Below are 230,686 nucleotides of genomic sequence, written 5' to 3'. Positions count from 1 at the left end.
CGAGTATATCTACAACGCCTATAAAGATGAGAAAACCTGTGGCGTGCTGTCCGAAGACGACACCTTCGGTACCATCACCATCGCTGAACCTATCGGCATCATCTGCGGTATTGTTCCGACAACTAACCCAACGTCTACAGCTATCTTCAAATCACTGATTAGCCTGAAGACCCGTAACGCAATCATCTTCTCTCCACACCCACGTGCGAAAGACGCGACCAACAAAGCTGCGGATATCGTCCTGCAGGCGGCGATCGCTGCTGGCGCACCAAAAGATCTGATCGGCTGGATCGACCAACCTTCTGTTGAGCTCTCCAATGCGCTGATGCATCACCCGGACATTAACCTGATCCTGGCGACCGGTGGTCCTGGCATGGTTAAAGCCGCATACAGCTCCGGTAAACCAGCGATCGGTGTGGGCGCCGGTAACACTCCTGTTGTTATCGACGAAACTGCTGACATCAAACGTGCCGTTGCGTCTGTACTGATGTCTAAAACCTTCGATAACGGCGTGATCTGTGCATCTGAACAGTCTGTTGTTGTTGTTGATTCCGTGTACGACGCAGTTCGTGAACGTTTCGCCAGCCACGGCGGCTACCTGCTGCAGGGCAAAGAGCTGAAAGCCGTTCAGGACATCATCCTGAAAAATGGCGCACTGAACGCTGCTATCGTGGGTCAGCCGGCTTACAAAATTGCTGAACTCGCAGGCTTTACCGTTCCGGCAACAACCAAAATCCTGATCGGTGAAGTGAAAGTTGTTGACGAAAGCGAGCCGTTTGCACATGAAAAACTGTCTCCAACGCTTGCCATGTACCGTGCGAAAGATTTCGAAGACGCGGTAGAGAAAGCCGAGAAACTGGTTGCCATGGGCGGTATCGGTCACACGTCTTGTCTGTACACCGACCAGGACAACCAGCCAGAACGCGTTGCCCACTTCGGTCAGATGATGAAAACTGCACGTATCCTGATTAACACCCCTGCTTCTCAGGGTGGTATCGGTGACCTGTACAACTTTAAACTCGCACCTTCCCTGACTCTGGGTTGTGGTTCCTGGGGTGGTAACTCCATCTCTGAAAACGTTGGTCCAAAACACCTGATCAACAAGAAAACCGTTGCTAAGCGAGCTGAAAACATGTTGTGGCACAAACTTCCGAAATCTATCTACTTCCGCCGTGGCTCACTGCCAATCGCGCTGGATGAAGTGATTACTGATGGCCACAAACGTGCGCTCATCGTGACTGACCGTTTCCTGTTCAACAACGGCTACGCTGACCAGATCACCTCTGTACTGAAAGCGGCTGGCGTTGAAACTGAAGTGTTCTTTGAAGTTGAAGCTGACCCTACCCTGAGCGTTGTGCGTAAAGGTGCTGAGCTGGCTAACTCCTTCAAACCAGATGTGATTATCGCTCTGGGCGGCGGTTCCCCAATGGACGCCGCGAAAATCATGTGGGTCATGTACGAGCATCCTGAAACCCACTTCGAAGAACTGGCGCTGCGCTTTATGGACATCCGTAAACGTATCTACAAGTTCCCGAAAATGGGCGTAAAAGCGAAAATGATCGCGGTAACCACCACTTCCGGTACCGGTTCAGAAGTTACGCCATTCGCAGTAGTAACGGACGATGCAACAGGTCAGAAATACCCACTGGCTGACTATGCACTGACCCCAGACATGGCTATCGTTGATGCGAACCTGGTCATGGAGATGCCGAAGTCACTGTGTGCGTTCGGTGGTCTGGATGCGGTAACTCACGCCCTGGAAGCTTACGTTTCTGTTCTGGCATCTGAGTTCTCTGACGGTCAGGCTCTGCAGGCGCTGAAACTGCTGAAGGAAAACCTGCCAGCGTCCTACAACGAAGGGTCTAAAAACCCAGTAGCACGTGAACGCGTTCACAGTGCAGCAACCATCGCCGGTATCGCGTTTGCGAACGCCTTCCTGGGTGTTTGCCACTCTATGGCGCACAAGCTGGGTTCTCAGTTCCACATTCCTCACGGTCTGGCGAACGCCCTGTTGATCAGCAACGTTATCCGTTATAACGCTAACGACAACCCAACCAAGCAGACTGCTTTCAGCCAGTACGACCGTCCGCAAGCGCGCCGTCGTTACGCTGAAATCGCAGACCACCTTGGTCTGAGCGCACCGGGTGACCGCACTGCTGCGAAGATTGAGAAACTGCTGGCATGGCTGGAAAGCCTGAAAGCTGAGCTGGGTATTCCAAAATCTATCCGTGAAGCAGGCGTTCAGGAAGCTGACTTCCTCGCTCACGTAGATAAGCTGTCTGAAGATGCATTCGATGACCAGTGTACTGGTGCTAACCCGCGCTACCCACTGATCTCCGAGCTGAAACAGATTCTGCTGGATACCTTCTACGGTCGTGAGTTCAAAGAAGGTGACGTTGCCGCTGTGAAAACAGAAGTTCCTGTCATCAAAGCTGACAAGAAAGCGAAGAAAAGCGCTTAATTGAAAGCAGAAGAAAAAACCCGCCTTTATGGCGGGTTTTTTTATGTCTGTATAACAAGGCTGGCGTTATTTCCTGTTGTCGTGTTGAATCGCCGTCAGCGAGCCTACAGACAACGCTTCTTTATAATGCTTACGACAGACTGAAACATAGCGTTCATTACCGCCTATAACCACCTGCTCGCCATCTGCATAAGGTTTCCCGGCCTGGTCAAGACGAAGCACCATGCTGGCTTTTCGACCGCAGAAGCAGATTGTTTTCAATTCGACAAGCTTATCCGACCAGGCAAGCAAATACTGGCTACCGGCAAAGAGCTCACCGCGGAAATCCGTACGCAGGCCGTAACACAGCACGGGAATATCGAGCTCATCGACCACCTCTGAAAGGGCATGAACCTGTTCACGCGTCAGAAACTGGCTCTCATCTACCAGAACACAGTGAATGGGCTGCAAAGCATGTTCTGTACGAATGTCCTCAAACAGATCGGTTTTCGGGTTAAACAGTCTGGCAGGCGACGAGAGCCCTATTCTGGAACTCACCTTCCCTGCGCCAAAGCGATCGTCAATTTCAGCCGTATAAACAACGGTACGCATCCCGCGCTCCTGGTAATTGTACGAGGATTGCAGCAACGCGGTGGATTTCCCGGCATTCATTGCCGAATAGTAGAAATAAAGTTGTGCCATTGGCCGTAAAACCCTAATCAATGTGTAATATTCCCGATGATTCATTGTACCATAATTTGTCTGGTCATCAGCGATGTAGCACTCAGAGGAAGCGTTTCAGCAAGGAGTTCACAACCTTCTTTTCATGAAAATAATCCGCTAAAACATGAAGTAAACTCCTTCAGCCTGGCCAATATGTTATATGTTTAGCCAAACATAACACTGCATTTTATAGTGGAATCGCCGTTCATTAAAATTCACTATTTATTAACTATTTCAGTCTTAACATCACGGTGGGGAACTAATACAAAAGGCTGATATTTCTCCGCCGCAACTATAATTCCTGCGGTAAATGTCACAAAAAAAAGAGGCAATCGACCGGGTCCAGCCGGGTTAGCTGATAACAAACGAGACTGTTGGGTGATGAAATTTAAGTTAGCGTAATTAATAATAGCGGCATTATTTAGTATTTTTTGAATTCCTTACATTCCTGGCTATTGCACAACTGAATTTATGGCTCTATTATTAGGTCAACAAACCACCCCCCATTATAAGTTTGAGATTACTACAATGAGCGAAGCACTTAAAATTCTGAACAACATCCGTACTCTTCGTGCGCAGGCAAGAGAATGCACCCTCGAAACGCTTGAAGAAATGCTGGAAAAATTAGAAGTTGTAGTTAATGAACGTCGTGAAGAAGAAAGCGCAGCTGCCGCTGAAATCGAAGAACGTACTCGTAAACTGCAGCAATATCGTGAAATGCTGATTGCTGATGGTATCGATCCAAATGAATTGCTGAACAGCATGGCTGCAGCTAAAACCGGTACTAAAGCCAAGCGTGCTGCTCGTCCTGCTAAATATAGCTACGTTGACGAGAACGGCGAAACTAAAACCTGGACTGGCCAGGGCCGCACTCCTGCTGTTATCAAGAAAGCCATGGACGAACAAGGTAAACAGCTGGACGACTTCCTGATCAAGGATTAATCCAGCCGTATTCAGAAAAATCCCGCGTAATGCGGGATTTTTTTTAACCTAAATTTGTCGCAAACATCCCCTTACACTCTGTCATAAAGCATTATTTGGCAATTTTAATAACTGTACTTTGAGACAGGTTTTGGAAGTGTTTAGGGCATAAAAAAACCGGTGGGCAGCGCCTCACCGGTTTCGGACATATCTAACCGTGGCTTATTTCTTAATACCTACGCTCTCTTTGAGCCAGGTTTTAAATTCTTCACCAAGAGTATTGTGGCGAATACCATATTCTACGAACGCCTGCATATAACCAAGCTTATTACCGCAGTCATGGCTCTTACCTTTCATATGGTAAGCCTCAACGGTCTCTTTCTCGATCAGCATATCAATGGCATCCGTCAGCTGAATCTCATCACCCGCTCCTGGAGGCGTTTTCGCCAGCAGAGGCCAGATTTCAGCGCTCAGGACATAGCGACCTACAACGGCCAGGTTTGAAGGCGCTACGTCGGCTTTAGGCTTCTCTACCACGCCAACCATTGGCACGCTTTCGCCCGGCTCAAGGTTAACGCCTTTGCAGTCAACCACACCGTATGCCGTCACGTCGTCAACAGGCTCAACCATAATCTGGCTGCTACCGGTTTCGTCGAAACGTTTGATCATCTCTGCCAGGTTATCCTGAGAAAGATCGGATTCGTATTCGTCCAGAATTACGTCAGGCAGAATTACCGCTACAGGCTCATCACCTACAACAGGATGTGCACACATCACAGCGTGGCCCAGACCTTTAGCCAGACCCTGACGAACCTGCATAATGGTAACGTGTGGCGGGCAAATAGACTGAACTTCTTCTAACAGCTGACGCTTAACACGTTTTTCCAGCATGGCTTCAAGTTCAAAGCTTGTATCGAAATGGTTTTCGATAGAGTTTTTTGATGAATGCGTAACCAGCACAATTTCAGTGATGCCGGCTGCGATACATTCATTAACGACATACTGGATTAATGGCTTATCAACCAGAGGCAGCATCTCTTTAGGAATTGCCTTAGTTGCTGGTAACATCCTGGTCCCCAATCCCGCTACCGGGATGACGGCCTTTCTGACTTTCGAATTTAGGGCAGCCATTCAAATTCTCCTGAGCTGTTCAAGTTTTGAACTTTTATGCAATAAATAACGCGTTGAGTATATCAGCCTCGCCCCGCAGTCCGGGTCTGAAAAGAACGCGTTGCCGATCAATTAGGACAAATACGCATGAATCTGGGCAGCGATAGTAGCACTCCCCGTAAAACACAGGTAAAGCAATCTTAAAATTAAGATCCAATTGCTTATTCCGTGGACAACATTAAGCGTAGCCGTCCCCCGGCGCCCCAAATTTGGCACTGCCAGGAGGAACAGCGGTGGCTAATTTGATTAAGATACGCCGTACCCAATGTCCCAAGCGGAACACCGTTACTCACCTGAATATGATGTTCACCGGTATTCAGTGAAGCGTTGAGACCTGCTGAAACGAGGATCAGATTCTTTAAACCGCTGTGGTAATAGCCGACCAGCAGCGGGAACTGTCCGGGCAAATTAGCCTGGCGAAAAAGCTGGTTTACCTGTTTGAGCAAACTGCCTAACTCCGGCAGCCGTTGTCCCTGATGCGATAACTGTTCCTGCAGCAAACCATTAAAAAGCGCGCGAAGAAGTAACGCGGCTAATACGCCATTATCCCCTGCCCGGGTAACATCCAGAGAATAAAACGCAAGGTCGGAATCAGATAAAGGTGCGATATCCAGTACCAGTCCCGGCTGATCGGCCGCCACCAGCTGACGATAATTTACGCGGCAGTGCGAAATAGTTTGCTGTACGGGTGGCTGAAGTTCTTGCAACAGTTTCGCCGCAGCAGGAGGATCACTCACCAAGGCATCCCAGTCCTGGAAAAGACGCTCCTCTTCCTCTACCCGGGAATTAAACATATTCGGATACAGGCACGCTAAGACCGTTTCTCGCAGCCGGTTCAGATCCTTGACCGGTTTAAGCAGAATATCCTGGACACCGAGTCGCAATGCTTTGGCGATATCCGCCATATTCTCTGTGGCAGAGATCACCAGAATCGGCGTCTGGTTGCCTTCGTTACGCAGATGTTCAACCAGCTTCAGCCCATTCATGCGCGGCATCTCAATGTCGCAAATCATTAAATCGGGCGTAATGCTGATCATTTTTTCCAGGGCGTCGATACCATCTTCAGCCAGTGAAGTGATTGCTCCCAGCGAGGATAACCACGAATCCAGTAGCGATCGGAAAACGGGCTCGTCTTCTACAATCAAAATGTGTTTTCCGGCCAATGGCTGCGTCATGGTTCCTCCCCTGGCTGACAGTAACTAAATAGTGGCATGCGATCGGCACTATCGCCTGTCAGATTTTGCTGAAGTAGTCAAAAAAAGGTGCTTAACGTGCTGTTTGCACAAAAGGCAACAATTCGTCCATTTTCTTTTCGACGGCTAACGAGCCCGCTGCGATGGCGGCCTCAGCCCGATGGAAATCAAGAGTAGAGATTTGCGGACAGTAAGGCTGAATAAGAATATCTGGCGGATCGCCTGCCATACGATTGCGCTTAAGGCGATTCTCCAGTACCTGGATTGACGTGGTCATGATTTCTATCGCCGTCGGCGCGGCAACCGAGCGTCGCGCGGCCATGCGCCCGATTCTACCGCGCAGGCGCTCATGCCAGGCCAGCTTCTCGCCCTCGGCATCTTCGCTCTGGAGATTGACCGGCATGAGGTCCTGTTGCATCAGGTGGGCGTCGTGCTGCAGGTCGACGGCAATCACGATATCCGCCCCCATTGCACGGGTCAGAGAGATGGGAACCGGGTTTACAACGCCACCGTCGACAAGCCAGTAACCGTTGTGTGGGACAGGCGCCATAAGCCCCGGCATGCTGCAGGAGGCGCGCACGGCAAGATGGATATCCCCTTCGGTTAACCAGAGTTCGCGTCCCGTGCTGAGGTTCGTCGCGACGGCGCCAAAGGGCATCTGACAATCAGTGAAGTCTTCGAGAGGCATAACCTGGCGGAACTGGTTAAAGACGCGTTCGCCGCGCAACAGCCCACCACGCTGCCACGAGAGATCCATCAGGCGCAGGACGTCCCAGTAACTGAAGGAACGCACCCAGGTCTCGAGTTCCGGAAGCTTCCCGCACGCGTAAGCGGAGCCGACAAGCGATCCTATTGAACACCCTGCGACAATATCTACGTTAATGCCCATCTTGTTTAAGGCATTAATCACGCCGATGTGTGACCATCCCCGGGCTGCACCTGAGCCCAGCGCCAGTCCAATTTTAACCTTTCTCATTAGCCCTGTTTTACTTCCCCTGGATTCCTGACATAGCGTCAACGCAACAGCTCAGTTAACATAGTGCTACCCGAAGCGTTTTACGCCTTTATTATTTGTTCCAGGAAGAGAATCGTGTCTCAACTCTGCCCTTGTGGTAGCGCTCTGGAGTATAGCCTATGTTGCCAGCGATATCTGTCTGGCGATCAGGTTGCACCAGACCCGTCACACCTCATGCGTTCACGTTACACTGCTTTTGTGATCAAAGACGCAGACTACCTGATTAAAACCTGGCATCCCTCCTGCCACGCTGCCGAATTCAGACAGGACATCGAAGCCGGCTTCGCGAACACGCAGTGGCTCGGCCTTACCGTCTATGAATCCTCAACGGGCAGTCATGTGGATGAAGGTTACGTCAGCTTTGTCGCTCGTTTTACCGAGAATAATAAACCTGGTGCCATTATCGAGCGTTCCCGGTTCTTAAAGGAAAGCGGGCAGTGGTATTATATTGACGGAACGCGCCCACAGTTTGGTCGTAACGATCCCTGCCCGTGTGGTTCAGGTAAAAAATTTAAAAAGTGTTGCGGGCAGTAATGCCTGACAACCCAGACTTCGCAAATACAAACAGGATTTCCCGGCGATGCAATCATTACAACGTAAAGTTCTGCGCACCATCTGTCCCGATCAAAAAGGACTGATCGCACGAATTACCAACATTTGCTACAAACATGAACTGAATATCGTGCAGAACAACGAGTTCGTTGACCACCGTACCGGCCGCTTCTTTATGCGTACCGAACTCGAAGGTATTTTCAACGACACCACCCTGCTTGCCGATCTCGACAGCGCGCTTCCGGAAGGTTCCGTGCGCGAACTAACCCCAGCCGGTCGACGCCGCATCGTGATCCTGGTGACCAAAGAAGCACACTGTCTGGGCGACCTGCTGATGAAAGCAAACTACGGCGGTCTGGACGTGGAAATAGCTGCCGTTATTGGCAACCATGAGACGCTGCGCACGCTGGTCGAGCGTTTTGATATTCCGTTCGAGCTGGTGAGCCACGAAGGCCATACCCGTGAAGAACACGACGATCTGATGGCGCAGGCCATTGAAGCGCATAACCCGGACTACGTGGTGCTGGCGAAATACATGCGCGTGTTAACGCCATCCTTCGTGGCGCGTTTCCCGAACAAGATCATCAACATTCACCACTCGTTCCTGCCGGCCTTTATTGGCGCGCGTCCCTACCACCAGGCCTACGAGCGCGGCGTGAAGATCATCGGTGCGACCGCGCACTATGTGAATGACAACCTGGACGAAGGTCCAATCATCATGCAGGACGTGATTCACGTGGACCACACCTACACGGCCGAGGACATGATGCGTGCAGGGCGTGACGTTGAGAAGAACGTGCTCAGTCGTGCGCTGTATCAGGTGCTGGCGCAGCGTGTCTTTGTCTACGGCAACAGAACCATCATTCTTTAATCTTTTGGAAAATGAATTGATTAGCTTTGCACCTTTACGGATAAAAAGCAGGCAAACAACTTCATTTACCTAAAGGAATGCTTTACAGGGGCGCCTCATTTGATATGATTCGCCCCGCTTCCAGCAGAAGCAGGTAAGTCAAAAAGCATTACCCCGTGGTGGGGTTCCCGAGCGGCCAAAGGGAGCAGACTGTAAATCTGCCGTCATCGACTTCGAAGGTTCGAATCCTTCCCCCACCACCATCTCTCAGTACGACCTCAAAATTTGAATTACCCCTGGTGGGGTTCCCGAGCGGCCAAAGGGAGCAGACTGTAAATCTGCCGTCATCGACTTCGAAGGTTCGAATCCTTCCCCCACCACCATCACTTTCAAATAACTCCAAACCTCCTTTTTGCACCAGGCATCATGTATTTCCGTAACGGGGAAGGATGAGAAGCTTCGACTAAGGTTCGATTCGAGCGTAGCGAGAAAGCGTTGCCGCAGGCAACGACCCGAAGGGCGAGGCGCAACGCGCCGAGTAATCCTTCCCCCACCACCATCACTTCCAAATAACTCCAAACCTCCTTTTTGCACCAGGCATCATGCATTTCCGTAACGGGGAAGCCTTCGCAGGCGCAGCCGCCACCTGGCGACAGAAGCCAGAAGCCTACATCGGCGGTAAACGACGCTTCACCGGCGAACTCTTCACAATCGACGTATTGCACTGGGCATGCTCCGCCAGGCCGTCCAGCAGCACATCCAGCTGCTCTATCGATCGCACCACCAGCCTAATCACAAAGCAATCTTCCCCGGTGACTTTGTCGCTCTCTATACACTCCGGCATCGCCTGAATGTATTTATCCACCTTATGCAACAGCCCCGGCAAAGGACGCACGCGCACCAGCGCCTGCAGCGTATACCCCAGCGCCGCCAGATTCACCCGTGCGCCATACCCCTGAATCACACCGCGCTCTTCCAGCCTCTTCAGGCGTTCTGCCGTGCTGGGGGAAGTCAGACCGATGCGTCCGCTGAGCACCTTCAAAGACATGCGCGCATCTTCGACCAGACAGGCTAAAATTTGACGGTCGATATCATCGAGAAGGTATTCCATCGTTTTCACCTAATTTTAAAAAGCCATCATTGCATTTCACCTTATCTCATCCCTGTAAAACCCGACAGCGATTTTCGACAATAGCGTCATACAATCAGGAGGTGGATAATGCGTGATTTCCATAAAGGCGTCTGGCAAATGAGCCTGGCGATGTTAATTTCCGGCTCTATCGGTGCGTTTGTTTTACTCAGCGGTCTGCCAGTGACGGAAGTGGTGTTCTGGCGCTGTCTTATCGGGGCAATAGCGCTTTTTATTTTTATCCGGGCAAGTCAAAAGCCCTTCAGTCCCCTCACCCGCACCACGCTGCTGCTGGCCATTCTCGGCGGCGTAGCGCTCGTGGTGAACTGGCTGCTGCTCTTCGCGGCCTATGAACGGATCTCGATTGGTCTTTCGACCGTGGTCTATAACACCCAGCCGTTTATGCTGGTCCTGATGGGGATGTTTTTAGGTGAACGCGTTAGCCTGGTGAAATGGGGCTGGCTGTTCCTCGCCTTTGGCGGCGTGGTGATCTTGCTCTCCAGCGAGCTGACCGGCGCGCACGGCAGTGAATGGCTCGCCGGAATTGGCCTGGCGATGGCCGCGGCTTTCTTCTATGCGGTCACGGCCATTATTGCCCGCAAGCTCAGATCCGTTGCGCCGCAGCATATTGCCTTTATCCAGGTGCTGACGGGCGTCGTGATGCTTTTGCCGTTTGCCAGCATGCCGTCATTTTCCGGTGATTTCCCCTGGGCGATCCTGCTGACGCTGGGCATCGTCCATACCGGCATTATGTACCAGCTGCTCTACAGCGCGATCCAGAAGCTGCCTACACCCATTACCGGCTCCCTGTCGTTTATCTATCCGGTGGTGGCGATCGTTGTCGATAATCTGGTGTTCGGACACTCGCTGAACCTGACCCAGCTGGCGGGCGGCGCGCTTATCCTGTTTGCTGCCGCGGGCAATAACCTGGGCTGGGGCGAAAAAAAACCCCGCGAGTGCGGGGTGAGTGTCAAAACGGTGAATTAGCGACGGGCGCGCACAATCTGGTATTTGCGCGTCAGGTACTCTACCGGCGCGCTCCAGATATGCACCAGACGAGAGAACGGGAACAGCACAAACAGCGTCATCCCCAGCACCAGGTGAACGCGGAAGATAAACGCCACGCCGTCCAGGTGCGCGGAGGCTCCGCCGTGGAAGGTCACCACGGACTGCGCCCAGCCGACGAGCTTCATCATTTCGCTGCCGTCCATATGCTGCGCCGAGAACGGAATGGTCAGCAGGCCCAGCGCGCACTGCACCATCAGCAGGGAGAGGATCAGAATATCCGCTGCGGTCGTGGTCGCACGCACGCGCGGGCTGAACAGACGACGTTTCAGCAGCAGCAGGCCCCCCACCAGAGTCATCACGCCGCAGGCACCGCCGGCGATCATCGCCATCTTCTGCTTCACCTCGATCGGCAGCCACGCTTCATACATCCAGTGCGGCGTCAGCATCCCGAGGAAGTGACCGGCAAAAATCCCCAGAATACCGATGTGGAACAGGTTAGAGCCCACATGCATCCCTTTACGATCCAGCATCTGGCTGGAGGCCGCACGCCAGGTGTACTGGCCGTAGTCGTAACGCAGCCAGCTTCCCACCAGGAACACGGTGCCCGCGATATACGGGTAAATGTCGAAGAAGAACATATTCAGGAAGTGCATTAGTGCCGTCCTCCGTTAGAGATATTCAAATATTGCGGGGCAACCGCGCCGGCAAAGCGACGCTGGTGAGCGGAGATTTCAGACTCGCCGCAGTTCTGGTCAGCAAAGAATTTCACCTGCTCTTCTTCCCAGACCGCATCCAGCGCCTGTGGGGTATCGTCGCGGGCTTCATCCGCAATTTTCTCCGCCACTTTTTCACTGTCGACCGCGGCGTTGGCCAGCTTCACCAGCAGATCGAACAGCACAGCATAGCGGCTCTCGCGCTGCTGAAGACGCGCGCCGAGCAGCGCCAGGATCGGCGCGATGTCCTGCAGACCGCCCAGCGCCTCTTCTTTCGGCAGCTGCGCCAGGTACTCCAGATACAGCGGCAGATGATCCGGCAGCTCGCGGCTGTCGAGCTGCAGGCCGTGCTGTTCGTACTGGGCCATCAGGTCGACCATCGCCTGCCCGCGGTCACGGGACTCACCGTGAACGTGTTCAAACAGCAGCAGCGAGGTCGCACGCCCCCGGTCAAACAGCTGGCTGTAGTCCGACTGGGCATCCAGAAGGTCGCGCGCCAGCAGATCGCGGAGGAAAACACCCAGCGTCTGGGCATCGTCTTTATCCAGGTTTTCAGATGACGCGAGTGCATCAAAGAGTTCCTGCTGATGCTGCGCAAGCGCAGCATCCGGGTACTCGAGCAGACGCGAAACAATGACGAGTTCAATCATTGGTGCGGTTCCGTTTTGCTGGTCACATCCATGGCATCGATGCGGCGGCTGTTGAACAGGTTGAATTTGCTGTCTGACCCGTGGCAACCGTCGCCAAAGGTAAAGCCACAGCCATTTTTTTCCGGGAAGGCTTCACGGGCCAGCTCGCGGTGGCTGCTCGGCACCACGAAACGGTCTTCGTAGTTGGCAATCGCCAGATAGCGGTACATCTCCTGCGCCTGCGCTTCGGTCAGACCAACCTCTTCCAGCGCGCGGGTATCGATCACGCCGTCTACGGTTTCCGCGCGTTTGAAGTGACGCATCGCCAGCATACGCTTCAGCGCGAGCAGTACCGGCTGGGTGTCCCCGGCGGTCAACAGGTTCGCCAGGTACTGAACCGGAATACGCAGGCTTTCCACGTCCGGCAGGATGCCGTTGCTGCCCAGTTCGCCCGCGTCAGCCGCGGACTGAATCGGCGACAGCGGCGGCACGTACCAGACCATCGGCAGGGTGCGGTATTCCGGGTGCAGCGGCAGCGCGAGCTTCCAGTCCATTGCCATTTTGTACACCGGTGACTGCTGCGCCGCGTCAATCACGCTCTGCGGCACGCCGTCCTTCAGCGCCTGCTCAATCACCTTCGGATCGTTCGGATCGAGGAAGACGTCCAGCTGACGCTGATACAGATCTTTCTCGTGCTCGGTGCTCGCGGCATTTTCAATCGCGTCCGCGTCATACAGCAGCACGCCGAGGTAGCGAATACGGCCTACGCAGCTTTCTGAGCAGACGGTCGGCATTCCGGCTTCGATACGCGGGTAGCAGAAGATGCACTTCTCAGATTTACCGCTCTTCCAGTTGAAGTAGATTTTTTTGTACGGGCAGCCGGTGATGCACATCCGCCAGCCGCGGCACTTGTCCTGGTCGATCAGCACGATGCCATCTTCTTCACGCTTGTAGATAGCGCCGCTTGGGCAGGTCGCCACGCACGCCGGGTTAAGGCAGTGCTCGCACAGGCGCGGCAGATACATCATGAAGGTATTTTCGAACTGGCCGTACATCGCCTTCTGCATGTTCTCGAAGTTCTGGTCTTTGGCGCGTTTCTCGAACTCGCCGCCCAGAATCTCCTCCCAGTTTGGACCGCTGGTGATCTTGTCCATGCGCTGACCGGTGATCAGCGAGCGCGGACGAGCGATCGGCTGGTGCTTGCTTTCCGGCGCGTTGTGCAGGTTCTGGTAGTCGTAGTCAAACGGCTCGTAGTAATCGTCGATGCCCGGCAGGTGCGGGTTAGCGAAGATTTTACCCAGCAGCATCGCGCGGTTACCCATGCGCGGCTGCAGCTTGCCGTTGATTTTACGGATCCAGCCGCCCTTCCATTTCTCCTGGTTTTCCCAGTCAGTCGGGAAGCCGGTGCCCGGCTTGCTTTCCACGTTGTTGAACCAGGCGTACTCCATACCTTCACGGCTGGTCCAGACGTTTTTACAGGTGACCGAGCAGGTATGACAGCCGATGCATTTATCCAGATTCAGCACCATGCCGACTTGTGAACGAATTTTCATTTTACGCTCTCCTGTACCTGGTCATTACCTTCGCCGTCTAACCAGTTAATATTCTTCATCTTACGTACCACCACGAACTCATCGCGGTTCGATCCTACGGTGCCGTAGTAGTTAAAGCCGTAGGCCAGCTGCGCATAGCCACCGATCATGTGGGTCGGCTTCGGCGTAATACGGGTCACGGAGTTGTGGATCCCGCCGCGCTGCTCGGTAATTTCTGACCCCGGCAGGTTAACGATACGTTCCTGCGCGTGGTACATCATGGTCATCCCGGCCGGTACGCGCTGGCTCACCACCGCACGCGCCGTCAGGGCACCGTTGCTGTTGAACACTTCGATCCAGTCGTTATCTTCGATACCCAGATCTTTGGCGTCCGTTTCGCTCATCCAGACAATCGGACCGCCGCGCGACAGGGTCAGCATCAGCAGGTTGTCGCTGTAGGTGGAGTGGATACCCCACTTCTGGTGCGGCGTCAGGAAGTTCAGCGCCTTCTCAGGGTTACCGTTCGATTTCGCGCCCATCACCGCTTTCACGGAGCGGGTGTCGATTGGCGGACGGTAGACCAGCAGGCTTTCACCGAAGTCGCGCATCCACTGGTGATCCTGATACAGCGACTGACGGCCTGACAGGGTGCGCCATGGGATCAGCTCGTGAACGTTGGTGTAGCCCGCGTTATAGGACACGTGCTCATCTTCCAGACCAGACCAGGTCGGGCTGGAGATAATCTTGCGCGGCTGCGCCTGAATATCGCGGAAGCGGATTTTCTCTTCCTCTTTATTCGTCGCCAGGTGCGTATGGTCGCGGCCGGTGAACTCGCTCAGCGCCGCCCAGGCTTTCACCGCAACGTGGCCGTTGGTTTCCGGGGCCAGGGTCAGGATCATCTCTGCCGCATCAATCGCCGTGTTCAGCATGGGCTGGCCTTTCGCCGGGCCGTCCGCTTTGGTGTAGTTGAGCTTGCGCAGCAGATCCATCTCGCTCTGGGTGTTCCAGGCGATCCCTTTCCCGCCGTTACCGATTTTCTCCATCAGCGGGCCGATAGAGGTAAAGCGCTCGTAGGTTGCCGGATAGTCGCGTTCAACCGGAATAATGTGCGGCGCGGTTACGCCCGGGATCAGGTCGCATTCACCTTTTTTCCAGTCCTTCACGTCCAGCGGCTGCGCCAGTTCGGCGGCAGAGTCGTGCTGGATTGGCAGCGTCACCACGTCGGTCTCTTTACCGAGGTGCCCTACGCAGACTTCGGAGAATTTCTTCGCGATGTCTTTGTAGATATCCCAGTCGCTTTTCGATTCCCACGCCGGGTCAACGGCCGCAGACAGCGGATGAATAAACGGATGCATATCCGAGGTATTCATGTCGTCTTTTTCGTACCAGGTCGCGGTTGGCAGCACGATGTCGGAGTACAGGCAGGTGCTGGACAGACGGAAGTCGAGCGTCACCACCAGATCCAGCTTGCCGTCGAGGCCGTTATCTTTCCACTCGACCTCTTCCGGCTTCACGCCGCCCTGCTTGCCGAGATCTTTCCCCTGGATACCGTTTTCGGTACCGAGCAGGTATTTCAGCATGTACTCGTGGCCTTTACCGGACGAGCCCAGCAGGTTGGAGCGCCAGATGAACAGGTTGCGCGGGTGGTTTTTACCGTTCTCCGGCTGTTCTGCCGCGAAGCGGATAGAGCCATCCTTCAGGGATTTCACGGTGTAATCCACCGGTGACATGCCCGCCTTCTTCGCCGCTTCCGCAATGCGCAGCGGGTTAGTGCCCAGCTGCGGCGCAGACGGCAGCCAGCCCATGCGTTCCGCACGCACGTTGAAGTCAATCAGGTGGCCGCTGTAGCGGGATTTATCCGCCATCGGCGACAGCAGCTCCTGCGCGGTAACCGTCTCGTAGCGCCACTGGCTGGAGTGGTTATAGAAGTAGGAGGTGCTGTTCATATGGCGTGCCGGACGCTGCCAGTCGAGGGCAAACGCCAGCGGCTGCCAGCCGGTCTGCGGACGCAGTTTTTCCTGGCCGACGTAGTGTGCCCAGCCGCCGCCGCTCTGACCGACGCAGCCGCAGAAGATCAGCATGTTGATCAGACCGCGATAGTTCATATCGAGGTGATACCAGTGGTTCAGACCCGCGCCGACGATGATCATCGAACGGCCGTGCGTTTTGTCCGCGTTTTCAGCGAACTCACGTGCGATACGGGTAATGTGCGCGCGAGGCACGCCGGTAATCTGTTCCGCCCAAGCCGGGGTGTAGGCCTTCACGTCGTCATAGCCGGTTGCGCAGTTTTCATCGCCCAGACCGCGTTCCAGACCGTAGTTCGCCATGGTCAGGTCATAAACGGTGGTGACCAGCGCGGTAGAACCGTCGGCCAGCTGCAGGCGCTTAACCGGCAGTTTGTGCATCAGAACGTTTTTCAGTTCAACCTTGTTGAAGTGCTCTGAACCTTCACCGCCGAAGTACGGGAACCCGACCTCGGCGATCTCGTCCTGGCTACCCAGCATGCTCAGGCGCAGCTCCGTCTCTTCGCCGGTGGTGCCGTTGCGTTGCTCAAGGTTCCACTTGCCCTTCTCGCCCCAGCGGAAGCCGATTGAGCCGTTTGGCGCCACCAGCTCGCCGTTGCTGTTATACGCAACGGTTTTCCACTCAGGGTTGTTTTCCTGGCCCAGCGAATCCACCAGATCGGCTGCGCGCAGCGTGCGGCCCGCGGCATAGTAGCCCTCACGCTCTTCCAGCATGACCAGCATCGGCATGTCGGTGTAGCGGCGAACGTAGTCGGTGAAGTACTGGCTTGGCTTATCAAGATGGAATTCACGCAGCATGACGTGGCCCATCGCCATCGCCATCGCGGCGTCGGTACCCTGTTTCGGCGCCAGCCACAGATCGCAAAGCTTGGCGATTTCCGCGTAGTCAGGGGTCACTGCTACGGTTTTGGTGCCTTTGTAACGGACTTCGGTAAAGAAGTGCGCGTCCGGCGTACGGGTCTGAGGTACGTTTGAGCCCCAGGCGATGATATAGCTGGAGTTGTACCAGTCCGCGGACTCCGGCACGTCGGTCTGCTCGCCCCAGGTCTGCGGAGACGCAGGCGGCAGGTCGCAGTACCAGTCGTAGAAGCTCAGGCAGGTACCGCCGATTAGAGACAGATAGCGCGCCCCGGAAGCGTAAGAGACCATCGACATCGCCGGAATTGGCGAGAAGCCCGCCACGCGGTCAGGACCGTAGGTTTTGACGGTGTAGACGTTGGAGGCGGCAATCAGCTCGTTTACCTCTTTCCACGAGGAGCGAACGAAACCGCCGCGACCGCGAGCCTGCTTGAAGCTTTTTGCTTTGTCAGCGTCTTCGATGATGGACGCCCAGGCATCCACCGGATCGCTGTGCTGCACTTTCGCCTCACGCCACATTTTCATCAGGCGCTTGCGCATCAGCGGGTATTTCAGACGGTTAGCGCTGTAGAGATACCAGGAGTAGCTGGCACCGCGCGGGCAGCCGCGCGGTTCGTGGTTTGGCATATCCGGGCGGGTGCGCGGATAGTCGGTCTGCTGCATTTCCCAGGTCACCAGACCGTTTTTAACGAAAATCTTCCAGCTGCATGAACCGGTACAGTTCACGCCGTGGGTCGAACGGACGACTTTGTCATGCTGCCAGCGCTGGCGGTAACCGTCTTCCCAGTCCCGGTTGGTATCCAGAACCTGGCCGTGCCCATCGGCAAAAGTTTCACCCTTCTGTTTGAAGTAGCGAAACCGGTCCAAAAATTTGCTCATCGGGTATCTCCTGTGTGGAGCCTGTGGCTCTCTAAATCGACATTGCTGATTTACAGCGAAGGTAACGCCCTGAAAGAGGGGGAGAATTGATAACGATCAAGACGAGGAGGGACTTTCAGGCGAGGGATTACACCAAATACCACCAAAGCGGTATCTTCAAAAAATTCATATCATCATGAAATATAGAGTTATTTTTATTTTATCGTACAAAAAGCCAGTCAAAATTTAACATCTCAGGTATTAAGGGGTAGACCCACCTGCAAAGCGATGGCGATCACAGTGCTGCCGCAGGAGTCTTCTGTAAAAGCCGTAAGTATGTTGTAACTACTATTCAGGCTAAAAAAACGCGGCCCGAAGGCCGCGTAAACGGATAATCACACTTACTTATTTTTCTTGGTATTTCGGCCATATACCAGCCACGTAATCACAACGCAGGCGATATAGAAGACAAGGAAAACTTTCATGGCACCGGCCGGAGAGCCGGTCAGGTCCAGAGAGATACCGAACGCTTTCGGGATAAAGAAGCCGCCAATTGCGCCGATGGCAGAGATAAAGCCCAGCGCCGCGGCCGTATCCGTTGCCGCCTCGCGCATGGCCTGCTCTTCGCTCCCGCCCTGCGCCTTCACGCGATCCATCGTCAGCTTACGGAAAATCACGGAGATCATCTGGAAGGTAGACGCGCTCCCCAGCCCGGCCGTCAGGAACAGCACCATAAACACGCCGAAGAAGGCGATGAAGTTACCGCCCTGCCCGTCGACGGGTAGAGTGAGGAACAGCAGCGCGCAGAAGACCGCCATCACGACGAAGTTCACCAGCGTCACGCGGGTACCGCCGAGACGGTCAGAGACCATGCCGCCCAGCGAACGCGCCAGGGCACCGATAAACGGTCCGAAGAAGGCAAAGTGCAGGATCTGAATCTCCGGGAACTGCGTTTTCGACAGCATCGCGAAGCCCGCAGAGAAGCCGATAAACGAACCGAAGGTGGCCAGATACAGCAGCGCCATCACCCAGAGGTGTCCACGCTTCAGCACCGGCAGCTGTTCGCTCAGCGACGCCTTCGACGCGGAAAGGTCATTCATAAAGAACCAGGCTGCGAGGGTGAAGACCACCAGGAAAGGCACCCAGATCCAGGCGGCGTTCTGCAGATAGAGGGAAGAACCATCCGCCTGCTCAACGCCACCGCCGCCAAAGGCCGCGAAAATAGAAACAGAGATCGCCAGCGGGGCAATCAGCTGCATCACGCTGACGCCCATATTCCCCAGGCCGCCGTTAATGCCCAGCGCACCGCCCTGCTTCGCTTTCGGGAAGAAGAAGCTGATGTTCGCCATGCTGGAGGCGAAGTTCGCACCCGCAAAACCGCACAGCAGGGAAATAATCACGAACACGCTGAACGGCGTAGAGGTATCCTGCACCGCGAAGCCGAGCCAGACGCAGGGGACGATCATGATGCCCGTACTGAACGCCGTCCAGCGACGACCGCCAAACACCGGCACCATAAACGCGTAAGGCACACGCAGCAGCGCGCCTGACAGCGACGGCAGCGCGGTCAGCATAAACAGCTGATCGGTCGTAAACGTAAACCCGACTTTGGGCAGGTTGACCGCCACCGCGCTAAACAACATCCATACGCAAAACGCTAATAACAAACACGGCACGGAAATCCACAGATTCCGGCTTGCTACACGATGGCCGCGCTGTTGCCAGAACGCCGGATCCTCTGGACGCCAGTCTGTAATAACGGCACCATTTTCCCTTTCGGGAGCGGATGAGTGACTCATAGACACCTCTGATTCTCGAATGATGCTGCAAACATTAGGGTTTTAGGGCGGCGGTAAGTTGATATAAATCAAAGGAAAAGTGGGAGGATTTGCGGCGTAAAATAAGGCATCACCCTTAGTGAGTAGGCTAATTCGGTAAAAAAGACGTGGTTTTTCACGGCACTGACGGTTCCAGACTACCCCCACCTCCTTCCCCCTACTCCGTTGGCAATTTAGGGGTAATCCTTTATTGGTATGGGTATACTCCAGGGTATGCACCAGAATAGCGCCATTCCTGCAAGCAGGCCACGTCAGGAGCACGCCACCTCTATGTTAAAAAGATGTTTATCTCCGCTGACGCTCGTGAATCAGCTAGCCCTTATCGTTTTGCTGTCCACCGCCATCGGCGTGACCGGCATGGCGATCTCCGGCTGGCTGGTACAGGGCGTACAGGGTAATGCGCATGCCATCAACGAGGCAGGCTCGCTACGCATGCAGAGTTATCGCCTGCTGGCGTCGGTTCCCCTGACGCAGGACGATCGGCCCCTGATTGATGAGATGGAGCGCACGGTCTTCAGCCCCGAACTGGAAAACGCCGCCATCCGCGCCGGTCAGCAATATCAGCTCAAAGCCCTTCAGGGCTACTGGCACACCCAACTGGAGCCCGGGCTGAAACAGGCGCGCAGCACCGAAACCGTTGCGCAGGACGTGGCGGGTTTCGTCTCACGCATCGATGCGCTGGTCTCCTCTTTCGACCAAACCACCGAATTACGCATCGACCGGGTGGTGATGGTGCACCGCGCCATGGCGCTGTTTATGGGGCTGCTGCTGATCTTCACCATCGTCTGGCTCCGCGCGCGACTGCTAAACCCGTGGAAACAGCTGCTGGCAATGGCCCGCGCGGTCACCGCACGCGATTTTACCCAGCGCACGCACATTAGCGGGCGCAACGAGATGGCCATGCTCGGCCAGGCGCTCAACACCATGTCTGCAGAGCTCTCAGAGAGCTACGCGGTGCTTGAACAGCGCGTTCAGGAAAAAACGGCCGGACTGGAGCAGAAAAACGAGATCCTCTCCTTCCTGTGGCAGGCCAACCGTCGTCTGCACATGCAGGTGCCGCTATGCGAACGCCTCTCTCCGGTGCTGAACGGCCTGCAAAATCTAACCCTCCTTCACGACCTTGAGCTGCGCGTCTACGACGTGGAAGACGAAGATAACCATCAGGAATTTACCTGTCAGTCGGATATGTCCTGCGATGACAAAGGCTGCCATCTTTGCCCTCGCGGCCTGCCGCCGCTGACGTCCGGCGGCACCACCCTGAAGTGGCGCCTGACCGACAGCCACACCCAGTACGGTATTCTGCTGGCAACGCTGCCAGCCGGGCGTCACCTGAGCCACGACCAGCAGCAGCTGGTCGATACGCTGGTCGAACAGCTAACGGCCACGCTGGCGCTCGACAGGCATCAGGAAAAGCAGCAGCAGCTTATCGTCATGGAAGAGCGCGCGACCATCGCCCGCGAGCTTCACGACTCTATCGCCCAGTCGCTCTCCTGTATGAAAATGCAGGTGAGCTGCCTGCAGATGCAGGATGCGGAGATGCCCGAAAGCAACAAGCAGCTGCTCAGCCAGATCCGCAACGAGCTGAACACCTCCTGGATACAGCTTCGCGAGCTGCTGACTACCTTCCGTCTGCAGCTGACCGAGCCGGGCCTGCGTCCGGCGCTGGAGGCCAGCTGTCACGAATTTAGCGCCCGGCTGGGGTTCCCGGTGAAGCTGGACTACCAGCTGCCGCCGCGGTTTGTCCCCTCCCACCAGGCCATACATGTACTGCAAATCGCCCGTGAAGCGCTGAGCAACGTGCTCAAGCATTCCGGCGCGACGGCGGTAACGGTCACCGTCAGCCAGCACAGCAATCAGGTGAAGCTCACGGTTCACGACAACGGCCGCGGCGTGCCGGAAAATGCCGAACGCACTAACCACTATGGTTTAATTATTATGCGAGACCGCGCCCAAAGCCTGCGCGGTGATTGCCAGGTTCGCCGGAGAGAGACGGGTGGCACGGAAGTTGTGGTCACCTTTATTCCCGAGAAACCGCTTACAACTGCTCAAGGAGAAACCCATGACTAATCAGGAACCGGCATCCATCCTGTTGATCGACGACCATCCGATGCTGCGTACTGGCGTGAAACAGCTGGTCAGCATGGCGCCCGATATCACCGTGGTTGGCGAAGCCAGCAACGGTGAACAGGGCATTGAGCTTGCCGAATCCCTCGATCCCGATCTGATCCTGCTGGATCTGAATATGCCCGGCATGAACGGTCTGGAAACCCTCGACAAGCTGCGGGAAAAATCGCTTTCCGGGCGCATCGTCGTCTTTAGCGTGTCGAACCATGAAGAGGATGTGGTCACAGCGCTGAAGCGCGGGGCAGATGGTTATCTGCTCAAGGATATGGAGCCGGAAGACTTGCTTAAGGCGCTGCAGCAGGCCGCGGCGGGCGAGATGGTTCTCAGCGAAGCCTTAACGCCGGTGCTGGCCGCCAGCCTGCGCGCCAATCGCGCCACCTCTGACCGTGACGTCAGCCAGTTAACCCCGCGCGAGCGCGATATTCTCAAACTCATTGCCCAGGGGCTGCCGAACAAAATGATCGCCCGCCGCCTGGACATCACCGAAAGCACGGTCAAGGTGCACGTGAAGCATATGCTGAAGAAAATGAAGCTCAAATCCCGCGTTGAAGCCGCGGTGTGGGTGCATCAGGAACGCATTTTTTAAGGATTACTCCTCCGGCAGAAGCTTCCAGCGCGGGTCGTTGTCCGGCAATGCGACCAGCGGCTGCACGACGGTCAGCACGATCTCATTGGACGAGACGCGCTGGCCTTTCTCATCTTCCACCACCGCCGACAGGTGCCAGCGGTTTGTCGCCCCTTCACTGTCATCCCAGGCAGGCATAATTACACTCCAGCCGTCGCTGCTGTTGCTTTTGGCCGGCGACGTCAGGCTCAGCGCCTGCGTATCCCCCTGCCAGTGGATCTCACGAATGCCGTGCGCGCTGCGAACCTGAAGCTTCAGCATAACGGTCTCGCCCCCTTTCAGATCCCACGGCGGCGTCGCCAGCCAGACGGACAGCGTTTTACGCTGGCGGAACTCCATCACCGGCAGGCTATTGCGCTCCGGCGAGTCGTAGCGGCTTCCGCGCAGGGAACGCGTGGCGGCGACTTCACCGGCGGAAAGCTGCTTCACCAGCGGCACGCCAAAGCGATAGTTGAGCTTCAGCCCGAGGTTATTCTGGCTCGCGCCACTTTCGCCCTGCTTGTGCGCGGCGGTCAGGGTGACCAGCGGCACGGGGGTATAGTTAAGCCCCAGATTCACCGCTACGGGATTGTGATAGCCCGTTCCGCTGTTGAAGAGATCGACGTTATCGCCGAAGTATTGCTCGAAGCTCACGCTGGTATTGAGATGATGGAACCACGGCAGCCAGGCTTTAGCGGTGACGTCATAGCCGCGCGCCATGCGCTGCTCCTGGACGTCGGAGCGATCGCGCCAGCCGGCAAAGGGCTGATAATAGTTGGCTGACAGGCGCAGATTTTCCCCCCACGCTTCCGCGCCCAGCCCGGCACGCTGCAGGTTTTCGTCCAGCAGGTTATCGTAAAATGTGTTGTAACCCAGCAGCCATTTCCCGGCGACCCAGCGCTGGCCTATTCCGGCGTTACTGACCAGGCCATCCGCCTGCTGGGTCAGGCCAAGCTGGCTCCAGCTCAGGTAACGGTTGTTATCGTTCCAGGGGATAAACCAGCTCCCGCTGCTGCCGTTAAATTTGCCGTCGTTATCCACCAGCAAGTTCACGCTGGCGTTCCCCCAGGGCGAAAGCCAGGACTCAATCTGCTGGTTCACTTCGCCGCTCACCGCGTCGCGCACCTGGCCAAACGCAAACTGACGCGCCTGCTCGCCCGTTGTCAGGCCGTTGTCGGTCATGCTGGCTTCACCGAAGGCTTTCGCCATTTCGGCCAGGTGTTTTTCCCCCTCGCCCGTTGGCGCCGCCATGCCGAGGTCGGGCAAACTATCCCCGTTATTATCAAAGGGATTTTGCGCCTGCTGGATAAAGGAATTCGGCGCACCGTGAACGGCTCCGACCGTAACAAGGGAGAGTAATAACAGCAAACGAATGCGGGACGATACAGCCATCAACGTCGTAAATAAGAACCTGTGTTAATGAATAAACTCTTATTATGTTAACGCGATAAGCCTTGAAATGCAGTTCTGGAGGACATTTCAGGATTATCCTGAAACAGCCCTTTCAGCTCCGGCACGCAGGAGCCACAGTTCGTACCGCAGCGCAGCGTCGCCCCCAGCGCGGTGACGGAATCACACCCGCCGACGATCGCCTCCCGTATCGCATTCTCCCCGACGCTGAAACAGCTGCAGATAATGCGTCCCGGATCCGCCGCCTTCCCGACGCTCTGTCCGTTCAACAAGGCGTGGCGTTCTGCGAGAAGCACGGGTGGGGATTGAAAAGCGGCTTCAATCACCGCATGCACCAGCGCCGGTAACGCGGTGCCCTCCCAGAAGCCCAGCATCAGCTGGCCTTCATGCCAGGCCAGCACGCTGCTGCGTTCGCCGGTTTGCGCCACCTGCAGCTGCCAGCCCCGGTCGCTGACGTATTCCATTACCCACGGCAGCAGCGGTTGATCGCCCGCCACCGTCAGGCGTGAGGCTTTGCGCCACCAGTAAGCCGAAGAGGGCATTTCCGGCCATTCCCGGGCATAGAGTTCCCCCTGCCAGGCGGGCTGCCAGGGCAGGATCCTGACGGCGGTTTGTTTACTCTCTGGCTGGCCCGAAACCGGATCGCAGCGCCCTTCCACCAGCGCATTCACCTTTCCCTGGCGGGCAAACCCGGCGTTCCAGTGCATCGGGGCAAACGCCTCGCCTTCCCGTATCCCGTCGCTGATTCGCACTCTTGCCACCATCACGCCGCGCGGCGAGCTGATGCGCGCCAGCTGGCCGTCGCACAGGGAAAACCGAACGGCGTCTGCCGGGCTAACCTCAACAAACGGTTCGGCGATATGCTGCATCAGCCTCGCCACGTATCCCGTTCGGGTCATGGTATGCCACTGATCGCGGATGCGCCCCGAGTTGAGAATCAGCGGGTATAAGGCGCTGACCGTCGCGCCGTGCGACAGAGGGTTAACGGGAACGATGTTTCGGCGCGGAAAACTCCCCGTCGGCCACTGATAAGGCTCAAGCTGATCCCACTCCTCACGGGTTAGCGCAGCCAGTTCATGAAGATTCAATGCCCGCGCGCCGTCATTTTCAAAGGCCGTCAGCGCCGCATGTTCGCAAAAAATCTCGTGCGGATGTTGCCAGGCAAAGGCCTCGCCGTAGCCCAGCCGTTTCGCCATCTGCGCGACGATCCACCAGTCCGGCTTCGCTTCGCCCGGCGCGGGCAGAAACGCGCGCTGGCGCGAAATGCGGCGTTCCGAGTTTGTCACCGTCCCGTCCTTCTCCCCCCAGCCCAGCGCCGGAAAACGGATATGGGCGAACCGGCTGGTATCGGTATCCTTCATCACCTCAGAGATCATCACCAGCGGGCAGTTCGCCAGCGCCTGACACACCGCGTGGCTGTCCGGAAGCGACACGGCGGGGTTAGTGCCCATGATCCACACCGCCTTCACCTCGCCGCGGGCAATGGCGTCAAACAGCTCCACCGCCATCAGGCCCGAGGTTTGCGCCAGCCGTTCCGTTCCCCAGAAACGCGCCACCCGCGAGAGATCGTCCGGCTCAAAGTTCATGTGCGCCGCCAGCTGGTTCGCCAGCCCGCCCACTTCCCTTCCCCCCATCGCGTTTGGCTGTCCGGTCAGCGAAAACGGGCCGCAGCCCGGACGGTTGAACTTCCCGCTGGCAAGATGAACGTTAATGATGGCGTTACACTTGTCGCTGCCGCTGGCGGACTGGTTGATCCCCATGGTGTAGAGCGTGATGGCCCGGGGCGCCGTCATAAACCAGTCATAAAAGGTGCCTATATCCTGCGGCGAGAGGCCGCAAAACGCCGCCACGCGCTCAACGGGCCACTCATCCGTTCCCTGAATCACATTAAGCAGACCGACAAACAGCCCGGCGTCGCTGCCGGGGGCGAGCGCCAGATGCAGGTCAGCAATATCACAGGTGGCGGTTCTGCGGGGATCGATTACCACCACCTTCATCCGCGGGTTGTCGTGCTTCGCCTGCACCAGCCGCTGGTAGAGCACCGGATGCGTCCAGGCCGCGTTCGAGCCAGCCAGCACCACCAGATCGCTGTTTTCCATATCCTCGTAGCCGCACGGCACCACGTCTTCGCCAAAGGCGCGCTTGTAGCCCACCACCGCCGAGGACATACAGAGCCGGGAGTTGGTATCGATGTTTGCCGCGCCGATAAACCCTTTCATCAGCTTGTTGGCGGCATAGTAATCCTCGGTCAACAGCTGGCCGGAGGCGTAAAACGCCACCGCCTGCGGCCCCCATTTATCGATAATCTCCCGCAGGCGCTCTCCTGCCGCGCTCAGCGCCTGCGCCCAGTCCACCTCAAGGCCGTCAACGACCGGGCGCAAAAGCCGCCCCTGTAAGCCCGTCGTTTCCCCCAGGGCCGATCCTTTCACGCACAGGCGGCCCAGGTTCGCAGGATGGGTTTCATCCCCATGAACGCTTACCGCTTCACCTTCCACGCGGGCGACCACGCCGCAGCCCACCCCGCAGTAGGGGCACGTTGTCCGGGTTTCCGTCATGAGGCCTCCGCACGCATTACCAGGGCGTCGCTGCCAACCCACACCTTGCCGTTTTCAATCTTCACTGGCCACGCGCGCACCGAGGGTTCGCCGTTCTCTACCTGACAGCCGTCGCGCAGGCGAATGCGCTGCTTGTAGAGCGGTGAAATCACCACCGGCTCGCCCGCCGCATCGCCAAGAATGCCGCGTGAAAGCACGTTCGCATCGCCGCCCGGCTCCCGATCGTCGAGGGCGTAAACGGTTTTACCAAAGCGGAACAGCGCAATCGGCTTACGTCCAAGCCGCGCGCCGATGCCCGCCTGCTCGGGGATATCGTCGATGCCGCAAATTTCCTGCCAGCGCTTGCTTTCATCCGGCGCGGTCTCGTTCACCGTCGTGCGGAACAGCGCCAGACGGCTGGGATCGCTGAGCGTGGTTTGCCATTCGCACTGGTAGGTTTCCACCACCCGGGCCATCTCCTGCTCCAGCTCGTGGGCGATGCCGAGGCTGTCGGTGAGGATCACCTCCCGCAGATAGTCGAGGCCGCCTTCCAGGTTGTCCATCCAGGTGCTGGTGCGCTGCAGGCGATCCGCCGTGCGGATGTAAAACATCAGGAAACGGTCGACGGTGCGGATCAGCGTTTCGTCGTCCAGATCGCTGGCGAAGAGATCCGCGTGGCGCGGCTTCATCCCGCCGTTGCCGCACAGATAGAGGTTCCAGCCCTTATCGGTGGCAATCACCCCCACGTCTTTGCTCTGCGCCTCCGCGCACTCGCGGGTGCAGCCTGAGACCGCCATTTTGATTTTGTGCGGCGCGCGCAGGCCCTTGTAGCGGTGCTCCAGCCGGACCGCGAGGCCGGTGGAGTCCTGCACGCCGTAGCGGCACCAGGTCGAGCCGACGCAGGATTTCACCGTGCGCAGGGATTTACCGTAGGCGTGTCCGGTTTCAAACCCGGCCTCCACCAGCGCCTGCCAGATCGCCGGCAGCTGTTCCAGAGTGGCGCCGAAAAGATCGATACGCTGTCCGCCGGTAATTTTGCTGTACAGGCTGTAGCGTTTCGCAATCTGCCCGATGGCAATCAGCCCGTCGGCGGTCACTTCCCCTGCGGGCATGCGCGGCACGATGGAGTATGTGCCGTCCTTCTGGATGTTGGCGAAGTAGCGGTCGTTGGTATCCTGCAGCGGCAGGTGCGCCGGTTTCAGCAGATACTCGTTCCAGCAGGAGGCGAGCACCGATCCCACCAGCGGCTTGCAGATCTCGCATCCGTGCCCCTGTCCGTAGCGGCTGATAAGCTGGTCAAAGGTGCGGATATGGTTGACGCGCACGAGGTGGTAAATCTCCTGGCGCGAGTACGGGAAGTGCTCGCAGATGTCCTTTTTCACCTCCACGCCCTGCTCCGCCAGCTGGAACTCCATCACCTGCTTCACCAGCGCGCTACATCCGCCGCAGCCGGTCGCCGCTTTGGTGCACTGCTTAACGGCGCCGATATCCGCCGCGCCCGCGCTCACCGCCCGGCAAATATCGCCTTTACTGACGTTATGACACGAACAGATCTGCGCGCTTTCCGGCAGCGCCGCCACGCCGAGCGCTTTTGGCGCGCTGCCTGACGACGCGGGTAAAATGAGCGTTTCCGGCTCTTTCGGCAGGCTGATGCCGTTAAGCATCATCTGCACCAGCGTGGCGTATTCGCTGGCATCGCCCACCAGCACGCCGCCGAGCAGCGTTTTGCCGTCGTGGCTGACCACGATTTTCTTGTAGATTTGCTGCGGGCCGTGCGTCCACTGGTAGCTCAGCGCCCCCGGGGTGCGCCCGTGGGCGTCGCCGAACGAGGCCACGTCCACGCCGAGCAGCTTGAGCTTAGTGCTCATATCCGCGCCGGTGAAGGTTTTATCCTCCCCCGCCAGCGCGGCGGCGGCCACCCGCGCCATCTGATAGCCGGGCGCGACCAGACCGAAGATTTTCCCCTCCCACAGGGCGCATTCGCCGATGGCCAGCACGTCCGGATCGGAGGTCTGGCAGCCGTCGTCAATGCAGATCCCGCCGCGTTCGCCGATAGCCAGCCCGCTGCTGCGCGCCAGCGCGTCCTGCGGACGGATGCCCGCCGAAAAGACCACCATGTCCGTTTCCAGCTGTTCGCCATCGGCAAAGCGCAGCACCAGCCCGCCGTCCGCGGTGGCGATCTCCGTCGTGGCTTTACTGGTGTGAACGCCGACGCCCAGCGCCTCGATTTTCTTGCGCAGCATCGCCGCGCCGTCGTTGTCGAGCTGGACCGCCATCAGGTTGGGCGCAAACTCCACCACGTGGGTTTCCAGCCCGAGCTGCTTCAGGGCATTCGCCGCCTCCAGTCCGAGCAGGCCGCCGCCAATCACCACGCCGCGGCGCGAGCCCGCCGCATGTGCAGCAATGTTGTCCAGGTCGTCAAGGGTGCGGTAGACAAAACAGCCCGGCAAATCGTTGCCCGGCACGGGCGGAACGAACGGGTATGAGCCGGTCGCCAGCACCAGCTTGTCCCAGTGGGTCTCATGCCCGCTGGCGGTACGCACCACGCGCGCATCGCGATCGATAGCGACGATCTGCTGCGACAGGCGCAGCTCAATGCCGCTGTCAGCAAAGAAATCCCCCTCCACCAGCGAGAGCGACGCCGCGCTGCGGCCGCCAAAATATTCCGACAAATGCACACGGTCGTAGGCGGCATAGCGCTCCTCGCCAAAGACAACGATCTGATACTGCTGATGCAGATTGCGCTTAACGCAGTCTTCGAGGAAATGATGGCCGACCATACCGTGCCCAACCACCACCAGAGTAGGTTTTGTCATAGCATTCTGTCCTGCAACCTGCGGTTGCGTAGTGAAACGATCGAACAGCCAGTCCGCGTGGGCGGGCGTGGCCGTTGCCAGTAAATCGGTAAACGTTGCCGCGCTGCGGCAGTCGCCCATCAGCAGCGCGCCAGCCAGCGCCCCCTGATGGATCAATAAACGACGATAGTGACGGGTCAGCGGATCCCATGCGCTCCAGACCACGTCGCCCTCCTGCTCCGCCGCACGGCCGAGGCTGAACAGCTCCACGCCCGTCACCTTGAGGCGCATCCCGCTGTCGGTCAGGGTAAACGGCGCGGTAGCGTCCCCGGCCAGCCGCGCGGCCAGGATTTCCGCCTGCGCCAGGCAGGGGGCGACCAGGCCAAACGTCTGCCCGTCAATTTCGCAGCACTCGCCGATGGCGTAGACGTTCGGTTCGGAGGTTTGCATCTGGTGATCCACCACGATGCCGCGCGCGCAGCGAATGCCGCTGGCCTGCGCCAGCGCGACGCTGGGCTGCACGCCGGTCGCCAGCACCACGCGAGCGGCGACGACGCGGCGCCCGTTGAGCAGCGTCACGCTATTCCCGCTCACCGCTGCGATGCCCGAGGCGAGCTCACAGCGCACGCCCCGCGCCGCCAGCGCCTCTTCCAGCAGCATTCCCGCCTGCCGATCCAGCTGCTGCTCCATCAGCCACGGACCGCGATGAACCAGCATGACGTTGTCACCTGAGCGCGCCAGCGCTGCCGCCGTCTCAACCCCGAGCACGCCGCCGCCCAGCACCACCGCCGGACCGGCGATCGTCCGAATGGCACGGGTATCCTCCAGGGTGCGGAACGTGAACACATGCGGCGCATCGCAGCCGGGGATTGGCGGAATAAAGGGCGTTGATCCGGTGGCAAACACCAGCGCGTCCCAGCCCAGCGTGCGGGCGGTGGTTTGCACTTCCCGCGCGTCCACGTTCACGGCGATCGCCTTTTCGCCCCGCAGCACCGTCACGCCGCGCGACTGGTACCAGTCGTCATCCTGCAAACAGATGTCTGCAGCCTGCTTTTCACCGCCCAGGACCGGCGAAAGCTGGATGCGGTTATAGGCATGCTCCGGCTCGTCACCGATGACGGTGATAGCGAAAAGACCGGCAGCACGCCCGGTGAGCGCGGCAATCAGCCGCGTGGCCGCCATGCCATTTCCGATAATGACCAGTCGCATCAAAACCCCTCGTTACGCCGCTTTCGGCTGCTTTTCATAGAGGAAATGGAGGATCTGCTGGCGCATGTGGTGATAGCGGCTGTCGTCGGCCAGCTGCACCCGGTTGCGCGGGCGCGGCAGGTCCACGCGCAGGATCTCCCCGACGGTGGCCGCCGGGCCGTTGGTCATCATCAGCACGCGATCGGAGAGCAGCACCGCCTCGTCCACGTCGTGGGTAATGAGCACGATGGTGGTGTTCAGCGCCTGCTGGATCTGCATCACCGAGTCCTGCAGATGCGCGCGCGTCAGGGCGTCGAGCGCGCCGAAGGGTTCATCCATCAGCAGCACTTTCGGCTTCATCGCCAGCGCGCGGGCAATGCCGACGCGCTGCTTCATGCCGCCGGAGATCTCCCCCGGTCGCTTGTGCAGGGCGTGCCCCATCTGCACGCGGGCGAGGTTGTGCTCGATCCACTCCCTGCGCTCCGCCTTGCTCATGCTGTGGCGAAACACGTGATCGACCGCCAGGGCCACGTTGTCGAAGCAGGTGAGCCACGGCAGCAGCGAATGGTTCTGGAAGACCACCGCACGTTCCGGACCCGGCCCGGCGATTTCACGGTTGTCGCAGATCAGCCCGCCTTCCGTCGGCAGGGTAATACCGGCGATGAGGTTCAGCAGCGTCGATTTGCCGCAGCCGGAGTGCCCGATCAGGCTGACGGTTTCGCCCTCGTGGATATCAAAAGAGACGTTTTGCAGCGCAAGAAACTCGCCGCTGGCGGTGGAAAAACGCTGGCTCACGGCCTGGACCTGAATTAATGGTTTCATGTTCGCTCCTTATTTTTCCTGCCAGCTAAAGCGACGGGCGATCAGCATCAGCCCCTGCTCCAGCAGCAGCCCGACCACGCCAATGATGACGATGGCGATGAGAATGTTTTCGACGTTGAGGTTGTTCCACTCGTTCCAGATCCAGAAGCCGATCCCTAAACCTCCGGTGAGCATCTCGGCGGCGACGATCACCAGCCAGGCGATGCCGATGGAGAGACGCACCCCGGTCAGCACCGCGGGCAGCACCGCCGGGAAGAGAATGCGGCGCATGATGGTCCACTCGGAAAGCTGCAGCACCCGGGCCACGTTGAGGTAGTCCTGCGGAATGCGGCGTACGCCTTCGGCGGTGTTGATCACCATCGGCCAGATGGAGCAGATGAAAATGGTCCAGCTCGACGCGGGCTCCGCTTTCTGGAACAGCAGCAGGCCGATGGGCAGCCAGGCCAGCGGGCTAACCGGGCGTAACAGCGCGATCAGCGGGCCGAACATGCGAGAGAAAAAGGTGAAGCGACCAATCAGGAAGCCGAGCGGGATCCCGGCGAGCGCGGCCAGGCCAAAGCCCACCGCCACGCGCTGTAATGAGGCGAGCACGTTCCAGCCGATGCCCATATCGTTAGGCCCGTCACGATAAAACGGATCGGCAAACAGGGTGATGGCGGAATCGAGCGTGCTGAGCGGCGTCGGGAAACCTTTGCTGTTAATCGCCGCCAGCTGCCAGAGCACCACCAGCAGTCCCAGACCGAGTAACGCCGGAATGATGCGCTGGAGGATCGCGTTAATCCGACGCGCAAACGTCGGCGTACGGCGGCGAACCTGCACCGGAGGCAGGACAATCACCTCCCCACTCTCCGGCGTCTCGTGTGAATTCGTTTTTTGCAGATGCTGCATAATCAGGCCCCTTTACGGTGAATGGCGAAACGGCTGGCGTATCCTTCCGGGTCAGTACCGTTCCAGACGGTGCCGTCCATCAATGTGCTGCTGCGTAATGGTGAAGTCGGTGTGCTGATGCCCCCCACCGCCGTGGCGGCATCCTGCCAGACCGCGGTCTGGTTAATGCGCTGCGCGATGCCCGCGTAGTCCGGCGCGGATTTGAGCAAGCCCCAGCGGCGGAACTGGGTTAAGAACCACATGCCGTCGGAGAGATACGGGTAGCTGACGGCCCCCTCGTTGAAGAAGCGGATCGGGTGCGCGTCCTGCCAGCGCTGGCCCAGGCCGTTGTCGTAATCGCCGAGCATGCGTCCGGTGAGATACTGTTCCTTGCAGTTGAGCCACGCCCGGCGGGAGAGGATCTGCGCGGTCTCGCGTTTGTTTTCCGGGGAGGCTTCGATCCAGCGCGCCGCCTCCAGTACCGCGCTCACCAGCGCCCGCGCGGTGTGCGGGTTTTTCTCCACCCAGTCGCGGCGCGTACCGAGGATTTTTTCCGGATGATCGGCCCAGATAGACTGCGACGTGGCGGCGGTAAAACCGATGCGGTCGTTGATGGCCCGGGCGTTCCACGGCTCGCCGACGCAAAAGCCGACCATGTTGCCAATGCGCATGTTCATCACCATCTGCGGTGGCGGCACCACCACCGTGCGCACGTCGTCAAAGGGGTTAATGCCCGCGCTGGCCAGCCAGTAGTAGAGCCACATGGCGTGCGTCCCGGTCGGGAAGGTGTGCGCGAAGGTGTAGGTGCCGGGCGCCTGCTGCCCAATGAGCTTTTTCAGCCCGTCAAGGTCTCGTACGCCATTCTCCGCCAGATCGCTGGAAAGCGTAATCGCCTGGCCGTTCTGATTGAGCGTCATTAGGTTCGCCATCTGCTGCGGCTTGCCGGCGATGCCCAGCTCCAGGCCGTACAGCAGGCCGTAGAGAATGTGCGCGGCATCGAGTTCGCCCGCCACCAGCTTGTCGCGCACCGCCGCCCAGCTCGCCTCTTTGGTGGGCACGATGGTAATACCGTATTTTTTATCAAAGCCTTTCAGCGCCGCGATAACCACCGGGGCGCAGTCGGTCAGCGGGATAAACCCGATGCGCACCGTTTCCTGCTCCGGTTTATCCGAGCCTGCCGCCCATGCGGCCTGCATGATACCCGGTAACAGCATTGCGCCACTCGCCAGCACGCTGGCCTGCAAAAAACGCCGTCTCGACAAATCCGCCATGACCACTCCTGAAAAAAAACCAAAAAAAAGCGCCCACGATGCCGAAGCACCAGTGGACGCCTTTATCCCGAAGACGCATGCGCCGCCGTTGGCGCATCGTCAAAAATGGTTAATCCGATAATGCAAAGTGAATGCCAGGTTTTAACCCGCAATTTCCGGGGCGCTAACCGAACTCCCCTCGCCTGCACGCACCTTAATCAGGCACAAAATGCCCGCTGACCGTGCAGCTACTCCTTTGGTGTTACCTGCCATAAATTCTTCACCATCAGCAGCGCGCGGGCGATATCCACCATCCTTTGGTTCTTGTCCATCGCCATTTTGCGCAGCGCCGTCCAGGCCTGTTCCTCACTCATATTCTGGTGGGTCATCAGCACGCTTTTCGCTTTATCAATGACTTTGCGCTCTTCAAGCGTATCGCGCAGCGATGCAAGCTGGCGCGAGAGCTGTTCTATCTCGCGTGCCTGCTGGCGCACCAGGGTGAGCAACGGTTTTTCCGGATACTGTATCAGCGGGTCGTCCTGCTCATCGGCGGGAGGCACGTACTCATCGTTACGGTAAATACGCTCGTCCACCGCCGTCATCAGATCGGCGATGAGCGTCTCCTCCAGCGTGCGCAGATGCTCAAGGCGCGCGGTTTGCAGAGCAAACCAGGCCAGAGCGGTAAGGCCATCATCCGCGGCAGGCTGGCGGGTACAGGCTACGCGCCGGAGTTGCTCCGTTTCACGATCGGGCTGGCAGTGCAGAGAAAAGGTGGTCTGGACGTCAGCGGAGCTGTGTGAGAGAAAAATTTCAAAGCAGGCCTGCTGCCCGTCGATGCGGTCAACCAGCCTCTGGCGAGTCACATCATCGAAAAAGCCCTGCGTGAAGCCAATCGCCCCCAGGGCCCGCTCCTGTCCCGCCAGCTCTTTCCCCTGCATCAGGCTATAAAGGGCAACAAAACGCCCGGCGATTTGCGGATCGTCAATGCTGTCATTGAGCTGCGGCACGATACTGAGCAGATGGCGAAGCATGCGGGAGTAGTGTTCCATCGCCTGCGGCGCCGTTACCGTTTGCTGAATAACACCGTCGCGCAGCGCGGGAAGCATATCCAGGCTCTGAAGCGCGCCGCCGATACGTTCACAGACGGTACTTCCCGGGATCGGCGACTGTTTTTCAAGAATGTCATAAAGTGCAGCGAGGTTTTCATCCGCCAGCGCCCGGCTGGCTTTGCATTCAGGGGCGTAGAGCTTACCCTGTGAGCAGAGCCAGACGTTGGACGCCCCACGCTCGCACTGTAACATATGCACCAGTTGGCTAATGCCGTGCACAAGCACGCCAAGCTGTGCCAGCTTGCTGAGCTGCTCCCGGCGCATCATTCTTGCGCGCTCGAGCCATTCAGCAGCGCCTGGCGAAATGCCAGCCATTAATGTCATGCTTACTCTCCAGAACAGCGAAACTCGGGAAAGCTAAGCAATATTCGTGCCTTTATAAGAACAGGAGTCAACATGCAAAAAATTGTGATCGTCGCCAACGGTGCGGCTTACGGCAGCGAATCCCTTTTTAACAGCCTGCGCCTGGCGATTGCGCTGCGTGAAAAAGAGAGCGACCTGGCGTTACGACTCTTTTTAATGTCGGACGCGGTCACCGCGGGGCTGAAGGGTCAAAAACCGGCAGAAGGCTATAACATTCAGCAGATGCTGGAGATCCTCACCGCGCAAAACGTGCCGGTGAAGCTGTGCAAGACCTGCACCGACGGCCGCGGCATTACCGGTCTGCCGCTGATTGATGGCGTAGAGATTGGTACGCTGGTTGAGCTGGCCGAGTGGACGCTGTCCGCCGATAAAGTATTAACTTTTTAATAATAAACCAGTAAAAATATTATTTTCTTATGGACGCGGTTTCAGCATCAAGTTTACCTGCGGGGTTGCCGATAGGCATGGAAACAACACAGCAGGTATTTCACTTATGTTCAGATCGATTCGTGCACGCATCATCGCGGCGACGGCAGGCTGTCTGGTCGTCGCCCTTCTCCTTAATACCGTTATTAACTTCCAGGTCACGCGCCAGGATAACCAGCAGTCCCAGCGCGATATCCTGACCAGCACCAGCGCCAGCCATAACATGGCGATTGCCGACTGGGTAAAAAGCAAGATGACGGTGATCGCCTCCGCGCAGACCGTTGCGCTGAATGACGACCCGGTTCCTGTGTTTAAACAGCTTGCACAGGCGGGTGGATTCACCAACGTCTATGTTGGCTACGCCAGCAAAACGGCGAAATTCTCTGAACCGGCGGGCGTTCCGGCGGACTATGACCCGACTATTCGCCCGTGGTATCAGCAGGTGGTCAGCACGGACGGTCCGGTTGTCACCGCGCCCTACGTTGACGCGGGGACCGGTAAACTGGTGGTAACCTTTGCGGTGCCGGTGAAAGAAAATGGCACGCTCAAAGCGGTCGTGGCGGGCGATGTGGCGATGGACAGCGTGGTGGCTAACGTGCGCGGGATCCATCCAACCCCGGCCAGCAGCGGGCTGCTTCTGAACAGCGACGGCAGCGTGATTGCCGCTAACGATCCGGCTCTGACGCTGAAACCGTTTGGTGAGACGATTAAGGGCATTGATTTTGCTGCGCTGAAAAGCGGTAACCCCGTCGACGGAACGCTGAACGACGCGGAAAAAACCTTCGTGGCGACAGCCGTGCCGGGCACAAACTGGCTGTTAGTCATCGCGCTCGACAGCGGTGACGCCACCTCCGGCATGCGTTCCTTGCTTAAAGCCTCGGGGATTTCGCTGGTGATCCTCGCACTACTGAGCGCGGCGATTGTGCATTTCCTGATTGCCCGCCTGCTCAAGCGTTTGTCCGACATTCGCGACGCGATGCACAACATTGCTAACGGCACTAACGATCTGTCCCAGCGCCTGCCGGATAACGGCGAGGATGAGGTCGCGCAAATTGCGCAGGCCTTTAACGCCTTCAGCGATAAGCTGTCGGTGGTGATGGTGCAGCTCCGTGACGCCAGCGAATCGGTGAAAAACGCCGCGCAGGAGATTGCCGCAGGTAACCAGGATCTTTCCGGACGTACCGAGCAGGCGGCATCCAGCCTGCGCGAGACGGCCAGCGCCGTGGAGCAGATCACCGCCTCCGTGACGCAGTCGAATGAATCGGCGGCAGAAGCGAACGACCAGGCGAGCAAGGCCTCAGCGGCCGCGGCGCGCGGCGGCGAGGTGGTATCGCAGGCGATCAGCACCATGCAGTCCATTGAAGTCGCGTCGGCAAAAATTGGCGATATCACCAGCGTGATTGACGGCATTGCTTTCCAGACCAACATTCTGGCGCTGAACGCCTCCGTCGAGGCGGCGCGTGCGGGTGAGCAGGGGCGCGGGTTTGCCGTCGTAGCAGGTGAAGTGCGTAACCTGGCGAGCCGTAGCGCTCAGGCGGCGAAAGAGATCAAATCGCTGATTGATTCCACCACCGACAGCGTGGCAACCGGCTCCCGCTACGTGCATCTGGCGGGGGAAAGCATGGATGAGATCCGCTCCAGCATCGGCAGCGTCTCTGGCATCATGCGCGAAATCTCCATCGCCACCAGCGAGCAGATGAAAGGGATTCATGAGATCAACCACGCGGTGACCCATCTCGACAGAATGGTTCAGCAGAACGCCGAGCTGGTGGTGGAATCCGCCGCTGCCGCGGGTGCCCTGCAGAGCCAGGCGGGCGACCTTGCTGAAACAGCCGGGCATTTCCGCATTTAATCTTCTTCCGGCGCGCGTTTAGCGGGTAAAACGCGCGCCAGCGTAAATTTTGAGGAATTTTGTCATTTTCGTTTAATCGTTATGCCATTTTTTGATCAAAATCAGCATCCCGCCCCCTCCCCTTTGGTGTTATGCCATGAGTGAATTGTGAACAACATCACGCTCGGATATGGCAGCAGGGAGAGCGTTGTTTAAGACTACGGGGTAAAAAATGGCACTGGTAAAAACAAGTTTGAAACTGTTTGGCGGGGATACGGTAGTGGTGCGTTGCTCAGAACGCTGTCGTATTCATCTGATGAGTTCGAAAGCACAAAAACAGTCCCAGGCGGATATTCTCACCGTACAGGACGATAAGGCCTGGCTTACCGTGCCGTATACCGGCACGTGGGATGTGCTGATTGACAGCCACAGCCAGTCGCTGGAGCACTCCGTCAGCTACGTGGCAGCATAAGTTTAAACGCCCGGCAAGCCGGGCGTATTGTCAGGCAAAACCCGGTCGCAGCGCGCTGTTGAGCGGGTTCCCTTCCAGCAGCGCCTTCACCTTCATCACCAGCTCATTCAGACAATCGTCCTTCATGCCGAGGCGCGTCAGCTCCTGATCGAGGGAGAAGAGATACTGCGCGTTGGTGCCCAGAGGCCCGCTGGCGGCGGCAATCAACGGGGCAATCACCTGCGTGCGGGTATCCGCTTCATACAGCGGATGGCGCGGGTCCATAATAAACACCAGCGCGTTGACGGTGCGTCCGTCGTCCAGTTCCAGCTTGCACCAGCTCGGCATATAGCAGCCGGTGATCATCTCGCGCTTCCAGAGCAGCGTGAGCTCCTCTTCCAGCGTGGCATCCGGCAGGCGATACGCCACGCCCGTGGTGCGCCCGCCCTCTTTCAGTGCAAGCATGCGCCCGGGCTGGCACGCGCTGCCGCGTCCGGCCGTCAGGCGCAGGCAAAATGCGCGATGCCAGCCTGGCAGCGTTCCCGTTGCCGATTCGACAAATTCCAGAGCCGGGTTCCACATCAGGGAGCCGTAGCCAAAAATCCATACCGGGCCATCATCCGGGCGGCAGGCAAGCGTAGCAGCGAGTGACGCCGCACGTTGTTCAGCTGACCAGAGAAGCGATTCCTCAATAGCACCAAATGCCGTCTTACAATCTGCCTTCATTAAGAAATCACGCGTTAACACTTTCCACCTCCGCCACTGCATGCTTCCTTGCGACATCTGTAATTCGCCTTCCGGGCATTTTATGCTGGTCATTTTGCCAGCAGTTAAATAACGATAAGCAATTAGCGGACCAGTTGCAATACAACGGAAGTTCAACCGCCTGAAAAGTCAAAATGAAGGCAGCGAATCATTTCACGGCTATTTCTTTTTATGCCATTTATCGTCGTCTCCTTTCTCATATTCATGTTTTACTGCGGCCCAGGCGACTTTGTGGGCCGTCTCTTCACGGCTGGCATCATCCCGGCGATCGTCCTTGTCTTTGTACTGATCCCAGGCGCTGTTGAACGCCTCTTTGTAGATATCCTGCGCGTGAGCGGGCAGCACGTTTTGCACGTTATCCGGTAATTCGCGTTTCGCTTTATAGGGCATCACTAACCTCTCTTTTGGTTAAAGAGATAAGTGTGGACGACGATACGCCATGGTGCCACCCGGCAATAATTTATGAATGCATTACATTTTTAATTTATTGTTATTTAATGAGTAATCAACAAAGAATATAAATTATAACCATCATCAATGAAAATAATGACAAAGGGTAAAATTAAGTAAAAAATAAAGGGTATTTAACAGAGATCTGTTAATTTAATGACCTCAAAAATCTATCTATAATTACAAGCACCTGCATTGATGGAGAAGCACATGACAGCAACACACGAGGCGGTAAAGACCCGCCACAAGGAGACGTCGCTCATTTTCCCGGTTCTGGCACTGGCTGTGCTGCTCTTCTGGGGAAGCAGTCAGTCACTGCCAGTGGTGGTTGGTATCAATATTCTTGCCCTGGTCGGCATCTTAACCAGCGCATTTAGCGTTGTTCGCCATGCGGACGTCCTGGCCCACCGTCTGGGCGAGCCGTACGGATCGTTAATTCTCAGCCTTTCCGTTGTTATTCTCGAAGTCAGCCTGATTTCCGCGCTTATGGCGACCGGCGATGCCGCGCCGACGCTGATGCGCGACACGCTCTATTCGATCATTATGATTGTGACGGGCGGCCTGGTAGGCTTCTCTCTGCTGCTGGGCGGGCGCAAATTTGCGACCCAGTATATGAACCTGTTCGGCATTAAACAGTATCTTATCGCCCTCTTCCCGCTGGCGATTATCGTGCTGGTCTTCCCGATGGCGCTGCCGGGTGCAAACTTTTCCACCGGGCAGGCGCTGCTGGTTGCACTGATTTCCGCCGCCATGTACGGCGTGTTCCTGTTGATTCAGACCAAAACGCACCAGAGCCTGTTTGTGTACGAGCATGAAGACGACGGCGACGATGATGACCCGCACCACGGCAAGCCGTCGGCCCACAGCAGCGCGTGGCATACGGTTTGGCTGATCGTGCATCTGATTGCGGTGATTGCCGTCACCAAGATGAACGCTAACCCGCTGGAGACGCTGTTAACCGAGCTGAACGCGCCGGTGGCGTTTACCGGCTTCCTGGTGGCGCTGCTGATCCTGTCCCCTGAAGGGCTGGGCGCGCTGAAAGCGGTGTTGAATAATCAGGTACAGCGCGCAATGAACCTGTTCTTCGGCTCCGTACTGGCGACGATTTCACTTACCGTACCGGTGGTGACGCTGATTGCCTTTATGACGGGCAACGAGCTGCAGTTTGCGCTGGGCGCGCCGGAGATGATTGTGATGGTCGCCTCGTTGCTGCTGTGCCAGATTTCGTTCTCAACCGGGCGCACCAACGTGCTGAACGGCGCGGCGCATATGGCCTTGTTTATTGCGTATCTGATGACGATATTTGCGTAATTTTATGCGGCGCGGGCTGATGCCCTCATCCCAACCCTCTCCCACAGGGAGAGGGAGAACAAAAAACCCGCCGAAGCGGGTTTTTTTATTAGTTGCTGGTATCCAGCTCGTCGAAGCTCTTCACCAGATCGTCAATCGCTTTGATCTGCTTCAGGAACGGCTCCAGCTTGTCCAGCGGCAGCGCGGATGGGCCGTCGCATTTCGCGTTAGCCGGATCCGGGTGCGCTTCAATGAAAAGGCCGGCCAGGCCGGTCGCCATGCCGGCGCGCGCCAGCTCGGTCACCTGAGCACGACGGCCGCCGGACGCGGCGCCGAACGGGTCGCGGCACTGCAGGGCGTGGGTCACGTCGAAAATCACCGGAGACTGGCCGGAGACATTTTTCATTACGCTGAAGCCCAGCATGTCGACAACCAGGTTGTCGTAACCGAAGTTTGCGCCGCGGTCGCACAGGATGACCTGATCGTTTCCGCCTTCGATAAACTTATCGACGATGTTACCCATCTGGCCAGGGCTGACGAACTGTGGTTTTTTCACGTTAATCACGGCACCGGTTTTCGCCATCGCCGCAACCAGGTCAGTCTGGCGCGCCAGGAACGCCGGAAGCTGAATCACGTCCACCACGTCTGCCACCGGCTGCGCCTGTGAGGCTTCATGCACGTCGGTGATCACTTTCACGCCAAAGGTCTGCTTCAGCTCCTGGAAAATTTTCATTCCCTCTTCCAGGCCCGGGCCACGGTAAGAGTTGATGGAGGAGCGGTTGGCTTTGTCAAAAGAGGCCTTAAACACGTACGGGATGCCCAGCTTCTGGGTCACGGTCACGTAGTGTTCGCAGATACGCATGGCGAGATCGCGGGATTCCAGCACGTTCATGCCGCCAAACAGTACGAACGGCAGGTCGTTTGCTACCTTGATATCACCAATGCTAACCACTTTTTGTTTCATAGGATCGCCTTATTCAGGTGTGAATCGGAATTAAGATTAATGCAGTGTAATTTGTTTGTGCGAGATCGCGTTGATCTGCGCACGAATCATTTCGCTAATGGGGTCTTCCGGACACTGCTCGACGAAATAATTCAAATCATTCAGCGCCACGTGCTCACAGTCGAGCTGCGCGTAGATCAGGCCACGATCGCGAATTTCGTACGGGTCTTCCGGGTTGAACTGCAGCAGCACTTCGCTGGCGCGCAACGCCATCTCCATCTGACGCTCTTCCATCAACGCGGACTTCAGCGTATCCAGCAGCTTGCGGATCACTTCCGCGTTATCCGCCTCGTCGAGATCTTCGTTGAACAGTTCAGCCACCGGGCTGATATTGCCTTTCAGCCACACGTCCAGCGTATGTTCATCCAGCGTGTCGCCGTTGAAGGGATTAATGAGCCACATTTCGCCGTCCAGCCACTCTGCACGCAGGATCATCTGCGTCGGGAAAATGACCGGGACCAGCGGAATATCCAGACGGTGCGCGACCCACAGCAAAATAGAGCCCAGCGCCACGGCGCTGCCCTGACGATTTTTTAAGACCTGGTCCAGCCATAACGCGTCAGACAGGCGATACACGCCCCGCGTGTCGCAGAAACCCCATTCGCCGTAGAAAAGCTCCAGCAGCTTCTCTAATTGCCAGTCTTGCGGGCGAGCCTGATTAATCTCTTCACGCGCCAGGCTGACCAGATTCTCCAGCTCATCGTAGACAAACTGCGACGTAAAATCGTCGCGAATCATCTCAGAAATCAGGATCATGCCATCGCAAAGCGGCACTTTATTAAATTCGAAATCGGCTAAGGACCTCATGACTTACCCCAGTAACGGTATTCTTGTGGTGGCGAGTTTAATGATGATGTACAGCACCACCAGACCCAGCAGAAAGGCGATAAACCCGACCTGCTGGCTGCGCGGACGACGACGCCCAAGCGCGATAAAACCCAAAACGATGTAGATGATAACGCCAAACAGCTTTTCAGTCAGCCATGCACCTTTATCAGTAAATGGCAGATAGCCGGTCTTCCACATGAGCCCGGCACCGGAAAGGAGCAATAGCGTGTCGATGCAGTGCGGCGCGATACGCACCCAGCGGGCATCAATCAGCGGATTGTTGCTGTAGCGCCACCAGTAACGGACGATGAAAAAGCTGACGGTCAGCGCAACGGAAATGAGGTGGACGGTAATGAGTACGGTAAACAGGCTCATAGCCACTGCCCCAGCGTCAGGCGTTCGTTGCCGCCGTAGTCGCGGCAGGTTTCGACAGCGGCGTAGCCAGCTTGCGTAAACAGTGCCCGAACGGCCTCTCCCTGCGTCCAGCCATGTTCCACGAGCAGCCAGCCGCCGGGAAGCAAATGTTCCCGTGACGTTGTCACAATGTGATCGAGATCGGCTAATCCCGCGTTGGCGGCCACGAGCGCCGTCAGCGGTTCGAAGCGCACGTCTCCCTGCGCAAGGTGCGGGTCATGTTCGTCGATATAGGGAGGATTGCTGACAATCATCGCAAATGAGCGATTCTCCAGCGCGGCAAACCAGCTGCTTTGCAGCACCGTCACGTTGCGAAGTCCGAGACGTTCCACGTTACGCTGCGCCAGCGCCACCGCATCGGACATCACATCCACCGCCGTTACCGCGCAGTCGGGCCGCTCGGTGGCCAGCGCCAGCGCGATAGCACCGGTGCCGGTACCGAGATCGAGAATGCTGCAGGCCGTCGCAGGTAAACGCGCCAGCGCCTGCTCCACCAGACACTCGGTGTCCGGACGCGGGATCAGCGTCGCCGCCGAGACGTACAGCGGTAACGACCAGAACTCACGTTCACCGACCAGATGCGCCACCGGCTCTCCGGTTTTACGGCGGGCAAGCAGCGCGCCGAGCTGCGCTTCCTGTTCCGCGGTCAGTTCGGTTTCGCCAAAAGCCAGCAGATACGTGCGGGCTTTACCCGTCACGTGCTCAAGCAAAATCTCGGCGTCGCGTTTCGGGCTTTCGCTTTCTGAAAGCTCATCGGCCGCCTGACGTAACCAGCGCTGAAAATCCATTATTCCTGCTCGGACAGCGCCGCCAGCTGGTCGGCCTGGTATTCCTGCACGATAGGCTCGATCAGCATATCCAGCTTCCCTTCCATTACCTCGTCCAGACGGTACAGCGTCAGGTTGATGCGGTGATCGGTTACGCGCCCCTGCGGGAAGTTATAGGTGCGGTTACGGTCGCTGCGATCGCCGCTGCCCAGCAGGTTACGGCGCGTAGACGCTTCCGCCTGCTGGCGTTTCGCCATTTCGGCTGCGTGGATACGCGCGCCCAGCACGGACAACGCTTTGGCTTTGTTTTTGTGCTGCGAACGCTCGTCCTGACATTCAACGACGATGCCGGTCGGCAGGTGGGTAATACGGATGGCGGAGTCGGTGGTGTTAACGTGCTGACCGCCCGCGCCAGAGGAGCGGAACGTATCAATACGCAGGTCTGCAGGATTGATGTCCGGCAGTTCAGCTTCCGGCAGCTCAGGCATCACCGCAACCGTACAGGCGGAGGTGTGAATGCGGCCCTGAGATTCGGTGGCCGGCACGCGCTGCACGCGGTGACCGCCGGATTCAAACTTGAGACGACCGTACACGCCGTCGCCGCTGATCTTGGCGATAACCTCTTTGTAGCCACCATGTTCGCCTTCGTTGGCGCTCATGATCTCCACGCGCCAGCGACGCGATTCGGCGTAGCGGCTGTACATGCGGAACAGATCCCCGGCAAACAGCGCCGCTTCGTCACCGCCGGTACCGGCACGCACTTCCACAAACGCGTTACGCTCGTCGTCCGGATCTTTCGGCAGCAGAAGCACCTGAAGCTGCTGCTCCATCTCTTCAGAACGCGCTTTCGCATCCTGCAACTCTTCCTGCGCCATCTCGCGCATTTCAGGATCGTCGAGCATCATCTGCGCGGTTTCGATATCTTCCTGAACCTGTCGCCAGTCGGTAAAGCATTTAGAAACATCACTTAACTGCGCGTATTCACGCGAGAGCGCGCGAAAACGTTCCTGGTCCGCAATGGTCCCGGCATCCCCGAGCAGCGCCTGTACTTCTTCATGGCGCTCGTGCAGAGCTTCCAGTTTAGCGACGATAGAAGGCTTCATAGGCGTAAGTGCACCTTGTCTTAGAAAATGGGTATAGGGCGCTATTCCAGCCCGAGGCTGTTGCGCAGAATAGTCAGGCGTTCATCATCCCCGTCACGGGCAGCCTGCTGAAGAGATTTGGTTGGTGCATGGATCAGGCGGTTGGTCAGTTTCCACGCCAGATCCTGCATAATCGCATTTGCGTCGCCGCCCTGTTCAAGGGCTGCTAACGCTTTGGCAGTCAGGTCATCACGCACCTGCTCCGCCTGCCCGCGGTACTCGCGGATGGTCTCGCTGACGCTTTGCGCGCGCAGCCAGGCCATAAACTCACTGGTTTCCTGCTCAACGATGGTTTCCGCCTGAACTGCCGCGGCTTTACGCTGGGCAAGGTTGTGCGAAATGATGCTTTGCAGGTCATCCACGCTGTAGAGATAGGCATTAGGCAGCTTTCCCACTTCCGGCTCAACATCGCGCGGGACGGCGATATCCACCAGCAGCATCGGCTGATTACGGCGGGACTTTAGCGCACGCTCCACCATCCCTTTTCCGATAATCGGCAGCGGGCTGGCGGTTGAGCTGATAATAATGTCAGCCTCTTTCAGGCGTTCATCGATGTCGCTCAGGGCAACCACCTCTGCACCCACTTCATCCGCCAGCACCTGCGCGCGTTCGCGGGTGCGGTTAGCGATAATCATCTTTTTCACTTTATGCTCGCGCAGATGGCGCGCCACAAGTTCGATGGTTTCGCCCGCCCCCACCAGCATCACGGTGACGGTAGAAAGGGATTCAAAGATTTGGCGTGCAAGGGTGCAGGCCGCGAAAGCAACAGAAACCGCACTGGCACCAATGTCGGTTTCGGTTCGCACACGCTTCGCCACGGAGAACGACTTCTGGAACATGCGCTCCAGCTCGCTGGCCTTCAGATGCCCTTTTTGCGAATCCGCAAACGCTTTTTTCACCTGACCCAAAATTTGCGGCTCGCCCAGCACCAGCGAATCCAGCCCGCTGGCGACGCGCATCAGATGGCTGACGGCATCGTTGTCCTGATGCCAGTACAGGCTGTTGCGCAGCTCGTCTTCATTGAGGTTGTGGTAGTCACATAGCCAGCGGATCAGCGCTTCGTGCAGGTTGTCCTGCTCTTCCACGCTTAAATACAGCTCGGTACGGTTGCACGTCGAGAGCACCACGCCACCCTGCACCATAGGCTGTGCAAGCAGGCTGTCCAGCGCCAGGTCAAGCGTATCCGGCGAAAACGTCACGCGTTCTCGCAGCGAAACCGGAGCCGTTTTGTGGTTGATGCCGAGTGCTAATAGGGTCATGTTGAGCGGGAGTAGTACCAGCGTTAATAAGGTTAGCAGAACGCATCATACAGGATGCGCGAGATCAATAAAAGGGACTGCCTCCTTTCGGAGTAATAGGTTACACAACCCTTTGAGATAATTTGAACGTAGACGGTAGCCCCCTTCGACGCTAGCATTAACAGTTATAACTGCAACGTATCTCAAGGATTTGTCCTCATTATGACCCGACTGATTCGCCTGCTGCCGCTGGCAGCACTGGTTCTGACCGCGTGTACCGTCACCCAACCAAAAGGCCCGGGCAAAAGCCCTGATTCACCGCAGTGGCGTCAGCACCAGCAGGACGTTCGTAATTTGAACCAGTACCAGACACGCGGCGCTTTCGCTTATCTCTCTGACGAACAAAAGGTTTATGCCCGCTTCTTCTGGCAGCAGACGGGGCAGGACAACTACCGCCTTCTGCTGCTGAACCCGCTGGGCAGCACCGAACTGGAGCTTATCGCCAAACCGGGCGAAGCGCAGATCACCGATAACAAAGGCCAGCACTATACCGCGACCGATGCCGAAGAGATGATTGGCAAGCTGACCGGGATGCCTATCCCGCTCAACAGCCTGCGCCAGTGGATCCTTGGCCTGCCGGGTGAGGCAACGGACTACACCCTTGACGACCAGTACCGTCTGAGCCAGGTGAACTACACCCAGAACGGCAAAACCTGGAAAGTGGTGTACAGCGCCTATGACAGCAAGAGTAAACCGTCGCTGCCATCAAACATGGAGCTGACCCAGGGCAGCCAGCGTATCAAGCTGAAAATGGACAACTGGATCGTTAAATGATGACCCACTGGCCCTCTCCGGCAAAGCTGAACCTATTTTTATACATTACCGGCCAGCGTGCTGACGGTTATCACACCCTCCAGACGCTGTTTCAGTTTATTGACTATGGCGACACGATCTCTATTGAACTGCGCCAGGACGGGCAGATTTGCCTGCTAACGCCGGTCGAAGGCGTGGCGCATGAGGACAACCTGATCGTGCGCGCCGCGCGTCTGCTGATGAAAGCCGCGGCGGAATCGGGCCGTCTGCCCGCGGGAAGCGGAGCAGATATCCGTATCGAGAAACGCCTGCCGATGGGCGGCGGTCTGGGCGGCGGCTCATCCAACGCCGCCACCGTGCTGGTTGCGCTGAACCACCTCTGGGGATGCGGGCTGTCGAAGGACGAACTGGCCGCCCTGGGCCTGACGCTGGGGGCGGATGTCCCGGTGTTTGTGCGCGGTCATGCGGCCTTTGCTGAAGGCGTGGGTGAGATCCTCTACCCGGCTGAACCGCCGGAGAAGTGGTATCTGGTTGCCCACCCTGGCGTAAGTATTCCGACACCGGTCATCTTTAAAGATCCTGACCTGAAAAGGAATACCCCGGTTCGGTCAATAGAAACGTTATTAAATTGTGAATTCAGCAACGATTGCGAGGATATCGCAAGAAAACGTTTTCGCGAGGTTGATGCGGTGCTTTCCTGGCTGTTAGAATACGCGCCGTCGCGCCTGACTGGTACAGGGGCCTGTGTCTTTGCTGAATTTGACACCGAATCCGCCGCTCGTCAGGTGCTTGAGCAAGCGCCGGTTTGGCTGCATGGTTTTGTAGCACGCGGGATGAACACCTCCCCCCTACAGCAGACCATTCTGGCGCAGACTGAGTTTCGGTGACAACGTCACCCTGTTCCAGACGTTGCATCGCGCTCTTTAATACACCGCCTGGATAGCCTTCGCCTGGCCCGCACAGTTTGCGGCGAACGCTATCCACCACTGGACGCATGCCTGAGGTTCTTCTCGTGCCTGATATGAAGCTTTTTGCTGGTAACGCCACCCCGGAACTAGCACAACGTATTGCCAACCGCCTGTACACTTCCCTCGGCGACGCCGCCGTAGGTCGCTTTAGCGACGGCGAAGTCAGCGTACAAATTAACGAAAATGTACGCGGTGGTGATATTTTCATCATCCAGTCCACCTGTGCTCCAACGAACGACAACCTGATGGAACTGGTTGTTATGGTCGACGCCCTGCGTCGCGCTTCCGCAGGCCGTATCACTGCTGTAATTCCTTACTTCGGCTATGCCCGTCAGGACCGTCGCGTCCGTTCCGCGCGTGTGCCAATTACCGCTAAAGTTGTCGCTGACTTCCTGTCCAGCGTCGGCGTTGACCGAGTACTGACCGTTGACCTGCACGCAGAGCAGATCCAGGGTTTCTTCGACGTTCCGGTTGATAACGTATTCGGCAGCCCAATCCTGCTGGAAGACATGCTGCAGCTGAACCTGGATAACCCAATCGTGGTTTCTCCGGACATCGGCGGCGTGGTACGTGCCCGTGCTATCGCTAAGCTGCTGAACGATACCGACATGGCGATCATCGACAAACGCCGTCCGCGCGCTAACGTTTCTCAGGTGATGCACATCATCGGTGACGTTGCTGGCCGTGACTGCGTGCTGGTTGACGACATGATCGATACCGGCGGTACGCTGTGTAAAGCAGCTGAAGCGCTGAAAGAGCGTGGTGCCAAGCGCGTGTTCGCTTACGCGACTCACCCGATCTTCTCCGGTAACGCGGTAAACAACCTGCGCAACTCCGTCATTGACGAAGTTGTGGTATGCGATACCATCCCACTGAGCGACGAGATCAAAGCACTGCCAAACGTGCGTACGTTGACCCTGTCCGGGATGCTGGCCGAAGCGATTCGTCGTATCAGCAACGAAGAATCCATCTCAGCAATGTTCGAACACTAATCGAACACGGCCGAAAAACCCGCTGCGGCGGGTTTTTTTGTCTCCGGGTTTTATTTGTATGATTAATGCCTCCTTCACCTGCCATTCACATGACAGATGATGCGCATACGGATGATAGATAATTGTGAAAAACGTAGCCTCCTCACATGTTCTGCCCTTTCGCGCCCTCATCGACGCCTGCTGGAAAGAGAAGTACACCTCGTCACGCTTTGTCCGTGACCTGATTGCCGGGATCACCGTCGGCATTATCGCCATCCCGCTGGCGATGGCGCTGGCGATTGGCAGCGGCGTTGCGCCGCAGTACGGTCTGTACACCTCGGCCGTTGCCGGGATAGTCATTGCCCTGACGGGCGGCTCGCGCTTCAGCGTCTCCGGCCCGACCGCCGCCTTCGTGGTGATCCTCTACCCGGTTTCACAGCAGTTTGGTCTGGCAGGCCTACTGGTCGCCACCCTGATGTCCGGCGTCTTTTTGATTCTGTTTGGTCTGGCCCGCTTTGGTCGCCTGATTGAATATATTCCCCTTTCCGTGACGCTGGGATTCACATCGGGGATTGGTATCACCATCGGAACCATGCAGATCAAGGATTTCCTCGGCCTGCAGATGCCCCACGTACCGGAGCACTACCTGCAAAAAGTGGGGGCGCTGTTTATGTCGCTGCCGACGGCCAACCTGGGCGACGCCGCCATCGGGATTGTGACGCTGGGCACGCTGATCGTCTGGCCTCGCCTCGGTATTCGTCTGCCGGGCCATCTGCCCGCGCTGCTGTTGGGCTGCGCGGTGATGGCGATCGTCAATATGCTCGGTGGTCACGTCGCGACTATCGGCTCGCAGTTCCACTATGTTCTGGCGGACGGTTCACAGGGTAGCGGCATTCCGCAACTGCTACCGCAGCTGGTGCTACCGTGGGACATGCCCGGCTCTAGCTTTACCCTAAGCTGGGATTCCCTGCGAGCCCTGCTTCCCGCCGCGTTCTCTATGGCAATGCTGGGGGCGATTGAATCCCTGCTCTGTGCCGTCGTTCTGGACGGGATGACCGGCACCAAGCACAAAGCCAACAGCGAACTGGTCGGTCAGGGATTAGGCAACCTCGTCGCGCCGTTCTTCGGCGGTATTACCGCAACGGCAGCCATCGCCCGTTCTGCGGCCAACGTGCGCGCGGGGGCAACCTCACCGGTTTCGGCGGTTATCCACTCCGTGCTGGTGATCCTCGCCCTGCTGATCCTCGCCCCGCTGCTCTCCTGGCTACCGCTTTCCGCCATGGCCGCCCTGCTGCTGATGGTGGCCTGGAACATGAGCGAGGCGCACAAGGTGGTGAACCTGCTTCGTCGCGCGCCGAAAGACGACATCATCGTGATGCTGATCTGCATGTCGCTGACCGTGCTGTTCGATATGGTTATCGCCATCAGCGTCGGGATCGTGCTGGCTTCCCTGCTGTTTATGCGCCGCATCGCGCAGATGACGCGCCTTTCCCCGGTTAACGTCGAGGTGCCTGACGATGTGCTGGTGCTGCGCGTGATTGGCCCGCTGTTCTTCGCCGCGGCGGAAGGTCTGTTCAGCGATCTGGAGTCCCGCATCGCGGGCAAACGGGTTGTGGTGCTGAAATGGGATGCCGTACCGGTGCTCGATGCAGGCGGCCTGGATGCCTTCCAGCGCTTTGTGAAACGTCTGCCGGAAGGCTGCGAGCTGCGGGTGAGTAACCTGGAGTTTCAGCCGCTGCGCACCATGGCGCGCGCGGGCGTACAGCCTATCCCTGGCCGACTCTCCTTCTACCCTAACCGTGAAGCCGCGTTAGCGGATCTGTGAGTCTCATGATGCAGAGAAACGTCTCTGCATCATCACCCCGATCGCCTGCTGGAGCCATGCAAGCACGGCAGGCGTCATCCAGGTTCCTTTCATCAGGTGCGGCTCCTGCTGCATGGCAGTACGAAACTTTTGCTGAGTTTCCGGGTTCTTGCCCGCGTAAGACTGGAACAATGCCAGCCAGTTTTCAGCCAGCTTTTGCGCCTCCTCACAGGCAGGATCGATATTTTCCCGCTGCGCCTGATGCAGTTTCGCCACCAGCGGCGGCCACTCCATCATGCGGTCAAAGTAGTGTGCCCGGGTAAAGGCCATCTCTTCGGCAGTGAGATACTTCTCCCATATGCAGAGCTTAGACTCAGCAAACGCGCGCGTGATGTAATCCGTCATCTCCGGCGTGATGCCGGTCTGCGCCTGCATCTGCGGTTCAACGCTGTGCATCTCGTTCAGCCGGGTGAGAAACTCCGGCTTGCCCGCCGTGTCCTGCTCAAGGCGCTCCATCCAGCGCGTCGCCAGATCCATCGCCCGGGCGTCAGTAGCGGGTATATGGTGCTCCAGCAGCGTGTTGGCCTCTGCAACCAGCCCTGACCAGATAGCCGCCAGCGCATCCTTCTGCACCGCAAACGGCAGCTGCTGTAACTCTTCTTTGCTAAACCAGCGATCGTACATATTCATTAACTCCAGAGTCTGTAGCCAGGATTCCAGATCCGGCGTCGCATCGTCGAGAAGCCCGGTTCGCAGCTCCACCAGCCGATCGCGCAGCGTATGTATGCTGCGCAGCTGTTTATCCAGCAGCGTGATTTGCGCATCGAGTAACTCGGTTAACGACAGCGACTCCTGTTCCAGGAAATCCCTGATTTCAGCAAGTTCCAGCCCCGCTTTTGCCAGCGCCTGGATCATATGCAGACGCTGGACATCCGCCAGGTTGTAAAGCCGGTAACCTGCCGCGCTTCTGGCAGAAGGCAGCAACAACCCTGTTTGCTCATAGTGGTGCAATGTCCGCACGGTGATCCCGGCGCGTTTCGCCAGCTCACCCACCTGAATCAACATAACTGCTCCTTTTTCTTTGCCAGTGGCGCCACTCTGGAGCCTTACGTTACGTGAGGGTCAACCCTTGATGCAAAAAAAAACGACTCCCTCGGGAGCCGTTTCGGCGTTCTTTATCGTAGCACTAGCTGTGCTTATGCTGATCGCGACGACAGCGTTTGTCGTAGTGGCGCACCCACCAGTATTTATCGCAGACTTCCTCATGGCCGCTCACGCGCGCCCCTGCAAGCCACAATACCGCACCAACGAAGATGCTCAATATCGCGCCGTGCGCGAAGTATTGCGGGAGGTCAATCTGAGGTAACTGGTTTAAAATGGAATAACCCACGCCGGCTACCATCACGAACAGCCCCAATCCCATCAGTACGTTACCGAGTAACGAAGCGTTTTTGCGTTTCATGTGTCACCTCCGGAACTTTGGGTTGTCAGGGGAAAAGCCCCTAATCCTTGTGTGTAAAGTATAGACAACGCCCCTTTTATGAGTTGCGTGAATGATCACAATTACAGATAAGTCCCAAACAAAAGTTTACAAATAAGGCTTTGAACAGCTTGAAATTCTAATGGTTCAAATCAGAAATTATTCGTATTTCGCTGGGAAGATCGCAGAATTTTGTCAAGCGGCGCGACAGACAGTAAACTACGCGCCAGATCTGGAACCCATTAGGAATTGAATCGTGACGATTAAACTGATTGTCGGCCTCGCCAACCCCGGCGCAGAGTATGCAGCCACCCGCCACAACGCTGGGGCATGGTACGTCGATCTGCTGGCCGAGCGGTTACGTGCTCCCCTGCGTGAAGAACCTAAATTCTTCGGGTATACCTCACGTATCAACCTTGCTGGCGCGGATGTTCGTTTACTGGTGCCCACCACCTTTATGAACCTGAGTGGTAAAGCGGTGGCGGCAATGGCAACGTTTTATCGCATCAATCCGGATGAAATTCTGGTCGCACACGATGAGCTGGATCTCCCGCCCGGCGTGGCAAAATTCAAGCTGGGCGGCGGGCACGGCGGCCACAACGGCCTCAAAGACATCATCAGCAAGCTGGGCAATAACCCGAATTTCCACCGTTTGCGCGTTGGAATCGGCCATCCGGGCGATAAAAACAAAGTTGTCGGTTTCGTACTCGGTAAGCCCCCGGTTTCTGAGCAGAAACTGATTGACGAGGCGGTAGACGAAGCGGCGCGCTGCACTGAAATCTGGCTGAAAGACGGGTTAACCAAAGCGACAAACCGCTTACACGCTTTCAAAGCGCAATAATCCGCCCGATCCGGCTTTTTTACCGCGCGTCATGCGGGTTACGTGTATAATAGGCGTAGTTATTTACTTTTCATCAATCGGTTATCGTTAACGGATTGATTATCAAGATATTAAGGTGATTTAGAAATGGGATTCAAATGCGGTATCGTCGGTCTGCCAAACGTGGGCAAATCCACCCTGTTTAACGCGCTTACCAAAGCGGGTATCGAAGCGGCGAACTTCCCGTTCTGTACCATCGAACCTAACACCGGCGTTGTGCCAATGCCGGACACGCGTCTGGACCAGCTCGCGGAAATCGTTAAGCCGCAGCGCATTCTGCCAACCACCATGGAATTCGTGGACATCGCGGGCCTGGTAAAAGGCGCGTCCAAAGGTGAAGGCCTGGGTAACCAGTTCCTGACCAACATTCGTGAAACCGAAGCGATCGGCCACGTTGTGCGCTGCTTCGAGAACGACAACATCATCCACGTTAACAACAAAGTGGATCCGGCTGACGACATCGACGTCATCAACACCGAGCTGGCGCTCTCTGACCTCGACACCTGCGAACGCGCTATTCACCGCGTGCAGAAGAAAGCCAAAGGCGGCGACAAGGACGCGAAAGCGGAACTGGCTGCGCTGGAAAAATGTCTGCCACAGCTTGAAAATGCGGGCATGCTGCGCGCGCTGAAAAACCTGACTGAAGAAGACAAGGCGGCGATCAAATACCTGAGCTTCCTGACCCTGAAGCCAACCATGTACATCGCCAACGTTAACGAAGACGGTTTTGAGAACAACCCGTACCTCGACAAAGTGCGTGAAATCGCGGCGGCTGAAGGTTCTGTGGTTGTGGCGGTTTGCGCTGCAGTTGAATCCGACATCGCTGAGCTGGACGACGCTGACCGTGAAGAGTTCATGGCCGAGCTGGGTCTGGAAGAGCCGGGCCTGAACCGCGTGATCCGCGCGGGCTATGAGCTGCTGAACCTTCAGACCTACTTCACCGCTGGCGTGAAAGAAGTGCGTGCGTGGACGATCCCTGTGGGTGCGACAGCTCCTCAGGCGGCCGGTAAGATCCACACCGACTTCGAGAAAGGCTTTATTCGTGCGCAGACTATCGCGTTTGAAGACTTCATCACCTACAAGGGTGAGCAAGGCGCGAAAGAAGCAGGCAAGATGCGTGCGGAAGGGAAAGACTACATCGTTAAAGATGGCGATGTGATGAACTTCTTGTTTAACGTTTGAGTTGTTTTGAATGAAAAAAATCCACGCCTTGGCGTGGATTTTTTTTCATAAATTACCGATTTCCGCCCTCTTTCGCAGATAGAACTCAAGGTATTTTTTAGGTCTATCCTGAAACGCACGCTCTTTGCCGTAGTTATAAGCATCGTTGAAATATTTATACGCTTCATCGAATTGATTCAACTCGTAACAGACCATGCCGAGGTCGATTGATGGTGCAGTGTCTATATTCGATCCACGTGTGCGCAACGTCGTCTCTCCCCATTTCTTCGCCTCATCGTAATCCTCAAGATCAAAGTAAGCGCTGTACATGCACGCAGCGATCCAGTTAGCAAATTCCGATTCAAACTTTGGCTCAGCAAGAGCTTGCCAGGCTTTTTGGTATTGTTCTAAAGCTTCGGCGTATTTTTGGTTGTCGTGAAACTCGTTTCCTTTTTCTACAAGAGATGTAACTCTTTTTTCATCGAATTTATAGCATACGTTTTTCATATATTTATTCATTATCATTCGAAAAGAGATCTCCTTGCCTATATAAAAGGGATATAAGCGATAAATGCCTTCAGAAGCAGGGAGGTCTCTAAAAGAAACTAACCAAAAAAGAAATATTTAAAAGCTTCTGCCTCAACATCCTTAAGCTTGCTTTTTAGCATTAAATCGATATCTTCCAGAAAGTCCTCTCTGAAATTAAAATCATCATCTGTAGCATCACCATCATATTTACTTTGTTCTATCTCAATGGCAGAACAAAAAGCATCCAAAAAGTCGGCTAACGAATTGGAGATAATGAAATTTCTTTTTTGAATACTACCATAAACAGGAGATGTAATATTTTGGGTATCACAAAAAAGAACATCTCCATTTCTTTCAGCAAAGATTATATATTCATCGCGCCAGGTCGTGTCATTTTGAACTCGCCAGCCTGATAACATTTCATTAAGCTCTTGGGACTCAACAATCTGTATAAAGAAAGTACCATCAAATGTTGGGTGGTCATTTAAAATCAAATGGCTATAAAAAAAACGAATTTCGCCATTTAAATTCACTGGAAAAGAAGTTTCATTTTCATCGTCTGTATAGTCTATCTCTCCCATATTTAAATCATTCATTTTGAATTTGCTAACAAAGTCTTGGACTGCATTTTGTATGTTCATCTTTCCCCCTATAATTGCTTACATCGTTGTCTGGATTTTAGTGTTCTTTCTCTATCGATTAAGCGCCCGCGCGTCGAGTTTTTAGTATTCCCTCTATGTCCTTGATCACCATGGACATGCTCATTGAACTTGTCGGGATGGTTATGATTTTTCAAGAAAACAATATTCCTCGGATCACCTTGCCATTTAGAACCAAGTGTACCATTACCTTCTACCGAGTTGATATGATGCCCAGTATAGCCTGCCCGTGACATCACGGAGGTAAGACTTTTGTTCGGAGTCTTCAATATTAAATCTCTCTCTTGCGCAGTCCAATTCCTGGTGCCAGCCCCGCCATCCTGCAATAAGGCTTTTTCTTGCACCCATGCCCTAGAGATAGCAGAGCTTCTAGCTCCGTTTTGAGCAGAAAGAGAATCGTGTGGGCGGTAGCGAATCAGATCTTCAGGAGTCAACCCCCACGGATCCACCCAACCCAGCGCGTTCGGCGCATACTGGTAAAGGTTAATCCCCCCCGCCAGTCCTATCGGGTCCTGCTGCGTAAACCGCCCGCAGTCCGGGTCATAATACCGGAACAGATTGTAGTGCAGCCCTGTCTCACGGTCCAGGTATTGCCCCTGCATGCGCAGGTTCTGAGAATATCCTGATACCTGCGTCTCGCTTTCCCGCAGCAGCTTGCCCCAGGCGCTGTTCACCCCTTCCCAACGCACCTGCCCTTCGATATCCGTCATCCGCTCCGGCGTGCCGTTGGGCTGGCAGTGGAACCAGAAAATCTCCGGTGCATCCACGCCGTCAATACGCGCCAGCGGATCGTAGCTGTCCTGATCGCTGTAGACGTAGGTGAGCGGCACATCCCCGTGCACCTCCTGCAGCAGGCGGAACCCTTCCCAGACAAACCGGGTTGTGACCGGCTTGCCGGTTGGCTGTCCGCCCAGCATCTGGCGTCGCGTTTTGCTGATGCGTCGCCCGAGCGGATCGTAGCGGAAGCTGACCTGCGTCTGCGGTTTATTGCGGTCCCGCGGCTGGCTGATGACTTCCGTCAGGCGGTGTTCACCGTCGTAGCGGTAGTGCCAGCGGGTCTGGCCGTTATCCTTCTCCACGGTGCGGCCGTGGATGTCATAACGCCAGCGAATGCCGCTCAGCTGCGTCAGGCGGTTGTGCGTGACCTTCTCGGCAGCCCCTTCAAGCGGGTTACCGGCTGCATCCCAGCGCCACTGCTCCTGTCCGGGCAGCGTGCCGTCCTGAACGAGCAGGCGCCCGGCGCTGTCGTACTGCCAGCGGTACCAGCTGAACGGGTTATCGTCCCGCTCTTCACGCACCAGGTTATTTCGGTAGTCGTAATCCCAGCGTCGGGACCAGCGGCGCGGCGACGGGCGCTGCGCATTGCCGGTAAAGACGTCCCGGCGATGCAGTCGCCCAAGACGATCGTATTCGCTGCGGGTGGTCAGCAGCCCCTGAGTGCGGCTGGTCTCCCGGTGGAGTTCGTCGCGGGTAAAGTCGGAGACCGACAGCTTATCGAGAGCAATGCTCAACAGATGCCCGCTGCCGTAGTAAAACTGCTTCAGCTCGCGACCATCGGGCAGCGTGACGGAGGTGCGGTTGCCCAGCGCGTCATACTCCCACGCCAGCTCGCCGTGCTCGCCCGCCTCGCGCGTCACGCGACCGAGCGCGTCATACTCAAAGGCCAGCTCCTGCTCTGCCGCGGTGGTCCAAGCGTCGGCTGCAAGCGCAGGATGCAGCCCAATCCGGCTTAACAGCCCGGACGACGTGTAGTGATAGCGTGTCTGCCCCTCCGGCGTGGTGCGGGCGACCAGCTGGCCGCTCGCGCTCCAGGCGAAGGCATGGGTGATGGCCTCAGGATGACCGGTGGCAAACGTGCGTGCTATCGTGCGTCCGCAGGCGTCATAGCGATACTGCGAGGCTACGCCATCGAGCCCCACCTCTTCCAGCAGCAGCGAGTCCGCGCCCCAGCGGAACTGATACGCTTCGCCGTTTTCGTTTTCCAGGGCAATCAGACGCCCGCGGCTGTCCCAGCGGCGACGGACCTCTTCACCCTGGGTATTACGCGTCGCGGTTAATCGCCCTGCCTCATCGTATCTGAACTCACTTTCCTTACCGTCGGCGCCCGCATGCTTCACCGGCAGGCCGCGTTCGTTCCATTTGAGCGATTCCGTCCAGCCTTCCGGGCGATCGAGCTGCACCGGACGCCCTGCGGCGTCGTAGCGATATCGCGTCTCTTCCCCGTCGGCGCCAGTCTCGGCCAGCAGCCAGCCCAGCGGATGGTAGCGGTAGAGGGTAATACGCCCGGAACAGTCCGTCGAACGAACGATCTGCCCGGCCTCGTTGTACTCCTGGTAGCGGCTGTTTCCGGCGGCATCGACCTCTTCAACGACCTGGCCGAACTCGTCCCGGCGTAGCTGCGTGGTCTGCCCCATCGGGTCCACCACGCGCTTAAGCCCGTGATGTTCGTCGTACCAGAACCGGGTGGCGCTGCCGTCGGCTTCGATAATGGCCGCAGGAAGCGCGCGGTGCTCCAGCCAGGCGGTGGTGCGGGTATTACCGTCGGCGTCGATCTCCTGAACCCGGTTGCCCATTTCGTCGTAGACGAAGGTAACGGCATTGCCGAGCGGATCGATGCGTCGCGTCAGAAGCTCGTTCTCGTTCCACTCGTAGCGCCAGTTTTCACCGCGCTCGTCAACGTAGCGGACAATCAGATTCTGCGCGTTCCAGTAGTGGCGGCGCGTCTGGCCGTCGTAGTGCTCGACGGTCGTCAGCCCGGCGGCTAAATCGTAGCTAAAGCGGCACCCGTCGCCGGTGCTGGTGCGGTTTTCCACCACGCGCCAGTGATCGAATTTTTTCCAGCGGTATTCGCTCTCCAGACCGCCCGGCATCCGGTGCCAGACCATCAGCCCGTGCTCGTTATAGCGGTATTCACGCGTCACCACGCCGGAGGCATCCGTCGCGCTCGCCAGCTGGCCGCGCGCGTCGTAGCCCCACTGCATCAGCGGCCATGTCTGGCTGCCGTCGAAATGGCTGGCTGCGGTAACGCGCTGCGGGAAACGTTCATCTTCGTAGCGCAGGGTGACGTCTATCGCCCGCGGCTCGTCGTGAAGGCCGACCAGCCTGCCGTGCTCGTCCCACTCCGTCAGCAGCGCGTTGCCGTATTCGTCGCTGAGGGAGGCCAGACGCAGGATAGATGGATTCGCCCGGGTCGGTTTATACAGACGCCACACCGCGCCGTCATCGTCGGCAATCGCCACGTCGCCGTTCTCATTGCGGCGGATGATAATGCCTTCGCTGATGCTGTAAAACGCGCGGTCGACCGGCGGCAGCTCGAAGCTCAGCTCGCGCCCGGTTTCGTCGAACCAGGTGGCGTTGTTGTCTTCCAGCGTGAGATAGCTGTCAAAGGTGGTTGCCCAGCCCAGACCGAACAGCCCTTCCCGGGTGGTCAGGCTGTTGTAGCTGCGCTGCCAGCGAAGCGGAAAGCGCCCCGGCAGCGAGAAGTCGAGCTCGTCGTCGTCATTCAGCACCTTCACGCCGGTGGCGGCGTGAACCGGGTGCGAGGAGCCAAACACCGCATTCACTGCCATATCGGCCAGCATCCCGCCGCCGGCCGCCGCCAGCGCGCAGGGCATGTTTTTCAGGATCTTACCCGGACGCCCGCGCAGCAGTGAGAGCGCAATCATCCCCAGCGCCAGACCCGGCGTTTTACCGCTTTTGATATCGCGAACCGTGAGCGTGTCGCCGCCGATGATCACGTTCGGGGAGACGTCGTCGGAAACGGTGCCTTCGCAGGTGGTGCGATCTTTGGCGCGCACCGCGGGCTGCCCGTTGATGAAGACGCTTTTAGAGCCTTCCGCCAGATACTGCGGCCCGGAGTGCTTTTCGCACGCCACCTTGTCTTCTTCCAGCGGCGAGGTTCCCGCGGCGGCAGAGGCCACGCTCGGCTGCCACATTTCGCTGCCAAACTGTCCGGCTGCGGAAAGCAGCATGCCCGCGTAATCGGCAAAGCTGCCCGGCGACTGCGGCTCAGGAGACGGCGTATCGGCGGGCGTCAGCGTGCCTGCCGCGCGCGCGGCGGGGATTGCGTTGGTGAGAACGTTACTGGAACCGGTAGTGATTTTACCCGCGGGCGACGGCGGGAAAAGCGCATTACCTAACCCCTCAGCGGCGTTGCTGATATCGTCGGTGATCCCCGCGACGTTCGCCAGCACGCCACCGATAATCCCACTTAACAGACAGCTGGATCCAATTGCTGCCACGCCCGCTGCGGCTGCCCCCGCCCCCAGCAATGGCGCCGCTACGGTTGCTGCTGCGCCTACCGCCGCGCCGATCACCGCATAGGCGGCACCTTCCGCCACAATGCTGGTTATGTCAGCAAAAATGCTGGAGTGAATAATCTCGTCGCCCTTACGGGCCGCGTTGTTATCGCTCATGCCTTACACATTCCGGTTGTCGTTTAGCGTCAGACTCTGCTTAAGCGCGCTCCAGCGCACCTCGTCCTCTTCGGTGAATGCCCTGAGTGCCGAGAGGGTAAAAATCATCAATACCGGTTTACCCGGCGTCTGCACGGCCAGCTGTTTTTGCCACAGGCGCTGCCCGTTACGGTCAAAGGTGGTCTCAACTTCCAGTCCGTTAATTTTTCCGTCAGGCCCGGCTTTTACGTTCCGGAATTCGCTCTGGGCAATTTCGCCCATCTGAGGACGCAGCACATCCCACTGGCGGTGGAACTCTTGTTCATAGTCGCCCCCATCGGGGATAACGCCGCGGCTGACCACCACGGACAGCCCGCTTTCGTCATCGCGAATAATATTCATGCTGTTATCCTGCCAGGCAGCAGGAAAAAGGGAAAACGAACCTTCCTGGAGGGTGTATTTCATAAGTGAACTCGGGATGATTAATATTGTGAGAAACAAAAAGGGCAATCCATGCTGGCCCTCTGGCTGGCTGTTTTATTATTTACGCCATTGACCTGACTGTTCGACTAAAACATGGCTGCCTTTGCTGACAACCAATTTCGCGGGTGCATACGTCACGGTGTAAACGGTCTCGCCATTCTTGTACGTTGAGCCGATTATTTTACCTGCGAAGTCGTGCAACGTTTTTCCCCTTAAGGAGATCGTACTGTTATCGCTTTTACGCACGCCGAGATAAGCCATCTGGTCACATTCGCTATCAAAATGACCGCACGTATTTATCAGCGAAATAGAGAACGTTTCGGTGTCGAGATTTCTGGTTTCAGCGCTATGAACCGAAGCGGCTTTACGTAACGTATAACGCAGCGGAGCATAATAATTTCCTTTATGAGGAGGAGTAACTAAGCGCCATTCCATTTCACTCCCCTTTATTTCCAGAACAGCCCGTCCGCCTACGTCGCCAAACAATGAGTTGAACTCAACGTTGGCACGATTGCCTGCGATCGTACCGCTAAGATTACGCTCATCATCTTCCGGGCAATCTATGCGATTTCCTCTCTGGGTGATATAGCAATAAGTCCCGGTGATATGGTTGCCTGATTCAGCTAACCGCAGGGTTAACGTTGAGTCGTTCTCGTATTCGCCAGCCCATTCTCCGTCAAACGCGAGGCCTGATTGGCTGTTCGTTGCAAAATGCATCGCATTGAATCTGGCGGCCCATTGCTGAATATCGGCATGAATAACCGGGCTATTATCAGAAGACTGGTAATGAATAACGTCCGACTCCGGAACCACCCAGGCCGCAAAGATTTTGCCGTCAGGATTGATGACCAGCGCTGACGCATTCTCCTGGTAGAGATCCTTTAGCCAGCCTTCGACAAACAATCCTCCACCTGTGGTGGTATGCGGTTCACCGAAGACATCAAAGTTATCAATAAAGGTCTGGTAATGATTTCCCAGCGTCTTCCTGAGATTGTCTTTCACTTCGCTATCGTTAACGATGCGACTTACCGTATCAAGCTTATTGTATTGCGATAATTCAAGCGCTGTTGACGTTTCAACGACGCCTGTCAATAAAGCGGTGAACAATACGACTGCAAGATATTTTTTGGTCATAAGTCACTCTGAAGAACCATTATCGTAATTCATTGTTATTTTTACAACCTTACTGTCCTTAACCTCAAAAGAGAGTAATTTCTTACCCAATTCATACGAAACCCACTGCTCCCCGGAGTCATTTTCGACATGGCCACCACCATAAGCTTTATCAAGTTCATTTATTGTTGAACCAATATGGATCCCGCGAACTGTTTTGCCATCCGGAGTAGTTAGCGTTATCTGCGCCACAATATAATCGTCAACGCTTCGCTCGGTTTTATCCCACCAGAGATTGGAACTGAATATTTTTAAACCAGTCTTCTGATGCTGGTAGAATTTATAGTTCGTTCCGTCAAAAGGAACCTCACCGACAAAACTACCTTCCACAGAAACTGCAATTTTACGCGCAACCTCAGAAGTCCATCTATCGCCCAGTGCCACAATCTGGTCTTTTATCTGCAGAGAAAAATCCTCTTTAGCCAGAATGGGCGGCATAGTCTGAGCCACTACTTCATAACTGCTCAGAAAGGTAGACATGAGAGTAAAAAAAAGAGAGACAGAAAGGCGTTTTTTCACGTTAATCGTCATTTGCTGGATAAATATTATGCTACTCACCACTTTAAAAAGCGGTGAGTAATGAAATAAGCATTTTTAGTCAGCGCTAATTGCGACCCCACCCAAGCAGTCAGGTTTTTTTACCGTGAAACTGAAGCTTACCTTTTGTCCATTCATATCCTTTGGCGCTGTATAACTGGTCACTTCGTTCTCCGAACGGCCTCGTGGATAATCAGTTAACGTCAGTTGCGGATAATGTTTTTTAACAGTGTCGAGAGTGATGCACTGGCCGGACGGTGAAAAATTCAGTAACGGTGCCATACCGTCACTTTCTTTACTTAAACGTAAATCAATTGCAGTAATGTTCGTTCCATCCGCCAGTTTGATATCGTCGGCATTGTAGAAATTGATATATTCATTCTGTTTCGTTAGCCTGAATGACAACGGAGCGTTATCCAGACTGTTAACGGACAACGTTTTGAGTGATGCGCTCATTTTTGCAATGAACTGCCAAAGATCCTGTTTCTGCATGTTACCTCCTGCCATTCCCGTCGTTAATAAAGCCGCAAGCACCGCACCCGTTTTTAGACTATGGATAATTTTTATCATACCAACCGCCATAATAATCTTCGTAATATTGCCCCGTGGTGGACGTTTGTTCGCCTTTGCCAAAGATACGGCCTATCTGCGTACGCGCTTCACTTTCCTTTATAGCCCCACGTTCGAGAGAATCATAGATACGATTATATTGTGTCTGATTTACCGGATTGCCCGCAATACCGATATCCCCGCCCTTGTTGGCTATGATTTCGCGTTGGACCCGGATATTGTTCAACGTTGCAGCGCCTTCATCACTGAGTGTGCTGTTCAGATAGGCGTCGCGCGAAGAAAAATCAATGTTGGGTTCATATAAAGCGTGACCACTTTCATGTGACAGAGACTGAACGACTGCATTCGGGTTACCGAGCTCATTTTTATCAACGGTAATAACGCGCTTTTGACGATTGGCAAACGTCCCCTTGCCTGCTTCACCTTCTTCAAATGTCCAGCCTCGTTTCTTTAACGTAGCTATGTCATTTTTCATAGTAGGTGATTTATCGACAAGACTATCAACATCCTTTCCATATCCGCTTGAAGGAACATTGGATGCTTGAGGCGTAGCGTTTTTAGAAGTTTCGGCAGGTGCGCTGGCAGCCACACCAGCCTTACTCTCCTTTCCCGGCGCAAATTTCTCCTGCACCGCCGCATCAATATCCCCTTTATGCCCAGAACCCGGTGCTGTAGTGCCCGGCTTGGTTCCCGACGTATTCAGGTGCAGCTTACCGCCCGTGGTGATATACCCATCCCCTTCCACGAAGAAGTTAAACTCTTTGCCGATCAGGTTAATCTTGCCGTTAGCATTCAGTTCAATCGCGCTTTCACCGGAGACCAGCCGCAGCTTCGTCCCGGAAGCAATCACATACTGCTCCACCGCCGCATCCAGCTTGCCTTTCCCCGTCAGGATCTCGGTTCCGCCCTTCACGGCCTGGGTTTGGTTCGCTTCCACGCGGTGCAGTTCATTTTTCTTCACGTAATGGCTGCGCGCCCCGCCGACGCTGTGCGTTTCATCGTTCTTAACGCTGGTGTCCATGTTGCGCTCGGCCTGGATCCACACCTGCTCTGCGCCCGCCTTGTCCTCAAAGCGCAGGGCGTTGGCGTTGTCGACGGAACCGTCTTTCGTGCGGCTCATAAAGCCCATCTGCGTCGCCGCGGCCGGCAGCGCCCACGGCGGCATGCTCGCGTCGTTGTACACGCGACCGGTGATAATCGGACGGTCCGGGTCGCCGTTGATAAAGTCCACCACCACCTCGTCGCCGACGCGCGGAATTTGCACCCCGCCGTAGCCCTGGCCCGCCCACGCGCTCGACACGCGCACCCAGCAGGAGCTGGTGTCATCGCCCTTCGCCAGGCGGTCCCAGTGGAACTTCACCTTCACGCGACCGTATTTGTCCGTCCAGATACTCTCGCCCTTCGGCCCCACGACTTTCGCGGTCTGCGGGCCGTAGGTGCGCGGCCACGCCGTGGTCTGCGCCGGACGGTAGACCACCGCCGACGGGATGACCGTAAAATCGGTGCGGTGAATGGTTTCACCCTCGCCGCTGGCGTAGCGGTTCTCTTCGAAGTGGTAACCCGCCGCCGTCACCAGATACTCGCCGTTGTCGCTGAAGAACGGCGCGTTGGTTAAGGTGAAGGTGTGCCCGGGCGCAATCCCCGCCGCCGTGGCGGTGGCCTGAATCTGCTGATGTTCAACCTGCCAGCGTTCCTGACGGATGCGGGCATAGAACTCCCCGTGGCCTTTGTCCACAAAGCGACCCGGCCAGTCGTACACGTCGATGCTGCCCGGCTTCGGCGACGCCGGGTTCTGCTGGGCCTGGAACAGCCACGCGTTCGGCTTGCGGAAGTCATAGTCGTCGAGGCTGTAAATCCCCGGCGTCACGCTGTCCTCCAGCGCCCACTGGCTGATGCCCTCTTCGTCCGTACTGCCGCCGGACGGCGTCTGGTGGTAAGGAATGACCTCATAGCCGCTGAACGGCTGATGCTGCGTGGCGGCGTCGGTGAGCACCAGGGTGTGTTTGTCCGCCTCGTGGCTGAAGTGATAGGCAATCCCCTCCAGCTCCATCAGGCGGCTGATGAAGTCCAGGCTCGACTCCTGATACTGCACGCAGTAATCCCACACCCGGTAGCTGCCGGTGAGCTTATCCTCAACGTTGACCTGATGCTCGCCAAGCAGGGTTTTCACAATCTGCGGCACCGTCTGCCCCTGGAAGATACGCAGGTTACGGTCGCGCTTCATCGGCCACAGGTCCGGCTCAACCGTCAGCTGGTACACCGCATAGCGGGTGCCCGTCAGCTCGACGGCGCTGACCGCCACGCGGGTAATCTTGCCGTTAACATAGCGGGACGTCAGCAGGTTCTGCGTCGGGATGGTCACCGTGACCGCCTGGCCCAGCAGCTTGCTGCGATCGATGCGCGCGTCCGTGCCGAGCACGGTCAGCGTCAGCGCGAACGACTCGGACATCGCCTCGCGGCCCGTCAGTTTCCAGAACAGAAGCCCCTCCACCGGGAGCTGAACGGTAATTCGGTTGAGCATAATCTTTATTCCATCTAGCTTATGCGATTCAGAAAAGAGGTTCGCATCTGTGACTGAGCGTAATTCTAAGGGTTCACCAGCCAGGTGCCCGGCTTGGTGATATCCAGCGTCTGGCCACGCGTTCTTCCGTTGCCCTGCAGTTCAATCTTCACCTCACCGGCCGGCAGCTTGAGCGAGGCATAGCCGTTGGTCGCCGGACGCAGCGCTTTTGGCTCGCCGTTCACTTTCAGCGTTTCGCCGTCGAGGATGCGGATATAGACCAGCGCAACCGGGCTCTCCACAGGCGGCGGAGTCTGCTGGGCCGTCGCCTGCTCGTTAACCTTCGCCGTTTCCGGCTTCATGTCCGGCGCGTTTGCGGCGGTTTCAGTCGAACGCGTCTCTGCCGGTGCCTGTGCAGCCTGCTCGGGAGCATCGTTACCGCCGCTGAACAGCATCGCCCCGGCGACAATACCCACCAGCACGCCTGCGGCAACCATGCCAGGGATCTTGTAGCGGCGCCAGTCGAGCAGCGAAGCCGGTTTTTCGTCTTCGACCGGAACCAGCATCGTGCCGGGCTTTTTCGCCGTCAGCACGTCGTTGATCCCGGCGACCGGCATCTCTATCAGCGCGGCGAACTCGTCGATGGACTGCGGACGGTCCTCCATGTGCAGCGCCAGCGCGCGGTCGATGGCCTGCAGCAGCGGAATGGAATAGCCCTGCGGCATGATTTCCACCAGCGGTTTGCAGGTATCCTGAATCGAGCGCACCACGCTGACCGGCGGCGGAGAACCCACAATCAGGGTACGCAGCACCGCGCCGAGGGCGTAAATATCCGTCCACGGGCCCTGCTCGCTTTCGTTATCGTCGGTGTACTGCTCGATCGGCGCAAAGCCCGGGCGCAGCATGGTTTCCGTTTCATCGGAAAGGTTACCGATGGTGCGGCGCGCGGAGCCGAAATCAAGCAGCACCGGCAGGCCGTTATCCTGGATCTGAATGTTATCCAGCGAGATGTCGCGGTGCAGATAGCCTTCGTTGTGGATGGTCTTGATCGCACCGAACAGCATCGGCAGCGTGCGGCGGATCCAGGCCTCGTTGATCAGCTCCGGCTTTTCCTCGCGCAGGCGCGAAAGCGTGGTCCCGCTGTAAAACAGCGTCCCCATGTAGGCCGTGTCGTTTTGCACCCAGAAACGCAGGACGTGCAGCAGGTTCGGGTGGTTAAAGCGCGCCAGCAGACGCGCCTCCTGAATAAAGCTGTTCAGGCCTGCGGAAAACGCTTTGCCAAAACGCTCGCTGCGCAGCACAAGGGTCATGTCGTCGCCGCGCACGGCGAGCGAGGAAGGCATAAATTCTTTGATAGCGATAGTGCGTTCGAGCTGGTGATCCCACGCGCGATAGACGATGCCAAAACCGCCGCCGCCGATCACCTCTTTGATTTCAAACTCGTTGAAGCGGTACCCGACTGGGAGCGCGTTTGGGACAGTCCGATTGTTATCATTATCCGTCATCTTTTACAGTTCTCTTGATGATTATTACGCGGCAAACTGACAGTGAAACTCGCCCTGCTCGCAGGTGACGTGCAGACGTCGGTACTGCTCGTCGCTGCGGCTGGCGGTAAGTAAGATCTGGCTCATCTGAGGCAGCAAGGTGTTGGTCAGAATAGCATCCACCATGCGACCGCCGGACTCCACCTCGGTACAGCGCTGAACAATCTGTTCCACTACGCTGTCGTCAAATTCAGAAATAATGCTGTGATTCTCTTCCAGACGACGCTGAATGCGCTTGAGCTGCAGGCGAACAATCTGCCCCAGCATCTCGTCGCTGAGCGGGTAGTACGGCACCACCAGCAGGCGGCCCAGCAGCGCCGGTGGGAAGACCTCCAGCAGCGGCTGGCGCAGGGCGCCGCTTAACGCATCAGGCTCCGGCATCAGCTCCGGATCGGCGCACATGGCGCTAATCAGGTCGGTGCCGACGTTGGAGGTCAGAATAATGATGGTGTTGCGGAAATCGATGTGGCGCCCCTCGCCGTCTTCCATCCAGCCTTTATCAAAGACCTGGAAGAAGATCTCGTGGACGTCCGGGTGCGCTTTTTCAATTTCGTCCAGCAGCACCACGCTGTACGGGCGGCGGCGCACGGCCTCGGTCAACACGCCGCCTTCACCATACCCTACGTACCCCGGAGGCGCACCTTTTAAGGTGGAAACGGTGTGCGCTTCCTGGAACTCACTCATGTTGATGGTGATAACGTTCTGCTCGCCGCCGTACAGGGATTCCGCGAGCGCCAGCGCGGTTTCGGTTTTACCGACGCCGGACGGGCCGCACAGCATAAAGACGCCCACCGGTTTGTTGGGATCGTCCAGCTTCGCCCGCGAGGTTTTCACGCGGCGGGCAATAAGATCCAGACCGTGACGCTGGCCGATAACGCGCTGGTTGAGCGTGTCGGCGAGGTTCAGCACCGCGTCGATCTCGTTTTTCACCATCCGGCCCAGCGGGATCCCGGTCCAGTCAGAGACCACCGCGGCAACCACGTTTTCATCCACCGCCGCAAACAGCAGCGGCTCATCGCCCTGCAGGGCGTTCAGCGCCAGCTGCTGTTCCGCCAGCTGGCCGCGCAGCTCGGCGCTATCTTCCTCGCCCGCCGCGAACAGCGCGGCGCGCAGGCGGATAATCTCCTGCACCAGGCTGCGCTCTTCTTCCCAGCGCTGGGCCAGGGCTTCGCGTTTTGTCTCATACGCGTCGCGTTCGGCGAGTAAAGCGGTTACGCGCTCGGCGTCACCGGCTCCCACGCGCGCTTCGCGCTCAGCGATCTCAATTTCCACGTCCAGCGCGGCAAGGTGGCGCAGGCAGTCTTCCAGCTGCGCAGGGGGCGCGCTCTGGCTGACCGCGACGCGGGCGCAGGCGGTGTCGAGCAGCGCAACGGCTTTATCCGGCAGCTGACGCGCCGGGATGTAACGATGCGACAGCTTCACCGCCGCGCTGACCGCTTCGTCGAGCAGCAGCACCTTGTGGTGCGTCTCCAGCGGCGACACGGTGCTGCGCAGCATCAGAATGGCTTTCGCTTCGTCCGGCTCGTGGACCTGCACCGTCTGGAAACGACGGGTCAGCGCCGGGTCTTTCTCGATGTATTTTTTGTATTCCGCCCAGGTAGTAGCGCCGATGGTGCGCAGCTGTCCGCGCGCCAGGGCAGGCTTCAGCAGGTTCGCCGCATCGCCGGTTCCCTGCTGGCCGCCTGCGCCAATCAGGGTGTGGATCTCATCGATAAACAGAATGATCGGCGTGGCGCTGGACTGGACTTCATTAATGAGCGCCTGCAGCCGGGCCTCGAACTCGCCTTTCATGCCTGCCCCAGCCTGCAGCATGCCGATATCCAGCAGCCACAGCTGAATATTTTGCAGCGGCTCCGGAACGTCGCCGTCGGCGATACGCAGCGCCAGCCCTTCCACCACCGCCGTTTTCCCGACCCCGGCTTCTCCGGTCAGCAGCGGGTTGTTCTGGCGGCGACGCATCAGGATATCCACCATCTGGCGGATCTCCTCGTCGCGCCCGACAACCGGGTCAATCTTCCCTTCGCGGGCGCGGGCGGTCAGGTCCTGGCCGTACTGGGCCAGCGTCCCCTGCGCCGCCGGTACCGTACCCGCCGGTGCGTCTGCGGCGGCAGCGGCCTGCTGCGTCTCTTTGCTGTTGGCGCAAATCGCGTCGAACTGCTCAATCAGCACCTCGACGTTCAGGCGGGTGAACTGCGACGAGATGCTTTTCAGCACGTTGGCCAGATTCCAGGTTTTCAGCATGCCGATCAGCAAATGACCGCCGCGAATACGGCTGACGCCAAACTTCAGCGAGCCGAACACCCAGGCGCGCTCCACGGCGCTGTCGATATGCTCGGAGAGATCGGAAACGGAACTGGCGCCACGCGGAAGGACATCCAGCGCGGCCACGATATCGCGGGTCAGCTGCTGTTCATCGAGGGCAAAGTGGCGGATGACCTGCTGCAGATCGCCATCCTGCTGCTGCATCAGCTGATGCAGCCAGTGCACCAGCTCAACGTACGGGTTGCCGCGCAGCTTGCAGAACGCAGTGGCGCTTTCCAGAGAGGTAAATAACAGCGTATCCAGTTTGCCGAAAAGCACGGCACGGCTAATTTCTGACATGTTAGTTTCCATTAACAATGATTCGGTATACGGAAGGATTACCGCTCTGCGCGATACACCAGATCGCCACGCGGGACAGGCTGCGGCTGAAGGCCCAGCCAGGTGTTATAGCCTAATCGCCCATTGCTGCCGAGCGTGGTGCCCTGCACCGCGTCTTCACGCAGGATCACCCGCGTTTCCCATTCAAACTCCACCCCGGCGTACTGACGCACCCAGTCGCGCAGCTCGGTGACCCACGCTTCACCCGGCAGAAAACGGTTGTACTCCTCCGCGCTCAGCGGGCCAATTTCGATGCGAAACTTGTGCTGCACGTCGCGGACGGCAACGCCGAGAAAGGCGGATTCCCCCATGCGCGGCATGCGGCGTCCTGCTCCCAGCTGCGCCTGCTCGCGCGTGGAGAGCGGCATCCACTGCGGCACGTTGCTCACCAGCTTAACCGGCGCGTTAAAATAGCTGCGCAGGATCTTCTCCAGCCCCTCCGGATCCCGCCCGTGACGGGTCAGGTGCCCGGCGTGGGTAAAGCGGGCATGCGAGCTCAGGCTGCCTTTGTTCATCTGCCCCGGCTGGCCCATGCCAATCAGCGACGCCAGGTAGCCCTCAAAGCGCTTGTTATCAGCGCGATCGAGGGAGACGGTGGGCTGCGCATCCGCCCAGGCGCGGTAAAACAGCAGCGCCAGGCGATGATGGAACAGGTCGGCAAACGCGCTGAGGCTGGTGTCCTGATGATGATAAATTCGCTCGCGGGCGTATTCGGTCATATGGACCGGCAGCGGGCCGTTCGGGCCAAACAGGCCGAAACTGAGGATAGACACCTCGTGCAGCCCGCTTTCCTCCCGCTGGCGGACCTGAGCCAGCGTCGACGGCGCAAAACTCATCGACGGCTGCTGGCCGATGCGCAGCGGCTCAAATTTCGGCAGCGGCGCGCGTCCCAGCGGGTAGCGTTCGCCGCCCTGGGCATCAATGCGCCTTAACAGCTGAAACAGGTCGTAGCGCCAGGGCGTCTCGCGAACCCCTTGCCAGAACGCGTCCGGCAGCCGGGTCAGGCGATGCACGCGCAGCGGTGCAGTGGCAGCGTCACTCATATCAGCGCCCTTTTACCCATGCGCGGCGCCCAGTAGCCAATATCGCCGCGCTGCTGACTTTTCAGGGTGAACTCCGTAAAGCTGTTGATGGACACCAGGCGGGCAAAGAGACGTTCCATCACGCTGCCAAAAAGCCACGGACTGGCGCCGGAAAAGGCACGCTCATCGACCGTCAGGGTGATGCCGATCCCGCGGGCGAAAACGACCGGGCCGGGTTCAGGCACGCGGCGGTGAACCGGCTCCAGCACGCAGTGGCGTACCCCTTCCACCTGACGCGCAACGGGCGTTTCTGCCAGGTTGGCGTACAGCCCTAACAGCTGGCGCAGCGCGGCCGCGCCGTCTTCGTTTTCGCTGTCCATCAGGCTGAGGTAGTTCATCTGCAGCTGGCTGATGAGCCGCCAGGTGCTGAACCCTTCCGCCAGCGCCGGGCGCGGCGGCGTTGGGCCTTTGCGCAGGGTGAGGGATTTCACCGGCATGGAGTCGGCCATAATGAACTGCCCGAGCTCCTGCTGCAGCATCAGCGGCAGATCGCGGCTGGTGCAGAGCACCTCGGCAGAGATATAGCGCAGGTTGTCCTGCCACGGCGCGTGCTGTTCATCCACCAGCGAAACAAACACCTCCGAGCCGATATAGCCGGTGCGCGCACCGTAGCGCAGGGCGTGCTCGGACAGCACGCGCTGTTCGCGGCGCAGGGAAAAATAGGCCCCGTAGTTGCCCGCATCGCCGCTCCAGGTGCTCCAGAATGGACGAAACGTCTGGTCATCGCGCTGGCCGTCCGCGCTGCCATAGATTTTTTTGACCGCGTAAATTTCATAATCCAGCGGACGAATGTTATCCACCACCAGATGGTATTCATGCTGGCCTTCATTCAGCTTCTGACGCGCCGCGACCTTTGGGAACAGGTTGATGACCGGGGTACAGTGCAGCGCCAGATGGCTGGCATCAACCACGCGCTCCAGCTGTTCATCCGACTTATCCAGCAGAATGAAGATGTCGAAGGCTTTTTCGCCTTCACAGCGCTCGATAAGCTTGCCCAGACCGCTCAGGCTAATGAAGCGGAAACGGGCCGGAAACGCGAAATACTCCTGCAGCAGGCGATAGCCGTCAAAGTTGCGCAGATCGTCCGGAAGCAGGGCCTGGTCAGGCTCAAAGCCCTCCTGGCGCAGCGCGTCCGAGGCCAGCAGCTGTCGCTGCGGCTGCGGGCTGACCGTCTGGCAGACGATCCCGGCGTGATGCTCCATCACCAGCTCCAGCAGCTTCAGCGCTTCAATATCCGGACCGCCGAGGAAAAATTCCAGACGGTCGAAATCCAGGTGCCCGAGGTTTTGCGGGCCGTCGCAGGCGATGCGGATCCGTAAGGCGCTGCCGATCCCCCGCTGGCTCAGCCCCAGCTGCGCGAGCGGCAGATCGGCGGGCACGCCGCCCAGCTCGACCTTGTCGATTTTCAGCGGCAGCAGGTTGACCTCGTGCGCCGTGGTATAGCTGCAGGTCACGCCGGTTTTTTTCAGCGCCAGGCTGTCCATCATGGTACCGCGCGGCACAATGAAGCCCTTGCTCAGGTCGCCCCGGCTGCTGTCGGGCTCAATCTCCGCAATCGCCATCGACGGCGTGGGCGCGAGATAGTTAGGGGCAATCATCTCCAGCAGACGCTGGGAGAAGCGCGGAAACTCCGCGTCCATTTTCATCTGCACGCGGGATGTCAGGAAGGCGAAGCCCTCCATCAGACGTTCGGTATACGGGTCCGCCACTTCGATGCCGCGCATGCCCAGCCGTCCGGCGACCTTAGGATAGCGTTCGGCAAACTCGGCCCCCATTTCGCGCAGGTAGGCCAGCTCGCGGTTGTAATATTCGAGCAGTTTACTTTCCATGATTACCCCGCATCTTTCAGTTCAAAATGGCCGTTTTCCAGATCGACATCGGTACGAAACAGAAACTCCAGCGGGTATGGAACACACCACAGACGCCCTTTGATCTCGATGGAGAGCACGTTGTGCAGATCCAGCGAGGAGGTATCCGACACGCAGCGGACCTGCAGCCCCTGCGGCAAAATGCGCGGCTCAAAATTGATGATGGCCTCGGTGAGCTTGCGCTGAATATCTTGCCATTCGATATCCGACATTCTTTTCCCGGCCAGCGGCGCGACGCCGAAATTGACCACCGATCGCTTCACGTGCGGCAAGGCGCTCAAATCGCCGGAGGCATCGTGGTTGATGGTGTTAAACAGCCACTGCAGATCGCGCAGGACGTTGCGGCGCAGGGCGGCGTGGGTGATCAGATTGCTGTTGGCCGACTCGCGTTTTTTTTCCGGCTCATTATCGGTGAGACGATCCAGCAGCGAAGGCTGCATTTTGTCGCGCGCCCCCACCTTCTCCTGCTTGCTGCGGGCTTGCCAGCCGCTGCGCAGCAGATCGCCTTCGCCAGCGGGATTACTCATCGGCTCCATCCGTCGCAAACGTCACGAGGCTTAAGGAGAGCAGCGGGTATTCGCTTTGCTCGCTCAGCCAGGCCTTCTGGCCCCTGCCTTCGTAAAGGGTGCCGTCTTCGTCGAGCGGCTGCCAATCGGTGGTGCGGCCCAGCCTGACCGCATCAGTGGCATCGGCAGCAAACGGGTAACGCGCCGGGATCTGACACACCTGCTCCGTACCGTCGGTCAGGCGCACCAGCGCGTGACGCCAGACCAGATCGGTCACGCTGGCGGGCGCCTGGAAACGGATCTCCGCGATGGCGCTGAAGGGCAGCCAGAAATAACGGCCGTTCACGATAGTTTCGCAGACCGGGCCGAGACGGGCATCGCCGTCCATCAGCCAGTCAAACGCCTGCGTCTCCTCGTTTTCGAGGATAATCTGGCCGGAGGTGGCCTCAGCCCGATCGAGGGCGTCCAGACGCAGCGCCCGGGCGCGCTCGCCCTCCTCGCTAAGCGCCGCGGCCAGGGTCGTCAGCCACGGCCACTGGGTTTCTGGCATGGCCGGACGCGCCTGTCCCGCCATCACCTGCGCGCGCTGCAGCTCGCCCTGAATGGATTGCTCCAGCAGCGTGACGGTGGGCTTCGCCTGAGGCTTCAGCGCCAGCCAGCTTTTCAGCTGGGTCAGCGCGCGCGTCCAGTTGCCGCTGAGGGTTAAAAACTGCACGAACGCGGCGCGGAGGTCGGCATCCGCCGGACGGGCTTTGATTTCAGCTTCAAGGCGCGCCAGCGCGTCGCTGAGCGACTCGCCCGCCAGGTGTTGATAGAGCGTATTCATAGCCATTCCTTAATTCGCCGCGCGCCATGCGCCGACGGCCGGATCGCGCAGCTGAGGACGCAGGGTGTCAATCAGGACGATATTGAGCGGAGTGCCGGGTGCAACCCAGGCGCTCCAGGTTTTTTTCACCGCCGCAATACGCGCCTGCAGTTTTGCATCGTCGCTGGCGATTTCACGGGAAATCTCCACCGCTACGGTGCCGTTGCTTTTCCAGCTGTTCAGGGCGCTATCGTAAGGCAGGATCATCCAGCTCTGGTCGCTGTCTGGTGTGCTGAACACCATGCGCTCTTTGTTGACGGAGGTGATCAGCGCGTTTTCAGGATCGGCGCTTTGATTCAGACCCGTCACCGGGAAGCCGTGGATATACGTCACCGCCATCTCTTTGTGTCCGCCGTTGCGGGACTGCGAAACCACGGTGTGTCCGCTCAGCCAGCTGCCGTTACCGCAGCGGGTGGTGTCAGAATCCGGAATAAAGAGCGCCGGAGCGGAAGCGCCCCCTTCCCAGAAGGTGCGCAGGTGGCAGCCGTCCTGCAGGGTGAATTCCTGCCACGGCGTGCGGTCAGCCGCGACGGTGCGGGAAGCCACGTTCTGGTCCGGCGGCAGCAGCGCGCCGCTGGTTGGGGTTGCGGTGACGGTCGCAGCAGGCGCGGCCTGGTCCTGTTTCACCACCAGCGCCCAGTCCTGCGCTTTGCCTGCCGTACCCTGCGCCAGCGTGGTACCCGCCGGATCGTTTAGCGTCCAGCTAAGCTTATTCACTTTGCTGCACTGGTGTTCCAGCAGGGAGCCAAGGCGCGGCACAAAGTTCTCCAGCACGGAGACGTCCTTCTTGCCGTTCGCCACAATGCGCAGCGCCACCTCAGGCTTACACCAGCTCTGCGGCGTGTTGTCTTTAATGTTGTCGATCCAGATATCCAGCTTCTGCGCAGGCGACTGCACGATGCGGAAATTCTCAGCCTGCGCGGTGGAGGTGACCGCCAGAAGTGCCAAACCCGATAGCCAAAGTTTCATATCGTTCCTTGTGTGTCTAATCAGTTCCGCAGGGAAGAAATTGTGCTGCGTCAGAGAGGGTGTGCAGCAAAGTGGTGTCCTGAGGGTTGCCCATCCATACCGCCAGGGCAGTATAGTTATCCTGAGCATTCCCCTCCTGTTCGCCATTCTTTTGAATGATTTGGTTCATTAAGGTCAGCCACTCCTGCGGCGTATTGACCATATGCAGCGACTGCTTCATTTGCTCTTCGCTAACGCCGTGCCAGAACCCGTCGGTGCAGAGTAAGAATGCATCGCCGTCTTCAACCTGCACCACGTCGCTGTAGCTCGCTTCCGGCCCGCCGTTTTCAATTCCCAGCGCCAGATAGAGCAGGTTGCTGTTCAGGTTGTCGGTCTGGTGCCCGGCGTCTTTCATCTGCTGCACCAGGCTGTGGTCGGTGGTCACATGCCACAGCCATCCCCGGCGAAACAGGTACAGGCGGCTGTCTCCGGCGTGCGCCCAGTAGGCCAGGCCGTAATCGCGGTCAATGAACAGGCTGACCAGCGTCGTGCCCATCCGGCGATAGTCCTGAACGGCCTGCTGTTCGCTGAGGATGGTGCGGTTAGCCGTCTGCACGTAGTCGCGGATATGCTGCGCATTAAGATGTTTGTCGCCATCGAAGCGGGAGATAATGCTGTTGCGGGCCAGCTCTGCAGCCACCTCACCGCCCGGCAGGCCCGCGATGCCGTCGCAGACGACAAAGCAGGCTGAACGTTCCCCTATGGTTTCTCCCGTCTGATCCTGGTTGCTGGCGCGCGTCCCCTGGCGGGAGAGAGAAGCCGTTGCGATATTCATTTGTCTTCCGATCCGCTCTGTGAGTCTTTGTACTGATTCACCTCCATGTCGTACGCATGAAGGAAGGCCTCGCCGAACAGGGTGTGGAAATCATCCTCAATCTCGCCAGCCGTTTCGCCATAGCTGCGCACAAAATAGTCCCACAGGGCGGCTTTGCGGCTGCCCGGCAGCGCCAGACGCGAGGTCATCCCGTTCTGCTTCGCCTGCTCTTCCAGCTGTTCCGGGTTAAAGGACTGCAGCATCGCGGCAATGATGGCGCGGATACCGGAGATCATGCCCAGCTGGTGCGCCTGCAGGTCGATCAGCGCGTCGCGCACGGATTTGGTCGGCGGCATAAAGCCCGGCATCGGGGTGCCGAACATCTGGATCAGCACGGTTTTGCCGGTCGGCAACAGCTTGAACGGGTTGTTGGCATCGTCCAGCACCATGGTCATATCGGCCTTCACGCCGCGCTTGAGGATGGAGCGCGAGGAGAGCAGCGCCACGGTCCCCTGAGAGAACATGCCGAGGATCTGCCCGAGCTGACGCATATTTTCACGATCAAACTGCGGGACGGGCTGCATTTCGCTCAGGCCCATGCCTTCCAGCAGCGCCTCCAGCAGCTCGCCCTGCAGCACTTCGCCCTTCTCACCGCTGTTCGCCGTGGCGGTTGGGGCGGCGGCGTTATTGACCGGGTCAATGCGCAGACGGCCCTTCGGTGCCTGAGAGCTGCTGCGCGCCACGGCCTGCGGCGTTGGCATAGTGAAGCCTGCGTAATCCGGCCGCGCGGGCTCTTCTTCAGCACGCGGTTCTTCCTGCGGCTCAGGGGCGAACAGCGGAGAATCGGCCAGCACGTCCTCTTCCTGCTCGGGTTCCGGCACTGGCGCAGGCTTTTCGGCAATAATGTCATCCGGATGGGTTAATGGCGCGCCGCCCATCAGCCCGAGCGGGTCGTCATTACGCGCGGCTGGCGCGCTGGCCTTACCGCCAAACAGGGCCAGCGGATCGAGCTCGTCCGTCGCCTCGTCTTCTGGCTTCACGGGGCTATTCTCGCCCGGCGGCACCAGCGTTGACGGGGTGACGTCGTCAAAAATACTCTCTTTTTTGAACAACGCTTCGTCGCTGAACAGCGTGTCCGGGTCGACATTCTTACGCTCGAGCTTTGGATCGCTGTCGTTAAACATCGCCAGCGGATCTTCCGCGTTACGCTCCGGGGCCGCAGGCTGGGAGAACGGATCGTGCGATGGAGCAGGCTGCGGTTTTGTACGGTTGCTGGAGATGCTGTCGGAGATGGAGAACTCCTGCATCAGGCTATCCCAGATCTCCGTTGGCACGGCGGTTGGCTCGGCCTTCCCGCGCGGTGCGGCACTCGCCGGCTTCGGTTGCGCAGCGGGCGCGGGTGCGGCTGCCGGACGCGCCTGCTGATGCATACTGGCCGCCATACGGCTTACGGGTTGCGTATCGTGGATCAGTTCGGTCACTTCGATACGGTAGTCATCAATACCGAGAATGTCGCCATCCTGCAGCTCAACCTGACGCCCTCGCTCCAGCGGAATGTCATTTAATACCACGCGGGTGACGCTGCCACGGTTGGTCACGCGGCATTCGCCCTGGGCGTCAACGTGAACAATGGCCTGCAGACGAGAGATGGTGCGGTCATTATCCGGCAACACCAGATTGTTATCCGTACCGCGCCCAATGGTGCCGCCCGGGGCGTAAAAATCACAGCTGCTTTGCGGCGGCTGATGACCGGGTTTCGTAGAAATAATCGTGAATCGCATGGCGTATTCCTGCTGGTATGATTAGCGCTCAAACGCTGCCGCTCTCGGGGCGAGAACGGCGGCGTTTGAGAAATTGAATATCAAAACTATTTAATGAAGGTGATAAAATATAATCCAACAATGAGCCATAGAGTGAATATTAACGCCTGTAACTTATAACGGCGATGTAATTTTAGCATCCAACCAATTCTTTCTTCAGGTAACGACTGTACATATTTATAAGCATCTTCCTGAACAAGCCTTTCACGCGTGAATTTCATTTCAACGCCTTTATAAAGGCGAACAAACCAGATTATTTTTTGATAATTGGCCAGCGAACCAAAAAAAGAAGCATAGTTGGTTACAAGATCCAGATCATATCCCTTGCGCCGATAGTCTGAAAGTAACCGATTATAATCAGCCTCGTGTTTTTTGAAATAACGAGAACTGAGCAGATCCATCATCACAACAACCATAAACAAAACTATAACAAGAAACAAAAACAAGTCATCCATATTTACCTTAACTAGCACCAAGCAAATAATATTACATATACCCGGAGCGTCAGCGCGAGCACTAGCCCAAAAAAAATATTTAAATCTCCAATGTATTATTAAATTTCATTAACGCCCGCCAGTATTAAAAGCAGTACAAACAAAGCCGTGGCAACTTTAACTTTTCTGTTATATGAATTAATCCAGGATAATTCGAAGCCAGATAAAACATTGTTGCAAGATTGAGGCTCAAGCCAACGTGATTCCGTCAACTTTATACTTTTGCCCTTCACAAGCCTTGATAAAATTGTAGTGCGAAAACCAAAACCCCAAAAACCAAGATTTTTCCAGGTTTGATAACCCTCTTCCTTGAGAAAATTCTTTTGAATTAGCAACTCATAGATTTTATCAACCTGACCGGAATGTTTCCGGTAATCAACATAGAACGTTAGCATAAGGATTATAAAAATGGCAAAAACACAGATAATAAAAGCAGAGTACATGTTATCAATAATCACGCTATTCTCCGCTAAATATTAAATTATCATTTGTTCTCCTACAAATCCTCACGTGAATTACCAAACAGTTGTCTTGCCTTGAAATCCAGCGTACCCGGTTGCTGTACCACACAGTAACCCGGAGCAACGTTTGACTGATTTGCCATGGAAAACTCCTTATGTCTAACGCATAAATAAAGGGTGAAATGCTATTTTAGGGCATTCAGCGGACGAATCGCATCGCTATTGGCGATTAAGCTGCACTTCAAAACCTGATAATGCCCCGGCTGAGTGCCACCCACTTTCTCTTTCAGTAGAGAAGCAATCACCTTGTCTGCTTTTTCAAAATTTTCAGCAGGCAAATTGCTAGCTTCGAGCCATGCGGCGGCACTAGCCTCGGCATCAGCTTTCAGGGCTTTGCTGTCCGCAATCTTACCGATACACCGGTTTTGCACCCAGTTTTCAAAGATTTGTTGCTGAGAAAAAGCGCTGATATCAGGCAGCGTTTGGGCATAAACAGCAGAGGCATTTAAAGCCAACGCGAGCAGCAGTAAACGTTTCATTTCATGCTCCAGAACGTTGCGTTGGTAGGTGCCCGGTAAACAGTAGTCATCAATGCCGATAATATCGGCATCCGCCCGGGCGTGAGCCGCGGCGTTTGGGGTTAACTCATTCTATTCGGTCTGCGTAAGCTTAAACTGGCCTGAAGGACCTTCTTGTAAGGTGAAACGGGCAGCATAGCGAATAGAATCGTTTTTCCCTGACACTTTCAGAGCAACATCATATTCTCCGGCTTGCCACGCAATCCCCTTCCACTGGTGACACTGTTGGGTCGTTAACGTCACCTCAGGGCTAAACGTTGACGGCGGCGATACCGCTTTCCATTCATTTCCCGCGCGTTTCATTATGGTGGGCGAATGGCTGGTGACAGGCGCGTCTAACCCGGAGTTAGCGGGAATAGCAAAGCAGGGTTCGTTGTCCTTTAGCGTAACCGAAAGCGACTTATATTGTGCAGGATGAGATACACAGGCACTCACCGTTAATGCGATTGCTACAACACTGAGTAACTGTTTCATAACCATACCCGCCGGTCTTTAGGATTTTGAATAAACAACGATAATACCTGCAGATATTTATCCTTCAGGTCGGGTCCGATAATTCCCTCAAAACCTGCAATGTTTCGGAAATCACCCAGACCGTAATTTATCAAATAATAAAAATCTGAAATGATAGAAGCCTGCTGCTCCATACCAAAGTCCGATAATTTTTTATCGGGGGGCAGAGAATAATTATAACTTGCTGCCCAACTGAATGCGCCTCGGGTTCGAACATTCATTCCAATCTGATGCTGCAATACATGCACCATTTCGTGAATAAACCAGTGTTTATATCGCGGAACCTCTATCGAGAAGTCATCCCGATAATGCGGCTCGCGAAAATAGAGCTCACCATTGGGAGTCATTGCGACATCTGTCGACTGCATATTAAACGGCAAATAGCTTTTATTATGGACTTTAACTTCTGAGTACTTTATTGCGTCACCAAAAACCGAGCGAGCCAGTGCTATTTCGCCAATGGTGAGAGGACGGGCGCCTCCTTCCTGCAAACTTGCCATGCTATCTTCCTTCCCGGTTGATAATGACCGGGGAAAACTCCCCGGCCAAATACGCAATTACGCTTCTTTGTTTTCTTTGATGTTCCAGCCAGCGCTGCTTTCAGCACCTTTACCACCAGACGTGGTCTGCTCCCAGTACTGCTGTTTCACTTTCGCAGCCTGGAATGCATAGGTCACACCAACGGTATCGCCGTTGTCTGCACCGGTGTACTGAACAGAGGTGACCAGCACATCTTCCAGCGTGATGCGGGAGTATTCCACCTGCTGGCCGCCGGCTTTACAGACGGACAGCTCAACTTTGGTCAGGTGTTTGCCGCTGGCGCAGTGTTTCAGGATAGCGGTGGTGGATTTGTCGATCAGCGCGTTAACGTGCAGGTCGTTGAAGTTAACTTTACCGGCACCGCCGCCACCGCCAACGCTCATATTACCTGGCTGGGAAGCGCCCCAGGAGAAGGAGGTAATATCAGTCCAGCCGGTGTGGTTAGAATCTTTAGATTCGCCCGTAACACCCTCGACCTTCAGAAACATATCAATAGCCATAATATCTACTCTTCGTGGATGAACAATATTGCTTTCGAAAAAGCACTTATATGGCAAACAGGAAAGCATGGGGCTGAATAAAACCGTCCATATTTTACCTCTGCCTCATATCAAATGACCCGTGTCATTTGACAGTCTTACATTCCCCCTGAATGAACGGAAAGAATGTGAAGTCTTTACTACTGCGGGTTATCCTCAATCCAGGTGCGATCAGGATTTCCGATAATTAATTGAGGTACCAGCTTGTTAAGTTCGTCACTATGATAAAGACGCAGGCAATTTAACGTAACGCCTTTTACATCGGGCTTTCGTTCGGCATGAAAGCCGTTAATGTGATCTTTGTATTTTCCAATGAGCGCATCCATTTTCTCAGTGCCATTTTCAGCATCAAAAGGAATCCACTCAATGAATGCACTCGCACTGCGGGCAGCATCAGCAGAAAAATGGCTGCCTTTATCTGCTACCTGCGCCAGGCAGCGCGCCAGAACAAAATCTTTTAAAACCTGCCGGTATGTTTGCTGCTGATAAAAATCAGGATAGTTATTTCCGGAATACACATAAAAAGTCATAAATACGAGGAAAAAACATAAACGTTTCACCTTATATCCTTTGCCATAAGACCCACAGCGCATCAGTCCGCGTAAAATACTAACTTTTCTCTTTCCATTTTTCTGCGACAACGTATATCCCTATCGCTAATGCATTAAGTCCAGTGCATAAGAATCCATGCATTGCGATTCGCGGGACTTCTGCCGGCCAGTCAAAGATAAACAGATAGTAGCCGGATACCGTCACAAACAGCATGAATGAAATTATTAGCAACGTATAAATGGCTAAATAGCTGATGAATTTTCGTATCAACGCTTTCACTGTCAAATTCATTAGCTATCTCGTATTGACCGAAAAGTAGCCGGCCCAATGGGCCGGCTACACTCATCACGCGTCTTTCGTCTTCAGCGACGGCAGTTTAGAAACCAGACGCAGGGAAACGGTCAGACCTTCCAGCTGGTAGTGTGGACGCAGGAAGAACTTCGCGGCGTAGTAGCCCGGGTTATCTTCAATCTCCTGCACCTGCACTTCCGCAGCGGCCAGCGGTTTACGGGACTTGGTCTCCTGAGAGGAGTTCGCCGGGTCACCGTCGACGTAGTTCATGACCCAGTCGTTCAGCCAGCGCTCCATCTCTTCGCGCTCGCGGAAGGAGCCGATTTTGTCGCGCACGATGCACTTCAGGTAGTGTGCAAAGCGGCAGCAGGCGAACAGGTACGGCAGACGAGAGGCCAGACGCGCGTTGGCGGTGGCATCCGGGTCGTGGTACTCGGCCGGTTTCTGCAGCGACTGCGCGCCGATGAAGGCGGCAAAGTCGGAGTTTTTGCGGTGAACCAGCGGCATAAAGCCGTTTTTCGCCAGCTCAGCTTCACGACGATCGCTGATGGCGATTTCGGTCGGGCACTTCATGTCCACGCCGCCGTCATCGCTCGGGAAGGTGTGGCACGGCAGGTTTTCCACCGCCCCGCCGGACTCCACGCCGCGAATCGAGGTGCACCAGCCGTACTCTTTGAAGGAGCGGTTGATGTTAGCGGCCATCGCATACGCGGCGTTCGCCCAGGAGTAGCTGTTGTGGTTCGCGCCGTCGGTCTGCTCTTCAAAGTCAAAGCTGTCGACCGGGTTGGTGCGAATGCCGTACGGCAGGCGCGACAGGAAGCGCGGCATCACCAGGCCCAGATAGCGGGCATCTTCGGATTCACGCAGCGAACGCCAGGCCGCGTATTCGGTGTTCTGGAAGATCTTGGTCAGGTCGCGCGGGTTAGCCAGCTCCTGCCAGGACTCCATCTGCATCACGCCCGGCGCGGTACCGGTGATAAACGGACAGTGCGCCGCAGAGCCGATGCGCGCCATTTCGCCCAGCAGCTCAACGTCCTGCGGGCTATGGTCGAAGTAGTAGTCGCCCACGATGCAGCCAAACGGCTCGCCGCCGAACTGACCGTACTCCTGCTCGTAGATTTTCTTGAAGATCGGGCTCTGGTCCCAGCCCACGCCCTTGAAGCGCTTCAGGGTGCGGCCCAGCTCCTGCTTGGAGATGCTCATAAAGCGGATCTTCAGCATCTCGTCAGTTTCAGTGTTGTTCACCAGGTAGCTCAGACCGCGCCAGGCGCTCTCCAGCTTCTGAAACTCTTCGTGGTGAATGATCTGGTTTACCTGCTGCGACAGCTGCTCGTCGATACCGGCGATCAGGTTCTGAATGGTGCGGTAGGTGTCGTTGGAGAAAGTGACGGTATTTTCCAGCGCCTGCTGCGCCAGCGTTTTGACCGCGCTTTCGACGGCTGAACGGGCCTGATCGGTTTTCGGGCGGAACTCTTTGTTCAGCAGCGCGCTGAATTCATCCTGGCTGAACGCCTGACCCGCCTGCTGCTCGTGTTGTTGAGTCTGGTTGCTCATCGATTATTCCTCGCTACCTTTCGCGCTTTCGTCATTTTTCGGCAACTGGCTCAGGGATTTGAGCAGCGTCGGATCCTGCAGAATTTTAGCGATCAGCTCTTCCGCACCGTTTTTGCCGTCCATATAGGTCAGCAGGTTGGAGAGCTGGGTACGCGCTTCCAGCAGCTTGTTCAGCGGCTCGACCTTGCGGGCCACCGCATCCGGCAGGAAGTCGTCCATGCTGTCGAAGGTCAGATCCACGTTGAGCTTGCCTTCGCCGGTCAGGGTGTTATCCACCTGGAACGCCACGCGCGGCTTCAGCGCCTTCATGCGTTCGTCAAAGTTGTCGATGTCGATTTCGAGGAATTTACGCTCGTCGACGGCCGGCAGATTTTCAACCGGTTTGCCGACCAGATCGGCCATGACGCCCATCACAAACGGCAGCTGAATCTTACGTTCTGCACCGTAGATCTCTACGTCATACTCGATCTGCACGCGGGGGGCACGGTTACGTGCGATGAATTTCTGCCCACTGTTACTCATTGCCATGATGTTCTCCATCAAAGATGCGCGGTGAAGGTGAAACGGCAGGCTCCATGCCTGTCGTCATAATGCCTGGACGCGTTATTCGCGGCGCCCAAAGATGTTTTCAAGTTGGTTAACGCCGTCTGGCGCCAGGTCGCGAATAATGTCCATAAAGTTAAGTTCTGACAGCCGCTGCACCCGTTCAATCATCAGCGGTGCGGGGTGGCTCGGTTCGTACTGCGCAAAATACTGCTTCGCTTTTTCCAGCATCAGCTGCGCGTCGGCGCGGCTGGTGATCTGCACGCTGCGCCAGTCGGCGACCGGCTGAACGGGCTGCGCTGCCGTCGACTGCTGCTCGGCCTGGGGTTCTGCCTGCGCCTCACGGTTCGGCAGCAGCTTGCTGATGTCGGTTACCTGACACGCGCTGGCGACCAGCCCGACGGTTTTCAGCAGCTGTTCCATCTCGGGCACGCCGCTTTCACCGAGATGCCCGGTGAGAAGCTCGCGAATGGCCAGCAGACGTTCGTTAATGACGATAACCGCTGCGGTTCCCGGCTGGTCGCCGCGGGCCAGCTCGTCAATCAGCCGTGGACGGCCGCCGGGATAGTCCGGGCATTCCGTCTTGCTGCCGTCCAGCAGGGCCTGGGCATCCCGGAGCGAAATTTCATCGCCGTTTGAACGCAGAAGCGAGGCGTTTCGCACGGCGACGGTGAGGTCGGATTTATCGCTCAGCCCTGCCAGGGCGTTAATGCGATAGAACGGATCGGTTTCGCCATACTCTTCCAGCAGCGGATAGAGCGTCTCCCAGTAACGGGCGATCGCCTCCTGCACCAGCAATAATCCGTCCGCGTAGCCCGCCAGCCCGCGGCGGCGCGTCCAGGCATGGGTTAACGCCAGCAGTACGCGAAGATCTTTGGTGCGGGTCAGCAGGCTGGTGGCGTATTTTTCCACCGTGTTCCAGTCAGCGGGCTCTGCCGGGATAATGGTGTCGCCAAACTGCTGTTCCGCTTTCCCAAGACTTGCCTGATTCATGATCTGGAAGTCGGCGTCGTACTCCAGGTTTTCGCCGCAGGGTTTTTCGGGACTGATTGGCGCGAGAAATTCTTCGATATTCATGAGATCCCTGCTTATTCAAACATGGGCGGATAGAGACCGTGACGCCCCGGACGGGCGCCCCCTGCCGGGTCGAACAGCAGGGTGAAAAGCTGCCCGGTAAAGTTCCCGCTGTGCACGTGGGTGTACAGCGGGTAGCCGTCGCAGCGGTTGGTCCACCAGTAGCTGGTCTGACGCAGCGGATCAAAACACTCGGCCGCCTGAGGCCAGCCCAGCGTGCTCTGGCCGTCCTCGTCATAGCCAATCACATCAAGGATGTCGGAACGCTTTTGCGGCTCGACGGGCTGCGGCGCCGGAATGGTCATCAGCATCTCATCCAGCTGTGAGGCGGAAAAACTGTTGCGCACCGCGTGCAGCCCCAGGCGCCCAATCTGCTGGTACCAGCTTTCGGCCTGGCTGAGCAGGCTGGTCGACCACTCTGACGGGGCGAAGCTCAGCTGCAGGCAAACCGGATACTGTCGGCCAACGCTGTCGCGGCCGGGCAGCAGACAGCCCATCTGGATCATCTGGCTGCCCAGCATGGGCGGTACCACAAAATTCCAGACTGGCGCTTTGTGAAACTGGCGCTCGCCGCTGCGCTGCTCTTCCTGCTGCCAGGCCAGCAGGCCGACCTGGAACCAGTGTGACCACTGGCGCTGTAAAGTGTCAGGAAAGCGACGCTGCAAAAAATCTCCGGCGCTGGGTAATTTGCCATACCAGCTGTAGCGGTTCATCGCAGGGGTATTCGTCATACGGCTGTCCTTGCGGTTATGGGCATGAGAAACGGGGAAGCTGGAACGGGTTACGAATGCTGTTTGGCGCAAACTCCAGCGTGACCTGATGTCCGTCGACGTTGAAGGTGGCCTGACGGCTCAGGCTACCCGCGCCCGGGCTGGTGCTCGCTTTATCGAAGAAGCGGTTGAGCGCCCAGGCACCGTTGGTGACCAGCGTCGCCGTGCTGCCGTTCGCCAGCCCCAGCTGCATGCGTACCTGGTTAGTGCCGCCCGGCCCCGGCCAGTTCATGATCTGTACGGCCTGCGGACCGTGGCTGTAGCGCAGCAGCTGGCCGTCGACATCCAGCGTCAGGTTCAGAATGGAGTTATCCATTCGCACGGTGCGAACCGTCACCTTGAAGGACGGCGTCGTGGCGCCATTAGCAAAGAAAGCGTCGCGAATCGACTGGGCCTGCTGGAACGGTCTCAGCAGCCCTTCGCTTCCCGGCAGCGTTTTACCGTCGATGCCCGGCATAAAGCGCCAGTTTGCCTGCGTGGTATCCACTTTATTGGTCAGATTGTCGCGGAAGAAAGCGTCCATCAGCCCGGTTCCCGGCGCAAACATGCGCGCGAGATCGTCAGGGGTGACCTCGGTGCTGGCGCTGCGCACCAGCGGGTAACGGCCGGCGATCGCCTGACGGCAGAATCCGCCCACCTCAACGTTAATCCGCTTACGCACGTTTTCGAGGTCGCGGCGCTGGGTATCGCTGCTGGCGCCCACCGCCATATTGCTGAACATGGTTTGCAGCCCGCCCGGCAGGCGACCGGCGCTGGCCTGCAGGCGGCTGATCGCCTCGCCGCCCGGTGCCGGCATGCCGCTGTTGGCCGCGTCCTGGACGGCGGTCAGGTAGCGGTAGAGCTCATCCACCTGCTTGAGAAAATCATCAAACACGATGGTCTTCCCGCCCTTCTCCAGCGGCTGCGCCAGCTCAATCATCGGCGCGTAGTGGTCGGTGACCAGCTGTTCCGGTGCCTGGGTGACCACGGCGGCCTGGGTCGGCGCAGCGTCATTGTTGCTGAACAGCGCTTCCAGCGTGCGGGTGGCGCGGTTGCTCTGCGCCTGCGCTTTATCCGCATCTTCCTGCGCTGGCGCATTGCGTGACAGCGTCAGGACCTGACTCAGGTTCTGCACCAGACGGCGCAGAGGCGAGTTTGCGCCGGAGAGCAGGCGCGCGGTGTTGATGCGCTGGGAAAGATCGGCGCTGTTATTGAGCTGGATGTCGGCGAGGAAGCGATCCCAGTTCGCGATAAAATCGCGCATGTAGAGCTGGCGCACGGCGTTATCGATCTGCTGTTTATCTTCCTGCGCCGTCGCGGCCCCCAGCACCCAGGCATCGTCCTCGTGCAGGGCGGTGGTTACGCTGTCAATCTGGCCGTTAAAGCTTTTCCAGTAGCCGTCCGGCGTATACAGACCCGGCACGCCTTCGCTCACCGGCTTGCCGCTTTTGCGTGAAAACACCAGCTCGCTCTGCGGTCCGCCCAGATCGGAAAGGGAGACCGGCTTGAGGTTGTCATCATGTTCAAGCAGGCGTTTGAGACGACCGTAAACGCGCGTGGAGAGCGGCTGCTGGCCGATCATCGCTCTTTCGCGGGCCACCAGAGATTCATCCTGCGCGTACGGCGAGGCCTGGATTTTCGGTTCCAGCAGCTGCGTCAGGTGCCATTCAAGCTGCTGCAGCTGCGCCTTCGTGACGTTCTGCGGCAGATTTCGCTGCAGGTTGAGCATCACCCACGAATGCAGGAATTTACCGTCGTAGTGCTTCGGCTGATACAGCATCTGATAGGCTTTCAGCGCTTCATAGCTATATTCCACATCGCTACCGTTGTCGTTGCGCAGCCAGGTGGTGATGTGCATAGCGACGGCAGGCAACAGCATCTGATCCAGCGCTTTCTGGTACAGAGACTGCGAGGCATCGCTGACGTCATCTCCGCGGTAGAGCCCCATACGGCGGGAGACGGGCGGATCGTTTACATCAAACGCGTCGCTTTTCGGCAGGTCCACCAGACCGTTCAGCAGCGGCAGCAGATCGAACAGGTCACGCTGGGTCTGGTTCTGCAGCGCTTTGCTCTGCTGGTCCAGCAGCGGCACCTTCGCATCCACCTCTTCCAGATAGGCCTTGTTTTTGGCATAGCTGGTCAGCCACAGACCGCCGAGGATGACCAACAGGGCCAGCAGCGCCGCGTAGCCAGACCAGATCACCGCCCGGTTGCGCAGCTCCCACCAGCGGTTTTCGCCCGCGATCCCGGCTTCCTGGAAGATGACGTTTTGCAGCAGGTTCTTAATGAAGAAACTCTGGCCTTTTGCCCCCGGGATAGGCGCTTCTTTGCTGACCGAATCCCAGTTATCCGCCTCTCCCCCTTCCGGCAGCGACAGCGCGCGGTTCAGTTCGCCCATCACGCGGTCGAACGGCATGCCTTCCTGCGTCCCGCTGGCGAAGTAGATCCCGCGCGGAGAGAACTCGGTTTCGAAGTTGGAGCGGGCGAAGACCGTGCTCAGGTAGTCCGCCAGCAGCGGACGCAGCGCGGCGAACTCCTGCGGGAAGAGATACGCTTCAGCGCGGGTTTTCGCGTCATGCTCTTTCAGCATGGTTTCCGGCAGCCCGGCATCAAGGCGCTGCTGGAGCAGAGAAAACTCCTGCTGGAAGTTGCCCATCAGGTCGTAATCGGCGTGTTTGGTTTGCTCCCACGGCAGCGTAAAGCCCCAGATCTGGTCGCGCTGCGCTTTGTCGTAGTCGGCAAACCAGGCGCGGAAACCTTTAAGCAGGTCGGCCTTGGTCACCATCACGTACACCGGGAAGCGGATACCCAGCTGTTCATGCAGCTCGGACAGACGCTGGCGCAGGTTCACCGCCTGCTGGCGGGACGCCTCGGCGGACTGGGTGAGCAGGTCAGAAATGCTGATGGTGATGATAACGCCGTTGATCGGCTGGCGGCGGCGATACTTGCGCAGTAACCCCATGAACTCCAGCCATTCGCCGGCGTCCTGCACCTGCTCGCTCTCCTGAGTGGTGTAGCGGCCCGCCGTGTCCAGCAGCACCGCTTCATTGGTAAACCACCAGTCGCAGTTACGCGTGCCGCCAATGCCCCGCAGCGCGGTCTTACCGAAGCGATCGGCCAGCGGGAACTGCAGCCCGGAGTTAACCAGCGCCGTGGTTTTACCGGAGCCCGGCGCGCCGATAATGACGTACCACGGCAGCTGATAGAGATATTGCGTGCTGAAGCGCTGCGTCCACTGGGCGCCCTGGCCCGCTTTGCTGAAGTGCGCTTTTTTCAGCATCTGCGCGGCTTCATCAAAGCGGCTGGCGAGGATCTGCTCCTCGCTGTTCAGCCGCTTCTGCGGATCCGCCGCTTCCGGGCTGGCGGTGTTCTCCTTGAGCTTGTCCATCAGCTTGCGGTTCAGCCAGGCATTGTACAGGCGCGGCAGAATGTGGCCCTGCGCCCAGAGCAGATAGACCACGGCAATGCTGATAATGCGGTTCTGTTCAGACTCAAGCGGTCGGGTGTCCACGATGGACAACAGGGGACCAATCATCCAGATCACCGCCGCAAGCGCCGTTACGCCGAGGAAGCTCCACAGAATGCGGTTGGTCAAAATGGAAAGAAGTGTAGTCAGCATCCTTAGTTTCCTTGCGGCAATCCGTTCAGCTCAGCCTGAGTGTTTTCAGGCGACACCAGCAGAGTAATTTCCACACGGCGGTTACGGGCGCGGTTTTCAGGCGTCGTGTTCGGCGCCACCGGGTTAATCTCGCCCCGCCCTTCCGCTTTCACGCGGCCAGGCTGAGAGAGGCTTCCCTGCAGCATTTTTTGTACCGAGCGGGCGCGTTCCAGAGAGAGTTCATAGTTCGAGGCAAAGCGCGCGCTGCGGATCGGCACGTTGTCGCTGTAGCCCACCACCAGAATTTTGCCGCTGACGTTATTCATCGCCTGCGCAATGCGGTTGATGACCGGTTCATAGCGGTCACGCACGACGGTAGAGGCGGAGGTAAACAGCCCGTCGCCCTTCAGGATAACGACGCTGCGATCCGCTTCGTCTTTCACCGCGACCAGGCCCGCCTCGATTTCAGGCTTCAGGAAGCCGCGCAGGTTCAGCACCGACGGAAGCTGACGGGCCGGCTGCTGAATAGTGGTTTCCGGCAGCTGGGACTGGTAAATCTTCGCCAGCACCGGGTTGGTGTTATCGCCAAGGCGCCAGTTAAGCACGATATAAAACAGGCAGGCGATAAACCCGGCCAGCGCCACGCAGGCCCACAGAGGAACCATCGGCCGCCAGAGCTTGCGCAGTACCGGACGATCTTCCGGATGGGGAGAAAGCGGCGGCGGATAGCTGCCGCGCACGCCGCGGATCATCTGCCACAGCCGCTGCTTGATGGTTTCAAGCTGCGTGCGGCCATTATCCAGCACCCGATAGCGTCCTTCGAAGCCCAGCAGCAGGCAGTAGTTGATCATCTCCAGCAGCAGGATATGCTCGCGCGGGTTCTGCGACAGGCGCGCCAGCAGCTGGAAGAACTTCTCGCCGCCCCAGGTTTCGTTGTGGAAGGTCACCAGCAGACCGTTGCTTGACCAGACGCCGCTGCTGCCCCAGGGGGTGAGCGCGGCGGCCTCATCGAGCGCCGTACACAGGCAGTAACGTGCCCCGACGATCACTTCGTAGGGCAGCCCCGCCTGCTGACAGCGGACTTCGAAACGGCGAATCTCATCGATCAGACGCTGGCGTAACGCCACCTGATCGTCATGGGAGACCGAATGACGGATCTGCGGAATCGCGTTGAGCAGCGGATTGGCGGCCGCCACCAGCTGATTGTTGCTACTGGCTCCGGTAAACGCGGCATCACTGCCGGTGTCCTGTCGTTCCTGCATATTAAGCGCTCGCTTTATTATTCTGTCGGGCTACGGATGGCCCAAAACTCCATATCCAGCCCCGGGAATTCCCCTGCAAGATGCAGGGCAAATGCGCCGGACTTATCCATCTCGTGCCACAGCTCGCTGCCCTTCTCCAGTTCAAAGTAGCTGTAGCCGGCATGCCACGGGATCTGCGGCGGCGCGACCGGCATGGCGCGCAGCATAATGCCCGGCAGCTGAAGCTGAACCAGATCGCGGATTTTCGAGACCGGCGCGACCTTCATCTGCGCCGGGAAATGGGTTTGCAGGTGTTCGCCCGGCACATTGGCTTTAACCGCCAGCACGAAGCCGAACTCGCGCACCATGCTGGTTTCAGGCACCGTGGCGATGTTCAGGCCGTGGGAGCGTTCGTTAAGCGGCAGCTGGATCGCGTGGTCTTCCATCACCAGCGACAGTCCCTGACGCAGCATCAGCATCAGTTTGCTGAAGCAGTTAGTCAGATCGTCATGATCGTAAATCGGCAGCACGCTTTCGGCGGTACGCTGCGACGTCCAGGTGGCGAGCTCGGTCGCAAACGGCAGCCAGCTTCGCCAGAGCGTTTCCGGATGCAGCAGCGGGAGGGTTTTTAAATGAGAAACCTCGCCCAGATGACGGTTAACCAGCGACAGCAGCGTGAACTCAATCAGTTCGGAGGTGTTAAAGCGGCCAGGCTGGCGCAGACGACCGCCAATTTGCTGGCTGCGCTGCACCAGCAGACCGTGCATATCGTTGATCATGCTGTAGATCTGCGGGCTGTTGTTGGCGTTGAGCATCGGCGGGATGTAGCTGTTATCGAGCCGCACGTGGTTGTCGTTACGTTTCTCCGTCACAAACGCCACGCCGATGGCGGTCCATTCCGCCGTGAGGTCTTTTTCCAGCATCAGGGTCAGACGCAGACGGCCAAACTGGACGGTGGCATCCCCCACCGACATGGCGTTGTCGTCTTCCACCTCTTGCTCGAAAGCGATGAAGCGCGCCAGCGAGGCCGGCTCTTCGCTAAAAATCACCTCTTCTCTCTCGCCACGACGAACCGGCAGCGCGAGCACCACCTTTTCGTTGGTGAGATTGTCAGGAATTTTCAGCGGCGCAGGGCCGTTGCGCCCGTTACGCACCTGGAAAAAGGTGCCGTCCGGCAGCAAGCCACAGCAGTAGCTCAGGGCAATGCATCCCTGACGAAGCATCGCTTCATCCAGTTCCACGTCAAGAAAGCCCCAGAGATATGACCGCTGTAGCGCGCCCCATTCACGAACATGGTTGAGCAGATAGCTTTCAGTCCGCTGAAAATGGTGTGGACGCAGGAACATGCCCTCGGTCCAGACGACCTTTTCTGCTTTCGTCATGATGATGTGTTTCCTGTGTTGAAGCGCGTTACTGGCTGATGACCCGAATGCCGTTCACGTCGAGAAAAACGTTGGCCTGAAGTTCATCCGCGGACCATTTCCAGAACTGGTAGATATGATTTTCGCCAGGCACAGGCAGAGGGAGTGAAACGCGCCATTTTTTGCCATCCAGCATCTGATACTCCGCCATCACGCCGATGTAGCGGGCCTCCGGAGAGCTTTGCCCGCTGAGGGTTTTGGACAGCTGTCCCGGCATCAGGAAGAACACGTCGCTGTTCAGCAGATTCGCGCCAAGCGTGGCTGACGCGTTGTTCTGCAGGGAGTAGAAGTCGCTGGACATGAAATCCGCATCGGATTTCAGCAACAACACCCGGACCTTAAGCGGCGCAGATTCGTTGATTTGTGGATGAGCCTGAAACTGCAGATTGTAGCGGGAGGGGTCGCTGTGTGAAGACGACGTACAACCACTGACCAGGGCGAAAATCACCGCGTAAAAGAATAACCACAGCTTATGAAAATTTTTATTATTCATAAAAATGCGCTCATGCAAGCCGTTTAGTTCAGGATCCAGGTACCGTTAGCGCTGTCTTTGCAGGCTTTGCTGTTGCCATCGACGTCGACACAGGTCGCTTTTTTACGCGCCTTCGGACGAATGGCCTGTTTACGCACGGCGGCGTCGTACAGGTCGGCCTTGATCACGGCGCGCATCGGGACGTAACCAATCAGCTGATCGTTGCCTTCATCGGCAAGCGCCATCCAGTAATGTTCAACCTGACCCAGCACCACGTACGTTTTTCCGGTGTCGAGAGTGCGGATAACTTTGCCGCCGAAGTCAGGACGGCTCATCAGGGAGGCTGGATACATGGCGCGATACGGTTCGTTGACCGGGTTGAACTCCGCCGGCGGCGTCACAGCGTGACGGTGGGTTAAGGTCACGCCGTTGACCTGGCTGGTCTCGATCGTATCGTCGTTGATCACAGGTTTCTGCGGCGCTTTACAGCCCGCCACCGCCATTACAAACAGAAGTGAAAACAGTACGCGCATTTTCATATGCTTTTCCGTAGCGATATTTCGATGATGAAGATAAGGGAGTGAAGTTTGACTTAGGTGCTATTGTTAAAATAGCCAGGATATTTTCGGGGCGTTACTATTTTAAGGGCATAGCTACCGCACGAGCCCTTCAGAATAAGGCCCAGTGTCTTCCTGACATATTTTGACAAACGGTAAACAAGTTTACATGAGCTTCGTCTCAATTCAATATTTACCGGTACGTAACTGTTGGTAAATGAAGCAGTCGGAAAATTATAGGATTAATCCTATGAAAAAACCCGATATGACCTACGCCCTTTTATTTCTTAGCCACATAACATTGCAAGCATATGTTTTATATACTAAAAACACAAAAGAGAACCACTTTCATTAACGCAATACGGCTATTATCGCCACTACCATAATTAGTAGAATTCGCGTATTGGTGAGGTCAGCAGAATATATGAAAGATGAATTATTTGTTGCACTATCAGGGTAACTTTAATATTGAATGCACGTGTTAACGTGAATGTGACTATTTCACTTATGTTGCACGACGTTAATTTTACGCCTCAAAATAACTTTATATTTCGCGTTGCGACAATTACCCAACCAGGCCTGAATTTTATCCTTTAATCATTAAGCCTGAGTTAACCATCCTGACATTATCGCCGCCAAAAAATGCTCGCAATAGCCCGCCAGCAGCGACCCGTGTTTATTGCTGCCGCCCACAGCCTTCATTCGAAATTTTATTGCTGCTACATCCTCTCCTGCTCGCCCCATCTATCTTGCCTACCGTGTGATAGATAAGATTTATTATTAAAATGATAAAATTTCGTTATAATTTCTTTAAATATTTAAGCATCAGATCCGATAAATCGCTGTAATAAAAAGAATTTAAGATAAGGCACTTTTCCGCACCGCATGCGCGTAGCCATCCGGTCGTCATTGCTTTCGCTTATTGTCTTATACAGCGCTTATATGTGTTCAGACGTTGTGTGACCGAAGAAATCAGGAGTGGGTATGAATAAGAAAAGACGCTCGGTGCCGGGTATCAGACACTATGACGGTCCTGCCGGAGGCTGGGGCGCGTTAAAAGCGACGGCCATCGCGGTACGTACCCAAATGGATACCCTGGACGCTCCCGCGACGCTGCTGCGCACCAACCAGCCTGACGGTTTTGACTGCCCGGGCTGCGCGTGGCCCGATAAAGAACACAAGTCGACGTTCCAGTTCTGCGAGAACGGCGCAAAAGCTGTGACCTGGGAAGCGACCAGCAAACGCGTTACCCCCGCGTTTCTGGCCGAAAACAGCGTCTCCTCGCTGCTGGCAAAATCGGACTTTGAACTGGAAGGCTACGGTCGACTGACGCATCCCCTGCGCTATGACCGGGCAAGCGATACCTTCCGGCCCGTCGACTGGGAAGAGGCGTTTCACCGCATCGGCGCAGTATTGCGCGGGCTCGAACCGGACCAGGTCGAGTTCTATACCTCCGGACGCGCTTCTAACGAAGCGGCGTATCTGTTCCAGCTGTTCGCTCGCGAATACGGCACCAATAACTTCCCCGACTGCTCGAATATGTGCCACGAGGCCACCAGCGTCGGTTTGCCGCGTTCGATTGGCATCGGGAAAGGCACCGTCTCGCTGGACGACTTCGATAAGACCGAGCTGGTGATCTCCATCGGCCACAACCCCGGCACCAACCATCCGCGAATGATGGGGACGCTCCACGAGCTGGCCCGTCGCAACGTGCCGATTATCGTCTTTAACCCGCTGCGCGAGCGCGCCCTCGAACGCTTCGCCGACCCGCAAAGCGTGATTGAAATGGCGACCTACGGCTCAACGGATATCGCCTCGACCTATTTCCAGGTGAAGGCCGGGGGCGATGCCGCCGCGCTGAAAGGCATTGCCAAACACCTTCTCGAAATGGAGGCCGAGCGCGGTGACGTGCTCGACCATGCGTTTATTGCCGAACACACCCAGGGCATTGAGGACTTCGCCGCCGATATCGCGCAAACCCGCTGGGACGAGATCGAGCGCGAGTCGGGCCTGAACCGGGCGGCGCTCAAAAAGGTGGCCGACGCCTACGCGAAATCAAATGCCACCATCATTACCTACGGGATGGGTATTACCCAGCACAATAAAGGTACGGCAAACGTCCGCCTGATCGCTGACCTGCTTCTGCTGCGCGGGAATATCGGCAAGCCCGGCGCGGGTATCTGCCCCCTGCGCGGCCACTCTAACGTTCAGGGGAACCGCACTGTCGGGATCAGCGAGAAGCCTACCCCGGCCTTCCTGAACCGTCTGAAGGACGTTTTCGGCTTTGAGCCGCCGTCTCACCACGGACACGATGCGGTGCAGGCCACGCAGGCGATGATCGACGGCCGCGCGAAGGCGCTCATCTGCCTCGGGGGTAATTTTGCCGTCGCGATGCCCGATCACGAGCGGGGTTTTCCGGCGATGGGTAACCTGGATTTGAGCGTGCACGTCGGGACCAAGCTCAACCGTACCCATCTGCTGGTGGGCAAAGAGACCTTTATCTTTCCGTGCCTCGGCCGCACCGAGCTGGATCTCCAGGCCACCGGCCGTCAGTCCATTACCGTCGAAGACTCCATGTCGATGGTGCATGCCTCGTCCGGCAAGCTGAAGCCCGCCTCGCCGTTGCTCCGTTCGGAGCCGGCTATCGTCGCCGGCATGGCGAAAGCCACGCTGCCGGAAACCCGCGTGGACTGGCTGACGCTGGTAGAGGATTACGACCGGATCCGCGATCTGATCGAGCAGACCATTCCGGGCTTTGAGAACTACAACGCGCGGATCCGCGTTCCCGGGGGCTTCCGCATGCCGCTGCCGCCGACGCAACGCATCTGGCCAACGGCGACGGGAAAAGCGATGTTCTCGGTGTTCGACGGCGTTCACGAGAATGCCAGCGGCGAAGGTGAGCACGTTCTGCGGTTAATCACGCTGCGCAGCCACGACCAGTACAACACCACCATTTACGCGCTGGACGACCGCTACCGCGGCGTGTTTGGCCGCCGCGACGTGCTGTTTATGAACGAAGACGATATGGCGCAGTCAGGCCTGGAACACGGCGACCGCGTGGATATCGAAACCGCCCTCCCCGGCAGCGTCCAGCGTTTGAAGGACATTACCGTGGTGGCGTACAGCATCGCGCCGGGCACCGTCGGCGCCTATTACCCGGAGGCCAACGTGCTGGTACCGCTTGATTATCTGGATAAGGACAGCGGTACGCCGTCGTATAAATCCGTTCCGGTTCGCATCACCCTGCGCTCGAAAGAGATCCGCATGCTGTAAGGCTGCTCGCGCAGAGATAATGATGGATATTAAACAGTTAAAATATTTAATCGCACTCGACGAGACCCGGCACTTTGGTAAAGCGGCCTCGCAGTGCAACGTCACCCAGCCGACCCTCTCCATGCGCATCCGCAGCCTGGAAGAGGAGCTGGGGCTGGTGCTGATCGTGCGCGGGCAGCGCTTTGAAGGGTTTACGCCGGAGGGGGAACGCATCCTCGCGTGGGCCCGCGCCCTGCTTGCCGCACACGACGGGCTACAGGCGGAAGCGGCGCTGTGCAAAGGCCAGGTGGTGGGCGAATTACGTCTGGGGATGGTGCCGCTGGCGAGCGTGGATCCGATGATCTTTATTCGTCTGCTGACGCAAAAATACCCGGAGCTGACCTACAGCCTCTATTCCATGTCCTCAGCGCAGATTGCCGACGGCGTCAGCCGCAATCAGCTTGAGCTGGGAATTTGCTACCTCAACAGCATCGACACCAGCCTGTTTGACGTTATCCAGCTGCCAAAAACGAAGATGGGCCTGCTGCACGACGTCCGCCATTTCCAGCTCGGACAGGCAACGCTGACGTGGCACGACCTGACGGATTTTCCGCTGGGGTTCCTGACCAAAGGGATGCACTATCGGGCGCATATGGAGGCCAGCTTTAAATCTGCCGGCATCGAACCCACGTCCGTTTTCGAAAGCGACTCGACGTTCCAGATCATTCAGGCGGTTCAGAGCGGCGTGTGCTGCGCCGTCATGCCGCTGAACAACGGGCTGGAGGCACTGAACGGCAACTTCCGGATTGTCCCCATCGCTGACGCGAACATTGAGGCTCCCGTCGGCCTGATTATGCGCAGGCAGAAGCCCGTCTCCTCGCTGGCGCTGCGCTGCTTTACCGACGCGCAGGAGATTTATCACGCGGTCAATGAGGCGTAGGCCTCGCGCGTCACCTCGCTAAAACCGCCGATCAGCACCGCGTCGCGCACCTCCCGGTATTCCGGCGCATCCACCAGCTCGTGAAGCGCATCGCGAATGGCGTTAAGCGTTTCAGGCGAGGTGTTAGGCGAGGTGATCAGCGGCAGGCCCGGCGTCAGCGGGGTGCGGCCAATGACCGCCAGTCCCGCAAGGCGTTCCGGCTCATGGCGCTGCAGCAGTGCCCAGGTCACGCAGTCGATGGCCGCAATATCGCCCGCCCCGCGTTTCACATCAATCAGCGACTGGCGATGGCTGCCGCTGAAGGACGTTTGCGCGAAAAAGGGACCGCCGCTCGCCAGGGGAGCCACTATTTTTCGCAGCGCATTGTAGCCGGACTGGGAATCCGGGGAGTTACAGACCGCCCGACGTCCGCGAAAATCCGCCAGCGTGAGGTGCCGATCCTCCTCGCGCACCGCCAGAAAGCTGCGGTACTGGATCCCTTCGCAGCCCGGTGCCGCGTAGTGAAAACAGCCGACCACCTGCACGTCCGGGAGCAGCGTGACCAGCGGATAACCGCAGGTCTGGCTGAGGATAAGCGCAGGCTGTTGCCAGTGGGTCAGCAGGTCGGACTCCGGCCAGCCGGGATCGCGATCGACGGACACACCGCGCGCGGCCAGCAGCCCCTTTACCGCCAGCCAGAGCGCGCGGGTGTCGGCGCGATCCACGGCATACATGGGAAACGCCAGCAGGTTACTCATACCCTTCCCCCTGTTGTTTTGCGGGGTGAACCGTGACGTCGACGGGTCTGGCCCAGAACTGACGCAGCCATTCACCGTAGCCCCTGACGAGAAAACCGTGGTTTCGCTGCTGGTACGCCTCCCGGTTTTGCTCGTAGATGGCCTTCAGCCCGTACCAGGGAACGCCCGGCAAATCATGATGTACTGAATGGTAGTTGAGATTCAAAAACAGCACCCGCCAGAACAGCCCGGCCTCGTTAATGACGGAGCGCGCCAGCGGGTCGTCCGCCGCGCGATGTTCGAAAAACGATCGGACCTTGGTCAGCGCCAGCGCCGGATAGCTGACGGCCAGCACAAACCAGACGGGTGAAAAACCGGTACGCGTCATCCAGGCGAAGAGCGCCACCAGCAGCAAAACGTGAACCAGCCACATCGCCATCGCCCGCAGGTGAAGGTGACGAAATGCCGCCACGGCGGTGCCCAGCGTCTGAAGGATATCCAGCAGCGGGGCCAGCACCAGCCGCCCGGCGAAGGTATTCCGGGCGCGGATCGTACGCTTCTGCCAGGGGGAAAAGCGTGCCCAGCTCTCGTCGGTAAAATAGTACGACTCCGGGTCATCCACCGGATGGGTCAGGCTATGGTGCCGATGATGGGCGAGATGGGAGTCCCGGTACAGGCCATACGGATACCAGACCGCCAGCGGGAGCGTGCCGAACAGCTGGTTGAGCCAGGCGAAACGCGTGGGGTGCCCGTGGATCAGCTCATGCTGCAGGGACATATACCAGGCGGTAAACCCGATCAGCAGCAGCGTGGCGGGCAGCAGGCCGAGCGTTTGCCAGAACGCCAGCGTGGCAAACCAGCCTGCATAAATCGTGATAATCAACAGCCACGTGGGCAGTTCGCTGCGCCATAAAAAACCCGATGCAAGATGGCGGATTTGTTCGCGTTGTTGCGGATGTAAATAGAGGGAGCTTCGTTGACTCATTCCTTAGACGCCGTTTCGCCAGAGATAATTCTCTGACGATCGGGGATAACGTCTGAAATAACAAACAACTTAAATCGCATTGCTTTGCCAGAAACGAGTGGCGCACGCGTCGCTTGACTTATTCTGTGATAAAGGTACTTTTCAGGACATGAAGAAGATCCTGATTATTGTTCCCGACGGCGGCATGCTGTTTGAAGCCGCCGGTATCGCCGACATTCTGATGCAGGCCAACCGGCTGCATCCGGAAGGGCTTGCGCAGCCCCGCTACCGGATTATCATCGCCACCACGCAGCCTCACCAGGTGATCCACGGCCAGTCCGGCCTGAATCTGCTGGCGGACTATCGCCTGCCGGAGCTGGACCCGCGTGAACCGCTGGACACGATTATCATCACCGGACGCGGCATGAACGAGCAGGAGAGCACGGCGGTGGTGGACTGGCTGCACCTCGCTGCGCCGCACGCCCGGCGGGTAGCCTCTATCTGCGGCGGCGCGATGCTGCTGGCCCAGACCGGCCTGCTGGACGGTCGTCGCGCGACCACCCACTGGCGGCTGCTGGAGACGATGCAAACCCAGTATCCGGCTATCCACGTCGAAGGCGGTCCGCTGTATATTCAGGATGGCCCCATCTGGACCTCCGGCGGCGTGAGTTCCGGGTTCGATCTGACCCTGGCGCTGGTGGAAGACGATTACGGATTTACCCTCGCCCGCGACGTGGCGCAGGATATGGTGATGTACCTGCGCCGCCCCGGCGGCCAGCTGCAGTTCAGCCGTTACAGCCTGCAGCAGCCCGGCACATCGGGCCCGATAAGCGAACTGCAAACCTGGATCCTGCAAAACCTCACCGCCGACCTGTGCGTGGAAAATCTGGCCGAGAAAGCGGCGATGAGCCCGCGTAATTTCACCCGCGTGTTTACCCGCGACGCGGGAGTTTCTCCGGCCCGCTACGTTACCGAAGCGCGTCTGGCCGCGGCCCGCCAGCTGCTTGAGCAGACCCATGACTCCCTTGAACGCGTTGCCGAGCAAAGCGGGTTTGGCACCAGCATTAACCTGCGCCGCATCTTTGAGAAACAGCTCCACCTCACGCCCGGCGAGTACCGCCAGCGCTTCCACTGCCGCAAAATGGCGTAATCTGATCCTTTTTTGTCATTTACGCCAAAGGGCCCGACGCCTACAGTGACTCCAGACAACAGAGATAAGGAGTGCACCATGGTTAAGGTCGGTATTAACGGTTTCGGCCGTATCGGACGTAATTTCCTGCGCGCAGCGCTGGGTAACCCGGATCTGCAGATTGTGGCCATTAACGATCTGACGGACAGTAAAACCCTCGCCCACCTGCTGAAACATGATTCCCTTCTGGGCAAGCTTCCCGCCCCGGTTGAAGCGGCAGACGGCGCGCTGCAGGTAGACGGGCAGCGGATCGCCGTATTTAGCGAACGCGATCCGGCGAATATCCCGTGGCGTGACGTCGGCGTTGACGTGGTGATTGAGGCCACCGGCTTCTTTACCGAGCGGGAAAAAGCGGCGGTGCATATCACCCACGGCGGCGCTAAGCGCGTCATCATTTCCGCCCCCGGGAAGAACGACGACCTGACGATTGTGATGGGGGTTAATCACGAGCAGTACGATCCCGCCCGTCACGCGGTGGTGAGTAACGGGAGCTGCACCACGAACGGCCTGGCGCCGGCCGCTCAGGTTCTGCATCAGCAGTTCGGGATTGAGCATGGCCTGATGAATACCACGCATGCCTACACCAACAGCCAGGCGCTGCACGATCAGCCGGAGAAAGATCTGCGCGGCGCGCGCGCGGCGGCGCTGTCGATTGTGCCTTACTCCAGCGGCGCGGCAAAAGCGCTGGGGAAAGTGATCCCCTCCCTTGACGGCAAACTGACCGGGTACTCCCTGCGCGTGCCGGTGCCGGTGGTGTCGATTGTGGATTTAACGGTAACGCTGAGCCGTAACGTAACCGCCGAAGAGGTGAATGACGCGTTCCGCAACGCGGCCGCTAGCGGGCCTCTGAAAGGCATTCTGGGCTATAGCGATGAACCGCTGGTCTCCAGCGATTACCAGGGCGACCCACGCTCCTCGATTATCGACGGGCTTTCCACGCTGGTGATTGGCGGGAACATGGTGAAGATCCTGGCGTGGTACGACAACGAGTGGGGCTTCTCAAACCGTCTGGTGGATCTGGCGGTGTGGATGGATAAGAAAGGGCTGTAAGTCTTACCGTGATGCCGGGTGGCGCTTGCGCTTACCCGGCCTACAAATTATGTCATCATCCAGTAATATCTCCCCATTCCTCGCTGAATATATAATTCTCAATAATCTTAAGTTTATTTAACTCTTTCTAATTCATCGCATCAATTATAAAAACGCACCAATTAAGTTAGAAAATAGGTTAATGTTTATTCTTTATTTTACGTTTAAAAGTGCGAGTCCGATCACTGTCCTTAGACGATAACGTAGACCATGATACACCCTGCACACAACAGGGACATATTATGTATTACAGCAAGGAAATTATAGAAAGAATTGGATCCGATAAAGATCTTGCATTAAGGCTCGATCGCGCCGTCGCGGGAGTAAAGGACGGTGCCATCGAATATTTAAATAATCTTGGCGATGCGACCACGCGATTGCTTTATTATACGTCTTGCTTTACAGACAATTATCAGGATGTCTGTACACAATTGCGTTCAGAAGACAAGAGGTTCATTTTTGGTGTTGTAGAATTAGTTAAACACAGAGATTTAATCTTCCGCATGGTTAAGATATATTTAGAAACAATGCTTAAAAACAGAAGTGAAGATGAGAAAAAAAGCATACTCCAGAAAGTCATACCCTTCACAACCAATTATTCAGTTAAACAAGCTTCGAAATTCGGCTTAATTTATGCTGTTACAAAGTACATATGTTATAGCAATCAAATGAATACCGCAGTGCAAAGGGTGTTAATGACAAAAGTTGCTGGGAGAACGGGTGGCGTATTTTTAGTGTTAAACGGTTATGCAATGATTCAACACGCTGCCGACAGTGCCAATAATCTTAAAAAAAACCTTCCGTTATTTTACCATGCATTATATATGGAAAATATTGAAATGATGTTCTTTCTCATCGAACCCGTAATAATGAAAGCTGGCTATCTTAATATTTATACAGCGTCAGACAATGATATTACGAATGCATTTATAAAAATGGCCCAATAATGCGAGAATTCATTAAGAGCATCATTAAACTTATTATCGAAGACTGGAAGAATGATTTGAAAGCATATGGCACAATTTTTGTCATTGTGATCTTATCAACGATACCAGCTACCTTCATCGAGGATGACCAAACCGCAATACTTATCATTGGGGCTATTGTTGTGATTGTTTTTTATATAGCGTACTTCTACGAGCCAAAAGGATGAAACATGTCTACACCAGCACATATATGGTTTACTGACGAAAATAATGCTCCCGTATTAGGCGAGTGTTTAATGCCTACAAGATTGGGCTCTACCGAACTCAAATCGTTTAATCACTCCGTCTGGATCCCCACCAGTTCCAACACGGGAAAACTGACAGGAACGCGCCTTCATGTTCCCATTACCTTTGAAAAAGAAATAGATCGCATCACACCCCATCTTTTTCGTGCCGTATGTACAGGTAAAACCTTCAAAACGGCATTAATCAAAATGTATAAAATTGATGACGCCGGTATTGAGCGCGAATACTTCAATATCACTCTGGAAAACGTCAAAATAACCAGGATCTCGCCAGTATTGCACCCGCTCGGTATCGCAAGTGCGCATATGGAAGAAGTCGAACTCCGCTATGAATCGATTGAATGGAAATATTGCGACGGGAATATCATGTTTAAAGACACCTGGAATGAAAGAGCAACAGCATAGAACAATGAACAACCGTTAAGTCCCTCTCCCCAAGGAGAGGGAAAAGGCTCACTCTGCTTTCACTTTCACGCCCATAAACACAATTACCATTGCCGTTACCAGCAAAAGACCGCTGCCCGCGAATACCCCGCTGGCGCCGTTGAGGTCAAATACCGCGCCACCCCCGGCCGCACCGGCACTTATTGCCAGCTGAATTGAGGCCACCAGCAGCCCGCCTGCACTTTCGGCTTCATCCGGAACGGTTGTGGCAAGCCAGGTTGACCAGCCCACCGGAACCAGACCAAATGCAAAGCCCCACAGCGCGACCAGGAACCCGTCCAGCATCGCCAGATGACCAAACGCCACCATGGTGAGCGCGAGAACGCCCATCGCGAACGGCACCAGCGCCAGCGTCAGGCGCAGATTGCGTGCCAGCAGATGCCCGGCAACGGAGGTGCCGACAAAGTTGGCGAGCCCAAAGCCCAGCAGGATCAGCGAAATGGTCTCAACGCTCGCCTGCCCCACCGTTTCCAGGAACGGGCGCAGGTAGGTAAAGAAGGCGAAATGGCCGCTGAAGATCAGGATGGTCGCCAGCATGCCGCCGATCATCCCCGGACGACGCAGCACGCGGAACAGCGTACTCAGGCTGCCGCTGCTCTCCGGCTTCATGGACGGCAGGACCCAGAGCTGCCACAGCAGCGCCAGCATGCTCGGCAGAATGCAGAGCACAAAGACGTTGCGCCAGCCGATCAGGCTGCCCAGATAGCTGCCGAGCGGCGCCGCGACCACCGTGGCTATCGATACGCTGGAGAAGATCACCGCCAGCGCCTTCGGTACTTTATCCGCCGGAACCAGACGCATCGTGGTCGCCGTCGACATCGCCCAGAATCCCCCGATGGCGATCCCGAGCAGCAGGCGCCCCATCAGCAGGACGTGCAGCGTCGGCGCAAAGGCCACCAGCAGGCTGGAGATAATTTGCAGGACCGAGAAAAACATCAGCACCCAGCGGCGGTCGATACTTTTGGTCGCCGGCGTAATCAGCAGTCCGGTCACCAGCGCTACCAGCGCGGTGGCGGTGACGGCCTGTCCGGCCATTCCCTCACTCACGCCCAGGCTCGCGGCCATCGGCGTTAACAGACTGGCGGGCAGAAATTCTGCCGTAATCAAACCAAACACCCCCAGCCCCAGTGAATAGACGGCCCGCCAGGCGGGTTTTGCAGGCGCTACCGCCTCGCTCGCCGCGACACATGAATTCATCTGTTTTTCTCCCGTTATAAAAATGTGACAACTGTCGCAAAAGCATAGAAGGTTCACCCTGGACGATCTATGACATATAATCTCCACTTATTGATTATTCGTCCGGAGTTGCGCCATGACCGTACAGTCACCCGATCTGATCAGCGAACTTTTACGCGGCATGCGTCTGTCAGGGGTGAAATACCGGCGGATCCAGGCCAGCGCGCCGTTTGGCGTCGCCTTCCATCAGGCGCCCGGTAGGGCGCAGTTTCATTTTGTGAGCCACGGTAGCGCCCTGCTGCGAATGGAAAGCGGTGCGACGTTCGAACTGAGCAGCGGCGATGCCCTTTTTATTCCTTGCGGTAATTCCCATGCCCTGCTCTCTGACGAGCGGGCAACCATTACGCCCATCAATGCCTTTCCCAGCGAGCCCATCTGCAGCTCGGTGTGTGCCATCACCTGCGAGCCCTGCCCGGAAAGCGAGAACACCATCATCTTTAGCGGATGCATGGATTTTGAGCTGGGCGGGATGCAGCCGCTGATCAAGGCAATGCCGGAAGTGATGATGGTCAGCCGGCTGATGTCCACCTGGCCGGAGATCCACCCGCTGCTGGCGGCGATGGAGCGGGAATCCGTGTCGCGTCAGGCCGGGTACGCCGGGATCCTTGCGCGTCTGGCCGACGTGGTGGCGGCGTTAATCGTGCGCGGCTGGGTTGAAGGCGGGTGTGGTAAAGCCACCGGTTGGGTGCAGGTTCTGCGCGACCCGCGCCTGAGCCGGGCCATTTACGCCATGCACCAGCAGCCCGGCCTGAACTGGAGCGTGGCGGATCTGGCAAAAGAAGCGGGCACGTCCCGTTCCGTGTTCGCCGAACGGTTTCTGGCCGCGACGGGAACCACCCCGGCAAAATATCTCAGCGAGCTGAGAATGCGCCTGGCCATCCAGTACATTCGCCACGAAAATCAGCCGATTGAAACCGTCGCGCTGCGGCTGGGGTACGGCTCTCTGGCGGCATTTAGCCGGGCGTTTAAGCGCATCATTGGACATGCGCCGGGCACGCTGCGGGAAGCCAGCCAGACGCCGGAAGAGGTCTGACGGGCAGGCAATTATTAACGCGAAGCGGGCAATATTCGTCTAAGGTTTTCAGGTGATTGACAACAGCGGTCACGCTGTTTAGTGAAGACAGGAGACGAACTGATGATAAGACCTCGTACACTACGCCCCGCGTTCTTGCCCCTTGCGTTAGGAGGCGCGCTGCTCGGCGTAACGACTTGCGGTTATGCCGACGATAGCCCCGCAGCCCAGACAACCTCACCCGATATTTTGCTGGGCCCTCTGTTTAACGATGTGCAAAGCGCCAAACTGTTTCCCGATCAGAAAACCTTCGCGGATGCCGTCCCCAAAAGCGACCCGCTGATGATTCTGGCGGATTACCGGATGCAGCACGCGCAGTCCAGCTTTGACTTACGCCACTTTGTCGAGATGAACTTTACGCTCCCTGCGGAAGGGGAAAAATATGTTCCGCCTGCTGGACAAAGTTTACGTGAGCACATCGACGATCTCTGGCCCGTACTGACGCGCACCACAGATAAAGCCAGCAACAAATGGGATTCCCTGCTGCCGTTACCCAAACCTTACGTTGTGCCCGGCGGACGTTTCCGCGAGGTCTACTACTGGGACAGCTATTTCACCATGCTGGGCCTGGCAGAGAGCGATCACTGGGACAAAATCAGCGACATGGTGGATAACTTTGCGTATGAGATTGACACCTTCGGCCACATTCCCAACGGCAACCGCAGCTATTACCTGAGCCGCTCCCAGCCGCCGTTTTTCTCAATGATGGTTGAACTGCTGGCGACCCACGACAGCGATGCGCTGAAGAAGTACCGCCCGCAGATGGAGAAAGAGTATGCCTACTGGATGGACGGCGTCGACGCCCTTCACCCGGGGCAGGCTAACAAACGCGTGGTGAAGCTGGATGACGGCGCTATCCTCAACCGCTACTGGGACGACCGCGATACCCCGCGCCCGGAGTCATGGCTTGACGACGTGAATACCGCCAAAAGTAACCCTAACCGGCCTGCGACCGAGATCTACCGTGATTTGCGTTCCGCTGCGGCCTCGGGCTGGGACTTTAGCTCGCGCTGGATGGACGATCCGCAAAAGCTCGGCACCATCCGGACCACCAGCATTGTCCCCGTGGACCTGAACGCCCTGATGTTCAAGATGGAAAAACTGCTGGCGCGGGCAAGCCAGGAGAGTGGCGACGCCGCCAGCGCAAGTAAATACGAGGCGCTGGCGACGGCGCGTCAGAAAGCCATCGAGAGCCACCTGTGGAATGATAAAGAGGGCTGGTACGCGGATTACGATCTGAAAAGCAAGAAGGTACGCAATCAGCTCACGGCGGCAGCCCTGTTCCCGCTTTACGTGAAGGCGGCGGCGCAGGACCGGGCCGATAAAGTCGCCGCGGCAACCTCGTCGCGCCTGTTGAAGCCGGGCGGTATTGCGACCACCACCGTCAATAGCGGCCAGCAGTGGGATGCGCCAAACGGCTGGGCCCCGCTGCAGTGGGTGGCCGCGGAAGGGCTGCAGAATTACGGACAGAAGAAGGTCTCTATGGACGTGACCTGGCGCTTCCTGAAGAACGTTCAGCATACTTACGACCGCGAAAAGAAACTGGTCGAGAAGTATGACGTGTCGACAACCGGTACGGGCGGCGGCGGCGGCGAGTATCCGCTGCAGGACGGTTTCGGCTGGAGCAACGGCGTGACGCTGAAAATGCTGGATCGGGTCTGTCCGAAAGCAAAACCGTGCGACAGCGTGCCGGAGAATCAGCCTGCGGCAAATGAGGAGGCTGCGCCGGTGAAAGCTGCGGCGCAGTAAGGGTATTGCCGGGTGGCGGCTACGCCTTACCCGGCCTGCGCGTGCTGGCTCTAATCCTCACAAATTAATGCGAGTAGCGAACAATCCCCTCGCCCCTTTGGGGAGAGGGTTAGGGTGAGGGGAACATACGGCTGCGGTGGTCATTCCGTTCACTTTATGTTCCTTGCTATTCTGTAACGACATGGCCTGTGAACGTGCCAGGGTGGCTCAATCGCCACCACCCTGGCGACCCGGGCTCCCGGCGGTAAATCGCCGCTTCGCGGTGCCCTCGTCTTATTCCTTCCGGCTTATCGGGGACGGGCGGAGGTAACGTCCCTGTAAAGCCCGCCCTCTCGGCGCATCCATGCGCCTCGCCCCGGCCTTCAGGAAACGCCTCAGCGATTTACAGCCGGACCATGGCATCGCTGCGAATAAATCGTTTCACTTTAAAAACCAGAATCGCTACTGGTTAAAAATTAACTGGAGATCCCCCAGCACCGGGAAAGGGAAACGATCGTCAGAAGCTATAACTCGCCCCTAACTGATACGTCCTGTCACGCCCAATCCAGCAGTTGGTCGCGTCGTAGCAGGTCAGCGTCTCTTTATTGGTGATGTTCTGCGCGCTGGCCTTAAGCGTTAGCCCTGCCAGCGAAGGCAGGATTTCACCCATCCGGTAGGAAGCCGCCAGATCGTACTGCGTAGTGCCGCCCAGTTTACCCGCATCGTTTGCCGGAGAGATTTCCATCGGCCCGGTGTAGCGTGCGCCAGCCCCCAGCATCAGTCCTTTCAGCGGCGTGTTGTCAAAGGTGTAATCCCCCCAGAGGTTGAAGGCATTATCCGGCACCTGCGTTGGACGTTTGCCTTTGTACTTGTCATCTTCCCGGTTGATCGCGTGGGTGTACGCATAGTTGGCAATCAGCGTCAGGTTGTCCGTCGGACGGCTGATGGCGGAGAGCTCTGCCCCTTTGGATTCCACTTCCCCGGTCTGACGATAGTTCAGGAAGCCCGGATCGGAGGTGACGACATTTTTCTGCCGGATGTTAAACACCGAGGCGGTAAAGGTGGTGGCGTAGTTGGCCAGCAGATATTTCACCCCGCCTTCCACCTGCTTGCTGGTAGTCGGTTTGACGTCTTTCGCCACGAGCGTACCCTGCGGTGACACCGGCGCGAAACCTTCTGAATAGCTGATAAACGGCGAAATCCCGTTATCGAAGGCGTAAAGCGCGCCCAGGCGTTTGGTGACGCGATCCTGCGATATCCAGGCTTTATCACCGTTTTGCAGGTAGTTGGTGGTAACGGAGCGGTAATCGTCGTAGCGCAGGCTGCCCAGCAGGTTGAGGCCGCCAAACTCTACCTGATCCTGTAAGTAATAGCCGTTTTGCTGGTAGCTGAGACGGTTTTTCTGGGCGGTATAGAGCCCCAGCGCGCTTTCCTGGACCTGCGAATAGTCTGGATGACGCATATCGATGCCCGGCGTCGCCGACGCGTAGCGATAATGGAAATGGGAGTTCAGCTTCTGATAGTCAAACCCGGCCAGCAGGTGGTGTTTCCAGTCGCCAAGGGCAACGGTTTTGGTCACCTGGTTGTCGATGTTGAAGCTCTTAAGGTCTTCATCGGTGGTGTAGGCAAAGCGGTTGAGCTGATACGCCTCGCTTCCCGTCCCTGTCGCGTAGACGCTGCGCTGGTGGGTATCGACGTCGAAATAGCGCGCTTTCTGATTAAAGCCCCAGCCGCTGTCAAACTCATGTTCAAAGCTGTAGCCCAGCATCCACTGACGCTGCTTAAACCCGCTCCATTCGTCTCCGGCATAATCGCGCTTGCCCGCATATTTCGAGTGCAGGTAGGCGAGCGGCAGCGGGTTAGACGGCGTCAGGCTCGGGGTGTTTTGCGCCAGCGCGTCCAGGGTGAGGCGGGTTTTGCTGTCGGGCTGCCAGGTGACGGACGGCGCAACCAGGTAGTTTTCATACCGGGTAGTGTGCGGCTGATCGTCGTTTTCCGTGGCTTTGCCCAGCAGACGGTAGTTCCAGTCGCTGTCGGCAATCTGCCCGGTTGAATCGAGATAGCCCTCTTTCAGATTACGGTTTCCGGTGTTAACGCCGATTTCGGTTCGGGCTTCCCGCTGCGGTTTTTTACTTTGAATATTCACCAGCCCGCCCGGCGAACCGCCGCCGTAAAGGACCGATGAGGGGCCTTTCAGGATATCAACGCTGTCGATCAGCAGCGGATCGATGCGCGCTTTGGTATTGCCGGTGACGTTATAGGGCAGCTGCAGCCCGTTGTAGAACTCCTGGTCAACGGTAAAGCCACGAATTTTATATTCGCTCATGTAGGAGGTATTCCCCCGCACCTCGGTTGAGACGCCCGGGGCATAGCGCAGGATTTCATTCACCGAATTCGCGTGACGCTTTTCAATTTCCGGCGCAGAGAGGGTCGTGATGACCTGCGGCGTTTTACTTTCGGCAACGGCCGATTTCGTGGCGCTGTTCGTCCAGGCCGGCAGCGCGCTGCCCTGCTCTGAGCCCGTGACGACGATGGTGGATTCTTCGGCAAACGCCGGGACCTGCAATGCCAGCGTGACGGCCCCTGCCAGAGCGCAAAGCGTAAAACGTGAGGTATTCATAATGTCGTCTTGTTGTTAGATGCAATACGGAACGACAATTATTATCATTTAGATTAACAAATCAATACTCAGGCAAAAAAAACGGCCCTCCGCAGAGAGCCGTTTACGTCAATTTATGCTCGTCGCAGTAACCTGAATATGCCCAGCACCACAATGGCACCCACGACAGCGACCAGAAAACTGTGCAGGTCGAAACCACTTATGTTGCCTCCAAAGCCAAACATCGTCGCCAGCCAGCCGCCCACAACCGCACCAACGACCCCGAGTACACAGGTCAAAATAAAGCCGCCGCCATCGTTTCCCGGCATGATCAGTTTAGCGATAGCGCCAGCAATAAGACCAAAGATAATCCAGGCGATGATACCCATAGCGATGCCCTCTTGCAGGTTTAACGCGTGCGCAGAAAACCTTCTGCACAGCTAACTTAAGTATAGGTCATCGCCGGAAAATCATTTTCATCTCACCGACTTATCTTTGGTTAAACAGGCAAAAAAAACTCACCGGTTTGTATTAAGTTTCATCGCAGATTGCCGATAACGCTAAGACAGTCTGTCATCAATCAAGGAGCCATCCGGCGTGAGTCATTACAGTGAGCAGTTCCTCAAGCAAAATCCGCTGGCTGTATTAGGGGTATTACGCGACCTGCAAAAAGGTGAAGTGCCGCTGCGCATCAGCTGGTCGAATAATCAGTTCATCAGCAAGATCCTTGACGCCTCGCAGGATCGGCTGGTGATTGATTTAGGCAGTCAGGAGTATGAAAACCGCGCGGCGCTGAAAGCGGAGAATATCGCTGTGATGGCCGAAACGCAGGGCGCCAAAGTAGAATTTGTCCTGTCGCGGCTGGAACTGAGTGAATACCAGGGACTGCCGGCTTTTGTTACCCCGCTTCCGACCAATCTCTGGTTTGTTCAGCGTCGTGAATATTTCCGCATCAGCGCCCCGCTCCATCCCGCCTATTTTTGTAAGGCCAAAATGCCGGACAAAAAAGAGATCCGCTTCCGCCTCTTCGATCTGTCGCTGGGCGGCATGGGCGCGCTGATGGACACGCCGAAACCGGACGGGCTGGTAGAGGGCATGCGGTTTACGCAAATCGAACTGGATATGGGGGGCTGGGGTCGCTTTTATTTCGATGCACAGCTGATTGCCATCAGCGACCGCACCGTCGTGGACAGCAAAAATGAAACCATTACCACGCCGCGCCTGAGCTTCCGTTTCCTGAACGTCGGGCCCGGCGCAGAGCGTGAGCTTCAGCGTATTATCTATTCCCTGGAGCGGGAGGCGCGGGAACGCGCAAATAAAGTTCTGTGAAGAAATCGGGCAGCGTGACCGCCGCCCGTCTGCGGCATTACATGGCATCCATCGCTTTCTGTACTTTCCAGATATAACGAGGCGCCTGTGGTGCCGGGTGATTTTTCGCCACATGCTCAAAGAATTCGTCTTTGTCCATGTCGTTAATCTCTTCGATCGCCTCTTTGCGGTCAGAGGAGAAGGTTCTGAGCAACGCGCCGGCACCGTTAACGTAAGACACCACCAGCGCGTACTGCATCACCTCTGGATCCTTAATCCCCTTCAGCACGCCATGCTCCATAATGCTCAGATAGGCCGTGCCCATTGAAATGTTACGTTCCGGGTTTTTCAGCTCGCTGGTCGACGGCTGGCCGTTCCACCCCATGTAGCGGTAAACCTCTCTCCCCGCCGTTGACGCTTTAAGCTGCATCAGCCCCACCGCGTTGGACTTGCTGACAAGCGTGGGATTACCGCCGGACTCCACCGCAATAATCGCCGTGATGAGACGCGGGCTGACGCCCCAGGCCTTCCCGGCTTGCTCACTGATCGGCATCCACTGCATGGCCCGTTTCACCGGCACTTCCGGGTTCCAGGGCGGATTTTGATAATCATGTTTTGAACTACAGCCAGCAAGCAACACAATCAAAAAAGCAAACCATCTCAATTTCACGTCATCTATCCTTATAGCCGGTCATCGCGGTGCGCCGCCTCTTGAAGCAGGCAGCGTATAAGCGGCATGATATAGACAATTAGTTTCTCATTCAGCAAGGAATTGCCATGTCTCAGTTTCATCTCATCGCGCCGTCGGGCTACTGCATTAATCAGGACGCGGTGCAGCGGGGCGTTCAGCGTTTGCTGGAATCTGGCCATCAGGTAGAAAATCAGACGATTATCCCCCGCCGCCAGCAGCGTTTTGCCGGTACCGAAGCGCAGAGGCTGAATGATATCAATAGTCTGGTGAACCTGACGGGCGAAAACCGGATTGTGCTTGCGGTGCGCGGCGGATATGGCGCGAGCCGGCTGCTGGAGAGCATTGACTGGCAGGGGCTGGCGCTGCGCCAGCAGCAGGATCCGCTGCTGATCTGCGGCCACAGCGATTTCACCGTCATCCAGCTTGGGCTGCTGGCCCTGCATAACGTCATCACCTTCAGCGGTCCGATGCTGGCCGGTAACTTCGGCGCACCGGAGCTGGATGCGTTTACCGTGGAACATTTCTGGCGCGCGCTGCGCAATTCTACCTACAGCGTGGAGTGGCAAGGCAATGGGCCGCACTGGGAATGTGAAGGCCAGCTCTGGGGCGGCAACCTGGCGATGCTGGTCTCGCTCATCGGCACGCCGTGGATGCCGCAAATCGAGGACGGCATTCTGGTGCTGGAAGATATCAACGAACATCCGTTCCGCGTCGAGCGCATGCTCTTGCAGCTTTATCATGCCGGTATTCTTGAACGCCAGTCCGCGATTGTGCTGGGCAGCTTCAGCGGCTCTGCTCCGAATGACTATGACGCGGGTTACTCCCTGGAGACCATGGTCGACTTCGTTCGCTCGCGGCTGGATATTCCGGTCATCACCGGTCTGGATTTCGGCCATGAGCAGCAAACCGTCACCCTGGCGCTGGGGGCGCATGCCTCCCTGATCCACAACGATTCCGGCACTCGGCTGACCATCAGCGGCCATCCTGTCATAAAGGCATAAAAAAGCCGTTATACCCCCTTAATAAAACGCTGTTGCCGTTGTTAATATGTTAGGGTTTTAGTAACAACGTTAACATTGAGGTGGGAGTAAGAGAACATTGGATGCCGCAGCGATAATCAGCCTTTTCATTTTGGGTTCCGTCCTTGTAACCAGCAGTATTTTATTAAGTTCATTTTCATCGCGTCTCGGCATACCTATTCTTGTCATTTTCCTCGCCATCGGCATGCTGGCCGGCATTGATGGCATTGGCGGTATCCCATTCGATAACTACCCCTTCGCCTATATGGTGAGTAACCTCGCGCTGGCTGTGATCCTGCTGGACGGCGGGATGCGTACCCAGGCGAGCTCCTTCCGCGTGGCCTTAGGGCCTGCGCTGTCGCTCGCCACGGTCGGCGTGTTGATTACCTCTGGCCTCACCGGGATGATGGCCGCGTGGCTTTTCCATCTCAATATCATGGAAGGTTTGCTGATTGGCGCCATCGTGGGCTCAACCGATGCGGCAGCCGTGTTTTCCCTGCTCGGCGGAAAAGGGCTTAACGAACGCGTTGGCTCCACGCTTGAGATTGAATCCGGCAGTAACGATCCGATGGCGGTATTTCTCACCATTACGCTTATCGAGATGATTCAGCAGCATGAAAGCGGGCTGAGCTGGATGTTTGCGTTACATATCCTGCAGCAGTTCGGTCTGGGGATTGTTATCGGACTGGCGGGGGGCTATCTGCTACAGCAGACGATCAACCGCATCTCGCTGCCCGCGGGGCTTTACCCCCTGCTGGCGCTGAGCGGCGGCATTCTTATTTTTGCCGTCACCACCGCAGTGGACGGCAGCGGTATTCTCGCGGTCTATCTCTGCGGGTTCCTGATGGGCAACCGCCCTATTCGCAACCGCCATGCCATTTTGCAGAACTTTGACGGCCTGGCGTGGCTGGCGCAAATCGGCATGTTCCTGGTGCTGGGCCTGCTGGTTACGCCATCGGACCTGCTGCCGATCGCCGTTCCGGCGCTGCTGCTTTCCGCGTGGATGATCTTCTTCGCCCGTCCGCTGTCGGTATTTGCAGGCCTGCTGCCGTTTCGCGGCTTCAACCTGCGCGAGCGGGTCTTTATCAGCTGGGTGGGGCTGCGCGGCGCGGTGCCGATTATCCTTGCGGTGTTCCCGATGATGGCCGGTCTGGATAACGCGCGGCTGTTCTTTAACGTGGCGTTCTTCGTGGTGCTGATTTCCCTGCTGTTCCAGGGAACCTCGCTCGGGTGGGCGGCGAAAAAAGCCAAAGTGGTGGTCCCGCCCGTGGGCTGGCCGGTCTCCCGCGTGGGGCTCGATATTCATCCGGAGAACCCGTGGGAACAGTTTGTCTATCAGCTGAGCGCCGACAAATGGTGCGTGGGGGCCTCGCTGCGCGATCTGCACATGCCGACCGAAACGCGCATTGCCGCCCTGTTCCGCGATAATGTCCTGCTGCACCCTACCGGCAGCACCCGCCTGCGCGAGGGGGATATTCTCTGCGTGATTGGTCGCGAGCGCGACCTGCCCGCGCTGGGCAAGCTGTTCAGCCAGTCGCCTCCGGTGGCCCTGGACCAGCGCTTCTTCGGCGATTTTATTCTGGAAGCCAGCGCTAAATTTGCGGATGTGGCGCTGATTTACGGTCTGGATGAAGGTGCTGAAGACGGTGATAACCCGCAAACGCTGGGCGAAATCATCCAGCAGCGGCTTGGCGCTGCCCCGGTCGTGGGGGATCAGGTAGAGTTTGCCGGGATGATCTGGACCGTTGCCGAAAAAGAAGATAACGCGGTGCGGAAAGTCGGTTTAAGACCGATGGATGAGGAAGCGGAGTAGTTTTTTTGCCGGGTGGCGGTTTCGCCTTACCCGGCCTACAAAACCCTCGAACGTAGGCCGGGTAAGCGTTAGCGCCACCCGGCGAACATAGGTTACACCGTCACAACCGGCACTCGAGGGGCCAGCGCGCACATCAATTCATACCCCACCGTGCCCGCCGCTGCAGCCACGTCATCAATTTTGATTTCGTTACCCCACAGCTCGACGGGTGAGCCAATGCCCGCCTGCGGGCATGGCGTCAGGTCAACGGCCAGCATATCCATAGATACGGTGCCCACCGTTCCCGTGCGAACCCCATCGACCCAGACCGGCGTGCCGGTCGGCGCGATGCGCGGGTAGCCGTCGGCATAACCGCCCGCCACGATGCCAATCCGCTGCTCGCCCTTTGCCCGGTAGCGGCTGCCGTAGCCCACCGTGTCCCCGGCCTTCAGCGTCTGCACGCCAATGATTTCACTGCGCAGGGTCATGACCGGCTTCAGGCCGCTGTTGGCGATATCCTGCCACTGACCGGAGGGAGACGCGCCGTAGAGAACGATCCCCGGGCGCACCCAGTTATAGTGCGCCTCGGGATGCCACAGCGTGGCCGCCGAGTTCGACAGCGAGCGCGGGCAATCCAGCCCTTCAGCCGCCTGCTCAATGCGGACCATGGCATCGGCAATACCGTCGGGTTTTTCCGCGTCGGCAAAATGCGCCATCAGCGTCATTTCGCCCACGTTTTTCATGGCGCGCAGCTGCTGCCAGACCGTATGCACCCGCTCAGGCTGGAAGCCCAGGCGGTTCATGCCGCTGTTCACCTTGAGATAGATATCCAGCGGAGCATGGAGCTTCGCATCCTGGATCGCCTTAATCTGCCAGTTGCTGTGAACGCTGGTGGTCAGCCGGTACTTATCCAGCAGCGGCAGATCGTCCGCATGGAAGAACCCTTCCAGCAGTAGAATCGGCCCTTTCCAGCCGCGCTCGCGCAGCAGAATGGCCTCTTCAAGATTCAGTAGCGCAAAACCGTCGGTCGCGCTCAGCGCGCTCCAGATACGATCGATACCGTGGCCGTAGGCATTCGCTTTCACCACCGACCAGACGCGCGAACCCGGTGCCGCCCGACGAACAATTTGCAGATTATCCTTCAGGGCCTGCAGATTCAGCTGGGCCAGAACAGGACGGGACATGACAACTCCTTAGCTATGCGCGCCGCGCAGGTGCTGTGGACGCGAAGGCGTAAACCCCGATTGATAGCGCGCGGCGCTTAAATCGTCAAACGGAATTGCCGGCGTGCGCCCGGAAATCAGGTCGCTCAGCAGCTGGCCCGATCCGCAGGCCATCGTCCAGCCGAGCGTGCCGTGTCCGGTATTGGTCCACAGGTTTTTAAACGGCGTGCGCCCTACGATCGGCGTGCCGTCCGGGGTCATCGGACGCAGGCCGGTCCAGAACGTCGCCTGCTCAACAAAACCGCCGCGCGGGAAGAGATCGCCCACGACCATCTCCAGCGTTTCACGACGCGGCTGCAGCAGTTCGGTGTTGAAGCCGACAATCTCCGCCATGCCGCCCACGCGAATGCGGTTGTCGAAGCGGGTAATGGCGATTTTGTAGGTTTCGTCCAGAATGGTCGACACCGGGGCGCCGCTCTCTTCTTTCACCGGGATGGTCAGCGAGTAGCCCTTCAGCGGATAAACCGGAATGTCGAGAATGCCTTTCAGCATGGCGGTGGAGTACGAACCAAACGCCATCACGTAGGCATCGGCTTTGATCACCTCGTCGCCGCACTTCACGCCGTAAATTTTTTCCCCTTCCGACAGCAGCTTGTCGACGGAGGTGTTGAAGCGGAACTTCACCCCCGCCTGCTCGCACATTTGCGCCAGACGTTGCGTAAAGAGCTGGCAGTCGCCGGTTTCGTCATTCGGCAGGCGCAGGCCGCCGGTCAGCTTATGCGCCACTTCCGCCAGCGCCGGTTCAACCTGACCAAGCTGGCTGGCTTCCAGCAGCTGGTACGGTACGCCGGCATCTTCCAGCACGGCGATATCGCGGGTGGCATTCTCGTACTGTTGCTCGGTGCGGAACAGCTGCAGCGTCCCGCCCTGGCGGCCTTCATACTCAATCCCCGTCGACGCGCGCAGCGCTTTCAGACAGTCGCGGCTGTATTCCGCCAGGCGCACCATGCGCCCTTTGTTCTCCATGTAGTGGCGGGTGTCGCAGTTGCGCAGCATCTGCCACATCCACTTCAGCTGGAACTGCGTGCCGTCAAGGCTGATGGCCAGCGGCGCATGGCGCTGGAACATCCATTTAATCGCTTTCAGCGGAACGCCCGGCGCAGCCCACGGCGCCGCATACCCCGGAGAGATTTGCCCGGCGTTCGCCGCGCTGGTTTCAAGCGCCGGACCAGATTCACGATCGATAACGGTTACGTCATGTCCCGCCTGACTTAAATACCAGGCGCTGGTTACCCCAACGACACCACTTCCCAGTATGACAACACGCATAGCCACTCCATTATGTGCAAAAGAACAATCTTCTAATTACAGATTGATAACCTAGTTGAAAATATTATTCAACATACGACTTTTTTATGGTGACTTACCTCACACATCCCCCAGCATCATGGGATAGTGCTAATTTGGGATCTCCTGCTGCGCGTTATTTTTAACCAGCATAATATGCTGCGGCATACCGTTTTTTTGCCGTATCAAAAACGCGAAATCGCAAAGAAAAAATTTCTGCCCCAGCACGCTTTTTAACACGTTGATCTATGCTTGAAAGGAGGCTCTCCAGACAGAGAGAGCACCCACAACGAGGGCGCGCTAATGGCTACTATTGATTCCCTGAACAAGGACAACACACGTCTGAGCGATGGACCCGACTGGACCTTCGAGCTGCTGGATGTTTACCTCGCCGAAATCGACCGGGTCGCAAAGCTGTATCGCCTGGATACCTATCCCCATCAGATTGAAGTAATTACGTCCGAACAGATGATGGACGCCTACTCCAGCGTCGGGATGCCGATTAACTATCCGCACTGGTCGTTTGGTAAAAAATTTATTGAAACGGAACGGCTGTATAAGCACGGCCAGCAGGGGCTGGCGTATGAGATTGTGATTAACTCCAATCCGTGTATTGCCTATTTAATGGAAGAGAACACCATTACCATGCAGGCGCTGGTGATGGCGCATGCCTGCTACGGGCACAACTCATTTTTCAAGAATAACTACCTGTTCCGCAGCTGGACGGATGCCAGCTCCATCGTCGATTACCTGATCTTCGCCCGTAAATACATTACCGACTGCGAAGAGCGCTACGGCGTGGACGAAGTGGAAAAACTGCTCGACTCCTGCCACGCGCTGATGAACTACGGCGTGGACCGCTACAAACGCCCGCAGAAAATCTCCCTGCAGGAGGAGAAAGCCCGGCAGAAGAGTCGCGAAGAGTACCTGCAAAGCCAGGTGAACATGCTGTGGCGAACCCTGCCGAAGCGTGAGGAGGAAAAAACGATCGCCGAAGCGCGTCGTTACCCGTCCGAGCCGCAGGAAAACCTGCTCTATTTTATGGAGAAGAACGCCCCGCTGCTGGAGCCGTGGCAGCGTGAGATCCTGCGCATCGTGCGCAAGGTGAGCCAGTATTTTTACCCGCAAAAGCAGACGCAGGTCATGAACGAAGGCTGGGCGACCTTCTGGCACTACACCATTCTTAACCATCTGTACGACGAGGGAAAAGTGACCGAGCGGTTCATGATGGAATTCCTCCACAGCCATACCAACGTGGTGTTCCAGCCGCCCTACAACAGCCCGTGGTACAGCGGGATTAACCCGTATGCGCTTGGCTTCGCCATGTTCCAGGACATTAAGCGTATCTGCCAGTCGCCGACGGAAGAAGACAAGTACTGGTTCCCGGACATCGCCGGTTCTGACTGGCTGGAAACGCTGCACTTTGCGATGCGCGACTTTAAGGATGAGAGCTTCATCAGCCAGTTTATGTCGCCGAAGATCATGCGTGATTTCCGCTTCTTCACCGTGCTGGACGATGACCGCAACAACTATCTGGAGATCTCCGCAATCCACAACGAAGAGGGATACCGTGAGATCCGCTCTCGCCTCTCTTCCCAGTACAACCTGAGCAATCTTGAGCCGAATATTCAGGTATGGAACGTCGATTTGCGCGGCGACCGCTCTCTGACGCTGCGCTATATCCCGCACAATCGCGCGCCGCTGGATAAAGGGCGTAAAGAGGTGCTGAAGCACGTGCATCGCCTGTGGGGCTTTGACGTGCAGCTGGAGCAGCAGAATGAAGACGGGAGCGTCGAGCTGCTGGAACGTTGCCCGGCGCGGTTGAATACGCTGTAGTGTTTTTTTGCCGGGTGGCGGCTATGCCTTACCCGGCCTACGGGTTTTGTAGGCCCGGTAAGCGAAGCGCCACCGGGCGAAAAAAAACCTCTCGTATGAGAGGTTTTTTCTTTTAGCGAGTCTGAATCGCTAAATCACCCGGCAGCGTTTTCTGCATACGGTGCCAGATTTCACCGGAATCGTGACCGTAGCGGCGCACCGTCTCATAAACCTGATCGTGCAGACCTTCGGTACAGAGCTTGCTCAGCTTGTGGTAGAAGCCCAGCGCCAGGCTACGCGCTTCCGGATTGGCAAAGTAGTGGCGGCCAATGCGGGTGTAAAGCCCTTTCATACCGTTGAGGATCAGGCCATACACCGGGTTGCCGGAGGCAAACGCCAGGCCGCGGAACACGTTGTAATCGAGAGTGGCAAAAGCATCGGCGTGATCTTCCACCTCGTTCGCGCTGGCCAGCACCGCAAGGGCGTCTTCCGGATGCTGACGGAAAGCGGTACGAATAAAGATCGTCGCGATGTTGGTGCGAACGGAGAGCAGATTATCAATGAGCTGCGGCACGCTTTCATGGTCAAGACGCGCCAGCGTTTCAAGAATGTTCAGCCCGGACGTTTCCCAGAAGTTGTTCACTTTCGTAGGCTTACCGTGCTGGATCGTCAACCAGCCATCGCGCGCCAGCCGCTGAAGCACTTCACGCAGCGTGGTGCGAGTGACGCCAATCAGTTCAGAGAGTTCGCGTTCAGCCGGAAGAATGGACCCCGCAGGGAAACGATTATTCCAGATGCTTTCAATGATGTACTCTTCCGCGAAACCCGCCGGGCTCTGCGCCTTAATGACCATAGTGAGATTTCCATTACACAGCTTTAGCAAATTGGACTCATCATACCAGAGGCACGCAGTGGCAGGTAGCGCGGCAAAGAGAGAAAAGAGGGATCGCCGTTTCATTTTTGTGAAATTTACAATGCAGCCTTATCCGCCTCCAGGCCGCGATTTTTGCGTATACTGATGTTTTGTCTTACTTGACGGGAAGGACGTCTGTTGTGGAAATTTCTTTTGGGCGCGCGCTATGGCGCAATTTTTTAGGTCAGTCTCCTGACTGGTATAAGCTGATACTGCTGGTTTTCCTGGTCGTTAATCCCATCATTTTTAGCGTGAATCCCTTTATCGCCGGCTGGCTGCTGGTGGCGGAGTTTATCTTCACCCTGGCCATGGCGCTGAAATGTTATCCCCTTCTGCCGGGCGGATTGCTGGCGTTTGAAGCCGTCGTCGTCGGTATGACCAGCGCCGGGCATGTCAAAGCAGAGCTGGCGTCTAATCTCGAAGTGCTTCTGCTGCTGATCTTTATGGTGGCGGGTATCTACTTTATGAAACAGCTGCTGCTGTTCATCTTCACGCGCCTGCTGCTCAGCATTCCGTCGAAAATGTTCCTCTCGCTGGCGTTTTGCCTTGCCGCCGCCTTCCTGTCGGCGTTCCTGGATGCGCTGACGGTCGTTGCGGTAGTGATCAGCGTCGCGGTTGGGTTTTACGGAATTTATCACCGCGTGGCCTCCTCTCGCCCAAATGAGGACCTGCAGGATGACAGCCACGTTGAGGCGCATAACCGTGACGTGCTGGAACAATTCCGCGCGTTTCTGCGCAGCCTGATGATGCATGCAGGCGTGGGTACCGCCCTGGGCGGCGTGATGACCATGGTCGGCGAGCCGCAAAACCTGATCATTGCCAAAGCGGCGGGCTGGCACTTCGGTGATTTCTTCCTGAGAATGGCCCCGGTGAGCGTACCGGTGCTGATCTGCGGGCTGGCGACCTGTCTGCTGGTGGAGAAGTTTCGCCTCTTTGGGTACGGGGCGCAGCTCCCGGAGCCGGTTCGTCAGGAGCTGCATAAATTCGATGTGCAGAGCCGAAGCCAGCGGACGCGCCAGGAGACGCTACGACTCATTGCGCAGGGGATCATCGGCGTCTGGCTTATCGCGGCGCTGGCGCTCCATCTTGCCGAAGTAGGGCTGATTGGCCTGTCGGTCATTATTCTCGCCACCACCTTTACCGGCGTGACGGACGAACATGCCATTGGCAAGGCGTTTACCGAAGCTCTGCCGTTTACCGCCCTGCTGGCGGTGTTCTTTGCCGTCGTGGCGGTGATTATCGACCAGCACCTGTTCGCGCCGATTATTACCTTTGTATTACAGGCCTCACCGGATGCTCAGCTCTCGCTGTTTTACCTGTTTAACGGCCTGCTCTCGTCGATCTCAGATAACGTCTTCGTCGGGACGGTCTACATCAACGAGGCCAAAGCCGCCATGGAGCAAGGCGTTATCAGCGCCGGACAGTTTGAGCTGCTGGCCGTGGCGATCAACACCGGCACCAACCTGCCGTCGGTAGCGACGCCAAATGGCCAGGCCGCCTTCCTGTTCCTGCTGACCTCCGCCCTCGCGCCGCTCATACGTCTTTCTTATGGCCGGATGGTTTGGATGGCGCTGCCCTATACGCTGGTGCTCACGATCGTCGGATTGCTTTGCGTCAAAATTACCCTCATTCCCTGTACGCAATGGCTGGTACAAGCGGGTATACTTGCGGCGCAGTAAACTACGCATCTCGGGCAGTTCGCTGCCCGTTTGCCTTTTCGCACGATAAACATCCAATTACGTTTTATTTCGCCAGGTACAGGTGGCGCGAAAAACGAATTCGTTTACACTGCGCTTTCTAAGCATGTTCCAGGGAAATGATTATGTTGAGATTTTTAAACCAGTGCTCCCGCGGTCGCGGAGCGTGGTTGTTAATGGCCCTGACCGCCTTTGCGCTGGAAATGGTCGCGCTGTGGTTCCAGCACGTAATGGGACTGAAACCTTGCGTACTGTGTATTTACGAACGCTGCGCGCTGTTCGGCATTATGGGTGCGGGCCTGGTGGGTGCGATTGCCCCAAAATCGCCGCTTCGCTATGCCGGTATTGCCATCTGGATCTACAGCGCCTGGAAAGGAATTGAACTCTCCTGGCAGCACACCATGATGCAATTGCATCCGTCACCGTTTATGACCTGTGATTTTGCCGCCCGCTTCCCGAGCTGGCTGCCGCTGGACAAATGGCTGCCGCAGGTGTTTGTCGCATCCGGTGACTGCTCCGTTCGCCAGTGGGAATTCCTGACGCTGGAGATGCCGCAGTGGCTGGTGGGGATTTTTGCCGCCTACTTCGTCGTGGCGCTGCTGGTACTGATTGCCCAGCCGTTCAAACCGAAGAAACGCGATCTGTTCGGAAGGTAAAAGCAAAACGGCAACCTCGGTTGCCGTTTTTAGTGCTTGCGCCCTCTCCCGTGGGAGAGAGTTGGGGTGTGGGCATCAGGCCGCACAAGCACAAAAAAACCCGCCTCGGCGGGTTTTTTAATCTCAACGGGTCGGGTGATTCATTATGTGGTCTTCCCAGTCACGCACCTCGGACTCTTTCACCGCAATGTGGCGCACAGAGATACGTTCACCGTGCATCGCCGCTTTTGAACCGGTTAACAGCGGATGCCAGTCAGGCAGACCTTTCCCTTCCGCCAGCAGGCGATACGCGCAGGTATGCGGCAGCCATTCAAACGTCGGCAGATTATCCCGGGTTAACTTGATGCAGTCAGACTCAAATTCAAACCGGCGCTCATAGTTGCGGCACTGGCAGGTTTTAATGTTTAACTGCTTGCAGGCAACGTTGGTGAAGTAGATTTCGTCTGTATCTTCATCCATCAGCTTGTGCAGGCAGCACTGCCCGCAGCCGTCGCACAATGATTCCCATTCCGCGTCAGTCATGTCGTCGAGAGTTTTGCTTTGCCAGAAAGGGATGTCGTTCATCAGGATGTCCACACGTCAAAAGAAAGCGCACCTTATAACGAGTCTGGCACGTTGTTGCAAGTTTTGCCGCCCTCTTCAGGCGGCAAGATGGGGTTACAGCACGCGGGTTTTCAGCGACAGGCCGTTGAAACCGACCTCAAGCTCCTCACCGCTGAGTAGCGGGCCAACGCCTTCTGGGGTTCCGGTCAGGATCACATCGCCTGGTTTAAGGGTAAAGAAGCGGCTCATGTAGGCGATCAGCGGCACAATCTTATGGATCATGTCTGCCGTGGTGCCCTGCTGGCGGATCTCACCGTTAACCTTGAGGCTGAGCGGCGTGTCCTGCGGATCGCCGGTAAATTCACTCACCGGCACAAACGCCGAAATTGGGCAGGAATTATCAAACCCTTTGGCTTTTTCCCACGGCTGCCCTGCTTTCTTCATTTTGCCTTGAACGTCACGCAGGGTCAGATCCAGCGCCACGCCGTATCCGGCAATCGCTTTTTTAACATGTTCTTCTGAGGCCTGGCGCAGCGTCGCGCCGATCAGCACGGCAAGTTCAACTTCGTGATGCACCGAACCCAGCCCCTGGGGCAGCGCCAGCGGCTGGCGGATATCGCAAAGCGCCGTTTCAGGCTTAATAAACAGGACCGGTTCTTCTGGCGTCGCGCTGCCCATCTCCTGAATATGTTTTGCGTAGTTGCTGCCCACGCAAACCACTTTGCTGACGGGATAATCCAGTAATGCACCTTGCCAGTTATGATGTTGATACATGGTCGACCCCTAAACGGTTGATGTGTTGTGCCCAAAAACAGTTGAGACTATTTTTTACCGTTCGCCTCAAGATGCTGTTTTAATAAATTCTCGGGTGGCGGTGGAAGCTGTAAATAATAGCCTTGCTCGGCTAAGGCCGTTTTCACTTTATCCAGATCGGCGTTAATCAGTTTCTTACGACCATCGAGCGGCAGCAGCATCGCCAGCTGTGGTCGGCCAAAGTTCTTCATTAATTCTTCAGGCACGCGTGAAAAATCGTCTTTCTTTTCGACATAAAGATAGGTCTGGTCACGGCTTGTACTTCTGTAGATCACACAAAACATGTTTTTACTCTGAATTAATGGGTGGTTGCTTGCCTCAATATACTCCTGACTATAACATGCCTGATACTCTTCGGAATATCGCAGCGAGTGGTTGCGGTTAATAGCAAATTGAGTAAGGCCAGGATGTCAAACACGCCCATCGAGCTTAAAGGCAGTAGCTTCACCTTATCAGTGGTACATTTGCATGATGCAAAACCCGAGGTTATTCGTCAGGCGTTAGAAGACAAAATCGCCCAGGCTCCCGCCTTTCTGAAGCACGCCCCTGTTGTTATCAACGTCAGCGGTCTTGAGGCTCCGGTTAACTGGAAACTTCTCCAGCAGGCCGTCTCCTCGACCGGACTGCGTATCGTGGGCATCAGCGGCTGCAAAGATACTGAGCTGAAAGCGGAAATTGAGCGTGCGGGGCTGCCCCTTCTGAATGAGGGCAAAGAAAAAGCCTCGCGAGCGGCACCCGTTGCCGTGCAAACGCCCCCTCCTGCGGTGCAAAACGTTACTACCGTCACAAAAACGCGAATGATTGATGTGCCGGTTCGTTCCGGTCAGCGCATTTATGCACCAAACTGTGATCTGATTGTTACAAGCCACGTCAGTGCTGGCGCTGAGCTGATTGCAGATGGCAATATTCACGTATACGGTATGATGCGTGGACGTGCGCTCGCAGGTGCAAGTGGCGATCGAGATGCGCAAATATTTTGTACTCACCTGACGGCGGAACTGGTGTCCATCGCAGGTGAATATTGGCTGAGCGACAAGATCCCAGCCGAATTTTATGGCAAAGCGGCTCGCCTGCTTCTGGCAGACGACGCGTTGACCGTTCAACCGTTGAATTGATCCCTTTTTAACAAGGAATTTCTATGGCACGCATTATTGTTGTTACTTCGGGTAAAGGAGGCGTTGGCAAGACCACCTCCAGCGCGGCCATCGCTACTGGTTTGGCCCAGAAGGGAAAGAAAACCATCGTTATCGACTTCGATATCGGTCTGCGTAACCTCGACCTCATCATGGGATGTGAGCGTCGCGTCGTGTATGACTTCGTAAACGTCATTCAGGGCGATGCCACGCTTAACCAGGCGATGATCAAAGACAAGCGCACCGAGAACCTCTACATTCTCCCGGCTTCTCAGACGCGTGACAAAGACGCCCTGACCCGTGAAGGCGTGGAAAAGGTGCTCGACGATCTGAAAAAAATGGATTTCGACTTCATTGTCTGCGACTCCCCTGCGGGCATCGAAACCGGTGCCCTGATGGCGCTCTACTTCGCTGATGAAGCGATCATCACCACCAACCCTGAAGTTTCATCCGTGCGTGACTCAGACCGCATTCTGGGCATCCTCGCCTCTAAATCCCGTCGTGCGGAAAATGGCGAAGACCCGATTAAAGAACACCTGCTGCTCACCCGCTACAATCCGGGCCGCGTGAACAAAGGTGACATGCTGAGCATGGAAGACGTGCTGGAGATCCTGCGCATTAAGCTGGTGGGCGTTATCCCGGAAGATCAGTCCGTGTTACGCGCCTCTAACCAGGGCGAGCCAGTGATCCTTGATACATTGGCAGATGCAGGTAAAGCTTACGCCGATACCGTTGACCGTCTGCTGGGAGAAGAACGTCCTTTCCGCTTCATTGAAGAAGAGAAGAAAGGTTTCCTCAAACGCCTGTTCGGAGGATAAGTTATGGCATTACTGGACTTTTTTCTCTCGCGGAAAAAGAACACCGCCAACATCGCAAAAGAACGTCTGCAAATTATCGTTGCGGAGCGTCGTCGTAGCGACGCCGAGCCTCACTACCTGCCGCAGCTGCGTAAGGACATCCTGGAAGTGATCTGTAAGTATGTGCAGATTGACCCGGAGATGGTCACGGTGCAGCTGGAACAAAAAGACGGGGATATTTCGATTCTGGAGCTGAACGTGACGCTCCCGGAAGCGGAAGAGTCGCGTCCGTAGGTTTGTGTTTTCGCCGCCCCGGTAAGCGCAGCGCCACCGGGGAAATATGCCGGGTATATCGCCCGGCATATTTTTTTTATCGCGGGTAACCGTCCAGCAGCGTATTCAGGCGATCGGCCATCAATTCCCCGCGCCATCCCGCCATCATCTCCGGCACGCCATTCTGCGGCTTCAGCTTCCAGTGCCAGTTCAGCAGCTGGTTAATCTGACGACGTGAGGCGAGCAGTTCCGCGCTCAGCTTGCTTTCCGTTGCAACCGCCTGCACCAGCGCTTTGATATCTTTAAACGCTTTGCGATAGCCCGGCATGTCCATCAGGTTCAGCAGCGGTTCCGGCAGCGCATCTTCCGGCAGCTCCTGCGCTTTGGCGACCAGCGCCAGCAGGGTTTTACCGTGGAAGCGGATCTCGCTGCCCGAAAGCCCAATGCTGTCCAGCTCGCCCAGGCTGCCTGGCATATAGCGCGCGACCGCCCAGAGATGCTCTTCGCGAACCACAAAGTTAACGGCCAGATCGCGCTCGCGCGCTTTACGCAAGCGCCAGTCTGCCAGCAGCTGCAGGCATGCCAGCTGACGCGTGCGCAGCTGCCAGGCGTTGCTGATATCGCGCCAGGCCTCTTTCGGGTCAACCACTTCCTGACGACGCTGCTGGGTCATACGGCACTCGTCGAGCGCCGCAGACAGCCATCCAGAAGCTTCTGCCTCTTTCATCAGCTGTCCCGCAATCGGCAGCAGGTAAAACACGTCTGCCGCCGCATACTCCAGCTGACGCTCTGTAAGCGGGCGCGCCAGCCAGTCGGTACGGGATTCGCTTTTATCCAGCGTCAGGCCCGTATACTCCTCCACCATGGCAGCAAAGCCCCATGAGAGCGGACGATTGCTGAATGCCGCGAGGATCTGCGTGTCAATCAGCGGCTGGGGCATGATGCCAAAGGTGTTCAGAAAGACTTCCAGATCCTCACTGCCTGCGTGCAGGTATTTCGTCACGGCGGTATCGAGCAGCAGGTCACGCATCGGCGTCCAGTCGGTAATGCCGAGCGGGTCAATCAGCGACACGTGTTTACCGTCATACATCTGAATCAAACCCAGCTGCGGATAATAGGTCCGGGTACGGACAAACTCGGTATCCAGGGCAATGGCAGGAAAGTCGCGCGTCACTTCGCACAGCGAAGCCAGCTCGTCGTTGGTCGTGATCATCTGGTAATTCAAAACGGGTTCTCTTTTGTTTGCGCCCATAAAAAACGCCGGCTTAACCGGCGTCTGGGCGATTAGCGTGAAGCTCAGGCCTTATTGTCTACTTTGCCACGGGCTTCGTCACGTAATTCTCGTCGTAATATCTTTCCGACGTTGGATTTCGGCAGCTCATCGCGGAATTCAACCAGCTTCGGCACCTTGTAGCCCGTCAGCTGACGACGGCAAAACGTTACCAGCGCCTCCTCCGTCAGGGAAGGATCTTTCTTGACCACAAATATTTTAACCGCTTCACCGCTGCTGCCGGAAGGGACGCCGACCGCCGCCACCTCGAGTACGCCGCTGTGCTGCATAACCACGTCTTCGATCTCATTCGGATAGACGTTGAAGCCGGAGACCAGGATCATGTCTTTCTTGCGATCGACGATGCGCAGGAAGCCCTCGTCATCCATTACCGCAATATCACCGGTGTGCAGCCAGCCGTCTTTGATGATTTCGTCCGTCGCATCGGGACGCTGCCAGTAACCCAGCATCACCTGCGGACCTCTGACGCAAAGCTCACCCGGCTCGCCCGGCGCGACTTCGTTATCGTTATCATCGACCAGTTTGGCCTCGGTGGAAGGAACCGGCAGACCAATGCTTCCACTGTGATAGTCGATATCGTGTGGGTTCACGCTGACCAGCGGAGCACATTCCGTCAGCCCATAGCCTTCCAGCAAATACTGACCGGTGAGCTTCACCCAGCGCTCGGCGACCGCCTGCTGAACCGGCATGCCGCCGCCCGCAGAGAGATGCAGCGTGGAGAAATCCAGCTGCTGGAACTCTTTGTTATTAAGCAGCGCGTTAAACAGGGTGTTCACCCCGGTCATGGCGGTGAACGGATATTTCGCCAGCTCTTTCACCAGGCCCGGGATATCGCGAGGGTTGGTGATGAGGATGTTCTGGCCACCCAGTTCAATAAACAGCAGGCAGTTCATGGTCAGCGCAAAGATGTGATACAGCGGAAGCGCGGTGATCACCACCTCTTTGCCCGGATGCAGCAGCGGCCCGTAGGTGGCGTTCACCTGTTCAAGGTTTGCCAGCATATTACGGTGGGTAAGCATGGCCCCTTTGGCGACGCCGGTAGTCCCGCCCGTGTATTGCAGAAACGCAAGATCTTCCGCCACCACTTCGGGTTTCACATACTGCATACGGTAGCCCGCATGCAGCGCGCGGCGGAAGGAGATGGCGTCCGGCAGGTGGTATTTTGGCACCAGGCGCTTGACGTATTTAACGACAAAGTTAACCAGCGTGCCTTTGGCGGTGGAGAGTTGATCCCCCATGCGCGTCAGGATGACGTGTTTAACCTGGGTTTTGTCGACCACTTTTTCCAGCGTATGGGCGAAGTTGGACACAATGACAATCGCGGCCGCGCCGCTGTCGTTCAGCTGATGCTCCAGCTCGCGCGGGGTGTACAGCGGGTTGACGTTGACGACAATCATCCCGGCTCGCAGGATACCGAACAACGCCACCGGGTATTGCAGCAGGTTCGGCATCATCAGCGCGACGCGGTCCCCTTTTTGCAGCCCCAGCCCTTCCTGAAGATACGCCGCAAACGCCCGGCTACGCTCCTCAAGCTTACGGAACGTCATGACCTCGCCCATATTCACGAATGCGGGCTGGTCCGCGTAGCGCCTTACCGAGTGCTCAAATAATTCCACCAGGGATTGATAACGGTCAGGATTGATCTCAGCAGGAACATCTGCGGGATAACGGTTAAGCCAAACCTTCTTCAATGCATCACCTCTGAAATGAGTGTTCGTCGTCATCACAACCCCGATAATAAACAGTTTGTTAACATTATATTAACTCAGCGTACCAGTTTATTAATTGTTCAGATTTAAGGTTGCGAAGCGCGTCACTCTTTTTTTTCGTTTTATCCGTAAAAAAACAGAGACAGCGGCTGAGCCGCTGTCTCTTTTCTAACAATAACAGTAAGTTACTCAGTAACGATCGTCTGAACCTGTGCAGGACCCGGGTTATACCAGCCCCAGCCAGGGTAGCCGTAACGATAAGGATGTGGACCCCACATCCACGGATCCATCGGCTGAGGCGGCATGATCACCTGCTGTGCCAGCCGCCAGCGTTTATACCCGTTGACCTGCATGGTCATAAATTTATACGGCGTGCTGCCGATTTTGCCCTGCACGGCGCCGGTAATCGGCCCGACGACGGTCACCAGCTGCCCGCGAAAATCGACCGGATCGAGGAAACCGCTGACGTCCGCATAGATACGCCCGCGAGAGGCCTCACCCAGTACCGGCCGCGCGCCGCTGTCCAGCGGAACGGTCGCGATCTCGAGGCGGGTTTTCCCCTGCTGGTTTTGTACGTCTATGACCTTACCGCCAAAGCGCGCTTCCTGGCCGACGTAAAGCTCAGGCGCATTCATCACCCGAACCAGATCCTGCTGTGGCGTCGGGCTGCTGCCCTTAATCGCATCAGGAACGGAAACGCATCCGCTCAGTGCTATGGCAACTGCGCCTGCCATAATAAGGCGTACTACTTTAGTTCGAACCGCCATGATGCGACTCCTTTTTCTCAGTTCCTGTTACTGAGATTCACTCGCGGCCCGGAAGTTTCTTCCACGCAACGGTGTTTCGCAAATAAACCGGCTCCGCGTGTTCAACGGCAACGGTTTTTCCTGCCGCGAGCAGCTGGCAGGCAATCGGAAGCATGTCTTCCGCAGCCGGCAGCAGCATGTTGCCGTCCACCAGCGTCACCCCGGTGTCGTTTGCCATGTCTGGCCACGCCGGCCAGCCGGTGCCGACGGTTGCCCACTCGCCGGAGAGCTGCTGCAGCCGCTCAGTGACCGCTTCCGGCTTGAGCACGGCTTCCGTCTCTTCGCCGTGCCACACGCCCTGCTCGTCGCGGGTGTATTCGGCCCAGTAAACTTCGCCCATGCGGGCATCAATCGCGGCCAGCACGCGCGTTGCCCCGGTCATGCGCCATGCGCCCTGCGCCATGGTGGCAAGCGTAGAGACGCCGATCATCGGCAGTTCGGCGCCCAGCGCCAGCCCCTGCGCAATGCCAATCCCGATACGTACGCCCGTAAAGCTGCCGGGGCCACGGCCAAAGGCCAGCGCATCGAGGTCGGTTAAGGAGGTGTTGCCCTGGGTTAAAATGGCTTTTACCAGGGGCAGAATGCGTTGGGTGTGTTCCCGTGGGCACTCTTCGAAATGAGCAGAAACAGCACCGTCGTTCAACAGAGCGACAGAGCAAGCCTCTGTCGCGGTATCAATAGCCAGAATTCGCATCAGTCGTCGCGCTCTCGCAAGGGTCAGTCACAAAATGGCGCGCATCTTAGCACACTCCGGGGTAAATTACTCCGCCGTTGGGTTTGTCAGGAAACGCACCGCGCGTTTTATGTCCCGCGTCCGCGGTGCGGGCGGCAGGCTGGCAAGGAAGGTCGCTCCGTAAGGGCGCATCACCAGCCGGTTATCGCAAATGACCAGCACCCCGCGATCGGTAACGTCGCGGATCAATCGCCCTACCCCCTGCTTGAGCGTAATCACCGCATCCGGCAGCTGTACCTCATCGAAAGGATCGCCCCCGCGCAGACGGCAGTCTTCCATGCGCGCCTTCAGCAGCGGATCGTCCGGAGAGGTAAACGGCAGCTTATCAATAATTACCAGCGAGAGCGTATCGCCGCGCACATCGACCCCTTCCCAGAAGCTGCTGGTTGCTACCAGCAGGGCATTTCCGGCGCTGACAAACTGCTGTAACAGCTGGCCTTTACTGGTTTCACCCTGCAGCAGAACCGGCAGCGTCATGGTGGCGCGGAACTGCTCGGCGAGGTCACGCATCATGGCGTGAGAGGTGCAGAGCATAAAGCAGCGGCCGTTGTTGGCCTCGATCATCGGTTTTAACATCGCGGCCAGGTGGCGCGCCGCACCCGGCTGGTTCGGCAGCGGCAGATTACGAGGCACGCAGAGCAGCGCCTGTTTTTCGTAATCGAACGGGCTCGGCAGGAGCAGCGATTCCGCATCCTCAATGCCAAGACGTTCCGTGAAGTGATGCAGATCGTCATTCACCGACAGGGTTGCCGAGGTGAAGATCCAGCTTCCCGGTTTTTGCGCCATCACCTCTTTAAACTTATCCGCTACCGTCAGCGGCGTGAGCGCCAGGGTGAAATGCCGCGAGGTGCACTCATACCAGTAGCTGAACCCCGGCTGGTTAATCTCTTTCAGCCGTTTGAGCCGCCCGCGATAGAGCGTGGCGCGTTCGAAGGCCGCGTCCAGCAGCGCGGAGCGGCCAAGCGAGAGCTTTGCCACGTCGTAGCAGAGTTCGAGGGCATCATCGAGCAGCAGCAGCGCGCGCTGGATGTTTTTGTCCGCCAGCAGCTCGCGCAGGTTGCCGCGATAGCCCGGCTCGCCGAGCTGTAAGCGGAAATCCTGCGCGCTTTGGGCCAGACGGTCGGCGCACTTCTGCAGCTGCTGGGTATCTTTGAGTTCGGTCCGGTAAGCGATGGTGAAATCTTTCGCCAGATCCTGCAGCTGGCGGCTGGAAAGCGACTGGCCGAAGTACTGGCTGGCGATGTCCGGAAGCTGGTGGGCTTCATCGAAGATCATCACGTCCGCCTCCGGGATCAGCTCGCCGAAACCGCTGTCCTTGACGACCATATCCGCGAGGAACAGATGGTGGTTCACCACCACCACATCCGCATCCATCGCCGTTTTGCGCGCCTTCACCACAAAGCAGTCTTTATACAGCGGACAGTCGCTGCCGAGGCAGTTGTCGTTGGTGCTGGTCACCAGCGGCCAGGCAGGCGAGTCTTCCGGCACGCTCGCGCAGGTGCTGATGTCCCCCTCTTCAGTCTGGTTCGCCCAGGCGCGAAGGATAATAACGTCGCTGAGGGTTTGCACCGGCAGGTCGCCGCCCGCCAGCGCCTGCTGCTCAAGACGTTCCAGACAGAGATAGTTAGAGCGCCCCTTCAGCAGGGCCAGACGCCCCTTGTATTTCAGCGCTTTCGCCACCGTGGGCAAATCGCGGCTGTAGAGCTGATCCTGCAGCGCCTTCGAACCGGTGGAAATAATCACCTTCTTCTTCGCGCGCAGCGCCGGAGCAAGGTAAGCATACGTTTTACCCGTGCCGGTTCCGGCTTCGACCACCAGCGGCTGAGCCTTATCGATGGCGCGTGCAACGGCGTGCGCCATCTGGCGCTGAGGCTCACGGGGCTTGAAGCCGGGAATAGCCTGCGCTAATTGACCTTCAGGGGAAAAATCGTCTGCCACGGTGCTCTCTCACTGTATTTTTGCACAGGGATTATGTCAGCCCATCCTCTCCTGTGCCACCCCAAATAGTGACGACAGGAGAACAATATGGCAGTCTTGCCGCCTGACGACGAAAAATAACGAGGAAACGTTTATGACAATTGTGCGCATTGATGCCGAAGCCCGCTGGTCTGATGTGGTGATCCATAACCAGACGCTTTACTACACCGGCGTACCGGCTAACCTGGACGCGGATGCGTTCGAGCAGACGGCTAACACCCTGGCACAGATTGATGCGGTGCTGGAAAAACAGGGCAGCGACAAATCCCGCATTCTGGATGCGACGATTTTCCTGGCAAACAAAGATGATTTCGCGGCGATGAACAGAGCCTGGGATGCATGGGTAGTGGCGGGTCACGCGCCTGTACGCTGCACCGTACAGGCCACGCTGATGAAACCGGAATATAAGGTAGAGATTAAGATTATCGCGGCGGTTTAAGCCCGATTACTCTTCTGGTTCTTCATCTTCATCTTCGAAACGCGCCACGATCCGCTCGCCGGAATGACTGGCGCGAATCTCCTCGGCGACAACGGTAATCGCCTGTCCGCTGCTCATCCCCTGGGACATCAGTTCCTGAATTCGCTCAACCGCTTTCTGCTGCTGTTCATGGCTCAGAGAAGGTAAACCTGCAAACATCGTCAACTCCTGCTAAATTATTCGCGCTAATTATTTCACGCTGCCCGGTAGTATGCCACACATGAACATGCGCTTCCCCACTGTTATTACCTTGCCCTGGCGTGCAGACGCCGCCGAATTCTGGTTTGCCCGCCTGAGCCATCTTCCGTTTGCGATGCTGCTGCATTCTGGCCATGCGGACCATCCCTATAGCCGCTTCGACATTCTGGTGGCCGATCCGCTAAAGACGCTAACAACCGATGACCTGTCGTTAACGGACGATCCCCTGAAGCAGCTGCAGCAGGCCATTAACGCGCTGGGCTTATCTGCCGCGCCGAACCCGGACCTCCCTTTTCAGGGGGGCGCGCTGGGTCTGTTTGGCTACGATCTGGGTCGCCGTTTCGAAACGCTGCCGGAGCATGCGCAGGCTGATATTTCCCTGCCAGACATGGCCGTGGGGCTGTATGACTGGGCGTTAATTGTCGATCATCAGAAAAAAACGGTTTCCCTGCTGAGCCATCATGACGTGCAGGCGCGTCTGGCGTGGCTGGAGGCGCAACGGCCTGCCCCGGCAGAGACGTTTACCCTTACCTCTGGCTGGCGCTCGAACATGACCGCAGCGGAGTATGCCGAAAAATTCGCGCGCGTTCAGGCGTACCTGCAAAGCGGTGACTGCTACCAGGTTAACCTCGCCCAGCGCTTCCAGTCGACATACCGGGGAGATGAGTGGCAGGCGTTTACCCGTCTTAACGCCAGCAACAAGGCGCCGTTCAGCGCGTTTGTCCGTCTGGAACAGGGGGCCATACTCAGCCTGTCACCCGAGCGCTTTATCCATCTGGCCGAGGGTACGATTCAAACCCGTCCGATTAAAGGCACGTTACCGCGTCTTGCGGACCCCGATGCCGATCGCCAGCAGGCGGAAAAGCTCGCCGCCTCGCCGAAAGACCGCGCCGAGAACCTGATGATTGTCGACCTGATGCGTAACGACATTGGCCGCGTCGCCGAACCGGGCAGCGTGCGCGTGCCGGAACTGTTTGTCGTCGAGCCTTTCCCGGCGGTGCATCATCTGGTCAGTACCATTACCGCGCGTCTACCCGCCTCTCGCACCGCCTGCGATCTGCTCCGCGCCGCGTTTCCGGGCGGCTCCATCACCGGCGCGCCAAAGGTACGGGCGATGGAGATCATTGATGAGCTGGAGCCGCACCGCCGCAACGCCTGGTGCGGCAGTATCGGCTATATCAGCCTGTGCGGCACCATGGATACCAGCATTACCATTCGCACGCTGACGGCCTGCGACGGAAACCTTTACTGCTCGGCCGGGGGCGGCATTGTTGCCGATAGCCAGGTCGATGCGGAATATCAGGAAACCTTTGATAAAGTTAACCGTATCCTGAAACAACTGGAGTAATCACGGGTGGAAAAAGAGAACCTGACGCTGGACAATTTTTTATCTCGCTTTCAGCTATTACGACCGCAGGTCAACCGCGAAGCGCTGAACCAGCGTCAGGCGGCCGTGCTGATCCCGGTCGTGCGTCGCGCGCAGCCGGGCCTGCTGCTCACCCAGCGTTCTCCCCATCTACGCAAGCACGCGGGTCAGGTCGCCTTTCCGGGTGGCGCAGTGGACAGCTCCGACGCCTCGCTGATTGCCGCCGCGCTGCGGGAAGCGCAGGAAGAGGTTGCCATTCCGCCGGAGGCCGTTGAGATCATTGGCGTGCTGCCGCCCGTCGACAGCGTTACCGGTTTTCAGGTCACGCCGGTGGTGGGCATTATCCCGCCTGGCCTACAGTATCACGCCAGCGTCGATGAAGTTTCAGCGGTGTTTGAAATGCCGCTCGAAGAGGCGCTCCGGCTCAGCCGCTATCATCCGCTCGATATCCATCGACGGGGGCATGACCATCGGGTCTGGTTGTCCTGGTATCAGCATTATTTTGTCTGGGGCATGACGGCGGGCATCATTCGTGAACTGGCGCTGCAAATCGGCCTGAAACCTTGACTATACTTTACATTCCACCCTTTTTCGCAGGTTTGCGATCCGCGTCGCGCTATTAGCAAAACCCATCGTTAACCATTAGTTTAATTCATGTGAATAGTTAAGCCGAGGTCGGTGTTCCCTCTTACACTATGCGCAGTTATAACATCGTTACTGGAACCCCGGTAACCCTGTCAGGAGTGTGAAAGTGATTAGTATATTCGACATGTTCAAAGTGGGAATTGGCCCTTCGTCTTCCCATACTGTTGGCCCGATGAAGGCCGGTAAACAGTTCGTCGATGATCTGGTCGAAAAAGGATTACTGGAAAGCGTTACCCGTGTCGCCGTGGATGTTTACGGCTCGCTGTCATTAACGGGTAAAGGCCACCACACCGATATCGCCATTATTATGGGTCTGGCAGGCAATATGCCGGATACCGTAGATATTGATGCCATCCCGGCATTCATCCGCGATGTGGAAACACGCGGCCGCCTGCTGCTGGCAAACGGCCAGCAGGAAGTCGATTTCCCGCAGGATGACGGCATGCGTTTCCGTAGCGACAACCTGCCGCTGCACGAAAACGGCATGACCATTCACGCTTACAGCGGTGAAAAAGAGATTTACAGCAAAACGTACTACTCCATCGGCGGTGGCTTCATCGTGGATGAAGAGCATTTTGGCAAAGACAGCGTCGGCGACGTCAGCGTACCTTACCCGTTCAAATCGGCTACAGAAATGCTGGGCTACTGCAAAGAGACCGGTCTTTCACTGTCCGGCATGGTGATGCAGAACGAACTGGCCCTGCACAGCAAAAAAGAGATTGAAGACTATTTTGCGAACGTCTGGCAAACCATGCGCGCCTGTATCGACCGCGGGATGAACACCGAAGGCGTTCTGCCGGGTCCACTGCGCGTACCGCGTCGTGCCTCTGCCCTGCGCCGTATGCTGGTGACCACGGACAAGTTCTCCAACGACCCGATGAACGTGGTCGACTGGGTAAACATGTTTGCCCTGGCGGTTAACGAAGAGAACGCCGCCGGTGGTCGCGTCGTGACGGCGCCAACCAACGGCGCCTGCGGTATCGTTCCGGCAGTGCTGGCGTATTACGATCACTTTATTGAGCCCGTGACGCCGGACATCTACATCCGCTATTTCCTGGCGGCAGGTGCCATCGGTGCGCTGTACAAAATGAACGCCTCCATCTCCGGTGCGGAAGTGGGCTGTCAGGGTGAAGTGGGCGTTGCCTGCTCCATGGCGGCGGCAGGTCTGGCAGAGCTGCTGGGCGCAAGCCCTGAGCAGGTCTGCGTGGCGGCGGAAATCGGTATGGAACATAACCTCGGTCTGACCTGTGACCCGGTCGCGGGCCAGGTGCAGGTGCCGTGCATCGAGCGTAACGCGATTGCCTCTGTGAAAGCCATCAACGCCTCACGTATGGCGATGCGCCGTACCAGCGAACCTCGCGTATCGCTGGATAAGGTGATTGAAACCATGTACGAAACCGGCAAGGACATGAACGCGAAATACCGCGAGACGTCCCGCGGTGGCCTGGCCATTAAGGTGCAGTGCGACTAATACTGCCTTTCGCCCATCTGCAACGGATGGGCGAATTTCCCTCTTCTTTCTCGTCTCCTTCTGCTTTCCCCACTACACTTTTACTGTTGCGTCCGGCTTTTGTGGCTGGTGGCTTATCAGGCGACCGTTCATGCAAACTGCACAAACGATCATTAAAAACTATCGCCGAAAACGCGTTATCGTCTGTGTCACGGTTGCGCTCCTCACGCTCATCCTGACGTTAGGCATTCGCTTTATTTCACAGCGCAATGTTAACCAACAGCGGATCCTCGATTTTACCAGCCACACCGTTCGCGCCCTTGATAACGTCCTGCTTTCTTTAGAGAACCGCCGCAGCGTGCTGCAGCCCCTGGTAGGGCAGCCCTGCCCGCAGGCGCACCTGGCGCTGCGAAAGCAGGCCGCCATTTTGCAGACGGTACGCTCCATCGCCCTGATTAACGAGGGTATCCTGTATTGCTCAAGTATTTTCGGGAGCCGCAATGTGCCCGTTCGCGACTTCCTGAAAGAATTACCCGCCAGCACGGCGAAGCTGATTTTATCGAGCGATCAGTGGCTGCTTAAGGGTAGCCCGATATTGATCCAGTGGTATCCCGTCTCACAGGACGGTGAAGCTGGCGTTATCGAAATCATCAATATCGATCTGATCGCCAAAATGATCCTCGAGCCCCAGCGCCCGCTCATCAATGACGTGGCGCTGACCGTAGGCGATCGCTTTCTGCGCTATGGACAACGCGTCAGCGACAGCCTGACGTTTGATGAGGAGGGCTCTCTTTTCCAGCAATCGTCAACCCGAAATCCTTTTACCATTACGGTCAGCGGGCCAGGCCCTGGAGAGTTAGCCTTAAAAAGCCTGCCAGCCCAGCTGCCGCTTGGACTCATGCTCAGCCTGCTGCTGGGCTATCTCGCCTGGCTGGCAACGGCAAACCGGATGAGCTTTACGTGGGAGATCGATATGGGCATTGCGGCGCGGGAATTTGAGCTTTTCTGCCAGCCGCTGGTGAATGCCCGTACCCAGGCGTGCACCGGCGTGGAGATCCTGCTGCGCTGGAATAACCCCCGTCAGGGTTGGATCACCCCGGAGGTGTTTATCCCTCTGGCAGAAGAACATAACCAGATTGTCCCCCTGACCCGCTATGTCATCGCCGAAACGGTGCGCCAGATAGGCTACTTCCCTTCCAGCGCTGGTTTTCACATCGGTATTAACGTCGCCGCCAGCCATTTTCGTCACGCGGCATTGATACAGGACCTGAACCGCCTCTGGTTCAGCGCCGGTCCGCGCCAGCAGCTGGTGATTGAACTCACGGAACGGGATGCGCTGCTGGATGCGGATTATCGCATCGTGCGCGAACTGCATCGCAAAGGGGTGAAGCTCGCCATCGACGATTTTGGTACCGGGAACAGCTCCCTCTCCTGGCTTGAAAAGCTGCACCCGGACGTGCTGAAAATCGACCAGTCGTTTACCACCGCCATCGGTACCGACGCCGTGAACTCGACGGTGACGGATATGATTATTGCGCTGGGTCAGCGGCTGAATATTGAACTGGTGGCTGAAGGGGTCGAGACGGAGGAGCAGGCGCGCTACTTGCGCCGCCATGGCGTGCCTGTCCTGCAGGGGTTTTTCTATGCGCGGCCCATGCCGCTACGGGATTTTCCGAAGTGGCTGGCGGGAAGTTCATCCCCGCCAGCGCATCATAACGGGCACATCGTGCCCTTAATGCCGCTGCGCTAAGCCGGCTTACTCATCTTCGTCGTGGGCTGATTGTTCTTTAACAATGCGAACCATATCAACGCGATAGTCGTTGGCTTCAACGATCGTAATGTGCAGCGGCGCCAGCTCGATCACATCGCCGACGCGCGGGATTTGCCCGTTAACGGCGATCACCAGACCGGCAACGGTCGCGATGTCTTCTTCATCGTTGATCACGTTTTCCAGCCCCAGCGTGTGCGAGAGCGCGTGCAGGTCGGTGGTACCTTTAACCAGCCAGCCTTCACCGTCGGCAACGATCTCAGGCGTTTCGTCGGCATCCGGGAATTCACCGGCAATCGCTTCCAGTACGTCCAGCGGCGTGACCAGCCCCTGCACCACGCCAAACTCGTTGGTGACGATAACAAAGCTACCGCGAGCGCGGCGCAGCACCCCGAGCAGGTTGATAGGATCCAGCGTTTCCGGCACGACAATCGCAGGCGACGCAGCGGCAACGGCTTCCACGTTGACGCCCTCTTCCAGGGCCACCAGCATCTCTTTTGCCCGCACCACGCCGATGATCTCATCCAGCTCTCCGCGACACACCGGGAACAGGCTGTGCGGAGAAGAGAGCAATTGCTGGCGAATTTCATCGACGCTTAGATTTGCATCAACCCAGCTGATCTCCCCGCGCGGCGTCATGATGCCGCGCAGCGAACGGGAGGCCAGGGAGAGCACGCCGTTAATCATGTAGCGCTCTTGTTCCACAAACGCCCCTTCCGGGACCGGAACCGGGTTATGGTTTTCGGAATCAGACTGGACGTTCACCTGACGACGACCGCCCATCAGGCGCAGAATCGCGTCTGCGGTACGGGCGCGCAGCGGCTGATTCGACTGCTGCTTAATAAAGTTACGGCGTGCAATCTGGTTGAACAGCTCGATCAGAATCGAGAAGCCAATCGCGGCGTACAGGTAGCCTTTCGGAATATGGAAGCCAAAACCTTCCGCCACCAGGCTCAGACCAATCATCAGCAGGAAGCTCAGACACAGCACGACCACAGTCGGATGCTGGTTGACGAAGCGCGTCAGCGGCTTCGAGGCCAGCAGCATGACCGCCATCGCAATGACAACAGCCGCCATCATTACCGGCAGATGATTCACCATGCCGACCGCCGTGATCACCGCATCCAGCGAGAAGACTGCATCAAGCACCACAATCTGCAGCACCACCACCCAGAAGCTGGCATAGCCTTTACCGTGCCCATCATCGTGCTGACGGTTTTCCAGCCGCTCGTGTAGCTCCGTCGTCGCTTTGAAAAGCAGGAATATCCCCCCGATCAGCATGATTAAATCACGCCCGGAGAAGGTGTAATCCATGACGGAGAACAGCGGTTTGGTCAGCGTGACCATCCAGGAGATGACGGAGAGCAGCCCCAGTCGCATAACCAGCGCCAGCGAGAGACCAATCAGACGCGCTTTATCACGCTGTTTTGGCGGCAGTTTGTCCGCAAGGATGGCGATAAACACCAGGTTATCAATGCCGAGAACAATCTCCAGCACCACCAGCGTGAGCAATCCTACCCAGATTGACGGGTCCATTAAGAATTCCATGACAAGCTCCTGCTAAAGGAATGACGAAACGGTGCCCCACTCAACGTGGGCAAAACAGAGGTAAACAGAGTCGATACGTGGCGAGGATCGCCGGTGAATAAGGCGCGAAATGGCCTGGTTGATGACTGACGTCGGTGACGGTCCATATAGTGGGCTGTAACCCTATACTCCTGAACGATTAAACGGAGGCTAAACATATCAGAGACACTGTGTTTTTAGCAAAGATTTACGTTCCTTTGCAAAGTTCTGTAACACAGCGGCTTTACGCTACAGATAAATCTGTAACGCGTGGCTAAATTACGGATCTTCATCACATAAATTATTTTTTCACTATCTAAAATAATTCGCGGAAGTCTTAGTTTTTTTGAACTCTAACCCTTATCTGAATCGATTCGGTTCGCCAATACGATTCTCAGTACGGCTGCCTGGCAGGCGTATTAATGATAATAAAAGGAGGTAGCAAGTGACCATTGCTATTGTCATAGGCACACATGGTTGGGCTGCTGAGCAGCTACTCAAAACGGCAGAGATGCTGTTGGGCGAGCAGGAAAACGTCGGCTGGATCGATTTCGTTCCCGGTGAAAACGCCGAGACGCTGATAGAGAAGTACAACGCTCAACTCGCGAAGCTGGATACCAGCAAAGGCGTGCTGTTTCTCGTTGATACATGGGGCGGCAGCCCGTTCAATGCCGCCAGCCGCATTGTCGTCGATAAAGAGCACTATGAAGTTGTCGCCGGGGTTAATATTCCCATGCTGGTGGAAACCTTCATGGCGCGCGACGACAATCCGGCGTTCGATGAGCTGGTGGCGCTGGCCGTTGAAACCGGTCGCGAAGGGGTAAAAGCCCTGAAAGCGCAGCCGGTTGAAAAACCTGCCCCTGCATCTGCAGCGGCACCTAAAGCGGCAGCACCGGCAAAACCGATGGGCCCGAACGATTACATGGTCATCGGCCTTGCGCGTATTGATGACCGCTTAATCCACGGCCAGGTCGCCACGCGCTGGACCAAAGAGACCAACGTTCGACGCATTATCGTGGTCAGCGACGAAGTGGCCGCCGATACCGTACGTAAAACCCTTCTGACTCAGGTTGCTCCTCCTGGCGTTACCGCGCACGTCGTGGATGTCGCCAAGATGATCCGCGTTTACAACAACCCGAAATACGCGGGTGAACGCGTAATGCTCCTGTTCACTAACCCGACAGACGTTGAGCGCATTGTTGAAGGCGGCGTGAAAATCACCTCCGTGAACATCGGTGGTATGGCATTCCGTCAGGGCAAAACGCAGGTCAACAACGCCATTTCAGTCGATGCGAAAGATATCGAGGCATTCAACAAGCTGAATGCGCGCGGTATTGAACTGGAAGCCCGTAAGGTTTCTACGGATCAAAAACTGAAAATGATGGATTTGATCGGCAAAGTTGGGAAATAAGCCCGCGCCGGTTCTCATATAAAGTTTATGTAATAGGAGAAGTGCAATGGAGATTACCACTCTTCAGATTGTGCTGGTGTTCGTCGTCGCATGTATTGCGGGTATGGAATCCGTACTTGATGAATTTCAGTTCCACCGCCCTCTGGTGGCCTGTACCCTGATTGGGGCCGTTCTGGGTGACATGAAAACCGGTATCATCATCGGTGGTACCCTGGAAATGATCGCCCTGGGCTGGATGAACATCGGCGCAGCGGTTGCGCCCGATGCGGCGCTGGCCTCTATCATTTCGACCGTTCTGGTTATTGCTGGTCACCAGAGTATTGGTGCCGGTATCGCCCTGGCGATACCGCTGGCTGCAGCAGGCCAGGTTCTGACCATCATCGTTCGTACTATCACCGTTGCCTTCCAGCACGCGGCGGATAAGGCGGCCGAAAACGGCAACCTCACGGCACTGTCGTGGATCCACGTTTCGTCCCTGTTCCTGCAGGCGATGCGTATCGCGATCCCGGCGGTTATCGTGGCGATCTCTGTTGGTACCAGTGAAGTCCAGAGCATGCTGAACGCCATTCCAGAAGTGGTCACCGGCGGTCTGAACATCGCGGGCGGCATGATCGTGGTCGTTGGTTATGCGATGGTCATCAACATGATGCGCGCAGGCTATCTGATGCCGTTCTTCTACCTCGGCTTCGTGACCGCTGCCTTCACCAACTTCAACCTGGTTGCACTGGGTGTGATTGGTGCGGTAATGGCGATTCTCTACATCCAGCTCAGCCCGAAATATAACCGCGTCGCGGGTGCCCCAGCGCAGGCAGCTGGTAACAACGATCTCGATAACGAACTGGACTAACAGGTGAGCGAAATGGTTGATATGACAAAAACTACCACCGAGAAAAAACTCACTCCGGGTGATATTCGTGGCGTGTTCATCCGTTCTAACCTGTTTCAGGGTTCATGGAACTTCGAACGTATGCAGGCGCTGGGCTTCTGCTTCTCCATGGTGCCGGCGATCAAGCGCCTGTACCCGGAAAATAACGAAGCGCGCCGTCAGGCGATCAAGCGTCACCTGGAATTCTTTAACACCCATCCTTACGTAGCGGCTCCGGTTCTGGGCGTAACGCTGGCGATGGAAGAACAGCGTGCGAACGGCGCAGAGATTGACGACGGTGCCATCAACGGTATCAAAGTCGGCCTGATGGGTCCGCTGGCCGGTGTCGGTGACCCAATCTTCTGGGGTACCGTGCGTCCGGTCTTCGCGGCGCTGGGTGCCGGTATCGCGATGAGCGGCAGCCTGCTTGGCCCGCTGCTGTTCTTCATCCTGTTCAACGCCGTGCGCCTGCTGACCCGTTACTACGGTGTGGCCTACGGCTACCGTAAAGGGGTGGACATCGTTAAGGACATGGGCGGCGGCTTCCTGCAGAAACTGACAGAGGGGGCGTCAATCCTCGGCCTGTTTGTCATGGGGGCGCTGGTTAACAAGTGGACGCACGTGAACATCCCGCTGGTGGTATCGACCATCACCGGTCAGGATGGTCAGACGCGCGTCACCACCGTGCAGACGATTCTGGACCAGCTGATGCCGGGCCTGGTACCGCTGCTGTTGACCTTCGCCTGCATGTGGCTGCTGCGTAAGAAAGTGAACCCGCTGTGGATTATCGTTGGCTTCTTCGTCATCGGTATCGCGGGCTACGCAGTCGGCCTGCTGGGTCTGTAAGTTTCAATGCTATAGGCCGGGGGCTTGCCCCCGGTTTTTTTATCTGGAGGATGAATGACTGTCACGGACATCGTACTGGTTTTATTTATTGCTGCCCTTCTGGCTTACGCTATCTATGACGAGTTCATCATGCCCCGCCGTCACGGCGAGACGCTGCTCTCCCTTCCCCTTCTGCGACGCGGGCGCGTAGATGCGTTTATCTTCGCGGGTCTCATCGTTATTCTTATTTACAATAACGTCACTAGCCATGGTGCAATATTAACCACATGGTTATTATGTGCGCTGGCATTAATGGCGGTTTATCTGTTCTGGATCCGCACGCCGAAAATCATTTTTAAATCCCGCGGATTTTTCTTCGCCAATGTGTGGATAGAATATAACCGTATTAAAGAGATGAATTTATCCGAAGACGGTGTGCTGGTGATGCAATTAGAACAACGCCGCCTGCTTATTCGGGTGAAGAATATTGACGATCTGGAAAAAATATACAGCTTACTTCTTAAAACTCAATGACTTGCATATATAGCAATGGCTATATTCTGTGTTTATCTTGCGCAAGAAATATAGCCAAAGCTATATCCTTTTCGTTAATTTGCTCTCTATTTTTTAACGATAATTTCACGCTTAAAGACAAATGAAAATCGTTATCAACAAGCATTTTAAATAATGCTTCTCCATTGTTGTTTTATATTCTCAAAATATGTTAAGGTTGCGCCCGTCGTTGGGGAGTAGCCGATTTCCTGCTCGCAGGAAATGTACGTGTCAACATACTCGTTGAAAAACGTGGCGCGTACGGATCGCTGACAGCACATCTTATGTGCGGCGCGATCAGGCGAGACCATAGATACATCAACTGCTGTTTACTGGGGGCAGTGATGTGTCATATGGATATCCCCGGTCTGGACGCTGTTATGAATATCTCCGCTACGATCCTCCTCGCTTTTGGCATGTCCATGGACGCTTTTGCGGCTTCCATCGGAAAAGGCGCCACGCTCCACAAACCTAAGTTCTCAGAAGCCCTGCGTACCGGCCTTATTTTTGGCGCTATCGAAACGCTGACGCCGCTTATCGGCTGGGGACTTGGCATGCTTGCCAGCCAGTTCGTGCTGGAGTGGAACCACTGGATTGCCTTCGTACTGCTGGTGTTTCTCGGTGGCCGAATGGTGATTGAAGGTTTTCGCGGCGGTGATGATGAAGACGAGGAGCCGCTGCACCGCCACGGGTTCTGGCTGCTGGTCACCACGGCGATTGCCACCAGCCTTGATGCAATGGCAGTCGGCGTCGGTCTGGCATTCCTGCAGGTCAATATTATCGCCACCGCGTTGGCCATCGGCTGCGCAACGCTGATCATGTCCACGCTGGGCATGATGGTCGGACGGTTTATCGGCCCGCTGCTGGGTAAACGCGCCGAGATCCTGGGGGGAATTGTGCTGATTGGCATTGGAGCCCAGATCCTCTGGGCACACTTCGCCGGTTAATCTTCGCGCTGCCAGACGTGGATACTGAAATCCGTCTGGCAGTTAAATATTGATTGTACAGCTAACGCTTCCCACACTTCCGGTTTTGCCCGCCACGCGAACGGCGTCATCTGCAGCAGCGCGGTTGCTTCTTCCCCTTTCAGCTTCATTTCATACGCTACGGTTTGCTCCTGCTTAAGGGTAAAACCGGCCAGTTGTTCAGAATGAGGTGCATGCAGACGCACTTCGTCGTAGATCAGCCCTTTCAGCTCCATCAGATGACGCGGGCCCGGCGTCACGGTGACGACCCATCCGCCCGGTTTCACCACGCGAGCCAGCTCTTCCGCCTTGCAGGGCGCGTAAATGCGGATAACCGCATCCATGCTGGCATCGTCAAACGGCAGCCGGTGGCTGGATGCCACGCAGAACGTCACGTCAGCGTAACGCTTTGCCGCCGCGCGAATGGCCACTTTCGACACGTCCAGACCGAATGTCAACGCGCCCTTCTCACGGGCGATCTGGGCAAACCGTGCGGTGTAGTACCCTTCCCCGCAGCCGATATCGAGCATGACGGTGGCTGAACCCGGCAGGATGTCATTCAGCATCTGCGCGACGGTCTCTCGCAGCGGCAGATAGTGCCCGGCATCCAGAAACGCACGACGCGCCTGCATCATCTCTGCACTGTCGCCTGGATCGCGGGAGCGCTTATGCTGCACCGGCAGAAGATTCACGTAGCCTTCTTTTGCCATATCAAACTGATGCCCCTGCGGACAGGTATAGCTTTTATCTGAATGCGTCAGGGGGGCGTGGCAAAGAGGACAGCTGAAGGACATGGTGACTCCGGAGCATAATCAAAGGGCGAAGTGTACCGCTATTCGCCCTGGTTATAAACGCCCGGTTAACGCATAACGATAAGGTGATCGGAACCCGCCGGTAACCCGTCAGGTTTCACATTCTCCAGACGCAGCACGTTGCCCATAATCTCGCTGAAGACAGGTGCGGAAACGGCACCGCCGTAATAGGCACCATTTTGCGGATCGTTAATCACCACCACCAGGGCAAAGCGCGGATCGCTGGCGGGCGCAACGCCGGCCGTATAGGCAACGTATTTATCGACGTACTTTCCGCTGTCGTCAATTTTCTTCGCCGTACCGGTTTTCACCGCCACCCGGTAATCACGAACGGCGGCCTTAACCCCCCCGCCGCCGGGCAGCGCAACGCTCTCCATCATGTGCTCCACTTCGTGCGCGATCTCTTCCGGCATGACGCGGTGCCCGATAACGGGTGGATCGATACGCGTAATCGAGAGAGGTCGCTCAAGCCCGAAGCCGCCGATCGTGGCGTAGACGTGCGCCAGCTGGAGCGGCGTCACCATCAGCCCGTAGCCGAAGGCAAAGGTCGCGCGATCGAGCTGGCTCCAGTATTTACGATTTGGCAACAGCCCCGCGCTCTCGCCCGTTAAGCCAAGCCCCGTATTCGTGCCAAATCCAAAGTTGCGATAGGTATCAATAAGATGCTGGACAGGCATTGCCAGGGACAGTCGTGACACGCCGGTGTCGCTCGATTTTTGCAGGATCCCGGTCATCGTCAGTTCAGGATAATAGCCAACGTCGCGGATACGATGCCCGTCAAGGGTATACGGGTGAGTGTCAATCACGCTGTCTGGCTGGACCAGTCCCTGCTGCAGGGCCGTCATCAGCACCAGCGGCTTGACTGTCGAACCGGGCTCGAACGTATCGCTGATGGCGCGATTGCGGAAATCGTTTATCGTCGCGCCTTCCCGATTATTGGGGTTGAAATCCGGATAGCTCGCCATGGCGAGTATTTCCCCGGTTGGAATATTAATTAGCACCGATGCACCAGACTCGGCCTTGTTCCAGGCCACGGCATTATCGAGCGCATCTTCGGTGATGGTTTGCAGCCGCTCGTCGATACTTAACTGGATGTTATGCGCCGGTGCAGGCGCCACTTCCGTCAGGTTTTCAACCACGCGACCGTATCGGTCTTCCCTTACCTGCCGCACACCCGGCTTACCGGTCAGCTGAGCGTTAAAGCTTTTTTCCACGCCTTCAATGCCCTGCCCGTCAATATTGGTGAAGCCAATCAGGTTCGCTGCCACATGGCCGGCAGGATAAAAACGGCGTGACTCGTCGCGTAAATTGATGCCGGGCAGATTCAGCTTATCGATCCACTTCGCCTGAGCAGGATCGACCTGACGGGCAAGATAAATAAAACGCCCCTGCGGGTTGGCGTTGATTCGCGCCGAAAGTGTGCCCAGGGAGAGATGCAGCGCATTTGCCAACGCCTGCCAGCGTTCATCAACGCCAACGCCCCCTTTTGCCAGCACCGTTTTAGGGTCGGCCCAGACGGCCCGGACGGGCACGCTCACCGCCAGGGGGCGACCTTCGCGATCCATTATCATGCCCCGCGGCGCATCAATCGCCAGCTGGCGGAGGGAACGCATATCTTCCTGCTTCACCAGATTGTCAGGCTTGATGATTTGCAGCCAGGCAACGCGGCCCAGCAAAAAAGCCAGACTACAAAAAATAGCTAAACAGAGCAGCACAAAACGCGCCGGCGTGAAATTGCCAGCGGTCGTTATCAATTTCTTCTTCACCTGAACCCCAGGACTGTTAAACAACGCCCTGATTTAACGGGAAAAGATGGGGTTAAGGTGGCAAAACAGTGCTACTAACCTCGCAGCTTTGCAACAAGTTACTAACAAGACCGCAAATGGTAATATTTTGAAAGATAAAGGACATAAAAAAGCCCCGCGTTATGCGAGGCTTTATGTCTGAGATTGAAGTGCTAAGCGCTTCAGTCAGCAGCGGTTCGATCAGATAGCAGTTACGTTAACTGCAGCTGGGCCTTTCTGGCCGTCCTGAATTTCGAACTCAACGTTCTGGCCTTCAGCCAGAGTTTTGAAGCCGTTACCCTGGATTGCAGAGAAGTGTACGAACACGTCTTTGCTGCCGTCAGCAGGAGTAATGAAACCAAAACCTTTAGACTCGTTGAACCACTTAACTTGACCTTTAATCTTTGCCATTTTGCAAAATTCCTTAGAGTGTTTTCTTAGCCCGCAGGCATTAACTGAGATAAAACTGAGACATTACTGCATGAGGCACTAATATAAGGTTCGGCAGAGAAGCGGTATTCAACGACAACGTGTTTACTCAGGACTTCTTTACTGAAAATGCCACACATAAACAGAACTGTACCTCGTTTGACCCAAAACGTGTTATCACACACTATGTTTAATATGGCAAGCCATTTTTAAACATGTCTCGATCCGCCGCACAAATTCGAACAGTGCCTGTCAGGTTTTGCACAATTATGCGCATCACTTACAGACAGCTCTGCTGCGTAACAAAGACCCAGCGTTGCTTTCACAAGCGCTGTAATCTAAGACTTTTTTAACATAGCTCAATCATTACGAAGCGTCCAGCAACCGGGAAAAGAAATCTTACGTCCTGATTGAGTTAGAACAATTTGTGAAAACTTATGCTTAAATCATTGTAACGCGACCAAATTGTTTCAGACAAAAAACACTGTTAATAACCCGCGCCGACCTGTATTAAAATGCACCAACTAATAAACAGTGTTATGCACCAAAATAATGAAATTTTTATGACTCTGCATCAAAAGAAGGCAAGCAAAACGTTTCGATAAAAATAAAACATTCCTGAACGCGTTTTCAGACAGAATATATGCACTACGTTATCGCTTCGTTTATAAGGATAAATATTCACCAACTTTCAGTATCCTGAAAGAATGATTAACTGGTGCTAAATTATCTAGCGAGTCAGTTAACTCCCGCACAGGTTCATCGAGGGATTCCTCTGCCAGTTCAAACACGCCCCAGTGAATGGGAAACGCCAGAGGGCAGCCCAGCTGCTGCCACAATGCCACCGCAGATTGCGGATCCATATGATGGACAGCCATGAACCAGCGTGGGGCATAGGCTCCAATCGGTAACGCGGCAGCATCTATATGGCCCAGACGTTCAGGTATCAACAGCAGCTCTGGCGAATACCCCGTATCTCCGCTGAACCAGAAACGATGATGTCGACCTTCCATAACCCAGCCGCACCATAATGAGCGATTGCGGTTCCATGGCGTGCGCATACTCCAGTGCTGTGCCGGTACGGCGGTTAGCGTCATCCCCTGCCAGGTGAAGCTCTGCCACCAGTCGAGCTCAACCACGCGTTTTGCCCCCCGGCGGCGAAACCAGCCGGCCAGGCCCAGCGGAACAAAAAAACTGACCTCGGGGAAGCGTTTGAGAATACGGCGAATGGTCGCGTCATCAAGATGATCGTAATGATTATGGGAGATGACGACCGCATCAAGCTGATGGAGTTGATCGACTGACAGCGCGGGAGGCGTTTTGCGCTGTGGTCCCAGGAAAGGGAGTGGAGAAGCGCGCCGTGAAAAAACCGGATCGGTAAGGATGATATTGCCGTCCAGCTGCAGCATCACGCTGGCGTGTCCCAGCCACCATACCCCATCTTCATGAGGTTGCGTAAGCTCAACCGGTTGCCACCACTGTTGGATAAAGTCTTCATAACCCAGCGCGGGTGGCTTCGGTAAACCGGCCTCTTTACGGGCTTTGCGCCAACGGTCAAGGTCGCCGGGTTGATGTCCAACAGGATCGGTATTACGAAAACCATTCGGAGTGTGATGTTTCAGGGAGGGGTCATACCAGGGATTTTTCCAGACCACAGCCACCTCCCGGACAAAAGATTAACGCTCAGCCACCAGGCGGATAAAGTCGTCTTCGTCTTTGTTATCTTCAGCGACCGCGTCTTTCGGCGCGTCTTTCTCTTCCGGTTCGTTAGCCTCACACAGACGGCGCAGCAGCGCATTCTGACGTTTTTGCTGATCGAGAAGCGCTTCCAGCAGTTCAATCTGCTCGTTAGTACGGGAACTGGCGCGGTTCACGAAAAACCAGATGACCAAGCCCACAAGCAGAACAACCAAAGAAATCATCAGGGATGCCATATTCAGCAGCCCTGAATTCAGTAACTCACCCATTTCACCACCTCAATAAAAACGTCTATTTTACCACTGGCGCGAAGGAAGGAAATCACCTTGAGAAAAAATGCGTATTACCACGGAATAAACTTATTGATTGCGCAAACGCCGCTAAAAAACTGTACATCCTGATCGCACATCACGTTGATCGTCTGCGTCCATAACACCACGCACGCTATCAGCACGATAATCAGAATTACCCAGCGTATTTTTTTCACTCCACACTCCGTCTAAAAACCTGATGTAACGAGGTTATCACGCTTATCTTAAACAAGGACTAACTGTACCGCCATCGCGCTTTTTTTCAGAATCCTGCACTTGTTTCATCGTGTAAACCCTTTACGCTAGCTTTATGATAACAACGACAAAAGAGGTTAATGATGCGCTTCATCATTCGAACAATTATTGCGCTGGCCATCGTCTGGATTGGCCTTCTGCTCACGGGTTACGGTGTGCTAGTGGGAAGCACCGAGAACGCAGCCGGGTTAGGGATTCAATGTAAATATTTAACAGCACAGGGCGTGAGCACTGCGCAATATTTGCATACTGACAGCGGGATCGTTGGCTTGACCCACTGTCCGGTCCTGCGTAAGACATCCGTCGTGATTGATAATGGCTAATCGGCCGGTGAAATGACTTGCAAAAAAAACGCCGCAACAGATGCGGCGTTTTTTTATACGAGCAGAGATTAAAACGGGTAGTCGTGGTAACCCATCTGTTCAGAAATCTTACGTGCGGCAGTGTGCAGAATAGCCACATACTCATGCAGGCGCTCTTCGGAGAAGCGTAAGGTCGGGAAGGAGATACTCAAGCCCGCGATCACAACCCCAAAGCGGTCAAATACCGGAACGCCGATGCAGCGAAGCCCCTCTTCCTGCTCTTCGTTATCTTCGCCATAGCCCTGTTCGCGTACGCGATCGAGCACCGTTAACAGCGCGTCCGTGCTGGTAATGGTTCGGGAAGTACTTTGCTTGTATTCCACGCCTTCGAGGATCTGCTTCACTTCTTCACGATCGCGCCACGCCAGCAGAACCTTACCAATCGCGGTACTGTAGAGCGGGTTGCGACGACCAATGCGCGAATACATGCGCAGATTGTACATGGAGTCGATTTTATGGATGTACACAATGCTGTCTTCATCCAACGCGCCGAGATGGATTGTCTCTTTGGTCAGGCGAGAGATTTCACGCATCTGAATATCAGCGCTGCGGATCAGGTCAACATTTTGTAGCGCACGGGCGCCCAGCTCAAACAGCTTCAGCGTCAGAGAGTATTTTTCAGATTCGCCTTCCTGGGCTACGTAGCCCAGCGACTTCATGGTTTGCAAAAAGCGATATACGGTGCTTTTAGACATCATCACGCGCTGCGACAACTCTGTAATACCTATTTCACGCTCTTCCCCCAGCGCCTGTAAGATACCAAACACCTTCAGCACGGAAGAAACAGAATCTGGCTGTTTATCCAAATCCGCAATAGCCATTTACCACCTCATAGAGAGTGTTTTATAAAAATCAGAACCGGTTTTTATTATAAGTTCCCGTCATGTCACCTGCAATCAATCCGCGTTTACTTCGTTACAAATCTGCGACATATCGCGGCTGTAACAATGCTAAAATAGTTACCCTGAGAATAATTTCACGCTGAGCTTTTTTAATCCTAATGGAAAAGACCCTTTCCGATGGCCTGCCTTTACCCCAGCGGTATGGCGCTATAGCGACCATCATTATCGGTATCTCAATGGCCGTCCTTGACGGCGCAATCGCGAACGTTGCCCTGCCAACCATCGCCAGCGACCTGCATGCCTCTCCCGCCAGTTCGATATGGATCGTTAACGCCTATCAGATTGCGATTGTGGTTTCCCTGCTCTCGTTCTCTTTCCTGGGCGATATGTTCGGTTACCGTCGGGTGTATCAGTGCGGTCTAGTGGTTTTCACCTTCACGTCCTTGCTATGCGCCCTTTCAGTTTCACTGCATACCCTGACGCTTGCCCGCATCGCGCAGGGTTTTGGCGGCGCGGCGCTCATGAGCGTAAACACGGCGTTGATCCGCTTAATTTATCCGCAGCGTCATCTGGGTCGCGGCATGGGGATAAACTCGTTTATTGTCGCCGTCTCTTCCGCCGCCGGGCCAACTATTGCGGCGGCGATCCTTTCCGTTGCGTCATGGCAATGGCTGTTTGCTATTAACGTGCCGCTGGGCATTGTCGCTATATTCTTTGCCCTGCGCTTTCTTCCCGCTAACGGCCCTAAAAGCACCATGCCGCGCTTCGATGTGGCGAGTGCGGTGATGAATGCCCTGACCTTTGGCCTGCTGATTACGGCGCTGAGCGGCTTTGCGCAGAGGCAGTCTCTGATGCTTACCGCCGCGGAGCTCATCGCCCTGCTGGCGATCGGCTTCTTCTTTGTTCGCCGCCAGCTCACTCTCCCCGTGCCTTTGCTGCCGGTCGATCTGCTGCGTATTCCCCTCTTTTCCCTCTCCATTTGCACGTCCGTCTGCTCGTTCTGCGCCCAGATGCTGGCTCTGGTTTCTCTGCCCTTCTTTCTGCAGAGCGCGATCGGCCGTTCAGAAGTGGAGACCGGCCTGCTGTTAACCCCCTGGCCGCTGGCGACCATGGTGATGGCTCCGCTGGCAGGTTACTTAATTGAACGCGTCCATGCCGGTTTATTGGGAGCGTTGGGGCTGGCGGTGATGGCGACAGGCCTGTTCGCGCTGGCTCTGCTACCGTCATCGCCAACCGATCTGGACATCATCTGGCGCATGATCCTGTGCGGCGCAGGGTTTGGCCTGTTCCAGTCTCCTAACAATCACACCATTATCACCTCCGCGCCGCGCCATCGCAGCGGTGGTGCCAGCGGCATGCTGGGGACCGCGCGCCTTCTGGGGCAAAGCACAGGTGCGGCACTGGTTGCCCTGATGTTTAACCTCGCCGGACAAAACGGCAACCACGTTGCGCTTCTCACCGCGGGAGCCCTTGCTTCCCTCGCGGCGGTCATCAGCGGCCTGCGGGTGACCCAGCCCAAAGTTCAGGCATAAAAAAAACCGGGCGGAGTGTTCTCCTGCCCGGCTTATTAGGGTTCTTAGCGTTACTTCAGGTATTCCCCACTGCGCAGCGCTTCGATACGTTTATCCAGCGGCGGGTGAGACATAAACAGCTCGCTCAGCGATTTGGATTTACCGTTAATGCAGAAGGCCATCATGCTGTTCGCTTCCTGCGGCTCGTAGCTGGTTTTCAGACGCTGCAGCGCGGCAATCATCTTCTCACGACCAACAAGCTTCGCCGAGCCGGCATCCGCGTGGAATTCACGGTGGCGGGAGAACCACATGGTGATGATGCTGGCCAGAATACCGAATACCAGTTCCAGAACCATCGAAACGGCGAAGTAGATCAGCGGGTTGCCGTTGCTCTCTTCACCTTCGTCACGGTTGCCGCCCATAAAGCCTGCCGCGATCTGCGCCAGAATACGGGAGATGAAGATCACGAAGGTGTTCACCACGCCCTGAATCAGGGTCATGGTCACCATGTCACCGTTGGCGATATGGCTGATTTCGTGGGCAATAACCGCTTCGGCTTCGTCACGGCTCATGTTCTGCAGCAATCCGGTGCTGACGGCAACCAGTGACGCATCGCGACGGGCGCCCGTCGCGAAAGCGTTGATGTCCGGGGCATGGTAAATCGCCACCTGCGGCATGGCGATCCCGGCCTGACGGGATTGCTGAGCCACCGTATTCATCAGCCACTGTTCCATATCGTTACGCGGCTGTTCAATAACCTCACCACCCACCGATTTCAGTGCCATCCACTTCGACATCAGCAGGGAGATGAACGAGCCACCAAAACCAAACAGCAGCGCCATAATCAACAGACCCTGAACGCTGCTCGACTGAATTCCTGTCAGGCTTAGCACGAGCCCGAAAACCACCATGACCGCCAGGTTGGTGAGCAGGAAGAGCGCGATTCGCATCATAATTTTCTTTTTACCTCAGTTTAACAAAACGCACTATGCGATTACCCACATCGTATGGGTATTGCGGCTATTTTCAAGCATCCGGCGGGCGTAAGTCACCAGAAAGACACAACTTTACACAATTGGAAATCTGGCTGACGGAAGGATGAAGAACAAAAAGAAACAGGCACAATTCCTTGTGCCTGTTGGGTGATTATTTTGCCGGAGCGGGCTGTACGGCAGGTTTCTCTTTTTCCTGATTCGCCAGGTCGAGAGCGATATGCACCGTCTCGTCCAGATACGGATCCGGCTCCTGGTAATCTTTTGGCAGATCGTCCAGTTTTTTGAGCAGAGGCTTACCTTCGCGCCTGAAGCGATCGTTGATACGCGCCAGGCGGGTTGCATCGTCTTCGTTATTCTCTTTCTCACGCTGTGCGTAGTTCAGAGAAACGATATTCCGCTTATCTTTCAGGGCATTGAATCGTGCAATGTCCTTCATGATGTACTGGAACTCCGGATCTTTCGCGATGCGGTCGTTATGCGCTTTCAGCAGTTCAGGGCCAAATTGCGTCATATCACCCGCTTTCACGTAGGTCGCGGCATTGATGCTGTCCCACGGCAAGGCGTTATCTTCAAACTTCTCGCCGGTTTCGGTCTCTTCCGTGCCTGTCGGCATCATGATGTCCGGCGTTACGCCCTTACGCTGCGTACTGCCGCCGTTCACGCGGTAGAATTTCTGAATGGTGTACTGAACCGAGCCCAGCGCAGGCCATTCCGGACGCAGCATCTGATCGTAAATACGATTCAAAGAGCGATACTGCTGAACGGTACCTTTACCGAAGGTTGGCTCACCGACGATCAGCGCGCGGCCATAGTCCTGCATTGCAGCGGCAAAGATTTCAGACGCGGAAGCACTGAAGCGGTCAACCAGGACCACCAGCGGGCCTTTGTAGTAGACCACACCGTCGTTGTCGGCATCTTCTCGCACTTTACCGTTGTTATCGCGCACCTGAACCACAGGACCAGAAGGAATGAACAGACCGGAGAGTGAAACCGCTTCCGTCAGCGCCCCGCCGCCGTTACTGCGCAGGTCGATGATAATGCTGCTGACGTTCTGCTTTTCAAGCTTCTGCAGCTGAACCTTCACATCGTCAGTCAGCCCCACGTAGAAGCCCGGAATATCCAGAACACCCACCTTCTCTTTACCCACGGTTTTCACCGACATTTTCACCGCGCGGTCTTCCAGACGGATACGCTCGCGGGTCAGGGTAACGATACGGGTTTTGGTGCCTTTACCGGCAGGCAGAATTTCCAGACGAACCTTGCTGCCTTTCGGACCTTTGATCAGCGCAACCACGTCATCGAGACGCCAGCCGATCACGTCGACCATGTTCTGGCCTGTTTGTCCTACACCCACAATGCGATCGCCTACGCTAATCGCTTTGCTTTTGGATGCTGGGCCACCCGCGACCATGGAATTGATCACCGTGTAATCATCATCCATCTGCAGCACCGCGCCGATACCTTCCAGAGACAGGCTCATCTCGGTATTGAACTGTTCGGTGTTGCGTGGAGAGAGATAGTTGGTGTGCGGATCGATTTCGTGCGCAAAGGCGGTCATCGCGAGTGAGAAAACATCCTCACTGTTGGTCTGCGCCAGACGACGAATGGCGAATTTGTAACGACGCGTCAGCGTGTCACGGATCTCTTTTTCGTCTTTGCCGGTCAGCTTAAGACTCAGTTCGTCGTATTTAACTTTACCGTCCCACAGCGCATTCAACTCGGCCTCATCTTTCGGCCAGGGTGCTTTACTGCGATCCAGATTAAAGGTGTCAGTACCGGTGAAGTCCATCGGACGTTCCAGCACTTTCAGCGCGTACTGATAGCGTTCAAAGCGGCGCTTTTGCGACAGGTTGTAGAGATCGTAGAACAGATCCAGCTTGCCAGAACGCAACTCGTCACCCACCTCGGATTTGCGCTTAGCGAACTGCTCGACATCGCTGGCGAGCAAAACGTTATGGCTGTAATCCAGCAAGTTCAGATAGCGGTCAAAGATTTTGGCCGAAAAGGCCTGATCGAGATCGAACTGACGATAGTGCGAGCGGGTAAAACGTGAGGTCACGCGCTCGCTCACCGTCGCGTGCTGCGTCTCTTCCTTGAGAACCGGAATTTGATCAACACGCGTAATATCGTCCACTGCAAAAGCGTGACCTGTTATGGCAAACAGGCCCGCCAGCGCGGTGAGCTTAAAAAAAGTGTTCATGCCAGGCTTGGCCTCCGTTTCAGAACAACAAGTGTTCTGCGCGTACAATCATTGACATACCAGAAGTCAGCTGTACACGAACGCCATCTTTGGTGATTTCCAGTACGGTGGCGTCCATAGCATTGTTACCCGCTTTTACCTTCAGTGCCTGACCTACGCTCAGGGCGTTAATGTCAGAAACCGGCGTATGGCGCGGCTCTTCACGAGGGGCACGCGGGGCTTTTGCTGCTGGTTTGTCTGCACGCGGTTTGCGATCGTTATTATCGTGACGGCGCGGCGCAGGGCGTGGTTTACGCTCACGACGAGGCGCTTCTTCCTGGCCGTTTGCCGCTGCGGCTTCGCGTTTTTTCGCCTGCTGTTCTGCACGTTGTGCCTGAACGCGTGCTTTGGCTTCTTCAAGCTGCTTGCGCGCGTGCTCAACGTGCTGCTCGTCCAGCTCACCACACGGGTTGCCGTCGAGATCCACGCGGGTCGCGCCAGGTTTGATACCGTACAGGTAGCGCCAGCTCGAAGTATAAAGACGTAAGGCGGAACGCAGCTGAGTTTTGCTGAGGTTCATTTCCCCTTCAACACGCGCCACCAGATCCTGAAAAATACCGACTTTCAGGGGACGAGCTTCACCTTCCGCGCTGAAGCACTGCGGGAAACGCTCGGCCAGAAATGCGATAACTTCTTTACTGCTATTCAACTTAGGTTGATTTTCCATGAAATTTCCTGATTACAACGGACGTTGCCAACAAGCGCAGGCATGAACAGGCGTCATTATAATGACGCTATCAGTAAATGCTACGTTATCCGTTGATTATCCTGCGACGCTCGCAAAGAATTTTTGATAATCGGTTGCAGCGAGTACGTTTTCCAGATTCGCCACCAGCTCGCGCAGCCCCTGTTCGTCCTCGGTTGTAAAGCGACTGAAGACCGTACTGTCGATATCCAGAACGCCAATAATCTGATTTTTGAGCACCAGCGGCAGAACGATTTCAGAATTACTGGCGGCATCACAGGCAATGTGCCCGTCAAACGCATGAACGTCTTCCACACGCTGGACCTGATTTTCGGCCACCGCCGTGCCGCATACGCCACGCCCTACCGGAATACGCACGCAGGCCAGTTTGCCCTGGAACGGGCCGAGCACCAGCGTTTCACCTTCCAGGAGGTAAAAGCCGGCCCAGTTCACGTCAGAGAGACGTTCAAACAGCAATGCGCTAGTATTTGCCAGAGTGGCTAAGAAGCTGGTCTCACCCGCCATCAATGCCTTAAAATCGCGGTTCAGATCCGCGTAGAATTCTGTTTTGTTCATTATTCAATCACTTAGTTGTCTTACAAATTTACCGCATAGCCTATTAAAATAAGCATTAAATGCGCTCATGCTCAAGATGAATCCGTTCATGAGTTATTATAACTTTCAACAATACTTATTTGTGCGCAGCTGATGGCCTTAAAAACAACCAAAATTACGCCGACAAGAAAGATAACTGTCCATACGGTGAGCGAAGCTTTGCCACGTGCACATTATCAGCGTTGCCCCCAGTGCGATACGCTTTTTATGTTGCCGAAGATGAAATCGCACCAAAGTGCCTTTTGTCCGCGCTGCGACGCCAAAATTCGCGACGGCCGCGACTGGTCGCTCACCCGCCTCGCCGCCATGGCCGTCACCATGCTGCTGCTGATGCCCTTCGCCTGGAGCGAACCGCTGCTGAAACTCTACCTGCTTGGCGTACGCATTGACGCCAACGTGCTGCAGGGTATCTGGCAGATGACCCGTCAGGGCGATCCCATCACCGCTGCCATGGTGCTTTTCTGCACCGTTGGTGCGCCGCTGGTGCTGGTCGCCGCCATTGCCTATCTGTGGTTTGGTAATATTCTCGGCATGAACCTTCGCCCGGTTCTGCTGATGCTGGATAAGCTCAAAGAGTGGGTGATGCTGGATATTTATCTGGTGGGCGTGGGCGTTGCGTCAATAAAGGTGCAGGACTACGCCTTTTTGCAGCCCGGCATCGGACTTTTTGCTTTCATCAGCCTGGTATTGCTGAGCATCCTGACGCTGATCCACCTTAACGTTGAACAGCTCTGGGAGCGATTTTACCCTCAGCGCCCCGCCACGCGTCCTGATGAAAATCTGCGCGTCTGTCTGGGATGCCACTATACCGGCTTGCCCGACGCGCGTGGGCGCTGCCCGCGGTGTCACATTCCGTTGAGACTGCGGCGCAACAACAGCCTGCAAAAATGCTGGGCCGCGCTGATCGCCTCCCTGGTGTTTCTGATCCCAGCCAATATGCTGCCGATTTCCATCATTTACGTGAATGGCGGGCGTCAGGAGGATACTATCCTCTCCGGGATTATCTCCCTTGCGCACAGCAACGTCGGGGTGGCGGCGATCGTTTTTATTGCCAGTATCCTGGTTCCCTTTACCAAAGTGGTGGTGATGTTTACCCTGCTCATCAGCATTCACTTTAAGTGTGAACAAGGCTTACGGACCCGCATTCTGCTGCTGCGGTTCGTCACCTGGATTGGCCGCTGGTCAATGTTAGATCTGTTCGTGATTTCGCTGATGATGTCGCTCATCAATCGCGACCAGCTACTTGCTTTTACAATGGGACCCGCGGCTTTTTATTTCGGCTCTGCGGTGATATTGACTATTCTTGCTGTGGAATGGCTGGATAGCCGCTTACTTTGGGATGCACATGAGTCAGGAAACCCCCGCTTCGCCGACTGAAGCGAGAATTAAAACAAAACGCCGCATTTCGCCATTCTGGTTGCTGCCCGTCATCGCCCTGATGATTGCAGGCTGGCTGATCTGGACGAGCTATGAAGATCGCGGGAGTACCGTCACCATTGATTTCCAGACCGCCGACGGCATCGTCGCCGGGCGAACGCCCGTTCGCTTCCAGGGGGTTGAAGTGGGTACGGTTCAGGACATCTCCCTTGGAAAAGGGCTGAACAAGATTCAGGTGCGGGTCAGTATTAAATCTGACATGCAGGATGCCCTGCGCAGCGAAACGCAGTTCTGGCTGGTCACGCCAAAAGCGTCTCTGGCGGGCGTGTCAGGGCTGGATGCGCTCGTGGGCGGTAACTATATCGGCATGATGCCGGGTAAAGGAGAGCCGCAGGATCACTTTGTTGCCCTGGATACACAGCCCAAGTACCGCCTCAACAACGGCGATTTAATGATTCATCTGCAGGCGCCGGATCTCGGTTCTCTGAACAGCGGTTCGCTGGTCTATTTCCGCAAAATCCCGGTTGGCCGCGTGTACGATTACGCGATCAACCCGAATAAACAGGGCGTCACCATCGACGTGCTGATCGAGCGTCGCTTCACCAATCTGGTGAAAAAAGGCAGCCGCTTCTGGAACGTCTCCGGCGTGGATGCGGACGTCAGCCTGAGCGGTGCGAAAGTGAAGCTGGAGAGTCTGGCCGCGCTGGTGAATGGTGCCATTGCTTTTGACTCCCCGGAAAACTCAAGCCCTGCCACCGCGGATGACTCATTTGGATTGTACGCAGACCTGGCGCACAGCCAGCGCGGCGTGATCGTCAAACTCGCTCTGCCCGATGCTAAGGGGCTAAAAGCGGGTTCAACGCCGCTGATGTATCAGGGGTTGCAGGTTGGTCAGCTCACCAAAATGACGCTCAACCCGGGCGGCTCGGTCACAGGAGAAATGACTGTCGACCCGAGCGTGGTCGACCTCCTGCGCGAGAAAACGCGTATCGAAATGCGCAGTCCAAAGCTCTCCCTGAACGATGCCAGCCTCAGCACGCTGTTGACCGGCAATACGTTTGAGCTCATCCCCGGCGAAGGTGAGCCCAGCAATAGCTTCGTGATTGCCCCGGCGGATAAATCCCTGCTGCAAAAGCCGGGCGTAGTGACCGTCACGCTGAATGCGCCAGAAAGTTACGGAATCGAAGCCGGCCAGCCGTTAATTTTACACGGCGTGCAGGTCGGCCAGGTGCTGGAGCGTAAGCTCTCCGCGAATGGCGTGACCTTCTCGGTCGCCATCGATCCGCAGTACAGCGACCTGGTGCACGGTGACAGCAAATTCGTGGTGAACAGTCGCGTCGATGTGAAGGTGGGACTGGACGGCGTGGAATTCCTCGGCGCCAGCGCCAGCGAATGGGTTAACGGCGGCATCCGCATTCTGCCCGGTGATAAAGGCCCCGTTCGCGACAGCTATCCGCTGTATGCCAACCTGGAGAAAGCGGTTGAAAACAGCCTGAGCGATCTCCCTACCACCACGCTGACATTAAGCGCCGAGACGCTGCCGGACGTACAGGCAGGATCCGTGGTGCTGTATCGCAAGTTTGAAGTTGGGGAAGTGATCGCCGTTCGCCCGCGTGCGGACGCGTTTGATATCGAACTGCATATCAAGCCGGAGTACCGCAAGCTGCTGACGCCAAACAGCGTCTTCTGGGCCGAAGGCGGCGCGAAAGTTCAGCTTAACGGTAACGGGCTGACCGTGCAGGCCTCCCCGCTCTCACGCGCGCTGCGCGGCGCGATAAGCTTCGATAATCTCAGCGGCGCGGGGGCGAATCTGCGTAAAGGCGATAAGCGTATTCTCTTCCCGTCCGAAACCGCCGCACGCGCCGTGGGTGGACAGATTACCCTGCACGCGTTTGATGCCGGTAAGCTGGCGGAAGGCATGCCAATCCGCTATCTGGGCATTGATATTGGACAAATCCAGAAGCTGACGCTGATTACCTCGCGCAACGAGGTGCAGGCCACCGCCGTGCTGTACCCGGAATATGTGCAGACCTTCGCCCGCACGGGTTCGCGCTTCTCGGTGGTGACGCCGCAGATCTCGGCCGCGGGCGTTGAGCATCTCGACACCATTTTGCAGCCGTACATCAACGTTGAGCCGGGCCAGGGCAATGCCCGTCGTGATTTCGAACTGCAGGAAGCCACGATCACCGACTCGCGCTACCTTGGCGGCCTGAGCATCGTGGTGGAAGTGCCGGAAGCGGGCTCGCTGAGCATCGGCACGCCGGTTCTGTTCCGCGGCATTGAAGTGGGTACGGTCACGGGCCTGACGCTCGGTACGCTCTCCGACCGCGTAATGGTGGCGTTACGCATCAGCGAACGCTACCAGCACCTGGTCCGTAATAACTCGGTATTCTGGCTGGCATCCGGCTATTCGCTGGACTTTGGCCTGACGGGAGGCGTGGTGAAAACCGGCACCTTCAACCAGTTCATTCGCGGCGGTATCGCGTTTGCCACGCCGCCGGGCACGCCGCTGGCGCCGAAAGCGCAGCCGGGTAAACACTTCCTGCTGCTCGAAAGCGAACCGAAAGAGTGGCGCGAATGGGGAACCGCCCTGCCGCGTTAATCTGACAGGCTCCGGTGTCAACGCACCGGAGCCTTTATGTTACACTGCGCACCTGAACTTTTCCCTGTGGTGTGCCCGTGGCTCAAAACTCCGTATTTCTTCCTGAACAATTCCTGGCGCAGATGCGCGAGGCGCTTCCTTCTCACCTGTCGTTAGATGATTTTATCGCCGCCTGCCAGCGTCCGTTACGCCGAAGTATTCGCGTCAACACGCTGAAAATCAGCGTCGAGGATTTTCTGGCGCTGGTCTCGCCGTACGGCTGGCAGCTTACGCCGGTACCGTGGTGCGCCGAGGGGTTCTGGATCGAACGCGATGACGAAGCCTCGCTGCCGCTGGGCAGTACCGCTGAACATCTGAGCGGCCTGTTCTATATTCAGGAAGCCAGCTCGATGCTGCCGGTGGCCGCCCTGTTCGCCGATGGCAATGCGCCTGAACGCGTGATGGATGTTGCCGCCGCTCCTGGCTCAAAAACCACGCAAATTGCCGCCCGAATGGGTAACCACGGGGCGATCCTCGCCAACGAGTTTTCCGCCAGCCGCGTGAAGGTGCTGCATGCCAACATCAGCCGCTGCGGTATTCATAATGTTGCCCTGACGCACTTCGACGGACGCGTGTTTGGCGCCGCTTTACCGGAAGCCTTCGATGCCATTCTGCTGGACGCGCCCTGCTCCGGCGAAGGGGTGGTGCGTAAAGATCCCGACGCGTTAAAAAACTGGTCAGTTGAGAGCAACCTTGAGATCGCCGCCACGCAGCGCGAGCTGATCGACAGCGCATTTCACGCGTTGCGCCCTGGCGGCACGCTGGTCTATTCAACGTGCACCTTAAACCGCGATGAAAACGAAGACGTCTGCCTGTGGCTGAAAGCGAACTACCCGGAGGCAGTTGAGTTCCTGCCGCTTAACGGCCTGTTCGCCTCGGCACAGGAGGCGGTCACGCCGGAGGGTTTCCTTCACGTGTTCCCGCAGATTTACGACTGCGAAGGTTTTTTTGTGGCGCGTTTGCGTAAAACGCAGGCGGTTCAGCCCCTGCCCGCACCTAAATTCAAGGTCGGCAACTTCCCGTTTTCCCCTCTTAAAGGCCGCGATGCAGCACAGCTTGAAGCCGCCGCCAAAAAGGTCGGACTGGTCTGGGATGAGAGCCTGCACCCCTGGATGCGTGATAAAGAGATATGGCTGTTCCCGGCACAGATCGAGCCGCTCATCGGAAAGGTCCGTTTTTCGCGAATCGGGATCCGCCTGGCGGAAGTGCATAATAAAGGGTATCGCTGGCAGCATGAGGCCGTTATCGCCCTTGCCGGACGCGAGAATACCTTTGCCCTGACGCATCAGGAAGCCGAAGAGTGGTACCGTGGCCGCGATGTCTATCCGGACAGCACGCCATCAGGCGATGAAGTGATAGTGACGTATCAGGGATATCCGCTGGGGGTGGCAAAAAAGGTCGGCTCAAGGCTGAAAAACAGCTATCCGCGCGAGCTGGTTCGGGACGGCCGTCTGTTTACCGGTAACGATCGCACAGCCTGAAAAAAAGCGCATTTTTTTACTGGCGATTTTGCTCTCCTTGTCTACGATCAAAAATGGGTGATCGCACTGGTCATACCAGATTTTGACAACCGACCCGGAGAGCACTATGACGAAAACCAGCGTGCGTATTGGCGCTTTTGAGATCGACGACGCAGAGCTGCGCGGCGAAGCACAAGGCGATCGAACGTTAAGTATTCCCTGCAAATCCGACCCGGATTTGTGCATGCAGCTCGATGCATGGGATGCAGACACCAGCGTCCCGGCAATACTTGATGGCGAACATTCTGTCCTTTACCGTGAGCATTACGATAGTAAAACCGATGCCTGGGTCATGCGTCTTGCCTGACCTAAAGAGAACCCGCCCGAAGGCGGGTTATTTATTACTGCAGCTGCGCCAGCGTAAAGTAACCGTCGAAAACAGCCCCCGTATCAATGTAGTGAAGATTATTAAAATCATACCTTCTGTCGAGAGGCGTATGCCCAAACCAGAAATGATCCGCGCCGCTGATGCCCTCTCCTTTGCCCACCATAAATCCCATCAGCCTGTCGCGGTTCCATAAGACGCGCTGGGCACTGACCGGTTTTTGCCACCGGTATTCCGCGGCAGGATAATCAGCATGGGCAATCACATTCAGACCGTTCGCACAGGTTATCTCGATGATATGCGGTAAATCGCGACAGGCGTCGAGCAACGACAGGGCAAGCTGTTGCTGGTCGCGTTCAAGATGCGAAAACCATATTCCGCCATTCATCGTCCAGAGTGAAAAATCGTTATTATCCAGACTGTCGAGAGCCATTTGCTCATGGTTTCCCCGCACGGCACGAAACCATTTTTCATGAATTAACTGCAGGCATTTAACGCTATCAGGGCCACGATCGATCACATCCCCGACCGAAATAAGTAAATCCTCATACGGGTTAAAGTGACGGCGTTTAAGTTCATCCATAAGCCACTGGTAACAACCGTGTATATCGCTGACAACCCAGACGTGACGCCACATCCCACCTTCAATTCGCTGATACATAGAACCTCCTTTAAACAGTATAGCCGCCGCAGAAAAGGCGACAGACCGGCGCGGTCGTCACGAAGTGAAACAAACGGTAAACCAAACAGAAATAAAGATCCTCGCGCTATTAATCCCTTTTTATTGGCTCTTTAGAATAAGGGTATAAAAAAAGAGGGGTCTTCACGTGTCTAATACGCACCTGCATAACGATGTTTTCTATCCGCATCGCACAAATATTATTTCCGAGCTGGTGAACGGCAAACGCGTGCCGGGTCCAATCTGGCGTAAACGCGAATATCGCCTGAAGTTCCTTTTACGCTCGCTTCTGTTCTGGTCTTCTACCCATCGCATGCTGGAAGCCCTTTCGGGTCGCGACGATTTCGACAGGCTGCTGGCCTCTCAAATTACGTTGCCCAGCAAGACCCACCGACAGTATCTGATGCGCGGCCTGACGGCTAACGATCGCGCCGACGCTATCGTCAACCATTACTACTGGATTGATAGCCTGAGAGAGAGCGGTCTCGCTCAGGCCCTGAGCAGCCCGCAGGAGCAAACCGTTGTGCAGTTCCACGCCAAAGACGGCGTAACCTATACGGTCAATGCTTCCTCTGCGGGGAAAGCCGAGCGCGAGGGCGAAAGCACCTTGTGGCTACGCGACAACGAGGATACGCTGCTGGCCAGCCTGACCTTCAGCGTCGCGCGCAGCAATGGTCAGCAAGTGATGGTCATCGGCGGCCTTCAGGGACCCCGTCGCAGCGTATCGCGAGACGTCATTAAGCAGGCCACCCGCGCCTGCCACGGCCTGTTCCCCAAACGAGTGTTGATGGAAGTCCTCTTCCAGCTGGCTGCACAGTCATCTGTCCGGGCGATTTTTGCCGTCAGCGATGAAGGGCACGTTTTCCGCGCGCTGCGATATCGCCTGAGCAAAGGCCGCCATTTCCATGCCAGCTACGATGAGTTTTGGGGATCTCTGGACGGTAAAAAGCTGTCAGCCTTCTGCTGGCAGTTGCCGCTGCACATGGAGCGTAAATCCCTGGAAGAGATTGCCAGTAAAAAACGTGCCGAATACCGCCGTCGCTTTGAGCTGCTCGATGAAATAGAGGCGTCCGTGAAGTCCCACTTTTAAGCCAGGCTGGCGTTTTCGCTCACTGCGTAGTGGATGTATTCTGTTTAAAAGAGGAATGATAAAGCAGCCCACTATTGCACAGGGCGAGGGCGCTCAGTTAGCATTGCGCGAAATGAAACCGGCGAATGCGTTGGGAAAAGCGCAATGCGGGCGCAAAAATGAGGGACTTTGGTAATGATCTATGACTGCTTCTTATATTACGATGAAGATATGCTTCTCGAAATCAGGCTAAACACGCTCGCGGACGTTGTCGATCGCTTCGTTATCGTTGAGTCAACGCATACCTTTACCGGTAAAAAGAGGCCGCTGCATTTTGACATTAATAAATACAGCCAGTTTAAAGATAAAATTATCTACGTTGTTCATGATAAAGAACCGATTACGAAAGCCGCTGAAGAATCACACCCTGCTCGGGAGGTGATTCCGGGTCTGCCAGAGGGAATGGTGGTGGATGCGTGGGCAAATGAAGCCGCGCAGAGGAATGCCATCATGCAGGGTTTGACGCATGCCAACGATGATGATTTGATTTTAGTTTCCGATGTCGATGAGATATTTTCACCACAGGTGGTAGCATCGATAAATCCCAAAAAGCTCTGCACCACTATTTATCAGAATTTCTATAATTATCAGTTCAACCTGCAGGTTTTTAATACTGACAACACGCCAAGAAAATGTAAATTACCGCGAGCCACACAATATAAAAATCTCGTTAGTTTCTTTGGCGGCGAACCTGAATCATTCAGGAATCTTAAACGTACCCGACGCGTTAAAAACTGGTCCTGGCTAAAGTGGAACTGGTTCAAGATTAACAACAGCATTATTGACAATGGTGGCTGGCACTTCTCGTGGGTAATGACCCCCGAGCGCATCTCAGAAAAAATGTCGACCATATCCCATACTGAATACGATCTTCCTGAGTTTAACAACCCGGAACACATCATGAAGGTCATTAAAAATGCGGAAGATATCTGGGGGCGCGACAGGACATTAATCAAGCAAGAGCTAACGGTTGAAAACTTCCCGGAGTACATTGTCCGCCACAAAGACAAATTCAGCGCGTTCATTATTTAACTTAGGGCTGCCCTTTTGCTCGCCAGAGGGCGTTTGCTCAGCGGTCGCTCGGCCACAAAATTTTAACAAAGATCCCAAAAAACCCTGGACGCACGCGGTCCTGAGTATGTTATGGTTTAGACAGGATATGGAATGTTCGAGAAAGTTTCGGGTGATTTAGAGTCAACACCGAACAATGCTTTGAAAAACATACAGATAAAAAGAGACCGAATACGATTCCTGTATTCGGTCCAGGGAAATGGCTCTTGGGAGAGAGCCGTGCGCTAAAAGTTGGCATTAATGCAGGCTAAGTCGCCTTGCCTTTTAAGAATAGATGACGACGCCAGGTTTTCCAGTCCACAGCAAAAGCGGTCGGAAAAAAAGCGCCAGAGCATCATTAAAAGTGAAAAACCGCAGTGCTTTCGCAAGCATCTGCGGTTTTTTATTGGAAACCCGAACGTTAGCAGAGCTTGTCGGCGCGCTCGATAAACGGCGCCAGACTCATTTTTTGTCCCGGATGCGCCGGGTCATCGATCTGAATAATGCTAATCGGCTGGCCGCTGCTCTTGCCGCTGGCTACCTGCTGCTCTGCGGTATCATTCAGCGGGTATTGCACCAGCGTACTCGGGTTGATCGCATACAGCGCATGGCCTGGACGGCAGGTCAGCATCACCTCTTCGCGATTGAACGCCCATTTGTCCTTACCCACTTCAAAACGACTCACGGTGATGACCTGCGGTGCGGCAAGCGCGCTCCCCGTACAGGCCAGCAATAAGAGAGAAAGTACTGTCTTTTTCATATGATATTTAACCTTGTCAGAAGGGTTCCCAGGTGGCGAACAGACTGACCGTTGCCAGCACCAGCGCTCCCAGCACCACTTCTGCCTGTGTCATCCTGATAAAAATCTGTTGTGCTCGCCCGCTCTCCGGACGAAACCGTGGCACCAGAAAATACCGATTTGCCAGCGCAATTACCACCATCAACGCCACCAGCGCACATTTGAACAACAAAAACCGCACGTAGCCAGCCTGCCAGGGAATATCGAGGCCCAGTATCATGAGCGCATTTATCACCCCGGAGAGCAGGACGCCCGCAACGGCGTAATGCCCCACGCGCGAGAAGCGCATCATGGTAAAGATGGCGGCATTCTGCCAGCGCCCTTTCGCCAGACGCATACAGAACAGCAGGGGCAGTAATCCGCCAAGCCAGGTGGCGGCACATATCAGGTGAAAAGCATAATTAAGACGCTGCAGCGCCCCCGTCGGACCGTCGTTCATCGCCGCATGCCCTACCCCAGCCAGCAGGATAAGCTGGCCCATTGCGAGCAGCAGCAGCCGCGAACCTTTCAGCGGCGCAAGCCATGCCGCACCGACCGTCAGCGCAGCGAGGATTATTTGCCACATCCAGACACCGCCAAACCGGGTTCCCATCACGCTGAACCAGATCTGTGGCGCAAACACATCTCCCCAGCCGCTGCCCATCAATCCGCCCTGCAGCATAAACATCAGGACCGCTGCCGCAAGGCTCACTAAGGCCGCCACTTTCTGCTGCGACTGGAATCGCCGGGACATCAGACGGTGGAGAGAGGAAGGCGCAAACCAGACGCTGTAAAGCGCATTGCCAAACACCAGCATCAGCGCCCCGAAATGGATAAAGCGTAGCCCGATATAACACAGCGCCAGCATGCTATTTCACGCTAAAGTGATAGCTGCCTTTGGTTTTATGGCCGTCCACGGAGACCACATGCCAGTCCACCTGGTAAGTCCCTGATACCAGCGTTTGTTCCAGCGGCACGGTAAGCTGAGCTTTGTTCTTTTCGTCGCGCGTAGCGGTTCCCGTTTTGACGATCTGCTTTTGCGCATCCGTTACCACTACACCGCTAAATCCAGGTTCGATACCTTCTGAAAAATTCAGCGTAAGTGCCTGCGGTGCGGTCACCACGCTGTCTGCTGCCGGGATCTGCTGTTTAAGATGTGCATGTGCCAGCACGGAAGGCGTCATCATTGTCGAGGCCACAAAAACCAGTGCGCAGACCGCGCGGGAAGCGGAAAAACCCATCCTATCATTCCTTTTTGTTATGTCTGTATGCTAAAGAATAACGCTGTATAATAAACGAGTCGAGGATCATCCTGCCTCCGCTTGTCATCGTCGTGCAATCGCGGTAACGTTGCCGCCGCATAAAAAGGAGAAGGTAATGAAGATCAATCTGGCCGTCCTTCCGCAGGACGAGATGGATAAAGTGAATGTCGATCTCGCTGCCGCTGGCGTCGCGTTCAAAGAGCGTTACAACATGCCCGTCGTGGCTGAAGTCGTGGAACGGGAACAGCCCGCCCATCTGCGCGACTGGTTTCGCGAAAGACTCATCGCCCACCGCCTCGCCTCGGTCAACCTCTCCCGTTTACCGTACGAGCCTAAAGTTAAATAAGCTTAACGAGTCGTTACATTTCCTTACGCGGAATCTGGCAGGATAAGAAAACCCTGATTATTTTAGGTGTATTCTTAAATCTCTGCGACTCAGTGTATAAGGAAGTCACGATGTCACATTGGAATATAGCGGCAGCCCAGTATGGCGGGCTGCATCAGACTGTAGATGACCATGTTACGCACCACCTGCGCTTCATCGCCGAAGCAGCACGGCAGCGGTGCGATCTGCTGGTTTTCCCTGAACTCTCATTAACGGGCTCTGGCTCGCCGACGTTACCTCCCCCGCCCGATGACGCGCAGCTGGAGCCGCTGCTCAACGCGGCACATCAACACCAGATCACCGTTATTGCCGGGCTCCCCCTGGAACAGAATGGCCAGCGCCAGAAAGGCCTTGTGCTGTTTTCGCCCGCTCGCCATCGCATTTTGCGCTATCCGCAAGGGCGCGGTGCCAGCCTCGTGCCGGGGGATAAACACCTTACCATCCTTGATGCACATCCCGATTCGCCCAATCTCGATCCCCGGGCAACGCTTGTTACCAGCTGCCAGTCGGTGGGGGATCATCGCTGGCGGCAGTCCATCAGTAACCTGCAGCGCTTCGCGCATAAATATGCCATTGCGGTGCTGATGGCGAACGCCTGCGGCGGCAGCGCGCTGTGGGATGAAAAAGGCCAGCTGATCGTGCGCGCGGATAAGGGCGAGCTTCTGGTGACCGGCACGCTCGGCGGAGAGGGTTGGCAAGGCGATATCATTCCTTTAGGCTAGGCGTTTTAAGCTCAGGAGTTTTCAATGCTGCGCGTCATCGATACCGAAACTTGCGATCTTCAGGGCGGAATAGTGGAAGTGGCCTCTGTCGACGTGGTTGATGGTAAAATCGTCAACCCAATGAGCCATCTGGTACGTCCCGATCGCCCCATCAGCCCTCAGGCGATGGCTATCCATCGCATTACCGAATCGATGGTGGCGGATAAGCCGTGGATCGAAGAGATCATTCCGCACTACTACGGTAGCCCGTGGTACGTCGCGCATAACGCCAGCTTTGACCGCCGGGTATTGCCTGAAATGCCGGGGGAATGGATTTGCACCATGAAGCTGGCGCGTCGTCTCTGGCCGGGAATTAAATACAGCAACATGGCGCTGTACAAGTCCCGCAAGCTGAGCGTTCGTACCCCTGAGGGGCTTCACCATCACCGCGCCCTGTATGACTGCTATATCACCGCCGCGTTGCTGATTGATATTATGAATATCTCTGGCTGGACACCGGATGACATGGCGACGATCACCGGACGTCCCGCGCTGCTGACCACGTTTACCTTTGGTAAATATCGCGGGAAGCCGGTGTCCGAGGTGGCGGATAAAGACCCGGGCTATTTGCGCTGGCTGTATAACAACCTCGACAGAATGAGCCCGGAACTGCGCTTAACGCTGAAACATTATCTGGGCGACGCTTAACGCTCCGCACGGCCTGGCAGCGTGTCCTGCACCAGGCCTATTAAAAAGGCATATTCCAGCGCAACCCCTTCGTACGATTTAAATCGCCCCGATTTCCCTCCGTGTCCGGAATCCATATCGGTACACAGCAGCAGCAGATTGTCATCGGTTTTCAGCTCACGCAGTTTTGCCACCCATTTTGCCGGCTCCCAGTATTGCACCTGAGAATCATGCAAACCGGTGGTGACCAGCATATGCGGGTAGGCTTTCGCCTCAACGTTATCGTACGGGCTGTACTCTTTCATATAGCGGTAGTACATCTCATCCTGCGGATTCCCCCACTCCTCAAACTCCCCGGTGGTAAGAGGAATGGATTCATCGAGCATGGTCGTGACCACATCGACAAACGGAACCTGCGCGACAATCCCCTTAAAGCGATCGGGACGCTGGTTGATTGCCGCCCCCATCAGCATGCCGCCCGCGCTGCCCCCCATCCCGAAGCAAAGCTGCGGATCGCCGTATCCCTGCTCAATCAGCGCATCGCAGACGTCGAGGTAGTCATTGAAGGTGTTTTTCTTTTTCAGGAATTTCCCGTCTTCATACCAGTTCTGGCCCAGCTCACCGCCGCCGCGAATATGGGCGATGGCGAAAACAAAACCGCGATCGAGCAGGCTTAGCCGGCTGCTGCTGAAATCGGCGTCCATGCTTGAGCCATACGAGCCGTAGCCGTATACCAGGATCGGGTTTTTGCCTTTCTGGAAATGAGCACGATGGTAAACAAGAGAGACCGGCACCTCCACGCCATCACGGGCGGTGACCCACAGGTGCTCGCTGCGGTAGTTGTCGGACTCAAACCCTTTTACCTCGGTCTGTTTAATCACCTGGCGCTGCCCGGTATCCATATCCAGCTCAAACAGGGTGTCCGGCGTGGTCATGGAGGAGTAGCCGTAGCGCAACCGCGACGATTCGGGTTCAGGGTTGAATCCAATCCACGTCACGTAGGCCGGGTCATCAAACGCAATCCCCACCACTTCCCGGGTTTTACGGTTGATTTGCCGGATACTGGTCAGCCCGCGCTGACGCTCTTCCACCACCAGCCAGTCGGTAAACAGGGTGAACCCTTCCAGCATCACCTGATCCCGCGCGGGGATAAGCACCTCCCACTTGCGCTCATCGCGCACTTTGGTTTTATAGAGACCAAAGTTTTTGCCCTCGCGATTGGAGCGCAAATAAAAGCTGTGCTGGAAGTGATCCAGGCTGTACTCGTGATCCTTACGGCGCGGCAGGAAACAGAGCGGCTGGGCGTCCGGCAGTTCGGCATCCAGCAGCAGGACTTCCGACGTCGTCGCGCTGGCAAGGAAGATAATCACATAGTCGCGTGAGGAGGTTTTATGCAGGCTGACATAGAAGGTTTCGTCTTTCTCTTCATAAACCAGCTCGTCGTCAGCGGAGTCCGTTCCCACGGTATGTCGCCACACCTGGTAAGGCAGCAGCGTCGACGCGTGTTTTTTGACGTAGTAAACCGTCTCGGAATCATTTGCCCAGACAAAATCCGGGGAGACGTTTTCCAGCATTTCCGGATACCAGTTGCCGGTCTCCAGATTGCGAAACCGCAGGCCGTACTGGCGGCGGGAGAGATAATCCTCCGCCAGCGCCATCACCGCGTTGTCAGGCGAAATGGACATGCCGCCCAGGGTATAAAACTCGCTGTGGGCGGCGCGCTGGTTGGCATCCAGCAGAATATCCCACTCATCCCATTCGGCGCTTAACACCGACTGACGCTGGTAGATGGGATACTCATTGCCGGGCTCGTAAATATGGCGATAGCGATAGCCGTTTTTGGTCCAGGGCGCGGAGATATCGCGCTGAGGAATACGCTGCACCATTTCATTCAGGAGCTGGTCCTGAAGCGTCTGCTGGCTGGACATGACCTTGCGGCCATAGTCGTTTTCCTCGTGCAGGTAGTCGAGTACCTCTGGCCGGGAGCGAGAATCGTCCCGCAGCCAGTAATAGTTGTCTATACGCGTATCGCCATGCGTGGTGATCGCATAAGGAGTACGTCGGGCTTTCGGTGGCATGTCATCATTCTTTTAAGATTTACACCCTATAAGGTTGGCAAAACCCACGCATGATGCAAGCGAAACAGCGTCGCGACGGCGACGACTATCCCTGTAACGCCTGTTTTTGCTCCCGGATATCCCGCTCAATGCCCTCGCGCACGTCCTGAGGGATCTTTAACGCATCGCCCAGGGCGTTAAGGTAGCTCCGCTCCATAAAATGATCGATATCGATGGCTGCGCAGCTGAGGAAATAGAGCTCCAGCGCCTCTTCCTCATTTTTCACACTTTGCGCAAGACGCTGCGGCTCGAGCGGCTGTTCTATCGCCTGCGCCACCAGCACTCTTCCCTTCTCTTCAACGCCGGCTTCGCGCAGCTGCTGCTCGATCGCCGCTCGTTCCTTATCGTCAATATGCCCGTCGCTTTTCGCGGCAAAAACCAGCGCAAGAATGAGCCGTTCGGTACGCAGATCCAGCGGCGAGGTGTGCTCGCCGTAATGCGGTTCATCGCTGTGCGCGGTCCGTATTCTGTCCTTGTATTTATTCCACAGCACGGTGCCCGCGATGGCGCCGCCGCCGGCCAGCAGCGCGCCTGTACCATACTTTGCCAGCAGCTTGCGTGAGGATTTATTCGCGACCAGCAGGCCTGCCAGCCCGCCGAGCGCTCCGGGTACCAGCAGTTTGCTGAGGTCCCGCTCGCCAGACGATGTTTTCTGCCCTAACAGGGATTGCAATTGATTTAACCAGCCAGACATGGTTTCCCTCGCTTAACGGTGAACATGTTTCACAGCGTAAGCGAGCGGGCGTCAGGAAATGTCTGGTCGGGCTAAAGAAGCGCAAATTACTGTCCCCTCGCTTAGCCGTGCACGAGACAGACGCAAACGTTTTCGTTTATACTGCGCGCAACTTTTTCAGGGGGATTGTTATGATTCGTTTAGGAACTGCGCTGCGGCCTGCGGCGACGCGAGTGATGCTGTTGGGATCGGGCGAGCTGGGGAAAGAGGTCGCCATTGAGTGCCAGCGTTTAGGTGTGGAAGTCATTGCCGTAGACCGTTACGCCGACGCACCCGCGATGCACGTCGCCCATCGTTCTTATGTGATTAACATGCTGAATGGCAATGCCCTTCGCGAACTGATTACGCGCGAAAAACCCGATTTTGTCGTGCCGGAAATTGAGGCCATCGCCACCGATACGCTGATCGCCCTGGAGCAGGAAGGCCAGCGCGTGGTGCCCTGTGCGAAAGCCGCAAAGCTGACCATGAACCGCGAAGGCATTCGTCGCCTGGCGGCGGAAGAGCTGGGATTGCCCACCTCGAGCTACCGTTTTGCTGGCGATAAGGCCGCGTTTCTGCAGGCCGTCGAGGAAATTGGCTACCCGTGCATCGTTAAGCCGGTGATGAGCTCCTCCGGAAAAGGACAGAGCTTTATTCGCGACAGCGGTACCCTGGATAACGCGTGGGATTATGCCCAGCAGGGCGGTCGTGCCGGAGCCGGTCGCGTAATCGTCGAAGGCGTCGTGAAGTTTGATTTCGAAATCACCCTGCTGACCGTCAGCGCCGTTGACGGCGTCCATTTCTGCGACCCGATTGGTCACCGTCAGGAAGATGGCGATTACCGCGAATCCTGGCAGCCGCAGCAGATGAGCGCCCTGGCGCTGGAGCGTGCTCAGGAGATCGCCCGTAAAACCGTCCTGGCGCTGGGCGGGTATGGCCTGTTCGGCGTGGAGCTGTTTGTATGCGGTGATGAGGTGATTTTCAGCGAAGTCTCCCCTCGCCCGCATGACACCGGCATGGTCACGCTGATTTCGCAGGATCTCTCCGAGTTCGCCCTGCACGTGCGCGCCTTCCTCGGCCTGCCCGTCGGCGGTGTTCGTCAGTATGGCCCTGCCGCCTCGGCGGTGATCCTGCCGCAGTTAACCAGCCAGAACGTCACGTTTGATAACGTCGACGGGGCGGTGGGCGCAGGATTGCAGGTACGCCTGTTCGGCAAGCCGGAGATCGACGGAACTCGCCGTCTTGGCGTGGCATTAGCCACCGGGGATAACGTTGACGACGCCGTGGCGAGAGCGAAAGCGGCCGCTGCGAGCGTCAAGGTTGCAGGATAAAAAAACGGGCCGTAAGGCCCGTTTTTCATGCGGCGAGTGGCTTACTGCTTCGCACCTTCAACCGCTTCACGAGCCAGTTTGGTGATGCGATCCCAGTCGCCCGCTTCCAGCGCATCCGCCGGAACCAGCCATGAACCGCCGATGCACAGCACGCTTTTCAGCGCCAGGTAGTCACGGTAGTTGGCAGGAGAGATACCGCCCGTCGGGCAGAAGCGTACCTGAGAGAAGGGACCCGCAATCGCCTGCAGCGCTTTGGTGCCGCCGTTCGCTTCAGCCGGGAAGAATTTAAACTCTTTCAGACCGTAGTCCATGCCCAGCATCAGTTCAGAGACGGTGCTGATGCCCGGGATCAGAGGAATGGTACCTTCGGTGGCGGCTTTCAGCAGCGGCTCGGTCAGGCCAGGGCTGATGGCGAACTGCGCGCCTGCTTCGGTCACTTCCGCCAGCTGCTGCGCGTTGAGAACGGTACCCGCACCGATGATGGCGTCAGGCACTTCTTTCGCGATAGCGCGGATAGCATCCATCGCGCAGGCGGTGCGCAGGGTCACTTCCAGAACGCGAACGCCACCCGCAACCAGCGCTTTCGCCATCGGTACAGCGTGCTCCAGCTTGTTTACCACGATAACCGGCACGACAGGGCCAGTGGTCAGGATTGCTTCTGCACTTGTTTTCCAGTTTTTCATCAGAGTTTTCTCTCGCCAGATCGTTAAAATCAAGTCGTCTTAAAACGTAATACAGGTTGCGCCCTGCTCCGCACCGGAGAGTTTCTCACGCAGCGCGCTGAACATTTCGCGTCCGGTCCCCACGCGCGATGCGCTCAGGTCAGGAATATGAGGCTGACGTGCCGCCAGCTCGGCTTCATCCACCAGCAGGGTTAACTCGCCCGTCTGACCGTTCACGCGGATCATGTCACCGTCGCGTACTTTCGCCAGCAGGCCACCGTCGTAGGCTTCCGGCGTCACGTGGATGGCTGAAGGCACTTTACCGGATGCCCCGGAGAGGCGTCCATCGGTGACTAGCGCAATTTTGAAACGGCGGTCCAATAATACACCAAGTGGTGGCATAAGTTTATGTAATTCTGGCATCCCGTTGGCTTTAGGCCCCTGATGACGCACCACCACCACGCAGTCTTTATCAAGAAGACCGGCGTCAAAGGCGGGTAACACGTCGTGCTGGCTTTCAAATACCACCGCCGGCGCTTCGATAACCTGGTTCTCTTCCGGTACGGCAGAGGTCTTCATTACCGCACGACCGAGGTTGCCGCTCAGCACTTTGGTGCCGCCATGAGGAGAGAACGGTTTGTCGATCGTGGCAATCACCTGCGCATCAAGGGACGCGCTCGCCCCTTCACGCCAGTCCAGCTCGCCGTTGTTCAGCCACGGCTCCTGGGTGTAGCGCTGAAGGCCAAAGCCCGCCACGGTATTCACGTCTTCATGCAGCAGTCCGCCTTTCAGCAGCTCGCGCATCAGCAGCGGTACGCCGCCTGCAGCCTGGAAGTGGTTAATATCCGCCGGACCGTTCGGGTACAGGCGCGCCATCAGCGGCACCACGGAAGAGATCTCGGAGAAGTCATCCCAGTTAATCAGAATGCCCGCCGCACGCGCCATGGCCACCAGGTGCATGGTGTGGTTGGTTGACCCCCCGGTTGCCAGTAGCGCGACAATCCCGTTGACGATGACTTTTTCGTCGACCATTTTGCCCATCGGCATCCATTCGTTGCCGTTGCCGGTCAGACGCGTGACCTGACGGGCCGCGGCCTCTGTCAGCGCCTTGCGCAGCGGCGCATCCGGCTGGATAAAGGACGAGCCCGGAAGCTGCATTCCCATAAACTCCACCACCATCTGGTTAGTGTTAGCCGTACCGTAGAACGTACAGGTTCCCGGCGCATGATAGGACGCGGCTTCCGCCTCCAGCAGCGCCTGACGGTCTGCTTTCCCTTCCGCGTACAGCTGGCGGATACGCACTTTTTCTTTGTTCGGCAGACCGCTCGCCATTGGGCCGGACGGGACGAAGATCGCAGGCAGATGCCCAAACGACAGCGCCGCCATCACCAGGCCCGGGACAATCTTGTCGCACACGCCGAGGTACAGCGCGCCATCGAACATATTGTGTGACAGCCCCACCGCGGCAGACATCGCAATCACTTCGCGGCTCAGCAGGGACAGCTCCATGCCGTCCTGCCCCTGCGTCACGCCGTCGCACATGGCAGGTACGCCGCCCGCCACCTGGCCCACCGCATTTACGCTGTGCAGCGCGTTGCGGATGATAGCGGGATAGACCTCATACGGCTGGTGGGCGGAAAGCATATCGTTATAGGAGGTAATGATGGCGATATTGTTACGCAACATGCTTTTCAGCGACGCTTTATCATCAGGCTGGCAGGCGGCGAAGCCGTGCGCCAGGTTCCCGCAGGCCAGCTGAGATCGGTGGACGGTGCTGCTCTTTGCCTGTTCAATCCGGGCGAGGTAGGCTGAACGGGTCTCTTTCGAGCGCTCGATAATGCGCTGTGTTACGCGTAACAATGTCGGATTCATAAAAGCTCCTCTAAATTATCTGTCCGGCTCGGGAGTTTACAAAGTCGCTGGCAGTTGTTAACAACGCTGAAACGCTTGCTGTCCGGAGCTCAGGGGCAAAATCACTTCCGGCAGTGTAATAAAAAAAGCTCCGCGGGTGAATCCACGCGGAGCTTAAAAGTTGAAAATTGTGCCACTAGCTGTGTTAGATCATGTTACCGGTAAAATAACACTTTCGAGCTAGAGGATTATCTTACTCAAACTCGTTCCAGGAGCGGCCATCGCGGGTGATCATCGCCACCGACGCGACAGGTCCCCATGTACCCGCCTGATACGGTTTTGGCGCATCCTGATCGGCCGCCCAGGCTTCGGTGATGGAGTCGACCCATTTCCACGCCTCTTCCACTTCATCGCGGCGCACAAACAGCGCCTGGATACCGCGCATGGTTTCCAGCAGCAGACGCTCGTAAGCATCGGCCAGGTGCGTCTGGTTAAAGGTTTCGGAGTAGCTCAGATCCAGCTTGGTGGTCTGCAGGTTGTGTTTATGATCCAGCCCCGGCACTTTGTTCAGGATCTGGATATCCACCCCTTCGTCCGGCTGCAGACGAATAGTCAGCTTGTTCTGCGGCAGTTCCTGCCAGGACTCTTTGAACAGGTTCAGTTCCGGGTTTTTGAAGTAAACCACCACTTCGGAACATTTGGCTGGCAGACGTTTACCGGTGCGCAGGTAGAACGGAACGCCCGCCCAGCGCCAATCGTCGATATCCACGCGGATCGCCACGAACGTCTCGGTGTTGCTGGACTTGTTAGCGCCCTCTTCTTCCAGGTAGCCCGGCACTTTTTTGCCTTGCGCAAACCCGGCGGTGTACTGGCCGCGGACGGTCTTCTCACGCACGTTGGAGCGATCGATGCGGCGCAGTGACTTCAGCACTTTCACTTTTGCATCACGGATGCTGTCAGCCGTCAGGTCAGACGGTGGAGACATGGCAATCATGCACAGAATTTGCAGCAGGTGGTTCTGGATCATGTCGCGCATCTGACCGGCCTGGTCAAAGTAACCCCAGCGACCTTCAATCCCCACCTCTTCCGCCACGGTGATTTCCACGTGGTCGATAGTGCGGTTGTCCCAGTTATTCACAAACAGGGAGTTAGCGAAACGCAGCGCCAGCAGGTTCAGTACCGTCTCTTTACCGAGATAGTGGTCGATACGGTAGACCTGGCACTCTTCAAAGAACTCGCCCACCTGGTCGTTGATTTCACGCGAGGTTGCCAGCGACGTACCCAGCGGCTTTTCCATCACGACGCGCGCCGGTTTGGCGTTCAGTTTGGCTTCACCCAGACCTTTGCAGATGGCGCCGAAGGTGCTTGGCGGCATGGCGAAATAGTTAATGGTGACACGGTTTTTCTGATCCAGCATCGCGCCTAAGCGGGTAAACGCGCTGACGTCGTTGACGTCCAGGTTGCAGAAATCGAGGCGTCCACTCAGGGTATCCCACAAACTTTCATCAATTTTTTCCTTCATGAAAGTTTCGAGCGCCTCGCGGACGACTTTGGTATAAGCGTCCTTATCCCAGTCGGCGCGCCCGACACCCAGGATACGGGTATCCGGATGAATTTGGCCCGCTTTCTCCAGTTGATACAGGGAAGGCAGCAATTTTCGGCGTGCAAGGTCGCCTTTCGCGCCGAAAATGACCAGGTCACATGCCTGGGCTGTTTGCGTTACCGCCATGTCATTCTCCTCAGTTGGATCACCTGGTACTTCTGCCAGGTATCGTTGTAATTTTATTACAATGCACTGTACTGCTTTTACGTCATTCCCGAAACCATTAGCGCTTATCGTCGCGTGCGATAACGCGATTTTTCCCCCTTTGGAGGATTACGACGGCGCAATGACGCAACAACCGTCGTTTCTTTGCGCAACGGGGTCACAGCAAAACCCGACACCGATCAAGTAATGAAAAAAAACAACAACATTATCTTGTCGATTGTTACCCTTAATGGAAGCCACAAGGGTAATATCGGCTAAATCGAATCACGATTTCATCAATTTATGAAATCGTTTACACCCATGAGCGTCCTGTTAACATGAACATGCTGGAAAAAATCCAGTTTCAACTGGAACACCTTAGCAAATCCGAGCGAAAAGTGGCCGAGGTCATTCTCGCCTCCCCCGCTCAGGCGATTCATTCAAGCATCGCCGCTCTGGCACAGGAAGCGGGTGTTAGCGAACCGACGGTCAATCGCTTTTGCCGCAGCCTGGAAACGCGCGGCTTTCCTGATTTTAAACTGCATCTGGCACAAAGTCTGGCTAACGGCACCCCATATGTTAATCGTAATGTGGATGAAGACGACAGCGTTGATGCCTATACCGCGAAAATTTTTGAATCGGCCATGGCTTCGCTTGACCACGTGCGCCAGTCTCTTGACATGAGTTCCGTGAATCGCGCGGTGGATTTGCTCACCCAGGCCAAGCGGATTGCGTTCTTTGGTCTCGGGTCGTCGGCCGCCGTGGCGCATGACGCCATGAATAAATTTTTCCGCTTTAACGTCCCGGTTATTTATTCCGATGACATTGTGCTGCAACGCATGAGCTGTATGAATTGCAGTGAAGATGACGTCGTGGTACTGATTTCGCACACTGGCCGCACCAAGAGTCAGGTAGAGCTGGCACAGCTGGCCCGTGAAAACGATGCCATGGTGATTGCCCTCACCACGGCAGGTACGCCGCTGGCGCGTGAAGCGACGCTGGCGATCACTCTCGACGTGCCGGAAGACACCGACATTTATATGCCGATGGTCTCCCGACTGGCGCAGCTCACCGTGATTGACGTGCTGGCAACCGGTTTTACCTTGCGTCGGGGCGCAAAATTCCGGGATAACTTGAAGCGGGTCAAGGAAGCGCTGAAGGAATCGCGTTTTGATAAAGAATTGCTTATAAAGAGCGATGTTCCCTGATAGTTGATAACGAAGACGTAACCAATAATTACGATGTAACGATTTACGGCATTCGGTCCCCTCTCCGCTGCCTTGCAGCAGATGAAGGCCGATTCAATGTTCACGCAACACCAAAGTTGTTTCAGTCAACGGAGTATTACATGTCCAGAAGGCTTCGCAGAACCAAGATCGTAACCACCTTAGGCCCGGCCACCGACCGCGATAATAATCTTGAGAAAATTATCGCCGCCGGCGCCAACGTGGTGCGTATGAACTTCTCTCACGGTACGCCAGAAGACCATAAATTACGTGCCGATAAAGTGCGTGAAATCGCAGCCAAACTGGGCCGCCACGTTGCTATCCTCGGCGATTTGCAGGGTCCAAAAATTCGTGTATCGACCTTTAAAGAGGGTAAGGTTTTCCTCAATATCGGCGACAAATTCCTGCTTGATGCCAACCTGGGCAAAGGCGAAGGCGATAAAGAGAAAGTCGGTATCGACTATAAAGGCCTGCCGGCTGACGTGGTGCCAGGCGATATCCTGCTGCTCGACGACGGTCGCGTACAGCTGAAGGTGCTGGAAGTTCAGGGCATGAAAGTGTTCACCGAAGTCACCGTCGGCGGCCCGCTCTCCAACAATAAAGGCATCAACAAACTGGGTGGCGGCCTCTCTGCAGAAGCGCTTACCGATAAAGACAAAGCGGACATCGTGACGGCTGCGCTGATCGGCGTTGACTACCTGGCTGTCTCCTTCCCGCGCTGCGGCGAAGATCTGAACTATGCGCGTCGTCTGGCGCGTGATGCAGGCTGCGATGCTAAAATCGTCGCGAAAGTTGAACGAGCGGAAGCCGTTTGCGATCAGGATGCCATGGACGATGTGATCCTCGCGTCCGACGTGGTAATGGTTGCGCGCGGTGACCTGGGCGTGGAGATTGGCGACCCTGAGCTGGTAGGGATCCAGAAAGCGCTGATTCGTCGCGCACGTCAGCTGAACCGCGCGGTGATCACCGCCACTCAGATGATGGAATCGATGATCACCAACCCAATGCCAACCCGTGCAGAAGTCATGGACGTGGCGAACGCCGTGCTGGACGGTACCGATGCGGTGATGCTCTCTGCGGAAACCGCTGCGGGCCAGTATCCGGCAGAAACCGTGGCCGCCATGGCGCGCGTCTGCCTGGGCGCTGAAAAGATCCCAAGCATCAACGTTTCTAAACACCGTCTGGACGTGCAGTTTGACAACGTGGAAGAAGCGATTGCGATGTCTGCGATGTATGCGGCAAACCATCTGAAGGGCGTTACCGCGATCATCACCATGACCGAATCTGGCCGCACCGCGCTGATGACCTCTCGTATCAGCTCTGGTCTGCCGATCTTCGCCATGTCCCGTCACGAACGTACCCTGAACCTGACGGCGCTGTACCGCGGCGTGACGCCGGTTCACTTCGACAGCACCAGTGACGGCGTAGCTGCGGCGCACGATGCCGTAAACCTGCTGCGCGACAAAGGCTATCTGGTGTCCGGTGATATCGTCATTGTGACCCAGGGCGACGTGATGAGCACCATCGGCTCAACCAACACCACGCGCGTTATGACCGTCGAGTAATAATGTCTGTGTTAAAAAGCCCTCTCCAGATGGAGAGGGCTTTTATTATTTCCGCGGATAAAGCTCTTTGCGTTTATAGGGCTCAGTTTCACCCGGCTTACGCGTTTTAAGCAGCTTCAGGATCCACGTGTACTGTTCGGCATGCGGCCCCACCAGGATTTCCACCTCTTCGTTCATTCGACGCGCAATGGTGTGGTCGTCCGCGGTCAGCAGATCATCCATCGGCGGACGGACCTCAATACTCAGGCGATGCGTTTTGCCGTCATAGACCGGGAACAGCGGGATCACGCGGGCACGACAGACTTTCATCAGGCGACCAATCGCGGGGAGCGTCGCTTTATAGGTCGCAAAGAAATCGACAAACTCGCTGTGCTCTGGGCCGTGGTCCTGATCCGGCAGATAGTAGCCCCAGTACCCCTGACGCACCGACTGAATGAAGGGCTTAATGCCATCGTTACGCGCATGCAAACGTCCGCCAAAACGACGACGCACCGTATTCCAGACAAAATCGTAGATTTTATTTCCCTGGTTATGGAACATCGCCGCCATTTTCTGGCCCTGAGACGCCATCAGCATCGCCGGAATATCAACGCCCCAGCCGTGGGGAACAAGGAAAATGACTTTCTCGTCATTGCGGCGCATCTCCTCGATGATGTCCAGCCCTTTCCAGTCAACGCGATCGACGATTTTATCCGGCCCTTTCAGCGCCAGTTCCGCCATCATCGCCATTGCCTGCGGCGCGGTGGTATACATCTCATCAATGATTGCCTCGCGCTCGGCGTCGCTTTTCTCAGGAAAACAGTAATAGAGGTTGATCTGCGCGCGGCGGCGGGCGCTCTTGCCTAAACGCCCGGCCAGACGGCCAATTTTCCCCAGAACGGGATCGCGAACAGAGGCAGGCAGCATCGCCATCCCCGCAAAGGCGTAGACACCAAGCCAGGCGCCCCAGTTGCGCGGATGGCGGAAGGATTTTTCAAACTCAGGAATGTATTCAATATTGTTTTTTTTGGTTTCCATGCTGGATCCAGGGTCTGATGACGCAAAATTTTATTCAGATAGTGTAGCGAGGCAGTCGTCCACGCACAAAAGAAAAAGCCGGCGTCAGTGTGCGCCGGCTTTTTTAACAAAAACAGAGGGCTTAGTTTAAGCTCAGCTGCGGCATCACCTCTTTCACCTGCGCCAGATAATCAGTACGATCTTTACCTGTCAGGCCTTCGGTGCGCGGCAGTTTCGCCGTCAGCGGGTTCACGGCCTGCTGGTTGATCCACACTTCATAGTGCAGGTGCGGGCCGGTAGAGCGTCCGGTATTGCCGGAGATCGCGATACGGTCACCACGCTTCACCTTCTGGCCCGGCTTCACCAGCAGCTTACGCAGGTGCATATAGCGGGTCGTATAAGTACGACCATGACGTACCGCGACATAATATCCGGCGGCACCGCTACGCTTGGCCACCACCACTTCACCATCGCCAACCGCCAGTACCGGCGTGCCCTGCGGCATGGCAAAGTCAACGCCACGGTGCGGCGCGACGCGCCCGGTTACAGGGTTCAGACGACGCGGGTTAAAGTTCGAGGAGACGCGGAACTGTTTTGCCGTCGGGAAGCGCAGGAAGCCTTTCGCAAGGCCCGTACCGCTGCGGTCATAGAACTTACCGTCTTCGGCACGAATTGCGTAGTAATCTTTGCCTTCGGAGCGCAGACGTACGCCCAACAGCTGGCTTTGCTCGCGCTTGCCGTCCAGCATTTCGCGGGACATCAGGACGGAGAACTCATCGCCCTTCTTCAGCTTGCGGAAATCCATCTGCCACTGCATGGCTTTGATCACCGAGCTGATTTCAGCGCTGGTCAGGCCTGCATCGCGCGCGCTGGAGACAAAGCTCGCGCCCACGGTACCTTTCAGAACGCTGTTAACCCAGTCACCCTTCTGCATTTCGCTGGTCATTTTGAAACCGTTTGCAGTGCGATCGTAGGTGCGGGTTTCGCGGCGGGACATTTCCCAGGTCAGACGCTGGAGATCGCCATCCGCCGTTAAAGTCCAGGAGAGCTGTTGTCCGATTTTCAGGTTACGAAGATCTTTATCCGCAGCCGCCAGCTGGCTGATATTGCCCATGTCGATGCCGTACTGGTTCAGCACGCTGCTCAGCGTATCCCCGGTAGAGACAACATATTCGTGGATACCCGCCTCGTTCTCGGTTTTATCGTCCAGCTCATCCTGCGGGATGGCTTCATCTTCCTGAGCCGCCTGGTCGATAGGCTCACTGGCTTCAGGCAGCAAAGAACGGATTTCGCTCTTTTCAAGCTCAATGGTTTTAATGATAGGGGCAGAACTCGGGTGGTAAACATAGGGCCGCCAGACGGCGACCGCTAAGGTGAGAACTGTAAGCGACCCCAGCATAACGCGGTGGGGTCGTGGCAGATTGTTAAATGCCAGGGCGACAGAGCGGGCTATCTGTTGCACGTATTCACTTCCTCGTTAATCTCCTTTCAGGCAGCTCGCATACTGGTTCGCCAGTTGGCTGAGGAACTGCGAATAGCTCGCTTTGCTCAACTGGATATTCGTACCTAGCGGGTCAAGGGTTCCCATGCGCACGGATGTTCCCCTGGCCACGGCTTCTACGACCGCTGGCCTGAACTGTGGCTCAGCAAAAACGCATGTCGCTTTTTGCTCAACCAACTGTGTTCTGATTTCATGTAAACGCTGCGCACCAGGCTGAATTTCAGGGTTGACGGTGAAGTGGCCCAGTGGGGTCAAACCGTAGTGTTTTTCGTAATAGCCGTAGGCGTCATGAAAAACGAAATACCCTTTACCTTTCAACGGTGCGAGCTCATTACCAACCTGCTTATCGGTTGCGGCTAATTGTGCCTCAAAATCCTTCAGGTTGGCGTCTAGTTTGGCTCGACTTTGCGGCATAAGTTCCACTAATTTGTCGTGGATTGCAACCGCTGAAAGCCGCGCTATCTCTGGGGATAACCAAAGATGCATGTTGTACTCGCCGTGATGGTGATCTCCATCACCTTTTTCGCCGTCTGCGGCATGATGGTCATGTTCGTCGCCGTCGTCATCCGCCCCTTTCATGAGCAACGGTTTCACGCCGGAGAGTTCGGCAATCGCGACCTGTTTTTCGCCAGCAACCTGTTTTGCTGACTTTTGCATAAACGCTTCCATTTCAGGACCAATCCAGACGACTAAGTCCGCGTTTTGTAAGCGTTTTACATCTGACGGGCGCAGGGAATAGTCATGCTCAGATGCACCATCAGGGAGCAGAACCTGGGTTTCCGTTACCCCGTCGGCAATGGCCGACGCGATGAATCCGAGTGGTTTAAGCGAAGCGACAACCGCAGCGTTAACATCTTGTGCGGTTGTACCCCAAAGAGCAGCGGATAATGCTGCGAAAAGAAGCGTATTTTTATGTAACATAATGCGACTAATCATCGTAGTGAATGCGTGGAATGTGATATTATAACATTCGTTGACTTCTTCAAGCTTAAAATGACATGACGACATTGGTTTCTCTTGAAAATATTTCGGTCTCATTCGGGCAGCGCCGCGTCCTCTCTGACGTGTCGCTCGATCTGAAGCCCGGCAAAATTCTGACGCTGCTCGGCCCCAATGGCGCAGGCAAATCCACCCTGGTGCGCGTGGTGCTGGGTCTGGTCGCACCCGATGAAGGCGTGATTAAGCGCGAGGAAAAATTGCGTATTGGCTATGTGCCGCAAAAACTTCATCTCGACGCAACGCTGCCGCTGACGGTCAGCCGTTTCCTGCGTCTGCGCCCCGGCACCCGTAAAGCCGATATTCTCCCGGCGCTGAAACGCGTGCAGGCGGGCCATCTTGTCGATGCGCCGCTGCAAAAACTGTCCGGCGGTGAAACTCAGCGTGTTTTACTTGCCCGCGCGCTGCTGAGCAGCCCGCAGCTGCTGGTACTGGATGAACCAACTCAGGGTGTGGATGTGAATGGTCAGGTTGCGCTTTATGATTTGATCGACCAGCTCCGTCGGGAGCTTGATTGCGCCGTGCTGATGGTGTCGCACGACCTGCATCTGGTGATGGCAAAAACCGACGAAGTGCTGTGCCTCAACCACCATATCTGCTGCTCCGGTACGCCTGAAGTGGTGTCAATGCACCCGGAGTTTATCTCCATGTTCGGCCCACGCGGCGCTGAACAGCTGGGTATTTACCGTCATCATCATAATCATCGCCATGATTTACAGGGACGAATCGTACTGCGTCGGGGAAATGGACACTCATGATTGAACTGTTACTGCCCGGCTGGCTGGCCGGGATTATGCTTGCCTGCGCCGCGGGCCCGCTCGGCTCGTTTGTTGTCTGGCGCAGAATGTCCTATTTTGGCGATACCCTGGCGCATGCGTCTCTGCTGGGCGTTGCCTTTGGTCTGCTGCTGGATGTGAACCCCTTCTACGCGGTGATTGTGGTCACGCTGCTGCTGGCCGCCGGTCTGGTCTGGCTCGAAAAACGCCCTCACCTCGCCATTGATACGCTGCTTGGCATTATGGCGCACAGTGCCCTGTCTCTGGGCCTGGTGGTGGTCAGCCTGATGTCGAACATCCGCGTGGATCTGATGGCCTACCTCTTCGGCGACCTGCTGGCCGTGACGCCGGAAGATCTCATCGCTATCGCCGTTGGCGTGGTGGTGGTGCTCGCTATTCTGCTCTGGCAGTGGCGGAATTTACTGGCCATGACCGTCAGTCCGGATCTGGCATTTGTCGACGGCGTGAAGCTGCAGCGCGTAAAACTGCTGCTGATGCTCGTGACGGCGTTAACGATTGGTGTCGCAATGAAGTTTGTCGGCGCGCTGATCATTACGTCGCTGCTGATCATCCCAGCCGCCACGGCGCGTCGTTTTGCCCGTACGCCGGAGCAGATGGCTGGCGTAGCCGTGATTATCGGAATGATTGCGGTAACGGGTGGGTTAACGTTCTCGGCGTTTTATGACACGCCTGCGGGGCCGTCAGTGGTGCTAAGTGCGGCGGTGCTGTTTATCTTCAGTATGATGAAGAAGACCGCGAATTAACATGGAGGGCGCTGAAGCCCTCACCGTGGCCCTCTCCCTCGGGGAGAGGGAACAAAACATTACGGCATTGCCGGTGGCGTAATGCCGAAATGATTCCACGCCCGCACCGTTGCCATACGTCCACGCGGGGTGCGTTGCAGGAAGCCCTGCTGGATCAGATACGGCTCCAGCACATCTTCAATCGTCTCACGCTCTTCACCGATTGCCGCCGCCAGGTTATCCAGCCCGACAGGGCCGCCAAAGAACTTATCCAGCACCGCCAGCAGCAGTTTACGGTCCATGTAGTCAAAGCCTTCAGCATCGACGTTCAGCATATCCAGCGCCTGAGCGGCGATCTCCGCGGAAATCGAGCCATCGTGCTTCACCTCGGCAAAGTCACGCACGCGGCGCAGCAGGCGGTTGGCGATACGTGGCGTACCGCGGGAACGCTTCGCCACTTCAAACGCGCCCTCTTCGCTCATTTCGAGCCCCATATAGCGGGCGCTACGGCCAACGATGTGCTGGAGGTCCGCCACCTGGTAAAACTCGAGACGCTGCACGATGCCGAAACGGTCGCGCAGCGGAGAGGTCAACGACCCGGCGCGGGTGGTGGCGCCAATCAGGGTAAAGGGCGGCAGATCGATTTTGATGGAGCGCGCGGCCGGGCCTTCACCGATCATGATATCCAGCTGGTAATCTTCCATCGCCGGATAGAGCACTTCCTCCACCACCGGCGACAGGCGGTGGATCTCATCGATAAACAGCACGTCATGCGGTTCGAGGTTGGTCAACATCGCCGCGAGATCGCCCGCCTTCTCCAACACGGGGCCGGAGGTGGTGCGCAGGTTGACGCCCATTTCATTGGCAACGATATTCGCCAGCGTGGTTTTGCCTAAACCGGGAGGGCCAAAAATAAGCAGGTGATCGAGCGCATCGCCGCGCAGCTTTGCCGCCTGGATGAAAATCTCCATCTGGGAACGAACCTGCGGCTGGCCGATATACTCATCAAGCAGTTTTGGGCGGATCGCGCGATCCACCACGTCATCTGCCTGAATAGTGCCTGCCGACACCAGGCGGTCTGCTTCAATCATCCTTTACCTCACAATGCAGCGCGCAGCGCTTCACGAATCAGGGTTTCACTGCTGGCGTCCGGTTTGGCAATTTTGCTCACCATACGGCTGGCCTCCTGAGGTTTATAGCCCAGCGCCACCAGCGCGGCAACCGCTTCCTGCTCGGCGTCATCATCCGTCGCAGGGCCACCGGGAGAGGTCAGTACCAAATCGGCAGCCGGAGTGAACAGATCGCCATGCAGACCTTTAAAGCGGTCTTTCATCTCGACAATCAGGCGCTCGGCGGTTTTCTTACCAATGCCCGGAAGCTTAATCAGCGCCGCAGGATCTTCGCGCTCAACGGCATTCACGAACTGTGGTGCCGACATGCCGGACAAAATCGCCAGCGCCAGCTTCGGACCGACGCCGTTGGTTTTAATCAGCTCGCGGAACAGGGTGCGTTCCTGCTTGTTATTGAATCCGTAAAGCAGTTGGGCATCTTCACGCACCACAAACTGGGTAAAGACAATCGCCTCTTTGCCCGCGTCCGGCAGCTCGTAGAAGCAGGTCATCGGCATATGGACTTCATAGCCCACGCCACCCACTTCCAGCAGCACTAACGGGGGCTGTTTTTCAATGATGATGCCTCTGAGTCTGCCTATCACGTGACGCTCCTGCGTTCTGGGAGAAATTAACTGCCGACATAATAAAAAAAGGCTGGATGTTTATCCAGCCTGATTTCTGATTATCGTAACCTGCCTCGCGCCAGATTGAGCCGCGACTCGCTCATTTGCATCGCGTTCTGGCTGACGTGACAGTGGGTAATCGCAATCGCCAGCGCATCCGCGGCGTCGGCCTGCGGGTTCGCGGGAAGCTTCAGCAGGGTACGCACCATATGCTGCACCTGGCTTTTCTCCGCGCTCCCAATGCCCACCACCGTCTGCTTGACCTGACGTGCCGCGTATTCGAATACCGGCAAATCCTGGTTCACGGCAGCGACGATGGCGACACCGCGCGCCTGACCGAGCTTTAGCGCTGAATCGGCGTTTTTCGCCATAAAGACCTGCTCGATGGCGAAATAGTCCGGCTGAAACTGGGTGATGATCTCCGACACGCCCGCATAAATGAGCTTCAGGCGCGAAGGAAGATCGTCCACTTTGGTGCGAATACAGCCGCTGCCCAGGTAGGTTAACTGGCGTCCCACCTGACGGATAACGCCATAACCGGTGACGCGTGAGCCTGGGTCAATCCCGAGAATAATCGACATCACGCGTCTCCCGTAAACGGTTTACAGGCTCTCATCAGAGAGTCGCTGCAACCTCATCAGAGATTTCACCGTTGTGGTACACTTCCTGCACGTCGTCGCAGTCTTCGAGCATGTCGATCAGACGCAGCAGTTTCGGTGCCGTTTCCGCATCCATGTCCGCTTTGGTGGACGGGATCATGGACACTTCAGCGTTGTCCGCTTTCAGGCCAGCCGCTTCCAGCGCGTCGCGCACGGCACCCATCTCTTCCCACGCGGTATAAACGTCGATAGCACCGTCATCGAAGGTCACCACGTCTTCCGCACCGGCTTCCAGCGCCGCTTCCATGATCGCATCTTCGTCGCCTTTCTCGAAGGAGATGACGCCTTTTTTGCTGAACAGGTAAGCAACGGAACCGTCAGTGCCCAGGTTGCCACCGGTTTTGGTGAACGCGTGGCGCACTTCCGCAACGGTACGGTTACGGTTGTCGGACAGACACTCAACCATCACCGCAGTACCGCCAGGGCCGTAACCTTCATAAATGATGGTTTCCATGTTCGCGTCTTCATCACCGCCCACGCCACGTGCGATTGCACGGTTCAGGGTGTCGCGCGTCATGTTGTTAGACAGCGCTTTATCTACCGCCGCGCGCAGACGCGGGTTAGATGCCGGGTCGCCGCCGCCCAGACGCGCTGCTGTCACCAGCTCGCGAATGATTTTGGTAAAGATCTTACCGCGCTTGGCATCCTGTGCCGCTTTGCGGTGTTTGGTGTTGGCCCACTTACTATGACCTGCCATAAAAAGTTCTCCAAAAATCGCGCCTTCTCAGGCTGCGTTAATTACAAATTCTTCAATCGCCTGCCGGTTGCTCCACGACTTGGTCAGTGCGGCGGCATCCGCCGCATTCACCCAGCGGTAGGTCAGGTGTTCGGTAAACACGATCTCCCGTTCATGGGGGAGCGCGAGACAGAACCACGACTCCGTATTGCGCTCGGTACCCGGCGCGTAGCGATGACGTAAATGGCTAAAAATTTCAAACTCCACCGTGCGCTGGCAGTCCTTCAGGGTCAGTTGCTCGCGGGCAACGTCAATGGTGACCTCTTCCTTTACTTCGCGCGCGGCGGCCTGCGACGCGGTTTCCCCCTCTTCCAGACTGCCGGTAACCGACTGCCAGAAATCAGGGTCATCGCGCCGCTGCAACATCAGCACCCGCTTCGTGTCTTCTGCATAAATGACCACCAGGACCGAAACGGGAAGCTTATATGCCATATCAGTTTTTCTCTTCCTTCTTCACCACTTCAATGCCCAGCTCGGCCAGAGAGGCCGGGTTGGCAAAGCTTGGCGCCTCGGTCATCAGACACGCTGCGGCAGTGGTTTTCGGGAAGGCAATAACATCACGAATGTTATCGGTGCCGGTCAGCAGCATGGTCAGTCGGTCAAGACCGAAGGCCAGGCCCGCGTGCGGGGGCGTACCGTATTTCAGGGCGTCCAGCAGGAAGCCGAACTTCTCGCGCTGCTCCTGCTCGTTGATGCCCAGAATGCCGAACACGGTCTGCTGCATTTCGCCGCTGTGAATACGCACGGAACCGCCGCCCACTTCGTAGCCGTTGATGACCATGTCATAAGCGTTGGCGACCGCATCTTCCGGTGCCGCTTTCAGCTCTGCCGCCGTCATGTCTTTTGGCGAGGTGAACGGGTGGTGCATTGCGGTCAGGCCGCCTTCACCGTCGTCTTCAAACATTGGGAAGTCGATAACCCACAGCGGCGCCCATTTGTTTTCGTCGGTCAGGCTCAGGTCTTTGCCGAGCTTCAGACGCAGCGCGCCCATCGCATCCGCCACGACTTTCTTGTTGTCTGCGCCGAAGAAGATCATGTCGCCGTCCTGCGCGCCAGTGCGCTCAAGGATCGCTTCCACGATGTCCGCGTTAAGGAATTTCGCTACCGGGCTGGTGATGCCTTCCAGACCTTTCGCACGCTCGGTCACTTTAATATAGGCCAGACCTTTCGCACCGTAGATCTTGATGAAGTTGCCGTAGTCGTCGATCTGCTTGCGGCTCAGTGCCGCACCGCCCGGTACACGCAGGGCGGCCACACGGCCTTTAGGATCGTTAGCCGGGCCAGCGAAGACGGCAAACTCAACGCCTTTCACCAGGTCTGCTACGTCCACCAGCTCCATCGGGTTACGCAGGTCTGGTTTGTCAGAGCCGTAACGACGCTCGGCTTCAGCGAAGGTCATGATAGGGAAATCGCCCAGCTCAACGCCTTTCACGTCGTTCCACAGGCTACGCACCAGAGCTTCCATCACTTCACGCACCTGCTCGGCGGTCATGAAGGAGGTTTCCACATCGATCTGGGTAAATTCTGGCTGGCGGTCAGCGCGCAGATCTTCGTCGCGGAAGCATTTCACGATCTGATAGTAGCGATCGAAGCCGGACATCATCAGCAGCTGTTTGAACAGCTGTGGAGACTGCGGCAGCGCGTAGAATTTGCCTTTATGAACGCGGGATGGGACCAGGTAATCGCGCGCGCCTTCCGGCGTGGCTTTGGTCAGCATTGGGGTTTCGATGTCGAGGAAACCGTGGTCATCCATAAAGCGACGCACCAGGCTGGTGATTTTCGCACGGGTTTTCAGGCGCTGAGCCATTTCCGGACGACGCAGATCCAGGTAGCGGTATTTCAGACGCGCTTCTTCAGTGTTGACGTGGTTGGAGTCCAGCGGCAGCGCTTCTGCACGGTTGATGATCACCAGATCGGACGCCAGCACTTCGATGGCGCCCGTTGCCATGTCGGCGTTGACGTTTTTCTCGTCACGCGCGCGCACGGTGCCGGTAACCTGAATGCAGAACTCATTACGCAGCTCAGAGGCCAGCTTCAACGCATCTGCGCGATCCGGGTCGAAGAACACCTGGACGATACCTTCGCGGTCGCGCATATCGATGAAGATAAGGCTACCAAGATCACGACGACGATTGACCCAACCACACAGGGTGACCTGCTGTCCGACGTGGGACTGACGCAGCTGCCCGCAATATTCTGTACGCATGAGATATCCCTTAATTAGCCGCAGGCTAAATGTCGCCTGGTATGCAGGCTACTATGTCGCAGCTTTCTGTATGTCACAACTGGATGAAAAAAGGCGGCTATTATACTGGAAATTCCGCCGGACGATAAGAGCGAACCACGGCCAGGCGGTCGTTTGCTGCACTCTTATTGCGCATTCTCACAAAAATTAACAAAATTATCCGCCCAGGAACAGGCCATCACGTCGTATGGTGTCCGGAAGTGATTCATTTAACGGGAGTAACGATGTTAACACTTGATGCCAGTAAAACCGCACTTGTCGTGATTGATTTACAGGAAGGCATTCTGCCCTTCGCCGGCGGCCCGCATACCGCGGATGATGTGGTCAGCCGCGCAGCTCGCCTGGCGGAAACATGTCGTGCCAGCGGTGCGCCTGTTGTCATGGTGCGCGTCGGCTGGTCCGCTGATTACGCCGAAGCGTTAAAACAGCCCGTTGATGCAAAGGCTTCCGCACGCGCCCTGCCTGAAAACTGGTGGACGTACCCGGCCGCACTCGGCAAACGCGACAGCGACATCGAAGTGACCAAACGCCAGTGGGGTGCATTTTACGGTACCGATCTCGAGCTGCAGCTCCGCCGTCGCGGCATCGACACCATCATCCTGTGCGGCATTTCCACCAACATCGGCGTGGAGTCTACCGCCCGCAACGCGTGGGAGCTGGGCTTTAACCTGGTGATTGCCGAAGATGCCTGCAGCGCGGCCTCCGCTGAACAGCACCAGGGCAGCATGACCCATATCTTCCCGCGCATCGGCCGCGTGCGCAGCACGGATGAGATTGTCAGCGCGCTATGATGTACGTGGGCCTGCCCCAGTGGTCGCACCCGAAATGGGTGCGCCTTGGCATCACCAGCCTTGAGGAATATGCCCGGCACTTCAACTGCGTCGAGGGTAACACCACCCTGTATGCGCTCCCCAAAGCCGAGATTGTTACGCGCTGGCGGGAACAAACGACCGACGACTTCCGCTTCTGCTTTAAGTTTCCGGCCACCATTTCCCATCAGGCCGCGCTGCGCAACTGCGGGGATTTGACCGAAGAGTTTTTTACGCGCATGTCGCCGCTGGCGAACCGCATCGGTCAGTACTGGATCCAGCTGCCCGCCACGTTTGGCCCGCGCGATTTACCTGCGCTCTGGCAGTTCCTGGATGCCCTGCCCCGTGAATTCGCCTACGGCGTTGAAGTCAGGCATCCTGAATTTTTTGCGAAGGGCGAAGCAGAAAAAGCGCTCAATCGCGGCCTGCTTGAGCGTTCCGTTAACCGGGTGATCCTCGATAGCCGGCCGGTGCACAGCGCTGTCCCCCATAGCGAAGCCATCGTTGAAGCTCAGCGTAAAAAACCCAAAGTGCCGGTCCACGCCATCGTGACCGCGCATAACCCAATGGTCAGGTTTATCGGCAGCGATAACATGCAGCAAAATCAGGCGATGTTCGCCGTCTGGCTGCAAACGTTAGCGAAGTGGGAACACACCACCACGCCGTATCTCTTTTTGCACACGCCGGATATCGCCCAGGCGCCCGAACTGGTCGATGCTCTGTGGCAGGCCTTGCAGGCTGCGGTGCCGTCCGTGGGCAGCGCCCCTTCCATCCCACAACAATCTTCTCTTTTCTGATATCACCCCCTATCATAGTGAAGTGCCATCTGCCAAAAACAGGGAGTTTGTATGGTCAGCGCGCTGTATGCGGTGTTAGGTGCATTACTGCTGATTAAGTTTTCATTTGATGTTGTGCGCCTCAGAACGCTGTACCGCGTCTCTTACGGTGACGGCGGGTTTTCCGAGCTACAAAGTGCTATCCGCATTCATGGCAACGCGGTCGAATACATCCCCGCAGCCTTAATCCTGCTGCTTTTTATGGAGATGAATGGCGCAGAAACCTGGATGGTGCACATCTGTGGCCTGCTTCTTATTGCTGGCCGCCTGATGCACTATTACGGTTTTCACCACCGCTTAATCCGCTGGCGTCGTTCCGGCATGAGTGCGACCTGGTGTTCGCTTTTGCTGATGGTGCTGGCTAACCTGTGGTATATGCCGTGGGAGTTGGTTTTCTCCCTCCATTAGCGCACAATACGCCACTTTATTTTTCCCGGATTTTTACGTTATGTCAGATCGCGACACGCTTTTTTCCGCGCCTATCGCCAGCCTGGGCGACTGGACCTTCGATGAACGGGTAGCCGAAGTCTTCCCGGATATGATCCAGCGCTCTGTTCCCGGTTATTCCAATATTATCTCTATGATCGGCATGCTGGCTGAGCGCTTCGTTCAACCCGGCACGCAGGTCTATGACCTGGGCTGCTCGCTCGGCGCGGCAACGCTGTCGGTTCGTCGTAACGTTCACCACGAAGGCTGCCGAATCATTGCCGTCGATAACTCCCCGGCGATGGTTGAGCGCTGCCGTCGCCACATTGACGCGTATAAAGCCCCTGTTCCGGTCGACGTGGTGGAAGGCGATATCCGCGAGATTGAGATCAATAACGCCTCGATGGTGGTGCTGAATTTCACCTTGCAGTTCCTGGTGCCTGAAGACCGCCAGTTGCTGCTGGACAAAATTTATCAGGGGCTGAATCCCGGCGGCGCGCTGGTGCTCTCGGAGAAATTCAGCTTCGAAGATGCCGAGGTTGGCGAACTGCTGTTCAATATGCACCACGATTTCAAACGGGCGAACGGCTACAGCGAGCTGGAGATCAGCCAGAAGCGCAGCATGCTCGAAAACGTGATGCTGACGGATTCCGTAGAAACCCACAAAGCGCGTCTGAGCAAAGCCGGTTTTGAGCACAGCGAACTGTGGTTCCAGTGCTTTAACTTTGGCTCTCTGGTGGCGCTGAAAGCGGGAGAATCCGCATGATCGAATTCAGCAACTTCTATCAGCTGATTGCCAAAAACCAGCTTTCCCACTGGCTGGAAACCTTGCCCGCGCAGATTGCCGCCTGGCAGCGCGATCAGCAGCACGGCCTGTTAAAGCAGTGGTCAAACGCGGTGGAGTATCTGCCCGAACTGACCCCACATCGTCTGGATCTTCTCCACAGCGTAACCGCCGAGAGTGAAGAGCCGCTCCCGGCCGGGCAGATCAACCGCATCGAAACGCTGATGCGTAACCTGATGCCGTGGCGCAAAGGGCCGTTTTCACTTTACGGCGTGAACATCAATACCGAATGGCGCTCGGACTGGAAATGGGATCGCGTGCTGCCCCACCTTTCCGACCTGACCGGACGTACCATTCTGGACGTGGGCTGCGGCAGCGGTTACCACATGTGGCGCATGATTGGTGCGGGGGCGCATCTGGCGGTAGGTATTGACCCTATGCAGCTGTTCCTGTGCCAGTTTGAAGCGGTGCGTAAGCTGCTGGGTAACGACCAGCGCGCGCACCTGCTGCCGCTGGGCATTGAACAACTGCCTGCCCTGAAAGCCTTTGATACCGTCTTCTCCATGGGCGTGCTGTACCACCGTCGTTCCCCGCTTGAACACCTGTGGCAGCTGAAGGATCAGCTGGTCAGCGGCGGCGAGCTGGTGCTGGAAACGCTGGTGATTGAAGGCGATGAACATGCCGTTCTGGTCCCGGGCGATCGCTACGCGCAGATGCGCAACGTTTACTTCATCCCTTCCGCGCTGGCGCTGAAGAACTGGCTGGAGAAGTGCGGGTTTGTGGATGTGCGGATTGCCGACGTCAGCGTGACCTCAATTGAGGAACAGCGCCGCACCGACTGGATGATCACCGAATCGCTGGAGCAGTTCCTCGACCCTGCCGACCACAGCAAAACCATCGAAGGCTATCCGGCCCCGATGCGTGCGGTGTTGATTGCGACGAAGCCGTAGTTTTCCCCTCACCCCGGCCCTCTCCCCATAGGGGCGAGGGAGAAAAACCGCACCGAGCCGTCCCCTCTCCCCTATGGGGAGAGGGTTAGGGTTAGGGGATAAAAAAAGGCCCCTGTTGAAATTGCAGGGGCCTGGTACAAGCAAGCATCATATTGGGCGACATGATGCGCGGTAAAAATCGGTACGTTGCTACACGTGATGGCGCTCAATCAGCGACTTCATTTCCGCAACCGACTCTCCCTCTACGCCATAGCGTGAATACTCATCCGCTTCAGCATCCGTCGACATTGACAATCCTGTATTGCGATAACGCATGGGCGAAGGTATCCATTTACCCGCGGAGCTGTGCAGCTCTTCTACCCCTGCGTTTAAAAACCGTTCCAGATTGCTGGCGCGGACTCCCGCACCCGCCATTATTATTGGAACACCGGAATGTGCTTTTAGTTCCGTAATTAATTGCAGTCCTTTTTCAGCTGACGCCTGCTGACCCGATGTCAGGATGCGCGCCACGCCAAGTTCTCCAAGCGTTTCAAAGGCCTGAAGCGGATCTTTACACATATCAAATGCGCGATGAAAAGTGACGGCCAGCCCCTGCGCGGCGCTCATAATCTGACGCATGCGCGGTATATCGATATTGCCGTCTTCATCCAGCAGGCCGGTCACCAGCCCTGGAAACCCCAGGTCCCGAACGAGTGCGATATCATCAAGCATGGCACTGAACTCGCCCGCCGTGTAACAAAAATCACCGCCGCGCGGACGAATAATCGGATGAACGGGAATGGTGACGGCCTGACGGGCAGACTTCAACACGCCGTAAGACGGCGTCAGCCCGCCCTCCTTGGGTGCCGCACACAGTTCAATGCGGTCAGCCCCGTGCTTTTGCGCGGTCACGGCACACTCCACGCTGTAACAACAAATCTCCAGCAGCGCCATTTAATCCTCCTGAAATTCCACTAAACGAAACATCATGCCACGCCGTCCGTTTTCAGTCCCGGCGTGAACTCACATCTCTTACGCTTCGCTGGCAACGATCTGCTCAATGGTCCACGGATGAAACTTCACCGTGACCTGTCCGTCCGTAACGGCCAGCGTCGGGTTAGGTAACCGCTCGCGCTCGCCTTTGGGTGAACTCGTCTTCACAAAAATCCCCGGCTTGCTTAAGCCTTCGTCAGAAAGCAGGGCCAGCGCGCGCGCATTCAACGTTTCCGGCTCACCCGGCAGGACTATTTCGATATGCTCCCAGCCTTCGTGCGGATAGCGTTTCTCGCCCGGCCACGGCAGCTCAACCACGCTGAATTGCCAGTGCGCCACGTTAACCGGTTCATGCAGTTTGAACAGGCAAATGGGGCGACCATTGATGATGTTCTCGGAGAGCAATTCGCCGCACCGTTCGAACCCGCGACGCCAGCGCTCGGCCGTGGCATTCTGATGACAGCGCAAAGAGATGTGATCGGCCTCAAGCGGCGCGATATCCAGACCAAGACGGGTGGCAAGTTCTGTGAACGCCTGGGTGAAGCGCGGTAAATCTGCGGAAATATCATGCAGTTCGTCAATGGATTGCCAGTTCGCCATAAGTCACTCTCTTTTCATGTCGCAAAGCCGCTAATTTACTCTGTTGCCCTGTTTTGACCAACCGCAGAATCCGGCTTTTTGCGACTGCATGATTATGCACACCTTCACCGCCTGGATTCTGAGCAATCTTCAGGCCCCGCAATGCTGACGCCAGAGGGCATTTGCAGTATACTCCCGCCCTAAATTCTTTAACTGGCGCGGGCGGCTGTAAGCCCGCATCAAAAACGTAAGGTATCCAGGTGAATATTCAGGCTCTTCTCTCCGAAAAAGTCAGTCAGGCACTGATTGCCGCAGGCGCACCTGCGGATTGCGAACCGCAGGTTCGTCAGTCAGCAAAAGTACAGTTTGGCGACTATCAGGCTAATGGCGTGATGGCAGTGGCTAAAAAACTGGGCATGCCGCCGCGACAGCTCGCTGAGCAGGTACTGACGCATCTGGATCTTTCCGGCATTGCCAGCAAAACCGAAATCGCCGGTCCGGGCTTTATCAACATCTTCCTTGAGCCTGCATTCCTGGCAAGCCACGTTGACGCGGCCCTGAAATCTGACCGTCTAGGCGTTTCCCAGCCGGAGGCGCAGACCGTCGTGATCGACTACTCTGCGCCGAACGTGGCGAAAGAGATGCACGTTGGCCACCTGCGCTCCACCATCATCGGTGATGCCGCAGTGCGCACGCTCGAGTTCCTCGGTCACAAGGTGATCCGCGCGAACCACGTGGGCGACTGGGGTACCCAGTTCGGCATGCTGATTGCTTACCTGGAAAAACAGCAGCAGGAAAACGCGGGTGAAATGGCGCTGGCGGACCTGGAAGGGTTCTACCGCGAAGCCAAAAAACACTACGACGAAGACGAAGCCTTTGCCGAGCGCGCGCGCAGCTACGTGGTTAAACTGCAGGGTGGCGACCAATACTTCCTCGAGATGTGGCGCAAGCTTGTCGACATAACCATGTCGCAGAACCAGCTGACCTATAACCGTCTGAACGTCACCCTGACCCGTGACGACGTGATGGGTGAAAGCCTCTATAACCCAATGCTGCCCGGCATTGTGGCTGACCTGAAAGCGAAAAACCTGGCGGTAGAGAGCGAAGGCGCAACGGTGGTGTTCCTTGATGAGTATAAAAACAAGGAAGGTGAACCGATGGGCGTGATCATCCAGAAAAAGGATGGCGGCTACCTCTACACCACCACTGACATCGCCTGTGCGAAATACCGTTACGAGACGCTGCATGCTGACCGCGTGCTGTACTACATCGACTCCCGTCAGCACCAGCACCTGATGCAGGCGTGGACCATCGTGCGTAAAGCCGGTTACGTGCCGGATTGCGTGCCGCTGGAACACCACATGTTCGGCATGATGCTGGGTAAAGACGGCAAGCCGTTCAAAACCCGTGCGGGCGGTACCGTGAAGCTGTCCGACCTGCTGGACGAAGCGCTGGAACGCGCCCGCCGTCTGGTGGCTGAAAAGAACCCGGACATGTCTGCCGATGAGCTGGAAAAACTGGCCAACGCCGTGGGTATCGGTGCGGTGAAATACGCGGATCTCTCCAAGAACCGTACCACCGACTATATCTTCGACTGGGATAACATGCTGGCGTTTGAGGGCAACACGGCGCCTTACATGCAGTATGCCTACACCCGCGTGCTCTCGGTGTTCCGTAAGGCGAACATTGATGAAAACGTACTGGCGAATGCGACAGTGACCATCACGGAAGATCGTGAAGCACAGCTGGCGGCGCGCCTGCTGCAGTTTGAAGAGACGCTGACGGTTGTCGCGCGTGACGGCACGCCGCACGTGATGTGTGCTTACCTGTACGATCTGGCGGGTCTGTTCTCCGGCTTCTACGAGCACTGCCCTATTCTGTCTGCGGAAAACGAATCGGTCCGCAACAGCCGCCTGAAGCTGGCGCAGCTCACGGCGAAGACCCTGAAGCTGGGTCTGGATACCCTGGGTATCGAAACCGTAGAACGCATGTAATACAAAAAACCCGGCGCAAGCCGGGTTTTGTTTTGTAGCCCCGGTAAGCGCAGCGCCACCGGGGATATCCGCAGGTTCAAAAGTATTTCCGCAAATACTCCGTCAGACACAGTATCGCCATCGCCTGCCCGTACGGCATCGACGTCAGCGGGATCTGGCGATAAAACTCAAGATCGCTGCCCATGCCCGTGCCGAACGACGTTTGCAACAGCTCGCCTTCCGGCGAAATATTTTTGACGATACCGCGAATCGCTTTTCCTGCCACTCCGGCATACTCCGCGCCAACGTAGCGCTTGCGCACGGCTTTCAGAATGCCGTAGGCAAACCCTGCCGTCGCGGACGCCTCAAGATAAGAATGTGGATCGTCGAGCAGCGTATGCCATAGCCCGCTGTCGTCCTGATATTTCGCCAGCGCGGCAATCTGCGCATTCAATACCTGCACCAGGTAGCGGCGCACGGCGCTGTTTTCCGGCAGATCCACAAGCTCAAGGAAGTCCGGGATCGCGATGGTGAGCCAGCTGTTGCCGCGCGCCCAGCGGGCACGGGCAAAGTTATGGTTGCCGTCGTAGCTCCAGCCGTGGAACCACAGCCCGGTCTCCCGGTCCATCAGGTTCTGCACGTGCAGCAGGAACTGATACACCGCCTCTTCAACGTATTCCGGTTTGTTGAGCAGCTTGCCGATTTTCGCCAGCGGCAGCACCGTCATCATCAGCGTGTCATCCCACATCTGTTGATGGTTTTCTTCCGCCAGGGTGATGTGCTGCATCCCGCCGTGTTGCGTGCGCGGCATCTCGGCCATCGCCCATTCCGCCCAGCTTTCCAGCCACGGCCGCCAGGCCTGATTTTTGGTCTCTTCGTAGCGATAAGCCAGCGTCAGGAACGGCGACATGGTATTCACGTTTTTGGTGGTCGCGCCTTCCGCAAAGCGGTCAGCAAACCAGCTGTCGATGATGTCTCGCATACCTTCGTCGCCGGTCTGGCAGTAATATTGCCAGATACCGTACAGGCCAACGCCGTGCGTCCACTCCCATCCGGCCCAGCCTTTAGTGTCGATCACGCGCCCGTCGTCCAGCCGCAGCAAAAATTCACCCGTTTTGTCGTGGATATTGACCAGGCTATGCGTCACCTTTTGAATCAGCGATTTCAGTTCGTCCCGGGCGATAAAGCGCTCTGGCTGACGTAATAACGGGCTATGTTTGACAGGCCAAACTTTCATCATCTTAACCTCTGTTGTATGTCGAATTCAGTACCGCGCGATCCTTCAGCGAGGGTGCCGCTGGCTTATTGCGATTCAGATAACCGATGTTGTTATTGCCCCACAGTGACTCATAAGGCATACCGGCCAGCATCTCGACGGTGGCGCGGGCGTGTGGCGTCGCTGACTCAGGCATCGCATGACCACACTCACGCATTTTCGCGGTCTCCTCGCGCAGCGTGCTGTGGGTCTGCAAATTGAGCCTGAAGCGCAGGGAAACGAGGAAGCCGCAGAACAGCACCAGGATCGTGCCCACGCTCAGGATCGTCAAAATGGTGTGGCTCACTTCCGCAGGCTGCACTTTCTGGCCGCTGACAAAGCCGGACATCTGCATCACGATGCCCACCAGCATCACCGCACCGGCCTGTGACGCCTTACGGGTCAGGGTCATGATGCCCGCGAAGATCCCTTCGCGGCGCTGGCCGGTGATCGCTTCATCCACGTCAGCAATGTAGGTATAGGTGTTCCACGGCACGTAGTTGATACCGCCGCGACCGAGACCGGCAATCGCTGAGATCAGCAACAGCAGAGCGTAGACGTCGCTCAGGCCCGCGTAATAGAGCATGGCGTAAGAGAGAGACGCCAGACCAAACAGCACCACGACCATGCGGTAGGACGGTGCAGGCCCGAAACGGATGCACAGCGGGATCATGGCGATAACCGCAAAGAACTGGAAAATAGCCATCGTGCCCAGCAGATTGGACGCCATTGACGCTTCCTGCATCAGCACGAACACCACGTAGTAGGTGAATACCGCATTAAACACGTCCTGCGCGATATAGCCGCCAAGGTACATGCCCAGATGCTGACGGAAAATCTTGATGCGCAGCGTGGAGCTTAACTCAACGATCAGGCGGTTGAGGCTCTGCCCCAGCGTCAGCTTCTTCTTCTCTTCTTCAGCACGCAGCGCCGCTTCTGACCACTCTTCGCGCGGGCGTTCCCAGGTAAAGAACCAGACGAAGGTTAGCATCAGGGCGCAGAGCAAGGAGAAGACCAGGCTTGCGTAGAAGAAGGAGATGGCGTTTTCTTTCCCGAAGTGGGTTAACAGGATCCCCGGCAGGAAGGAGGCCAGAATGGCGGACATCTGCGCCATTGAGATACGCGCCCCGGAGAACTTGGTTTTCTGTTTAAAGTCATCGGTCATTTCCGGTACCAGCGTTTCGTACGGCACCAGAATCATGGTGTAGACAATATCAAACACCAGATAGGTCAGCAGGTAGTACCAGAAGCTCATGTCCCCAACCCACATCAGCGAGTAGCTGAACACGCACGGAATCCCCAGCAGGATAAAAAACTTACGACGGCCGAAGCGCTTACCGAGCCAGGTTGTCCCAAAGTTATCGGTTAAAAAGCCCATTAACGGGCTAACGACGGCATCCAGCACCCTTGCAGCGGCAAAGATAAACGTTGCTTCGATCGGTGAGAGCCCGCAGAAGGTGGTATAAAAATATAAAAGCCAGGCCGCCGTCAGGGCGGTGGTACCCGCCCCGAGGAAATCGCCTGACCCGTAAGCGAGATAATTTGCGAGCCCAATTTTACGTGTTCTCATTGCCGTCACCCCTAATCAGTTTTGGGAGACTCCCTGCAAGCAAGCGTCTTCCGGGAGCTTTTAGACGGCTACAGTAAATGCATCGACCGGTTGATACCTTTCTGTTTCTGCCATCACTAAGAGGGTCAATGGCAATAATGCAAAGAGTACCGTCACGCGCGTCACTGATTTATAAAACAGCGTTTCTATTTGATCAAAAGGTGAGGTCAGTTTTGAGAGCCAGCCATCAAAATTGCTGATGGCTGGTGAAAAGGCAGGGTGTTAGCGGTAGTTCACGATGACAGAATTACTCTGTACTTTCAGCGCCGGGATTAAACGTCCCCCGCCCGGCACTTCCCAGATGAAACGCAAAGGTTCAATGGCCGGTACGCCGTTGAACGCCTGTGTCGTGCCATTTTCGCCATCGATTTCCGTGCAGCGCGTCTGAGAACAGAGGCGCACCCGCAGCCCTGCGGGCGTTGGGCCAATCAGCCGGTAATTCCAGACCACAAGGCCCATCTGACCGGAAACGCCTTCAGAAGGCGACAGCGGGTTAGATGACATAGCAACGCCCCGGTTGCTGAGGGTCACTCCCATGCTGCTTGCCTGCCAGGTGCCTTCCCCGGCAGCGTGCGCCGCCAGCGGGAAGAACAAAATCCAGAGCCATTTACGCATTATTTTCCTCCGATCGTCGCGGTCATGCGGATGTGACGGTTATCCGACAGCTCCATATTCGACAGCACGACCAGCTGGTTCAGGCTACGACGCAGGAAGCGCGACAGCAGCGGACGCAGCGCATGGTTCACCAGCAGCACCGGCGGCGCGCCCAGCATCTCCTGGCGCGCCAGCGCCTCCTGCGTTTGCGCCAGCAGACGGTCCGCCAGGCCCGGCTCCAGGCCGCCCCCGCCCTGCAGGGCCTGCAGCAGCAGGCGTTCAAGCGGCGTATCGAGGCCAATGACCTGCACTTCTCCGGTTCCCGGGAACCACTGCTGGGTGATCGCACGACCCAGCGCCACGCGTACCACCGCCGTCAGCTCGTGCGGATCGCTTTGTATCGGCGCATGCTCGGCAAGGGTTTCGAGAATGGTGCGCATATCGCGGATCGGCACTTTCTCTTCGAGCAGGTTTTGCAGCACCTTGTGCAGCGTGGTTAAAGTCACCACGCCCGGGACCAGATCTTCCGTCAGCTTCGGCATCTCCTGCGTGACGCGGTCAAGCAGCTGCTGCGCTTCCTGACGGCCAAACAGCTCTGCCGAGAATTGCCCGATCAGGTGATTAAGATGGGTCGCCACCACGGTACTGGCTTCAACAACCGTATAGCCCTGGATTTGCGCCTGCTCTTTCAGGGCACTTTCAATCCAGATAGCGGCCAAGCCAAAGGCCGGATCGATGGTTTGCTCGCCCGGCAGCGTGCCTGCGGCGGTGCCCGGGTTAATCGCCAGCCAGCGGCCCGGATAGGCATCACCGCTGCCAATTTCGACCCCTTTCATGAGAATGCGGTAGCGCGCGGGCGGCAGGTCCATATTGTCGCGGATGTGTACAACCGGCGGCAGGAAGCCCATATCCTGGGCGAATTTTTTACGGATACTGCGGATACGGCCAAGCAGCTCGCCATCCTGCTGGAAATCGACCATCGGAATCAGGCGATAGCCCACTTCCATTCCCAGGGAATCTTCCAGCTGAACGTCGTTCCAGGTCGCTTCGACGGCCTGGGTATTTTCCGGCATTTTTACCTGAACAGGTTCCGCTGCCGGTTTGATTTCACGGCCACGCATCCACCAGGCAAGCCCCAGCAGACCCGCCGTAAACAGCAGGAATACCAGGTTTGGCATCCCCGGCACCAGGCCGAGCAAACCCAGAACGGCAGCGGCCAGCAGCATAACGCGCGGGTTGCTGAAGAGCTGGCCCACCATCTGCTCGCCAACGTCCTGATCGGTACTCACGCGGGTCACAATCACACCCGCCGCAGTAGAGATAACCAGCGCCGGGATCTGCGCAACCAGACCGTCACCAATGGTCAGCAGCGTATAACTTTCCGCCGCGTGGCCCATGTCCATCCCGTGCTGCAATACCCCGACCAGCAGGCCGCCGACCACGTTAATCACCATGATCAGAATGCCTGCGATGGCGTCACCGCGCACAAACTTACTCGCACCGTCCATGGAGCCGTAGAAGTCCGCCTCCTGCGTCACTTCCGAACGGCGTTTTTTGGCTTCATCTTCGGCAATAAGGCCGGCGTTCAGGTCGGCGTCGATCGCCATCTGTTTGCCCGGCATCCCGTCCAGCACAAAACGCGCGCCCACTTCCGCGATACGCCCTGCACCTTTGGTGATAACCATAAAGTTGATGATAACGAGGATAACGAACACCACGATACCGATAGCGAAATTGCCGCCTACCAGGAAGTGGCCGAACGCCTCCACCACTTTACCTGCCGCTGCCGCACCGGTATGACCTTCCATCAGGATGATACGCGTGGACGCCACGTTCAGCGCCAGTCGGAGCAAGGTGGTAAACAGCAGAATGGTCGGGAACGCGGCGAACTCCAGGGTACGCTGGGTGAACATCGCCACCAGCAGCACCATAATGGACAGCGCAATGTTGAAAGTGAAAAGCAGATCGAGGATGAACGCCGGGAGCGGCAGTACCATCATCGACAGAATTAGCAGGATCAGAATCGGCCCGGCAAGGATTTGCCATTGGGTCGATTTCAGGTTGCCGGGCAGGCGCAACATTGCCACCAGATTAGCCATCAGTGTCCTTCTCGTTCATAAAATCCAGCGCGGCAGGCACCGGAAGGTTTTCAGGTTTCACAGGCCGTTGACCGCCAGCCAGACGCCAGCGCTTCAACTGCCACACCCAGGCCAGCACTTCCGCCACGGCGGCGTAGAGTTGTCCCGGGATCTGTTGTCCGATATCCGCATGGCGGTACAGGGCACGCGCCAGCGGAGGGGCTTCCAGGATCGGTACGCGGTTTTCCGTGCCAATTTCCCGGATACGCAGTGCGATCAGCCCCGCCCCTTTCGCAACGACTTTCGGCGCGCTCATTTTGTTTTCGTCATAGCGCAGCGCAACGGAATAGTGTGTCGGGTTGGTGACGATGACGTCGGCCTTCGGCACATCGTCCATCATCCGGCGACGGGCGGCGGCACGCTGCATCTGGCGGATGCGCCCTTTCACGTGCGGGTCACCTTCCATCTGCTTATATTCGTCACGGATATCCTGACGCGACATGCGCAGCTTTTTAAAATGGGTATAAAGCTGGAAGATCACGTCAAAACCCACCATCGGGATAATGCTGAGCACCACCAGCAGCGCGCAAAGCCCAACCAGATTCAGCGCGTTGCTCATCGCGGTGAGCGGCGATTCGCTGATAAGACGCATCATTTCCGGCCAGTGGTACCAGAGGTAAAAGCCTGCGGAACTGCCCATCAGCACCGATTTGAGAACGGCTTTGAGCAGCTCAGCCCCGGTCTGCGCAGAGAACATTTTCGCGATACCCGGCAGCGGGTTCAGTTTGGAAAATTTCGGTTGCAGCGATTTGGCACTAAAAACCAGGCCGCCGAGCATCACCGGAGAGACCAGCGCGACCAGCACGACCCCGGTTATCAGGGGCAGCAGCGCGACCATGGCCCCTTTAATAAGCTGAATAATCTGGCTGAGGATCAGATTCGGATCGTTGACCATGCTGTGGTCAAAACGTAAGCCGGTGGACAACATTCCCGCCAGCTTGCGGGCGAGCGACTCCCCGCCCCACCAGATAATGCACACCCCTACGATAAGGATCAGCAGGGAGGTCAATTCTCGGGATCGGGGGATCTGCCCTTCCTCACGCGCTTTTTCTAGTCGGTGGGGTGTGGGGGCTTCCGTTTTGTCGTCGTTCTCTTCTGCCACAGTGCATGCTCAGCCCATTACGTCACGGGTATCATGCCAGCACCGCCTTTCATCAATGGGCTGAAAAACCCCTATAACCGGGTCTTTTTATCCTGTTTAAGCCCCCACTCTGCAATTCGGGCTAGGGAAAAAAGGGTAAGGAATGTTCGAACGAACATTCTCCAGCTTTTGTGATGTGTTTCATATTACAAAATGAATTAAGCGCAGTTTTAAAGAAAATTCACTCTAAAACATCCCGAAAAAAAATTAACATAACCGTCGATTTTAACTACCTGGTATTGCAGGAATGATATAACTATGTAAATTCAATAATTCACAGCAATCGAAACCATATAAATCATTCCCCCACATAATCCAAAAATGGATAAATCTATATAACATTAATCCTGAGACTACCTTACCAGCAGAAAATTAAATGTTATAATTTCATACGACATAATTTACTTTTCACCAGAAAGCAAAATGTATGCCAGATATTTCTTTTTACTTAAAGGGACATTTAATATGGATTTCAAAAAGAATATTATTGCGGGCTTAGCCCTTGCAACACTGTCGATGAATGGTTTCGCCGCAGAAATGAATGCTGGCACAATTCATTTCACGGGTGAAATTATCGAATCAAGCTGCACCATTCAGGGTGACGACGGCACGGACAGTACTATACCACTGGGTACCTATCCTACATCATTGTTTAATACCGTTGGGAAGGAGACCGCACTTACGGAGTTCTCCATTACGCTGGCGAACTGCCCGTTAACAAGCGCTGGGCTTCCGGCTGTTCAGCTGACCTTTAACGGCCCAACGACCCTGACCAAGACCAAAACGCTGCTGGACGTCAGTAAAATTACCACCACGGGCGAAACCGCGGCCACCGGTATCGGCATTGCCGTCAGCCCGGCGGGTAAAGATGATAAGCTCATCACGATGGATGGCGCTGAAGGGCAAATCTATATCGAACTGGCGACAAAATCCGAAGATACGATTAAAGCTGATTTTAATGCCCGCTATAAATCATTTGCAGATGCGGTTACCGCCGGTCCGGCAGATGCTGATATGACGGTAAATATTCTTTACCGTTAACAAACGCATTACTGATATTCATAATATATATATTTAGGCGTCATGACATTTAAGGAGTCATGATCTGATAATAGTCCGGACTCGGACTATTATCATTTCCCTTCAACCTCCTTTATTAAAGGTTTCACCATGCGCATTTTACTCCGGGTCTTATTATGCATTCCTGTTATTGCGAGCACCTTTTGTCACGCAGCAGGTATTCAGATCGGTCGCACACGCATAATCTACGATGCCGCGAAAAAGGAAGTTGCCCTGCCCTTACAAAATAATGATAAAGAGCTTCCATGGTTAATACAGTCATGGACGGATACAGGTGATGGTAAAACGCACGGACCGTTTATCGTGACACCGCCTCTCTTTCGGCTCGATCCGCAAAAAGAGCAAAGCCTGCGTATTACCTGGAACGGGACAACCTTAGCAGGCGATAAAGAGTCTCTGTTCTATATGAACGTACGAACCGTTCCTGCCACGGCTACGGATGAGGGAGACAAAAACGTCCTGCGGTTAATCTATAAAACGCGTCTGAAACTGTTCTGGCGCCCTGTCGGACTGAGCGGTACGCCCTCTGAATCCTGCAAAAACCTGCGCTTCGCGCGTCATGGTCAACAGCTCACTGTCATCAACGAGGGGGCGTTCTACAGCGTCTTTGATTCACTTGCGCTGGGAGTGCACAAAGTGGAGAAAGCCGACATGGTTGCCCCTAAATTCCACGCTGACATTCCTCTCCCTGACAATGCTCAGGGGACGAGCGTCACCTGGCGCTGCATAACCGATTATGGCAATGCTTCCGAAAAATACACCGCCACCCTGGCGCAGGAATAAAAGACCGCGATGATGACAGGACGTAATGATATGTCATACGAGCGGCTCTTTAGACCGAATCCGCTTCTTCGCTGCCTTGGCGGTGTCTTGCTCATCGCGAGCTTCTCGACGCTGGCCCGTGAGTATCGTTTCTCTCCCTCATCGCTTGAAGGAGACATGCTGGCCCAGCAGGATATCGACCTTTCACTCTTTTCAAAGTCGAATGCTCAGCTACCCGGCACCTATTCTTCACGAGTGCAGGTGAACGAACACCGCCTGAGCACCACCAGTATCGCTTACGTCAGCTCGCCGGAAGGGTCACTGATACCGCAGCTCACACCGGATATGCTGCGGGCATGGGGGGTTGCTATCGACCAGTATCCCGCCTTGCTTGCGTTACCCGCCAATAAGGCTTTGCCTAAAGATATCAGCAACTATATCCCCCAGGCCTCCGCGCGGCTTGATTTTTCAAACATGACATTAGCGTTGAGTATTCCTCAGGCCGCGTTAAGAAGTACCGGTCGCGATTACATCGATCCTTCGCGCTGGGACGACGGTGTTCCCGTGTTGTTCAGTGACTACGCTTTCTCAGGATCAAAAAATAAGGAGAGCGGCGACAACAGCGCCACCAGTCAGTATCTGAATTTGCGCACCGGCGCCAACATGGGTGGCTGGCGAGTGCGCAACTATTCAACGTGGAGCAATTCAGAGAATGAAAACCTGTGGGAAAACATCAATACCTTCCTCCAGCATGACGTTGACGCCCTCAAGGCACAGTTCACGGCCGGAGAAAGCAACACGCGGGGCGAGGTATTTGATAGCTTACAGTACCGGGGCGTTAACCTTGCGTCGGATGAAGAGATGCTTCCCTACAGCCAACGCGGCTATGCCCCTGTCATACGCGGCATCGCCAGTTCAAATGCGGAAGTCTCGGTGCGCCAGAATGGCTACCTCATCTATCAGCAAAATGTCGCGCCGGGCGCGTTCGAAATCGACGATCTCTACTCCACGACCAACAGCGGCGATCTGGACGTTACGGTGAAAGAGGCTGACGGCACCGAGCATCACTTTACGCAGCCCTACTCCAGTATCGCGGTTATGCTGCGGCCAGGGCGAATGAAGTACGAAATGACAGCAGGCCGTTATCGTGCTGAAAGCGGGAGCGACCAAAAGGAACCCGATTTTTTCCAGGGAAGCATGATTTACGGTTTAAATAACCTTCTCACCTGGTTTGGAGGGCTGACGCTCTCGAAAGACTATAACGCAGCCAATACCGGTGCCGGTCTGGCGCTCGGGCCGCTGGGCTCGCTGTCCGCTGACGTAACCATCGCCGACACCCGGCTTGACGATAACAGCCAGCATACCGGCCAGTCATGGCGTTTGCTTTATACCGGTAAGCTGGATTCGACCGATACTAACTTCAGCCTCGGCAGCTACCGATACTCCAGCCGCGGATATTACAGCTTTGCCGACGCCAACCAGAAGCGTGACGGCAACGAAGACGATCTGCTGTTTCGTTACAATAAACGCAACCGCATTCAGGCCAGCGTTAGCCAAACCGTTGCTGGGGTGAGTCTGTATCTTAACGGTTATCAGCAGGATTACTGGGGCACCTCTAAAAAAGAGCGCAGCCTGTCTCTGGGATTCAATACCGTTGTTGCCGGCACGAGCTATCACATTGCCTATACGTACAGCAAAACCAACGGCGACGAGTCTGACAGGATGGTCTCTTTGGGATTTAGCATTCCTCTCGCCAGATGGCTGCCACGCGCCTGGAGTAGCTACAACATCAGCAACACTAAAAATGGCTATACGCGGCAAAACGTGGGCCTCAACGGCACGCTTCTGGAGGATGAGCGTCTGAGCTACTCGTTGCAGCAGAGCCACTCCAACCACGACGGGGAAGATATCAGCAGCGTCTATGGCAGCTACCGCTCGCAATACGCCAATCTGAGCGCCGGATATTACGCTTCCACCGATCACTCTCAGCAGCTTAACTACGGCATTAGCGGCGGTATTGTTGCCCATCCTCAGGGCATCACGCTGGCTCAACCTTTAGGAAGCCAGTTTGCTATCGTCAACGCCAACGATGCTTCCGGCGTCCGTTTCCTGAACCAGCGGGGTATTCAGACCGACTGGCAGGGTAATGCGGTCATTCCATCACTCACTCCGTACCAGGAGAACAATATTCGTATTGATACCTCGAGCCTGCCGGAAAATGTGGACAGCAGCGATACCGCCATCACCGTCATTCCTTCGCGCAACGCGGCGGTGCTGGCCAGATTTGATGCCCACACAGGCTACCGGATGCTGATCACCCTGAAGCGTCCAAACGGTCTCCCCGTTCCGTTCGGCGCCATCGCGACCAGTAGCGACCCGGTGATGAGCGGCATTGTCGATGAAACCAGCACCGTCTATCTGTCAGGCATTGGAGAGACCGCGCAGCTCACCGTGAAGTGGGGCAACGGCACGGGCCAACAGTGCCGCGCCAGCATTACGCAACAGTCAGCCAACCAAACCGAAAGCCCTAACGGTATTCGCTCGGTTAGCGAGCTTTGTCAGCAGGAATAAGCACATGACAACTATATTCAAGAAACGGGCCGTCTGGGCTTCATTGGCCACGGCACTGAGCCTGACCGCAACCAGCCCGAGCATGGCCGCGACTTTACTTCATGACTGCTTCGGTGCGCCGCAAGCCTACACCACGACGTTCGATCATGAGTTTTCATCCAGCGAAAATATCGCCAATCATGACTATGATGTGCCAAATCATCTGGTCGGCAATGGCCCGGTGATAGTGGCCAACTGCAGCTGTCCCGGGAATATATTTTCTTCGAGCATGGTTTATGAAAAAACCTTCGCCGGAAGCCCGTTGAAACCGGGAACAAGCGGATACGGCTATTTGACAGAAAAGATCGATGCCGATATCACCGCCTATGCGGATGCAATCAACTCTCCGGACGGCACTTCTTTGACCCCGATAGCTGTCAATGAATACCCGACGTCCAGAGCTAATATGCGTAACACTAGCGAGAATGCACTCGCCAAAACGGAGGGAGATGCCAACGTTTGCAGTAGTGGCACCCAGCCGAGCAACGCCGCTACAGTAAAGCGTAATTTCCGCTGGAACGTCGTGGCGATCCTTCTTCACATTAAAAAACCCATCCTGGGTCAAGAGGTGATCCCTTCGACGATCGTCGCGCAAAACTATGCCTGTCTTTATTTCGGCTCGGGGGGAAGCTGCGATCCCGGGCAGGCAGATCAGGTCTCTGATATCTGGTTTAGCGGCACGCTTTCTGCGCCGCTAAGCTGCGTTATCAACGAAGGCAGCACCATTGAGGTTGAGTTCGGCAGCATCGTCAGCAAGCAATTCGTCATCAAGGGGCAACCGCCAAAACGTTATGCCATCAAAAACGTCGATATTGCCTACCACTGTGATGATAACGCAGTGGGAAACACGGACCGGATAAAGCTCACGCTGACCGCAGATCAGGGGGTCGCGGACAGCAGTACGCCGTACATTGCAAAACTTCTGGACAGAGACGATCTCGGGGTGCGTGTATATGATGAACACAGTCAGAACGTCGCGCTGGACGGGACCTATGAGTTTCCGGTGACGATGGACGCGCAGGGAAACGGTGTGGTCAAAATTCAGGCTGTACCGGTCAGCACGACCAATGCCTCTCCGGCCCCGGGCCGCTTTGAAGGTAACGTGACGGTGAAGATGGATCTTCGCTAACCGAACTACCCTCAGGTTGACGCCGCAGCCTGAGGGTAATCAGAACAATCAGAAGCCGAGGCTATCGAGCAGATCGTCTACCTGATCCTGGCTTGCCACAACGCCCGCCTTGCTGGCGTCGAGCTGTGGACCATTGAGCAGGCTTTCGTTCTCACGTTTTGGACGGGCTGCAGGTTCAGGGATGTTCTCCAGCAGAACCATCAGCAGCTGACGCTCAATCTCCTGAATAACATCCATCATGCGCTTGATCACCTGACCGGTCAGGTCCTGGAAATCCTGCGCCATCATGATGTCCAGCAGCTGAGCGTTGGTGAAGCTGGTGTGCCCCGGCACATCACCCAGGTACTGACGGGTATCCGTCACCAGCTCACGGGCATCCGCCAGCTCGATAGGGTTCTCAAACCACTCGTCCCAGCGTTTGCTCAGCGCTTTCGCCCCCTTTTCCATCGCATCCTGGTGCGGCTGTGACGCTTCAACGCTGTTCAGCGCACGTTCCGCGGCCTGAGCGGTCATCTGCACAACATAGTCCAGACGATCGCGGGCATCAGGAATGGCTTCCGCCGCTTCGGCAATCGCCTGATCCAGACCCAGCTCACGCAGGCTGTCACGCAGCATGCGCGTCAGGCTGCCGATGCGGACGATAATATCGCTCGGCGAGTGTTCTTCAACGGGTTTCATAGCAGGTTGCAACATTTCCATCACCTCACATGCCGAGTTTCTCGAAGATCTTACCGAGCTTCTCTTCCAGGGTTGCCGCGGTGAATGGCTTCACCACATAGCCGCTTGCGCCCGCCTGTGCAGCGGCAATGATGTTCTCTTTTTTCGCTTCTGCAGTAACCATCAGAACCGGCATAGACGCCATTCCGGCATCGGCACGAATGGTTTTCAGCAGTTCCAGACCGTCCATGTTTGGCATGTTCCAGTCGGAGATAACAAAACCAAACCCGCCAGCCTGCAGTTTGTTCAGCGCATCAACGCCGTCTTCTGCTTCTTCAACGTTGTTGAAGCCCAGCTCTTTCAGCAGGTTGCGCACGATGCGACGCATGGTGGAAAAGTCATCCACAACCAAAAACTTAAGCTCTTTATCCGCCATAAAATAATACTCCTGAGTCAAATACGTATTGCCTGTCCGGCACTGATTTTCGCCAGCATCTGCTGGCTTACCTGGCTAAGATCGACCACTTCGCTCACGCCACCCATATTGATGGCCTCGCGCGGCATGCCGAACACCACACAACTTGCTTCATTCTGCGCAATCGTCCAGGCGCCAGCCTGGTGCATTGCAAGCATTCCGGCGGCACCATCGTTGCCCATCCCCGTCAGGATCACCCCAACGGCGTTGCGCCCCGCATGTTTCGCCACCGAATGAAACAGCACATCCACCGACGGACGGTGCCGGTTGACCGGCGGTCCGTCATGAATTTTGATTTGATAGTTAGCGCCGCTGCGCGACAGCTCCATATGCTTGTCGCCCGGGGCGATATAGGCATGTCCCGGGAGCACGCGCTCGCCGTCTTCCGCCTCCTTCACGCTGATCTGGCACAGCTTGTTCAGGCGTTCGGCGAACGAACGGGTAAAGCCTGGCGGCATATGCTGAGTGATCAGAATACCCGGACTTGAAAGCGGCAATGGCTGGAGTACATGACGAATTGCCTCTGTTCCTCCGGTTGACGCCCCAATAACCAGCAGTTTTTCCGAGCTGAGTAAGGGACCGGCCTTCAGGGTCGCAGGCGCGGCCAATGGCGTATGGGCAGCAAGCTTCGCCCGCGACGCGGTGCGGATCTTCTCCGCAATCATTTCGCTGTAGGCCAGCATCCCTTCGCGAATGCCGAGCTGCGGTTTGGTGACAAAATCCACCGCCCCCAGCTCCAGCGCGCGCAGGGTGATTTCCGATCCTTTTCCGGTCAGGGAAGAGACCATCACCACCGGCATGGGCCGAAGGCGCATTAATTTTTCGAGGAAATCTATGCCATCCATGCGCGGCATCTCGACATCCAGCGTTAGCACGTCGGGGTTATATTTTTTAATTAAATCCCGCGCTACCAGAGGATCGGGCGCAGTCGCCACCATCTCCATGTCGCTGTGGCTATTGATAATTTCAGTCATGATCTGACGCATCAGCGCTGAATCATCGACAGACAACACCCTGATTTTACTCATGCTTTTTCCTTACTCAGCGCATATACCGTTTGCCCACGCAGGCTAAACTCACGCGCGAGGTTGCTGAAGTTTTCCGAGTGCCCGGCAAACAGTAAACCGTCAGGCTTGAGCAACGGAACAAACCGACGCAAAATGTCCTGTTGCGTCGTTTTATCAAAATAGATCATGACGTTACGGCAAAAAATGGCATCGAACGGCCCCGGCACGTTGTACTGCTTATCCAGCAGGTTAACGGGCGCGAATTCGACGCAGTTCGCCAGCTCCTGGCGTACGCGCACCAGGCCTTCATGCGGGCCCGTGCCGCGCATGAAATAACGCTGCAGCTGCTGCGGCGACAGCGTTTTCAGTTCATCCTGGCGATACACGCCGTTACGCGCCTTCTCCAGCACCTCGGTATCGATATCGCTGGCGTAGACTTTCCAGCGTCCGGGCGTCATGCCCAGGGTGTCAGCAAGGGTGATCGCCAGCGAGTACGGCTCTTCACCCGTCGAGGCGGCCGCGCTCCATACGCGATACTCCCCGGTGCGACGGCGGGCGTGCTCGGCCAGGACCGGGAAGTGGTGAGCTTCACGGAAAAACGCCGTCAGGTTGGTGGTTAACGAGTTAATAAAAGCCTGCCACTCTGCGCTGTTCTGGTTCGCCTCGAGCATGCTCAGATAGCGGCCAAAATCATCCAGCCCCAGCGTACGCAAGCGCCGCACCAGACGGTTGTAGACCATGTCCCGCTTATGATCCGCAAGCACGATCCCCGCACGCTGGTAGATTAACTGACATATCCGACGAAAATGCGCGTCGGACAGCGCGAGGCGCTGTGTCATCTGCAACAATAATGACGTTTGCCCAGGGGGCATTGGTGATGTCATAGCGCCTTCTTAATTACATTCAGGATACAACTGGCACGGCCTGCGACCGCCCGACTTCTGTTACTGCTTCAACGTGCTCTTTCACATTAAATACCGCGACCAGTCCGGTCAGACGATCCGCCTGGCTGGCCAGCTGATCGGTTGCCGCTGCCGCTTCCTCAACTAACGAGGCGTTCTGTTGCGTCACCTGATCCATCTGGCTGACGGCCTGGGCAACCTGCTCAATCCCGCGGCGCTGTTCATCCGACGCAGAGGCAATCTCGCCCATGATGTCGTTCACCCGCGTCACGGAGGTGACGATCTCGTGCATGGTTTTCGCCGCCGTATCCACCAGCGTTGAGCCCTGCTGAACGCGCGAAACCGACTCTTCGATCAGGACCTTAATTTCTTTCGCCGCGTTGGCGCTGCGGCTCGCCAGGTTACGTACTTCCCCCGCCACCACCGCAAACCCGCGCCCTTGCTCACCGGCGCGCGCCGCTTCCACGGCGGCATTCAGCGCCAGAATGTTGGTCTGGAAGGCGATACCGTCAATCACGCTGATGATGTCACCAATTTTCTGCGAGCTGGTGGCAATCTCCTGCATGGTGCTGGCGACATGGGACGCCTGGTCGCCGCCTTTCTTCGCCGTCATCGCCGCCTGTTTTGACAGGTCAGACGCCTGACGCGCGTTATCGGCGTTCTGGCTTACCGTCGCGGTTAACTGCTCCATGCTGGCCGCCGTCTGCGCCAGCGAGGCCGCCTGCTGCTCGGTGCGGGACGAGAGATCGTTGTTGCCCGCCGCAATCTCAGAGATCCCGGTGTGCATGGCATAACTGCCCTGCCGCACGTCGCTCACCGTTTCCCGCAGCGATCCCTGCATCGCCTTCAGGCTGGCAAAGATCGCCGAAATTTCGTTCTTGCCGAACACCGCCACCGGACGCGCCAGGTCCCCTTTCGCAATGCTGTCGAAGTGGCTGCTGATAATCGCCAGCGGCTGCACGATCATTCTGCGCGACCAGAGCAGCGCCCCGCCGGTCAGCAGCCCTGCCAGGATCACCACCACGGCAAAGATGACGCCCGACATGTGATAGCTTTGACGACTCTGGTCACCGGCACGCTGAACAGACTGGTTAATATCCTGCTGCCACGCGTTAAAGCTGCCGTCAAACGCCGCCTGAGACGCCTGAACCGGTGCAGTCATAAAGTCCGAAAGCTGGTTGTTCTCAAGCCACGTCGCCTGGTGGTCCAGATCGCTGTACCACTGCTCAAAGTTCGTCTTCATGGCGGCCTTCAGCGCTTTCTCTTTCTCACTGTCGGCGGCCTGCGCCGTAAAGGCTTTAAACTGTGCGTCAGCCTGCTTCAGACTGTCGCGCGCGGTCGCCATCAGCGCTTTAATGTCATCCGGCGGATAACTCAGCGCGGTTAAGGTTCCCGCCTTGTTCAGCGCAGTGCTTGCCTGCAACAGCACGGCACGCGTTTGTGCCAGTGCGGAGCGCTGCTGATTACTAGCCTCAACTTCCTGCAAATTCTGATAGCCATCGCGAAACGCCCAAAAAGACAACCCGTTACTGCCAACCTGCAACACACCGCAAAGGATCAGAATCAAAAACAGTGTGGTCGAGATACGAATACGATTTAACATCCACGCTCCCATCAAGCGGCAAGCAGCCGCGGTTTAATTGTCAGTCAAAATGTTTCCCAGTTTTCATCTTGTCCGGTCGTCGCGGTGCGCGTACGGTTTACAGCCGATTCAGCGGCTGGCACGCGATACGTCGCCTGCGGGGTGACCGTGTTTCCAGCGAGTGAAGCGAGACGAAACGCCGAGACGGCCATCTTCAGACGGCTCGCCTGGTCTTCCAGAGCAGCGGCTGCCGCAGCGGACTCCTGCACCAGCGCGGCGTTTTGCTGTGTCACGCGATCCATTTCCGATACCGCCAGAGCAACCTGGTCGATACCACGACTCTGCTCATCGGACGCAGAGGCGATTTCACCCATGATGTCCGTCACGCGGGTGACGGCATTCACGATGTCATTCATGGTCTCCCCGGCGCTTTCCACCAGCACGGAGCCGGTATCCACGCGGGAGACGGAATCTTCAATCAGGGACTTGATCTCTTTGGCCGCGTTGGCGCTGCGGCTGGCCAGGTTGCGTACTTCCCCGGCCACCACGGCAAACCCGCGCCCCTGTTCACCCGCGCGCGCCGCTTCCACGGCGGCGTTCAGCGCCAGAATGTTGGTCTGGAAGGCAATGCCGTCGATAACGCTGATGATGTCGGCGATTTTCTTCGAGCTGTCGGCGATTTCGTGCATGGTTTTCACCACGCCATCCACCACGCGGCCGCCGCGCTGTGCCGTCTCGGAGGCGCTTTCCGCCAGCTGAGACGCCTGGCGGGCGTTATCGGCGTTCTGCTTCACGGTCGCGGTGAGCTGCTCCATGCTGGCGGCCGTCTCTTCCAGGGCGGACGCCTGCTGCTCGGTACGAGAAGAGAGGTCGTTATTCCCCATCGCAATTTCGCTGGTGCCGGTGTAGATAGCCTCCGACCCGTTACGTACGTTGGCAACGGTTTCGATTAACGAACGCTGCATATGGTCAACGCTGTTTGCCAGCTCGGTGATCTCATTGCGCCCGGAAACGGTCAGCGTTTTGGTCAGGTCACCGCCGGCAATTTCACGAATGTGGGCAATGACGCGGCCGAGAGGGTTCAGCAGGATATGGCGAATGCCGTACCAGACCGCGACCAGCACAATGACCAGCGCCAGCGCCATCACGGCCATCTGCCATTTTGCAAAGCGGTAGTCATTCTGGCTTGCCGTAAAGGCCGAGTGATAGAGATCGCCACTGACCTTCGCGTATTCCCCCAGCGCCGCGCCGAGTGCGTTTTGCATCCCCTGCGTTGGCTGCGCGAAATAGGCGTCCATATTGCCGCTCTCCAGGAACTGAATCAGCTCTGTCAGGCCGGTATGGTAGGCATTGTATTTTTCATCGATATTCTGGCTCACCTGCTCCATAGCAGGCTGCGGGGCGATCTTTTTGAAGGCGTCGTAATGTTTCGCGGCGTCAGCGAGGGTGGCACGGGCATTTTTCAACAGATCGGTTTTCGCGCTGCTCTGCTGATTGTTGGGGTCCATCATCATGCGCGCGGACGAGCGGCTCAGGTTGATGCGCGTTTGCAGCATCAGATCCCACGTCGACGTGAGTTCACTCTGCTGCAGGCGGAGATCGTTCGAGGCCGCGAAGCTGTCCTGGTTCTGTTTTAATGACGAGAAAAAAAGCCCGCCGGAGATGAGCTGAAGAAGTGCGAAAATGACCAGCACCATCATGAGCATTGTGACAACGCGGATACGGTTCAACATACAACACCTTCTCATAGATTTATTAACGGTGTTATCGGCACAGCCCACAGGAACTTTACATTTGCGAAAGGGAAAAGCGCGGGGTTAAAACGCCACGTCGACAATCAGCGTGTCGGTGTAGGTTCCGGCGGGCGGCGTGGCCTGATTGGTCAGGACTTTCGCGGTGTAGTTGTAGGTGCGCAGTAAACCGTCGGTACTGACCTGGGACGATACCGCGCTGGACCAGCGCTCGCTGCCGCTGCCGCCCCAGCGGTTACCGGTGGCTTCCTTATAGATGTCGTAGCTCATGGCGTTGCTGCCGCTCACCATCCGCCGCACGTTGTTCAGCGCGTTGGCACCGTTATTAATGCCGATGGTATACGAACTTCCTTTGGTACAGGTGACGGCAATCGCCTGCGAGACGGTGGGGAAACTTTGCACCAGCGGCGCGCTGTTGAAGTTCACATCTGGCGTGGTCATGGCGCTGCAGTCGTTGGTAACGGTCATATCCAGCAGGATGGTGGTTGTCGCGGTTCCCGTCTGATTGATTGTGCAAATGCCAAGCGCGCCCACGGAGCAGACGCTGTAGTTAATGCTGAAGGTTAACTGCACCTGATATGGCCCGGCAGTGACGTTTTGCCCGGCGACGGTGCGGAAATAGAGCGGAATGTTGTACTGCTTTGACCCCAGCAACCCCAGCAGGGTACTCCCGCTCCAGGTATACGATTTACTTATCTGTACCTCGCTGCTGCTCGCGCATCCCGATAATCCGCACAGCCGGGTGGGGATCACGTCGGTGATGGCCGCATTATCCGTGCGTTTCATCGTGGCCCGGCTGCTGCCCGAGACAGATGCCGCGGTGTAGGTCAGCGTTACCGAGTCGCTGGTCAGCAGATTCAGCACGGCATCGCAGGCCACCACCAGCGTGCCGGTGGTTTGAACTTCTCCGGTTCCGCTAAGCGCGAACGAGGTGACGCTGCCAAACGACGCATTAACCGTACTGACGGTACACGCCGCCCAGCCGCCGCCGGAGAACAGCAGCAGGATGAATAGCAGCAGGCGCGTCATGGCTCCTCCCGGCAAACCAGCGGCCCGTAGGTTTTCAGCTTGTGCTCCGGATTGGCCCCCACGGTCAGGGTAGTCTTACAGCGCCTCCCGTCAGGTGCGATCACCTCCAGCGGGTTCACATCGCTGAGATTTTCCAGCCAGGCGATGCCGTCATACCCCACCACCGCATTGCTGCGCGAGGCGCGTCGAACCTGGCTTCCCACCGGCAACGCCTTCCCGCGCGCGTCATGCAGAATAACGCTTGCCACCCTCTCCTGCTCCATCGGGAAATCGACCAGATAGCCGCTGTGGCGCCGAATCGCGATCCGCCGCTCGGTCTCTTTCAGACGGGTATCCGCCGGGAGATTCAAAGTATCAATCCGGTAGCTTGCCGGGTAATACGCCGACACCCCGCTGACCAGCAGGTAGCCGTTGTTATTGGTTTTACCGACGGGCTGGTTCTCATAGCTGACGGGCACGTCCGGGTGGCCGTCGGTACTGATGACCACAAACGCATCGTTGATCTTATTCGCCGCGAACAGCTCGCCGTCCATCAGCACAACGGCGCCCATCGCCTCGCCCCACCAGGTCATGGTATCCCTTTCGCCATAGCCGCCGCCCTGCAGCTCGATGTTGTTATTGCGCCAGCCCAGCGTACCCTGTTGATAATCACTGGATCTTGACTGGTTGGCCCAGGCCATGTTCCAGCTGAACCCACCGTCAGAAGGCATGGAGTGGTTGTAGTTAATGCGCTGGGTACTGCCTGCATCCGGGGTGTTTTCAACGGTGACGGCAACGCTGTCGCGCGCCCCCAGCGGCACCTGCAGCGACAGCGCGACCGTCCAGTCTCCCCGCTGCCGATCCCGGCTGCCGGCCAGGTAAATACTGCTCGCTCCCCACAGGTTTCGGCTCCAGGAGAGATTGAGCAGCTCGGTTTTTTGGCTGTCAAAACTCTCCACGCCGATCCAGGCCGCACCGATGTTGCCGTACCGTCCCAGATTGAAGGTCAGCGAATACTGGTCCGTATTACGGCTAAAGCTGGCGATGGGCTTATCGTTTTCGTCATACACCGTCGGCTGATCGTAAAGGGCCAGATTGCCAAAGCCGCGGTCGCGACGCGTGTGCTGGGTGGCGACGCTAAACTCGCTGGTACTGTACTGATAACCCCAGTTGATTTGCCCGCCCGCATCACCGCGCATGCGGCTTTGCGAGTAAGAGGTATTCACCACGCCGAACTGGCCGAGTTTTATCACCGTCCCCGCGCCGCCCAGCGCCAGCTCCTGCGCCCCTTCCGCGTGGCCCTCGAGGGTTAGCCAGTCCGTCATCCCGTAGCGATACGAGCCGCTGCCGGCTGCCGGACCGTAGTCAAAATTCTTGATACCGTAATTACGCCGCAGGCTGCCGAGCGTCACGGCGCCGTCGCTCAGCCCTTGTTTGAGCAGGTCGCTGGTGACGTAAAACGGTAGCGTGGTGCTTACCTGGCGCCCCAGCGCATCCGTCGTGACCAGCACCGCATCCCCGGCGCCGTTGATATAGGGCAGATTAGTCAGGGTGAAGGGGCCCGGCTGAAGCTGGGTTGAGCCGGAGCGATAGCCGTTGATAAAAAGATCGACCGAAGTGGGTACCGCGGCTTCCCCCGCGAACTCGGGCAGCGGCCATGTCACCAGGTCAGGACGCAGGGAAAAATCCCGCCCGACGCTTATCCCCCCCATCCGCACGCTGGAGCTCCAGTTCAGGGCATCGCTGATCACGTCCCCGGCGCTCCAGCTCATCGCGTCATCTTCGTTGGTGAACAGCAGGGTCGTGTCATAGCGGACATACCCTTCCTGCTGGCCGTCGTTACCGGTGAAATTTTCCCGCGCGTAACCGGTCGAGGAAAACGAGCCGTTTTCGTTGAAGTAGCGGAACTCATGCCAGATCGACGCCTGACCGCCGATATGTTCCGTGTGGTTGGTGTAGAGATCGTAATTCAGCAGCGCCCCGCGCCCGTAGTGCGGTTTGGCCTGCGCCGCTTGCGCGCTGAAAGGCGTCACGCGGGCCGTCACCCAGTCGCGGGGAACGTTAAGCAGCAGGCGCTGCGCGGCGCTGTCGTACTCCACCCGAACCTGAGCAAGCGAGGAGAGATTTACCTCGCCGGTGGGAACGTGCGCCGGGGGCAGCCCCGCGCGCAGCAAATCGGCGCTGGAGATAAAGAAAGCGCCTTTACGCTGCGTCACGGGCACGACCAGGCCGGTATCGTAGTGATTGACCACGATGGCCAGCTGGAAAACCGCTTCATCATTTATCGCCTGTGCCTGGGGAGGCGGCGGTAAACTGTCGTCGCCGGGCCCGGCCAGAGTCGCTGAACTGACGCATAGCAGTATCATCATCGCCGGCTTCAGTTGACGGGCGTCGACTGCCATTGTTCGTCCCTGGCATTAATCTGCGCGCTCATCCGCTCTGGCTGACGAACGCCAGCGGGTATAGGCCAGCTGCGGGTGCTGCCCGGCAGGACGTAACCCAGCAATCCCTCCGCCACCGTGCGTTTCTGACCTCCCTGCTCCAGCGCCACCTGGCTCAGCCTGACGTGGACATCACCCCGATTTTTGACCTCCAGCGCAGGCTTTCCCTCCGCCTGCGTCACCCGCCAGCTCAGGTTTTGGGTCTCCGCCAGCGCGTGATGCGCGCCCTCTTTGATGGTCGGGATCCCCTGTCCATATACGAACAGAGGGATGGAGTAACGCATCTGCAATTTCAGGCCGATGGCGGGTTCAGCTTTGGCATCTGGCTGGGGAATTTCATCGACGATAATGCGATAGGCCTGTTCGACCCCTGCGGGAACTGAAGCCTGTTTGATAAGGCGAATAAGCTGCTTGTTGCCTGTGCCAATCGTGACGATGGGCGGGCTGGCGACCACGTCCTGCTGCGCGGTATAGCGCTCGTGTCCGTCCTCCTGCTTCCAGCGCACGATGCGGACCTGCATCGTCGTGGCGCTGTTTCCCTGGTTCTGGATCCACAGTTCCGTGGCGTTGGCGTCCGCAGCAAGCCAGGGATCGATGGGCCAGAGCAGGATGGTGGCCGCCGCCTGCGCCTGGCCGGTTGCCGCCATTCCCAACGCGCCCGCCAGACAAACCGGTCTGAAAAATGGCTTCATCAACACTCTCCCTTTATTACCATGACAAGGTCACGGTGAGCTGATCGGAATAGGTTCCCGCCGGGCTAAACCCGGTCAGTAGCGCCACGCCAAAAAGCGGCAGCGCGATGTTATTACTGTTGGTATAGGTCACCGCTATCGCCTGGTTGACGCCAATTTCGCTGTTTGCGGCCAGCGAGCTGCTGCTGTAGAGCCGGTATGGCACCATATCGACGCCGTTCGCGCGCTTCATGCGGCGAACGGATGAATAATTTTGACCGCCATTAATGCTCATGCTCAGCGCCACGCCTGGCGTACAGGCAATAGACAACGCCCCGTTTGGCACAAAGCGGGTGCTCACCGGCGCGCTCTCGACGCCGTTATGGCTGCCAAAATCCAGCGTACCGAGAAGCCCTCCGCTACCGGTGGCCACCGCGCATCCCGGGACAATCGTCGCGCTGACCTTAAACGACTGGGATGTCACCGCATCCGCCGTGGGCATCGTGAGCAATCCGACGATCAGCGCGAAAAAAGGCTGCACGCGTCCCTCTGCGCGTTTGCGCAGACCTGTGAGAGATGCCTTCATGGCGGTTCGGGACTAGTAGGTGACGCTGACGTTAATCGTGTCGGTGTAGGTTCCCGGAACGACCGTCACGCTGTTACCGCCGCCGGTAATCCGTCCGTAGAGGGTGTAACTGTCCACCCCTCCGGCCGTAGACGCGATCGGCAGCGCGGCGTTATTGGCAATCACGGTGTTAAACCCGCTGTCGCTGTACAGGCTGTAAGCCACGCCCTGTGCCGCGTTGGCCGTATTCACCAGATAGCGTTCAGGCGTGCCCGGCGAACCGACAACGGAGCCGGGCGCGGTGGAGTGGGTATTACCGGTGATCGCGACCGTATAGCTGGCGGTCGTACATTGAATGGTGAAGGTGTTTCCGCCGCTGGCGCCGCTCAGCTGCGTCGTAAGCGTGGAAAAGGTTGCCGGATGGGTACCGAAATCGAGCGTACCGAAGTTAATACCACTCTGCGCGGGCGAGCCGTTTATCAGACACCCGTTTGTCAGCGTCAGCGTTGCACCGATGGTGCCGCTGCTGGTGACGGCCAGCGCCTGATGGGCCGTTGTCGCAGCCAGTAAGGTGCCTGCGCAGATCAAAAGAAGTTTTCTTTTCATTTACCCCCCTCCAGAAGACGTCTCCGTTCCCTTGCCACATTTTATTTTTGTCGTTCAAGATGTTAGCCCCGCTTAACGTTCCTCTGAGGGGGTTATTGAGAATTTAGTTTACGGATATCGCTTCGACCACCCGACCCTTAACGCATAAGGCATATGTCTTATTGACTCAATTTTCTTATAAATAACAGAAAGTTAAATTAATTCAGGCAGCAATTTTATTCTATACGGGGAGAATATATCCATTAAAATGTGACTACGATCACAATATATCGTCGACGCATTAACAACAAAATTAATAAAAATTAAAAAGGAGTTGTATCCCCCAACACTTTGCGTCAATTTATGTGCCGAATAATTTCCCGCATCGTAATAAAAAATTTATATGTATCGACGCGGGCTACATCTGAAGCGCATAGAGGGTCTTTTTTCGTGGCAAGTGCAAACAAACTCACACTCTTCATCGTGATATTCATGCTGGCGGGTATTCTTTCAGGGGCAGCAATTCATGAGTACGCATCTGCGGATACCATCAAAGCCTGGTCGGATAATATTACCCTTCTGACCGATATTTTCCTCCGTCTGATCAAAATGGTCATTGCACCCTTGGTCTTCAGCACGCTCACCGTCGGCATTATGAAGCTGGGCGAAACCTCCACCATTGGCCGCGTTGGCGGCAAAGCGATGGTGTGGTTTATCAGCTCATCCGTGCTCTCTATTCTGGTTGGCCTGTTTATCGTCACGCTGGAGCATCCGGGAAGCGGTCTGAACCTGACGGTTCCGACAGAAGCGGTGGATACCGGCCTGGCCGTTGGCGGCATGACGCTGAAAGCGTTCCTGTCGCACACCATTCCAACCAGTATCGCGGGGGCGATGTCGAACAATGAGATCCTGCAGATTGTGGTGTTCTCAATGTTCTTCGGCATCGGCGGCGCGTCGCTGGGGCAGAAATTCAACGCGCCGCTGGTGGCCGCGCTGGATGTGGTTTCCCATATCATGCTGAAGGTAACGGGTTACGTGATGTACGTTGCTCCGCTGGCCATTTTCGCGGCGATTTCATCCGTCATTGCCACGCAGGGTCTCGGCATTCTGCTGAACTACGCCTCCTTTATTGGCGGCTACTATGTTGCCATTCTTCTTACCTGCATGGTGCTGCTGGCCGTGGGCTACATGGTGCTGAAAAAAGAGGTGTTTCGCTTGGTCAGCATGCTGAAAGATCCGGTCCTGGTGGCGTTTACCACCAGCAGCTCTGAAGCCGCCTACCCGAAAACGCTGGAACAGCTGGAGCGTTTTGGCTGCTCGCGCAACATCGCCTCTTTCGTTCTGCCGATTGGCTACTCCTTCAACCTGGTGGGTTCGATGGTGTACTGCTCTTTCGCCTCGATGTTTATCGCTCAGGCGTACAACATTCACCTGAGCTTCTCTGAAGTGACGGTGCTGATGCTGACCCTGATGCTGGCGTCGAAAGGGATTGCCGGCGTACCGCGTTCTTCACTGGTGGTGCTGGCAGCAACCATTCCGAGCTTTAATATTCCGGTGGCGGGTATTCTGCTGCTGATGGGGATCGACCACTTCCTGGACATGGGCCGTTCCGCAATTAACGTGCTGGGGAATGGTATTGCGACCGCGATGCTGTCGCAGAATGAAGGCGCGCGGGAAGCGGAAGCTGAAGCTGAGCTGGTAAAGCAGGAAGCGTAAGGTGAAAAAAAGGGTGAGGCCTGATGCCCTCACCCCTGCCCTCTCCCACAGGGAGAGGAAGCAAACACAAAAAACGGCAACCTGGGTTGCCGTTTTGCATTTACCTACGCTACGTGACTCGCGGCGATATCCAGCAGCGCCATCTCATCGCTGTTCAGCAGCTTCTCGATGTTCACCAGAATCAGCATACGCTCGCCGAGCGCGCCCAGGCCGGTCAGGTATTCGGTCGACAGCGTGACCGCAAACTCCGGCGCAGGACGAATTTGGTCAGAGGTCAGGGAAAGCACATCAGATACGCCGTCCACCACGATACCTACCACGCGCTGCCCCAGATTCAGAACGATCACCACGGTGTTGTCGTCGTAATCAACGTCGCCCTGGCTGAACTTCACGCGCAGGTCCACGATTGGCACAATGACGCCACGCAGGTTGGTGACACCTTTAATAAAAGCAGGCGTGTTAGCGATGCGGGTAACCTGGTCGTAACCACGGATTTCCTGCACTTTCAGGATATCGATGCCGTACTCCTCATCGCCTAAAGTGAATACCAGGAATTCCTGCCCTGATGGCTCGCCCGCCAGTTTCGTTACATTACTCATACCGGTCATGTTATTACCTTCTACTTAATCAGGCGGCTGTGTACGCCACACGTTGTTCACGATTTAATCCCTGAAGCGCCGACACATCGACGATCAGCGCCACGCTACCATCACCCAGAATGGTGGCGGCAGAAATACCCGGCACTTTGCGGTAGTTGCTTTCGAGGTTCTTCACTACCACCTGGTGCTGACCAATCAGCTGATCGACCAGCAGCGCGTAGCGACGGCCCGCGCTTTGCAGGATCACAACGATGCCCTGCGTGGCCTCTGTCTTCGCCCCGTCCACTTCAAACACTTTCCACAGCTCAACCAGCGGCAGGTACTCACCGCGCACTTCGAGAACGCGCTCGCCGCCCGCCAGCGGATGCAGATCTTCTTCACGCGGCTGCAGGGATTCCATTACGGCGTTCAGCGGCAGGATAAAGACTTCGTCCGCCACTTTGACTGACATGCCGTCGAGGATCGCCAGCGTCAGCGGCAGCAGGATGCGAATGGTGGTGCCGGAACCCTGTTTAGACTGGATCTCAACGTGGCCGCCCATCTCCTGGATGTTACGTTTCACCACGTCCATGCCCACACCGCGTCCGGACACGTCGGTCACCTGCTCCGCGGTAGAGAAGCCCGGCGCGAAGATGAGCATGCCCACTTCTTCGTCGGTCATGTTTTCATTGACAGCCATCCCCTGCGAAATCGCTTTTGCAAGGATGCGCTCGCGGTTAAGACCCGCGCCGTCGTCGGTCACTTCGATGCAGATATTCCCGCCCTGGTGTTCAGCAGAGAGGATCAGGTTACCGACCGGGGATTTTCCGGCGGCAATGCGGTTTTCCGGCAGTTCGATACCGTGGTCGAGGCTGTTACGCACCAGGTGCGTTAACGGGTCGATAATGCGCTCGATCAGGCTCTTATCCAGTTCGGTTGAGCTGCCCATCAGGGTTAGTTCAATCTGTTTATTCAGCTTGCTGGCAAGGTCGCGAACCAGACGCGGGAAGCGGCTGAAGACATATTCCATCGGCATCATACGGATGGACATGACCGATTCCTGCAGGTCGCGGGCGTTACGCTGCAGCTGGCCCATGCTGGTGATCAGATCGCCGTGCGTGACCGGGTCCAGTTCGTTAGAACGCTGGGCCAGCATCGACTGGGTGATCACCAGTTCGCCAACCAGGTTAATCAGCTGGTCGACCTTCTCAACGGCAACGCGAATACTGGTTGACTCGCTGGAGCGCGCGGCAGGCTTTTCACCACGGCCAGGTGCCGCGGCCTCTTTTGGCACGGCCTTCAGCGCCGGAGCCGCAGGAGCCACAGCCGGTGCGGCGGCCTGAGCGACAGCGGCCACCTCTTCCGCAGCGGCAGGGGCGTCAACCGCGGGCGTTTCGGTTTCGAAGGCGATCTGGTCAGCTTCAATCACAAAGCACAGTACCGCCACGATATCGTCCTGGCCAATACCGTCATCAAGCGTCGCGGCAAGGCTGTCTTTGCCTTTTACCACGTTGCTTAACTTCGCCAGGTTACCCAGCTCTTCTTCCAGCAGGTTAACTTCATTCTCTTTGAGACGTGACAGCACAACGCGCAGTTTGCCCGCTTGTGCAGCGGCTGGCGCGGCCTCGTCGGCAGCAACCGCATCGACAACGCTCAGTTTCGCCGCAGGGACAACGGCTGCAGCGACCTCACCTTTTGCTTCCAGGGCGAGCTGGCGCAGCGCGTTGCAGATGTATTCAAAGCTGGCGGCATCAGGCTCTGCCGAACTTTTATAGGCGTCGAGCTGTTCCTGCATAATATCTTTGGTTTCCAAAAACAGGTTGATAATGTCGGTATTGAGCTGCATCTCACCGCGTCGTGCTTCATCAAGCAGGTTTTCCATTAAATGGGTCGTTTCCTGCAGGATGGTAAATCCAAACGTTCCGGCTCCGCCTTTAATAGAGTGCGCCGCACGGAAGATGGCATTGAGCTGCTCGGAGTCCGGTGCTTCGGGCACCAAATCGAGCAAGTGTTGCTCCATATCGGCCAACAATTCGTCGGCTTCATCAAAGAATGTTTGGTAAAAATCGCTAATATCCATGCTCACGCTATCACCTCGGATTGGCTGGTGGCGATGTTGGAACGGCAGCCGAAGGTACGGCCCCAGGCTGTTTTAAATCGTCCAGTGACTCATTCTGACTTTCGGCGTTTTCATGCAGGATGGCCTGCTCCGCCTGCTGGTTCAGCACTAAAAGACTGATACGACGGTTGATGGCATCATCCGGCCCGCGGTCGGAAACGCGCATGGTTGCGGCCATGCCGACTACGCGCAGTACCTTGCCATCATCAAGCCCACCTACCACCAGCTCGCGACGCGAGGCGTTGGCACGATCGGCAGAAAGCTCCCAGTTGCTGTATCCCTTCTCCCCACTGGCGTACGGGAAATCATCCGTGTGTCCTGACAGGCTGATTCGGTTAGGAATGCCGTTCAGCACCGGTGCAATGGCACGCAGAATATCGCGCATGTACGGTTCGACTTCCGCACTCCCGGTTTTAAACATTGGGCGGTTCTGGCTGTCGATAATCTGAATACGCAGCCCTTCCTGCACCAGGTCGATCTTCAGATGCGGGCGCAGCGCGCGCAGCTTCGGATCCGCTTCAATAAGCTGATCGAGATCGCCCCGTAGTTTCTTCAGACGCGCCTGCTCCATCTTTCTTTTCAGCTCGTCGATGTTCGGCTCTTTTTTCACCTCACCCTTCTGCTGGGTGTAATCATCGCCGCCGCCCGGGATCGGGCTTTCGCTGTTAGAGATACGCGGCCCACCGGCCACCGCCGTTGCCAGCGGCGTACGGAAATATTCGGCAATCTGGATCAGTTCTTTTGGGCTGGAGATGGAGATCAGCCACATCACCAGAAAGAACGCCATCATTGCGGTCATAAAGTCGGCGTACGCAATTTTCCACGAGCCGTGTGCGCCATGCCCGCCGCCCTTGTGCTTGCGTTTTTTTACGATGACGATCGGATGGGACTGGTTTTTCATGCGTCCTCAGTTGTCGTCTGTTGGTTTGGATTTTTCACCGCACGCACGTGTTCTTCAAGCTCGATAAACGACGGACGCTCGCTGGAGTAAAGCGTTTTACGGCCAAACTCAACCGCGATCGGTGGCGCGTAACCGTTGAGGTTAGAGAGCAGCGTGATCTTCACGCACTGCATCATTTTGGTGGTTTCCGCGCTCTTCTGGCGCAGAACGCTTGCCAGCGGAGAGATGAAGCCGTACGCCAGCAAAATACCGAGGAAAGTCCCCACCATCGCATGGGCAATCAGCGCGCCCAGCTCGGCTGCCGGACGGTCTGCCGAGGCCAGGGCGTGAACCACGCCCATTACCGCGGCAACGATACCGAATGCCGGAAGCGAGTCGCCGACCAGCGCCAGGCTGTTGGCCGGCACTTCAGATTCGCTTTCGTGGGTTTCGATCTCTTCGTCCATCAGCGCTTCGATTTCGAAGGTGTTCATGTTGCCGCTGATGATGAGTCGCAGATAGTCGACGATGAAATCCAGCATCATGGCATCAGCAAGAATTCGCGGATAGCTGGCAAAAATTTCGCTCTCTTTCGGGTTTTCAATATCCCGTTCAAGCGAGAACATGCCCTGCTGACGCGACTTCGCCATCAGGCGATAGAGCAGTGCCAGCAGATCCATATACATGCTTTTGGTGTATTTCGAGCGACGGAACAGCAACGGAATCGCTTTCAGCGTGCCCTTGATCGATTTACCGTTGTTACCAACGATAAAAGCCCCTACCCCTGCACCGCCGATGATAATAAGTTCAGCCGGTTGATAGAGTGCTCCAAGGTGCCCGCCGGTCATCATGTAACCGCCGAAAACTGTACCGAGAACTACCAGGTAACCTAATAAGATAAGCACGACATCATCCTTCCGCTAGTGACTATGGCAAGGACGTCCAGCTCGCAGCGTTTACCGTTTGCGGGGTAAAAAAAAGCAGCGGTAATTGCTTACCGCTGCTGGAATCTTTCCCACACGTTCGGGTTAAACAGCTTGTTCGATCTGTTCATCCAGCAGTTGTGGAATAATATCGGCAGCATCCCGGGAAAGTTTACGTCTTTTTACTGCGCGGGATGGAGGCTGACATAAACTACAGGCGAAGCTGCCTGCAGGTTGATGAGCATGGGTAATAAAATTGCCGTCGCAGCAGTTGCAGCGAGACAGTTCAAGCATTCCGCTCTCAACAAAACGCACCAGCGTCCATGCGCGGGTCAGCGCCAGCAGAGGGCCTTCTTCCTGCTGTGGGCATTGTTCAAGGTAAAGTTTGTACGCTTTGATCACGGCGTCAACGCCGCTACACAAACCGGTTTTGAGAAGATACTGCCAGGCATTACAGAACATGGAAGCATGAATATTCTGCTCCCACGTCATAAACCAGTCGGTAGAAAACGGCAGCATGCCTTTCGGCGGGGGACTACCACGTAACTCTTTGTACAGTTTGATGAGACGACCACGGCTCAGCTGAGTCTCGCTTTCCAGCATTTGTAAACGAGCACCCAGTGTAATCAGCTCCATGGCCAACTGTATGTCACGCGCTTCCTGAACAATGCTTTTCTCGCTCATTGCTAGGCCCTTTTCTTACGGGCTACGTCATCAGGCTGGCTGATTTCGTTAAGCAAGCGAGTGGAAAGAAGAATACCGGTATGGATCTGTTGAAGATCGTCCACACGGGATTCCTGCGTCAGACGCGTTATTGTCTGTGAATCATCGAAACGGAACTGGCAAACCAGTTGATTCGTTTCAGCCAGTTTAACCATCTGCGGGAGGGTTAAGCCGCCCAGCATGGTTGCCATTTCTTCGTTAATACCCAGACGAAACATCGCGGACGCCTTGTCCTGACTAATCAAACGCTGCGCGAGCAGTAAATACGACAAATTGATGTCATAGATATGTTTTAGCAACTCGGATGTATGCATTGTTCCCATCCCGAATAACCAACTATTATTTTTATGCGGAAAGACCGCACCCCGTGATGTCGCCGGGAAATCACCCGGTATAAAAAAGAAAAGGCTAAATGCATAGTTGAATTTAGGTTTGTATTCACTGAAACCGTAAGAGAGAAACCGCGAATGCGTCTCTTACATGATTTATCATTTCTTACAAATAACTAAGATTTTTCCTAATTCGACGCAAACTCTACTCGTCAGTTTTGACACATACAATCCAGCCACCCTCAAATTTAAAAAAAATGTGATCCACGTCACACAATTTAAGTGAATATGACCCATAAATCCATCAGTATGACTTGTAATTTGTTCGAAATTTAGCCAATTGGTACTGTTTTGTATTCTTAATTGACGAATACTCATGCAGAAGGGTGATCCAAACTGGCATGCAACGTGCTTTTCATGCCGTAAGCGCCGCGCGGAAACATTTACATCATGCCCCTCTCCTGGAAACATTTTTCTTACCGTGAAAAAACATATAGTTATGCAGGTAGCACAAAAAAGATGTTTCAGGACGTGATCATTCGAAATGAGTTTGTAACGGGTCAAAACGATTTAACAGTCAAAGCGTGAATTTGTGTGATTTACGTTAAGTTGTTAATTTTTTTCATTTAGGCGCATTTTTCAGTTATTCTTCTTATAAGAATAATTAATGAATAATTATGATAAGCTTCACACTAATGTCGTAATCTGCTCTTGCGGAACCGGAGATTTCGCGGTAAAGGTGGTTAAACGCTGTCTTTCAGACATCTAAGGAGTGCGCCATGAGTTACTCCCATCTTCTTGTTTCCGTAGCAGTTTCCCCCGAAAGCCATCAGCTCGTCGCCCGGGCAGTTTCCATTGCCAGACCCCACAATGCCCGCATCAGCCTCATCACCCTCGCCGCAGAGCCGGAGATGTATAATCAGCTGGCAGCCCCCATGCTGGAGGATATTCGCGAGGTTCTGCAGGAAGAAACGCAGCAATTTCTGCGCGAATTAGTGGAAAAGGCACAATATCCTGTTTATGAAACTGTTATTGCGACCGGGGAACTTAACGCCCATATTCTCGATATGTGTCGCAGACAAAATATAGATTTAGTGATTTGCGGAAACCATAACCACAGCTTTTTATCGCGGGCAGCCTGCGCGGCGAAATCTATTGTCGCGTCGAGCCAGGTCGATGTGCTGTTAGTGCCGCTTGGGGGGCATTAACCCCCCAGCAGTAAATCAGGCGAGTTTAGGGAAGGTCGCGATCTTTTTTTGCAGATCGCCTTCATGGCTTTGCGGAGCGATATTCCGGAGATCCTGAATAAAACGCGCCTGCCAGTGGTTAATATCGTTCTTCCGGATCGTCTCCATCATGTCAGCATGGCGGGAAATACGTTCCGTGAGCGGCATTGTCAGGGCGCGATTCAGCGCGTTCGCCACGTCATCCCTGTCATAAGGGTTAACGATGAGCGCCGACGTGAGCTCATTTGCGGCTCCGGCAAACTGGGAAAGCACCAGAACACCCGGGTCGGCAGGATCCTGGGCCGCCACATACTCTTTCGCCACCAGATTCATCCCGTCGCGCAGCGGCGTGACCAGCCCAACGTCCGCATAGCGGAAGACCTTCATCAGGATCTTACGGTCAAAGTGTTGATTCAGGTAAAACAGCGGCGTCCAGCCCAGCTGCCCGTAGCGGCCATTAATGCGCCCTGCTTCTGTCTCCAGCTGGTGGCGAATATCCTGATAGGCCTGAACCTCACCGCGCGACGTCGGCGCAATCTGGGTATAGCGAATTTTCCCGTGATGCTGCGGGTATTTATCCAGCAGCGTTTCATACGCCAGGAAGCGTTCCGGCAGCCCTTTGGAATAATCAAGACGCTCAACCGAGAAGATATTTTTCACGTGCTTGAGTTCATTCTTAAGCTGCGCCAGCTTCGGCGGCAGCGGGCCAGAAGCCTGCTCCGCGATTTCGTCAGGTTCAATCCCTATTGGATAGACCTCGGTGTGGAAGGTTTTTCCCCAAGCCGTATGGGTTTTCCCGCCTTTGGTCACCAGACGCGCTTTGCCAGACACGGAGTCAAGGAACGCGAGGCGGTCATTTTCGGTCTGGAAGCCCAGCAAATCGTAATCGCACAGCGCCTCCAGCAGCTCTTCATGCGGCGGCAGCGCGGTAAAAATTTCCGGCGTCGGGAAAGGAATGTGCAGGAAGAAGCCAATCCGATTATTCACCCCCCTCTTTCGCAGCTCTCTCGCGAAGGGCAGCAGGTGATAATCGTGGATCCATAAAATATCGTCTTCCTCTATTAATGGCAGCAGTTTATCCGCCAGCAGCGCATTTACGCGCGAGTAGCCTTCGAAGGATTCACGCTGGAATTTGACCAGATCAAGACGATAGTGGAACGCAGGCCACAGGACGGCATTTGAGAACTGCGAGTAATACTCATCATAGTCTTTCTCTTTCAATGCAAATGAAGCCCACGTAATGTTTCCGCGCGTCACCTTTTTGAGCGGTTTCTCTTCTTCACTGATTTCTCCACTCCAGCCAAACCACAGCCCGCCAGCGGCTTTTAAGGCACCTAACACCCCTACCGCCAGGCCACCCGCGCTGGCTTTTTTATCGTCAGGCGGTGCGATTCGGTTAGAGACGACGACTAAGCGACCCATAATGGTTTCCCCCTTTGCTTTGCGCTATTTGTTGTTGTTGCTGGTTAGCGATGTCAGATATCCACTGCCAGACGCTGGCGACATCCGCCAGCCGCCATTCGGCAACCGTGTCACCAGGCCCCACCTTGACGGCGATCCCTCCGGCCTGATTCACCACGCGAAACCCGGCCTCGTCGGTCAGGTCATCCCCAATGAAAACAGGCGTTCGCCCCTGGAAAGGCGGCGACGCCATAAACGCGGCGATGGCCGCGCCTTTATTAATCCCTTTCGGTTTTAACTCCACGACGCATTTGCCGGGCTGCAACGCCAGCTGTGGATGGGCATCCGCTACCGTCTGAGCCAGCGCAAGCACGGCCTCCTCATGCTGCGGCGCCTGACGATAATGCAGGGCAAAGGCCATGCCTTTGGCTTCCAGCTCGGTGCCAGGCAGCGCTTCCAGCGCAGCAGAAAGCTGCTTCTGGAGCGTTTGCGTGAG

Annotated in this window: 207 protein-coding genes, 2 tRNA genes, 1 other RNA gene and 1 pseudogene (2 of these 211 cut by a window edge); 75 read left to right on the top strand and 136 right to left on the bottom strand. The window is 56.5% G+C overall.

Features of this window, described 5'->3' with window-relative positions; all coding sequences use genetic code 11:
- Positions 1-2,461, top strand: the 3' portion of a protein-coding gene (adhE, locus tag M2422_RS02135; RefSeq protein WP_023312099.1) for a bifunctional acetaldehyde-CoA/alcohol dehydrogenase. It extends 218 nt beyond the left edge of the window; 2,461 of the gene's 2,679 nt are visible here — the last part of the coding sequence; its start codon lies off the left edge, out of view; its stop codon occupies positions 2,459-2,461.
- Positions 2,462-2,527: 66 nt separating this feature from the next.
- Here adhE and tdk read toward each other — a convergent pair whose 3' ends face one another.
- Entirely contained in the window at positions 2,528-3,142 is a 615-nt protein-coding gene (gene tdk / locus M2422_RS02130; RefSeq protein WP_045355905.1) for a thymidine kinase, read from the bottom strand.
- Between the two features lie 549 nt (positions 3,143-3,691).
- Here tdk and hns point away from each other — a divergent pair.
- Positions 3,692-4,105: a histone-like nucleoid-structuring protein H-NS gene (hns, locus tag M2422_RS02125; RefSeq protein ID WP_008502781.1), complete on the top strand. Its 414-nt coding sequence runs from the start codon at positions 3,692-3,694 to the stop codon at positions 4,103-4,105.
- A gap of 201 nt (positions 4,106-4,306) precedes the next feature.
- Here the strand turns inward: hns and galU are convergent, their stop codons facing one another.
- The 3 genes from galU to rssA form a co-directional block, all read right to left on the bottom strand.
- Entirely contained in the window at positions 4,307-5,215 is a 909-nt protein-coding gene (gene galU, locus M2422_RS02120; protein ID WP_033145759.1) for a UTP--glucose-1-phosphate uridylyltransferase GalU, read from the bottom strand.
- 200 nt (positions 5,216-5,415) lie between these two features.
- Complete coding sequence (gene rssB / locus M2422_RS02115) at positions 5,416-6,429, bottom strand: two-component system response regulator RssB (protein ID WP_033145760.1); 1,014 nt, start codon at positions 6,427-6,429, stop codon at positions 5,416-5,418.
- A 91-nt stretch (positions 6,430-6,520) separates the two neighbouring features.
- Positions 6,521-7,423 carry a patatin-like phospholipase RssA gene (gene rssA / locus M2422_RS02110; RefSeq protein WP_023312102.1) on the bottom strand — a complete coding sequence of 301 codons (903 nt, stop codon included), beginning with the start codon at positions 7,421-7,423 and terminating at the stop codon, positions 6,521-6,523.
- A 114-nt stretch (positions 7,424-7,537) separates the two neighbouring features.
- Between rssA and M2422_RS02105 the strand changes: the two genes are divergently transcribed.
- The 5 genes from M2422_RS02105 (at position 7,538) to M2422_RS02085 (ending at position 9,423) form a co-directional block, all read left to right on the top strand.
- Positions 7,538-7,996: a YchJ family protein gene (locus M2422_RS02105; protein ID WP_045888025.1), complete on the top strand. Its 459-nt coding sequence runs from the start codon at positions 7,538-7,540 to the stop codon at positions 7,994-7,996.
- 46 nt (positions 7,997-8,042) lie between these two features.
- Positions 8,043-8,885 (top strand): formyltetrahydrofolate deformylase, encoded by an 843-nt coding sequence (gene purU, locus M2422_RS02100; protein WP_023312104.1) that lies wholly within the window; start codon positions 8,043-8,045, stop codon positions 8,883-8,885.
- A gap of 157 nt (positions 8,886-9,042) precedes the next feature.
- Positions 9,043-9,127 (top strand) — tRNA-Tyr (locus M2422_RS02095).
- Between the two features lie 35 nt (positions 9,128-9,162).
- Positions 9,163-9,247: transfer RNA gene (locus M2422_RS02090), tRNA-Tyr, on the top strand.
- A 45-nt stretch (positions 9,248-9,292) separates the two neighbouring features.
- Positions 9,293-9,423, top strand: a non-coding RNA gene (locus M2422_RS02085) — RtT sRNA.
- 108 nt (positions 9,424-9,531) lie between these two features.
- Here M2422_RS02085 and M2422_RS02080 read toward each other — a convergent pair.
- Positions 9,532-9,975, bottom strand: a complete 444-nt coding sequence (locus tag M2422_RS02080; RefSeq protein WP_029740417.1) for an Lrp/AsnC family transcriptional regulator — start codon at positions 9,973-9,975, stop codon at positions 9,532-9,534.
- Between the two features lie 108 nt (positions 9,976-10,083).
- On the opposite strand from M2422_RS02080, the gene M2422_RS02075 reads away from it, so the two are divergent.
- Positions 10,084-10,980, top strand: coding sequence for a DMT family transporter (locus tag M2422_RS02075; RefSeq protein ID WP_064672658.1), 897 nt, complete (start codon positions 10,084-10,086; stop codon positions 10,978-10,980).
- Here M2422_RS02075 and narI read toward each other — a convergent pair.
- From narI to M2422_RS02050, 5 genes are all read right to left on the bottom strand, one after another.
- On the bottom strand, positions 10,977-11,654 hold the full coding sequence (gene narI / locus M2422_RS02070) for a respiratory nitrate reductase subunit gamma (RefSeq protein WP_023312107.1): 678 nt from the start codon (positions 11,652-11,654) through the stop codon (positions 10,977-10,979). The two genes, M2422_RS02075 and narI, sit on opposite strands and share 4 nt — an antisense overlap.
- Positions 11,654-12,364, bottom strand: coding sequence for a nitrate reductase molybdenum cofactor assembly chaperone (gene narJ, locus M2422_RS02065; RefSeq protein WP_033145763.1), 711 nt, complete (start codon positions 12,362-12,364; stop codon positions 11,654-11,656). The genes narI and narJ overlap by 1 nt, the downstream gene beginning before the upstream one ends.
- Positions 12,361-13,896 (bottom strand): nitrate reductase subunit beta, encoded by a 1,536-nt coding sequence (gene narH, locus M2422_RS02060; protein WP_039263580.1) that lies wholly within the window; start codon positions 13,894-13,896, stop codon positions 12,361-12,363. Before narH ends, narJ begins: the two co-directional genes overlap by 4 nt.
- Positions 13,893-17,636 (bottom strand): nitrate reductase subunit alpha, encoded by a 3,744-nt coding sequence (locus M2422_RS02055; RefSeq protein WP_064672659.1) that lies wholly within the window; start codon positions 17,634-17,636, stop codon positions 13,893-13,895. The genes narH and M2422_RS02055 overlap by 4 nt, the downstream gene beginning before the upstream one ends.
- Before the next feature lie 380 nt (positions 17,637-18,016).
- A complete protein-coding gene (locus tag M2422_RS02050) occupies positions 18,017-19,414 on the bottom strand; it encodes a NarK family nitrate/nitrite MFS transporter (protein WP_033145765.1) in 1,398 nt (465 codons plus the stop codon).
- A gap of 309 nt (positions 19,415-19,723) precedes the next feature.
- Here M2422_RS02050 and narX point away from each other — a divergent pair, with 309 nt between their 5' ends.
- Both narX and narL read left to right on the top strand, forming a co-directional pair.
- Positions 19,724-21,520 (top strand): nitrate/nitrite two-component system sensor histidine kinase NarX, encoded by a 1,797-nt coding sequence (gene narX / locus M2422_RS02045; protein ID WP_033145766.1) that lies wholly within the window; start codon positions 19,724-19,726, stop codon positions 21,518-21,520.
- Positions 21,513-22,163, top strand: coding sequence for a two-component system response regulator NarL (gene narL, locus M2422_RS02040; RefSeq protein ID WP_008499531.1), 651 nt, complete (start codon positions 21,513-21,515; stop codon positions 22,161-22,163). The genes narX and narL overlap by 8 nt, the downstream gene beginning before the upstream one ends.
- Positions 22,164-22,166: 3 nt before the next feature.
- On the opposite strand, the gene M2422_RS02035 is transcribed toward narL, so the two are convergent.
- The 7 genes from M2422_RS02035 to nasR form a co-directional block, all read right to left on the bottom strand.
- Positions 22,167-23,573 (bottom strand): YchO/YchP family invasin, encoded by a 1,407-nt coding sequence (locus M2422_RS02035; RefSeq protein WP_033145767.1) that lies wholly within the window; start codon positions 23,571-23,573, stop codon positions 22,167-22,169.
- Positions 23,574-23,620: 47 nt separating this feature from the next.
- On the bottom strand, positions 23,621-26,146 hold the full coding sequence (locus M2422_RS02030; RefSeq protein ID WP_064672660.1) for a nitrate reductase: 2,526 nt from the start codon (positions 26,144-26,146) through the stop codon (positions 23,621-23,623).
- Positions 26,143-30,129 carry a nitrite reductase large subunit NirB gene (gene nirB, locus M2422_RS02025; RefSeq protein WP_074399132.1) on the bottom strand — a complete coding sequence of 1,329 codons (3,987 nt, stop codon included), beginning with the start codon at positions 30,127-30,129 and terminating at the stop codon, positions 26,143-26,145. The genes M2422_RS02030 and nirB overlap by 4 nt, the downstream gene beginning before the upstream one ends.
- Positions 30,130-30,141: 12 nt before the next feature.
- Entirely contained in the window at positions 30,142-30,930 is a 789-nt protein-coding gene (locus M2422_RS02020; RefSeq protein ID WP_087822744.1) for an ABC transporter ATP-binding protein, read from the bottom strand.
- A 9-nt stretch (positions 30,931-30,939) separates the two neighbouring features.
- The gene (ntrB, locus tag M2422_RS02015; RefSeq protein WP_064672662.1) at positions 30,940-31,818 is read right to left on the bottom strand and encodes a nitrate ABC transporter permease; all 879 of its coding nucleotides are present in this window, start codon (positions 31,816-31,818) and stop codon (positions 30,940-30,942) included.
- Positions 31,819-31,820: 2 nt separating this feature from the next.
- Positions 31,821-33,068: a CmpA/NrtA family ABC transporter substrate-binding protein gene (locus tag M2422_RS02010; RefSeq protein ID WP_064672663.1), complete on the bottom strand. Its 1,248-nt coding sequence runs from the start codon at positions 33,066-33,068 to the stop codon at positions 31,821-31,823.
- Positions 33,069-33,295: 227 nt separating this feature from the next.
- The gene (gene nasR / locus M2422_RS02005; protein ID WP_064672664.1) at positions 33,296-34,480 is read right to left on the bottom strand and encodes a nitrate regulatory protein NasR; all 1,185 of its coding nucleotides are present in this window, start codon (positions 34,478-34,480) and stop codon (positions 33,296-33,298) included.
- A gap of 72 nt (positions 34,481-34,552) precedes the next feature.
- Between nasR and M2422_RS02000 the strand changes: the two genes are divergently transcribed.
- The 3 genes from M2422_RS02000 (at position 34,553) to M2422_RS01990 (ending at position 37,248) form a co-directional block, all read left to right on the top strand.
- Positions 34,553-34,906: a DsrE/DsrF/TusD sulfur relay family protein gene (locus tag M2422_RS02000; protein WP_008499522.1), complete on the top strand. Its 354-nt coding sequence runs from the start codon at positions 34,553-34,555 to the stop codon at positions 34,904-34,906.
- Positions 34,907-35,012: 106 nt separating this feature from the next.
- Positions 35,013-36,797: a methyl-accepting chemotaxis protein gene (locus tag M2422_RS01995; RefSeq protein ID WP_039263586.1), complete on the top strand. Its 1,785-nt coding sequence runs from the start codon at positions 35,013-35,015 to the stop codon at positions 36,795-36,797.
- Between the two features lie 211 nt (positions 36,798-37,008).
- Positions 37,009-37,248, top strand: coding sequence for a DUF1883 domain-containing protein (locus M2422_RS01990; protein ID WP_010432930.1), 240 nt, complete (start codon positions 37,009-37,011; stop codon positions 37,246-37,248).
- Between the two features lie 30 nt (positions 37,249-37,278).
- Here the strand turns inward: M2422_RS01990 and M2422_RS01985 are convergent, their stop codons facing one another.
- Both M2422_RS01985 and chaB read right to left on the bottom strand, forming a co-directional pair.
- Complete coding sequence (locus M2422_RS01985; protein WP_064672949.1) at positions 37,279-37,974, bottom strand: gamma-glutamylcyclotransferase; 696 nt, start codon at positions 37,972-37,974, stop codon at positions 37,279-37,281.
- Between the two features lie 177 nt (positions 37,975-38,151).
- The gene (chaB, locus tag M2422_RS01980; RefSeq protein ID WP_023312121.1) at positions 38,152-38,382 is read right to left on the bottom strand and encodes a putative cation transport regulator ChaB; all 231 of its coding nucleotides are present in this window, start codon (positions 38,380-38,382) and stop codon (positions 38,152-38,154) included.
- A 270-nt stretch (positions 38,383-38,652) separates the two neighbouring features.
- Between chaB and chaA the strand changes: the two genes are divergently transcribed.
- Positions 38,653-39,753, top strand: a complete 1,101-nt coding sequence (gene chaA / locus M2422_RS01975) for a sodium-potassium/proton antiporter ChaA (protein WP_023312122.1) — start codon at positions 38,653-38,655, stop codon at positions 39,751-39,753.
- Positions 39,754-39,841: 88 nt separating this feature from the next.
- On the opposite strand, the gene kdsA is transcribed toward chaA, so the two are convergent.
- The 6 genes from kdsA to hemA are packed head-to-tail and all read right to left on the bottom strand — an operon-like array spanning position 39,842 to position 45,145.
- Positions 39,842-40,696 carry a 3-deoxy-8-phosphooctulonate synthase gene (gene kdsA, locus M2422_RS01970; RefSeq protein WP_023335996.1) on the bottom strand — a complete coding sequence of 285 codons (855 nt, stop codon included), beginning with the start codon at positions 40,694-40,696 and terminating at the stop codon, positions 39,842-39,844.
- A gap of 36 nt (positions 40,697-40,732) precedes the next feature.
- Positions 40,733-41,542 (bottom strand): invasion regulator SirB1, encoded by an 810-nt coding sequence (gene sirB1 / locus M2422_RS01965; protein ID WP_064672665.1) that lies wholly within the window; start codon positions 41,540-41,542, stop codon positions 40,733-40,735.
- A 3-nt stretch (positions 41,543-41,545) separates the two neighbouring features.
- Positions 41,546-41,938: an invasion regulator SirB2 gene (sirB2, locus tag M2422_RS01960; RefSeq protein ID WP_064672666.1), complete on the bottom strand. Its 393-nt coding sequence runs from the start codon at positions 41,936-41,938 to the stop codon at positions 41,546-41,548.
- Entirely contained in the window at positions 41,935-42,765 is an 831-nt protein-coding gene (prmC, locus tag M2422_RS01955) for a peptide chain release factor N(5)-glutamine methyltransferase (RefSeq protein ID WP_064672667.1), read from the bottom strand. The genes sirB2 and prmC overlap by 4 nt, the downstream gene beginning before the upstream one ends.
- The gene (gene prfA, locus M2422_RS01950) at positions 42,765-43,847 is read right to left on the bottom strand and encodes a peptide chain release factor 1 (protein WP_021240360.1); all 1,083 of its coding nucleotides are present in this window, start codon (positions 43,845-43,847) and stop codon (positions 42,765-42,767) included. The genes prmC and prfA overlap by 1 nt, the downstream gene beginning before the upstream one ends.
- 41 nt (positions 43,848-43,888) lie before the next feature.
- Positions 43,889-45,145: a glutamyl-tRNA reductase gene (gene hemA, locus M2422_RS01945; protein ID WP_023335999.1), complete on the bottom strand. Its 1,257-nt coding sequence runs from the start codon at positions 45,143-45,145 to the stop codon at positions 43,889-43,891.
- Positions 45,146-45,346: 201 nt separating this feature from the next.
- Here hemA and lolB point away from each other — a divergent pair, with 201 nt between their 5' ends.
- The 4 genes from lolB to dauA all read left to right on the top strand — a co-directional run bounded on the left by lolB (position 45,347) and on the right by dauA (position 49,701).
- Positions 45,347-45,958 carry a lipoprotein insertase outer membrane protein LolB gene (gene lolB / locus M2422_RS01940; RefSeq protein WP_023312128.1) on the top strand — a complete coding sequence of 204 codons (612 nt, stop codon included), beginning with the start codon at positions 45,347-45,349 and terminating at the stop codon, positions 45,956-45,958.
- On the top strand, positions 45,955-46,824 hold the full coding sequence (ispE, locus tag M2422_RS01935) for a 4-(cytidine 5'-diphospho)-2-C-methyl-D-erythritol kinase (RefSeq protein WP_064672668.1): 870 nt from the start codon (positions 45,955-45,957) through the stop codon (positions 46,822-46,824). Before lolB ends, ispE begins: the two co-directional genes overlap by 4 nt.
- A 125-nt stretch (positions 46,825-46,949) precedes the next feature.
- The gene (gene prs, locus M2422_RS01930) at positions 46,950-47,897 is read left to right on the top strand and encodes a ribose-phosphate diphosphokinase (protein WP_003856663.1); all 948 of its coding nucleotides are present in this window, start codon (positions 46,950-46,952) and stop codon (positions 47,895-47,897) included.
- A gap of 124 nt (positions 47,898-48,021) precedes the next feature.
- The gene (gene dauA / locus M2422_RS01925) at positions 48,022-49,701 is read left to right on the top strand and encodes a C4-dicarboxylic acid transporter DauA (RefSeq protein WP_064672669.1); all 1,680 of its coding nucleotides are present in this window, start codon (positions 48,022-48,024) and stop codon (positions 49,699-49,701) included.
- A gap of 3 nt (positions 49,702-49,704) precedes the next feature.
- Here the strand turns inward: dauA and M2422_RS01920 are convergent, their stop codons facing one another.
- Together M2422_RS01920 and ychH are read right to left on the bottom strand one after the other, a co-directional pair.
- Positions 49,705-50,745, bottom strand: coding sequence for a MerR family transcriptional regulator (locus tag M2422_RS01920; RefSeq protein WP_064672670.1), 1,041 nt, complete (start codon positions 50,743-50,745; stop codon positions 49,705-49,707).
- Positions 50,746-50,866: 121 nt separating this feature from the next.
- Positions 50,867-51,142 carry a stress-induced protein YchH gene (gene ychH / locus M2422_RS01915; RefSeq protein WP_023312132.1) on the bottom strand — a complete coding sequence of 92 codons (276 nt, stop codon included), beginning with the start codon at positions 51,140-51,142 and terminating at the stop codon, positions 50,867-50,869.
- A 274-nt stretch (positions 51,143-51,416) separates the two neighbouring features.
- Between ychH and pth the strand changes: the two genes are divergently transcribed.
- Together pth and ychF are read left to right on the top strand one after the other, a co-directional pair.
- A complete protein-coding gene (gene pth, locus M2422_RS01910) occupies positions 51,417-52,001 on the top strand; it encodes an aminoacyl-tRNA hydrolase (RefSeq protein ID WP_023336005.1) in 585 nt (194 codons plus the stop codon).
- Positions 52,002-52,127: 126 nt separating this feature from the next.
- Positions 52,128-53,222 (top strand): redox-regulated ATPase YchF, encoded by a 1,095-nt coding sequence (gene ychF, locus M2422_RS01905; RefSeq protein ID WP_064672671.1) that lies wholly within the window; start codon positions 52,128-52,130, stop codon positions 53,220-53,222.
- A gap of 45 nt (positions 53,223-53,267) precedes the next feature.
- On the opposite strand, the gene M2422_RS01900 is transcribed toward ychF, so the two are convergent.
- From M2422_RS01900 to M2422_RS01740, 33 genes are all read right to left on the bottom strand, one after another.
- Entirely contained in the window at positions 53,268-53,726 is a 459-nt protein-coding gene (locus M2422_RS01900) for a hypothetical protein (protein ID WP_231113490.1), read from the bottom strand.
- 80 nt (positions 53,727-53,806) lie between these two features.
- A complete protein-coding gene (locus M2422_RS01895; protein WP_064672672.1) occupies positions 53,807-54,370 on the bottom strand; it encodes a hypothetical protein in 564 nt (187 codons plus the stop codon).
- A gap of 8 nt (positions 54,371-54,378) precedes the next feature.
- Entirely contained in the window at positions 54,379-58,803 is a 4,425-nt protein-coding gene (locus M2422_RS01890) for an RHS repeat-associated core domain-containing protein (protein WP_155739941.1), read from the bottom strand.
- A gap of 3 nt (positions 58,804-58,806) precedes the next feature.
- Entirely contained in the window at positions 58,807-59,247 is a 441-nt protein-coding gene (locus M2422_RS01885) for a DcrB-related protein (protein ID WP_064672673.1), read from the bottom strand.
- A gap of 75 nt (positions 59,248-59,322) precedes the next feature.
- Entirely contained in the window at positions 59,323-60,399 is a 1,077-nt protein-coding gene (locus M2422_RS01880) for a hypothetical protein (RefSeq protein ID WP_064672674.1), read from the bottom strand.
- 3 nt (positions 60,400-60,402) lie between these two features.
- The gene (locus M2422_RS01875) at positions 60,403-60,957 is read right to left on the bottom strand and encodes a hypothetical protein (RefSeq protein WP_073000758.1); all 555 of its coding nucleotides are present in this window, start codon (positions 60,955-60,957) and stop codon (positions 60,403-60,405) included.
- Between the two features lie 75 nt (positions 60,958-61,032).
- Positions 61,033-61,557, bottom strand: a complete 525-nt coding sequence (locus tag M2422_RS01870) for a hypothetical protein (RefSeq protein ID WP_231113491.1) — start codon at positions 61,555-61,557, stop codon at positions 61,033-61,035.
- A complete protein-coding gene (locus M2422_RS01865; RefSeq protein ID WP_064672677.1) occupies positions 61,526-64,066 on the bottom strand; it encodes a type VI secretion system Vgr family protein in 2,541 nt (846 codons plus the stop codon). Before M2422_RS01865 ends, M2422_RS01870 begins: the two co-directional genes overlap by 32 nt.
- Positions 64,067-64,131: 65 nt before the next feature.
- On the bottom strand, positions 64,132-65,550 hold the full coding sequence (locus M2422_RS01860; RefSeq protein ID WP_064672678.1) for a serine/threonine-protein kinase: 1,419 nt from the start codon (positions 65,548-65,550) through the stop codon (positions 64,132-64,134).
- 24 nt (positions 65,551-65,574) lie between these two features.
- Positions 65,575-68,190: a type VI secretion system ATPase TssH gene (gene tssH / locus M2422_RS01855; protein WP_064672679.1), complete on the bottom strand. Its 2,616-nt coding sequence runs from the start codon at positions 68,188-68,190 to the stop codon at positions 65,575-65,577.
- A gap of 38 nt (positions 68,191-68,228) precedes the next feature.
- The gene (gene tssG / locus M2422_RS01850) at positions 68,229-69,272 is read right to left on the bottom strand and encodes a type VI secretion system baseplate subunit TssG (protein WP_047061051.1); all 1,044 of its coding nucleotides are present in this window, start codon (positions 69,270-69,272) and stop codon (positions 68,229-68,231) included.
- Positions 69,269-71,140: a type VI secretion system baseplate subunit TssF gene (gene tssF, locus M2422_RS01845; RefSeq protein WP_064672680.1), complete on the bottom strand. Its 1,872-nt coding sequence runs from the start codon at positions 71,138-71,140 to the stop codon at positions 69,269-69,271. The genes tssG and tssF overlap by 4 nt, the downstream gene beginning before the upstream one ends.
- Positions 71,141-71,142: 2 nt before the next feature.
- Positions 71,143-71,706, bottom strand: a complete 564-nt coding sequence (gene tssE / locus M2422_RS01840; RefSeq protein ID WP_064672681.1) for a type VI secretion system baseplate subunit TssE — start codon at positions 71,704-71,706, stop codon at positions 71,143-71,145.
- Positions 71,699-72,511 (bottom strand): type VI secretion system accessory protein TagJ, encoded by an 813-nt coding sequence (locus M2422_RS01835; RefSeq protein WP_064672682.1) that lies wholly within the window; start codon positions 72,509-72,511, stop codon positions 71,699-71,701. The genes tssE and M2422_RS01835 overlap by 8 nt, the downstream gene beginning before the upstream one ends.
- 9 nt (positions 72,512-72,520) lie before the next feature.
- Positions 72,521-73,519, bottom strand: a complete 999-nt coding sequence (locus M2422_RS01830) for a hypothetical protein (protein ID WP_064672683.1) — start codon at positions 73,517-73,519, stop codon at positions 72,521-72,523.
- A 16-nt stretch (positions 73,520-73,535) separates the two neighbouring features.
- Positions 73,536-74,333, bottom strand: coding sequence for a PP2C family serine/threonine-protein phosphatase (locus tag M2422_RS01825; protein ID WP_014884226.1), 798 nt, complete (start codon positions 74,331-74,333; stop codon positions 73,536-73,538).
- Positions 74,330-76,093 carry a type VI secretion system-associated FHA domain protein TagH gene (tagH, locus tag M2422_RS01820; protein WP_064672684.1) on the bottom strand — a complete coding sequence of 588 codons (1,764 nt, stop codon included), beginning with the start codon at positions 76,091-76,093 and terminating at the stop codon, positions 74,330-74,332. Before tagH ends, M2422_RS01825 begins: the two co-directional genes overlap by 4 nt.
- An 86-nt stretch (positions 76,094-76,179) precedes the next feature.
- The gene (locus M2422_RS01815) at positions 76,180-76,587 is read right to left on the bottom strand and encodes a hypothetical protein (protein ID WP_064672685.1); all 408 of its coding nucleotides are present in this window, start codon (positions 76,585-76,587) and stop codon (positions 76,180-76,182) included.
- 98 nt (positions 76,588-76,685) lie between these two features.
- A complete protein-coding gene (locus M2422_RS01810) occupies positions 76,686-77,084 on the bottom strand; it encodes a hypothetical protein (RefSeq protein WP_064672686.1) in 399 nt (132 codons plus the stop codon).
- Between the two features lie 188 nt (positions 77,085-77,272).
- Positions 77,273-77,626 carry a T6SS amidase immunity protein Tai4 family protein gene (locus M2422_RS01805; protein WP_064672687.1) on the bottom strand — a complete coding sequence of 118 codons (354 nt, stop codon included), beginning with the start codon at positions 77,624-77,626 and terminating at the stop codon, positions 77,273-77,275.
- Positions 77,627-77,737: 111 nt separating this feature from the next.
- Positions 77,738-78,145, bottom strand: a complete 408-nt coding sequence (locus M2422_RS01800; RefSeq protein ID WP_064672688.1) for a putative T6SS immunity periplasmic lipoprotein — start codon at positions 78,143-78,145, stop codon at positions 77,738-77,740.
- A complete protein-coding gene (locus tag M2422_RS01795) occupies positions 78,136-78,678 on the bottom strand; it encodes a hypothetical protein (RefSeq protein WP_021240381.1) in 543 nt (180 codons plus the stop codon). The genes M2422_RS01800 and M2422_RS01795 overlap by 10 nt, the downstream gene beginning before the upstream one ends.
- A gap of 57 nt (positions 78,679-78,735) precedes the next feature.
- The gene (locus M2422_RS01790; protein ID WP_008502640.1) at positions 78,736-79,218 is read right to left on the bottom strand and encodes a type VI secretion system tube protein Hcp; all 483 of its coding nucleotides are present in this window, start codon (positions 79,216-79,218) and stop codon (positions 78,736-78,738) included.
- A gap of 179 nt (positions 79,219-79,397) precedes the next feature.
- Entirely contained in the window at positions 79,398-79,898 is a 501-nt protein-coding gene (locus M2422_RS01785; protein ID WP_231113493.1) for a T6SS amidase immunity protein Tai4 family protein, read from the bottom strand.
- A 256-nt stretch (positions 79,899-80,154) separates the two neighbouring features.
- Positions 80,155-81,654, bottom strand: coding sequence for a type VI secretion system contractile sheath large subunit (gene tssC, locus M2422_RS01780; protein ID WP_014884232.1), 1,500 nt, complete (start codon positions 81,652-81,654; stop codon positions 80,155-80,157).
- Positions 81,655-81,657: 3 nt separating this feature from the next.
- A complete protein-coding gene (gene tssB, locus M2422_RS01775; protein ID WP_008502644.1) occupies positions 81,658-82,182 on the bottom strand; it encodes a type VI secretion system contractile sheath small subunit in 525 nt (174 codons plus the stop codon).
- Positions 82,183-82,257: 75 nt separating this feature from the next.
- Positions 82,258-83,274: a type VI secretion system protein TssA gene (gene tssA / locus M2422_RS01770; protein WP_064672691.1), complete on the bottom strand. Its 1,017-nt coding sequence runs from the start codon at positions 83,272-83,274 to the stop codon at positions 82,258-82,260.
- A gap of 11 nt (positions 83,275-83,285) precedes the next feature.
- Entirely contained in the window at positions 83,286-84,002 is a 717-nt protein-coding gene (tagF, locus tag M2422_RS01765) for a type VI secretion system-associated protein TagF (RefSeq protein WP_023312158.1), read from the bottom strand.
- Between the two features lie 16 nt (positions 84,003-84,018).
- Entirely contained in the window at positions 84,019-87,639 is a 3,621-nt protein-coding gene (gene tssM, locus M2422_RS01760; RefSeq protein ID WP_064672692.1) for a type VI secretion system membrane subunit TssM, read from the bottom strand.
- A gap of 2 nt (positions 87,640-87,641) precedes the next feature.
- A complete protein-coding gene (locus tag M2422_RS01755; protein WP_259139639.1) occupies positions 87,642-88,880 on the bottom strand; it encodes a DotU family type VI secretion system protein in 1,239 nt (412 codons plus the stop codon).
- Between the two features lie 17 nt (positions 88,881-88,897).
- Positions 88,898-90,241: a type VI secretion system baseplate subunit TssK gene (gene tssK / locus M2422_RS01750; protein ID WP_064672694.1), complete on the bottom strand. Its 1,344-nt coding sequence runs from the start codon at positions 90,239-90,241 to the stop codon at positions 88,898-88,900.
- A 28-nt stretch (positions 90,242-90,269) separates the two neighbouring features.
- Positions 90,270-90,773: a type VI secretion system lipoprotein TssJ gene (tssJ, locus tag M2422_RS01745; protein WP_023312162.1), complete on the bottom strand. Its 504-nt coding sequence runs from the start codon at positions 90,771-90,773 to the stop codon at positions 90,270-90,272.
- A 23-nt stretch (positions 90,774-90,796) separates the two neighbouring features.
- A complete protein-coding gene (locus tag M2422_RS01740; RefSeq protein WP_033145802.1) occupies positions 90,797-91,291 on the bottom strand; it encodes a hypothetical protein in 495 nt (164 codons plus the stop codon).
- Between the two features lie 1,002 nt (positions 91,292-92,293).
- Here M2422_RS01740 and M2422_RS01735 point away from each other — a divergent pair.
- A complete protein-coding gene (locus tag M2422_RS01735) occupies positions 92,294-94,582 on the top strand; it encodes an FdhF/YdeP family oxidoreductase (protein ID WP_033145803.1) in 2,289 nt (762 codons plus the stop codon).
- 22 nt (positions 94,583-94,604) lie between these two features.
- Positions 94,605-95,501, top strand: coding sequence for a LysR family transcriptional regulator (locus M2422_RS01730; RefSeq protein WP_064672695.1), 897 nt, complete (start codon positions 94,605-94,607; stop codon positions 95,499-95,501).
- Here M2422_RS01730 and M2422_RS01725 read toward each other — a convergent pair.
- On the bottom strand, positions 95,480-96,238 hold the full coding sequence (locus M2422_RS01725) for a phosphate/phosphite/phosphonate ABC transporter substrate-binding protein (protein WP_064672696.1): 759 nt from the start codon (positions 96,236-96,238) through the stop codon (positions 95,480-95,482). The two genes, M2422_RS01730 and M2422_RS01725, sit on opposite strands and share 22 nt — an antisense overlap.
- A complete protein-coding gene (locus M2422_RS01720) occupies positions 96,231-97,202 on the bottom strand; it encodes a fatty acid desaturase (RefSeq protein WP_064672697.1) in 972 nt (323 codons plus the stop codon). The genes M2422_RS01725 and M2422_RS01720 overlap by 8 nt, the downstream gene beginning before the upstream one ends.
- 148 nt (positions 97,203-97,350) lie before the next feature.
- Between M2422_RS01720 and M2422_RS01715 the strand changes: the two genes are divergently transcribed.
- The 4 genes from M2422_RS01715 to M2422_RS01700 all read left to right on the top strand — a co-directional run bounded on the left by M2422_RS01715 (position 97,351) and on the right by M2422_RS01700 (position 101,095).
- Complete coding sequence (locus M2422_RS01715) at positions 97,351-98,331, top strand: GlxA family transcriptional regulator (protein WP_058841370.1); 981 nt, start codon at positions 97,351-97,353, stop codon at positions 98,329-98,331.
- Between the two features lie 78 nt (positions 98,332-98,409).
- On the top strand, positions 98,410-99,420 hold the full coding sequence (gene gap, locus M2422_RS01710) for a type I glyceraldehyde-3-phosphate dehydrogenase (protein WP_048980942.1): 1,011 nt from the start codon (positions 98,410-98,412) through the stop codon (positions 99,418-99,420).
- 281 nt (positions 99,421-99,701) lie between these two features.
- Positions 99,702-100,406, top strand: a complete 705-nt coding sequence (locus M2422_RS01705) for a hypothetical protein (protein ID WP_064672698.1) — start codon at positions 99,702-99,704, stop codon at positions 100,404-100,406.
- Positions 100,407-100,615: 209 nt separating this feature from the next.
- Positions 100,616-101,095, top strand: coding sequence for a type VI secretion system tube protein Hcp (locus M2422_RS01700; RefSeq protein ID WP_064672699.1), 480 nt, complete (start codon positions 100,616-100,618; stop codon positions 101,093-101,095).
- A 48-nt stretch (positions 101,096-101,143) separates the two neighbouring features.
- Here the strand turns inward: M2422_RS01700 and M2422_RS01695 are convergent, their stop codons facing one another.
- Positions 101,144-102,331 (bottom strand): MFS transporter, encoded by a 1,188-nt coding sequence (locus M2422_RS01695; protein WP_047647475.1) that lies wholly within the window; start codon positions 102,329-102,331, stop codon positions 101,144-101,146.
- A 115-nt stretch (positions 102,332-102,446) separates the two neighbouring features.
- Between M2422_RS01695 and M2422_RS01690 the strand changes: the two genes are divergently transcribed.
- On the top strand, positions 102,447-103,403 hold the full coding sequence (locus tag M2422_RS01690; protein ID WP_064672700.1) for an AraC family transcriptional regulator: 957 nt from the start codon (positions 102,447-102,449) through the stop codon (positions 103,401-103,403).
- A 102-nt stretch (positions 103,404-103,505) separates the two neighbouring features.
- Positions 103,506-105,191: an alpha,alpha-trehalase gene (locus M2422_RS01685; protein ID WP_064672701.1), complete on the top strand. Its 1,686-nt coding sequence runs from the start codon at positions 103,506-103,508 to the stop codon at positions 105,189-105,191.
- 496 nt (positions 105,192-105,687) lie between these two features.
- Here M2422_RS01685 and M2422_RS01680 read toward each other — a convergent pair whose 3' ends face one another.
- Positions 105,688-107,790: a TonB-dependent siderophore receptor gene (locus M2422_RS01680; protein ID WP_064672702.1), complete on the bottom strand. Its 2,103-nt coding sequence runs from the start codon at positions 107,788-107,790 to the stop codon at positions 105,688-105,690.
- 113 nt (positions 107,791-107,903) lie between these two features.
- The gene (locus tag M2422_RS01675; protein ID WP_008502662.1) at positions 107,904-108,158 is read right to left on the bottom strand and encodes a GlsB/YeaQ/YmgE family stress response membrane protein; all 255 of its coding nucleotides are present in this window, start codon (positions 108,156-108,158) and stop codon (positions 107,904-107,906) included.
- Between the two features lie 208 nt (positions 108,159-108,366).
- Between M2422_RS01675 and M2422_RS01670 the strand changes: the two genes are divergently transcribed.
- Positions 108,367-109,098, top strand: coding sequence for a flagellar brake protein (locus M2422_RS01670; protein WP_023312174.1), 732 nt, complete (start codon positions 108,367-108,369; stop codon positions 109,096-109,098).
- 37 nt (positions 109,099-109,135) lie between these two features.
- Here the strand turns inward: M2422_RS01670 and emtA are convergent, their stop codons facing one another.
- On the bottom strand, positions 109,136-109,747 hold the full coding sequence (emtA, locus tag M2422_RS01665) for a membrane-bound lytic murein transglycosylase EmtA (protein ID WP_064672703.1): 612 nt from the start codon (positions 109,745-109,747) through the stop codon (positions 109,136-109,138).
- 107 nt (positions 109,748-109,854) lie between these two features.
- On the opposite strand from emtA, the gene ldcA reads away from it, so the two are divergent.
- Both ldcA and M2422_RS01655 read left to right on the top strand, forming a co-directional pair.
- Positions 109,855-110,769, top strand: a complete 915-nt coding sequence (gene ldcA / locus M2422_RS01660; protein ID WP_064672704.1) for a muramoyltetrapeptide carboxypeptidase — start codon at positions 109,855-109,857, stop codon at positions 110,767-110,769.
- 97 nt (positions 110,770-110,866) lie between these two features.
- On the top strand, positions 110,867-112,600 hold the full coding sequence (locus tag M2422_RS01655; RefSeq protein WP_047652287.1) for a potassium/proton antiporter: 1,734 nt from the start codon (positions 110,867-110,869) through the stop codon (positions 112,598-112,600).
- 92 nt (positions 112,601-112,692) lie between these two features.
- Here M2422_RS01655 and dadX read toward each other — a convergent pair whose 3' ends face one another.
- Positions 112,693-113,763 (bottom strand): catabolic alanine racemase DadX, encoded by a 1,071-nt coding sequence (gene dadX / locus M2422_RS01650; RefSeq protein ID WP_039263625.1) that lies wholly within the window; start codon positions 113,761-113,763, stop codon positions 112,693-112,695.
- A gap of 9 nt (positions 113,764-113,772) precedes the next feature.
- A complete protein-coding gene (locus tag M2422_RS01645; RefSeq protein ID WP_259139617.1) occupies positions 113,773-115,071 on the bottom strand; it encodes a D-amino acid dehydrogenase in 1,299 nt (432 codons plus the stop codon).
- 321 nt (positions 115,072-115,392) lie between these two features.
- On the opposite strand from M2422_RS01645, the gene M2422_RS01640 reads away from it, so the two are divergent.
- A complete protein-coding gene (locus M2422_RS01640) occupies positions 115,393-116,925 on the top strand; it encodes a SpoVR family protein (protein WP_023293929.1) in 1,533 nt (510 codons plus the stop codon).
- Positions 116,926-117,037: 112 nt separating this feature from the next.
- On the opposite strand, the gene fadR is transcribed toward M2422_RS01640, so the two are convergent.
- A complete protein-coding gene (gene fadR / locus M2422_RS01635) occupies positions 117,038-117,757 on the bottom strand; it encodes a fatty acid metabolism transcriptional regulator FadR (RefSeq protein ID WP_023336056.1) in 720 nt (239 codons plus the stop codon).
- A 200-nt stretch (positions 117,758-117,957) separates the two neighbouring features.
- On the opposite strand from fadR, the gene nhaB reads away from it, so the two are divergent.
- Both nhaB and dsbB read left to right on the top strand, forming a co-directional pair.
- Entirely contained in the window at positions 117,958-119,496 is a 1,539-nt protein-coding gene (gene nhaB, locus M2422_RS01630; protein WP_064672705.1) for a Na(+)/H(+) antiporter NhaB, read from the top strand.
- 143 nt (positions 119,497-119,639) lie between these two features.
- A complete protein-coding gene (gene dsbB, locus M2422_RS01625) occupies positions 119,640-120,170 on the top strand; it encodes a disulfide bond formation protein DsbB (protein WP_024909807.1) in 531 nt (176 codons plus the stop codon).
- A 123-nt stretch (positions 120,171-120,293) separates the two neighbouring features.
- Here dsbB and M2422_RS01620 read toward each other — a convergent pair whose 3' ends face one another.
- From M2422_RS01620 to M2422_RS01610, 3 genes are all read right to left on the bottom strand, one after another.
- Complete coding sequence (locus M2422_RS01620) at positions 120,294-120,734, bottom strand: YcgN family cysteine cluster protein (protein WP_064672706.1); 441 nt, start codon at positions 120,732-120,734, stop codon at positions 120,294-120,296.
- Between the two features lie 93 nt (positions 120,735-120,827).
- Positions 120,828-121,487 (bottom strand): fumarylacetoacetate hydrolase family protein, encoded by a 660-nt coding sequence (locus M2422_RS01615; protein ID WP_064672707.1) that lies wholly within the window; start codon positions 121,485-121,487, stop codon positions 120,828-120,830.
- A gap of 47 nt (positions 121,488-121,534) precedes the next feature.
- Positions 121,535-121,810: a YcgL domain-containing protein gene (locus M2422_RS01610; RefSeq protein WP_029742143.1), complete on the bottom strand. Its 276-nt coding sequence runs from the start codon at positions 121,808-121,810 to the stop codon at positions 121,535-121,537.
- A 123-nt stretch (positions 121,811-121,933) separates the two neighbouring features.
- Between M2422_RS01610 and minC the strand changes: the two genes are divergently transcribed.
- Genes minC through minE form a run of 3 tightly spaced genes read left to right on the top strand, consistent with a single transcriptional unit; the run spans position 121,934 to position 123,750 of the window.
- Positions 121,934-122,641: a septum site-determining protein MinC gene (gene minC / locus M2422_RS01605; protein WP_023312186.1), complete on the top strand. Its 708-nt coding sequence runs from the start codon at positions 121,934-121,936 to the stop codon at positions 122,639-122,641.
- Between the two features lie 23 nt (positions 122,642-122,664).
- Positions 122,665-123,477, top strand: coding sequence for a septum site-determining protein MinD (gene minD / locus M2422_RS01600; RefSeq protein WP_029742160.1), 813 nt, complete (start codon positions 122,665-122,667; stop codon positions 123,475-123,477).
- A gap of 3 nt (positions 123,478-123,480) precedes the next feature.
- Positions 123,481-123,750 carry a cell division topological specificity factor MinE gene (gene minE, locus M2422_RS01595; RefSeq protein WP_008500504.1) on the top strand — a complete coding sequence of 90 codons (270 nt, stop codon included), beginning with the start codon at positions 123,481-123,483 and terminating at the stop codon, positions 123,748-123,750.
- 76 nt (positions 123,751-123,826) lie between these two features.
- Here the strand turns inward: minE and rnd are convergent, their stop codons facing one another.
- The 5 genes from rnd to M2422_RS01570 form a co-directional block, all read right to left on the bottom strand.
- On the bottom strand, positions 123,827-124,954 hold the full coding sequence (gene rnd / locus M2422_RS01590) for a ribonuclease D (protein WP_153251260.1): 1,128 nt from the start codon (positions 124,952-124,954) through the stop codon (positions 123,827-123,829).
- 71 nt (positions 124,955-125,025) lie between these two features.
- A complete protein-coding gene (fadD, locus tag M2422_RS01585; protein ID WP_023312189.1) occupies positions 125,026-126,711 on the bottom strand; it encodes a long-chain-fatty-acid--CoA ligase FadD in 1,686 nt (561 codons plus the stop codon).
- A 203-nt stretch (positions 126,712-126,914) separates the two neighbouring features.
- Positions 126,915-127,496, bottom strand: a complete 582-nt coding sequence (locus tag M2422_RS01580) for a Slp family lipoprotein (RefSeq protein ID WP_033145820.1) — start codon at positions 127,494-127,496, stop codon at positions 126,915-126,917.
- Between the two features lie 37 nt (positions 127,497-127,533).
- Positions 127,534-128,229, bottom strand: a complete 696-nt coding sequence (gene tsaB, locus M2422_RS01575; protein ID WP_038417432.1) for a tRNA (adenosine(37)-N6)-threonylcarbamoyltransferase complex dimerization subunit type 1 TsaB — start codon at positions 128,227-128,229, stop codon at positions 127,534-127,536.
- Between the two features lie 66 nt (positions 128,230-128,295).
- Entirely contained in the window at positions 128,296-130,206 is a 1,911-nt protein-coding gene (locus M2422_RS01570) for an ATP-dependent DNA helicase (protein WP_248202585.1), read from the bottom strand.
- 133 nt (positions 130,207-130,339) lie between these two features.
- On the opposite strand from M2422_RS01570, the gene M2422_RS01565 reads away from it, so the two are divergent.
- Entirely contained in the window at positions 130,340-130,684 is a 345-nt protein-coding gene (locus M2422_RS01565; protein WP_029742004.1) for a RidA family protein, read from the top strand.
- Between the two features lie 6 nt (positions 130,685-130,690).
- On the opposite strand, the gene M2422_RS01560 is transcribed toward M2422_RS01565, so the two are convergent.
- Positions 130,691-130,882, bottom strand: coding sequence for a YoaH family protein (locus M2422_RS01560; RefSeq protein WP_064672709.1), 192 nt, complete (start codon positions 130,880-130,882; stop codon positions 130,691-130,693).
- 61 nt (positions 130,883-130,943) lie between these two features.
- Between M2422_RS01560 and pabB the strand changes: the two genes are divergently transcribed.
- The 4 genes from pabB (at position 130,944) to M2422_RS01540 (ending at position 136,132) form a co-directional block, all read left to right on the top strand.
- Positions 130,944-132,269 (top strand): aminodeoxychorismate synthase component 1, encoded by a 1,326-nt coding sequence (gene pabB, locus M2422_RS01555; protein WP_058841382.1) that lies wholly within the window; start codon positions 130,944-130,946, stop codon positions 132,267-132,269.
- A gap of 6 nt (positions 132,270-132,275) precedes the next feature.
- Entirely contained in the window at positions 132,276-132,854 is a 579-nt protein-coding gene (locus M2422_RS01550; RefSeq protein ID WP_064672710.1) for a CoA pyrophosphatase, read from the top strand.
- Between the two features lie 184 nt (positions 132,855-133,038).
- Entirely contained in the window at positions 133,039-134,403 is a 1,365-nt protein-coding gene (sdaA, locus tag M2422_RS01545) for an L-serine ammonia-lyase (protein ID WP_023312197.1), read from the top strand.
- A gap of 130 nt (positions 134,404-134,533) precedes the next feature.
- The gene (locus M2422_RS01540; protein WP_048979890.1) at positions 134,534-136,132 is read left to right on the top strand and encodes a cyclic diguanylate phosphodiesterase; all 1,599 of its coding nucleotides are present in this window, start codon (positions 134,534-134,536) and stop codon (positions 136,130-136,132) included.
- Between the two features lie 6 nt (positions 136,133-136,138).
- On the opposite strand, the gene yoaE is transcribed toward M2422_RS01540, so the two are convergent.
- Positions 136,139-137,698: a CNNM family cation transport protein YoaE gene (gene yoaE, locus M2422_RS01535; protein ID WP_033145827.1), complete on the bottom strand. Its 1,560-nt coding sequence runs from the start codon at positions 137,696-137,698 to the stop codon at positions 136,139-136,141.
- Positions 137,686-137,844: a protein YoaL gene (locus M2422_RS23910; RefSeq protein WP_370883520.1), complete on the bottom strand. Its 159-nt coding sequence runs from the start codon at positions 137,842-137,844 to the stop codon at positions 137,686-137,688. Before M2422_RS23910 ends, yoaE begins: the two co-directional genes overlap by 13 nt.
- A gap of 317 nt (positions 137,845-138,161) precedes the next feature.
- Here M2422_RS23910 and manX point away from each other — a divergent pair, with 317 nt between their 5' ends.
- The 5 genes from manX (at position 138,162) to mntP (ending at position 142,316) form a co-directional block, all read left to right on the top strand.
- Entirely contained in the window at positions 138,162-139,127 is a 966-nt protein-coding gene (gene manX / locus M2422_RS01530; RefSeq protein WP_039263635.1) for a PTS mannose transporter subunit IIAB, read from the top strand.
- A 46-nt stretch (positions 139,128-139,173) separates the two neighbouring features.
- Positions 139,174-139,974: a PTS mannose transporter subunit IIC gene (manY, locus tag M2422_RS01525; protein ID WP_008500490.1), complete on the top strand. Its 801-nt coding sequence runs from the start codon at positions 139,174-139,176 to the stop codon at positions 139,972-139,974.
- Between the two features lie 12 nt (positions 139,975-139,986).
- Complete coding sequence (locus M2422_RS01520) at positions 139,987-140,838, top strand: PTS mannose transporter subunit IID (RefSeq protein ID WP_006810994.1); 852 nt, start codon at positions 139,987-139,989, stop codon at positions 140,836-140,838.
- Between the two features lie 54 nt (positions 140,839-140,892).
- Positions 140,893-141,351: a DUF986 family protein gene (locus tag M2422_RS01515; protein WP_064672711.1), complete on the top strand. Its 459-nt coding sequence runs from the start codon at positions 140,893-140,895 to the stop codon at positions 141,349-141,351.
- A gap of 398 nt (positions 141,352-141,749) precedes the next feature.
- On the top strand, positions 141,750-142,316 hold the full coding sequence (gene mntP, locus M2422_RS01510; protein WP_047074362.1) for a manganese efflux pump MntP: 567 nt from the start codon (positions 141,750-141,752) through the stop codon (positions 142,314-142,316).
- Here mntP and rlmA read toward each other — a convergent pair.
- The 7 genes and pseudogenes from rlmA to mgrB all read right to left on the bottom strand — a co-directional run bounded on the left by rlmA (position 142,313) and on the right by mgrB (position 147,544).
- Entirely contained in the window at positions 142,313-143,128 is an 816-nt protein-coding gene (gene rlmA / locus M2422_RS01505; RefSeq protein WP_064672712.1) for a 23S rRNA (guanine(745)-N(1))-methyltransferase, read from the bottom strand. The two genes, mntP and rlmA, sit on opposite strands and share 4 nt — an antisense overlap.
- A 65-nt stretch (positions 143,129-143,193) precedes the next feature.
- Entirely contained in the window at positions 143,194-144,912 is a 1,719-nt protein-coding gene (ftsI, locus tag M2422_RS01500; protein ID WP_033145830.1) for a peptidoglycan glycosyltransferase FtsI, read from the bottom strand.
- 219 nt (positions 144,913-145,131) lie between these two features.
- Positions 145,132-145,341, bottom strand: coding sequence for a transcription antiterminator/RNA stability regulator CspE (gene cspE / locus M2422_RS01495; protein WP_001062678.1), 210 nt, complete (start codon positions 145,339-145,341; stop codon positions 145,132-145,134).
- Positions 145,342-145,354: 13 nt separating this feature from the next.
- Positions 145,355-145,499, bottom strand: a pseudogene (locus M2422_RS01490) (DUF2627 domain-containing protein).
- Between the two features lie 525 nt (positions 145,500-146,024).
- The gene (locus M2422_RS01485) at positions 146,025-147,014 is read right to left on the bottom strand and encodes an MBL fold metallo-hydrolase (protein ID WP_259139554.1); all 990 of its coding nucleotides are present in this window, start codon (positions 147,012-147,014) and stop codon (positions 146,025-146,027) included.
- Positions 147,015-147,035: 21 nt separating this feature from the next.
- Complete coding sequence (locus M2422_RS01480) at positions 147,036-147,326, bottom strand: YebO family protein (RefSeq protein ID WP_008500484.1); 291 nt, start codon at positions 147,324-147,326, stop codon at positions 147,036-147,038.
- A 74-nt stretch (positions 147,327-147,400) separates the two neighbouring features.
- Positions 147,401-147,544: a PhoP/PhoQ regulator MgrB gene (gene mgrB, locus M2422_RS01475; protein ID WP_006175995.1), complete on the bottom strand. Its 144-nt coding sequence runs from the start codon at positions 147,542-147,544 to the stop codon at positions 147,401-147,403.
- Between the two features lie 162 nt (positions 147,545-147,706).
- Between mgrB and M2422_RS01470 the strand changes: the two genes are divergently transcribed.
- Complete coding sequence (locus M2422_RS01470; RefSeq protein WP_033145832.1) at positions 147,707-147,946, top strand: YobH family protein; 240 nt, start codon at positions 147,707-147,709, stop codon at positions 147,944-147,946.
- Positions 147,947-148,014: 68 nt separating this feature from the next.
- Here the strand turns inward: M2422_RS01470 and kdgR are convergent, their stop codons facing one another.
- Positions 148,015-148,806 (bottom strand): DNA-binding transcriptional regulator KdgR, encoded by a 792-nt coding sequence (gene kdgR, locus M2422_RS01465; RefSeq protein WP_023312208.1) that lies wholly within the window; start codon positions 148,804-148,806, stop codon positions 148,015-148,017.
- Positions 148,807-148,985: 179 nt separating this feature from the next.
- Between kdgR and M2422_RS01460 the strand changes: the two genes are divergently transcribed.
- Positions 148,986-150,359, top strand: coding sequence for an MFS transporter (locus M2422_RS01460; protein WP_064672714.1), 1,374 nt, complete (start codon positions 148,986-148,988; stop codon positions 150,357-150,359).
- Positions 150,360-150,409: 50 nt separating this feature from the next.
- On the opposite strand, the gene htpX is transcribed toward M2422_RS01460, so the two are convergent.
- From htpX to M2422_RS01440, 4 genes are all read right to left on the bottom strand, one after another.
- A complete protein-coding gene (gene htpX, locus M2422_RS01455; protein WP_014884290.1) occupies positions 150,410-151,291 on the bottom strand; it encodes a protease HtpX in 882 nt (293 codons plus the stop codon).
- Between the two features lie 193 nt (positions 151,292-151,484).
- Entirely contained in the window at positions 151,485-153,533 is a 2,049-nt protein-coding gene (prc, locus tag M2422_RS01450) for a carboxy terminal-processing peptidase (RefSeq protein ID WP_064672715.1), read from the bottom strand.
- 19 nt (positions 153,534-153,552) lie between these two features.
- Positions 153,553-154,239, bottom strand: a complete 687-nt coding sequence (proQ, locus tag M2422_RS01445; protein ID WP_014884292.1) for an RNA chaperone ProQ — start codon at positions 154,237-154,239, stop codon at positions 153,553-153,555.
- Between the two features lie 96 nt (positions 154,240-154,335).
- Positions 154,336-154,833, bottom strand: coding sequence for a GAF domain-containing protein (locus tag M2422_RS01440; RefSeq protein ID WP_064672716.1), 498 nt, complete (start codon positions 154,831-154,833; stop codon positions 154,336-154,338).
- 132 nt (positions 154,834-154,965) lie between these two features.
- On the opposite strand from M2422_RS01440, the gene yebS reads away from it, so the two are divergent.
- From yebS to M2422_RS01420, 4 genes are all read left to right on the top strand, one after another.
- Positions 154,966-156,249, top strand: a complete 1,284-nt coding sequence (gene yebS / locus M2422_RS01435; RefSeq protein ID WP_023312213.1) for a membrane integrity lipid transport subunit YebS — start codon at positions 154,966-154,968, stop codon at positions 156,247-156,249.
- Positions 156,218-158,851: a PqiB family protein gene (locus M2422_RS01430; protein ID WP_033145835.1), complete on the top strand. Its 2,634-nt coding sequence runs from the start codon at positions 156,218-156,220 to the stop codon at positions 158,849-158,851. The genes yebS and M2422_RS01430 overlap by 32 nt, the downstream gene beginning before the upstream one ends.
- A 77-nt stretch (positions 158,852-158,928) precedes the next feature.
- Positions 158,929-160,371 (top strand): 16S rRNA (cytosine(1407)-C(5))-methyltransferase RsmF, encoded by a 1,443-nt coding sequence (gene rsmF / locus M2422_RS01425; RefSeq protein WP_064672717.1) that lies wholly within the window; start codon positions 158,929-158,931, stop codon positions 160,369-160,371.
- Between the two features lie 106 nt (positions 160,372-160,477).
- The gene (locus M2422_RS01420) at positions 160,478-160,717 is read left to right on the top strand and encodes a YebV family protein (RefSeq protein ID WP_008500472.1); all 240 of its coding nucleotides are present in this window, start codon (positions 160,478-160,480) and stop codon (positions 160,715-160,717) included.
- A 34-nt stretch (positions 160,718-160,751) separates the two neighbouring features.
- Here M2422_RS01420 and pphA read toward each other — a convergent pair whose 3' ends face one another.
- On the bottom strand, positions 160,752-161,396 hold the full coding sequence (gene pphA, locus M2422_RS01415; RefSeq protein ID WP_033145837.1) for a protein-serine/threonine phosphatase: 645 nt from the start codon (positions 161,394-161,396) through the stop codon (positions 160,752-160,754).
- 166 nt (positions 161,397-161,562) lie between these two features.
- On the opposite strand from pphA, the gene M2422_RS01410 reads away from it, so the two are divergent.
- Together M2422_RS01410 and M2422_RS01405 are read left to right on the top strand one after the other, a co-directional pair.
- Complete coding sequence (locus M2422_RS01410) at positions 161,563-162,504, top strand: VirK/YbjX family protein (RefSeq protein WP_064672718.1); 942 nt, start codon at positions 161,563-161,565, stop codon at positions 162,502-162,504.
- Between the two features lie 174 nt (positions 162,505-162,678).
- Entirely contained in the window at positions 162,679-163,575 is an 897-nt protein-coding gene (locus M2422_RS01405; protein WP_064672719.1) for a benzoate transporter, read from the top strand.
- Positions 163,576-164,014: 439 nt separating this feature from the next.
- Here M2422_RS01405 and M2422_RS01400 read toward each other — a convergent pair whose 3' ends face one another.
- From M2422_RS01400 to yobA, 3 genes are read right to left on the bottom strand one after another with little or no spacing between them, the layout of a single operon-like run.
- Positions 164,015-164,353 (bottom strand): YebY family protein, encoded by a 339-nt coding sequence (locus M2422_RS01400; RefSeq protein ID WP_033145840.1) that lies wholly within the window; start codon positions 164,351-164,353, stop codon positions 164,015-164,017.
- A gap of 16 nt (positions 164,354-164,369) precedes the next feature.
- Positions 164,370-165,239, bottom strand: a complete 870-nt coding sequence (gene copD / locus M2422_RS01395; RefSeq protein ID WP_064672720.1) for a copper homeostasis membrane protein CopD — start codon at positions 165,237-165,239, stop codon at positions 164,370-164,372.
- Between the two features lies 1 nt (position 165,240).
- Entirely contained in the window at positions 165,241-165,612 is a 372-nt protein-coding gene (yobA, locus tag M2422_RS01390; RefSeq protein ID WP_064672721.1) for a CopC domain-containing protein YobA, read from the bottom strand.
- Positions 165,613-165,748: 136 nt separating this feature from the next.
- On the opposite strand from yobA, the gene M2422_RS01385 reads away from it, so the two are divergent.
- From M2422_RS01385 to exoX, 3 genes are all read left to right on the top strand, one after another.
- Entirely contained in the window at positions 165,749-165,979 is a 231-nt protein-coding gene (locus tag M2422_RS01385; RefSeq protein WP_064672722.1) for a DNA polymerase III subunit theta, read from the top strand.
- Positions 165,980-166,089: 110 nt separating this feature from the next.
- Complete coding sequence (locus M2422_RS01380) at positions 166,090-166,740, top strand: carbon-nitrogen hydrolase family protein (protein WP_064672723.1); 651 nt, start codon at positions 166,090-166,092, stop codon at positions 166,738-166,740.
- 24 nt (positions 166,741-166,764) lie between these two features.
- On the top strand, positions 166,765-167,427 hold the full coding sequence (exoX, locus tag M2422_RS01375; protein WP_010432611.1) for an exodeoxyribonuclease X: 663 nt from the start codon (positions 166,765-166,767) through the stop codon (positions 167,425-167,427).
- Here the strand turns inward: exoX and ptrB are convergent.
- Complete coding sequence (gene ptrB, locus M2422_RS01370; protein WP_259139545.1) at positions 167,424-169,484, bottom strand: oligopeptidase B; 2,061 nt, start codon at positions 169,482-169,484, stop codon at positions 167,424-167,426. The two genes, exoX and ptrB, sit on opposite strands and share 4 nt — an antisense overlap.
- A gap of 85 nt (positions 169,485-169,569) precedes the next feature.
- On the bottom strand, positions 169,570-170,217 hold the full coding sequence (locus tag M2422_RS01365) for a tellurite resistance TerB family protein (RefSeq protein WP_039263650.1): 648 nt from the start codon (positions 170,215-170,217) through the stop codon (positions 169,570-169,572).
- A gap of 170 nt (positions 170,218-170,387) precedes the next feature.
- On the opposite strand from M2422_RS01365, the gene purT reads away from it, so the two are divergent.
- Positions 170,388-171,566 carry a formate-dependent phosphoribosylglycinamide formyltransferase gene (gene purT / locus M2422_RS01360; protein ID WP_064672725.1) on the top strand — a complete coding sequence of 393 codons (1,179 nt, stop codon included), beginning with the start codon at positions 170,388-170,390 and terminating at the stop codon, positions 171,564-171,566.
- Positions 171,567-171,607: 41 nt separating this feature from the next.
- On the opposite strand, the gene kdgA is transcribed toward purT, so the two are convergent.
- The 3 genes from kdgA to zwf form a co-directional block, all read right to left on the bottom strand.
- Complete coding sequence (gene kdgA, locus M2422_RS01355) at positions 171,608-172,249, bottom strand: bifunctional 4-hydroxy-2-oxoglutarate aldolase/2-dehydro-3-deoxy-phosphogluconate aldolase (RefSeq protein ID WP_014884307.1); 642 nt, start codon at positions 172,247-172,249, stop codon at positions 171,608-171,610.
- A 39-nt stretch (positions 172,250-172,288) separates the two neighbouring features.
- Positions 172,289-174,100, bottom strand: coding sequence for a phosphogluconate dehydratase (edd, locus tag M2422_RS01350; protein WP_064672726.1), 1,812 nt, complete (start codon positions 174,098-174,100; stop codon positions 172,289-172,291).
- A 232-nt stretch (positions 174,101-174,332) separates the two neighbouring features.
- On the bottom strand, positions 174,333-175,808 hold the full coding sequence (gene zwf, locus M2422_RS01345) for a glucose-6-phosphate dehydrogenase (RefSeq protein ID WP_023312228.1): 1,476 nt from the start codon (positions 175,806-175,808) through the stop codon (positions 174,333-174,335).
- A gap of 356 nt (positions 175,809-176,164) precedes the next feature.
- Between zwf and M2422_RS01340 the strand changes: the two genes are divergently transcribed.
- Both M2422_RS01340 and pyk read left to right on the top strand, forming a co-directional pair.
- On the top strand, positions 176,165-177,034 hold the full coding sequence (locus M2422_RS01340) for a MurR/RpiR family transcriptional regulator (RefSeq protein ID WP_023312229.1): 870 nt from the start codon (positions 176,165-176,167) through the stop codon (positions 177,032-177,034).
- A 140-nt stretch (positions 177,035-177,174) separates the two neighbouring features.
- Positions 177,175-178,617 carry a pyruvate kinase gene (gene pyk, locus M2422_RS01335; RefSeq protein ID WP_039263653.1) on the top strand — a complete coding sequence of 481 codons (1,443 nt, stop codon included), beginning with the start codon at positions 177,175-177,177 and terminating at the stop codon, positions 178,615-178,617.
- Between the two features lie 45 nt (positions 178,618-178,662).
- Here the strand turns inward: pyk and lpxM are convergent, their stop codons facing one another.
- The 3 genes from lpxM to znuA form a co-directional block, all read right to left on the bottom strand.
- The gene (gene lpxM, locus M2422_RS01330; RefSeq protein WP_023312230.1) at positions 178,663-179,634 is read right to left on the bottom strand and encodes a lauroyl-Kdo(2)-lipid IV(A) myristoyltransferase; all 972 of its coding nucleotides are present in this window, start codon (positions 179,632-179,634) and stop codon (positions 178,663-178,665) included.
- Positions 179,635-179,755: 121 nt separating this feature from the next.
- Positions 179,756-181,075: a murein DD-endopeptidase MepM gene (mepM, locus tag M2422_RS01325; protein WP_024909694.1), complete on the bottom strand. Its 1,320-nt coding sequence runs from the start codon at positions 181,073-181,075 to the stop codon at positions 179,756-179,758.
- 15 nt (positions 181,076-181,090) lie between these two features.
- The gene (znuA, locus tag M2422_RS01320; RefSeq protein WP_045404493.1) at positions 181,091-182,035 is read right to left on the bottom strand and encodes a zinc ABC transporter substrate-binding protein ZnuA; all 945 of its coding nucleotides are present in this window, start codon (positions 182,033-182,035) and stop codon (positions 181,091-181,093) included.
- A 77-nt stretch (positions 182,036-182,112) separates the two neighbouring features.
- On the opposite strand from znuA, the gene znuC reads away from it, so the two are divergent.
- Positions 182,113-182,868, top strand: a complete 756-nt coding sequence (gene znuC / locus M2422_RS01315) for a zinc ABC transporter ATP-binding protein ZnuC (protein ID WP_023312233.1) — start codon at positions 182,113-182,115, stop codon at positions 182,866-182,868.
- Entirely contained in the window at positions 182,865-183,650 is a 786-nt protein-coding gene (gene znuB, locus M2422_RS01310) for a zinc ABC transporter permease subunit ZnuB (RefSeq protein WP_029741768.1), read from the top strand. Before znuC ends, znuB begins: the two co-directional genes overlap by 4 nt.
- A 59-nt stretch (positions 183,651-183,709) precedes the next feature.
- Here znuB and ruvB read toward each other — a convergent pair whose 3' ends face one another.
- The 6 genes from ruvB to aspS form a co-directional block, all read right to left on the bottom strand.
- Positions 183,710-184,720, bottom strand: coding sequence for a Holliday junction branch migration DNA helicase RuvB (ruvB, locus tag M2422_RS01305; protein ID WP_023312235.1), 1,011 nt, complete (start codon positions 184,718-184,720; stop codon positions 183,710-183,712).
- An 8-nt stretch (positions 184,721-184,728) separates the two neighbouring features.
- A complete protein-coding gene (gene ruvA / locus M2422_RS01300; protein ID WP_023312236.1) occupies positions 184,729-185,343 on the bottom strand; it encodes a Holliday junction branch migration protein RuvA in 615 nt (204 codons plus the stop codon).
- A gap of 80 nt (positions 185,344-185,423) precedes the next feature.
- On the bottom strand, positions 185,424-185,945 hold the full coding sequence (gene ruvC, locus M2422_RS01295; protein ID WP_003859749.1) for a crossover junction endodeoxyribonuclease RuvC: 522 nt from the start codon (positions 185,943-185,945) through the stop codon (positions 185,424-185,426).
- A gap of 34 nt (positions 185,946-185,979) precedes the next feature.
- Entirely contained in the window at positions 185,980-186,720 is a 741-nt protein-coding gene (locus tag M2422_RS01290; protein ID WP_008500447.1) for a YebC/PmpR family DNA-binding transcriptional regulator, read from the bottom strand.
- Between the two features lie 27 nt (positions 186,721-186,747).
- On the bottom strand, positions 186,748-187,191 hold the full coding sequence (nudB, locus tag M2422_RS01285) for a dihydroneopterin triphosphate diphosphatase (RefSeq protein WP_033145850.1): 444 nt from the start codon (positions 187,189-187,191) through the stop codon (positions 186,748-186,750).
- 1 nt (position 187,192) lies between these two features.
- Positions 187,193-188,965 carry an aspartate--tRNA ligase gene (gene aspS / locus M2422_RS01280; protein WP_023312238.1) on the bottom strand — a complete coding sequence of 591 codons (1,773 nt, stop codon included), beginning with the start codon at positions 188,963-188,965 and terminating at the stop codon, positions 187,193-187,195.
- A 263-nt stretch (positions 188,966-189,228) separates the two neighbouring features.
- Between aspS and M2422_RS01275 the strand changes: the two genes are divergently transcribed.
- Genes M2422_RS01275 through cmoB form a run of 5 tightly spaced genes read left to right on the top strand, consistent with a single transcriptional unit; the run spans position 189,229 to position 192,809 of the window.
- Positions 189,229-189,795: a hydrolase gene (locus M2422_RS01275; RefSeq protein WP_048979930.1), complete on the top strand. Its 567-nt coding sequence runs from the start codon at positions 189,229-189,231 to the stop codon at positions 189,793-189,795.
- Positions 189,792-190,610, top strand: a complete 819-nt coding sequence (locus M2422_RS01270; protein WP_033145853.1) for a DUF72 domain-containing protein — start codon at positions 189,792-189,794, stop codon at positions 190,608-190,610. Before M2422_RS01275 ends, M2422_RS01270 begins: the two co-directional genes overlap by 4 nt.
- A 51-nt stretch (positions 190,611-190,661) precedes the next feature.
- Positions 190,662-191,057 (top strand): MAPEG family protein, encoded by a 396-nt coding sequence (locus tag M2422_RS01265; protein ID WP_021240443.1) that lies wholly within the window; start codon positions 190,662-190,664, stop codon positions 191,055-191,057.
- Between the two features lie 40 nt (positions 191,058-191,097).
- On the top strand, positions 191,098-191,841 hold the full coding sequence (cmoA, locus tag M2422_RS01260; protein ID WP_029741772.1) for a carboxy-S-adenosyl-L-methionine synthase CmoA: 744 nt from the start codon (positions 191,098-191,100) through the stop codon (positions 191,839-191,841).
- A complete protein-coding gene (gene cmoB / locus M2422_RS01255) occupies positions 191,838-192,809 on the top strand; it encodes a tRNA 5-methoxyuridine(34)/uridine 5-oxyacetic acid(34) synthase CmoB (RefSeq protein WP_039263658.1) in 972 nt (323 codons plus the stop codon). Before cmoA ends, cmoB begins: the two co-directional genes overlap by 4 nt.
- A gap of 189 nt (positions 192,810-192,998) precedes the next feature.
- Here cmoB and cutC read toward each other — a convergent pair whose 3' ends face one another.
- Together cutC and M2422_RS01245 are read right to left on the bottom strand one after the other, a co-directional pair.
- Positions 192,999-193,742 (bottom strand): copper homeostasis protein CutC, encoded by a 744-nt coding sequence (gene cutC, locus M2422_RS01250; protein ID WP_045355966.1) that lies wholly within the window; start codon positions 193,740-193,742, stop codon positions 192,999-193,001.
- A 78-nt stretch (positions 193,743-193,820) separates the two neighbouring features.
- Positions 193,821-194,381: a VOC family protein gene (locus M2422_RS01245; RefSeq protein ID WP_033145857.1), complete on the bottom strand. Its 561-nt coding sequence runs from the start codon at positions 194,379-194,381 to the stop codon at positions 193,821-193,823.
- Between the two features lie 239 nt (positions 194,382-194,620).
- Between M2422_RS01245 and argS the strand changes: the two genes are divergently transcribed.
- Positions 194,621-196,354, top strand: a complete 1,734-nt coding sequence (argS, locus tag M2422_RS01240; RefSeq protein ID WP_033145858.1) for an arginine--tRNA ligase — start codon at positions 194,621-194,623, stop codon at positions 196,352-196,354.
- A gap of 76 nt (positions 196,355-196,430) precedes the next feature.
- Here the strand turns inward: argS and M2422_RS01235 are convergent, their stop codons facing one another.
- The 5 genes from M2422_RS01235 to flhB form a co-directional block, all read right to left on the bottom strand.
- Positions 196,431-197,570, bottom strand: a complete 1,140-nt coding sequence (locus tag M2422_RS01235; RefSeq protein WP_064672952.1) for a glycoside hydrolase family 105 protein — start codon at positions 197,568-197,570, stop codon at positions 196,431-196,433.
- Between the two features lie 4 nt (positions 197,571-197,574).
- Positions 197,575-199,158 carry an MFS transporter gene (locus M2422_RS01230; RefSeq protein WP_064672727.1) on the bottom strand — a complete coding sequence of 528 codons (1,584 nt, stop codon included), beginning with the start codon at positions 199,156-199,158 and terminating at the stop codon, positions 197,575-197,577.
- 261 nt (positions 199,159-199,419) lie between these two features.
- Entirely contained in the window at positions 199,420-199,812 is a 393-nt protein-coding gene (locus tag M2422_RS01225; RefSeq protein ID WP_033145861.1) for a flagellar protein FlhE, read from the bottom strand.
- Positions 199,812-201,890 (bottom strand): flagellar biosynthesis protein FlhA, encoded by a 2,079-nt coding sequence (flhA, locus tag M2422_RS01220; protein ID WP_033145862.1) that lies wholly within the window; start codon positions 201,888-201,890, stop codon positions 199,812-199,814. The genes M2422_RS01225 and flhA overlap by 1 nt, the downstream gene beginning before the upstream one ends.
- On the bottom strand, positions 201,883-203,031 hold the full coding sequence (gene flhB, locus M2422_RS01215) for a flagellar biosynthesis protein FlhB (RefSeq protein ID WP_033145863.1): 1,149 nt from the start codon (positions 203,029-203,031) through the stop codon (positions 201,883-201,885). The genes flhA and flhB overlap by 8 nt, the downstream gene beginning before the upstream one ends.
- A gap of 462 nt (positions 203,032-203,493) precedes the next feature.
- Here flhB and M2422_RS01210 point away from each other — a divergent pair, with 462 nt between their 5' ends.
- From M2422_RS01210 to M2422_RS01195, 4 genes are all read left to right on the top strand, one after another.
- The gene (locus tag M2422_RS01210; RefSeq protein ID WP_310590834.1) at positions 203,494-204,111 is read left to right on the top strand and encodes a fimbrial protein; all 618 of its coding nucleotides are present in this window, start codon (positions 203,494-203,496) and stop codon (positions 204,109-204,111) included.
- Positions 204,112-204,240: 129 nt separating this feature from the next.
- Complete coding sequence (locus tag M2422_RS01205; RefSeq protein WP_064672728.1) at positions 204,241-204,933, top strand: molecular chaperone; 693 nt, start codon at positions 204,241-204,243, stop codon at positions 204,931-204,933.
- Between the two features lie 9 nt (positions 204,934-204,942).
- On the top strand, positions 204,943-207,483 hold the full coding sequence (locus tag M2422_RS01200) for a fimbria/pilus outer membrane usher protein (protein WP_064672729.1): 2,541 nt from the start codon (positions 204,943-204,945) through the stop codon (positions 207,481-207,483).
- Positions 207,484-207,487: 4 nt separating this feature from the next.
- Entirely contained in the window at positions 207,488-208,651 is a 1,164-nt protein-coding gene (locus M2422_RS01195; protein WP_033145867.1) for a fimbrial protein, read from the top strand.
- Between the two features lie 48 nt (positions 208,652-208,699).
- Here the strand turns inward: M2422_RS01195 and cheZ are convergent, their stop codons facing one another.
- The 11 genes from cheZ to M2422_RS01140 form a co-directional block, all read right to left on the bottom strand.
- Entirely contained in the window at positions 208,700-209,344 is a 645-nt protein-coding gene (gene cheZ / locus M2422_RS01190) for a protein phosphatase CheZ (protein WP_023312251.1), read from the bottom strand.
- A gap of 10 nt (positions 209,345-209,354) precedes the next feature.
- Positions 209,355-209,744 (bottom strand): chemotaxis response regulator CheY, encoded by a 390-nt coding sequence (gene cheY, locus M2422_RS01185; protein WP_008500431.1) that lies wholly within the window; start codon positions 209,742-209,744, stop codon positions 209,355-209,357.
- 17 nt (positions 209,745-209,761) lie between these two features.
- Complete coding sequence (locus tag M2422_RS01180) at positions 209,762-210,811, bottom strand: chemotaxis response regulator protein-glutamate methylesterase (RefSeq protein ID WP_029741783.1); 1,050 nt, start codon at positions 210,809-210,811, stop codon at positions 209,762-209,764.
- The gene (gene cheR, locus M2422_RS01175; RefSeq protein ID WP_023312253.1) at positions 210,808-211,674 is read right to left on the bottom strand and encodes a protein-glutamate O-methyltransferase CheR; all 867 of its coding nucleotides are present in this window, start codon (positions 211,672-211,674) and stop codon (positions 210,808-210,810) included. Before cheR ends, M2422_RS01180 begins: the two co-directional genes overlap by 4 nt.
- Positions 211,675-211,693: 19 nt before the next feature.
- Complete coding sequence (tap, locus tag M2422_RS01170) at positions 211,694-213,295, bottom strand: methyl-accepting chemotaxis protein IV (protein ID WP_033145869.1); 1,602 nt, start codon at positions 213,293-213,295, stop codon at positions 211,694-211,696.
- 44 nt (positions 213,296-213,339) lie between these two features.
- On the bottom strand, positions 213,340-215,007 hold the full coding sequence (tar, locus tag M2422_RS01165) for a methyl-accepting chemotaxis protein II (protein ID WP_064672730.1): 1,668 nt from the start codon (positions 215,005-215,007) through the stop codon (positions 213,340-213,342).
- 84 nt (positions 215,008-215,091) lie between these two features.
- The gene (locus M2422_RS01160) at positions 215,092-216,054 is read right to left on the bottom strand and encodes a spore coat U domain-containing protein (protein ID WP_033145871.1); all 963 of its coding nucleotides are present in this window, start codon (positions 216,052-216,054) and stop codon (positions 215,092-215,094) included.
- Complete coding sequence (locus M2422_RS01155) at positions 216,051-218,435, bottom strand: fimbria/pilus outer membrane usher protein (protein ID WP_064672731.1); 2,385 nt, start codon at positions 218,433-218,435, stop codon at positions 216,051-216,053. Before M2422_RS01155 ends, M2422_RS01160 begins: the two co-directional genes overlap by 4 nt.
- Complete coding sequence (locus tag M2422_RS01150; protein ID WP_064672732.1) at positions 218,411-219,166, bottom strand: molecular chaperone; 756 nt, start codon at positions 219,164-219,166, stop codon at positions 218,411-218,413. The genes M2422_RS01155 and M2422_RS01150 overlap by 25 nt, the downstream gene beginning before the upstream one ends.
- A 16-nt stretch (positions 219,167-219,182) precedes the next feature.
- Complete coding sequence (locus M2422_RS01145; protein ID WP_064672733.1) at positions 219,183-219,731, bottom strand: spore coat U domain-containing protein; 549 nt, start codon at positions 219,729-219,731, stop codon at positions 219,183-219,185.
- Positions 219,732-219,743: 12 nt separating this feature from the next.
- The gene (locus tag M2422_RS01140; RefSeq protein WP_023312260.1) at positions 219,744-220,316 is read right to left on the bottom strand and encodes a spore coat protein U domain-containing protein; all 573 of its coding nucleotides are present in this window, start codon (positions 220,314-220,316) and stop codon (positions 219,744-219,746) included.
- A 429-nt stretch (positions 220,317-220,745) separates the two neighbouring features.
- Here M2422_RS01140 and M2422_RS01135 point away from each other — a divergent pair, with 429 nt between their 5' ends.
- Entirely contained in the window at positions 220,746-222,011 is a 1,266-nt protein-coding gene (locus M2422_RS01135) for a dicarboxylate/amino acid:cation symporter (protein WP_064672734.1), read from the top strand.
- Between the two features lie 104 nt (positions 222,012-222,115).
- Here the strand turns inward: M2422_RS01135 and cheW are convergent, their stop codons facing one another.
- The 6 genes from cheW to flhD form a co-directional block, all read right to left on the bottom strand.
- Complete coding sequence (cheW, locus tag M2422_RS01130; protein ID WP_023312262.1) at positions 222,116-222,619, bottom strand: chemotaxis protein CheW; 504 nt, start codon at positions 222,617-222,619, stop codon at positions 222,116-222,118.
- A 19-nt stretch (positions 222,620-222,638) separates the two neighbouring features.
- Entirely contained in the window at positions 222,639-224,675 is a 2,037-nt protein-coding gene (gene cheA / locus M2422_RS01125) for a chemotaxis protein CheA (protein WP_058841408.1), read from the bottom strand.
- 4 nt (positions 224,676-224,679) lie between these two features.
- A complete protein-coding gene (gene motB / locus M2422_RS01120; protein ID WP_032658606.1) occupies positions 224,680-225,609 on the bottom strand; it encodes a flagellar motor protein MotB in 930 nt (309 codons plus the stop codon).
- A complete protein-coding gene (motA, locus tag M2422_RS01115) occupies positions 225,606-226,493 on the bottom strand; it encodes a flagellar motor stator protein MotA (RefSeq protein WP_008500417.1) in 888 nt (295 codons plus the stop codon). The genes motB and motA overlap by 4 nt, the downstream gene beginning before the upstream one ends.
- A 123-nt stretch (positions 226,494-226,616) precedes the next feature.
- On the bottom strand, positions 226,617-227,195 hold the full coding sequence (gene flhC / locus M2422_RS01110; RefSeq protein ID WP_013096051.1) for a flagellar transcriptional regulator FlhC: 579 nt from the start codon (positions 227,193-227,195) through the stop codon (positions 226,617-226,619).
- A 2-nt stretch (positions 227,196-227,197) separates the two neighbouring features.
- Positions 227,198-227,548 carry a flagellar transcriptional regulator FlhD gene (gene flhD / locus M2422_RS01105; protein WP_008500415.1) on the bottom strand — a complete coding sequence of 117 codons (351 nt, stop codon included), beginning with the start codon at positions 227,546-227,548 and terminating at the stop codon, positions 227,198-227,200.
- A 794-nt stretch (positions 227,549-228,342) separates the two neighbouring features.
- Here flhD and uspC point away from each other — a divergent pair.
- Positions 228,343-228,771 carry a universal stress protein UspC gene (uspC, locus tag M2422_RS01100; protein ID WP_033145878.1) on the top strand — a complete coding sequence of 143 codons (429 nt, stop codon included), beginning with the start codon at positions 228,343-228,345 and terminating at the stop codon, positions 228,769-228,771.
- A gap of 15 nt (positions 228,772-228,786) precedes the next feature.
- Here uspC and otsA read toward each other — a convergent pair whose 3' ends face one another.
- Both otsA and otsB read right to left on the bottom strand, forming a co-directional pair.
- Entirely contained in the window at positions 228,787-230,211 is a 1,425-nt protein-coding gene (gene otsA, locus M2422_RS01095) for an alpha,alpha-trehalose-phosphate synthase (RefSeq protein WP_048979948.1), read from the bottom strand.
- Positions 230,186-230,686 carry the 3' portion of a trehalose-phosphatase gene (gene otsB, locus M2422_RS01090; protein ID WP_064672735.1) on the bottom strand. Its footprint extends 303 nt past the window's final position, so only the last 501 of its 804 coding nucleotides appear in the window; its start codon lies off the right edge, out of view; it ends in the stop codon at positions 230,186-230,188. The genes otsA and otsB overlap by 26 nt, the downstream gene beginning before the upstream one ends.

The organism is Enterobacter sp. SLBN-59 (assembly GCF_024807915.1).
Classification (GTDB): Bacteria; Pseudomonadota; Gammaproteobacteria; order Enterobacterales; family Enterobacteriaceae; genus Enterobacter; species Enterobacter asburiae_B.
This window is presented reverse-complemented; position numbering and strand designations above follow the sequence as displayed.

What these genes read in the sequence shown, in the direction of transcription:
- M2422_RS01460 (WP_064672714.1), top strand. Translation starts at nt 148,986, where the DNA reads ATGGAAAAGACCCTTTCCGATGGCCTGCCTTTACCCCAGCGGTATGGC.
- ruvB (WP_023312235.1), bottom strand. Translation starts at nt 184,720, where the DNA reads ATGATTGAAGCAGACCGCCTGGTGTCGGCAGGCACTATTCAGGCAGAT.
- M2422_RS01225 (WP_033145861.1), bottom strand. Translation starts at nt 199,812, where the DNA reads ATGCGTAAATGGCTCTGGATTTTGTTCTTCCCGCTGGCGGCGCACGCT.
- narH (WP_039263580.1), bottom strand. Translation starts at nt 13,896, where the DNA reads ATGAAAATTCGTTCACAAGTCGGCATGGTGCTGAATCTGGATAAATGC.
- minD (WP_029742160.1), top strand. Translation starts at nt 122,665, where the DNA reads ATGGCACGCATTATTGTTGTTACTTCGGGTAAAGGAGGCGTTGGCAAG.
- M2422_RS01835 (WP_064672682.1), bottom strand. Translation starts at nt 72,511, where the DNA reads ATGAATACGCTCTATCAACACCTGGCGGGCGAGTCGCTCAGCGACGCG.
- tsaB (WP_038417432.1), bottom strand. Translation starts at nt 128,229, where the DNA reads ATGCGAATTCTGGCTATTGATACCGCGACAGAGGCTTGCTCTGTCGCT.
- otsA (WP_048979948.1), bottom strand. Translation starts at nt 230,211, where the DNA reads ATGGGTCGCTTAGTCGTCGTCTCTAACCGAATCGCACCGCCTGACGAT.
- kdgR (WP_023312208.1), bottom strand. Translation starts at nt 148,806, where the DNA reads ATGGCTATTGCGGATTTGGATAAACAGCCAGATTCTGTTTCTTCCGTG.
- M2422_RS01990 (WP_010432930.1), top strand. Translation starts at nt 37,009, where the DNA reads ATGGCACTGGTAAAAACAAGTTTGAAACTGTTTGGCGGGGATACGGTA.
- cheR (WP_023312253.1), bottom strand. Translation starts at nt 211,674, where the DNA reads ATGACATCACCAATGCCCCCTGGGCAAACGTCATTATTGTTGCAGATG.
- tssE (WP_064672681.1), bottom strand. Translation starts at nt 71,706, where the DNA reads ATGAGTAATCCCGCTGGCGAAGGCGATCTGCTGCGCAGCGGCTGGCAA.
- M2422_RS01155 (WP_064672731.1), bottom strand. Translation starts at nt 218,435, where the DNA reads ATGGCAGTCGACGCCCGTCAACTGAAGCCGGCGATGATGATACTGCTA.
- narJ (WP_033145763.1), bottom strand. Translation starts at nt 12,364, where the DNA reads ATGATTGAACTCGTCATTGTTTCGCGTCTGCTCGAGTACCCGGATGCT.
- M2422_RS01610 (WP_029742143.1), bottom strand. Translation starts at nt 121,810, where the DNA reads ATGTTTTGTGTGATCTACAGAAGTACAAGCCGTGACCAGACCTATCTT.
- M2422_RS01640 (WP_023293929.1), top strand. Translation starts at nt 115,393, where the DNA reads ATGGCTACTATTGATTCCCTGAACAAGGACAACACACGTCTGAGCGAT.
- M2422_RS01685 (WP_064672701.1), top strand. Translation starts at nt 103,506, where the DNA reads ATGATAAGACCTCGTACACTACGCCCCGCGTTCTTGCCCCTTGCGTTA.
- M2422_RS01560 (WP_064672709.1), bottom strand. Translation starts at nt 130,882, where the DNA reads ATGTTTGCAGGTTTACCTTCTCTGAGCCATGAACAGCAGCAGAAAGCG.
- M2422_RS01790 (WP_008502640.1), bottom strand. Translation starts at nt 79,218, where the DNA reads ATGGCTATTGATATGTTTCTGAAGGTCGAGGGTGTTACGGGCGAATCT.
- M2422_RS01730 (WP_064672695.1), top strand. Translation starts at nt 94,605, where the DNA reads ATGGATATTAAACAGTTAAAATATTTAATCGCACTCGACGAGACCCGG.
- M2422_RS02010 (WP_064672663.1), bottom strand. Translation starts at nt 33,068, where the DNA reads ATGGCGGATTTGTCGAGACGGCGTTTTTTGCAGGCCAGCGTGCTGGCG.
- M2422_RS01700 (WP_064672699.1), top strand. Translation starts at nt 100,616, where the DNA reads ATGTCTACACCAGCACATATATGGTTTACTGACGAAAATAATGCTCCC.
- M2422_RS01995 (WP_039263586.1), top strand. Translation starts at nt 35,013, where the DNA reads ATGTTCAGATCGATTCGTGCACGCATCATCGCGGCGACGGCAGGCTGT.
- rlmA (WP_064672712.1), bottom strand. Translation starts at nt 143,128, where the DNA reads ATGTCCTTCAGCTGTCCTCTTTGCCACGCCCCCCTGACGCATTCAGAT.
- copD (WP_064672720.1), bottom strand. Translation starts at nt 165,239, where the DNA reads ATGCTGGCGCTGTGTTATATCGGGCTACGCTTTATCCATTTCGGGGCG.
- znuB (WP_029741768.1), top strand. Translation starts at nt 182,865, where the DNA reads ATGATTGAACTGTTACTGCCCGGCTGGCTGGCCGGGATTATGCTTGCC.
- M2422_RS01795 (WP_021240381.1), bottom strand. Translation starts at nt 78,678, where the DNA reads ATGGCAAGTTTGCAGGAAGGAGGCGCCCGTCCTCTCACCATTGGCGAA.
- hemA (WP_023335999.1), bottom strand. Translation starts at nt 45,145, where the DNA reads ATGACCCTATTAGCACTCGGCATCAACCACAAAACGGCTCCGGTTTCG.
- minC (WP_023312186.1), top strand. Translation starts at nt 121,934, where the DNA reads ATGTCAAACACGCCCATCGAGCTTAAAGGCAGTAGCTTCACCTTATCA.
- M2422_RS01680 (WP_064672702.1), bottom strand. Translation starts at nt 107,790, where the DNA reads ATGAATACCTCACGTTTTACGCTTTGCGCTCTGGCAGGGGCCGTCACG.
- pyk (WP_039263653.1), top strand. Translation starts at nt 177,175, where the DNA reads ATGTCCAGAAGGCTTCGCAGAACCAAGATCGTAACCACCTTAGGCCCG.
- M2422_RS01580 (WP_033145820.1), bottom strand. Translation starts at nt 127,496, where the DNA reads ATGGCGGTTCGAACTAAAGTAGTACGCCTTATTATGGCAGGCGCAGTT.
- M2422_RS01695 (WP_047647475.1), bottom strand. Translation starts at nt 102,331, where the DNA reads ATGAATTCATGTGTCGCGGCGAGCGAGGCGGTAGCGCCTGCAAAACCC.
- prmC (WP_064672667.1), bottom strand. Translation starts at nt 42,765, where the DNA reads ATGGATTTTCAGCGCTGGTTACGTCAGGCGGCCGATGAGCTTTCAGAA.
- cmoA (WP_029741772.1), top strand. Translation starts at nt 191,098, where the DNA reads ATGTCAGATCGCGACACGCTTTTTTCCGCGCCTATCGCCAGCCTGGGC.
- ntrB (WP_064672662.1), bottom strand. Translation starts at nt 31,818, where the DNA reads ATGCAGCATCTGCAAAAAACGAATTCACACGAGACGCCGGAGAGTGGG.
- narL (WP_008499531.1), top strand. Translation starts at nt 21,513, where the DNA reads ATGACTAATCAGGAACCGGCATCCATCCTGTTGATCGACGACCATCCG.
- pphA (WP_033145837.1), bottom strand. Translation starts at nt 161,396, where the DNA reads ATGTATCAGCGAATTGAAGGTGGGATGTGGCGTCACGTCTGGGTTGTC.
- M2422_RS01160 (WP_033145871.1), bottom strand. Translation starts at nt 216,054, where the DNA reads ATGACGCGCCTGCTGCTATTCATCCTGCTGCTGTTCTCCGGCGGCGGC.
- M2422_RS01805 (WP_064672687.1), bottom strand. Translation starts at nt 77,626, where the DNA reads ATGAAACGTTTACTGCTGCTCGCGTTGGCTTTAAATGCCTCTGCTGTT.
- M2422_RS01735 (WP_033145803.1), top strand. Translation starts at nt 92,294, where the DNA reads ATGAATAAGAAAAGACGCTCGGTGCCGGGTATCAGACACTATGACGGT.
- M2422_RS01290 (WP_008500447.1), bottom strand. Translation starts at nt 186,720, where the DNA reads ATGGCAGGTCATAGTAAGTGGGCCAACACCAAACACCGCAAAGCGGCA.
- hns (WP_008502781.1), top strand. Translation starts at nt 3,692, where the DNA reads ATGAGCGAAGCACTTAAAATTCTGAACAACATCCGTACTCTTCGTGCG.
- M2422_RS02020 (WP_087822744.1), bottom strand. Translation starts at nt 30,930, where the DNA reads ATGAAACCATTAATTCAGGTCCAGGCCGTGAGCCAGCGTTTTTCCACC.
- nasR (WP_064672664.1), bottom strand. Translation starts at nt 34,480, where the DNA reads ATGACATTAATGGCTGGCATTTCGCCAGGCGCTGCTGAATGGCTCGAG.
- M2422_RS01195 (WP_033145867.1), top strand. Translation starts at nt 207,488, where the DNA reads ATGACAACTATATTCAAGAAACGGGCCGTCTGGGCTTCATTGGCCACG.
- M2422_RS01880 (WP_064672674.1), bottom strand. Translation starts at nt 60,399, where the DNA reads ATGACCAAAAAATATCTTGCAGTCGTATTGTTCACCGCTTTATTGACA.
- cutC (WP_045355966.1), bottom strand. Translation starts at nt 193,742, where the DNA reads ATGGCGCTGCTGGAGATTTGTTGTTACAGCGTGGAGTGTGCCGTGACC.
- kdgA (WP_014884307.1), bottom strand. Translation starts at nt 172,249, where the DNA reads ATGAAAAACTGGAAAACAAGTGCAGAAGCAATCCTGACCACTGGCCCT.
- manY (WP_008500490.1), top strand. Translation starts at nt 139,174, where the DNA reads ATGGAGATTACCACTCTTCAGATTGTGCTGGTGTTCGTCGTCGCATGT.
- kdsA (WP_023335996.1), bottom strand. Translation starts at nt 40,696, where the DNA reads ATGAAACAAAAAGTGGTTAGCATTGGTGATATCAAGGTAGCAAACGAC.
- M2422_RS01270 (WP_033145853.1), top strand. Translation starts at nt 189,792, where the DNA reads ATGATGTACGTGGGCCTGCCCCAGTGGTCGCACCCGAAATGGGTGCGC.
- M2422_RS01150 (WP_064672732.1), bottom strand. Translation starts at nt 219,166, where the DNA reads ATGAAGCCATTTTTCAGACCGGTTTGTCTGGCGGGCGCGTTGGGAATG.
- ptrB (WP_259139545.1), bottom strand. Translation starts at nt 169,484, where the DNA reads ATGCCACCGAAAGCCCGACGTACTCCTTATGCGATCACCACGCATGGC.
- M2422_RS01385 (WP_064672722.1), top strand. Translation starts at nt 165,749, where the DNA reads ATGAAGATCAATCTGGCCGTCCTTCCGCAGGACGAGATGGATAAAGTG.
- tssG (WP_047061051.1), bottom strand. Translation starts at nt 69,272, where the DNA reads ATGAGTGACGCTGCCACTGCACCGCTGCGCGTGCATCGCCTGACCCGG.
- flhC (WP_013096051.1), bottom strand. Translation starts at nt 227,195, where the DNA reads ATGAGCGAGAAAAGCATTGTTCAGGAAGCGCGTGACATACAGTTGGCC.
- rssA (WP_023312102.1), bottom strand. Translation starts at nt 7,423, where the DNA reads ATGAGAAAGGTTAAAATTGGACTGGCGCTGGGCTCAGGTGCAGCCCGG.
- aspS (WP_023312238.1), bottom strand. Translation starts at nt 188,965, where the DNA reads ATGCGTACAGAATATTGCGGGCAGCTGCGTCAGTCCCACGTCGGACAG.
- M2422_RS01230 (WP_064672727.1), bottom strand. Translation starts at nt 199,158, where the DNA reads ATGAGAACACGTAAAATTGGGCTCGCAAATTATCTCGCTTACGGGTCA.
- M2422_RS01180 (WP_029741783.1), bottom strand. Translation starts at nt 210,811, where the DNA reads ATGAGTAAAATCAGGGTGTTGTCTGTCGATGATTCAGCGCTGATGCGT.
- M2422_RS23910 (WP_370883520.1), bottom strand. Translation starts at nt 137,844, where the DNA reads ATGGACCGTCACCGACGTCAGTCATCAACCAGGCCATTTCGCGCCTTA.
- M2422_RS01540 (WP_048979890.1), top strand. Translation starts at nt 134,534, where the DNA reads ATGCAAACTGCACAAACGATCATTAAAAACTATCGCCGAAAACGCGTT.
- mntP (WP_047074362.1), top strand. Translation starts at nt 141,750, where the DNA reads ATGAATATCTCCGCTACGATCCTCCTCGCTTTTGGCATGTCCATGGAC.
- lolB (WP_023312128.1), top strand. Translation starts at nt 45,347, where the DNA reads ATGACCCGACTGATTCGCCTGCTGCCGCTGGCAGCACTGGTTCTGACC.
- cheY (WP_008500431.1), bottom strand. Translation starts at nt 209,744, where the DNA reads ATGGCGGATAAAGAGCTTAAGTTTTTGGTTGTGGATGACTTTTCCACC.
- znuC (WP_023312233.1), top strand. Translation starts at nt 182,113, where the DNA reads ATGACGACATTGGTTTCTCTTGAAAATATTTCGGTCTCATTCGGGCAG.
- tssB (WP_008502644.1), bottom strand. Translation starts at nt 82,182, where the DNA reads ATGGCAATGAGTAACAGTGGGCAGAAATTCATCGCACGTAACCGTGCC.
- M2422_RS01740 (WP_033145802.1), bottom strand. Translation starts at nt 91,291, where the DNA reads ATGAAAATGCGCGTACTGTTTTCACTTCTGTTTGTAATGGCGGTGGCG.
- M2422_RS01430 (WP_033145835.1), top strand. Translation starts at nt 156,218, where the DNA reads ATGAGTCAGGAAACCCCCGCTTCGCCGACTGAAGCGAGAATTAAAACA.
- M2422_RS01715 (WP_058841370.1), top strand. Translation starts at nt 97,351, where the DNA reads ATGAAGAAGATCCTGATTATTGTTCCCGACGGCGGCATGCTGTTTGAA.
- M2422_RS01515 (WP_064672711.1), top strand. Translation starts at nt 140,893, where the DNA reads ATGACTGTCACGGACATCGTACTGGTTTTATTTATTGCTGCCCTTCTG.
- tssH (WP_064672679.1), bottom strand. Translation starts at nt 68,190, where the DNA reads ATGTCAGAAATTAGCCGTGCCGTGCTTTTCGGCAAACTGGATACGCTG.
- M2422_RS01755 (WP_259139639.1), bottom strand. Translation starts at nt 88,880, where the DNA reads ATGCAGGAACGACAGGACACCGGCAGTGATGCCGCGTTTACCGGAGCC.
- zwf (WP_023312228.1), bottom strand. Translation starts at nt 175,808, where the DNA reads ATGGCGGTAACGCAAACAGCCCAGGCATGTGACCTGGTCATTTTCGGC.
- dadX (WP_039263625.1), bottom strand. Translation starts at nt 113,763, where the DNA reads ATGTCCCGTCCTGTTCTGGCCCAGCTGAATCTGCAGGCCCTGAAGGAT.
- tssC (WP_014884232.1), bottom strand. Translation starts at nt 81,654, where the DNA reads ATGAGCAACCAGACTCAACAACACGAGCAGCAGGCGGGTCAGGCGTTC.
- M2422_RS01895 (WP_064672672.1), bottom strand. Translation starts at nt 54,370, where the DNA reads ATGAACATACAAAATGCAGTCCAAGACTTTGTTAGCAAATTCAAAATG.
- M2422_RS01200 (WP_064672729.1), top strand. Translation starts at nt 204,943, where the DNA reads ATGATGACAGGACGTAATGATATGTCATACGAGCGGCTCTTTAGACCG.
- M2422_RS01865 (WP_064672677.1), bottom strand. Translation starts at nt 64,066, where the DNA reads ATGCTCAACCGAATTACCGTTCAGCTCCCGGTGGAGGGGCTTCTGTTC.
- M2422_RS02075 (WP_064672658.1), top strand. Translation starts at nt 10,084, where the DNA reads ATGCGTGATTTCCATAAAGGCGTCTGGCAAATGAGCCTGGCGATGTTA.
- M2422_RS01210 (WP_310590834.1), top strand. Translation starts at nt 203,494, where the DNA reads ATGTATGCCAGATATTTCTTTTTACTTAAAGGGACATTTAATATGGAT.
- purT (WP_064672725.1), top strand. Translation starts at nt 170,388, where the DNA reads ATGATTCGTTTAGGAACTGCGCTGCGGCCTGCGGCGACGCGAGTGATG.
- M2422_RS02050 (WP_033145765.1), bottom strand. Translation starts at nt 19,414, where the DNA reads ATGAGTCACTCATCCGCTCCCGAAAGGGAAAATGGTGCCGTTATTACA.
- uspC (WP_033145878.1), top strand. Translation starts at nt 228,343, where the DNA reads ATGAGTTACTCCCATCTTCTTGTTTCCGTAGCAGTTTCCCCCGAAAGC.
- M2422_RS01145 (WP_064672733.1), bottom strand. Translation starts at nt 219,731, where the DNA reads ATGAAGGCATCTCTCACAGGTCTGCGCAAACGCGCAGAGGGACGCGTG.
- yobA (WP_064672721.1), bottom strand. Translation starts at nt 165,612, where the DNA reads ATGGGTTTTTCCGCTTCCCGCGCGGTCTGCGCACTGGTTTTTGTGGCC.
- ychF (WP_064672671.1), top strand. Translation starts at nt 52,128, where the DNA reads ATGGGATTCAAATGCGGTATCGTCGGTCTGCCAAACGTGGGCAAATCC.
- ruvC (WP_003859749.1), bottom strand. Translation starts at nt 185,945, where the DNA reads ATGTCGATTATTCTCGGGATTGACCCAGGCTCACGCGTCACCGGTTAT.
- M2422_RS02030 (WP_064672660.1), bottom strand. Translation starts at nt 26,146, where the DNA reads ATGACGGAAACCCGGACAACGTGCCCCTACTGCGGGGTGGGCTGCGGC.
- edd (WP_064672726.1), bottom strand. Translation starts at nt 174,100, where the DNA reads ATGAATCCGACATTGTTACGCGTAACACAGCGCATTATCGAGCGCTCG.
- M2422_RS02080 (WP_029740417.1), bottom strand. Translation starts at nt 9,975, where the DNA reads ATGGAATACCTTCTCGATGATATCGACCGTCAAATTTTAGCCTGTCTG.
- M2422_RS01800 (WP_064672688.1), bottom strand. Translation starts at nt 78,145, where the DNA reads ATGGTTATGAAACAGTTACTCAGTGTTGTAGCAATCGCATTAACGGTG.
- M2422_RS01725 (WP_064672696.1), bottom strand. Translation starts at nt 96,238, where the DNA reads ATGAGTAACCTGCTGGCGTTTCCCATGTATGCCGTGGATCGCGCCGAC.
- M2422_RS01825 (WP_014884226.1), bottom strand. Translation starts at nt 74,333, where the DNA reads ATGAATATCGCAACGGCTTCTCTCTCCCGCCAGGGGACGCGCGCCAGC.
- prfA (WP_021240360.1), bottom strand. Translation starts at nt 43,847, where the DNA reads ATGAAGCCTTCTATCGTCGCTAAACTGGAAGCTCTGCACGAGCGCCAT.
- M2422_RS01690 (WP_064672700.1), top strand. Translation starts at nt 102,447, where the DNA reads ATGACCGTACAGTCACCCGATCTGATCAGCGAACTTTTACGCGGCATG.
- M2422_RS01830 (WP_064672683.1), bottom strand. Translation starts at nt 73,519, where the DNA reads ATGAAACTTTGGCTATCGGGTTTGGCACTTCTGGCGGTCACCTCCACC.
- ychH (WP_023312132.1), bottom strand. Translation starts at nt 51,142, where the DNA reads ATGAAACGCAAAAACGCTTCGTTACTCGGTAACGTACTGATGGGATTG.
- gap (WP_048980942.1), top strand. Translation starts at nt 98,410, where the DNA reads ATGGTTAAGGTCGGTATTAACGGTTTCGGCCGTATCGGACGTAATTTC.
- M2422_RS02035 (WP_033145767.1), bottom strand. Translation starts at nt 23,573, where the DNA reads ATGGCTGTATCGTCCCGCATTCGTTTGCTGTTATTACTCTCCCTTGTT.
- chaB (WP_023312121.1), bottom strand. Translation starts at nt 38,382, where the DNA reads ATGCCCTATAAAGCGAAACGCGAATTACCGGATAACGTGCAAAACGTG.
- M2422_RS01440 (WP_064672716.1), bottom strand. Translation starts at nt 154,833, where the DNA reads ATGAACAAAACAGAATTCTACGCGGATCTGAACCGCGATTTTAAGGCA.
- tssJ (WP_023312162.1), bottom strand. Translation starts at nt 90,773, where the DNA reads ATGAATAATAAAAATTTTCATAAGCTGTGGTTATTCTTTTACGCGGTG.
- sirB2 (WP_064672666.1), bottom strand. Translation starts at nt 41,938, where the DNA reads ATGAGCCTGTTTACCGTACTCATTACCGTCCACCTCATTTCCGTTGCG.
- M2422_RS01565 (WP_029742004.1), top strand. Translation starts at nt 130,340, where the DNA reads ATGACAATTGTGCGCATTGATGCCGAAGCCCGCTGGTCTGATGTGGTG.
- fadR (WP_023336056.1), bottom strand. Translation starts at nt 117,757, where the DNA reads ATGGTCATTAAGGCGCAGAGCCCGGCGGGTTTCGCGGAAGAGTACATC.
- purU (WP_023312104.1), top strand. Translation starts at nt 8,043, where the DNA reads ATGCAATCATTACAACGTAAAGTTCTGCGCACCATCTGTCCCGATCAA.
- M2422_RS01470 (WP_033145832.1), top strand. Translation starts at nt 147,707, where the DNA reads ATGCGCTTCATCATTCGAACAATTATTGCGCTGGCCATCGTCTGGATT.
- galU (WP_033145759.1), bottom strand. Translation starts at nt 5,215, where the DNA reads ATGGCTGCCCTAAATTCGAAAGTCAGAAAGGCCGTCATCCCGGTAGCG.
- rssB (WP_033145760.1), bottom strand. Translation starts at nt 6,429, where the DNA reads ATGACGCAGCCATTGGCCGGAAAACACATTTTGATTGTAGAAGACGAG.
- M2422_RS01365 (WP_039263650.1), bottom strand. Translation starts at nt 170,217, where the DNA reads ATGTCTGGCTGGTTAAATCAATTGCAATCCCTGTTAGGGCAGAAAACA.
- M2422_RS01405 (WP_064672719.1), top strand. Translation starts at nt 162,679, where the DNA reads ATGATCTATGACTGCTTCTTATATTACGATGAAGATATGCTTCTCGAA.
- cheZ (WP_023312251.1), bottom strand. Translation starts at nt 209,344, where the DNA reads ATGTTGCAACCTGCTATGAAACCCGTTGAAGAACACTCGCCGAGCGAT.
- exoX (WP_010432611.1), top strand. Translation starts at nt 166,765, where the DNA reads ATGCTGCGCGTCATCGATACCGAAACTTGCGATCTTCAGGGCGGAATA.
- M2422_RS01900 (WP_231113490.1), bottom strand. Translation starts at nt 53,726, where the DNA reads ATGATAATGAATAAATATATGAAAAACGTATGCTATAAATTCGATGAA.
- lpxM (WP_023312230.1), bottom strand. Translation starts at nt 179,634, where the DNA reads ATGGAAACCAAAAAAAACAATATTGAATACATTCCTGAGTTTGAAAAA.
- znuA (WP_045404493.1), bottom strand. Translation starts at nt 182,035, where the DNA reads ATGTTACATAAAAATACGCTTCTTTTCGCAGCATTATCCGCTGCTCTT.
- tagF (WP_023312158.1), bottom strand. Translation starts at nt 84,002, where the DNA reads ATGACGAATACCCCTGCGATGAACCGCTACAGCTGGTATGGCAAATTA.
- M2422_RS01380 (WP_064672723.1), top strand. Translation starts at nt 166,090, where the DNA reads ATGTCACATTGGAATATAGCGGCAGCCCAGTATGGCGGGCTGCATCAG.
- prc (WP_064672715.1), bottom strand. Translation starts at nt 153,533, where the DNA reads ATGAACACTTTTTTTAAGCTCACCGCGCTGGCGGGCCTGTTTGCCATA.
- cmoB (WP_039263658.1), top strand. Translation starts at nt 191,838, where the DNA reads ATGATCGAATTCAGCAACTTCTATCAGCTGATTGCCAAAAACCAGCTT.
- tssA (WP_064672691.1), bottom strand. Translation starts at nt 83,274, where the DNA reads ATGAATATCGAAGAATTTCTCGCGCCAATCAGTCCCGAAAAACCCTGC.
- M2422_RS01480 (WP_008500484.1), bottom strand. Translation starts at nt 147,326, where the DNA reads ATGGGTGAGTTACTGAATTCAGGGCTGCTGAATATGGCATCCCTGATG.
- M2422_RS01520 (WP_006810994.1), top strand. Translation starts at nt 139,987, where the DNA reads ATGGTTGATATGACAAAAACTACCACCGAGAAAAAACTCACTCCGGGT.
- ldcA (WP_064672704.1), top strand. Translation starts at nt 109,855, where the DNA reads ATGTCTCAGTTTCATCTCATCGCGCCGTCGGGCTACTGCATTAATCAG.
- flhA (WP_033145862.1), bottom strand. Translation starts at nt 201,890, where the DNA reads ATGGCTAATCTGGTGGCAATGTTGCGCCTGCCCGGCAACCTGAAATCG.
- M2422_RS01870 (WP_231113491.1), bottom strand. Translation starts at nt 61,557, where the DNA reads ATGGCGGTTGGTATGATAAAAATTATCCATAGTCTAAAAACGGGTGCG.
- M2422_RS01615 (WP_064672707.1), bottom strand. Translation starts at nt 121,487, where the DNA reads ATGTATCAACATCATAACTGGCAAGGTGCATTACTGGATTATCCCGTC.
- M2422_RS01720 (WP_064672697.1), bottom strand. Translation starts at nt 97,202, where the DNA reads ATGAGTCAACGAAGCTCCCTCTATTTACATCCGCAACAACGCGAACAA.
- M2422_RS01645 (WP_259139617.1), bottom strand. Translation starts at nt 115,071, where the DNA reads ATGCGTGTTGTCATACTGGGAAGTGGTGTCGTTGGGGTAACCAGCGCC.
- M2422_RS01815 (WP_064672685.1), bottom strand. Translation starts at nt 76,587, where the DNA reads ATGGATGACTTGTTTTTGTTTCTTGTTATAGTTTTGTTTATGGTTGTT.
- yebS (WP_023312213.1), top strand. Translation starts at nt 154,966, where the DNA reads ATGGCCTTAAAAACAACCAAAATTACGCCGACAAGAAAGATAACTGTC.
- M2422_RS01275 (WP_048979930.1), top strand. Translation starts at nt 189,229, where the DNA reads ATGTTAACACTTGATGCCAGTAAAACCGCACTTGTCGTGATTGATTTA.
- tar (WP_064672730.1), bottom strand. Translation starts at nt 215,007, where the DNA reads ATGTTGAACCGTATCCGCGTTGTCACAATGCTCATGATGGTGCTGGTC.
- M2422_RS01860 (WP_064672678.1), bottom strand. Translation starts at nt 65,550, where the DNA reads ATGACGGATAATGATAACAATCGGACTGTCCCAAACGCGCTCCCAGTC.
- M2422_RS02055 (WP_064672659.1), bottom strand. Translation starts at nt 17,636, where the DNA reads ATGAGCAAATTTTTGGACCGGTTTCGCTACTTCAAACAGAAGGGTGAA.
- M2422_RS01140 (WP_023312260.1), bottom strand. Translation starts at nt 220,316, where the DNA reads ATGAAAAGAAAACTTCTTTTGATCTGCGCAGGCACCTTACTGGCTGCG.
- M2422_RS01235 (WP_064672952.1), bottom strand. Translation starts at nt 197,570, where the DNA reads ATGAAAGTTTGGCCTGTCAAACATAGCCCGTTATTACGTCAGCCAGAG.
- M2422_RS01400 (WP_033145840.1), bottom strand. Translation starts at nt 164,353, where the DNA reads ATGAAAAAGACAGTACTTTCTCTCTTATTGCTGGCCTGTACGGGGAGC.
- cspE (WP_001062678.1), bottom strand. Translation starts at nt 145,341, where the DNA reads ATGGCAAAGATTAAAGGTCAAGTTAAGTGGTTCAACGAGTCTAAAGGT.
- flhD (WP_008500415.1), bottom strand. Translation starts at nt 227,548, where the DNA reads ATGCATACATCCGAGTTGCTAAAACATATCTATGACATCAATTTGTCG.
- minE (WP_008500504.1), top strand. Translation starts at nt 123,481, where the DNA reads ATGGCATTACTGGACTTTTTTCTCTCGCGGAAAAAGAACACCGCCAAC.
- proQ (WP_014884292.1), bottom strand. Translation starts at nt 154,239, where the DNA reads ATGGAAAATCAACCTAAGTTGAATAGCAGTAAAGAAGTTATCGCATTT.
- M2422_RS02000 (WP_008499522.1), top strand. Translation starts at nt 34,553, where the DNA reads ATGCAAAAAATTGTGATCGTCGCCAACGGTGCGGCTTACGGCAGCGAA.
- M2422_RS01265 (WP_021240443.1), top strand. Translation starts at nt 190,662, where the DNA reads ATGGTCAGCGCGCTGTATGCGGTGTTAGGTGCATTACTGCTGATTAAG.
- M2422_RS01675 (WP_008502662.1), bottom strand. Translation starts at nt 108,158, where the DNA reads ATGGGTATCATCGCCTGGATTATCTTTGGTCTTATTGCTGGCGCTATC.
- M2422_RS01620 (WP_064672706.1), bottom strand. Translation starts at nt 120,734, where the DNA reads ATGAACGACATCCCTTTCTGGCAAAGCAAAACTCTCGACGACATGACT.
- tssM (WP_064672692.1), bottom strand. Translation starts at nt 87,639, where the DNA reads ATGCTGACTACACTTCTTTCCATTTTGACCAACCGCATTCTGTGGAGC.
- M2422_RS01890 (WP_155739941.1), bottom strand. Translation starts at nt 58,803, where the DNA reads ATGAGCGATAACAACGCGGCCCGTAAGGGCGACGAGATTATTCACTCC.
- chaA (WP_023312122.1), top strand. Translation starts at nt 38,653, where the DNA reads ATGACAGCAACACACGAGGCGGTAAAGACCCGCCACAAGGAGACGTCG.
- M2422_RS01245 (WP_033145857.1), bottom strand. Translation starts at nt 194,381, where the DNA reads ATGGCGAACTGGCAATCCATTGACGAACTGCATGATATTTCCGCAGAT.
- cheW (WP_023312262.1), bottom strand. Translation starts at nt 222,619, where the DNA reads ATGACCGGTATGAGTAATGTAACGAAACTGGCGGGCGAGCCATCAGGG.
- M2422_RS01340 (WP_023312229.1), top strand. Translation starts at nt 176,165, where the DNA reads ATGAACATGCTGGAAAAAATCCAGTTTCAACTGGAACACCTTAGCAAA.
- narI (WP_023312107.1), bottom strand. Translation starts at nt 11,654, where the DNA reads ATGCACTTCCTGAATATGTTCTTCTTCGACATTTACCCGTATATCGCG.
- M2422_RS01885 (WP_064672673.1), bottom strand. Translation starts at nt 59,247, where the DNA reads ATGAAATACACCCTCCAGGAAGGTTCGTTTTCCCTTTTTCCTGCTGCC.
- M2422_RS01705 (WP_064672698.1), top strand. Translation starts at nt 99,702, where the DNA reads ATGTATTACAGCAAGGAAATTATAGAAAGAATTGGATCCGATAAAGAT.
- tagH (WP_064672684.1), bottom strand. Translation starts at nt 76,093, where the DNA reads ATGCGATTCACGATTATTTCTACGAAACCCGGTCATCAGCCGCCGCAA.
- M2422_RS01205 (WP_064672728.1), top strand. Translation starts at nt 204,241, where the DNA reads ATGCGCATTTTACTCCGGGTCTTATTATGCATTCCTGTTATTGCGAGC.
- htpX (WP_014884290.1), bottom strand. Translation starts at nt 151,291, where the DNA reads ATGATGCGAATCGCGCTCTTCCTGCTCACCAACCTGGCGGTCATGGTG.
- nirB (WP_074399132.1), bottom strand. Translation starts at nt 30,129, where the DNA reads ATGCGACTGGTCATTATCGGAAATGGCATGGCGGCCACGCGGCTGATT.
- narX (WP_033145766.1), top strand. Translation starts at nt 19,724, where the DNA reads ATGTTAAAAAGATGTTTATCTCCGCTGACGCTCGTGAATCAGCTAGCC.
- tap (WP_033145869.1), bottom strand. Translation starts at nt 213,295, where the DNA reads ATGTTAAATCGTATTCGTATCTCGACCACACTGTTTTTGATTCTGATC.
- sirB1 (WP_064672665.1), bottom strand. Translation starts at nt 41,542, where the DNA reads ATGAGGTCCTTAGCCGATTTCGAATTTAATAAAGTGCCGCTTTGCGAT.
- M2422_RS01920 (WP_064672670.1), bottom strand. Translation starts at nt 50,745, where the DNA reads ATGTTGATTCAGGTGGGTGAGCTGGCGAAACGCGCCGGGATCACCGTG.
- yoaE (WP_033145827.1), bottom strand. Translation starts at nt 137,698, where the DNA reads ATGGAATTCTTAATGGACCCGTCAATCTGGGTAGGATTGCTCACGCTG.
- dsbB (WP_024909807.1), top strand. Translation starts at nt 119,640, where the DNA reads ATGTTGAGATTTTTAAACCAGTGCTCCCGCGGTCGCGGAGCGTGGTTG.
- motB (WP_032658606.1), bottom strand. Translation starts at nt 225,609, where the DNA reads ATGAAAAACCAGTCCCATCCGATCGTCATCGTAAAAAAACGCAAGCAC.
- pabB (WP_058841382.1), top strand. Translation starts at nt 130,944, where the DNA reads ATGAACATGCGCTTCCCCACTGTTATTACCTTGCCCTGGCGTGCAGAC.
- tssK (WP_064672694.1), bottom strand. Translation starts at nt 90,241, where the DNA reads ATGACGAAAGCAGAAAAGGTCGTCTGGACCGAGGGCATGTTCCTGCGT.
- tdk (WP_045355905.1), bottom strand. Translation starts at nt 3,142, where the DNA reads ATGGCACAACTTTATTTCTACTATTCGGCAATGAATGCCGGGAAATCC.
- M2422_RS01420 (WP_008500472.1), top strand. Translation starts at nt 160,478, where the DNA reads ATGACGAAAACCAGCGTGCGTATTGGCGCTTTTGAGATCGACGACGCA.
- ispE (WP_064672668.1), top strand. Translation starts at nt 45,955, where the DNA reads ATGATGACCCACTGGCCCTCTCCGGCAAAGCTGAACCTATTTTTATAC.
- nudB (WP_033145850.1), bottom strand. Translation starts at nt 187,191, where the DNA reads ATGGCATATAAGCTTCCCGTTTCGGTCCTGGTGGTCATTTATGCAGAA.
- tssF (WP_064672680.1), bottom strand. Translation starts at nt 71,140, where the DNA reads ATGGAAAGTAAACTGCTCGAATATTACAACCGCGAGCTGGCCTACCTG.